General features: G+C 51.2%; 202 protein-coding genes and 2 tRNA genes (2 of these 204 only partly in view). 136 read left to right on the top strand and 68 right to left on the bottom strand.

Annotated elements, in window-relative coordinates:
- Positions 1 to 146, bottom strand: the start of a protein-coding gene (locus tag AZF00_RS11400; RefSeq protein ID WP_062383792.1) for an Lrp/AsnC family transcriptional regulator. The gene continues 331 nt to the left of window position 1, outside the view; the window shows 146 of its 477 coding nt (coding positions 1-146); it begins with the start codon at positions 144 to 146; its stop codon lies beyond the left edge, outside the window.
- A 798-nt stretch (positions 147 to 944) separates the two neighbouring features.
- Here AZF00_RS11400 and AZF00_RS19725 point away from each other — a divergent pair.
- The 8 genes from AZF00_RS19725 (at position 945) to efp (ending at position 8,381) form a co-directional block, all read left to right on the top strand.
- On the top strand, positions 945 to 2,363 hold the full coding sequence (locus AZF00_RS19725; protein ID WP_062383789.1) for a c-type cytochrome: 1,419 nt from the start codon (positions 945 to 947) through the stop codon (positions 2,361 to 2,363).
- Complete coding sequence (locus AZF00_RS11390) at positions 2,360 to 4,126, top strand: cytochrome c oxidase subunit I (protein WP_008249277.1); 1,767 nt, start codon at positions 2,360 to 2,362, stop codon at positions 4,124 to 4,126. The genes AZF00_RS19725 and AZF00_RS11390 overlap by 4 nt, the downstream gene beginning before the upstream one ends.
- On the top strand, positions 4,126 to 4,806 hold the full coding sequence (locus tag AZF00_RS11385) for a cytochrome c oxidase subunit 3 (protein ID WP_008249279.1): 681 nt from the start codon (positions 4,126 to 4,128) through the stop codon (positions 4,804 to 4,806). Before AZF00_RS11390 ends, AZF00_RS11385 begins: the two co-directional genes overlap by 1 nt.
- 4 nt (positions 4,807 to 4,810) lie before the next feature.
- Positions 4,811 to 5,488: a heme-copper oxidase subunit III family protein gene (locus AZF00_RS11380; RefSeq protein WP_008249280.1), complete on the top strand. Its 678-nt coding sequence runs from the start codon at positions 4,811 to 4,813 to the stop codon at positions 5,486 to 5,488.
- Positions 5,489 to 5,498: 10 nt separating this feature from the next.
- Positions 5,499 to 5,843 (top strand): cytochrome C oxidase subunit IV family protein, encoded by a 345-nt coding sequence (locus tag AZF00_RS11375; protein WP_008249283.1) that lies wholly within the window; start codon positions 5,499 to 5,501, stop codon positions 5,841 to 5,843.
- Positions 5,840 to 6,541 carry an SCO family protein gene (locus tag AZF00_RS11370; protein ID WP_008249285.1) on the top strand — a complete coding sequence of 234 codons (702 nt, stop codon included), beginning with the start codon at positions 5,840 to 5,842 and terminating at the stop codon, positions 6,539 to 6,541. Before AZF00_RS11375 ends, AZF00_RS11370 begins: the two co-directional genes overlap by 4 nt.
- Before the next feature lie 83 nt (positions 6,542 to 6,624).
- Positions 6,625 to 7,758 (top strand): elongation factor P maturation arginine rhamnosyltransferase EarP, encoded by a 1,134-nt coding sequence (earP, locus tag AZF00_RS11365; RefSeq protein ID WP_008249287.1) that lies wholly within the window; start codon positions 6,625 to 6,627, stop codon positions 7,756 to 7,758.
- 50 nt (positions 7,759 to 7,808) lie between these two features.
- Positions 7,809 to 8,381: an elongation factor P gene (gene efp / locus AZF00_RS11360; protein ID WP_008249289.1), complete on the top strand. Its 573-nt coding sequence runs from the start codon at positions 7,809 to 7,811 to the stop codon at positions 8,379 to 8,381.
- 49 nt (positions 8,382 to 8,430) lie between these two features.
- Here efp and AZF00_RS11355 read toward each other — a convergent pair whose 3' ends face one another.
- Positions 8,431 to 9,351 carry a glutaminase gene (locus AZF00_RS11355; protein WP_008249291.1) on the bottom strand — a complete coding sequence of 307 codons (921 nt, stop codon included), beginning with the start codon at positions 9,349 to 9,351 and terminating at the stop codon, positions 8,431 to 8,433.
- A 720-nt stretch (positions 9,352 to 10,071) separates the two neighbouring features.
- Here AZF00_RS11355 and AZF00_RS11350 point away from each other — a divergent pair.
- Positions 10,072 to 10,491 (top strand): DUF3010 family protein, encoded by a 420-nt coding sequence (locus tag AZF00_RS11350; protein ID WP_008249292.1) that lies wholly within the window; start codon positions 10,072 to 10,074, stop codon positions 10,489 to 10,491.
- A gap of 82 nt (positions 10,492 to 10,573) precedes the next feature.
- Positions 10,574 to 11,287, top strand: coding sequence for a YebC/PmpR family DNA-binding transcriptional regulator (locus tag AZF00_RS11345; RefSeq protein ID WP_008249294.1), 714 nt, complete (start codon positions 10,574 to 10,576; stop codon positions 11,285 to 11,287).
- Positions 11,288 to 11,351: 64 nt separating this feature from the next.
- Here AZF00_RS11345 and AZF00_RS11340 read toward each other — a convergent pair whose 3' ends face one another.
- The 3 genes from AZF00_RS11340 to AZF00_RS11330 all read right to left on the bottom strand — a co-directional run bounded on the left by AZF00_RS11340 (position 11,352) and on the right by AZF00_RS11330 (position 15,260).
- Positions 11,352 to 12,305, bottom strand: a complete 954-nt coding sequence (locus AZF00_RS11340; RefSeq protein ID WP_008249296.1) for a GAF domain-containing protein — start codon at positions 12,303 to 12,305, stop codon at positions 11,352 to 11,354.
- A 121-nt stretch (positions 12,306 to 12,426) separates the two neighbouring features.
- Positions 12,427 to 14,574: a DNA helicase RecQ gene (recQ, locus tag AZF00_RS11335; protein ID WP_008249298.1), complete on the bottom strand. Its 2,148-nt coding sequence runs from the start codon at positions 14,572 to 14,574 to the stop codon at positions 12,427 to 12,429.
- A 143-nt stretch (positions 14,575 to 14,717) separates the two neighbouring features.
- The gene (locus tag AZF00_RS11330; protein ID WP_008249300.1) at positions 14,718 to 15,260 is read right to left on the bottom strand and encodes a DUF2058 domain-containing protein; all 543 of its coding nucleotides are present in this window, start codon (positions 15,258 to 15,260) and stop codon (positions 14,718 to 14,720) included.
- A gap of 203 nt (positions 15,261 to 15,463) precedes the next feature.
- On the opposite strand from AZF00_RS11330, the gene AZF00_RS11325 reads away from it, so the two are divergent.
- From AZF00_RS11325 to AZF00_RS11315, 3 genes are all read left to right on the top strand, one after another.
- The gene (locus AZF00_RS11325; protein ID WP_008249302.1) at positions 15,464 to 15,799 is read left to right on the top strand and encodes an EthD family reductase; all 336 of its coding nucleotides are present in this window, start codon (positions 15,464 to 15,466) and stop codon (positions 15,797 to 15,799) included.
- Between the two features lie 128 nt (positions 15,800 to 15,927).
- A complete protein-coding gene (locus AZF00_RS11320; protein ID WP_008249304.1) occupies positions 15,928 to 16,389 on the top strand; it encodes a hypothetical protein in 462 nt (153 codons plus the stop codon).
- A gap of 70 nt (positions 16,390 to 16,459) precedes the next feature.
- A complete protein-coding gene (locus tag AZF00_RS11315) occupies positions 16,460 to 17,380 on the top strand; it encodes an alpha/beta hydrolase (RefSeq protein ID WP_008249306.1) in 921 nt (306 codons plus the stop codon).
- A gap of 113 nt (positions 17,381 to 17,493) precedes the next feature.
- On the opposite strand, the gene AZF00_RS11310 is transcribed toward AZF00_RS11315, so the two are convergent.
- Positions 17,494 to 19,056, bottom strand: a complete 1,563-nt coding sequence (locus AZF00_RS11310) for a long-chain-fatty-acid--CoA ligase (RefSeq protein WP_008249307.1) — start codon at positions 19,054 to 19,056, stop codon at positions 17,494 to 17,496.
- A 352-nt stretch (positions 19,057 to 19,408) separates the two neighbouring features.
- Here AZF00_RS11310 and AZF00_RS11305 point away from each other — a divergent pair, with 352 nt between their 5' ends.
- Entirely contained in the window at positions 19,409 to 20,617 is a 1,209-nt protein-coding gene (locus AZF00_RS11305; protein WP_040803111.1) for an acetyl-CoA C-acetyltransferase, read from the top strand.
- 108 nt (positions 20,618 to 20,725) lie between these two features.
- On the top strand, positions 20,726 to 22,873 hold the full coding sequence (locus tag AZF00_RS11300) for a 3-hydroxyacyl-CoA dehydrogenase NAD-binding domain-containing protein (protein ID WP_008249311.1): 2,148 nt from the start codon (positions 20,726 to 20,728) through the stop codon (positions 22,871 to 22,873).
- A 138-nt stretch (positions 22,874 to 23,011) separates the two neighbouring features.
- Here AZF00_RS11300 and secD read toward each other — a convergent pair whose 3' ends face one another.
- The gene (gene secD, locus AZF00_RS11295; RefSeq protein ID WP_008249312.1) at positions 23,012 to 25,540 is read right to left on the bottom strand and encodes a protein translocase subunit SecD; all 2,529 of its coding nucleotides are present in this window, start codon (positions 25,538 to 25,540) and stop codon (positions 23,012 to 23,014) included.
- Between the two features lie 121 nt (positions 25,541 to 25,661).
- The gene (locus AZF00_RS11290) at positions 25,662 to 26,102 is read right to left on the bottom strand and encodes a hypothetical protein (RefSeq protein WP_143829375.1); all 441 of its coding nucleotides are present in this window, start codon (positions 26,100 to 26,102) and stop codon (positions 25,662 to 25,664) included.
- A 401-nt stretch (positions 26,103 to 26,503) separates the two neighbouring features.
- Between AZF00_RS11290 and AZF00_RS11285 the strand changes: the two genes are divergently transcribed.
- Entirely contained in the window at positions 26,504 to 27,520 is a 1,017-nt protein-coding gene (locus AZF00_RS11285) for an AraC family transcriptional regulator (protein ID WP_081482640.1), read from the top strand.
- Positions 27,521 to 27,573: 53 nt separating this feature from the next.
- Here AZF00_RS11285 and AZF00_RS11280 read toward each other — a convergent pair whose 3' ends face one another.
- A complete protein-coding gene (locus tag AZF00_RS11280; protein WP_008249316.1) occupies positions 27,574 to 28,467 on the bottom strand; it encodes a LysR family transcriptional regulator in 894 nt (297 codons plus the stop codon).
- A 110-nt stretch (positions 28,468 to 28,577) separates the two neighbouring features.
- Between AZF00_RS11280 and AZF00_RS11275 the strand changes: the two genes are divergently transcribed.
- From AZF00_RS11275 to AZF00_RS11255, 5 genes are all read left to right on the top strand, one after another.
- On the top strand, positions 28,578 to 29,255 hold the full coding sequence (locus tag AZF00_RS11275) for a histidine phosphatase family protein (protein ID WP_008249317.1): 678 nt from the start codon (positions 28,578 to 28,580) through the stop codon (positions 29,253 to 29,255).
- 35 nt (positions 29,256 to 29,290) lie between these two features.
- On the top strand, positions 29,291 to 30,514 hold the full coding sequence (locus tag AZF00_RS11270) for an acyl-CoA dehydrogenase family protein (protein WP_008249318.1): 1,224 nt from the start codon (positions 29,291 to 29,293) through the stop codon (positions 30,512 to 30,514).
- 9 nt (positions 30,515 to 30,523) lie between these two features.
- Positions 30,524 to 31,552: a phosphotransferase family protein gene (locus tag AZF00_RS11265; RefSeq protein ID WP_008249319.1), complete on the top strand. Its 1,029-nt coding sequence runs from the start codon at positions 30,524 to 30,526 to the stop codon at positions 31,550 to 31,552.
- A gap of 24 nt (positions 31,553 to 31,576) precedes the next feature.
- The gene (locus tag AZF00_RS11260) at positions 31,577 to 32,356 is read left to right on the top strand and encodes an SDR family NAD(P)-dependent oxidoreductase (RefSeq protein ID WP_008249320.1); all 780 of its coding nucleotides are present in this window, start codon (positions 31,577 to 31,579) and stop codon (positions 32,354 to 32,356) included.
- A 104-nt stretch (positions 32,357 to 32,460) separates the two neighbouring features.
- Positions 32,461 to 33,990, top strand: coding sequence for an acetyl-CoA acetyltransferase (locus AZF00_RS11255; protein WP_008249321.1), 1,530 nt, complete (start codon positions 32,461 to 32,463; stop codon positions 33,988 to 33,990).
- Positions 33,991 to 34,005: 15 nt separating this feature from the next.
- Here AZF00_RS11255 and AZF00_RS11250 read toward each other — a convergent pair whose 3' ends face one another.
- Positions 34,006 to 35,025: an AraC family transcriptional regulator gene (locus AZF00_RS11250; protein WP_231856153.1), complete on the bottom strand. Its 1,020-nt coding sequence runs from the start codon at positions 35,023 to 35,025 to the stop codon at positions 34,006 to 34,008.
- A 238-nt stretch (positions 35,026 to 35,263) separates the two neighbouring features.
- Here AZF00_RS11250 and AZF00_RS11245 point away from each other — a divergent pair, with 238 nt between their 5' ends.
- Genes AZF00_RS11245 through AZF00_RS11235 form a run of 3 tightly spaced genes read left to right on the top strand, consistent with a single transcriptional unit; the run spans position 35,264 to position 39,377 of the window.
- On the top strand, positions 35,264 to 37,228 hold the full coding sequence (locus AZF00_RS11245; protein ID WP_008249323.1) for a TOL_0244 family TonB-dependent receptor: 1,965 nt from the start codon (positions 35,264 to 35,266) through the stop codon (positions 37,226 to 37,228).
- Entirely contained in the window at positions 37,216 to 37,788 is a 573-nt protein-coding gene (locus AZF00_RS11240) for a TOL_0243 family YfiR-like periplasmic protein (protein ID WP_008249324.1), read from the top strand. Before AZF00_RS11245 ends, AZF00_RS11240 begins: the two co-directional genes overlap by 13 nt.
- The gene (locus AZF00_RS11235) at positions 37,788 to 39,377 is read left to right on the top strand and encodes an ATP-binding protein (protein ID WP_062383786.1); all 1,590 of its coding nucleotides are present in this window, start codon (positions 37,788 to 37,790) and stop codon (positions 39,375 to 39,377) included. The genes AZF00_RS11240 and AZF00_RS11235 overlap by 1 nt, the downstream gene beginning before the upstream one ends.
- 14 nt (positions 39,378 to 39,391) lie before the next feature.
- On the opposite strand, the gene AZF00_RS11230 is transcribed toward AZF00_RS11235, so the two are convergent.
- Together AZF00_RS11230 and gpt are read right to left on the bottom strand one after the other, a co-directional pair.
- Positions 39,392 to 39,468 (bottom strand) — tRNA-Arg (locus tag AZF00_RS11230).
- 75 nt (positions 39,469 to 39,543) lie between these two features.
- Positions 39,544 to 40,008: a xanthine phosphoribosyltransferase gene (gene gpt / locus AZF00_RS11225; protein WP_008249346.1), complete on the bottom strand. Its 465-nt coding sequence runs from the start codon at positions 40,006 to 40,008 to the stop codon at positions 39,544 to 39,546.
- A 175-nt stretch (positions 40,009 to 40,183) separates the two neighbouring features.
- Here gpt and AZF00_RS11220 point away from each other — a divergent pair, with 175 nt between their 5' ends.
- Positions 40,184 to 41,554, top strand: a complete 1,371-nt coding sequence (locus AZF00_RS11220; RefSeq protein ID WP_008249347.1) for a sigma-54 interaction domain-containing protein — start codon at positions 40,184 to 40,186, stop codon at positions 41,552 to 41,554.
- 23 nt (positions 41,555 to 41,577) lie between these two features.
- On the opposite strand, the gene AZF00_RS11215 is transcribed toward AZF00_RS11220, so the two are convergent.
- Positions 41,578 to 41,925 (bottom strand): translation initiation factor Sui1, encoded by a 348-nt coding sequence (locus AZF00_RS11215; RefSeq protein WP_008249348.1) that lies wholly within the window; start codon positions 41,923 to 41,925, stop codon positions 41,578 to 41,580.
- A 91-nt stretch (positions 41,926 to 42,016) separates the two neighbouring features.
- Here AZF00_RS11215 and AZF00_RS11210 point away from each other — a divergent pair, with 91 nt between their 5' ends.
- Positions 42,017 to 42,238, top strand: coding sequence for a SlyX family protein (locus AZF00_RS11210; protein ID WP_008249350.1), 222 nt, complete (start codon positions 42,017 to 42,019; stop codon positions 42,236 to 42,238).
- Positions 42,239 to 42,311: 73 nt separating this feature from the next.
- Here AZF00_RS11210 and AZF00_RS11205 read toward each other — a convergent pair whose 3' ends face one another.
- Positions 42,312 to 42,569 carry a cold-shock protein gene (locus tag AZF00_RS11205; protein WP_143829410.1) on the bottom strand — a complete coding sequence of 86 codons (258 nt, stop codon included), beginning with the start codon at positions 42,567 to 42,569 and terminating at the stop codon, positions 42,312 to 42,314.
- A gap of 447 nt (positions 42,570 to 43,016) precedes the next feature.
- Between AZF00_RS11205 and AZF00_RS11200 the strand changes: the two genes are divergently transcribed.
- The gene (locus AZF00_RS11200; RefSeq protein WP_143829379.1) at positions 43,017 to 45,638 is read left to right on the top strand and encodes a PAS domain-containing sensor histidine kinase; all 2,622 of its coding nucleotides are present in this window, start codon (positions 43,017 to 43,019) and stop codon (positions 45,636 to 45,638) included.
- A 9-nt stretch (positions 45,639 to 45,647) separates the two neighbouring features.
- Here the strand turns inward: AZF00_RS11200 and AZF00_RS11195 are convergent, their stop codons facing one another.
- The 5 genes from AZF00_RS11195 to AZF00_RS11175 form a co-directional block, all read right to left on the bottom strand.
- Entirely contained in the window at positions 45,648 to 45,857 is a 210-nt protein-coding gene (locus tag AZF00_RS11195) for a cold-shock protein (protein ID WP_008249356.1), read from the bottom strand.
- 287 nt (positions 45,858 to 46,144) lie between these two features.
- Positions 46,145 to 49,012, bottom strand: a complete 2,868-nt coding sequence (locus AZF00_RS11190; protein ID WP_008249357.1) for a valine--tRNA ligase — start codon at positions 49,010 to 49,012, stop codon at positions 46,145 to 46,147.
- A gap of 156 nt (positions 49,013 to 49,168) precedes the next feature.
- Entirely contained in the window at positions 49,169 to 49,546 is a 378-nt protein-coding gene (locus tag AZF00_RS11185) for a hypothetical protein (RefSeq protein ID WP_008249359.1), read from the bottom strand.
- A gap of 11 nt (positions 49,547 to 49,557) precedes the next feature.
- Positions 49,558 to 49,980, bottom strand: coding sequence for a DNA polymerase III subunit chi (locus AZF00_RS11180; RefSeq protein WP_008249361.1), 423 nt, complete (start codon positions 49,978 to 49,980; stop codon positions 49,558 to 49,560).
- A 3-nt stretch (positions 49,981 to 49,983) separates the two neighbouring features.
- A complete protein-coding gene (locus AZF00_RS11175) occupies positions 49,984 to 51,462 on the bottom strand; it encodes a leucyl aminopeptidase (protein WP_008249362.1) in 1,479 nt (492 codons plus the stop codon).
- A gap of 213 nt (positions 51,463 to 51,675) precedes the next feature.
- On the opposite strand from AZF00_RS11175, the gene lptF reads away from it, so the two are divergent.
- A complete protein-coding gene (gene lptF, locus AZF00_RS11170; protein ID WP_008249363.1) occupies positions 51,676 to 52,788 on the top strand; it encodes an LPS export ABC transporter permease LptF in 1,113 nt (370 codons plus the stop codon).
- The gene (gene lptG / locus AZF00_RS11165) at positions 52,781 to 53,842 is read left to right on the top strand and encodes an LPS export ABC transporter permease LptG (RefSeq protein WP_008249364.1); all 1,062 of its coding nucleotides are present in this window, start codon (positions 52,781 to 52,783) and stop codon (positions 53,840 to 53,842) included. Before lptF ends, lptG begins: the two co-directional genes overlap by 8 nt.
- Here the strand turns inward: lptG and AZF00_RS11160 are convergent.
- Together AZF00_RS11160 and AZF00_RS11155 are read right to left on the bottom strand one after the other, a co-directional pair.
- Positions 53,826 to 54,329 (bottom strand): RDD family protein, encoded by a 504-nt coding sequence (locus tag AZF00_RS11160; RefSeq protein ID WP_008249365.1) that lies wholly within the window; start codon positions 54,327 to 54,329, stop codon positions 53,826 to 53,828. The genes lptG and AZF00_RS11160 overlap by 17 nt on opposite strands.
- A 58-nt stretch (positions 54,330 to 54,387) precedes the next feature.
- Positions 54,388 to 54,876 (bottom strand): hypothetical protein, encoded by a 489-nt coding sequence (locus AZF00_RS11155; RefSeq protein WP_008249366.1) that lies wholly within the window; start codon positions 54,874 to 54,876, stop codon positions 54,388 to 54,390.
- Between the two features lie 185 nt (positions 54,877 to 55,061).
- Between AZF00_RS11155 and AZF00_RS11150 the strand changes: the two genes are divergently transcribed.
- Together AZF00_RS11150 and AZF00_RS11145 are read left to right on the top strand one after the other, a co-directional pair.
- The gene (locus AZF00_RS11150) at positions 55,062 to 55,739 is read left to right on the top strand and encodes a response regulator transcription factor (protein WP_008249367.1); all 678 of its coding nucleotides are present in this window, start codon (positions 55,062 to 55,064) and stop codon (positions 55,737 to 55,739) included.
- Positions 55,726 to 57,114: a sensor histidine kinase gene (locus AZF00_RS11145; RefSeq protein WP_008249369.1), complete on the top strand. Its 1,389-nt coding sequence runs from the start codon at positions 55,726 to 55,728 to the stop codon at positions 57,112 to 57,114. The genes AZF00_RS11150 and AZF00_RS11145 overlap by 14 nt, the downstream gene beginning before the upstream one ends.
- A gap of 17 nt (positions 57,115 to 57,131) precedes the next feature.
- Here the strand turns inward: AZF00_RS11145 and AZF00_RS11140 are convergent, their stop codons facing one another.
- On the bottom strand, positions 57,132 to 57,755 hold the full coding sequence (locus AZF00_RS11140; protein WP_008249372.1) for a hypothetical protein: 624 nt from the start codon (positions 57,753 to 57,755) through the stop codon (positions 57,132 to 57,134).
- 121 nt (positions 57,756 to 57,876) lie between these two features.
- On the opposite strand from AZF00_RS11140, the gene AZF00_RS11135 reads away from it, so the two are divergent.
- The 4 genes from AZF00_RS11135 (at position 57,877) to AZF00_RS11120 (ending at position 63,065) form a co-directional block, all read left to right on the top strand.
- The gene (locus AZF00_RS11135; protein WP_008249374.1) at positions 57,877 to 58,932 is read left to right on the top strand and encodes an AraC family transcriptional regulator; all 1,056 of its coding nucleotides are present in this window, start codon (positions 57,877 to 57,879) and stop codon (positions 58,930 to 58,932) included.
- A 167-nt stretch (positions 58,933 to 59,099) separates the two neighbouring features.
- The gene (locus tag AZF00_RS11130) at positions 59,100 to 60,299 is read left to right on the top strand and encodes an acetyl-CoA C-acetyltransferase (protein WP_008249376.1); all 1,200 of its coding nucleotides are present in this window, start codon (positions 59,100 to 59,102) and stop codon (positions 60,297 to 60,299) included.
- Between the two features lie 78 nt (positions 60,300 to 60,377).
- On the top strand, positions 60,378 to 62,540 hold the full coding sequence (locus tag AZF00_RS11125) for a 3-hydroxyacyl-CoA dehydrogenase NAD-binding domain-containing protein (RefSeq protein ID WP_008249379.1): 2,163 nt from the start codon (positions 60,378 to 60,380) through the stop codon (positions 62,538 to 62,540).
- A gap of 99 nt (positions 62,541 to 62,639) precedes the next feature.
- Entirely contained in the window at positions 62,640 to 63,065 is a 426-nt protein-coding gene (locus AZF00_RS11120; RefSeq protein WP_040803459.1) for a gamma-glutamylcyclotransferase family protein, read from the top strand.
- Between the two features lie 6 nt (positions 63,066 to 63,071).
- Here AZF00_RS11120 and AZF00_RS11115 read toward each other — a convergent pair whose 3' ends face one another.
- Both AZF00_RS11115 and rlmC read right to left on the bottom strand, forming a co-directional pair.
- Positions 63,072 to 64,025, bottom strand: coding sequence for a 2Fe-2S iron-sulfur cluster-binding protein (locus tag AZF00_RS11115; RefSeq protein ID WP_008249383.1), 954 nt, complete (start codon positions 64,023 to 64,025; stop codon positions 63,072 to 63,074).
- 42 nt (positions 64,026 to 64,067) lie between these two features.
- Complete coding sequence (gene rlmC / locus AZF00_RS11110) at positions 64,068 to 65,198, bottom strand: 23S rRNA (uracil(747)-C(5))-methyltransferase RlmC (protein WP_008249386.1); 1,131 nt, start codon at positions 65,196 to 65,198, stop codon at positions 64,068 to 64,070.
- A 160-nt stretch (positions 65,199 to 65,358) separates the two neighbouring features.
- Between rlmC and AZF00_RS11105 the strand changes: the two genes are divergently transcribed.
- From AZF00_RS11105 to AZF00_RS11060, 10 genes are all read left to right on the top strand, one after another.
- On the top strand, positions 65,359 to 66,054 hold the full coding sequence (locus AZF00_RS11105) for a class I SAM-dependent methyltransferase (RefSeq protein WP_008249388.1): 696 nt from the start codon (positions 65,359 to 65,361) through the stop codon (positions 66,052 to 66,054).
- Between the two features lie 84 nt (positions 66,055 to 66,138).
- On the top strand, positions 66,139 to 66,537 hold the full coding sequence (locus AZF00_RS11100; protein WP_008249390.1) for a TM2 domain-containing protein: 399 nt from the start codon (positions 66,139 to 66,141) through the stop codon (positions 66,535 to 66,537).
- Between the two features lie 121 nt (positions 66,538 to 66,658).
- Positions 66,659 to 67,837 carry a glycosyltransferase gene (locus AZF00_RS11095; RefSeq protein ID WP_081482661.1) on the top strand — a complete coding sequence of 393 codons (1,179 nt, stop codon included), beginning with the start codon at positions 66,659 to 66,661 and terminating at the stop codon, positions 67,835 to 67,837.
- Between the two features lie 208 nt (positions 67,838 to 68,045).
- Entirely contained in the window at positions 68,046 to 68,825 is a 780-nt protein-coding gene (locus AZF00_RS11090; RefSeq protein ID WP_008249394.1) for an amidohydrolase family protein, read from the top strand.
- A gap of 173 nt (positions 68,826 to 68,998) precedes the next feature.
- Entirely contained in the window at positions 68,999 to 69,937 is a 939-nt protein-coding gene (cbiB, locus tag AZF00_RS11085) for an adenosylcobinamide-phosphate synthase CbiB (RefSeq protein ID WP_008249396.1), read from the top strand.
- Positions 69,934 to 70,977, top strand: coding sequence for an aminotransferase class I/II-fold pyridoxal phosphate-dependent enzyme (locus AZF00_RS11080; RefSeq protein WP_008249405.1), 1,044 nt, complete (start codon positions 69,934 to 69,936; stop codon positions 70,975 to 70,977). Before cbiB ends, AZF00_RS11080 begins: the two co-directional genes overlap by 4 nt.
- Before the next feature lie 42 nt (positions 70,978 to 71,019).
- A complete protein-coding gene (locus AZF00_RS11075) occupies positions 71,020 to 71,376 on the top strand; it encodes a TfoX/Sxy family protein (protein WP_008249407.1) in 357 nt (118 codons plus the stop codon).
- Between the two features lie 71 nt (positions 71,377 to 71,447).
- Positions 71,448 to 71,777 carry a BolA family protein gene (locus AZF00_RS11070; protein WP_008249419.1) on the top strand — a complete coding sequence of 110 codons (330 nt, stop codon included), beginning with the start codon at positions 71,448 to 71,450 and terminating at the stop codon, positions 71,775 to 71,777.
- Between the two features lies 1 nt (position 71,778).
- Positions 71,779 to 72,717, top strand: coding sequence for an oxygen-dependent tRNA uridine(34) hydroxylase TrhO (trhO, locus tag AZF00_RS11065; protein WP_008249421.1), 939 nt, complete (start codon positions 71,779 to 71,781; stop codon positions 72,715 to 72,717).
- 254 nt (positions 72,718 to 72,971) lie between these two features.
- Positions 72,972 to 74,615 (top strand): WS/DGAT/MGAT family O-acyltransferase, encoded by a 1,644-nt coding sequence (locus AZF00_RS11060; RefSeq protein ID WP_008249423.1) that lies wholly within the window; start codon positions 72,972 to 72,974, stop codon positions 74,613 to 74,615.
- 72 nt (positions 74,616 to 74,687) lie between these two features.
- On the opposite strand, the gene AZF00_RS11055 is transcribed toward AZF00_RS11060, so the two are convergent.
- The 5 genes from AZF00_RS11055 to AZF00_RS11035 are packed head-to-tail and all read right to left on the bottom strand — an operon-like array spanning position 74,688 to position 81,016.
- Positions 74,688 to 76,076 (bottom strand): multicopper oxidase family protein, encoded by a 1,389-nt coding sequence (locus AZF00_RS11055; RefSeq protein WP_008249424.1) that lies wholly within the window; start codon positions 76,074 to 76,076, stop codon positions 74,688 to 74,690.
- A gap of 19 nt (positions 76,077 to 76,095) precedes the next feature.
- The gene (locus AZF00_RS11050) at positions 76,096 to 77,196 is read right to left on the bottom strand and encodes a DUF1513 domain-containing protein (protein WP_008249426.1); all 1,101 of its coding nucleotides are present in this window, start codon (positions 77,194 to 77,196) and stop codon (positions 76,096 to 76,098) included.
- Positions 77,197 to 77,243: 47 nt separating this feature from the next.
- Complete coding sequence (locus AZF00_RS11045; protein WP_008249428.1) at positions 77,244 to 78,374, bottom strand: imelysin family protein; 1,131 nt, start codon at positions 78,372 to 78,374, stop codon at positions 77,244 to 77,246.
- Complete coding sequence (locus tag AZF00_RS11040) at positions 78,374 to 79,732, bottom strand: di-heme oxidoredictase family protein (RefSeq protein ID WP_008249430.1); 1,359 nt, start codon at positions 79,730 to 79,732, stop codon at positions 78,374 to 78,376. Before AZF00_RS11040 ends, AZF00_RS11045 begins: the two co-directional genes overlap by 1 nt.
- Before the next feature lie 18 nt (positions 79,733 to 79,750).
- A complete protein-coding gene (locus tag AZF00_RS11035) occupies positions 79,751 to 81,016 on the bottom strand; it encodes an imelysin family protein (RefSeq protein ID WP_008249432.1) in 1,266 nt (421 codons plus the stop codon).
- Between the two features lie 170 nt (positions 81,017 to 81,186).
- Here AZF00_RS11035 and AZF00_RS11030 point away from each other — a divergent pair, with 170 nt between their 5' ends.
- Positions 81,187 to 82,050, top strand: coding sequence for an HpcH/HpaI aldolase/citrate lyase family protein (locus AZF00_RS11030; RefSeq protein WP_008249434.1), 864 nt, complete (start codon positions 81,187 to 81,189; stop codon positions 82,048 to 82,050).
- A gap of 6 nt (positions 82,051 to 82,056) precedes the next feature.
- Here the strand turns inward: AZF00_RS11030 and AZF00_RS11025 are convergent, their stop codons facing one another.
- Entirely contained in the window at positions 82,057 to 83,070 is a 1,014-nt protein-coding gene (locus tag AZF00_RS11025; RefSeq protein ID WP_008249436.1) for a YheT family hydrolase, read from the bottom strand.
- Between the two features lie 280 nt (positions 83,071 to 83,350).
- Here AZF00_RS11025 and AZF00_RS11020 point away from each other — a divergent pair, with 280 nt between their 5' ends.
- From AZF00_RS11020 to AZF00_RS11000, 5 genes are all read left to right on the top strand, one after another.
- The gene (locus tag AZF00_RS11020) at positions 83,351 to 83,761 is read left to right on the top strand and encodes a nuclear transport factor 2 family protein (RefSeq protein ID WP_008249439.1); all 411 of its coding nucleotides are present in this window, start codon (positions 83,351 to 83,353) and stop codon (positions 83,759 to 83,761) included.
- Between the two features lie 328 nt (positions 83,762 to 84,089).
- Entirely contained in the window at positions 84,090 to 85,370 is a 1,281-nt protein-coding gene (locus AZF00_RS11015; RefSeq protein ID WP_156474860.1) for a hypothetical protein, read from the top strand.
- A gap of 263 nt (positions 85,371 to 85,633) precedes the next feature.
- Entirely contained in the window at positions 85,634 to 86,581 is a 948-nt protein-coding gene (locus tag AZF00_RS11010) for an OmpA family protein (RefSeq protein ID WP_008249442.1), read from the top strand.
- A 22-nt stretch (positions 86,582 to 86,603) separates the two neighbouring features.
- The gene (locus tag AZF00_RS11005; RefSeq protein WP_008249443.1) at positions 86,604 to 88,337 is read left to right on the top strand and encodes a ShlB/FhaC/HecB family hemolysin secretion/activation protein; all 1,734 of its coding nucleotides are present in this window, start codon (positions 86,604 to 86,606) and stop codon (positions 88,335 to 88,337) included.
- Positions 88,338 to 88,660: 323 nt separating this feature from the next.
- The gene (locus AZF00_RS11000; protein WP_008249444.1) at positions 88,661 to 89,176 is read left to right on the top strand and encodes a hypothetical protein; all 516 of its coding nucleotides are present in this window, start codon (positions 88,661 to 88,663) and stop codon (positions 89,174 to 89,176) included.
- Positions 89,177 to 89,264: 88 nt separating this feature from the next.
- On the opposite strand, the gene AZF00_RS10995 is transcribed toward AZF00_RS11000, so the two are convergent.
- The 4 genes from AZF00_RS10995 to AZF00_RS10980 are packed head-to-tail and all read right to left on the bottom strand — an operon-like array spanning position 89,265 to position 92,141.
- A complete protein-coding gene (locus AZF00_RS10995; RefSeq protein WP_008249446.1) occupies positions 89,265 to 90,599 on the bottom strand; it encodes an ATP-binding protein in 1,335 nt (444 codons plus the stop codon).
- Positions 90,600 to 90,601: 2 nt separating this feature from the next.
- The gene (locus AZF00_RS10990) at positions 90,602 to 91,285 is read right to left on the bottom strand and encodes a response regulator transcription factor (protein ID WP_008249448.1); all 684 of its coding nucleotides are present in this window, start codon (positions 91,283 to 91,285) and stop codon (positions 90,602 to 90,604) included.
- Between the two features lie 19 nt (positions 91,286 to 91,304).
- Positions 91,305 to 91,607: a PepSY domain-containing protein gene (locus AZF00_RS10985; RefSeq protein WP_008249449.1), complete on the bottom strand. Its 303-nt coding sequence runs from the start codon at positions 91,605 to 91,607 to the stop codon at positions 91,305 to 91,307.
- 21 nt (positions 91,608 to 91,628) lie between these two features.
- On the bottom strand, positions 91,629 to 92,141 hold the full coding sequence (locus tag AZF00_RS10980; RefSeq protein ID WP_008249450.1) for a glycine zipper 2TM domain-containing protein: 513 nt from the start codon (positions 92,139 to 92,141) through the stop codon (positions 91,629 to 91,631).
- A 106-nt stretch (positions 92,142 to 92,247) separates the two neighbouring features.
- On the opposite strand from AZF00_RS10980, the gene AZF00_RS10975 reads away from it, so the two are divergent.
- Positions 92,248 to 92,871: a glutathione S-transferase family protein gene (locus AZF00_RS10975; RefSeq protein WP_008249451.1), complete on the top strand. Its 624-nt coding sequence runs from the start codon at positions 92,248 to 92,250 to the stop codon at positions 92,869 to 92,871.
- A gap of 40 nt (positions 92,872 to 92,911) precedes the next feature.
- Here AZF00_RS10975 and AZF00_RS10970 read toward each other — a convergent pair whose 3' ends face one another.
- On the bottom strand, positions 92,912 to 93,217 hold the full coding sequence (locus tag AZF00_RS10970; protein ID WP_008249452.1) for a hypothetical protein: 306 nt from the start codon (positions 93,215 to 93,217) through the stop codon (positions 92,912 to 92,914).
- 177 nt (positions 93,218 to 93,394) lie between these two features.
- Between AZF00_RS10970 and AZF00_RS10965 the strand changes: the two genes are divergently transcribed.
- Genes AZF00_RS10965 through AZF00_RS10955 form a run of 3 tightly spaced genes read left to right on the top strand, consistent with a single transcriptional unit; the run spans position 93,395 to position 97,306 of the window.
- Positions 93,395 to 95,398 (top strand): DUF3604 domain-containing protein, encoded by a 2,004-nt coding sequence (locus AZF00_RS10965; protein ID WP_231856152.1) that lies wholly within the window; start codon positions 93,395 to 93,397, stop codon positions 95,396 to 95,398.
- Positions 95,395 to 96,318, top strand: a complete 924-nt coding sequence (locus AZF00_RS10960) for a peptidylprolyl isomerase (protein WP_008249455.1) — start codon at positions 95,395 to 95,397, stop codon at positions 96,316 to 96,318. Before AZF00_RS10965 ends, AZF00_RS10960 begins: the two co-directional genes overlap by 4 nt.
- On the top strand, positions 96,305 to 97,306 hold the full coding sequence (locus AZF00_RS10955; protein WP_008249457.1) for a HupE/UreJ family protein: 1,002 nt from the start codon (positions 96,305 to 96,307) through the stop codon (positions 97,304 to 97,306). The genes AZF00_RS10960 and AZF00_RS10955 overlap by 14 nt, the downstream gene beginning before the upstream one ends.
- Here the strand turns inward: AZF00_RS10955 and AZF00_RS10950 are convergent.
- A complete protein-coding gene (locus AZF00_RS10950; RefSeq protein ID WP_008249460.1) occupies positions 97,300 to 98,118 on the bottom strand; it encodes a hypothetical protein in 819 nt (272 codons plus the stop codon). The genes AZF00_RS10955 and AZF00_RS10950 overlap by 7 nt on opposite strands.
- A 67-nt stretch (positions 98,119 to 98,185) precedes the next feature.
- Here AZF00_RS10950 and AZF00_RS10945 point away from each other — a divergent pair, with 67 nt between their 5' ends.
- On the top strand, positions 98,186 to 98,977 hold the full coding sequence (locus tag AZF00_RS10945; protein WP_062383782.1) for an alpha/beta fold hydrolase: 792 nt from the start codon (positions 98,186 to 98,188) through the stop codon (positions 98,975 to 98,977).
- A 69-nt stretch (positions 98,978 to 99,046) separates the two neighbouring features.
- Positions 99,047 to 99,913, top strand: a complete 867-nt coding sequence (locus AZF00_RS10940) for a DUF2971 domain-containing protein (protein ID WP_008249463.1) — start codon at positions 99,047 to 99,049, stop codon at positions 99,911 to 99,913.
- A gap of 15 nt (positions 99,914 to 99,928) precedes the next feature.
- Here the strand turns inward: AZF00_RS10940 and AZF00_RS10935 are convergent, their stop codons facing one another.
- Positions 99,929 to 101,530, bottom strand: coding sequence for a GMC family oxidoreductase (locus AZF00_RS10935; RefSeq protein ID WP_008249466.1), 1,602 nt, complete (start codon positions 101,528 to 101,530; stop codon positions 99,929 to 99,931).
- A gap of 114 nt (positions 101,531 to 101,644) precedes the next feature.
- Positions 101,645 to 102,415 (bottom strand): pseudouridine synthase, encoded by a 771-nt coding sequence (locus AZF00_RS10930; RefSeq protein WP_008249468.1) that lies wholly within the window; start codon positions 102,413 to 102,415, stop codon positions 101,645 to 101,647.
- Between the two features lie 175 nt (positions 102,416 to 102,590).
- Here AZF00_RS10930 and AZF00_RS10925 point away from each other — a divergent pair, with 175 nt between their 5' ends.
- On the top strand, positions 102,591 to 103,109 hold the full coding sequence (locus AZF00_RS10925; protein WP_143829381.1) for an SRPBCC family protein: 519 nt from the start codon (positions 102,591 to 102,593) through the stop codon (positions 103,107 to 103,109).
- A 25-nt stretch (positions 103,110 to 103,134) separates the two neighbouring features.
- On the opposite strand, the gene AZF00_RS10920 is transcribed toward AZF00_RS10925, so the two are convergent.
- Entirely contained in the window at positions 103,135 to 103,704 is a 570-nt protein-coding gene (locus AZF00_RS10920; RefSeq protein WP_008249474.1) for a YtfJ family protein, read from the bottom strand.
- A 129-nt stretch (positions 103,705 to 103,833) separates the two neighbouring features.
- A complete protein-coding gene (locus AZF00_RS10915; RefSeq protein WP_008249475.1) occupies positions 103,834 to 104,244 on the bottom strand; it encodes a secondary thiamine-phosphate synthase enzyme YjbQ in 411 nt (136 codons plus the stop codon).
- A gap of 208 nt (positions 104,245 to 104,452) precedes the next feature.
- Between AZF00_RS10915 and AZF00_RS10910 the strand changes: the two genes are divergently transcribed.
- The 5 genes from AZF00_RS10910 to AZF00_RS10890 all read left to right on the top strand — a co-directional run bounded on the left by AZF00_RS10910 (position 104,453) and on the right by AZF00_RS10890 (position 111,959).
- Entirely contained in the window at positions 104,453 to 105,166 is a 714-nt protein-coding gene (locus AZF00_RS10910) for a TetR/AcrR family transcriptional regulator (protein WP_008249477.1), read from the top strand.
- A gap of 89 nt (positions 105,167 to 105,255) precedes the next feature.
- Entirely contained in the window at positions 105,256 to 107,559 is a 2,304-nt protein-coding gene (locus tag AZF00_RS10905) for a TonB-dependent receptor (protein ID WP_050985186.1), read from the top strand.
- Positions 107,560 to 107,561: 2 nt separating this feature from the next.
- Positions 107,562 to 109,088 (top strand): M28 family peptidase, encoded by a 1,527-nt coding sequence (locus tag AZF00_RS10900; protein ID WP_008249479.1) that lies wholly within the window; start codon positions 107,562 to 107,564, stop codon positions 109,086 to 109,088.
- Between the two features lies 1 nt (position 109,089).
- A complete protein-coding gene (locus tag AZF00_RS10895) occupies positions 109,090 to 110,625 on the top strand; it encodes a carboxylesterase family protein (RefSeq protein ID WP_008249480.1) in 1,536 nt (511 codons plus the stop codon).
- On the top strand, positions 110,616 to 111,959 hold the full coding sequence (locus tag AZF00_RS10890; protein WP_008249481.1) for a serine hydrolase domain-containing protein: 1,344 nt from the start codon (positions 110,616 to 110,618) through the stop codon (positions 111,957 to 111,959). The genes AZF00_RS10895 and AZF00_RS10890 overlap by 10 nt, the downstream gene beginning before the upstream one ends.
- 73 nt (positions 111,960 to 112,032) lie before the next feature.
- Here AZF00_RS10890 and AZF00_RS10885 read toward each other — a convergent pair whose 3' ends face one another.
- The 3 genes from AZF00_RS10885 to AZF00_RS10875 are packed head-to-tail and all read right to left on the bottom strand — an operon-like array spanning position 112,033 to position 115,309.
- Positions 112,033 to 113,391, bottom strand: a complete 1,359-nt coding sequence (locus AZF00_RS10885) for a sigma 54-interacting transcriptional regulator (protein WP_008249482.1) — start codon at positions 113,389 to 113,391, stop codon at positions 112,033 to 112,035.
- Positions 113,388 to 113,894 carry a hypothetical protein gene (locus AZF00_RS10880; protein ID WP_008249483.1) on the bottom strand — a complete coding sequence of 169 codons (507 nt, stop codon included), beginning with the start codon at positions 113,892 to 113,894 and terminating at the stop codon, positions 113,388 to 113,390. The genes AZF00_RS10885 and AZF00_RS10880 overlap by 4 nt, the downstream gene beginning before the upstream one ends.
- 8 nt (positions 113,895 to 113,902) lie before the next feature.
- Positions 113,903 to 115,309: a sensor histidine kinase gene (locus AZF00_RS10875; protein ID WP_008249484.1), complete on the bottom strand. Its 1,407-nt coding sequence runs from the start codon at positions 115,307 to 115,309 to the stop codon at positions 113,903 to 113,905.
- Positions 115,310 to 115,699: 390 nt separating this feature from the next.
- Between AZF00_RS10875 and AZF00_RS10870 the strand changes: the two genes are divergently transcribed.
- Together AZF00_RS10870 and AZF00_RS10865 are read left to right on the top strand one after the other, a co-directional pair.
- On the top strand, positions 115,700 to 116,089 hold the full coding sequence (locus AZF00_RS10870; protein ID WP_008249485.1) for an EF-hand domain-containing protein: 390 nt from the start codon (positions 115,700 to 115,702) through the stop codon (positions 116,087 to 116,089).
- A gap of 75 nt (positions 116,090 to 116,164) precedes the next feature.
- Positions 116,165 to 116,740 carry an outer membrane beta-barrel protein gene (locus AZF00_RS10865; protein ID WP_008249486.1) on the top strand — a complete coding sequence of 192 codons (576 nt, stop codon included), beginning with the start codon at positions 116,165 to 116,167 and terminating at the stop codon, positions 116,738 to 116,740.
- A 185-nt stretch (positions 116,741 to 116,925) separates the two neighbouring features.
- On the opposite strand, the gene AZF00_RS10860 is transcribed toward AZF00_RS10865, so the two are convergent.
- On the bottom strand, positions 116,926 to 117,744 hold the full coding sequence (locus AZF00_RS10860; RefSeq protein WP_008249487.1) for an ion transporter: 819 nt from the start codon (positions 117,742 to 117,744) through the stop codon (positions 116,926 to 116,928).
- Positions 117,745 to 117,750: 6 nt separating this feature from the next.
- Positions 117,751 to 119,055, bottom strand: coding sequence for an adenosylmethionine--8-amino-7-oxononanoate transaminase (bioA, locus tag AZF00_RS10855; protein ID WP_008249488.1), 1,305 nt, complete (start codon positions 119,053 to 119,055; stop codon positions 117,751 to 117,753).
- Positions 119,056 to 119,189: 134 nt separating this feature from the next.
- Between bioA and AZF00_RS10850 the strand changes: the two genes are divergently transcribed.
- A complete protein-coding gene (locus AZF00_RS10850) occupies positions 119,190 to 120,554 on the top strand; it encodes a class II fumarate hydratase (RefSeq protein WP_008249489.1) in 1,365 nt (454 codons plus the stop codon).
- 84 nt (positions 120,555 to 120,638) lie between these two features.
- Here AZF00_RS10850 and AZF00_RS10845 read toward each other — a convergent pair whose 3' ends face one another.
- Complete coding sequence (locus AZF00_RS10845; protein WP_008249490.1) at positions 120,639 to 121,241, bottom strand: TetR/AcrR family transcriptional regulator; 603 nt, start codon at positions 121,239 to 121,241, stop codon at positions 120,639 to 120,641.
- Positions 121,242 to 121,383: 142 nt separating this feature from the next.
- Between AZF00_RS10845 and AZF00_RS10840 the strand changes: the two genes are divergently transcribed.
- The gene (locus AZF00_RS10840; protein ID WP_008249491.1) at positions 121,384 to 121,935 is read left to right on the top strand and encodes a carboxymuconolactone decarboxylase family protein; all 552 of its coding nucleotides are present in this window, start codon (positions 121,384 to 121,386) and stop codon (positions 121,933 to 121,935) included.
- A 278-nt stretch (positions 121,936 to 122,213) separates the two neighbouring features.
- Positions 122,214 to 122,867 carry a DsbA family oxidoreductase gene (locus AZF00_RS10835; protein WP_008249492.1) on the top strand — a complete coding sequence of 218 codons (654 nt, stop codon included), beginning with the start codon at positions 122,214 to 122,216 and terminating at the stop codon, positions 122,865 to 122,867.
- 76 nt (positions 122,868 to 122,943) lie between these two features.
- Here AZF00_RS10835 and AZF00_RS10830 read toward each other — a convergent pair whose 3' ends face one another.
- Positions 122,944 to 123,390, bottom strand: coding sequence for a thiol-disulfide oxidoreductase DCC family protein (locus tag AZF00_RS10830; RefSeq protein WP_008249493.1), 447 nt, complete (start codon positions 123,388 to 123,390; stop codon positions 122,944 to 122,946).
- A gap of 42 nt (positions 123,391 to 123,432) precedes the next feature.
- Complete coding sequence (locus AZF00_RS10825; RefSeq protein WP_231856151.1) at positions 123,433 to 124,029, bottom strand: arylesterase; 597 nt, start codon at positions 124,027 to 124,029, stop codon at positions 123,433 to 123,435.
- A gap of 61 nt (positions 124,030 to 124,090) precedes the next feature.
- On the opposite strand from AZF00_RS10825, the gene AZF00_RS10820 reads away from it, so the two are divergent.
- Together AZF00_RS10820 and AZF00_RS10815 are read left to right on the top strand one after the other, a co-directional pair.
- Complete coding sequence (locus AZF00_RS10820) at positions 124,091 to 124,804, top strand: ABC transporter ATP-binding protein (protein ID WP_008249500.1); 714 nt, start codon at positions 124,091 to 124,093, stop codon at positions 124,802 to 124,804.
- Positions 124,801 to 127,296 (top strand): ABC transporter permease, encoded by a 2,496-nt coding sequence (locus AZF00_RS10815; protein WP_008249501.1) that lies wholly within the window; start codon positions 124,801 to 124,803, stop codon positions 127,294 to 127,296. The genes AZF00_RS10820 and AZF00_RS10815 overlap by 4 nt, the downstream gene beginning before the upstream one ends.
- A 22-nt stretch (positions 127,297 to 127,318) precedes the next feature.
- Here AZF00_RS10815 and AZF00_RS10810 read toward each other — a convergent pair whose 3' ends face one another.
- A complete protein-coding gene (locus AZF00_RS10810; RefSeq protein WP_050985187.1) occupies positions 127,319 to 127,984 on the bottom strand; it encodes a TetR/AcrR family transcriptional regulator in 666 nt (221 codons plus the stop codon).
- Positions 127,985 to 128,251: 267 nt separating this feature from the next.
- Here AZF00_RS10810 and AZF00_RS10805 point away from each other — a divergent pair, with 267 nt between their 5' ends.
- Positions 128,252 to 129,043, top strand: coding sequence for an SDR family oxidoreductase (locus AZF00_RS10805; RefSeq protein ID WP_008249513.1), 792 nt, complete (start codon positions 128,252 to 128,254; stop codon positions 129,041 to 129,043).
- A 20-nt stretch (positions 129,044 to 129,063) separates the two neighbouring features.
- On the opposite strand, the gene AZF00_RS10800 is transcribed toward AZF00_RS10805, so the two are convergent.
- Both AZF00_RS10800 and AZF00_RS10795 read right to left on the bottom strand, forming a co-directional pair.
- Positions 129,064 to 132,783 (bottom strand): translocation/assembly module TamB domain-containing protein, encoded by a 3,720-nt coding sequence (locus tag AZF00_RS10800; protein WP_062383778.1) that lies wholly within the window; start codon positions 132,781 to 132,783, stop codon positions 129,064 to 129,066.
- Positions 132,780 to 134,576, bottom strand: coding sequence for an autotransporter assembly complex protein TamA (locus tag AZF00_RS10795; RefSeq protein WP_008249522.1), 1,797 nt, complete (start codon positions 134,574 to 134,576; stop codon positions 132,780 to 132,782). The genes AZF00_RS10800 and AZF00_RS10795 overlap by 4 nt, the downstream gene beginning before the upstream one ends.
- Positions 134,577 to 134,877: 301 nt before the next feature.
- Here AZF00_RS10795 and AZF00_RS10790 point away from each other — a divergent pair, with 301 nt between their 5' ends.
- Together AZF00_RS10790 and AZF00_RS10785 are read left to right on the top strand one after the other, a co-directional pair.
- Entirely contained in the window at positions 134,878 to 136,164 is a 1,287-nt protein-coding gene (locus tag AZF00_RS10790) for an MFS transporter (RefSeq protein WP_008249534.1), read from the top strand.
- A 416-nt stretch (positions 136,165 to 136,580) separates the two neighbouring features.
- A complete protein-coding gene (locus AZF00_RS10785) occupies positions 136,581 to 137,060 on the top strand; it encodes a response regulator (protein WP_008249536.1) in 480 nt (159 codons plus the stop codon).
- A 26-nt stretch (positions 137,061 to 137,086) separates the two neighbouring features.
- On the opposite strand, the gene AZF00_RS10780 is transcribed toward AZF00_RS10785, so the two are convergent.
- The 8 genes from AZF00_RS10780 to AZF00_RS10745 all read right to left on the bottom strand — a co-directional run bounded on the left by AZF00_RS10780 (position 137,087) and on the right by AZF00_RS10745 (position 148,792).
- Positions 137,087 to 137,752 (bottom strand): nitroreductase, encoded by a 666-nt coding sequence (locus AZF00_RS10780; RefSeq protein WP_008249537.1) that lies wholly within the window; start codon positions 137,750 to 137,752, stop codon positions 137,087 to 137,089.
- 308 nt (positions 137,753 to 138,060) lie between these two features.
- Complete coding sequence (locus tag AZF00_RS10775) at positions 138,061 to 140,535, bottom strand: aminotransferase class V-fold PLP-dependent enzyme (protein ID WP_062383774.1); 2,475 nt, start codon at positions 140,533 to 140,535, stop codon at positions 138,061 to 138,063.
- A 552-nt stretch (positions 140,536 to 141,087) separates the two neighbouring features.
- On the bottom strand, positions 141,088 to 142,485 hold the full coding sequence (locus AZF00_RS10770) for a sigma 54-interacting transcriptional regulator (RefSeq protein WP_062383772.1): 1,398 nt from the start codon (positions 142,483 to 142,485) through the stop codon (positions 141,088 to 141,090).
- 51 nt (positions 142,486 to 142,536) lie between these two features.
- Positions 142,537 to 143,022 (bottom strand): hypothetical protein, encoded by a 486-nt coding sequence (locus AZF00_RS10765; RefSeq protein WP_156474859.1) that lies wholly within the window; start codon positions 143,020 to 143,022, stop codon positions 142,537 to 142,539.
- Positions 143,023 to 143,080: 58 nt separating this feature from the next.
- A complete protein-coding gene (locus AZF00_RS10760; RefSeq protein WP_008249542.1) occupies positions 143,081 to 144,631 on the bottom strand; it encodes a HAMP domain-containing sensor histidine kinase in 1,551 nt (516 codons plus the stop codon).
- A gap of 143 nt (positions 144,632 to 144,774) precedes the next feature.
- On the bottom strand, positions 144,775 to 145,974 hold the full coding sequence (locus AZF00_RS10755) for a hypothetical protein (protein ID WP_008249543.1): 1,200 nt from the start codon (positions 145,972 to 145,974) through the stop codon (positions 144,775 to 144,777).
- Between the two features lie 9 nt (positions 145,975 to 145,983).
- Positions 145,984 to 147,816, bottom strand: a complete 1,833-nt coding sequence (glmS, locus tag AZF00_RS10750) for a glutamine--fructose-6-phosphate transaminase (isomerizing) (protein WP_008249544.1) — start codon at positions 147,814 to 147,816, stop codon at positions 145,984 to 145,986.
- Between the two features lie 226 nt (positions 147,817 to 148,042).
- Positions 148,043 to 148,792 (bottom strand): hypothetical protein, encoded by a 750-nt coding sequence (locus AZF00_RS10745; protein ID WP_008249547.1) that lies wholly within the window; start codon positions 148,790 to 148,792, stop codon positions 148,043 to 148,045.
- Between the two features lie 580 nt (positions 148,793 to 149,372).
- On the opposite strand from AZF00_RS10745, the gene AZF00_RS10740 reads away from it, so the two are divergent.
- From AZF00_RS10740 to AZF00_RS10725, 4 genes are read left to right on the top strand one after another with little or no spacing between them, the layout of a single operon-like run.
- Entirely contained in the window at positions 149,373 to 150,773 is a 1,401-nt protein-coding gene (locus AZF00_RS10740) for a TolC family protein (protein WP_008249549.1), read from the top strand.
- 28 nt (positions 150,774 to 150,801) lie between these two features.
- Positions 150,802 to 152,223 carry a TackOD1 domain-containing metal-binding protein gene (locus AZF00_RS10735; protein ID WP_008249551.1) on the top strand — a complete coding sequence of 474 codons (1,422 nt, stop codon included), beginning with the start codon at positions 150,802 to 150,804 and terminating at the stop codon, positions 152,221 to 152,223.
- A 51-nt stretch (positions 152,224 to 152,274) separates the two neighbouring features.
- Positions 152,275 to 153,594, top strand: coding sequence for a glycosyltransferase family 2 protein (locus AZF00_RS10730; protein ID WP_008249552.1), 1,320 nt, complete (start codon positions 152,275 to 152,277; stop codon positions 153,592 to 153,594).
- On the top strand, positions 153,588 to 154,946 hold the full coding sequence (locus AZF00_RS10725) for an HlyD family secretion protein (RefSeq protein WP_008249554.1): 1,359 nt from the start codon (positions 153,588 to 153,590) through the stop codon (positions 154,944 to 154,946). Before AZF00_RS10730 ends, AZF00_RS10725 begins: the two co-directional genes overlap by 7 nt.
- A gap of 113 nt (positions 154,947 to 155,059) precedes the next feature.
- Here the strand turns inward: AZF00_RS10725 and AZF00_RS10720 are convergent, their stop codons facing one another.
- Positions 155,060 to 156,040, bottom strand: coding sequence for a malate dehydrogenase (locus AZF00_RS10720; RefSeq protein WP_008249566.1), 981 nt, complete (start codon positions 156,038 to 156,040; stop codon positions 155,060 to 155,062).
- Between the two features lie 331 nt (positions 156,041 to 156,371).
- Between AZF00_RS10720 and ttcA the strand changes: the two genes are divergently transcribed.
- The 23 genes from ttcA (at position 156,372) to AZF00_RS10605 (ending at position 178,682) form a co-directional block, all read left to right on the top strand.
- Complete coding sequence (ttcA, locus tag AZF00_RS10715; protein ID WP_008249567.1) at positions 156,372 to 157,265, top strand: tRNA 2-thiocytidine(32) synthetase TtcA; 894 nt, start codon at positions 156,372 to 156,374, stop codon at positions 157,263 to 157,265.
- 230 nt (positions 157,266 to 157,495) lie between these two features.
- Positions 157,496 to 158,161 carry a hypothetical protein gene (locus AZF00_RS10710; protein WP_008249568.1) on the top strand — a complete coding sequence of 222 codons (666 nt, stop codon included), beginning with the start codon at positions 157,496 to 157,498 and terminating at the stop codon, positions 158,159 to 158,161.
- A gap of 57 nt (positions 158,162 to 158,218) precedes the next feature.
- Positions 158,219 to 159,220, top strand: a complete 1,002-nt coding sequence (locus AZF00_RS10705) for a FliG C-terminal domain-containing protein (protein WP_008249569.1) — start codon at positions 158,219 to 158,221, stop codon at positions 159,218 to 159,220.
- Between the two features lie 44 nt (positions 159,221 to 159,264).
- Complete coding sequence (locus AZF00_RS10700; RefSeq protein ID WP_008249571.1) at positions 159,265 to 159,621, top strand: Hpt domain-containing protein; 357 nt, start codon at positions 159,265 to 159,267, stop codon at positions 159,619 to 159,621.
- A 155-nt stretch (positions 159,622 to 159,776) separates the two neighbouring features.
- Positions 159,777 to 160,733, top strand: coding sequence for a flagellar motor switch protein FliM (gene fliM / locus AZF00_RS10695; RefSeq protein WP_008249572.1), 957 nt, complete (start codon positions 159,777 to 159,779; stop codon positions 160,731 to 160,733).
- A gap of 33 nt (positions 160,734 to 160,766) precedes the next feature.
- Entirely contained in the window at positions 160,767 to 161,198 is a 432-nt protein-coding gene (gene fliN, locus AZF00_RS19605) for a flagellar motor switch protein FliN (RefSeq protein WP_008249573.1), read from the top strand.
- Between the two features lie 15 nt (positions 161,199 to 161,213).
- Positions 161,214 to 161,771, top strand: a complete 558-nt coding sequence (locus AZF00_RS10685) for a hypothetical protein (RefSeq protein ID WP_008249574.1) — start codon at positions 161,214 to 161,216, stop codon at positions 161,769 to 161,771.
- Complete coding sequence (locus AZF00_RS10680; RefSeq protein ID WP_008249575.1) at positions 161,768 to 162,616, top strand: MinD/ParA family ATP-binding protein; 849 nt, start codon at positions 161,768 to 161,770, stop codon at positions 162,614 to 162,616. Before AZF00_RS10685 ends, AZF00_RS10680 begins: the two co-directional genes overlap by 4 nt.
- 79 nt (positions 162,617 to 162,695) lie before the next feature.
- Complete coding sequence (locus tag AZF00_RS10675) at positions 162,696 to 163,070, top strand: response regulator (RefSeq protein WP_008249576.1); 375 nt, start codon at positions 162,696 to 162,698, stop codon at positions 163,068 to 163,070.
- Between the two features lie 128 nt (positions 163,071 to 163,198).
- Positions 163,199 to 164,068 (top strand): Hpt domain-containing protein, encoded by an 870-nt coding sequence (locus tag AZF00_RS10670; RefSeq protein ID WP_040803130.1) that lies wholly within the window; start codon positions 163,199 to 163,201, stop codon positions 164,066 to 164,068.
- A 158-nt stretch (positions 164,069 to 164,226) separates the two neighbouring features.
- Entirely contained in the window at positions 164,227 to 164,856 is a 630-nt protein-coding gene (ccmA, locus tag AZF00_RS10665) for a cytochrome c biogenesis heme-transporting ATPase CcmA (RefSeq protein ID WP_062384866.1), read from the top strand.
- Complete coding sequence (gene ccmB, locus AZF00_RS10660) at positions 164,856 to 165,533, top strand: heme exporter protein CcmB (protein WP_008249579.1); 678 nt, start codon at positions 164,856 to 164,858, stop codon at positions 165,531 to 165,533. Before ccmA ends, ccmB begins: the two co-directional genes overlap by 1 nt.
- Before the next feature lie 87 nt (positions 165,534 to 165,620).
- Positions 165,621 to 166,388: a heme ABC transporter permease gene (locus tag AZF00_RS10655; RefSeq protein WP_062384863.1), complete on the top strand. Its 768-nt coding sequence runs from the start codon at positions 165,621 to 165,623 to the stop codon at positions 166,386 to 166,388.
- The gene (gene ccmD / locus AZF00_RS10650) at positions 166,378 to 166,578 is read left to right on the top strand and encodes a heme exporter protein CcmD (RefSeq protein ID WP_008249582.1); all 201 of its coding nucleotides are present in this window, start codon (positions 166,378 to 166,380) and stop codon (positions 166,576 to 166,578) included. Before AZF00_RS10655 ends, ccmD begins: the two co-directional genes overlap by 11 nt.
- Before the next feature lie 12 nt (positions 166,579 to 166,590).
- Entirely contained in the window at positions 166,591 to 167,052 is a 462-nt protein-coding gene (ccmE, locus tag AZF00_RS10645; protein WP_040803497.1) for a cytochrome c maturation protein CcmE, read from the top strand.
- On the top strand, positions 167,049 to 169,025 hold the full coding sequence (locus AZF00_RS10640; protein ID WP_062383767.1) for a heme lyase CcmF/NrfE family subunit: 1,977 nt from the start codon (positions 167,049 to 167,051) through the stop codon (positions 169,023 to 169,025). Before ccmE ends, AZF00_RS10640 begins: the two co-directional genes overlap by 4 nt.
- Entirely contained in the window at positions 169,012 to 169,575 is a 564-nt protein-coding gene (locus AZF00_RS10635; RefSeq protein WP_008249585.1) for a DsbE family thiol:disulfide interchange protein, read from the top strand. The genes AZF00_RS10640 and AZF00_RS10635 overlap by 14 nt, the downstream gene beginning before the upstream one ends.
- The gene (locus tag AZF00_RS10630; RefSeq protein ID WP_008249586.1) at positions 169,572 to 170,063 is read left to right on the top strand and encodes a cytochrome c-type biogenesis protein; all 492 of its coding nucleotides are present in this window, start codon (positions 169,572 to 169,574) and stop codon (positions 170,061 to 170,063) included. The genes AZF00_RS10635 and AZF00_RS10630 overlap by 4 nt, the downstream gene beginning before the upstream one ends.
- Entirely contained in the window at positions 170,060 to 171,277 is a 1,218-nt protein-coding gene (ccmI, locus tag AZF00_RS10625; RefSeq protein ID WP_008249592.1) for a c-type cytochrome biogenesis protein CcmI, read from the top strand. Before AZF00_RS10630 ends, ccmI begins: the two co-directional genes overlap by 4 nt.
- A 144-nt stretch (positions 171,278 to 171,421) precedes the next feature.
- Positions 171,422 to 174,922, top strand: a complete 3,501-nt coding sequence (smc, locus tag AZF00_RS10620) for a chromosome segregation protein SMC (RefSeq protein ID WP_062383764.1) — start codon at positions 171,422 to 171,424, stop codon at positions 174,920 to 174,922.
- A gap of 144 nt (positions 174,923 to 175,066) precedes the next feature.
- A complete protein-coding gene (gene zipA / locus AZF00_RS10615) occupies positions 175,067 to 176,011 on the top strand; it encodes a cell division protein ZipA (protein ID WP_008249603.1) in 945 nt (314 codons plus the stop codon).
- Between the two features lie 41 nt (positions 176,012 to 176,052).
- Positions 176,053 to 178,080, top strand: coding sequence for an NAD-dependent DNA ligase LigA (gene ligA / locus AZF00_RS10610; protein ID WP_008249611.1), 2,028 nt, complete (start codon positions 176,053 to 176,055; stop codon positions 178,078 to 178,080).
- Positions 178,077 to 178,682, top strand: a complete 606-nt coding sequence (locus AZF00_RS10605; RefSeq protein WP_008249614.1) for a transglycosylase SLT domain-containing protein — start codon at positions 178,077 to 178,079, stop codon at positions 178,680 to 178,682. Before ligA ends, AZF00_RS10605 begins: the two co-directional genes overlap by 4 nt.
- Positions 178,683 to 178,686: 4 nt before the next feature.
- Here the strand turns inward: AZF00_RS10605 and gloA are convergent, their stop codons facing one another.
- Positions 178,687 to 179,127 (bottom strand): lactoylglutathione lyase, encoded by a 441-nt coding sequence (gene gloA / locus AZF00_RS10600; RefSeq protein ID WP_008249617.1) that lies wholly within the window; start codon positions 179,125 to 179,127, stop codon positions 178,687 to 178,689.
- Between the two features lie 79 nt (positions 179,128 to 179,206).
- Here gloA and AZF00_RS10595 point away from each other — a divergent pair, with 79 nt between their 5' ends.
- The 5 genes from AZF00_RS10595 to AZF00_RS10575 all read left to right on the top strand — a co-directional run bounded on the left by AZF00_RS10595 (position 179,207) and on the right by AZF00_RS10575 (position 186,781).
- Positions 179,207 to 179,680 (top strand): flavodoxin family protein, encoded by a 474-nt coding sequence (locus tag AZF00_RS10595; protein ID WP_008249619.1) that lies wholly within the window; start codon positions 179,207 to 179,209, stop codon positions 179,678 to 179,680.
- Positions 179,681 to 179,885: 205 nt separating this feature from the next.
- Positions 179,886 to 182,243, top strand: coding sequence for a TonB-dependent receptor (locus tag AZF00_RS10590; protein ID WP_008249621.1), 2,358 nt, complete (start codon positions 179,886 to 179,888; stop codon positions 182,241 to 182,243).
- A 290-nt stretch (positions 182,244 to 182,533) separates the two neighbouring features.
- Positions 182,534 to 185,119 (top strand): TonB-dependent receptor, encoded by a 2,586-nt coding sequence (locus AZF00_RS10585; protein WP_008249623.1) that lies wholly within the window; start codon positions 182,534 to 182,536, stop codon positions 185,117 to 185,119.
- Between the two features lie 82 nt (positions 185,120 to 185,201).
- The gene (locus AZF00_RS10580) at positions 185,202 to 186,182 is read left to right on the top strand and encodes an XdhC family protein (RefSeq protein WP_008249625.1); all 981 of its coding nucleotides are present in this window, start codon (positions 185,202 to 185,204) and stop codon (positions 186,180 to 186,182) included.
- Positions 186,182 to 186,781 carry a nucleotidyltransferase family protein gene (locus AZF00_RS10575; protein WP_008249626.1) on the top strand — a complete coding sequence of 200 codons (600 nt, stop codon included), beginning with the start codon at positions 186,182 to 186,184 and terminating at the stop codon, positions 186,779 to 186,781. The genes AZF00_RS10580 and AZF00_RS10575 overlap by 1 nt, the downstream gene beginning before the upstream one ends.
- Positions 186,782 to 186,783: 2 nt before the next feature.
- Here AZF00_RS10575 and AZF00_RS10570 read toward each other — a convergent pair whose 3' ends face one another.
- Positions 186,784 to 187,662, bottom strand: coding sequence for a LysR family transcriptional regulator (locus AZF00_RS10570; RefSeq protein WP_008249628.1), 879 nt, complete (start codon positions 187,660 to 187,662; stop codon positions 186,784 to 186,786).
- A 144-nt stretch (positions 187,663 to 187,806) separates the two neighbouring features.
- Between AZF00_RS10570 and leuC the strand changes: the two genes are divergently transcribed.
- The 20 genes from leuC to AZF00_RS10470 all read left to right on the top strand — a co-directional run bounded on the left by leuC (position 187,807) and on the right by AZF00_RS10470 (position 211,032).
- Entirely contained in the window at positions 187,807 to 189,228 is a 1,422-nt protein-coding gene (gene leuC / locus AZF00_RS10565; RefSeq protein WP_008249636.1) for a 3-isopropylmalate dehydratase large subunit, read from the top strand.
- Positions 189,229 to 189,238: 10 nt separating this feature from the next.
- Positions 189,239 to 189,889, top strand: coding sequence for a 3-isopropylmalate dehydratase small subunit (gene leuD / locus AZF00_RS10560; protein ID WP_008249644.1), 651 nt, complete (start codon positions 189,239 to 189,241; stop codon positions 189,887 to 189,889).
- Between the two features lie 103 nt (positions 189,890 to 189,992).
- Positions 189,993 to 191,018, top strand: coding sequence for a 3-isopropylmalate dehydrogenase (gene leuB, locus AZF00_RS10555; protein ID WP_050985202.1), 1,026 nt, complete (start codon positions 189,993 to 189,995; stop codon positions 191,016 to 191,018).
- A 74-nt stretch (positions 191,019 to 191,092) separates the two neighbouring features.
- Positions 191,093 to 192,211, top strand: a complete 1,119-nt coding sequence (gene asd / locus AZF00_RS10550; RefSeq protein ID WP_008249647.1) for an aspartate-semialdehyde dehydrogenase — start codon at positions 191,093 to 191,095, stop codon at positions 192,209 to 192,211.
- Positions 192,211 to 193,176, top strand: coding sequence for an Asd/ArgC dimerization domain-containing protein (locus tag AZF00_RS10545; RefSeq protein ID WP_008249649.1), 966 nt, complete (start codon positions 192,211 to 192,213; stop codon positions 193,174 to 193,176). Before asd ends, AZF00_RS10545 begins: the two co-directional genes overlap by 1 nt.
- Positions 193,177 to 193,316: 140 nt before the next feature.
- The gene (locus AZF00_RS10540) at positions 193,317 to 196,583 is read left to right on the top strand and encodes a FimV/HubP family polar landmark protein (protein WP_062383763.1); all 3,267 of its coding nucleotides are present in this window, start codon (positions 193,317 to 193,319) and stop codon (positions 196,581 to 196,583) included.
- A 21-nt stretch (positions 196,584 to 196,604) separates the two neighbouring features.
- Entirely contained in the window at positions 196,605 to 197,441 is an 837-nt protein-coding gene (gene truA / locus AZF00_RS10535) for a tRNA pseudouridine(38-40) synthase TruA (protein ID WP_062383756.1), read from the top strand.
- A gap of 75 nt (positions 197,442 to 197,516) precedes the next feature.
- Positions 197,517 to 198,152 carry a phosphoribosylanthranilate isomerase gene (locus AZF00_RS10530; RefSeq protein ID WP_062383753.1) on the top strand — a complete coding sequence of 212 codons (636 nt, stop codon included), beginning with the start codon at positions 197,517 to 197,519 and terminating at the stop codon, positions 198,150 to 198,152.
- Positions 198,153 to 199,376 carry a tryptophan synthase subunit beta gene (gene trpB, locus AZF00_RS10525; protein WP_062383751.1) on the top strand — a complete coding sequence of 408 codons (1,224 nt, stop codon included), beginning with the start codon at positions 198,153 to 198,155 and terminating at the stop codon, positions 199,374 to 199,376.
- A gap of 12 nt (positions 199,377 to 199,388) precedes the next feature.
- Positions 199,389 to 200,198 (top strand): tryptophan synthase subunit alpha, encoded by an 810-nt coding sequence (trpA, locus tag AZF00_RS10520; RefSeq protein ID WP_062383748.1) that lies wholly within the window; start codon positions 199,389 to 199,391, stop codon positions 200,196 to 200,198.
- Positions 200,199 to 200,354: 156 nt separating this feature from the next.
- Positions 200,355 to 201,224 carry an acetyl-CoA carboxylase, carboxyltransferase subunit beta gene (gene accD / locus AZF00_RS10515; RefSeq protein WP_008249662.1) on the top strand — a complete coding sequence of 290 codons (870 nt, stop codon included), beginning with the start codon at positions 200,355 to 200,357 and terminating at the stop codon, positions 201,222 to 201,224.
- 14 nt (positions 201,225 to 201,238) lie between these two features.
- Entirely contained in the window at positions 201,239 to 202,552 is a 1,314-nt protein-coding gene (gene folC / locus AZF00_RS10510) for a bifunctional tetrahydrofolate synthase/dihydrofolate synthase (RefSeq protein ID WP_062383745.1), read from the top strand.
- Positions 202,552 to 203,166 (top strand): SPOR domain-containing protein, encoded by a 615-nt coding sequence (locus AZF00_RS10505; protein WP_062383742.1) that lies wholly within the window; start codon positions 202,552 to 202,554, stop codon positions 203,164 to 203,166. Before folC ends, AZF00_RS10505 begins: the two co-directional genes overlap by 1 nt.
- A gap of 96 nt (positions 203,167 to 203,262) precedes the next feature.
- The gene (locus AZF00_RS10500; RefSeq protein ID WP_062383739.1) at positions 203,263 to 203,787 is read left to right on the top strand and encodes a CvpA family protein; all 525 of its coding nucleotides are present in this window, start codon (positions 203,263 to 203,265) and stop codon (positions 203,785 to 203,787) included.
- 36 nt (positions 203,788 to 203,823) lie between these two features.
- Positions 203,824 to 205,344, top strand: a complete 1,521-nt coding sequence (gene purF, locus AZF00_RS10495) for an amidophosphoribosyltransferase (RefSeq protein WP_062383736.1) — start codon at positions 203,824 to 203,826, stop codon at positions 205,342 to 205,344.
- Positions 205,345 to 205,369: 25 nt separating this feature from the next.
- Positions 205,370 to 206,581: an O-succinylhomoserine sulfhydrylase gene (locus tag AZF00_RS10490; RefSeq protein WP_062383733.1), complete on the top strand. Its 1,212-nt coding sequence runs from the start codon at positions 205,370 to 205,372 to the stop codon at positions 206,579 to 206,581.
- Positions 206,571 to 207,500, top strand: a complete 930-nt coding sequence (locus tag AZF00_RS10485) for an AAA family ATPase (RefSeq protein WP_062383730.1) — start codon at positions 206,571 to 206,573, stop codon at positions 207,498 to 207,500. Before AZF00_RS10490 ends, AZF00_RS10485 begins: the two co-directional genes overlap by 11 nt.
- Before the next feature lie 2 nt (positions 207,501 to 207,502).
- Complete coding sequence (locus AZF00_RS10480) at positions 207,503 to 208,456, top strand: DUF58 domain-containing protein (protein WP_062383727.1); 954 nt, start codon at positions 207,503 to 207,505, stop codon at positions 208,454 to 208,456.
- Positions 208,457 to 210,466 (top strand): transglutaminase TgpA family protein, encoded by a 2,010-nt coding sequence (locus tag AZF00_RS10475; protein ID WP_062383725.1) that lies wholly within the window; start codon positions 208,457 to 208,459, stop codon positions 210,464 to 210,466.
- Complete coding sequence (locus tag AZF00_RS10470; RefSeq protein ID WP_062383722.1) at positions 210,463 to 211,032, top strand: mechanosensitive ion channel family protein; 570 nt, start codon at positions 210,463 to 210,465, stop codon at positions 211,030 to 211,032. Before AZF00_RS10475 ends, AZF00_RS10470 begins: the two co-directional genes overlap by 4 nt.
- A 13-nt stretch (positions 211,033 to 211,045) precedes the next feature.
- Here AZF00_RS10470 and AZF00_RS10465 read toward each other — a convergent pair whose 3' ends face one another.
- A complete protein-coding gene (locus AZF00_RS10465; RefSeq protein ID WP_062383719.1) occupies positions 211,046 to 211,657 on the bottom strand; it encodes a TetR/AcrR family transcriptional regulator in 612 nt (203 codons plus the stop codon).
- 115 nt (positions 211,658 to 211,772) lie between these two features.
- Here AZF00_RS10465 and AZF00_RS10460 point away from each other — a divergent pair, with 115 nt between their 5' ends.
- From AZF00_RS10460 to AZF00_RS10450, 3 genes are all read left to right on the top strand, one after another.
- Positions 211,773 to 212,840: an efflux RND transporter periplasmic adaptor subunit gene (locus AZF00_RS10460; protein ID WP_062383717.1), complete on the top strand. Its 1,068-nt coding sequence runs from the start codon at positions 211,773 to 211,775 to the stop codon at positions 212,838 to 212,840.
- A gap of 5 nt (positions 212,841 to 212,845) precedes the next feature.
- On the top strand, positions 212,846 to 215,977 hold the full coding sequence (locus tag AZF00_RS10455) for an efflux RND transporter permease subunit (RefSeq protein WP_062383715.1): 3,132 nt from the start codon (positions 212,846 to 212,848) through the stop codon (positions 215,975 to 215,977).
- Positions 215,978 to 216,193: 216 nt separating this feature from the next.
- Positions 216,194 to 216,550: a YibL family ribosome-associated protein gene (locus tag AZF00_RS10450; protein ID WP_062384860.1), complete on the top strand. Its 357-nt coding sequence runs from the start codon at positions 216,194 to 216,196 to the stop codon at positions 216,548 to 216,550.
- Between the two features lie 445 nt (positions 216,551 to 216,995).
- Here the strand turns inward: AZF00_RS10450 and arsB are convergent, their stop codons facing one another.
- The 3 genes from arsB to AZF00_RS10435 are packed head-to-tail and all read right to left on the bottom strand — an operon-like array spanning position 216,996 to position 218,872.
- Positions 216,996 to 218,000, bottom strand: coding sequence for an ACR3 family arsenite efflux transporter (gene arsB, locus AZF00_RS10445; RefSeq protein WP_062383712.1), 1,005 nt, complete (start codon positions 217,998 to 218,000; stop codon positions 216,996 to 216,998).
- Positions 218,001 to 218,026: 26 nt separating this feature from the next.
- The gene (locus tag AZF00_RS10440; protein ID WP_062383709.1) at positions 218,027 to 218,509 is read right to left on the bottom strand and encodes an arsenate reductase ArsC; all 483 of its coding nucleotides are present in this window, start codon (positions 218,507 to 218,509) and stop codon (positions 218,027 to 218,029) included.
- A 33-nt stretch (positions 218,510 to 218,542) separates the two neighbouring features.
- Positions 218,543 to 218,872, bottom strand: coding sequence for a metalloregulator ArsR/SmtB family transcription factor (locus tag AZF00_RS10435; protein ID WP_008249697.1), 330 nt, complete (start codon positions 218,870 to 218,872; stop codon positions 218,543 to 218,545).
- 177 nt (positions 218,873 to 219,049) lie between these two features.
- Between AZF00_RS10435 and AZF00_RS10430 the strand changes: the two genes are divergently transcribed.
- The 3 genes from AZF00_RS10430 to AZF00_RS10420 all read left to right on the top strand — a co-directional run bounded on the left by AZF00_RS10430 (position 219,050) and on the right by AZF00_RS10420 (position 222,071).
- Positions 219,050 to 219,532 (top strand): hypothetical protein, encoded by a 483-nt coding sequence (locus AZF00_RS10430; RefSeq protein WP_008249699.1) that lies wholly within the window; start codon positions 219,050 to 219,052, stop codon positions 219,530 to 219,532.
- A complete protein-coding gene (locus AZF00_RS10425) occupies positions 219,516 to 221,843 on the top strand; it encodes a CFI-box extended C-terminal domain-containing protein (RefSeq protein ID WP_008249701.1) in 2,328 nt (775 codons plus the stop codon). The genes AZF00_RS10430 and AZF00_RS10425 overlap by 17 nt, the downstream gene beginning before the upstream one ends.
- Before the next feature lie 141 nt (positions 221,844 to 221,984).
- Positions 221,985 to 222,071, top strand: a tRNA-Leu gene (locus AZF00_RS10420).
- 97 nt (positions 222,072 to 222,168) lie between these two features.
- Here AZF00_RS10420 and AZF00_RS10415 read toward each other — a convergent pair.
- Positions 222,169 to 223,206, bottom strand: coding sequence for an asparaginase (locus AZF00_RS10415; RefSeq protein ID WP_008249703.1), 1,038 nt, complete (start codon positions 223,204 to 223,206; stop codon positions 222,169 to 222,171).
- Positions 223,207 to 223,572: 366 nt separating this feature from the next.
- Between AZF00_RS10415 and AZF00_RS10410 the strand changes: the two genes are divergently transcribed.
- Entirely contained in the window at positions 223,573 to 224,034 is a 462-nt protein-coding gene (locus AZF00_RS10410) for an SRPBCC domain-containing protein (protein ID WP_008249706.1), read from the top strand.
- A 41-nt stretch (positions 224,035 to 224,075) separates the two neighbouring features.
- Here AZF00_RS10410 and AZF00_RS10405 read toward each other — a convergent pair whose 3' ends face one another.
- Positions 224,076 to 225,611 (bottom strand): fatty acyl-CoA reductase, encoded by a 1,536-nt coding sequence (locus tag AZF00_RS10405; RefSeq protein WP_008249708.1) that lies wholly within the window; start codon positions 225,609 to 225,611, stop codon positions 224,076 to 224,078.
- A 450-nt stretch (positions 225,612 to 226,061) separates the two neighbouring features.
- On the opposite strand from AZF00_RS10405, the gene AZF00_RS10395 reads away from it, so the two are divergent.
- From AZF00_RS10395 to AZF00_RS10380, 4 genes are all read left to right on the top strand, one after another.
- Positions 226,062 to 226,727 carry an outer membrane beta-barrel protein gene (locus AZF00_RS10395; protein WP_008249711.1) on the top strand — a complete coding sequence of 222 codons (666 nt, stop codon included), beginning with the start codon at positions 226,062 to 226,064 and terminating at the stop codon, positions 226,725 to 226,727.
- 230 nt (positions 226,728 to 226,957) lie between these two features.
- Positions 226,958 to 227,464 carry a (2Fe-2S)-binding protein gene (locus AZF00_RS10390; RefSeq protein WP_008249713.1) on the top strand — a complete coding sequence of 169 codons (507 nt, stop codon included), beginning with the start codon at positions 226,958 to 226,960 and terminating at the stop codon, positions 227,462 to 227,464.
- On the top strand, positions 227,464 to 229,626 hold the full coding sequence (locus tag AZF00_RS10385; protein WP_008249714.1) for a xanthine dehydrogenase family protein molybdopterin-binding subunit: 2,163 nt from the start codon (positions 227,464 to 227,466) through the stop codon (positions 229,624 to 229,626). The genes AZF00_RS10390 and AZF00_RS10385 overlap by 1 nt, the downstream gene beginning before the upstream one ends.
- Before the next feature lie 60 nt (positions 229,627 to 229,686).
- Positions 229,687 to 230,686, top strand: partial view of an MBL fold metallo-hydrolase gene (locus AZF00_RS10380; protein ID WP_008249716.1) — the 5' portion only. Its footprint extends 101 nt past the window's final position; the window shows 1,000 of its 1,101 coding nt (coding positions 1-1,000); its start codon is at positions 229,687 to 229,689; its stop codon lies off the right edge, out of view.

Genomic DNA, 230,686 nt, shown 5'->3' with positions numbered 1-230,686 from the left:
CCGTCTTGTTCAATTCGATTAATACGTCGCCAGCAGGGCGACTGCGACATGCCAACAATATCCGCAACCTCACTTGAGGTTTTGCTGGCATCAGATTGCAAAATACTAAGAATATTAACGTCTTGGCGGCTTAAATTGGCACTCATTGGGATTCCTTTTGATTCCAATTGCTTTGTTTAGGTCTATTTTATGCAGAATTATTGGCGTAATGGAATCACGAGTGGCGTTATTTAAATCTGGAATAGGGCGCAGGGTACGAAAAATGGGCTGCTAGTGCCTGCTTGTGGGAGCGGGAGGCGTAATTTTGGCGGAGGCTTGATGCTCTTTTGTCTTGGGGAATAATTAAGGGGCTAGTGATGCTTATACCGTTTTAAGCTTAGAATAATTTTTTTAGTAATTTAATCTCATTTTTATTCGGTATAGTGGTGTGGTTTTAAAGTTGCAAAAATTTCGATAACTGATTGTTTTTAAATAATAAATTAATAATATATTGTCTTGTTTATGGCGCGTCATTATTGATTGCTAACTCGATGTAATGAAATTATTTGTGTATTGATAATTTTAAAATGCCGAAAATTGCTTTAGTTTAGTTGTGAACTTCGCTTGCGAAGAAGCAGTGCGATGGTTGTTGAAAAAACCAATAAATAGCTAAAAATAATGTGACGGCATTTAAGTGGTAATTGCACTATATGCCGCTATGCTTACAGAGTGATAAATCGTTGCTGAACAATTAGTTGTAGGGCAGGGCTGGGGGCTAGTCTATGGCGCTAATCTCGGTAGTTTACGGTATGTAAACCTGTCGTTTTATCGAAGCAGCGGATTCGCAAAAAAGAATAAGCAGTCATCGTAAAGACTGTTGCTTTGGTGAAATGGGATGCGGTAAACGCAGTCTGGCGCAATGCCAGGTTTTACTGATACCTGATGAACTCGATAAGGGATGCGTCATGGTAATAGCACTAATTATTTTAGGACTGGTGATTATCACGGTTCTGTTCCATCTCTACAGCCCTTGGTGGCTGACGCCCATTGCGTCTAACTGGGGTGCTATCGACACCACTATCGAAATCTCCTTCTGGATTACCGGCCTGGTTTTCATTGCCGTTAACTGCTTTTTAGCGTGGGTAGTGTGGCGCTATAAACATACCGGTAAGCATCAGGCGCATTATGAACCGGAAAGTAAAAAACTTGAATTATGGCTTACCGGTCTCACCGCCATCGGCGTTATCGCCATGCTCACCCCCGGTTTAATTGCCTGGGCTAAGGTTGTGAATGTGCCGAGCGAGGCGACGAATGTTGAGGCAATTGGTCAGCAGTGGCAGTGGACCTTTCGGTTCCCCGGCGCGGACGGTGAGCTTGGCGGTGCCGATGCACGCTTTGTTACTGCGACAAACCCCTATGGTATTGATCCTGAAGATCCCAAAGGTCAAGACGATCTCATCGTAAACAGCCATCAATTGCATCTGCCAGTGGGCAAACCGGTGAAGATGCTTTTGCGCTCAAATGATGTGTTACACAATTTTGCGGTGCCGCAATTTCGAGTAAAAATGGATTTGGTGCCAGGCACCGTGACCTATCAATGGTTTGAACCTAGCCGGGTTGGCACCTTTGATATTCTTTGTGAAGAGCTCTGCGGCGTCGCGCACTTTACCATGCGCGCCCAAGTGATTATTGAGGAAGAAGACGCCTATTTAGCGTGGTTGAACCGCCAGCCGACCTTTGCCCAAACTCAGCGTAGCCCAGCGCCAGACCTAGTGGCGGGCAAACAGCTGTATTCTACGTGTGCCGCCTGTCACGGCGTGAACGGCGGTGGTTTGGCCGCAATGCAGGCACCTAATTTAAGTGGCTTGGCGGCGTGGTATATGGACCGCCAGCTGCGCTATTACCGCGAGGGCATTCGCGGGGCTCACCCTGCAGACAGCAGCGGCCAACAAATGGCCGCTATGGCGAAGTCGGTGACTAAGGCTGAAGATCTACACAATCTGCTCGCCTATATTGAAAGCCTGCCCGTGGTGGCTGCGCCCGCTACCTTGGGTGGTGACCCTGCACGCGGCGCCCAGGTTTACCAGCCTTGTGTCGTTTGTCATGGCGCTAATGGCCAGGGCACTGCGGCATTGCAAGCGCCGCAACTGGCAGGGCAGGCCGATTGGTATTTATACACGCAGCTAAAATATTTCAGCACCGGCTGGCGGGGCAAGCACCCCAAAGATCAGTACGGTTCCCAAATGCGCTTAATGACCAGCACGATTCAAAGCCCTGAACGTCTGCAAGATTTACTGGCGTATATCGCGACCTTGCCAGTGTCGGGTAGCCATCAAGAACAGCTTGCACGGGCAACAATTGCAGAGGGGGTGCAACAACCATGACACATATTGCCATCGCTGATCAAACCGCTCATTTACACCATCCTAAAACCTTTATTGGTAAATATATTTGGAGCCAAGACCACAAAGTCATCGCCATTCAATATTCGGTAACGGCGATATTTGTAGGTTTAATAGCCTTGTTATTGTCGGTGCTCATGCGCCTGCAATTGGGTTTTCCCGGTGAATTTAATTTTATTAGTCCGGATGCCTATCTGCAGTTTGTGACCATGCACGGCATGATAATGGTGATTTATCTGCTTACTGCGCTGTTGTTAGGCGGCTTTGGCAATTACTTAATTCCGCTGATGGTCGGTACCAGAGACATGGTGTTTCCGTATTTGAATATGCTCAGTTACTGGTTTTATCTCGCGTCGGTTATTGTCTTGCTGAGTAGCTTTTTTGTGACTGGGGGCCCGACCGGCGCAGGTTGGACTTTGTATCCGCCGCAGTCGATATTAGCTGGTACTCCGGGAGCGGGCAGCGGTATTGTGCTAATGCTATTGTCGCTGACGATCTTTATTATTGCTTTTACCATGGGTGGTCTGAATTACGTCACCACAATTTTTCAAGCCCGTACACGGGGCATGACCTTAATGCGTATGCCCTTGACTATTTGGGGTATCCTCACCGCGACCATCCTCGGTTTGCTGGCGTTTCCGGCGCTATTGGTTAGCGCCATCATGATGTTGTTTGACGCCCTATTAGGCACTAGCTTTTTTATGCCAGCGATAGTGTCCTTGGGTGAGCCCTTAAATCACGAGGGCGGCAGTCCCATTCTGTTTCAGCATTTGTTTTGGTTCTTTGGTCACCCTGAAGTGTACATCGTGGCGCTGCCAGCCTTTGGTATGGTCAGCGACGTTTTGAGTGTTCATGCTCGCAAGAATATCTTTGGCTACCGCATGATGGTGTGGGCAATTGTTATTATCGGCGGGCTTAGTTTTATTGTATGGGCCCACCATATGTATGTTAGTGGCATGAATCCGTATTTCGGCTTTTTCTTTGCTACCACCACTTTAATTATTGCCGTGCCTACGGCGATCAAAGTGTATAACTGGGTGCTTACCTTGTGGCGGGGTAATATCCATCTCACCGTACCGATGCTGTTTGCCATCGGTTTTATTTTCACCTTTACTCATGGCGGCTTAAGCGGTTTGTTTTTGGGTAACGTGGTGGTGGATTTGCCCTTATCTGACACCTTCTTTGTGGTTGCCCATTTCCATATGGTGATGGGGGTGTCGCCGATAATGGTCCTGTTTGCGGCGCTCTATCATTGGTTTCCACTGGTTAGCGGAAAGCAATTGCACACCGGTCTTGGCAAAGTGCATTTTTGGGGTACTTTTCTTGGTACTTATGCGATTTATTTACCGATGCATTACTTGGGCTTTCTCGGTGTACCGCGGCGCTACTACGCACTGGGTGATACCTCGTTTATTCCGGAGTCGGCCCACGTCTTAAATGAAGACATTACCATTGCCGCGATTATTGTTGCTCTATTCCAGCTGGTGTTTGTCGTGAATGTAATCTGGACTCTGCGCTCAGGTCCACGCTCGGTGCGCAACCCTTGGGGGGTTGCGTCCCTAGAGTGGCATACTCCCGATGTGCCGCCAGCGCACGGCAACTGGGGCGACGCATTACCAACTGTGCATCGCTGGGCCTACGATTACAGCGTGCCGGGCGCCAAGCAAGATTTCATCCCCCAGCATGTCGCCGAAGAAAATGTGGAGTACGAAGCCGGTGGTCGCCGGGTTGGGGAGGGTGAGTAATGGGCTGGTTTGGAATTCTGTCAGAAAAACCATGGATCCCCGAGGCGCAGGGTACGAGCGCTGAATGGGGTCGTACCGCTTATACCCCCGCGGTTAAAATATCACTGCGGTTTATGCTAGTGATTATTAGCGTATTTTTCCTGCTGTTTTTCGTTACCTTTATCAGTCGATCTCAATACGACGACTTTTTAGCGCTAGCTGGCGAGCCCTGGCAACCTTTTACCAATTCTATGCGGTTGTGGATTAACTCCGGTGTATTAGTGTTGGCCAGTGTTGCAATGCAAGGAGCCGTTTATGCACTGCGCCGCAATCACCATTTTCGCCTACTGGTGCTGCTAGCGACAGGCGCGGTACTGGCAATACTTTTTATTATTTTACAAATATCGGTATGGCAGTTTTTGGCCGGGATGGGCTACAGCGTTGCAGGCAATCCGGCGAATAGTTATTTTTATATCTTAACTGGCTTACACGTTTTACACCTTGTTGGTGGTTTGGTGGCACTGGGACGGGTGGTGAATAGCTTGCGAGAGGAGGGCGATTTACAGAATCGCCACGCGGCGATAGAAGCCTGCGCGGTGTATTGGCATTACTTGTTGGGCCTATGGTTTGTATTGTTTTTCATACTGACCCGCACTCCTGAAACCTATGCACTTATTGCCGCAGCCTGCGGCCTGGGATGAGATCATGGCGAGTATTCCCGCAGTGAATGCAAAGAGTAGTTATTGGCAGAATCTAGTCAATGACTGGGGCGCCGACAGGGAGGTGTTTAAGCTTTCCTGGGGCAAGCTGATGATGTGGATATTCCTACTCAGTGATACCTTTATCTTTAGCATTTTCCTTATTGGCTATATGAACGTACGGATGTCAGCAACGGACAGTTGGCCCCTGACGAGTGAGGTGTTTGCCTTACACGTTGGTGGCGCGGACATCCCTTTGCTGCTCATTGCGATTATGACGTTTATTCTGATTACCAGTAGCGGCACCATGGCAATGGCGGTTAACTGCGCCTACCAGCGCAATAAAGCCGCCACGTTTAAATTGATGATTGCCACAGCAATTCTCGGCGCCAGCTTTGTCGGGATGCAGGCGTTTGAGTGGAGCAAACTGATATTAGATGAAGGCGTTAGGCCTTGGTCTAACCCTATGGGGGCCGCTCAGTTTGGCTCCGCGTTCTTTATGATTACCGGTTTCCACGGTGTGCACGTAAGTATTGGCGTGATTTATCTTACCGTAGTTGCTTTTAAGGTGTTGCGAGGCCACTACGATGAGCGGGGTTTTCAAATCGTTGAAATAACCGGCCTGTATTGGCATTTTGTCGATCTGGTTTGGGTCTTTATTTTTGCCTTTTTCTATTTGTGGTAAGGAGCTCAATATGAGTGGTCAGCCTGAAACAGCGAGTCATGGCGAGGGGCAGCAACACCCTATAGGTTTATATTTTAAAGTGTGGATACTGCTGTTTGTGCTCAGCTCAATGTCGTACGCCGTCGATTATTTTCATTTTGTTGGGTATTTGCGCTGGACCTTAATACTGGTGTTTATGTTTCTTAAAGCAGGCCTAATCATCACCGTGTTCATGCACTTTGCCTGGGAGCCCAGTACCTTAAAATTGGCCCTGGGCCTGCCGGTTATTGCGATAGTGGTGTTTATTGGTTTTATGGCGGTAGAGGCTGATTACACCTTTTTAAGTCGTCTTACCTTTATGTCGGGGGGGACATGAGTCGCGGCCCACTCCCGCGATATTTGATTCCCAGCTTGCTGGCGGCGGTACTCATAAGCAGTGCCTTTATGGCAAATTCCATCTTGCGAACGCAGTTTCAGCAAGCCCCTGACGTCAATGGTGCGGTTCTAGCGGCGCCACTAGAGCTGCCAAGCTTTGAATTGCGCAATCATCGCGGTGAGCTTGTCCATAAAGCGGATTTTTTGGGGCGCTGGCAATTAATTAGCTATGGCTACACTCAGTGCCCAGACATCTGCCCAACGATGTTGTCGAGCCTCGCGGGTTTTCAGAAATTACTCGATAAGGAAAAGCAATTTAAAGACCTACAAGTCCAGTTTTACAGTATCGATCCAGAGCACGATAGTATTGAAAAGCTCGCTAATTATGTGCCGTGGTTCGATGCTCGCTTTATCGGTTTGAGGGCTGATGATCCAGCGCAAGCCGCGATTTTTGAGCGAAGCATGGGTTTGCAGAGTTACCGCATGGACGAAGCTGAGCTGGCGAGCGTGAACGTGGCGGCCAAGTTAAGTGGCCCCGAAATAGCACACGGCTTTCGCTTATATTTGTTGGATGAGCAAGCGCGCTTGCGCGCTTCCTTGGCACCTATTTCAACGCGGGATGGCAGTAAATACTATGAGGCCGAGGCTTTGTTAAAGGATTATCTCGCGCTTCGTCAGTGGTTTGCCAAACAGCGTTAATTATATTGCCTGTCGCCTTGCCTTAGGCATAATAGGCGGATGGGCCCCTACCGGAGCGTTTCATTTTACTGTCGCAGGTTGTTATGCCCAATCGCTGGGATCTTTTCTGTAGAGTTATCGATAATTACGGTGACATTGGCGTGAGCTGGCGTTTGGCGCGTCAATTGGCTGCCGACCACGGCCTCGACGTGCGGCTATGGCTGGATGATGTCGTGGCCTTTTGCCGAATTTACCCAGCGGCTGACCCCAATCTTCGTGTTCAACATCATTGCGGCGTTGCGATTCACTGGTGGTCTGAAGATTGTTCAGGTGTTGAGGCGGCTGATGTGGTCATTGAGGCGTTTGGCTGCGAGTTGCCAACGCATTATATTGCTGCCATGACGGCGCGTGAGCGACCGCCGCTGTGGTTGAATTTAGAATATTTAAGTGCGGAGGAGTGGGTTGAGGGCTGCCATGGCCTGCCGTCTTTGCAGGCGAATACCTTAGCGAAGTATTTCTTCTTTCCAGGATTTACCTCGAAAACTGGGGGGCTGCTGCGGGAATCGAGTCTTATCCAGCGGCGCAAGGACTTTCAATCGTGCGAGGTGCACAAGGCTAGCTTTTTACAGGATCTTGGCGTTCAGTGGTCGGCAGCTAGTCAATTAATATCACTGTTTTCCTATGAGAATACCGGCTTATCGACGTGGCTGGCGAGCTTGGCGAATGCCGAAAGGTCTTCTCATATTCTTGTTCCCGAAGGTCGAATTCTTGGTGATCTGGCAAATTACTTGGGCGTAGCGAGAATTCACCTCGGCCGCCTATATCGGCGCGGCGCCTTGAGTATTCAGGTGCTCCCTTTCCTGAGTCAGGACGATTACGATCGACTACTATGGGCTTGTGACTTTAATATTGTGCGCGGCGAGGACTCTTTTGTTCGGGCGCAATGGGCTGGGCGGCCGTTTATTTGGCATATTTATCCGCAGGAAGAAGGCGCCCATTTAATTAAGTTGGATGCCTTTTTACAGCGCTATTGCGAGGGTTTGTCCCCTGACTTGCGCTTGGCCATGAAGGCTTGTTGGTTGGCCTGGAATCAGAGTCAAAACTGCCCCGCGAGCTGCTTTAGTCTGATTGGCGCATCGCCACTGCTGGCGGGCCATGCAGAGCGTTGGTGTGGTCGCCAGATGGCAGTAGAAAATCTTGCAGATTCGCTAGTGCAATTTCAGCAAAACTGGTTATGATACGCAGCCGCAATTGATGGCATCCCATTAATCCTTTTTCGGATGCAAGTATGAAAACCGCACAAGAAATGAAGCCCAATAGCGTGATGCTGATCGAGGGCCAGCCCTGGCTAGTTCAAAAAGCCGAGTTCACTAAGTCTGGTCGCAATAGCGCCATCGTTAAAATGAAGCTCAAAAACTTGTTGAGCGGTTCTTCTACTGAGACGGTATTTAAGTCAGAAGACAAGGTCGAGCCGGTTATTCTAGACAGAATTACCGTGAGCTACTCCTATGTTGCCGATGGCGTCTATGTGTTCATGGACGAAGACTTCAACCAGTATGAATTGAGTGCTGAGGATATTGAAAGCGTTTTACCGTATATCGTCGATGGCATGACTGACGAATGTGAAGCGGTATTCTTTGAAGGTAAAGTGATCTCAGTTGACTTGCCGACCACTATTGTTCGTCAAATAGTTTATACCGAAGGTTCCGCCCGTGGCGATACTTCTGGCAAGGTGATGAAGCCTGCGCAATTGAGCAATGGCACGGTGGTTAAAGTAGCCGATTTCTGTGAAATTGACGACTGGATCGAGATTGATACTCGCAACGGTGAGTATAAGTGTCGCGCTAAAGCGCCTGTTTAAGTCTGAAAGCATAAAAAAACCGGCTTGAGTGCCGGTTTTTTTATGCCTGCTAATTGCCGAATACCGACCAGCCAGTGGCTTGCACGAGCATCTCGAGTGCTTCAGTGCCGAGTTTGCTATTGCCGATACTGTCCAGGCCTGGTGACCACACCGCAATAGAGGCTTTACCTGGCGCGATGGCGAGAATACCGCCGCCGACGCCACTTTTTCCGGGTAGACCAACTCGGTAGGCAAATTCCCCAGAACCGTCGTAATGCCCGCACATCATCATCAGCGAGTTAATGCGCCGCGCCCGTTGGGCAGAGACAACTCTGACGCCAGTGCTTGAATTAATACCGTCAGACACCAAGAACAAGCCTGCTTGCGCCAGCTGCTGGCAACTCATGCTGATGGAACAATGATGGAAGTAGGTGCCCAAAACACAATCAACAGGGTTTTTAAAACGACCAAACGAGGCCATAAAGTGTGCCAATGACGCATTGCGGTCGCCGGTCAAAAGTTCAGACTGGGCTACTTTCTCGTCGATGCCAATACTATTGTCATTGGCGATAAAGCGCACAAATTGCAGTATTTCCGCGAGGGTCTCTTTGGGTTGATGTCCCATCATAATGGCGTCAACAATCGCGATAGCGCCGGCGTTGATGAAAGGATTGCGGGGTTTACCACTTTCATGCTCGAGCTGAACTATGGAGTTAAACGGGTCGCCGGAGGGCTCTCTGCCGACTCTTGACCACACAGCATCGCCGAGCTTGCCCAAGGCAATAGTGAGGGTGAAAAGCTTGGAAATGCTCTGGATGGAAAATAAGGTGGCGGAGTCACCCGCGCTGAATACCTGTCCGTCAGCTAGGGCTACGCTAATGCCAAATTGCTCCGGATTTACGCAGGCGAGTTGGGGGATATAATTTGCCACCTTACCGCGTTCGCTGCGATCTTTCATGGTAACGCAGATGTCGTCGAGAATATCTTGCATGGCTTGGTGTTGTTGTGCCCGGAATCAGAGTAAGTCTTAGATGGAGGTGAACACCTGCAGAGCGCGCCACCCACAAAAGTTGCTAGGGGTATTATATTCGCTGTTCATAGCTTGCGGCAGTTATTTCTAGGCTGAATATTGCCATGCATGTTCACGGGCCTTGGGGGCAAACTAGGCATTTGATAGCAGTTATATAACGAACAAACTTAGTTTTACTTTAAATCCTGTGACTCAGCCCGCAAAAGCTACTATCCACTATACCGAGCAAGACGATAAGGGGGCAGAATGCCAATATGTTCATGAATTGTCGTGGGCGTACTATACAGTTTTCTCGGTGAGTAAGGTGCTTACTTCGTCGGAGGTATATTTCGATATGATGTTTAGTCGCTATTTAGAAAGTGCGGGCCGCGAAAAAATCTCGCCGCCTAGTCGTATACTCCAGTCCTGGCACCCCGTTGCTATTCTAATGCTGATACCAATCATTCAGCTTATTGTTTCTGGGCTAAGCGCTTAAGACCCTCTCTTCAATTCGGCCTGCGCGTATCTTTAATTGGTATTTGTCAGTGCTCGTCGGTATTTAATGATATTCTCGCAAACATTGATTTGCGTTGGCTGCGCTTGCTCTGCTAAAAAGCGCCTTTGCTATATGCAAAGTGCTGACTCAAGCTAACATATCTGCCTCAAAAAGCGTGCGCAAAGCCGCTGAACCAAGGAATATTAATGAAAATTTGTGGTGTTGAATTGACCGGTAATGACGCCGTTGTCTGTTTACTGAACTATGATAAGCAGCAATTTAATTTGCCTGAGTGTCGGGTGCGCAAGCTGAGCTTACCGAAAGACCACACGCGTCACGATCTATTGCAGTTTCAACATGCCTTCGCTCAGCTCATGGGCGACTATAAGGTGGATTCGGTGGCAATTAGAGGGCGGATGCCCAAAGGTAAGTTTGCCGGTGGTGCCATAAGTTTTAAATTAGAGGCAGCTTTGCAGCTGATGCCCAATCTCGAGGTGCGCTTACTGACGCCTAGCGAGATTAAGGCGACGCTGGCGGCTAACCCCCTGGTGATACCTTTTGCCGATACTGGCTTAAAGGCATTCCAAGAAGGGGCATTTACCGTCGCCTATGCGGCGCATATGTAGGGCTTTAATTCCACGAAAAGATTCCCTATCTAAACCCCGGTCTGTAAAATCAGCCTCTTTGTTAATAAAGCGGAGCAGCGCAATGGGCAGAGCCTACCAAAACCGCAAAGATTCCATGGCCAAGACCTCGGATGCCAAGGCCAAAGTCTATAGTAAGTACGGACGCGAGATTTATGTGTGTGCCAAGGCTGGGGGGCTAGACCCCGCAGGTAATCTGGCTCTGCGCGGGATGATTGAGCGCGCAAAAAAAGATCAAGTACCCACCCATGTTATTGAAAAGGCCATCGATAAAGCGAAAGGTGGCGGCGGCGAAGATTTTGCACTGTCGCGCTACGAGGGCTATGGTCCAGGTAATTGCATGGTGATTATCGACTGTTTAACAGATAACGCCAACCGTACTTTTGGCGATGTACGGCTGTGTTTCACTAAGACTAAGAGCAAAATTGGCACGCAAGGCAGTGTTAGTCATATGTTCGACCACTCGGCAATCTTTGTGTTTTCTGGCGACGATGAAGAGGGTGTGCTGGAAGCGCTAATGGAAGCGGACGTGGATGTTAGCGATATTGAGAATGAAGACGGCAAAATCTCGGTATTTGCACCTAATACTGATTACTTCAAAGCTCAGCAAGCACTGATTGAATTTGGTGTAAGCGACTTTGACGTGGCCGAAATCCAATTTTTGCCGCAAAACACCACAACCATCGACGATGAAGACATGCCGATGTTTGAGAAGTTTATGGACATGCTAAACGACTTGGATGATGTGCAAAACGTTTTTCACAATGTGGCGTTGTAAGGCCGCGCTCGTCGGTCTGTGCTATATCAAATCGCCCTGGTGCTAGACAGGGCTTCTGGGGCCGTTATTTTAGGCCCCGCTGTTTAATCTTATCGTTTAATAATTGTTCACCTTCCGCGATTAGGGTTTCAACCGCGACGTGGGTGAAGGTGTTTACCTCCACATTCACCGCCGTGAACGGCGCCGCCTTATCACCGTTGCTGTAAGCTTGCTGGCATATTTTTTTCAGGCGCTCGATAAACTCTGGTGCTTGAGTGGCGCTGGCGTTGTTCAGTAAGACCACAAAGCGACGCTCGTTGAGACGAGCAAATATATCAGCGTCGCGTAGTGTTGCCGTAACATTATCGCTAAATAGGCGAATGACATTGTCCATGTTGATATTTAAATCATTGTCAAAAAATGACGTCCGCAACTCCAAGAATATTGCTGTCATGGGCGTTTTTTGGCGCTCTGCGACGCGAATTTGCTGCTGGCCGAGTAAAATAAAGCCGTCGCGGTTGTTTATATTGGTGAGTATGTCGCGGGTCGCATAGTGAATCGCATATAGCTCTCGTTCGACGATGGCGCCAAAATTCTTGAGGGTGTGCTGTTGCTCCGCACTCAGGTGTCGAGGTTGTTGGTCGATAATACACAGCGTGCCGAGTTTGCTGCCGTCCAATGCTTTGAGAGGGCAGCCTGCGTAAAAGCGGATTTTGGGGTCGTTTTCTACTAAAGGATTATCGGCAAAGCGCTCGTCTTGACTCGCGTCGGGAATAATAAAAAGGTCGTCACCATTAATTGCGTGACCACAGAAAGAGATGTCGCGAGGGGTTTCGCTGGCGTCTAAGCCAATACATGATTTAAACCACTGGCGATTTTCATCTACTAAGCTGATAACAGCTACGGGCACATTGAGAATTTGCTTGGTCATTTGAGTGAGGCGATCAAAGCGGTCTTCTGGTGGCGTATCCAGAATATTAAGGGCACTGAGGGCGGCCAGCCGTGATTTTTCATTTTGGGGCAGATCTGGCGATTTCACTACGTATCCTTAAGCGCTGTAATAGCTGAATTTAGAGTAAGTTAAGCAGACTTTATAAGGTTTTGCCTGTATTTGTCGCTGTGGACTATCCCAATTCTGATTAAAATCTGCGGGCAATTACTCATAGCGCGTGTAGGGTGGCCTTAACGCATTTAAGTATGTTGTAGTCGTACTCGCCGTCCAATAGTTCATAGACCGGCTTTATTTTGCCGTCTTCACTGTGTTCAAAGGCAAATTGGATTTCTTTGAGCTGTGCATCGCTTAATGTGACCACATCGCCGATATTGAGTTCACCGCTGGCAATACCTTGGCAGAGGTGACCATAAATAGTGGTGAGGGCGAGGCTGCGTTCTCCGGCAATCGTCTCTGGGTCTTTGCCGCGCTTGAGCATGGCGATGCTAGTGGCGGCGGTGTCGTTGATGTCCTCGGCGGTTGGCGCATTCAAGTTGGCGAGAATGACCTGAAGAAAGCCCGCGCCGTACTTGGCGAGCTTACTCTCGCCAACCCCGGACACGCGGCTCAACTGGTCGAGGGTCTGGGGTTGGCGCTCGGCCATTTCGGCAAGGGTGGCGTCATGAAAAATCATATAAGCTGGAATCTCTTGCTCGCTGGCTAGTATCTTGCGGTGTTCGCGCAGGGCTTCCCATAGCACCGCATTTCCCGTGCCGGTGTAAGCCTTGGCTTTGCGACGTTCGCTCTTGCTGATTTTAACCATTTTACGCAGGGTTAATTGGCTTTCGCCTTTCAGAATTGGTCTTGCGGTATCGGTGAGCTGAACGCTGCCGTGCCCCTCAACGTCCACTCGTAATAAGCCTCGGGCAATAATTTGCCGGTACAGCGTGCGCCACTCGGTGTTATTGAGTTCGCCGCCGATGCCGAAGGTCGAAATTTTATCGTGGCCAAACTGGCTGATACGTTCGTTTTCTTTACCTAATAACACGTCGACTAAGTAGCTGACCCCGAAGCGCTGACCGGTGCGATAAACACAGGACAGGGCTTTTTGGGCGGCAACGGTTGCGTCCCAGGTTTCGGGGGGCGTGAGGCAGTTATCGCAGTTGCCACAGGCGTGGTCGTAGTCGTCGTCAAAATAGCGCAGCAGCGCTTGGCGACGGCAGGTGGTAAGTTCACAGAGGCCAAGCATGGCGTCGAGTTTGTGTTGCTCAAGTCGTTTGCGGCTTTCTTCGGCGCCGGAATTGCCCTGCATTTGGCGTAGGGTAATCACGTCTTGGAGGCCGTAGGCCATCCACGCATCGGCGGGCTGACCGTCACGACCGGCGCGGCCGGTTTCCTGGTAATAGGCCTCTATACTTTTGGGCAGATTGAGATGGGCAACAAAGCGGACATCGGGTTTGTCTATGCCCATGCCGAAGGCAATGGTGGCAACGATAATCACGCCGTCTTCGCGGAGAAAGCGCTCCTGATGTTGTTGGCGCTGCTCATTGCTCATGCCAGCGTGGTAGGGCAGGGCGGTCATGCCTTTACCACTGAGCCAAAGTGCGATTTCGTCGACTTTTTTACGCGACAGGCAGTAGACGATTCCCGCTTCGCCTTCGTGTTCATTGAGTATGAAACGCAGTAAATTCTCCCGCGCGGTGCCCTGATTTTCAGTAATGCGGTAGCGAATATTGGGGCGGTCGAAGCCGTCGTTAAAGACGCGGGCATTGTGCAGTGACAAGCGCTCGATGATTTCGCGCTGGGTAGGGCCGTCGGCGGTGGCCGTTAGCGCAACACGTGGTGTATTGGGAAAACGCTCGTGGAGTATGGTCAGCTTGATGTATTCGGGGCGGAAATCATGGCCCCACTGGGATACGCAGTGGGCTTCGTCAATAGCGAACAGGGATAGCGGTGCATTGTCCAGGAGCTGTAACATGCGGGGCATCATCAGTCGTTCTGGGGCTATATAGAGTAGCTCTAGCTCGCCGTTCATCAGCTGATTTTCGACCTCATTCACTTCCATACCGTTGAGGCTAGAGTTCAAAAAGGCCGCTTTGATACCATTTTGGCGCAGCGCCATAACCTGATCTTGCATCAGGGCGATTAAGGGCGAAATGACAATGGCGGTGCCTTCGCGCACCAGCGCGGGCACTTGGAAACACAGAGACTTACCACCACCGGTGGGCATCAGCACCAAGGCGTCGCCACCTTGAATCACGTGGTCGACAATATCGGCCTGTTGATTGCGAAAAGACTCATAACCGTAAACACTTTGCAGGACCTGCAGCGCGCTACTTATACTGGGGCTGATATCGGCGTGATTAGCTGTGTTCATGTCAGTGTTTTGGATGTCGACCTCTGAAATACACCACGGGCAGTGGCGGTTGCGTTTTTGTTAACGCGGAAAACGGGAACAATTGCCTAGTGGCTGCACAGCTTATGGATGCCTGCCTAGGTGTCGGGCGTAATGATTTTTCCTTACCACATTAAATCGTCTGGAATTTGATAAGCCGCATAGGGGTCATCTTCCTCGACGGCCGCAACAGTACTGGCTGATTTGGTATTGTGTACCAAGATAACCGACGGGTCGCGCTGGGCGATTTTGTCCGCAATCGTGGCGGGCACCAGTTCATAGCCGTCTTTGAATTTAACGAGGGCAATAATGCCTTTAACCAATTGGGTCTGCAGCAAGCTGTCGACAAACACCTTTTTAATCTTTTTGCCGTCAGTGAACTGATAGGCAATCTCACCTTTTTTGCGGTCGATGCGATTTAGACTGATCAGCTGAATGATTTGCGCTTGAATGGCCTTTTTCTCGACTTCGGCCTGACGTAAGCGATTAAGTTCGCGGTCGCGTTCAGCCTTTTCTGCTAGCGCCCGTTGTGCGGCCTCTTTGCTTTCGTTAACGACAACGGTGCCTTTGGGCTGCTTGGCTTGTTTGCGCTTTTCTTGCTTAAGTTTCTTGACCTTTTTCTCGTCGACCATACCCGCTTTGAGTAGCTGTTCTTGTAAGGATGCCATGCCAGGCCTCTTGAGTGTTGAGGATACGTCCATTCTAAGGGATTATTGCCGCCAGAGCTTGGAAAAACTTATTAAAAGCACTTGCTGAAAGCCCCCGCTTGCTGCTAAAAACAGCGGGTAATGCCAAGTGGTTTATTAGTCTGCCCGGCGGTTGTGCCGCAGTTGAGCTTAGCCTTGGACGAATACTAACAAGGAGTGAGTAAATGATTAAAGTCAGTGTGATGTACCCCAATTCTCCGGGAGCCCGGTTTGATCATGCCTATTACCGCGATCAGCATTTTCCAATGGTTAAAGAGTTGATGGGGGATTACTGCTTGTCCTATACCATCGATCGGGGCTTAGTCGGTGAGGATGCCGGAATCCCACCACTGTATATTGCCATGGGCCATCTGTACTGTGCGTCCATTGATGAGTTTCAGGCGGGTTTCTCGCCCCATGTAGGTAAAATAATGGCGGATTTGCCAAATTACACCGATCAAGTCCCGCAGATCCAAATAAGCGAAGTTGTCCCTCATTTTGATGCAATGATGGCTGTATAGCTGGTCTCACTGGATTGTTCCAAAATTCGGTCTGCGGTGTATTTGTCTCTATGGTCCAGCGGTGGTTTTTCAGCAAGGCGCTTGTGGTGATACTATGCGGGCAGTTTTCAAACTAGAGACAGGGGTTTATGCGCGTACCGGCTTTTTTACTTACTCGGCTACAGGCTAAAGCAGAGCAAATTACGCAAAGACCGCCCACCAAGGTAATCGGCACTGATTATCTGCGGCGCTGGCACGTAGTGCCGCGCAATCGGCTGTTTAATGTATATCTCCACCATGTCACCGGTAACGATCCTGATATTAATCTCCACGACCATCCGTGGTTGTTTAATTATTCAATGGTACTGCGTGGTGAAATTTTAGAAGAGATGCCCCACGGCGAACGCGTCTTACCCACGGGCACCTTGACCGCCCGTTTGGGGCGCGCGCCACACCGCTTATTATTGCAGTCACCCGACAGTTTAACGCTCTTTATTACCGGCCCCAAAATTCGTAGATGGGGCTTTTACACGCCAAGTGGCTGGGTGTGTAGCAAGCTGTATCTGCGCGAGGGCGGAAATGGCCGTGACCTAAGTGCGGGCGCGCCTTAATGCGTCCGCGCTAAGACCATTTATAACAACGTATTATTTAGAATTAACCTAGACGCGCCATGGTGGGCTGATGAAAAACACAATAAAAACAGCAGTATTTCGCAGTTATATAAAGGGCTCGGCGCGACTCGCTTGGCTTGGTAAGGTTGCAAAGCATATCACCAGTCTTGACCTTGTTGCCGAACAGGAACAGCGCAGAATCCCGCTGCGGCTTTATTTGCCGCCGGGTGATGGGCCGTTTCCGGTGGTGGTGTATTTTCATGGTGGTGGTTGGGTAATTGGCGATTTAGCGACATATGATCCAATGTGTCGAGATCTATGTGACCGCAGCGACACTATTGTGGTGGCCGTCGATTATCGGCGGGCGCCGGAATACCCGTTTCCCGCGGCGCCAGAAGATTGTCTGACGGCACTGACTTGGGTTGCTGAACACATTGGGCTGTATGGTGGTCGCGCCGACTCCATTGTTCTTGCCGGTGATAGTGCGGGGGGGAATCTCGCTGCGGTAACCGCTATCCAAGCGCGTGATCAGCTACCGGGGCTCGTCAAAGGTCAGGTGTTGATTTACCCCGTTACCGATCACTATGAGCCGGGTACCGACTCCTATATTGAAAACGCAAAAGGCCCCGTGCTGACGCGGCCGATAATGATGTGGTTTTGGGATAGCTATTTAGCCAACAGCTCAGCGCTTAAGGCTGGCGAGCACCGTCACCCCTTGGCTACGCCTTTAACGGCTGACGACCTAAGTATGTTACCACCGGCACTAGTGATTACCGCTGAGCGCGATCCGCTGCGAGACGAAGGCATTGCCTATGCGTGTCGGCTAGAAGAACAGGGCGTTGCGGTGACTCAGAGTCTTTATCACGGTGCCAGTCACGGCTTTATTGGTTTGCAGGGGCCGACCCGTCGCCACAAAGAGGGCATGATGGAGATTTGTGCTTGGCTAGCAGCGCTGTTTGGTCGACAGGCCGAGCCGCCGATTGAAGTTTAAGGTGCGAGCCGCAAACAATAAGCCGCTCGCGTAGATGGGCTTGCTGCGCGTATCTTAATAATTATATGGCCACACGGCCCTGTTATGGGGGTGTGGCCTCGCTAGTTTTGTTTTTAGTTTATTCCCCGTTCATTTCCCTGCCAAAATGGTGCGCGTAAATCTTTTTTCAATAATTTTCCTGAGGGATTGCGGGGCAGCACATCAAATATTTTGAGTTGCCGAGGTATTTTGTAACCGGCCAGCTGCTCGCGGCAAAATGTCACCATGTCCTCTTCAGTTAAACTTTGCCCCGGCTTTAGCACCACACAGGCCAGCGGCGCTTCGCCGAATTTTGGGCATGGTATGCCGACCACTGCAACATCGCCCACGGCGGGATGCTGACTTAGGACGTTTTCAATTTCAATTGGGTAGATGTTTTCAGCGCCGCTGACGATCATATCTTTAATGCGGTCACGCAGGAAAATGTAACCTTGCTCGTCGATAATTGCTGAGTCACCGGTGTGTATCCAGCCCTCTTGGAGTGTTTCGGCGGTGGCGGCGTCGCGGTTGTAGTAGCCAAGCATATTGGCTTCTGAACGAATTAATAGCTCTCCTGTTTCGCCGCAAGCGAGGGTGTTGCCGTTGCTGTCGATCACTTTAACTTCAACGCCGGCTTGGGGGCGGCCACAGGACTGCAGTAACTCTGGTTGGTCGAGCAGGGCGCGGCGGTGATCTTCAGGCGATAAAGACACAATGGTGCCGGTGGTCTCAGTCATGCCATAACATTGATAAAAATCGCATTTAAATATGTTTAATGCTCGCTCTAGCAGCCCTGTGCTTATTGGCGAGGCGCCGTAAAGCAATTGGCGTAAAGCGCTAAAATCGCGTTGCTCGATATTGGGTACGTAGTCGAGTATGGCCATGATCATGGCGGGCACAACAAACATATTGTCGATTTTATGCTTTTCTAAATCATCTACCACGGCCATTGGGTTAAAGCTCCCGTGCAATACTACGCTGGCTCCGGCGAGAATGGGTAATAGCAGGGTGCCGATGCCGCCAATATGAAAATTCGGTGCGCAAACTAAGTCGCGGCTTCCCGGTCCTGCCTTGTTTGCTAGTGAGGTGGCGGCCGACGTGTACAGGGCAAAAATATTGCGCTGGCTGGTGACCACACCTTTGGGTTTACCGGTCGTGCCGCTGGTGTAGAGCTGCAGTATTCCGGCATCGGCGCGGATATCGTCGCTTTTGACTGGCGTACTCACGCATTGACTAAGCCAGTGTTGCCAGTTTTCGGCACCCTCGCTACTCGCGGCGATAATGGGCAGGCTTGCGTCGGCCAGTGGCCGTAATTTGCCGAGTAAGTCAATTAACGCCATGTCGGGTGCGAATAAGATCTTCGCCTCGGCGTCATTCAGAACGTAGGCGACCTCCGGCGCTGCCAAACGGTAGTTTAGGGGTACGGCAACGGCGGCAACGCGGCTGCATGCAATGACAATAGATAATACAGCGGGGCAATTTTCGCAGAGAATCGCAACTCGGTCATTACTCACAATGCCGTGTTTCTGTAAGCCATTGGCGATGCGGTGTGACTCTTCTGCAATCTGAGTGTAGCTAAAGACTTCGCCCTGGAATATTAGGCAATCCTGAGTCGGGTTTCTTTGAGTGTGGTAGTCGAAAAATTGGTGTATCAGCATGCTCTTCTCCGTCTAGCGGTATTACTTTTATTGTTGTCTACTGTAAATCGCAACGGGGCCTATGCCCAGCATTAGACCTGAAAATTGACGGCGCCACTGGTAATAGTGGCGGCTAAAGACAATAACACCCTTGGCTTTTTTGTTTTAGAGGAAAGCCGTCACCGCCTACTCCACGGTTGCCGCGCTTTAGCTGGGCGTGGCAGGAGATTTGCCTGCGCCGCTTAATTCATTCAATTTGTAATAAAATGTCTATCGCCTGTCATCCCTTATCATTGAGATTCGCTCCGATGCGGGGCAATCTTGCATCAACGTACACCACGCAAACACCAACAAAATAAACTGGGACGCTAAAATGAGTAACACAGCTTACATTTACGATGCCGTTCGTACGCCAAGAGCGAAGGGAAAAATGGGTTCGCCGTTAAGCCAAGTAAAGCCGGTAGATTTATTGGCTGGTTTGCTGAACGGACTGCGCGACCGCCACGACATTGATACGCAACTGGTTGATGATGTGGTTATGGGCTGCGTTACGCCAGTGGGCGAGCAAGGTGCTTGTATTGCAAAAACTGCCGTTTTAAAAGCGGGCTGGGCGGAGTCTGTGGCTGGTGTGCAGCTAGACCGTTTTTGCGCTTCGGGTCTTGAGGCCGTGAATTTGGCTGCAATGAAAATTGCCTCTGGTTGGGAAGACTTGGTCGTCGCCGGTGGTATTGAATGTATGTCGCGGGTGGCGATGGGCAGCAGCGGTGGCGCGTGGGCGGAGGATCCGCAAATAGCCACCGATACCGCCTTTGTACCTCAGGGCATTGGCGCGGATTTAATTGCTACCCTCGCTGGCTTTAGTCGCACTATGCTCGATGAGTTCGCGGTAGGTTCTCAGGCCAAGGCTGCCGCCGCGCGGGAAGCCGGCTTCTTTGATCGTTCGGTAATGCCGGTTAAAGACGTCAACGGCATGACGATTTTGCAGCGTGACGACTTCATTAAGCCGGGAACAACAGTTGAAAGTTTAGCCGGTTTGCGTCCGTCCTTTGAAATGATGGGTAGCATCGGCTTTGACGATATTGCTATTAGCAAGTACCCCCAAGTTGCCAAAATAAATCACGTTCACCACGCGGGTAATTCGTCAGGCATTGTTGACGGTGCCTCAGCCGTGTTGATCGGTAGCGCAGCCGCAGGCGAAAAAATGGGCCTTAAGGCCCGGGGCCGCGTAGTTGCAACGGCAGTAACCGGCACCGAGCCCACTATTATGTTAACCGGTCCGGCACCCGCTACCTGGAAAGTTTTGCAAAAGGCGGGCATGAAGATCGAAGACATCGATCTAGTCGAAATTAACGAAGCTTTTGCATCGGTTGCTATGCGCTTCCAGCAGGACACCAATATTCCCTGGGATAAGATCAATGTAAACGGTGGGGCCATCGCCATGGGCCATCCGCTGGGTGCAACGGGCGGTATGTTAGTAGGTACAGTTCTTGATGAGTTGGAGCGTCGCGACAAGCGCTTTGGCCTTATTACCCTCTGTGTCGGTGGTGGCATGGGTATCGCAACCATTATTGAACGGCTTTAATCGGATCGCGAAATTAGTGGAGCGAAGGTCCGCAAACAATAGGGCCTTGGGGCAGGGTTTTGTATTTGCCACTGCGCGTTCAGCAAAATTAGACAGGATGAAATAACAATGACAGGCACATTTAATTACCAAAAAGACAGCGACAATATCGTTACCGTAACCATGGATATGAACGGTCCGGTAAATGCGATGAATGATGAATACTTTACCTTAATGGCTGAGACAGTAGATCGCCTAGAGGCCGAGCGCGATAGCATTGCCGGCGTTATTATTGCCTCGGCAAAAAGCACGTTTTTTGCGGGTGGCGATATTAAAAGCATGTTGACCATCCAGCCGGGCGACGATGAAGTGGCCATGTTTGAGACCAACTTAAAGATTAAGGATCAGCTGCGTCGTATAGAAAAACTGGGCAAGCCAGTGGTCGCGGCAATAAATGGCGCGGCACTCGGCGGTGGTTACGAGATCTGTTTAGCCTGCCATTATCGCGTGGCCTTAGATAGCAAAGCGGTGCAGGTCGGCTTGCCTGAGGTGAGTTTAGGTCTGCTGCCTGGCGGTGGCGGTGTCGTCCGTTTAGTGAGTAAGTTTGGTGTTGAGCGGGCGATTATGCCGCTGCTAGAAGGAACGCGCTTTAACGCGCAGAAAGCCCTAGCGAATGGCTTTGTCGACGAACTGGCGAGCGACGTTGACGACATGATGGCCAAGGCCAAAGTCTGGATTAAAGCGAATCCGACGGCGCAAAACCCTTGGGATGTAAAAGGTTTTAAGATACCGGGTGGCGATATGCGCAAGCCGGCGATTGCGCAAATGATTCAGGGTGCAAACCCGATGATCTTCCAGAAGAGCAAAGGTCTTGTGCCCGCGCCAATCAAAATTTTGGACGTCATTGCTGGTACGCTGAAAATGGATTTCGACACCGCTCAGCTAGTCGAAACACGCACGTTTATCAGCTTGCTCACCGAGCCAAGCGCCAAGAACCTAATGACCTTCTTTTTGCAGATGAACCAGGTGAATGGTGGCGGCAGTCGGCCTAAATCAGTACCTAAGTCCAAGGTCAAAAAAGTCGGCATTTTAGGCGCTGGCATGATGGGACAGGGTATTGCCTATGTTTCGGCCATGGCCGGTATTGAGGTGGTATTAAAAGATATTAGCCAAGATGCCGCCGACAAAGGGAAGGCCTACACCGATAAATTGCTTAGCAAACGCGTTGCCAAAGGACGCATGAGCGAAGAGCAAAAGCTAGCCACGTTGAATTTAATCACGCCCTCTGCCGAGGCTGATGCCTTGCGCGGCTGTGATTTGATCATTGAAGCAGTATTTGAAAATGTTGAGCTTAAGCACAAGATAACCAAGGAGCTCGAGCCAATGTTGGCCGAGGACGGCGTCTGGGGCTCTAATACCTCAACATTGCCGATTACCTTGCTTGCTGAGCCATCGTTGAACCCCGAGAATTTTATTGGTATTCACTTCTTTTCACCGGTCGACAGAATGCCCTTGGTCGAAATCATTGTTGGTGACAAAACCTCCGATGAAACCTTGGCGCGCGCTTTCGATTACAGTCAGCAGATTAAGAAAACGCCGATTGTTGTTAATGACTCGCGTGGTTTCTTTACCTCTCGCGTGTTCGCTACCTACATCGATGAAGGCGCGCTATTGTTCGAAGAGGGCGTTGATCCGGTGGTAATCGAAAACATTGGCAAAGCGATTGGTATGCCAGTAGGGCCGTTAGCGGTGCAAGATGAAGTGAGTCAGCAGCTTGCCGTTAAGGCCACCGACACCAACCGCGAATTAGATAAACGCAATGGCGATAACTACGCGGCCGATACTGCAGCATATCGTCTGGCCAGCAAAATGCTCAAGGAGTTTGGCCGTGGCGGTCGCGCTCATGGTGGCGGTTACTACGAGTATCCGGCTGACGGGGAGAAGTTCCTGTGGCCAGAAATCTACAATTGGCACTATAACCAAGCCGTTAGTCTGCCAAATGATGACATTAAAGATCGCCTACTGTTTAGGCAAATTGTTGAATCTCTGCGTTGCTACCAAGAAGGTGTCATGAATAATGTGGCCGATGCCAATATTGGTTCGATCATGGGAATTGGCTTTCCGCCCTATACCGGTGGTGTTTTACAGTATGTTAATACCTACGGCTTGAAAAAATTTGCCACTCGGCTGGCCGAGCTCGCCGCGAAATATGGGGAACGTTTTGAGCCCCCGCAAGTGCTGCTCGATAAGGCAGAAAAAGGTGAGCTGTTTGCCTAAGCTTACTGCACGGTAGGACGCACCGGCGGTCAGTCTGAACGTCGCGTCCGTGTCCGAAAGGGCCGTCTAGGACTCCTGCGATGAATGAAAAAGCGACCTTAGCCGGCTTGTTATGGCTAAGGTCGCTTTTTGCGTTATTTACGGTCGATCTTCACGTAAAAACAGATTTGAGTCGTGGGCCAGGGACGCGCCCGCGTGTAATTTCAGTTTCTCCATTGCCTGCTCGCCAAGGATGAGAACGATGGGCGCAGCGATTAAAATCGACGAGCTGGTGCCGATAACAATGCCAAATAGCATTGGTAAGGCAAAGCTGGCAACAGCACTGCCGCCTGCAATGCCCATCGGCAGAATGGCTAAAAAAGTCGTGGCCGAGGTAAATACGGTTCGGTTTAATGTTGATGTGAGGCTTTCGTTAATTAGGTCGGCGAGGGGCTTGTCCGGATTCGCGCGCAGGTTTTCACGTATGCGGTCAAATACCACCACTTTGTCGTTTACCGAATAGCCGATAAGAGCGAGTAGCGCGGCAATTGCAGTCAGGTTGAACTCGACGCCGGTGAGGGCAAAAAAACCCAAGGTCTTCGTAATATCCAATGCTAAGGTTGCCATGGCGCCGATAGCAAAATAACGCTCATAGCGACTCCATAAATAAATAAACATGCCACTACAGGCTAATAATACCGCAATCATACTGGTGGCAATAAATTCGCTGCTTACACTTGGGCCAACCATTTCCAAACGAGGAAACGCCACGTCTTCAGCAACACTTGAGATCGCTGATTTTATTGCGTTTATCCGCGCCTCTGCATTTTCGGTCTGCGGCTGGCTGGGCAGGCGGACGAGGAAGCTACCTTGTTCGCCAAATTCTTGGATCGCCACATTGTCGAGTTTTAGGGTGGCAAGGCTTTGCCGCAAGGTTTCTATATTGGTATTTGCGGGGCTGCGCACTTCTAGCACGGTGCCGCCATTGAAATCGATACCGGTGTGAAGCCCAGGCTGAAACATCAGGGCAATCGATGCCACTGATAACACTGCCGACATAATAATGCCGACGCGACTGGCTTTAAGAAATGGGATAGTTTGGTGTTTACCAAAGCCGTTTAGCAGGGCTAGGCCCTTTATGACGAGGGGCTTTCTGCCGAGTGTATTAACGCGCCAATCAATGATTAATCGGGTGACGGCGATAGAGGTAAACATGGATAGTATTAAGCCGACCGCCATGGTTACAGCAAACCCCCGTACTGGGCCACTGCCGAACAAGAAGAGTAAGCCAACGGCGATTAGCGTGGTGATATTGGAATCGAGAATGGTACTAAAAGCTCGCTCGAAGCCGCGCTGTACAGCAAAGCGACCGCTGACGTTGACGCGGCATTCTTCCTTAATTCGCTCATTGATGAGGATGTTGGCATCTACCGCCATGCCGAGGCTGAGAATTAAGCCAGCGATGCCGGGTAGGGTTAAGGTTGCATCTAGGGCCGCCAGGGCGGCAATGAGTAAGGCCACGTAGATGATGAGCGCAGTGTTGGCGATAAGACCCCAGCGGCCGTAGGCTGCCATCATAAAACCAAGAACCAAGGCTGCGCCTATGAGACCGGTGCTGACGCCCATGGCAATGGCATCACTGCCTAGGTCTGGACCTACTGTGCGCTCCTCAACAATGCTTAAGGACGCCGGTAGAGACCCCGCGCGCAACAGTAGCGAGAGATCACTAGCCTCACGGCTTGTAAAGTTGCCGCTAATTTGCCCTGCGCCACCGCTGATGATACTGCGAATAACCGGGGCGGTAACAACCACATTGTCGAGTACGATGGCAAAGGCACGACCGATATTAGCCTTGGTAATGTCGGCAAATACTTCCGCGCCATGTTGATTTAAACGGAAGTTAACGACAGCCTCTTGGGTATTCGGGTCGAAGCCCAGCCGGGCATCGCTGAGATCACCACCATTTATGAGCGACTGCCGGTTTAGGGTGTACTGCTTTTGCGCCTCGGCGCCGGGTAAAACGAGTGTGGCGACGTCGCCATCACGGCTGGCGTCATGAACTAAATGAAAACTCATTTGCGCCGTACGGCCAATTAAGTCTTTAATTCGGCTGGGGTCTTTTACGCCGGGCAGCTGCACTAAAATGCCGGTGTTGCCTTGGCTGGTAATTAAGGGCTCGACTACGCCAGTTTCGTTAATCCGTCGTTTTAGCACCTCGAGACTGCGCTGTACTGCGTCCGCTAAAAGCTGTGTCCGGTATGCTTTGCTCATTTCAAAATTCAGGGCATCGCCGACAACACTCACTTTGAATTGCCGCGGGTTTTGGCCTTTTTGCAGATCTGCGGCTAGTTGTTGGGCCGCGTCTAATTGCGCGGTATTGCGCAGTTTTATCGTCATGGTGTCGGCGGAGATCTTTGCCGGTGCAGCCGGAATCCCATTGGTTCGCAGCTGGCTACTGACCATGTCGACAAATTGCAGTCTGGTTTCGGCGAGCAATTTTTTATCGTCAATGTGCAGTAAAAGGTGGGATCCGCCACGGAGGTCTAAGCCGAGGGTGACTTTGTGCTGCTGATACCAGTTAGGTGTGTCGGCGATCCACGTACTGGGTAGTAGACTTGGTAAGGCAGTAATAATAGCGATCAGGACAATGGCTATATAACTAAAAATTTTGAATTTAATATATCGCATAAATCTCTCGCGGTCAGGCGCCACCGCAGGCGGTGGTCACCGAACAATCATATTGAATTGCTTATGTTCGAAAAGCGCCTAAATACCCATAACGGCGTAGATCGACGCGGTGAAACTGAGCTTATAAGCGGGAGGGAGGTGCGCGAGGATTTAAGATCTCGCAAAAATGGCGCCGACGTTGATCGAAGGTGGTTCTGCAATCTAGTGGGCCAGTGTTTAAATGCTGGGTTGAAAAAGCGGATGGTTCAAGGAATACAGCCGCTTTGTCGGTGTCCGGTTGGGCGCCACCGTCGATAATCAGGCGGCGTGGTTCTGCAAAACTGAAGCCCTGGGGTGTCAGAACAAATTCATTACTCGGATTATCGCCGTTGCTAATAGAGAAATAAGATGACGGGGCGTTGGCGTTTTCAGTCAGTACGAAAAGTAGGCTAAGCAGCGCGGCAACGCAGCTTATTAGTGCTTTATGGCTCGCCACAGCAAACAAATTGCGCGTGGAATTCGCCGTTGATTGGGTGATGGTCGTGGCATTCATATGAGGCAAGGCGGTGAGTTCCTTTTGCAAAATAGCCTATAGCCCGCTGGGAGCAGGGCACACTAGCATGGCGGCAGATGGCCGTCACTAGGGTGGCTGCTAATATTTTACGATTATGCTCTTTGTTACTGGTTTTCGTTAGCGGCTGGGGCGCTAAGCTGAGCAGGTTGTTCAGGTGCGGGCTTGGCGCCTCGCCAAGTATGCTACGGTTTTTGCCGGATACCGGAACAAGTCTGTTTGGTTTTAGCGCAAATCGAAACGATTCCGTGCCGGGATGCTTGCGCTGGAGAATAATGATAATCAGGTTTGGCCATTAATGGTGTTAATCTTACCTTGGCCGCGTTTGAATGTTGGTATTGGCCAGCGCGGCCTGGAATTAACTGCTCGTTATCTGCTCACTCTAAAATTATATAAATAATGAGGGTACAGTTTTGCGATTACCTACGGTATGCGTCGAATATTTAGACAGTTTAGTTGCTTACCTGAGTACCCAAGGCGTTCGTCCAAGCCAATTGCAGGGAATTATGGGTTTAAAGCCTGAGGCGCACCTTACCGAGTACGGCCGATTCCCTTTGCGGCTCTTTGAAATGATGTTGGATGCGGGCAGCCAGCTGCTGAACGATCCCTATTTGGGCGCCCATGCGGGCGCACATAGCTCAAAGCAGGCCTGGGGTATGGTCAGCTATCTTGGTATGAGTGCGCCAAGTTCTCGTGAAGCAGTGCATGCCGTAGTGGATTTTTCAAGATTGTTAATTGACCATGGCGACGTTGAGTATTCGGTCTTCGGTGAGGACTTAGCGTGTTTGAGCTGGGTGGTGCCGCCACGGCAACAGGTATCTCGGCAGCTGGTCGAATTCTTTTTTAGCAGCTGGTATCGGGTTAATAAACCGATGCTTGATCGCTGGTGCAGTAAGCGCGAAATTCATTTTAATCATTGCGGCCCGGCCGACAGCACGGAAATCGAAGCGATTATCGACGCGCCGGTTCATTACAATAGTGGCGCGAATTGTGTCGTTTTTGATAATCACTTTTTAGACTTGCCGAGCCGTTTTCCTCACCCGGCCATCTATCGCTCTTTGGTACAAGCGGCACGGGCAGAATTAGCCAATTTGCAACTGGAAGACCGTATTGTAAAAGAGGTTTTGGAATGCATTGTGCGCCAATTACCCGAGGGCGTACCTAAGCTAGAAGATGTGGCTGCCGAGCTTGGTTTGGCGTCAAGAACTTTGCAGCGCCGTCTGAATAATACTGAAACCAACTTCAAGGGCTTGGTCGATGACGCCCGCAAACAGCGTTCAAAGGCCTTAATTGACGACAGTAAAATGGGCTTGTTAGATATCTCTGCAGAGCTGGGTTTTAGCGATCAGAGCGCGTTTCAAAAGGCGTTTAAACGCTGGTTTGGTTTAGCGCCGGGGCGCTACCGGATGAGTCAGCAAGCAATGCAATGAATGCAGTTGGCGTATTCCATAGACGCAAATTTCTAGTAGTAAACGTAATTAGCTTACAGCGTGTTTTGAACTTGGGTCAGCAGCTCGCCTAGCCAGAGTAGGGCTGGGTCGTGACTAACGCTTTTATGGCGAAATAAACGTAGCTCTAATTTCGGCGAGTCAAAGGGAAGTGCCCGGCTGGGAAGCTGCCAGTACGTGGCGATGCTACTGGGAATTGCCGCGATAAAATCAGACTGGTTCAGTAGCGCGGGTAGCGCGGCGTAGTGTTGCAAGCGCAGGGCAATACGTCTTTGCTGGCCAATTGACCGCAAGGCCAGATCAATATGGCCAGAGCCGCTTAATCGGCTGGATACATGAACATGGCGGCTGTTGATAAAGGCTTCTAAATTGAGGGTGCTCTTGCTTAACGGGTGTGCCTTGCGCATGACGCAGGCATAGTCGTCGGCAAAAATGGGCTGACTGATTAACTCCGGGTGGCTGAGCAGGGGGGCATCTATCGCAAGGTCGATATTGCCACTGGCTAATTCAAAAGGGACTTCTCGCCGATCCATAAAAACCACTTCGAGATTGGTTCCTGGCGCGAGTATCGCAAGCTTTTTTAGCAATTCTGGCAATAAGATAAGCTCGGCGTTTTCGGTTGCATGGAGCCGGAAGGTCCGTTTACTGGTGGCGGGGTCAAAACCAATACGAGCGACTACGCAGTTGTCGAGACTTTTTAAGGACTCCCGCACCGTACTAATTAATTGCCGTGCCAAGGGGGTGGGGTTCATGCCGCTGGGGCTGCGCACAAAAAGGGGGTCATCGAAGATGGCGCGCAGCTTTGCTAGTGAACTGCTTACCGCCGGTTGAGTCACGTGTAAAACACCGGCGGCCCGGGTGAGGCTTTGCTGGGAGTAAATCGCTTCAAAGACCACAAATAGATTTAGGTCGATCTTGAGGTTGCTCATTATGCGCGCCTGCTTATTAATTCTGCTTATTATGGTGTATAACAATAATCAATTTCAATAATGATTGGTGTGTGGGTATGATTTAGGCTTCTGAAATATGGGGCTGGACAATGGCAGAGATAGTGATGGTTCGACATGGTCAGGCTGCCTTTGCCAGTGACGACTACGATCGTCTTACGGATATTGGCTGGGAGCAGGCGCGTCTATTAGGCGAGTACTTTAGCGCGGCGGAGCGGGGTTTTGATGTGGTGTTTACCGGCACGATGCGCAGGCACCGCGAAACCTTGGCGGGTATACGCGATGTTTTTGCCCAGTCTATGCCAGCCATCGCCATGCCTGAGGCGCTGGCTATACCTGAGCTGAATGAATACGACTTTCACAGTTTGGTAGACGCTTATTTGGCGAATATTGGTCAAGAAATAGATCGCAGCGAGCCACGTAGTTTTTACCGCACCCTGCGGCTTGCTTTGATCGCGTGGAGTCGCGGCGAACTCAGCGATGTTCTTGAAACCTGGGCAGCGTTCGAGCATCGGGCGCGTTCCACCCTGACTCGTCTAGCCGAAACCCAGGGCCGGGTCCTGGTGGTGACGTCCGGTGGACCAATTAGCGCGATGCTGCGTGAGGCGCTCAAGCTCGATGTCGAAACAATGGTGAATTTGAATTTGCAGGCAAAAAACTCTGGGATAACTCGCTATTTTAGTAAAGGTGAGCAGTTTCATTTAAATACTTTTAATGCCGTGCCGCACTTGGCGGCGGCAAGCCACCAACACCTAATTACCTATACCTAATTTTTCTTAATACGATACCTCAAGAGGACAGCACAATGGATTTAAGCCAGAGTCAAAAGGGCCAGCAGTTATTGGCAAAATTAAATGATTTTATGGACGAGCATATTTATCCCAATGAAAAAGCCTATGCCGAGCAATTGCACAGCGCAGAGAATCGCTTTGGTATTTTACCTTTAATGGATGAGCTCAAACTGAAAGCCAAGGCGGCAGGTTTGTGGAATCTATTTTGCCCAGAGGAATTCCCGGAGTACTGCGAGCACGGTGGTTTAAGCTTTACTGACTACGCCCCGCTCGCCGAGGTAATGGGGCGGGTTATTTGGTCGCCAGAAGTGTTTAACTGCAATGCACCAGACACCGGCAATATGGAAGTGTTTATGAAGTACGCCACTGACGCCCAGCGCGAACAGTGGTTAACGCCCTTGCTTAATGGCGATATTCGCTCTTCCTACGCAATGACTGAGCCTCAGGTTGCGTCCAGTGATGCCACCAATATTGAACTCAGCATCGTTAAAGATGGCGATGAGTGGGTGCTTAACGGTCGTAAGTGGTTTATTACTGGCGCAATGAATGAGCGCACTGCCATTTTTATCGTGATGGGCAAGTCTGATCCAGATAATGCTAACCGTCATAAGCAGCAGAGTCAGGTATTGGTGCCCAAGGGTACACCGGGATTGTCAATTATTCGCCCGCTGAGCACATTGGGTTACGACGATGCGCCAATTGGTCATGCAGAAATTGTATTTGAAAATGTGCGGGTGCCGCTGGAAAATATTCTGCTGGGTGAAGGTCGAGGCTTTGAAATCGCACAAGGACGTTTGGCACCTGGCCGTATGCACCACTGCATGCGGTTGATTGGCGCGGCGCAGCGCTCTCTGGAGCTGGCGTGTCAGCGCGCCGTGTCGCGTACTACCTTTGGCAAGCCGCTGAGCAAACATCAATCGGTGCGCGAGGAAATTTCCAAGAGCTTTTCCGAAATTGAAATGGCACGTTTGTTGGTTTTAAAAACCTGTAAACAGATCGACGAACAGGGGCCAATGCAAACCACCGATATGATTGCGGCCACCAAAACAACCGTGCCTCTGCTGGTGCAAAATGTGATTGACCGCTGCATGCAGTTGCACGGTGCTGGTGGCTTAACGGAAGATTACTTTATGGCTGAGGCGTTTAATTACGCGCGTTGGTGTCGCCAGGCTGACGGCCCAGATCAAGTGCATCAAATGGCCTTGGGCAAACAAATTATTGATCGCTACGCTGTTTAAGGAGGATGCATGGCAACTACCTTTGATTTAGATACTGCGGTTTTAGGCGCCTATCTTGAAAAAAATATAGCGGGCTTTAAGGGGCCGCTGACCGCCGATAAATTTTCCGGTGGGCAGTCTAATCCGACCTACCTGATAGCGGCTGCCAGTGGCAAATATGTGCTGCGGCGCAAGCCACCGGGTGAGTTGCTGAAATCTGCCCACGCGGTAGACCGTGAGTATCGCGTAATGAAGGCGCTGGCCCAAACCAATGTGCCGGTGCCTAAAATGCGGGTGCTGTGTGAGGACGACAGCATTATTGGCTCAATGTTTTACGTTATGGATTATATTGATGGTCGAATTCTTTGGGACGCGGCGTTACCGGAGCAAAGCCCCGCAGAGCGCGGTGCTATTTACGACGCCATGAATCAGGTTTTAGCCGATTTGCACAATGTGGATGTTGACGCTATTGGCTTGAGTGATTACGGCCGTCCCGGCAATTACTTTGAGCGCCAGCTCAGCCGTTGGACTAGCCAATACCGCGCCAGCGAAACCGCAACGGTGCCGGCTATGGAAGCGATGATCGAGTGGTTAAATGCCAATCTGCCGCCAGACGACGGTTTGGTGTGTATTAACCACGGTGATTTCCGGCTCGACAATATGATGTTCGATAATAAAGAGCCTAAGGTTTTGGCCTTGTTGGATTGGGAGTTGTCGACCTTGGGGCACCCGTACGCGGACCTCGCTTACCAGTGTATGCAGCTGCGTATTCCCGGTGATGCCGCCATCCCGGGGCTTGGCAGTGTCGACCGCGAGGCGTTGGGTATACCGTCTGAACAAGAATACGTACGTCGATATTGTGAGCGGCGCGGTATTGAAGGAATTGATCACTGGGTGTTTTACCTGGCCTTTGCGTTTTTCCGTCTCAGCGCGATTTTGCAGGGTGTGTACAAGCGTGCGCTGGATGGCAATGCCTCGAGCGAGAAGGCTATGGCTTATGGCGCATTGGCGGCACCTCTTGCTGAACTAGGCATGGCGCTGATCGAAAAGGGCGAGTAATAAGGGTTAATTAGGTTATTTAAAATGAATGAAGCAATAGCGAAGAGTATTGATTTATCTGGCCGGGTGGCTTTGGTCACCGGTGCGTCTAGCGGCTTAGGCGCTCATTTTGCCAAAGTATTGGCGCAGGCTGGGGCGGCGGTGGTCGTCGCCGCTAGGCGCGTAGAAAAGTTAGAGGCGCTGGTGGCAGATATTTCAGCGCAAGGCGGTAAGGCGCTAGCGGTGGCAATGGACGTCAATGACAAGGCGTCAGTTGTCGCGGCGTTCGATCAGGCCGAGGCGACCTTGGGCGCCGTTGCAATCCTAGTGAATAACGCTGGCGTTGCCGATCCAAGTCGCTTTGTGGACAGCACCGAGGAGCAGTGGGACTTTGTCGTTGACACCAATTTGCGCGCTGTTTGGCGGGTGTCTCGCGAGGCCTCAGTGCGGATGATACAGGCGGGAGTCAGTGGCAGTATTATCAATATTTCCTCGATATTGGGTCTGCAGCCAAGTGCGAATAATAGTTTGTACGCGACCGCTAAGGCGGGGGTGGTTCAGCTTACCAAAAGTGCTGCGCAGGAATTATGGCGTAATAATATTCGCGTTAATGCCTTGTGCCCGGGCTATTTTGAAACGGAGATTAATGCTGACTTTTTTCGCTCAGAAAAAGGTCGTCAGTACGTGAGCCGAATGCAGCCGCGGCGCCTTGGTCAAATGGAAGAACTCAGTATGCCTTTATTATTACTTGCGAGTGATGCGGGTTCTTTTCTGAACGGCGTGGCTTTGCCCGTGGACGGTGGGCATTTGGTGCAGTCGCTTTAAAGCTTGGCTTTATTACCATGAAATGGGTGCGTAAACGTCAATACAAAATAGGCCATAGCGCGCTACACTTCATCGCTTAATAATAGTGATAGAGGATTAACTCAGTGGCAAATACAACACCGATTCTGGTTGCATCCGGTCAATATGTGTTTCGTGATACGCTTACGCCTGATAATGCACTGGCCCCAGTAGACATTGCCGCTGAAGCGGTAAAAGTAGCGCTGGCGTCGGCTCAGGCGACAGAACCGCTCGCGGCCCACATTGATACCATTGCCTTTATCCGCGGTTTTATCGATTCAATACCTGGCGGGGCCGGGCCGTTTGGTATGAGCAATAATATTCCTCGTTCATTGGCGAAACGTATTGGTGCCAATCCCCGCACTGCGATTTACGGCCGTGAGGGCGGGCATTCACCCCAGCGCTTTGTGAACGAGTTTGCGGAGAAAATCGCAGCGGGCGAGATGTCTCTGGGCCTAATCGCGGGTGCTGAAGCCACCGGTATTATGAAGCAAGCATTGAAGGCGGGCCTGCCGCTTGATTGGAGCGAGCAGGTGGATGGTCAGCTTGACGATCGTGGCTGTCATTTACTGTTTACCGACCACGAGGTGAATCACGGCATCACCTTCCCAACCCAAGTTTACCCTTTGTTTGAAAATGCTTGGCGCGCTCGGCATGGTTTGTCTGAGCCTGCACATCGCCAGCTGGCTTCACGCTTATTCTCTAAATTTTCTGAGGTGGCGGCAAGTAATCCCTATTCGCAGTTCCCCACTGTTCGCAGCGAGACCTTTCTAAATGAGGTCTCGGCCGAAAATTACTGGGTGGCGAGGCCTTATACCAAGTGGATGGTGGCGCAAGACGCGGTGAATCAAGGGGCGGCTTTGTTAATGTGTTCGGTTGATAAAGCTATTGAGCTGGGTATTCCTGAATCGCAATGGGTGTATTTACACAGTTATGCTGACGTCGATGATCGCTGGGTGTCGGAGCGACCAGATTTGGCCGTTTCTGAAACCATGCGTTTGAGTCTAAATGCAGTGTTAGCAAGCGTAGGTAAGTCGATTGAAGAGATCGATATTATGGACATCTATAGCTGTTTTCCTATTGCAGTACTCGCCGCCTGCGAGGCTATGGGGCTGGATTGGACGACGGATAAACCGCTTACAGTAACCGGTGGTTTGCCTTTCTTTGGCGGCGCGGGAAACAGCTATAGCACCCACGCCATCGCCAGTCTAACTGATGCCTTGCGCAGCAAACCGCAAGACTACGGCTTGATCACTGCCAATGGTGGTTTCTTATCTAAGCAATCGGTGGGAATTTACTCGGCGCAAGTGCCAAGCAAGCCTTGCCACAATGCCGACCCTGATTTACAGGCCAAGTTCAATGCCTTGCCGCGCGCAGAACTCGTTGAGCAAGCAGACGGTGTCGGCAGTATTGAAACCTATACGTTGGTGTATAACCGTGGTGTGGCAACGCTCGGTATGGTGGTTGGCCGTTTGGGTGATGGCAGACGTTTTTTAGCCAACACTGAGGACGAGTCTAGCTTGGCAATAATGGCGGGGGAGAGCGAGTTGATTGGTCGTAAGGTGCAAGTGCATCACAAAGCAAATAAGAATATTGTGAGCTTTAATCTGGGCTAATTACTTATCCGGGGCTTAGAGGTGTTGCCGGTATTTTTGCGGTGACATTCCTGTCCACGTTTTAAAGGCCCGCGTGAAACCACTGGCTTCTGAGAAGCCAGTGCGCTGAGCTATTTGCTCAATAGACAGTTTGGATTTACCAAGATAGTACAAGGCGGTGTCGTGGCGGCACTGGGTTTTGACGTCGTTAAAGCTGGTGCCCTCCTGAGCTAAACGTCGCCGTAGGGTCTGCGGGTGTAAATGGAGCTGGGCGGCGATGTCTTCTATGCCCGGCGTATTGATCAGGCTTTTGTTGATAATTACACGCACTTGGGCCGTCCAACTTTTTTCATCGTACTGCTGGATAAGAAAAACAAGATTGGGATGCCGTAAAAATCGGTGTAAAGACTGCTCATTTTGTTTGGTGGGTAAGTCGGCCAAGCTACTGTGGAAAATCATCTCGGTGCGCGGCTGATTAAAATATACTGGCTGGCCCAGAAACAAATGGCGATACTCTGCGGCATGCTCGGGGGCAGGGTACTGAAGGTTTACGGCAATGAGCGGCAGGTGCTGCTGGGTGATCCAGCTGCTAAACCGGTGCAGATTAAACATGACGAGCTCATACGCGTAATTTTGGTACTCATACTCTTGATCGCTCGGCGTAATAATTAATCTAGCTTCATCATCATTAATTTCAAAATAGGGTTGTAAGCCCCACTCGAACATCTGATAAAACCGGCAGTAGCGCGCTAGAGCGTGGCCTAGTGTTGCGCAATTGATCACCGAATAACACATATTATTCCATGTCCCGAGGGTGTAGCGGCCGGGTCCGTATCCTAGAAATTCATCCTTCATTGCGCGAGTTACGATGGTTTGCAGTTTGCCTAATTTTACGGCGGGAATACGGGCACTCTGTTGTTTAAGTAATTCTTTGGATATGCCTGCATCCATAAGCAGCTGGTTGGGGTCTAAACCTTTGGCCACCGCGTTGTGGAGAACGGCGTGAAGAAAGTAATTGGCAACAGAAATGTTGCGCATTGACGTTATGCTACTCATTTTCTTCTACTTACGGCATGCGTGTTGAAATTGTTTACCCGAGATGAACACTTTGGGTGTTCAATCATAACAGGCCCCTCGTAGTGGGATAAGGATATAAGGTCTATATAAGTAAAATATACTATAGTCGGTAGAATGTTTGTGTATTACCGTGAACATTGGGCCCGTGAACCTTGGCTAAGCAGGGCATGAATAAGAATTAGGGCCAATTGGTCCGTTAAAAAAAAGAGTGTAATATATGCCGAAAATGACAATGCAGGCGGTGAATACACATTTTAAGCATACTTCCTGCCGTGGCGTATTACCCGCTTCTATTCTATTTATGCTTGTTGCGCCGAGTGTGTATGGGGCCAATACTCAGCCGCTGTTGCTTGCCCGCATTGATGATTTGGCCAGTCTTAGTCTTGAATCTTTAATGAATATCGATGTGGTCTCGGTGTCTAAGCGTAGTGAACCACTGCAGCAGTCACCCGCAGCGGTATTTGTTTTGGACGGCAGCACTATTATTCGCTCGGGTGTTAAAAGCATTCCAGAAGCCTTGCGCCTAATTCCAGGCTTGCAGGTGGCACGTTTAGATTCTCACTCTTATGCAATAACCGCGCGGGGCTTTAATTCGACCGTTGCTGATAAATTAGAAGTGCTCATGGATGGTCGCAGTCTGTATACCCCGTTGTATTCGGGTGTTTTTTGGGACGCGCAGGACACCTTAATGGACGATATTGAGCGCATTGAAGTGATTCGTGGGCCGGGTGCCGCGCTGTGGGGGGCAAACGCGGTAAATGGCGTGGTGAACATCGTTACCAAGTCCGCGGCAAATACCCAAGGCGGCTTTCAGCAAGCGGGTGGCGGCGGTGAGTTCGATGGTTTTGCGGCTTGGCGCTACGGTGGTAAAGCGGGTGCGCTTGGTCATTATCGGGTGTATGCCAAAACCACGCACTACGCCCCTCAAGAAAGCGCGGGTGCGGGCGATGCAAATGATGCCCGAAATCATGATCAACTTGGCTTTCGGACTGATCTTCAGCTGAGCGAAAGCGATAAGCTGACCTTGCAGGGTGATTTGTATAAGGGGCGTATTGATAACCCGCTGAGCAATAAAGCTGAATCTACGAGTGGCTACAATGTGATCGCAAGGTGGAAACGGCGTTACGACGACACCACCGATACCGAAGTACAGTTTGTTTACGATCAGAGTAGCCGTGACGATACTCAGACCTTTACAGAAGACCGCAATATTTATGATGTCGAAATAAAACATCGCTTCACGGTTGGGACCCGTCAGAATTTTGTGATTGGCGGGGGCTATCATACAACAGACGATAATATTGGCAGTCTTAATCCCGCGGTCCTTAAGTTTGTACCTAGTGCGCGAAAAGATGAGACCGTCGACGTCTTTGCGCAAGATCAAATTGAATTAATCGAAAATAAATTACACCTAACCTTAGGCGCGAAGTACGAGAACAATGATTATACCGGTGATGAATTTCAGCCCAGTGCGCGCTTTAGTTATATTGTAAATGAGCATAATACGGCCTGGGGTGCAGTGTCCCGTGCAGTTCGGATTCCAAACCGCTTAGATCATACGATCGATATCTTTGGCGGTGTTTTAGTCGGTGATGAAAACTTTACCTCTGAAGAGGTGATTGCATACGAGTTGGGTTACCGCACCCTGCTTAATTCTGAAGTTTCTGCTGATGTCGCTGTTTTCTATAACGAGTACGACAAGCTACGTTCGTTTACTGATGACTTTTTTAACCCGCAATCTGTTCCGGTCCGCTTTGTCAATGATGGTGCTGGGCGAACCCAAGGGCTTGAACTCACTGTTCGGTGGGAGCCGCTGCCAGCGGTAAAGATCTTAGCGAGTTACGTCTATCAAGATATGGACGTGGCGGCGAAGTTCGGAAGTCGTGATCTTAATATTGCGCAAAACAACGAAAATGATCCAAACAATCAAGTCAATCTTAGGCTGGACTGGGATATAGCAGACAGTTGGTCTGTGCAAGCTCGGGCTAGATGGGTCGATGCGCTTGATGATGTAGATGTTAAGGCCTACTCCGCGTTTGATGTCACCAGCATTTGGCGGCTAAGTCCCCGTGTTGAGTTGTCGCTAATAGGCACTAACCTACTAGATCCGCAACACGCAGAATTTAGCGGTGGCAATGAAATTGGTCGCAGTGTCCATGGGCAGTTCACATGGCATTTCTAAGTGGGGACTTTGTGAAGTTGTTGCTTAGAGCGAGGTTGCACGTGCGATTATTCCTTGCTGTGGCCTTGGCTTTCTTTTGCAGCGCAATTCATGCGTATGCCGATACATCGGAATTAGAGTACCGAGTGAAATCCGCATTTTTATATAATTTTACAAAATTTATTGAGTGGCCCGTTGCGAGGCAGCGTGCGGATTTTGTAATGTGCGTTGCCGGTAGCCCGCAGTTACACGCCAAACTGGTGGAGACCATTGGTAATAAGGAAAACAATGGTATGCCGATCAAATTTAGTAGCATTCGGCATCCCGGAGAGGCGCAGAATTGCCAGCTAGTTTTCCTTGGCTTCATGGATGCCGCGCGCTTGAACGATTGGGTAGGTGCGCTTGCCGATACGGCGGTTCTGACCGTGAGTGACGACAGCGGCTTTATTGAAATGGGCGGTATGATTCAGTTTGTTATTATTGATGGCAAGATTCGTTTTGATATCAATCAGACTGCGGCTAATCGTTCAAGTATAAAAATGAGTTCTAAATTACTGGGGCTGGCTCGAAATGTTAATTAATGACTGCGCAGTTAGGCTTTATGACTCGGAGTGCTGATGTCCCGATTAGATCGAAATTATTGGCAGCCATTGTCGGGACAACATCCGTTTGTCTTTTTATTACTGCTTCCGTTTTTCTTGTTTATAACTGGTTCAATGTTCGCGACACGCTGAACAATAACTTGTCTGCTGTTGCCGAAGTTTTTACCTTGAATACAACTGCCGCGCTCAGCTTTAATGATGCCCCCGCCGCGAACGAAATTTTGTCTTCTTTGCGTGCTAAACATGATGTTTTACAAGCTTGCGTATACAAATCCGATGCGACGGGGGAGCATTTGTTTGCACGCTATAACCGAGATGTCGGAAGTTCATTGCAGTGCTTGGAGGTACCGCCGGAACATAATTTTTATACTCATAATCATTTGGTGGTGGTTAGCCCAGTGATGTTAGGTAGTGAACGTATCGGAAGTTTGTATATTGAGCGGGGCTTGAGCGATCTCTGGGAATCGACACGACTAGATAGTTTGGTGGTGGGCTTAATGGTGCTGGCGAGCATCGCAATTGCTTCTATTTTATCTCTGTTTTTACAACGCTTAATTTCAAATCCAATATTAGCGTTGCTGCAGACAACGAAGGAAGTGTCAGTGGCGGGTGATTATTCGCTGCGCGCCCTGCCGACCGGGAATGATGAAATCGGTGAGTTGATCTTGGGCTTTAACAATATGTTGGCCCAAATCGAGAGTCGTGATCTTACTTTGGAAACGACCAGAGATGAGCTTGAAATCCGTATCGAGCAAGCGGATAAAGCGAATGCGGAGCTAGAGCAGGCGCTTAAACGCTTAAAAGAAACGCAAGAACAGCTGGTGAATAATGAAAAAATGGCATCGCTTGGTGGCTTGGTTGCCGGGGTCGCCCATGAGATAAATACCCCGGTTGGGGTCGGCGTGACCGCTGCCAGTACGCTCAGAGAAGACACTAAGGCAACGACTGATCTTTATGAAACCGGTGAATTAACAAACTCGGCACTTAAGCGGTATTTCGCAACATGCATGCAGGCTACTGAGGTCATACTGGGCAATTTGCAGCGCGCCGCAGACCTCATTCACAGCTTCAAACAAGTCGCGGTAGATCAGACTAGCAGCGAATATCGGATGTTTGAGCTAAAGCGCTATATTGATGAGACCATGCTGAGCCTCAAGCCAAAGCTGCGCAGCACTGATCTTGTGGTAGAGATTGAGTGCGACCCCAATTTAGCGATTAACTCCGTGCCGGGGGCGATGTCACAGATTATTACCAACCTCGTCATGAATTCAGTGCAGCATGGCTTTGACGAAGGGGAGAAAGGGCATTTACGGATTGCCGTAGAGGAGCAGCCAGAGCAAATTCGTATTCAGTACAGTGACGACGGCAAAGGCATGCCACCAGACGTTGTTAAGAAAATATTTGAACCCTTTTTCACCACTCGCCGAGGCTCAGGTGGAAGCGGTCTCGGGATGCATATTGTCTATAACTTGGTTACCCAGCAATTGAAAGGCAGTGTCAAGGTAAGAAGCGAACTTGGAAAAGGCTGCGCAGTTGAAATCACCTTCCCTAAGAAATTGCTAGAATAACTGCTGGTGTGAAATGGTGTCCCCGACAGGATTTGAACCTGTGACCTGCCCCTTAGGAGGGGGCCGCGCTATCCAGCTGTGCCACGGGGACATCAAGTGCGATTGGTGTGGTTTACCATCGCGCGGCAGATTCTATAGTGATTGGCGCTGTGAATCAAAAAAAGCCTTATTTTACTAGTGGTTCGCTATAGCTCGGCTGGCTGTCCCAGGGGAAATGAATCCAGGTCTCTTGGGTAAACTCTCTCACATAGTGTTCCGTCAGCGCTTTTGCTTGGGGTTTGGCATATATGGTGACAAAGCAGGCTTTAGGCAGGAGTTCTTTGGCAATTTTTGCGGTGCCGCCAGTATCAACTAGGTCATCGACTAATAAGTAGCCGTCACCATCACCTTCAACGGTCTTTAGAATATTAATCTTGCCCTGTTGGTCATGGTCGTAGCTGGCAATACAAAGAGTGTCGACCACGCGCAAATTTAATTCCCTTGCCAAAATGGCGCCTGGCACTAAGCCGCCACGAGCAATACTGACAATGCCTTTCCACGGTCGGTCGGTTAGCTTGCGGGCAAGGTTTAGGGTGTCGCGGTGAAGTTCATCCCAACTTAGGTAGTAGACGGGGATATTGGAGTCCGGCATGACTGAGACCTTTGTGCTGTCGGCAAAGGTGGCAGATTGTGCCGGATGGTGGGGCTTACCGCAAGAGCTCGCTGGAGTGAGATAATAGTGAGGTGTCGATTTTTTGACAAATTAGAGTGACCGTTAGTGGGTTTATTAGTATAGTCAAAAAAATGACATTTACCGGGCATTGTTAATGCACTCAGAATTAAGACTATTGGTTGTCGCGCCGCAAGAGTTGGAGTGTCGGCTGCTCACACTCCTAGCCGCCCTTGGGGAGTCACATGTCAGTAGTGACTGGCGTTCAGCTAGCCCCGGCGACTGGGATGCGGTGTTTTGCGGGCCGTTAAGTGCAGAGCAAAATGCCTGGTTGTTACAGGGAGCGGCGAGTCATTTACAGCTTATTTCAGTTGTTGCTGAGCAATCAGCGACGCCGGATCTCGACGCCGCGTCGGATTTAGTATTGAAGGATCATTGCTATTATCTAGACGTATTAGAAGTGCTTTACCAAGTGCGGGCACGCTTATCCGTACCCAAGGAATTGCTCAGTGATATGGCGTTGAGCGAGGAGGTCGTGGGTGTCAGTCCCGCCATAAGTGAGCTGCGTCGCCTGACGCGTCAGGTTGCCGATAAGGCCGTAACTGTTCTCATTACCGGGCCGTCTGGTGCGGGAAAAGAGCTGGTTGCGCGAAGCTTACACAAGCAATCGCGTCGGCGGGATGCCCCGTTTGTCCCCATTAATTGTGGCGCTATTCCGCGAGAGTTATTAGAGAGTGAGTTGTTTGGCCATGAGCGCGGAGCGTTTACCGGGGCTATTTCCAGTCGTGCAGGACGTTTTGAACTAGCAGAAGGGGGAACGTTATTCCTCGATGAAATCGGCGATATGCCGCTGGATATGCAGGTTAAAATTTTACGAGTTATTCAGGAACGCCAGTTTCAGCGTGTCGGTTCAGATAAAACTCGGCTTGCGGATGTGCGGATCGTCGCAGCTACACACCGAGACTTAGAGGCAATGATTGCCGCTGGCGAGTTTCGTGAAGATCTTTATTATCGCCTGAATGTATTTCCGTTGCGGGTACCACCGCTGGCGGAGAGGGCGGAGGATGTGCCGCATTTGGTTCGCGTGCTATGTCAGCAGCTTCGTGCGGAAGGCTTAGGTGAGTTGCGTTTGGCTGGCTCTGCGATGGCGTCATTATGTGCGCATCATTGGTCGGGTAATATTCGGGAACTTGCGAATTTATTGGAAAGATTAGTCATCATGTACCCGGATAAGGTCGTGGGGCTCGGCGACTTGCCCGAGAATTACCGTTATGGCGAAGAGCATTGGCGTGAATCTACTCCAATACCAAATGCCCTAGGTCGTGACGCCACTGAACAACATGAATTTAGGGTGTCTTTGCCCGCTGAGGGCTTTGATATGAAGGCGCAGATGAGTACATTGGAGCGCGCGTGGATTGAACAAGCTTTGGCTATACATGACGGAGTCGTCAGTAAGGCCGCCCAGCATTTGGGGTTGCGACGGACGACCTTAATTGAAAAAATTCGTAAATTGGCTATTCAAATTTAGGGCTTCTATTTCCAGGGGCGGCTTTAGCCTCCGGCGAGTTTTACCTGGAAGCCCTTCGCTTCTAGCAGCGTTTTTAGGGCATGACGATGGTCACCTTGAAACTCCATTTCGCCGTCTTTAATGGCACCGCCAGTGCTGAGTTTTTGTCGCAATTCCTTGGCCAGATTTTTTAGCGCGGTGTCATCTAACAGTAAGCCATTAACAATGCTGACCCCTTTGCCTTTGCGGCCCTTGGTTTCGCGGCGAATCCGGGCGATACCGTCGCCTTCCGGTATGCTTGTGCTGTTGCTTTTACATTGGCAGTTGCCAGTGGCTTGCTGGCATTCTGGGCACAGGCGGCCTTGGTCGGTGGAATAAACTAGTCTAGGCACGATTTTCTCCTTTTTCACGCTGCGCTGATTATAATGGCAGTACGCCAATTTTGGCGTGTTTCTCGTTAAATCTATCAGCGGAGTGTGAATAATGGTCGGCGATGTTTCTGCCCAATTAATTGAGCTGCAAAGTCAATTTGCCTTTCAAGAGGATTTACTTGCTGCCCTAAATGAGCGGGTAGTGGCGCAAGATCGCGAATTGCAAAATATGCGCAATGCAATTACCCAGCTTAGTGAGCAGATTCGTCAGCAAAGCACGGTATCAGATGGTACGGGTCAATCGGTTGATATGGATAGGCCACCCCATTATTGAGGGTTCGTTACTAAGTCAGTGTGGAAAAAACGGGGGAACCTTGGGGCGCAGGCCCCAAGGTCGCGGGCACTGTTTATTTTAAGACTGAAACTTCTTCTGCCTGAGGGCCTTTTTCGCCTTCGCTTAAGACGAACTCAACTAATTGTCCTTCGTTTAAGCTACGGCGACCGCGTCCCTGACCGCGAATCGAACGAAAGTGTACGAAAACATCACCGCCAGCATCACGGGTAATAAAACCGTAGCCTTTGCTAACGTTAAACCACTTAACCGTACCGCGTTCACGCTGACTTTTAAACTTGTCCGCTAAATTGGGCAAGCAGGGCGATAGCATCATGGCGAGTGCAATGGCAATACAAATAATGGCTGCCGGTGCGATTTGTAAAGCGTCTAATCCGATGAGTTGAAGTGCCCAAAGGCTGGAGAAACTCAGGGTGGAAAGTAAAATAATTCTAATTATCAGTAACATATAGATCCAAATATAGCTGAAATGAAATGGTGCAAAGTGCTGTTAGTGGGTTGTTCGTGTATAAACCCGGCGCGAATCATAGCATTTCTGAGGCTTTACGTCGCGGTACTCGGCCTGAGGTCATTCAGGCTTACATTTAACGGGATGTTGGCGCATAACGGGGGCGGATTCAGTACGTTTAGACTAAGCTGATTGTAGGCCTTTTCAATTGGATAGACCGGGATTTAGTGGAAATTACGCATAGTGGCTGCTACGGCTTACGGGCATTCTTGATAGCTTAATTAAAGCTGAGGTAATTTTGTGCGTGACTGGGTGAAATCTAAGGAAAGATTGAATGGCGAAAAACGGAATCGCGTCATCCTAAATTTGTCTATTGTTGTACTATTTACATTGATGGTACTGATTACGGCGACTGAAACTATTCGGTTTATCGACGCGACGGCGAAGGTCGACAATGCAACAGCGGTTGTTGCGCAAATTCAAATACAAGAAGATTCTTTGTTTGCCTTGGACGCGCTGACGAACCGAGGGCTCGTTATTAAAGAGTTCATGGATGCTTTAAACGCGGGTGATTTGTTTGTATCTGACAGTGTCCGCGCGCGCTTAATCTCCGCCCGTGAGCTGCTATTAAGTGAGGGTATGCTGGGCTTTCCAAAAGACACCAGAGTGGATCTCTGGCGATTGCTTGGCGTGTATACCAGCTTTGAATTAGATGGCTATAGTCGTAACGCTGGCGCTGGGGTTCAGCCAAATTTGGTTCCCCTTAATCCGCAGGTGGATACTCAAACATTAATCCGTGATTTACAAAATTTGCGGGCACAACAAAAAAAGTGGGTGAGCGATTTAGCCGCTCAGGCTTTGGGATCGCGGCATTTAAATCAGACCCAGTCCTATCTTGTTATCTTTTTGATTTTGTTAGGATTTATTCCATTGTTTGGCGGTATTGTAACGTCGAGGCATTTTGCTAAAGAACATCAGCAGCTGTTGAATACTCGGGAGTATTTTAATCGCTTAATCAGTAGTTTGCCCGGATTAGTGCTACTAACGACCCGCACGGGTGAAATTATTGGCGCGAGTAAGGCCGTGTCAACATTTTTGGGACATTCGCCGGAGTGGTATCAGCAAGCGGCTATAGAGCAAATTTTACCTAAGCGGTTTCAGCAACAGTATCAGCTATATAGCCAAAATCACCTTGAAACAAAATGCGGAACGGTTAAGGGCCGAGAGCTCTTGCTCCTTAGTGCCGATGGCAAAGAGCTGCCAGTGGAATTGTTTTTTGGCGATTTTGAAACCGCTGACGGAGACGTCTTGGTCGTCAGCTTTCGCGATGTACGAGAGCAGCGAGCTCTGTATCAGCGCTACCAACGAGTGCAGCGCCGTTTTGATATGGCCATGACTGCGTCTAGAGACGGCTTGTGGGACTGGGATCTGAGCACGAATGAGGTCTTATTTAGTGCGTCTTGGCTAGAGATGATGGGGATTTTAGGTGGCCATCCGTTAAATGGCTTAGTGGTATTTGAAGACTGCGTATTTCCTGAAGATCGTCCTCGTGTTAAGCGGCAACTAGAGGCGTTTTTGCGCGGCAAGGACATTTTGTTTAGGGCTGAGCATCGATTGCGCTGTCGTGATGGCAGCGTCCGTGATGTGGTGAGTCGGGCTTGTGCACAGCGTGACGGTAACGGAAAAGTACTACGAATGGTGGGGGTACACTCTGATGTGACCTCGTTCAAAGAGGTCGAGCGGGAAGTGTTGCGCTTAAACCGCAATTTGGAAGACCGTGTCCGGCTGCGTACCCAGCAATTAGAAAATGCCTTGGTCAGCGCGGAGGCGGCGAACAGTGCCAAAGCGGCGTTTTTAGCAGTTATGGGCCACGAGATCCGAACGCCCATGAACGGCGTGATTGGCATGACGGATTTGTTGGCGAAGACCACTTTGGATCGTGAACAAAAAATGATGGTGGATACTGTTCGCCGCTCGTCGCAAAGTTTGCTATCGACCCTCGATCATATTCTTGATTATGTGGCGCTCGAGTCGGAAAGTGCAGAAATTAGCCCAGCAGAGCTGCAATTGGTTGAGTTTGTTGAAGGGCTTGTCGACAGTGTGGGCTTGCAAGTCGCAAAAAATAAACAGCGATTTATACTTCATATTGAGCCTGATTTGCCGGCGATTGTTATTGCAGATGCCGCCTACTTACGTAAAGTGCTGTGCAACCTAATTGATAATGCGATTAAGTTTTCTGTGTACACGGCGCCTCACGGTATTATCCAGCTGCGTTTAGGTTTGGCAGAGGATCAGTCTGGTTTAGCACAAGGGCAGCGACGCTTGGAAATTAAGGTTATTGATAATGGCATCGGTATTTCCAGTGAACAGCGCAGCCAGCTCTTTGAACCATTTGTGCAAATGGAGACAAGTCGGGCTCGTCGCTTTGGTGGTACCGGCTTGGGCTTGGCTATTTCTGCAAGAATAGTGAAGCTAATGTGTGGTCAAATAGCACTGAGCAGTGCGCCAGGGGGGGACACCTGCTTCGCGGTGGAGCTTGTCGTTGGGGTGCCAGAAGCGCAAGGAGTTGTTGAGGAGCCTCGCCGAGTTGCGGTACTTGCTTGTATTCCTGATGTGCTACTACGCAATGCTGTGGATGTGATGCTAACGGTAAATGGGTATGAGGTGCACTGGTTTGAGTCGCTTGCTGAGTTAAGCGCAAAAGTAGATGGACTCGCTTTGCCGGGAGTCGTGTTGGCGCTTGCGAATAATCAGAGCGTACGGGATTACTGTGTTAGCCATAATTTAAAAATGCTCGCGCTAAGCGAGCGACCGAGAGACAAGGCGGCTTTAAGTGTAGATCGTGTCTATACCGACCCGCTATTGCCCTCCGCCTTGCTGCGTGCACTTGAGCGCGAGCAGCGAGGCTTAAATTCGTTTATCAGTGGCGCCTAAGGCTATCGCTCAGATCTTGATGACATCTTCGGCCTGCAAGCCTTTGGGCCCACTGATTAAATTAAACTCCACGGCTTGACCTTCATCTAATGTGCGATAGCCTTCGCCGCGAATCGATCTAAAGTGCACAAAAACATCGCCCCCTTCATGGTGGCTAATAAAGCCAAAGCCCTTTGCGTTATTAAACCACTTAACCGTGCCTGAAACGCGTTCACTCATCGTTGTACCTCGCAGATATGTTCATTGCAGGGAATAAAATAATAAGAAATTCGGTGGCTAATGCCTTTGCGGCCCGTGGCGAGCTGAAATTGTGCTGAATGCTGAGGGAAAACAGGGGCGTTGCAGGTACTGCGGGGGAGTGGGTGCGCTGGAACGTGCAGCGCTTGGCAAATACGTGCAAGCATCACTATACGGCGGGGTATCGGGCCAGTGTTAAACCCTACTATAGCCACTTCAGCGTAATTGTCTACGGCTGCGGTGTTTATAGCAGGGTTAGCGAGCCCTTTTTAGAGCGCTTGGATGCTTTTTATTTGCTCCGACAGGGTTTGTTGCGCGGCTTGTTGGGCGGCGAGTTTTTCCTGTTCCTTGGCGACAACATCGGCAGGCGCTTTGTCTAAGAAGCCAGCGTTACCGAGTTTGCCTTGAATGCGCTGGATGTCTTTGTCGAGCTTTTGAATCTCTTTTTCAAGGCGGGCAATTTCAGCCACTTTATCGATTAAGCCGGACATCGGCACCAATACTTCCATGCTGCCAACTAATTGCGTTGCCGACATGGGCGCTTCGTCGCTGGCTGCTAGCCACTGAATGTCGTCTAGCTTGGCGAGCTTGCTCAGCGCTTGGCGATTGCCATTGAGACGGCGCAAATCTTCGTCGCTGCCGTTTTTAAGCAGCAAGCTGAGGGTTTTGCCCGGTGGTACGTTCATTTCGCCACGAATATTACGGATGGCTAAAATGACACTTTTTAGCCACTCGGCGTCAGCTATCGCGTCTTTGTCGACCTTGTCCAGTGCAGCGATAGGGTATGCCTGCAGCATAATAGTGTCGCCGCCAGTCTTCAGCGCAATGCCTGCAATGGGGGCAACTCGCTGCCAAATTTCCTCGGTAATAAAGGGCATAAAGGGGTGAGCCATACGCAGTGTGGCTTCTAAAACCCGAATCAAGGTGCGGCGGGTGCCGCGTTTAGCTTCTACGCTGGCGTTGTCGTCCCACAGTACCGGTTTAGACAGTTCAAGATACCAATCGCAATACTCGTTCCAAATGAATTCGTAAATCGCTTGGGAGGCGTGGTCAAGGCGGTAGGCGCTCATGGCGTCGGCAACGGTCTGCTCGGTTTGCTGTAGGCGGGATATGATCCAGCGATCTGCCAAGCTCAGTTCAACAGCTTCGCCATTAATGCCGCAGTCCTGCTCCTCGGTGTTCATCAACACGTAGCGGGCGGCATTCCAAATTTTATTGCAGAAGTTGCGGTAGCCTTCAAGGCGTTTCATATCCCAGTTTATGTCGCGGCCGGTTGATGCCAGCGAGAACAGGGTGAAACGCAGGGCGTCGGTGCCGTGGGCGCCGATACCTTCGGGGAAGGTGTTGCGGGTGGCCTTGGCAATTTTCTCGGCGAGTTGAGGTTGCATCATATTGCCGCAGCGCTTGTCGAGTAGCGCGTCGAGTTCAATGCCGTCGATCATATCTAGCGGGTCTAAGACGTTGCCCTTAGACTTGGACATTTTCTGGCCCTGCTCGTCGCGGATTAGGCCGGTAACGTAAACGGTTTTGAAGGGCACTTGGGCCTCGCCGTTTTCGTCTTTATTGAAGTGCATGGTCATCATGATCATGCGCGCCACCCAGAAGAAAATAATGTCGAAGCCGGTAACCAAGACATCGGTGGGGTGGAAGGTTTTCAGGCGTTCGGTCTGCTCAGGCCAGCCGAGGGTGCCGAAGGTCCACAGTGCGGAGCTGAACCAGGTGTCCAGCACGTCATCATCTTGCTTGAGTTCAAGGCTGTCGGCCAGCTGATATTTTGCTCTGGCCTCAGCTTCGTTGCGGGCAACATAAATATTGCCTTCGCTGTCGTACCACGCGGGAATGCGGTGGCCCCACCACAACTGCCGCGAGATACACCAGTCTTGAATGTCGCGCATCCAGCTGAAATACATATTCTCGTATTGCTTGGGCACAAATTCGATGCGGCCATCTTCAACCGCTTCAATTGCTGGCTTAGCGAGGGCGGCGGTAGCAACAAACCACTGGTCGGTGAGCATGGGTTCAATGACCAGCCCTGAGCGGTCGCCACGGGGTACTTTAAGGGCGTGGTCGTCGACTTTTTCAAGCAGACCTGCGCTGTCTAAATCGGCAACAATTATTTTGCGCGCCGCGTAGCGGTCTAAACCGGCGTAGCTGGCGGGCAGGGTTTTATCGAGCTCGGTATTCTCTGAGCTATCGCTATTGAATATTTCGGCCTCAGCGCGCACCGCGGCGTCTTGGTCGAGAATATTAATCATTGGCAGCTTGTGGCGCTGACCAACGGCGTAGTCGTTAAAATCGTGGGCGGGAGTGATTTTTACGCAGCCAGTGCCAAATTCACGATCTACATAGTCGTCGGCAATAATCGGAATTTGACGGCCAACTAAGGGCAGGGTGATAAATTTGCCGATCAGTGAGGCGTAGCGCTCATCTTTTGGATTCACCGCAACGGCGGTGTCGCCAAGCATGGTTTCCGGGCGAGTGGTGGCAACTACTAAATAATTTTTGCCATCGCTAGTGGTGGCGCCGTCGGCAAGCGGGTAGCGGAAGTGCCACATAAAGCCTTTTTCGTCGGTGTTTTCGACTTCAAGGTCAGAGATGGCCGTGTGCAGTTTGGGGTCCCAGTTAACGAGACGTTTGCCGCGATAAATCAGTTTGTCGTCGTAGAGGCGAACAAAGACTTCTTGTACGGCTTTGTAAAAGCCATCGTCCATGGTGAAGCGTTCGTGATTCCAGTCTACCGAAGCGCCAAGACGGCGCAGCTGGCGAGTGATGGTGCCGCCAGACTCTTCTTTCCACTCCCAAACCTTGTCTAAAAAGGCGTCGCGGCCAAGATCGTGGCGAGTTTGACCGGTTTCGGCGGCGAGTTTACGCTCAACCAGCATTTGGGTGGCGATACCGGCGTGGTCGGTACCCACTTGCCAAAGCGTGTTTTTACCCTGCATACGGTGGTAGCGGGTGAGGGCGTCCATGATGGAGTCTTGGAAGGCGTGGCCCATGTGCAGACTGCCGGTGACATTCGGCGGCGGAATCATGATGCTGTAGGCGTCGCCTTTACCCTGGGGCGAAAAATAGCCGCTTGCTTCCCAGTTTTGGTACCACTTGGTTTCGATGTCGGCGGGCTGAAATGTCTTGTCCATTGTGTCTCTATTGTCTGTTGTAGCGATAAATGATGCCGCGTCTGCCACGCTAAAACCGACATGGCCGAATAACTGAGTGCGGTGATTAAAAAGGGAGCAAGTATACTGAGTTTTAAGCCTTCTGGCCAAAGCTGTGGTCGGGATTGTCGACCGGAATTACCGATTAGGGTGGGCTTGGCGATACCAGCGCTCAAGAATCTCCTGATCGAGATTGAGTAGACGCTTGCGCAGTTCGGACTCGATTCCCGGCATCATTGAGTCGATCAGGTCTTGGATAAACAGTTCGCGCGCAAAGTCGTCGTCACTTTGCTGGTGAGTCACGTCCATGAGCTTGCTTGATGGGGATGTCGTGTATTCTATTCCGGCATCGCTAAAGCGGACTTCCTCTGATCGTGTGTCGCGCGGCTGAGGTGGTGCACTTTCGATGATGTCGTCTAACAGAGGAATAGTGGCGGGATCAATGCCTGCCGTATCGAGTAGCACTGCTTGCAATGCCTCTAATTCCCCGAGTAGGGGCGCTTTATCCTTTGCCATAGTGATCTTTGTTAGCCGTTAATAGTGTGAGAATTTAGCGGGTAGCCACGATTTTTGTAAAAGCTATAGCGCTGTCGCGATGCCTGCAAGCTTGCCTCGTCCTTGCTAACAATCTCAGCGAGGCGCTGAAAGCGGCTGAAAAATGTCGGTGTTTCCTGCGCGGTATTAATCAATACATCGCAGTGATCCCCCGCATAATCACCGCAGCCCACTAACACTGGATTATTGTCGCCGGGGTGGCAGCTGTGGGGAATAAAGCTCTCGTCGCGAAACCCCCATAATTGCTGGTTGAGGGTGTCGGCGGCGGCGCTGTCTTCGCAGTGTATATACACCTCGTGACCACTTCGATAGGCTTTTTCCGCTAAGCGGCAGGCATAGAGCATTGCCGCTGTAGCGGTTCCTTGGTTAAGAATGTAGAAGTCGACCTTGGTCATGGCTTAGCTGCCGACTTTGCTCATTAAATAGTGACACAGCAAGCTCACTGGGCGGCCTGTTGCGCCTTTATTTGCGCCGCCAAGCCACGCAGCACCGGCGATGTCGAGGTGAGCCCAGCGGTAAGCCTTGGTGAAGCGCGACAGAAAGCACGCGGCGGTGACACTACCCGCTTCGGGGCCGCCAATATTGGCCATGTCGGCAAAGTTACTGTCGAGCTGGTTTTGATAATCATCCCAGAGAGGCATGTGCCAAGCGCGATCTTGGGCGAGTCGCCCTTGTTCTAGTAGTTCTTGGGCGAAGCTGTCTTGGTTGCTGTACAAGCCTGCGGCGTGTTTGCCCAAGGCGACGACACAGGCGCCGGTCAAGGTAGCGATATCAATAACCGAGGCGGGCTTGAAACGCTCAACATAGGTTAATGCGTCGCACAGGACTAAGCGACCTTCGGCGTCAGTATTGAGTATTTCAATGGTTTGCCCCGACATACTGGTGACGACGTCACCGGGTTTGGTCGCGCCGCCACTGGGCATATTTTCGGCCGCGGCAACAACGCCGATCACGTTGAGCTTTAAGTCCATACTGGCGATGGCTGCCATGGTGCCGACGACACTTGCGGCGCCGCACATATCGTATTTCATTTCATCCATTTTGGCGCCGGGCTTCAAGCTGATGCCGCCGGTATCAAAGGTCACGCCTTTGCCGACTAGGACATGAGGTTGCGCACTTTTTTTGCCGCCCTTGTACTCAATGATAATCAAGCGGGCGGCTTGGTCGCTACCAGCGCTGACCGACAGGAGGGCGCCCATGCCGAGTTGCTTCATTTTCTTTTCGTCGAGTACGCTTACGGTAACCGACTCAAATTTATTGCCGAGACTGCGGGCTTCGCTGGCAATGTATTCTGGAGTACAGATATTGCCGGGCAGGTCGCCGAGTTCGCAGGCCGTATTAATGCCCTTGCCAATGCTAGTGCCAACTTGAATGGCTTGGCGGTTGGGCGCGGTGTTTGCGCCCTGCAGCGTCACGCGGCGAATTGATAGCGCCGGTTTTGGCTTGCTGACGGTTGCGGTGTAGCGGTAGCTTGAGCTGACTAATAACTGGGCTATGCGCTGATACTGCCAGCCAGGTTTACGATCGGTAACGCTGATATTGTCGAGTAAGTAGCAGCTATCTTTACAATCCGCTGCCGCCGGGGCGCTAAACGTCGCTTGAATGATCTTGTCGAAATCACTGTCACTGAGTTCGCTATCGCCTTTGCCGACAACTAATAAGCGCCGTGCTTTAAGGCCGGTGATATTTGGCAAATACAGGGTTTCTGCAAGCTTTGCCTTGAAGTCGCCGCGTTTTAGCATGTGACTGATCACGCCGCCGCTGGCTGCGTCCACCGCCTGCGCCAGCTCTGAGTTAAGTGCTGCATCGGTGACAAGGATCAGGCAATCGGTGTTGACGGTGGTAAGATCTTTACAAGGCTTAAGGCTAATTTGCATGGATACTCTCGCAGACTGTGGGCAGATTGTTGAAAATGCATGCCATTATTATGGGCCGGTTATGGGTATTGGCAACCGTACAGTGTAAAGGCAGTGTTCTGGGCTTAGTGTAAAGGGTATCATCTGCGCGTGAAATACTTAGCGACAAAGACAGGGCAGGCTTTGTGCGATTGGCGGTAAACTGACGGTGAACGGTGGTGGAGAGATGGCTGTTTGATATTATTTAGATACCTTGCCAGCGAAATGCTGAAGACGGTGTTTGCCGTGACGCTGACCTTGCTGGTTATTATTATGAGCGGACGTTTTGTGAAGTACCTCGGTCAAGTGGCCTCAGGTGACTTCGCTCCCGATGTGCTTTTATTAGTCATGCTCTACCGTTTACCGAATTTTTTAGAAGTGGTACTCCCCTTAGGTCTGTTTATCGGTATTTTACTCTCTTACGGTCGTTTATACGTCGACAGCGAAATGACCGTAATGAGCGCTTGCGGCATGAGCCGTCGCCGCCTTTTGATTTACACCATGATTCCCGCTGCATTTACCGCCGGTATCGTTGCTTATATTAGTTTGATTTTGACACCCTCTGGTATTCAGGCCTATGTCGATTTACTGGCAGATAGCCAGTCTGAAATTGGCGTTAAGGCGGCGGTAGAAGGGCGCTTTCGACTCGACAAGGCAACGGGTAGGGTGACCTACATCGAAAAGGCGAATCGCGACAATCAGACCATGTCCGGTGTGTTTATTGCGCAGCCAGAACCGGTGCAGGCAGGCGGCAGGCCGCTGGTGTCGCTGGTCACGGCAGCGCAGGGCCGCTTCCAAGTCGACGACTCTACTGCCCAACGCTATTTGGTGTTAGATAGCGGCGTTCGCTATGTTGGCCAGTCTGGCGATATGGACTATCAGGTGACCAGCTTTAGTCGTCTCGATCAGCTAATACGTGACCCGGAAGAAAAGACCTATCGCCAAGAGTTAGACGGCAAGGACACCTCAGTACTCTGGGGTTCTTCGGCCTTAGAAGATATTGCGGCAATTCAATGGCGGGTTTCACTGGGCTTGCTGGTGCCTATTGCCGCGTTGATCGCGGTGTCCTTAAGTAAAACCGATCATCGCCGCGGTCGTTTTGGCAAAATGTTTCCTGCTTTTATGATTTATATGGTGTATTTGGTTTGTCTCAACGCGGTGCGGGACGCCATTGCTAAGGGCCAGTGGCCGGTTTTTCCCGGCATGTGGGCAGTGCACAGCGTATTTTTGGTCTTGGGTTTGTTACTACTTTACCGGGATAGTATGCACCGTCACTGGGTGCTGAGCTGGAGGCGTCGGCGTGCGTAAACTCAACCGTTATATTGGGCGCACGGTAGCTGGGGCTATTATACTGGTATTGCTGGTGATCGTCGGTCTTGATCTTTTGTCTGAGCTGGTCGACGGGCTAAAGGAGATTCGCGGAGATTACACCTTTATCTCGGTATTGAAATACGTAGCCATGATCTCGCCGGGCAGCTTTTATGATTACCTGCCGTTTGCCGCACTCGTTGGTTGCCTGTCTGGTTTGGGTGCCTTGGCCAGCAGCAGCGAGTTGATCGTTATGCGATCAGCTGGGGTGTCTACCTGGCAGTTGGTATCGGCGGTGCTTAAACCGACTATTTTGCTGACATTATTGGGCTTGTGTGTGGCGGAGTTCGTGGCGCCAGCGTCTCAGCAAATCGCTGAAAGTCAGCGCGCGGTAGCGCTGCAAAAAACAGCGAGCATGCATTCTCGGCACGGCATGTGGCATCGTGAGGGGCAGCAATTTATGCACTTTAACGCGGTGCAGCCCAATGGCGTGTTGTTTGGTGTGAGTATTTTTAGTTTTGACGACGACCGCCGTCTTGAGCAAAACACCTTTGCTGAACGAGCCTATTTCATTGATGGTCACTGGACACTAGAAGACGCCAAGGTCGTTAAGTTCAGTGATAAGGGCGCGCAGCAACAGCATTTCAGTCAATTGGAATGGGACTCCGGCTTGTCGCCGGAATTGCTGAATATTTTGGTTCTAGATCCTCAAGATTTATCAATTAGTGGCTTGTGGCGCTATGCGAGCTACTTGAAAAAGCAGGGTTTGAATGCCGGTGACTATGAGTTGGCGTTTTGGAATAAGTTACTTCAGCCGCTAACAATCATGGGCATGGTATTGGTCGCTATATCCTTTATTTTTGGTCCCCTGCGTAATGTTACGATGGGCTTTCGGGTCTTTGTTGGGGTAATGGTCGGCATTGTATTTCGCACCGCGCAAGATATTCTGGGGCCGTCCAGTATGGTGTACGGCTTCGACCCCATTTACGCCAGTTTGCTGCCAATTGCTGTGTGCTTTTTGGCGGGTACGTATATGCTTACTCGGCGGGCTTAGCCACCGGTTTATTTTTCCCTGCTTTGGGGAGTGAGCGTAGACGGGTTTTAGATGCGCGGTCGTGCCAGGCTAAGCTGTCGCGATCTAGCCAAATCCACCAGTATCCGAGTCCCGCTAGGCCCAGTGCGGGTACGGCAACACAAAGTCGAATTAGGCATTGCCCCCAGCTGGGTCGGCCGCCATCAATGCTTTCTAATTTAATTCGCCAAGCTTGCATGCCGAGTGTTTGGCCATTCTTTCGCCAAAACCAGCCATAGAACACAATAATAAAGCTCAAGAGATAAGCGCGATATAGGCCGCCTCCAAGAGGGGAGTTAAGTTCGTGCACCACGCTATCGTTGGCGGCGTCATTTGCCATTATGTCGGGGCTAAATAACAAAGCTGGGATTAAGGTCGCGACAAATAGCACCGCAAACAGTAGAAAGCAGTCATACACAATGGCGGCGAGGCGGCGAAATACGCCTGGAGGGGGAAGTTCGGCAGTCATTCTGGGCAGTCCAAGTGAGAAACCGCCGTATTGTAGCAGAGCAAGCTTGGCTTGCCTGCTAAAAGGCCATGGCAACGCCGAGGGTTACGGAGTCACTGCGCAGGTGCACAATATAATCAGTTTTGTACTGGCTGAAGCTAGGTGCGGCAATACTGCCTTCTTCGTTTGGTAGGAATCGTTTGGCGCCTCTGCTGCGCTCATGAAATGATTTGTATAAACGCTTAAAGCCCATTTTAACGAGGGTATGAATGGCATCGCTGCCCTGCTTGGCATTGTCTTGGTCCATCCAGACTTGATTAAATCGCGCTTGATTGGCATTAAATGCCTGGAAATTGCCGGTATCTTTGTCGCGTTCAACGCAAAAGCGGAGGGTAGGTTGGTATCCGAGTTTCTGATCGTGGGGAAGTGTTATATCATTTGGCGTCGGCACGCCCCAGTGCTGAGATAGGCAGTTGCCAGAACTAACGGCAAGTGTAATCAGGGCAAGCTGCTTGCATAGGGTGAAGCGGTATTTAATCGTCTGGCAGCCATTTTTTATATTATTCATTGCTGTTAGTCTCCATTGCCAGTTTTGTAACTGTTGGAATAAAGCTTACTCGCCCGCATACTGTGGGTGAATAAGTAGATCTACCTTGCTAGCTGGGGTCTTGTCGCAATAGTCTTAGGTGCTAGCCTAGGGGCGAGGCTTAATGGGTACAGATAAATAATAAAATCGGAAGGGAAGTAAGCTAGATGCGGGTTTTATTGATAGAAGATGACGCCAGTGTGGCTGAGTACATAGTGAAGGGCCTGCGCGAGAGCGGCTATCAGGTTGAGCATGCTGCGGATGGTAAAACCGGCCTAGTTCAGGCGACCACCGAGCAGTATGACGCGCTGATTGTCGACCGAATGCTGCCCTATGTTGATGGCCTAACGATTATTCAAACCTTGCGCGCTGCCAATGACAGCACCCCAGCGTTAATCTTAAGCGCCCTCGGTGAGGTTGACGACCGAGTTAAAGGCCTAAAAGCAGGCGGAGACGACTATTTGGTCAAGCCTTTTGCCTTCGCTGAATTATTGGCGCGCATTGAAGTTATGCTGCGCAGGCAGGAAGCTGGGTCGGCGGTAACGCGGCTTAAAGTTGCCGACTTAGAGATGGATTTGTTGGCGCATAAGGTCTCCCGGGCTGGGCAAGCCTTTAATTTGCAGCCTCGGGAATACAAATTACTCGAGTATTTAATGCGTCATGCTGGTCAAGTTGTGACGCGCACTATGCTGCTAGAAAATGTGTGGGACTACCATTTTGACCCCCAAACCAATGTCATTGATGTTCATATCAGCCGCCTGCGTCAGAAAATTGATAAGGGTTTTGACAAGCCTCTGTTGAATACCGTGCGCGGTGCTGGATATATGTTGGATGATTCTCAGTAAAATATTTACCAGCTTTACCTTCCGGTTTTTGGTCAGCTATGTTGCGTGGCTGAGCCTGGCCGTTTTTATGGTTTTGGCGCTTATCTACGCCTTTATTGCCTACGACTTTTTTGCCGAAGTACATCACTCGGTTACCGAGGAACTCGGCTCTTTAAGCCAGGCTTATCAAGAAGGTGGTGAACAGGCGGTTGAAAACTTTGTAAAAATACACAGTGGCCCCGACCGCTTGATTCGGTTTTTTTATTTTGTTGGCGATGAGCATCTCAATAAAATTGCGGGCAACCTCGATCAGTGGCCCGAGAGTGAGGAATACAGGGACGGTTGGCTAGGCTTCAACTTTGAATCCATGCTCGATGATGCCGACTCCGTCGGCACCGAATTTATTGCCAGGTCAAAGCAATTGCCCGGTGGTGAGCATGTGTTGGTGGCAAGGCACTATGCCGATGTGCTGAACAGCACCAAGCTGGTTGCCGGTGCCTTGACCCGCAGCATGGTCGCCACGATTTTGCTCGGTACCATTGGTGGCACCATTGTCGCCGCACTGAGTTTACAGCGGATTGACCGCATCAATATTACCCTGCGTCGTATTATGACCGGTGACCTCACCGAGCGGATTGATATTCATAGCAGTACTGGTGATTTTCTGCGTTTATCGGAAAACGTCAATCAAATGCTGGATCGAATCGAGGCCCTAATGACCGGGGTCCGACAGGTTTCCGACAATATTGCCCACGATTTACGCACGCCGCTCACCCGCTTGCGAAATAAATTAAGTAGTTTACATGAGAACTGCGCAGACCCAGGTAATCGCGAGGAAGTTGAAGCCCTGATTGAGGAAGCGGATGGCTTGCTGGGAACTTTCAGTGCCTTATTGCGAATTGCGCAAGTGGAATCGGGTAATCGGCGCTCAGGCTTTGCCAGTGTTGATTTGTGCACGCTGGTCTCGGATGTTATCGAATTATATGAGCCCTTGTCAGCAGAGAAAAATCAGGTGTTTCACACTGGTTTAGCAAAGGTTGGCAGCTTTCACGGTGATCGCAATTTGTTGTTTCAAGCGGTGGCAAACTTGGTGGATAACGCCATTAAATACACCCCTGAAGGCGGCAAGGTGCAGGTGAGCTTAGCGGTCGAAAAAAATGTTTTGCGTATCGAAGTTGCCGACAGCGGTATTGGTATTCCTGAGGAAGATCGTGAAAAAGTATTCCAGCGCTTTTTCCGCGTTGAGCACAGTCGCAGTCGGCACCCCGGCAATGGCCTGGGCCTGAGTTTAGTGCAAGCGGTGGTGAAATTGCACGACGGTTATATAGATCTCAAAGATAATAAACCGGGGCTGCGGATTATCCTGCGTTTTCCCCGGCCAGAGCAGCTTAGTTAATAAAATTTATAAGCAAGTTACTTGAGTTTTAAGTGGCTGGTATCGGGTACTTGATGTGCTACGTCGGGCTTGTCGGGCAATATTTGCGTACCGGCTTCACTGAGGCTAAGGTCGGCAGTTAGCGCGTCGAGGTCAATTTCAAGCTCGGGTGGCTTGGGGGGCAGAAGATCGTCGCCGGTCGCGCCGAGGCTGAGGTGCTCCGTGTCTGGCTGCGGGAGTGGGGGTGTCTCGTGCTGATCGCTGAGGATTTCGCCGCTTTGCGCGAGGCTTAGGTGACTGGTGTCGGGGGCTGAGGCAGTGCTCGCAGGGCGTTCGTTATCGCGTAAAACCGGGGTGCCCTCGGGGCTTAAACTCAAGCTAGAGTCGGGCGTAGCTGCCGGTATTGGGGGCTTTGCTTGGCCTTCTGTATTACAGGGCTTGGCGACAGCGATAAGCCCAATTTTGGCAAAAACCTGTTGGTAGCGTTTAATTTCGTTGGCGTCGAGGTCTTTTCGAATGCGATTGGGTTTGCCCGCGAGTAATTTTTCGACCTGATCGATGGGGCGTTTAAACAGGTTTGCCAGCTGCTGTAATGCGATATCACGGGGGTGGCCCGGTGCGAGTTCACCGGTGAGAATGAGATCAAAACGCTGTGCAGTCATAGGGTGGATTACCTAGGCAATTTCCGAGAGTGGCGCGATTTTATTCAACTTAGCAGAGATTATACTGGGGTGTTACAGCGAATGGGGCTTTTTTTGGCAATCAGGGTAAGGGCATTTAATAATGGATCTTGAGGCAGTGCCAACGCGCTTTGCTTGTTCGTTACTCAATTTAGCGGCGGAGCGCGGTTATGAACACCACAGCATTCTTAATATTGCCGGTATTGCCTTTAATCCCTTAAACAAGCGTTCGCCAGGGTATCAAACGACGATTTCCGCGATGCAATACAGCAAGCTCTATCAGCAAGTTGTGAGTTTGGTGCAAGACGAAGCCTTTGGCTTAATGCTGGGTAAAAATCTGACCCCCGGCGCCTTCCGAATGATGTGTTACTGCCTGATCAGCTGCGAAAACCTGGGCAACGCCATTAAGCGCGCCTGCGAATTTTTCCGTACTTTTTACGATGCCGATGCGCAAATCTACCTTGATACCCGTAAAGACAGCGCAATCGTGGGCTACGGCAGTGTTAAAAAAGGCTTTGCAGGTTTGCAGGTGGATGTCGCCGATATTTACGGTCTATCGATCTGGCACCGCTTTTTCTGTTGGTTAGTGGGCAGCAATATCGAGTTGAAAGAAGTGCGTTTTGCCGGTCAGGCGCCGGTGGGTAAAGCCAGAGTAGCGAAATATCAGCAATTATTTGGCTGTCCGGTTTACTACGGTCAGTTACGGGATGAGTTTGTTTTTGATACGCGTTATTTGAGCTATCCCTTGGTACATAATGAACGCACGCTGAAAGACTTTTTGCGGGCAGCACCGTATCCATTGATGGTAATGAGTGGCAGCCGTGACGATGGCAGTTTAGTGGCGCGAGTGCGGGCCATGATCGGCCATGATTTTTCCCAGGGCTTTCCGAGTTTTGAGCGTATTACGGCGGCACTTAATATGTCTGCGCCGACGCTGCGCCGACGTTTGAAGAAGGAGGGCACCACCTTCCAGCAACTAAAGGATGAATGTCGCCGCGATGCTGCGATGGCTTATCTCGGTAACTCTGAGCTTTCCATTAACGCCGTAGCGGCACTAATGGGCTTTACCGATCCCTCTGCATTTCATCGCTGTTTTAAAAAGTGGACAGCGATGACCCCAGGTGAATACCGCGTAAATGAGCGTGAAAGCCACAGTTAGTTTATAGTATATAACCTATAACATGCTGATATTTAAATATTTTTATAATATCTGTCAGTACTTTGACCGAAAATGTCATTGTCTCTAGCTGAGTGCCCAGTACATTGTGGCCACCGTGTGCACAGCAGTGCCACCGTGAATTCACTCTCAGTTCGGTAGGACAAACCATGGCAGAAGCATTTATTTATGATGCGATTCGTACCCCTCGCGGCAAAGGTAAGCGCGGCGGCGCGCTTTATGAAGTAAAACCCATTGATCTGGTGACCAACCTGCTCGAAGCCCTCAAGTCTCGCCATGACCTCGATACCAGCAAGGTCGAAGATTTGATCTTGGCCTGTGGTGAACCCGTAAAAGAACAGGGCCAAAATATCGCCAAAGCGGCGTTGGTTTATTCCACTTGGGACGACAGCACCACCGGCGCACAGTTACATCGCTACTGTGCGGGCGGTTTAGATGCAGTGAACCTCGCGGCGGCGAAGGTTGCCGCTGGCTACGAAGATTTAGTAGCGGCGGGCGGCGTCGAGTCTATGTCTCGTCTCGGCATTGGCGCCAGCGGTGGCGCTACTGGCGACCCGTGGGTGGCCATGAAAAGCTATTTCATCTCCCAGGGTTTGGGCGCAGATATGATCGCCACCATGGATGGCTTTAGCCGAGAAGATGTTGACCGCTACGCGGTGATGTCCCAGCAGCGCGCTGCCCATGCTCGCGAGCAGGGTTATTTTAAATCGATTATCCCAGTAAAAGATTTTAACGGCGTAACGATTCTCGACCACGATGAGTTCATTCGGGCCGATACCTCAATGGCGGCATTGGCCAAACTCAAGCCCGCGTTCCAGATGTTTAATGACTATGGTCACGGCGGTGTCGCAAGGCTTAAATACCCGCAGTTGGAAAACATCGAGTGCGTGCATACGCCTGGAAATTCGTCGGGGATTGTCGACGGTGCGGGCTTGGTTCTCGTGGGCAGTGAACGCGCAGGCAAGGAGCAAAACCTCCAGCCCCGCGCCCGTATTCTCAGTTGTGCGCTGGTCGGCACTGAGCCCACGTTAATGTTAAACGGCCCTGCGCCGGCAACCCAGAAGGCGCTGCAAAAAGCCGGACTCACCGTTGATGATATTGATCTGTTTGAATTAAATGAGGCCTTTGCCTCGGTGGTGCTCCGCTATCAGCGTGTACTGGGTATTCCCGACGAGAAAATCAATGTGAATGGCGGTGCTATTGCGATGGGGCACCCTATTGGCGCCACGGGGGCGATGATTCTTGGCACGCTGCTCGATGAGCTTGAGCGCCGCAATCTTAAGCGTGGCGTGGTTACCCTCTGCGCCGGTGGCGGGATTGGTATCGCAACTATCATTGAGCGCGTGTAAAGCGCGCTGACCATTGTATTTGCAAGGCTGCGAGCACGATAGCGCTGGCAGTTCTTCACGGGAAAAGAGATTAAGTTAATGGGATATATTCGTTTAGAAAAAGACAGCGACGGCATTGTTGAACTAATTTTCGATCAGCCCGGTAAATCGGTTAACACTATGGGCCGGGATTACGATGAAGCGATGCGCGCGGCGGTGACTGAATTGCAGGCCATGGTTGAGGCGGGTGGCGTAAAGGGTATTTATGTGCGCAGTGGCAAGCCCGGCCAGTTTTTTGCTGGTGGCGATATTAAAGAAATGCTGGAGATGGATTTAAAGCCCAGCGAAGCGAAGAAAACCGAAATGTACGAAGGCGTAATGGCGACAAAGGCGCCGTTGCGTACCTTGGAAACCCTTGGTGTTCCTGTCGCCGTTGGCCTGAATGGGCCAGCCTTGGGCGGTGGTTTTGAGATTGCGCTAGCCTGCCACCATCGCGTGGCGATTAATGGTGTGCAAGTTGGCTTGCCCGAAGCCATGATCGGCTTAATGCCGGGTGCGGGCGGTGTGGTGCGCATGACCTACTTACTGGGTATGCAAGAAGCGATTGGTTTAATCAGCCAGGGTAAACGTCTTAAAGCGGCTCAAGCCCTTGAAAAAGGCTTGCTTCACGAATTGGCGAGCGACGAAGCCGATATGCACGCTAAGGCTAAAGCTTGGATTAAGGCGAACCCAGATGCGAAGCAGGTCTGGGACCAAGATGCATATCAGATTCCTGGCGGCGGCCCAGATGAACCGGCGAATCAGGGTTTAACCTTTTTTGGCCCCGCCAATGTCATGGTGCAGACTAAGAATTTAATGCCCGCGCAGAACGCGATTTTTGCCTGTGTGGTGGATGCCGCGAGAGTTGATTTTGATACCGCGCAAAAAGTTGAAGGCCGCTACTTTTTAAGTCTGCTGCTGGACCAAACAGCGCGGAATATGATGACGGCGTTTTTTGTGCAGATGGAGGCCTTGAACAAGGGCGCCAGTCGGCCGCCCGTTGCCGAGCGCTTTAAGTGTAAAAAGCTCGGCATTATTGGTGCAGGCCAAATGGGTGCGGGTATCGCGACTATCGCCGCGCAAAAAGGAATTAGTGTTGTACTGAAAGACATCAGCCAAGAAAATGCAGATCGCGGCAAAAGCTACGCCGACGCCTTTTTCACCAAAGGCATTGCGAAGGGTAAGGTCACTGAAAATAAAAAAGCCGAGTGCATGGCGTTAATTAAGGCCAGTGCCGATTACGCCGACCTCGGTGACTGCGACTTTGTTATTGAGGCAGTGTTTGAAGACCGCAAAGTAAAAGCAGCAGTGACGAAAGACACCGAAGCGGTGATTGAATCCAGCAGTGTGTTTGCGACTAACACCTCGGCTTTACCGATTAGTGAACTCGCGGAGGCCAGTGTGCGGCCAGCGAACTTTATCGGTATGCATTTCTTTTCGCCGGCAGAGAAAATGCCGCTGGTAGAAATTATTCGCGGCAAGCTCACCTCAGATGAAGCACTCGCCAAGGCCTTTGATTTGGCGCAGCAGCTAGGTAAAACACCGATTGTGGTAAACGACGCGGCAGGCTTCTTCACTACCCGTGTTATCGGTACGACCATCTCTCAGGGCGGTATTATGCTGGAGGAGGGGGTTAACCCGGTATTAATTGAGTCTGCGGCTCGTGACAATGGCTCACCGATTGGGCCACTAGGTGCAATAGACGAAATTAGCCAGGAAACGGCATATAAGAACGGTAAACAAGCAAAAGCCGATGTTGAGGCCCAAGGTAAGGTTTGGGAAGACAATGCTGTTTCACGTGTGTTAGATCGAATGGTTAATGAGTTCGGTCGGCGCGGCAAGGTGCATGGCGGTGGTTATTACGCCTACCCTGAGGGCGGTCAAAAACACTTATGGCCTGGCTTAAAAGACGCGTTTGCGCCAAATGGCTATAAAGATATCCCCTACGAGGATATCAAGGACCGCCTTACTTTTTGCCAGTCGCTAGAAGCGGTGCGGGCAATGGAAGAGGGCGTTATTGAGAATGTCGGTGACGGCAATATTGGCTCAATAATGGGGATTGGCTTCCCCGCGCAAACCGGTGGCGTCTACCAGGCGATTAATGCCTACGGACTGCGCGAATTTGTAGCACGGGCGCAAGAGTTGGAGGCGAAATACGGTAGTGATTTTGCTGTTCCCAAATTGTTATTAGACCGTGCCAAGGACAACGCGCTTTTCCTGTAAGTACGCTGAGATGCCCCATTAATCCGAATTGTTATTGGTTTTGATGGGGCTTTTGCTTAAGATTTGCTTGGCATTTTGCTAAATCAAATCGAGGCGGTCATGGTCAATGTTTTCACCTATGGAAGTTTAATGTGCGCCGATATTATGGCGACAGTAAGTGGTGTAAACCCATTGTCAGAGTCGGCGCTACTGGGAAATTACCGCCGCTACGCCGTGCTGGGTGAAGACTATCCAGCGTTGATTGCTGAGGCCGGGGCACAAACTCAGGGCCTGCTTTATCGCAATATCTCCGATGAGGCCCTGCGTCGTTTAGATGTATTCGAAGGGGATTACTATCAGCGTTGTGAACTAGATGTAGCGCTGTTGGATGGCCGCCAAGTTAGGGCGCAAACCTATGTCTTTCGAGCAGACTACCGACATCTAGTAGCCGATTGGCCCTGGAGTTTTGAGCATTTCCTAAATGTAGGAAAATCAAATTTTGAGAGCGCCTATCTCGGCTTCCAGCACTTACCGAGTCAAGAATGAAAGCGTTTAGCTTGCCGCGCTAAAATTGATAAATTCCTCGCAAATGATATCCCGTCTCGTCGCACCCTGCATAAAGCATTGCCGTTTGGCTTGGCTTACAAAGTCATTGCCGCCGCAAATATAAACTCGGCGGCCGCGCAGTTCTGTAAAATTTTCCTGTAATTGTTGCTGCCAAGTCTCATGTGGTGGGCCATCGGCACTGGCGAGTGAATAACTGAACTGAGGATGGTCTGCCTGCAGCTGTTGTAAGGCATCGAGCATGTAGTAATCGCTGGCTTGCTTTACGGTAAACAGCAGGTGAATAGTGCTTTGATGGTCGTGATTTAATGCATCCTTAGCAACGCCGAACAAGGGGGCAAGCCCGGTGCCTGCGGCAATTAATAATATGCTTTGCTGGCTTTGCTTGTTGTCGTATACACATTCGCCGTAAGGGCCTTGAATCAAAAGCTCGTCGCCGATCTCGGTATTCAATAACTGCGGGCTCACTGCGCCTTTTGGATATATTCGAATATGGAGTTCAATGAAATCCTCAAGGCTGGCAACACTGGCAATAGAATAGCAGCGGGCGGTGGTGTCATTTAGCCAGAGGGTAATATATTGCCCAGCCCGCCAACGCAAACGGCAGTGCAGGCGAAGACGCAGTATTTTTGGATTTAGCTGCATTTTTTCGGCAATGGTGGCTAAGTGTTTTTCGCCGCTTAAATTAGGCAGTCGAAGCGTCATGTCCTGTTCGGGCTCGCAGCGGCAGCTTAAGAAATACCCTTGCTGGATACGCTCATTACTGAGGCCGTGCTGGCAGTCGTCGGGAATTTGGTCGGGTTTCGCAATTAAAATACAGGCCTGGCAGGCGCCAGCACGACAGCCGTGGGGGATGCTTATCTTGTTCCTAAGCAGGGTATCCAAGACATTTTCGTCGTCCTGAACGACATATTCTTGCCCGTTAAAGGTGAGGGTGCTCATATTCAATAAATGAATCCAAATTGCGTTTTAATTCAGGGCTGTTCAAATGCGGTGCAGGAGCAGCAATACCTCATAGTGGGCGGTATGGGGGAACATATCAAATAGTTGCACGCGGTCAATACGATAGCCTTCAAGCGCGCTTAGGTCTGCGGCCAGAGTGGCGGCATTACAGCTGGAATAGAGCAGATAATCTGGTGCAAGTTGCTTGATCTGCGTGCAGAGCTCAGAGCCTAGGCCCCGGCGAGGAGGGTTGGCAATGATGAGCTGGGGCGCCCCTCCCTCGCTGCTACTGGCGAATGCGGTGGAGTCTAAGGCTTGAAAGCGAACTTGGGCACCGAGACCCATTTCGTCGGCACTGCGCTGGGCGCAGGCGATGGCCTCGGCTTCTATCTCGATACCGACCAGTTGGCGATCGGGTGTTAAACAGTGCAGGCCAAATCCGCCGGAGCCGCAAAACAGGTCCCAGTAGCGACTTATTTCTAGGTCGGCCGTCCATAGCGCGGCAGTGGCGTATAACTTAGCTGCCATATCGAGATTGGTTTGGAAAAAGCCCTTGGGTCGCTGGTAAAGATTTAGGCCGTTAAGCTGGTGGCGCAGCCAGTTGTCGCCACTCAAAATATGTTCGTCGGGCCCTTCGATGATGGCCATGGCCACTGGCTGGATATTTGCTGACACTGAGCTGATTTGGGAATGCTGTGCAAGGAAGTTTGGGAGTGCCTGCGAAATTTTCGCGATTTTGGCAGTGCTGCGCAAGACTAGGCGCAGCATGTATTGGCCGTCATTATTACGATTAAGCAGTAAATACTTAAGCTCTCCCTGGCGGCTTTTAATATGGTAGGGGGCAATTGCGAGGTCGCCAAGCCAGCGCTCTAAATTTACCAGTAGTGTCTGCATATCGTCTGGGTATAAAGGGCATTCACAGAGGCTAATAAGCTGATTGCGGTGGTTGATAATGCCGAGTTTTGGTGCGGCGGCACTACCGAGTACCACCATTTTAGCCTTGTCACGAAAGCCTGATAATTCCGCGCTTACCGACGCTAATAAGGGCGGCGGTGCAAAGGGCGCCAACAGCGCATTTAGCTGACGCTCCTTGTGTTGCAGCTGCTGATGGTAGGGCTGAACTAACCAGCTACAGGAGCGACATTGATTTGATTCAAAAAATGGGCAGTGCATCGCTGAGCTCAAAAATTCATGGCGGTGGGTTTGTAGGCTGCCAAGCTTGCCACCACACGCTATTTAGGGCAATTTAAATTGTGTTACGAGTATCTCGCTAACAACGCGCGGCGGTGGCCTGCGGGACTACTTTAGCTCGTTAGTTTGGGAGGATGTGGACATGGACGACCAGAATAAAGAAGCGGCAATTTTATCGTCTTGGCATAATAATGTTGATGCGTGGACCGACGCCGTTCGGAAGTCAGAGATTGGCAGCCGGGTGGCGGTAACCGACGCGGCCATTGTCAATGCGGTGGTGGCACAAGATCCAAAAACGGTGCTCGATTTAGGCTGCGGTGAGGGTTGGCTGGTGCGAGCTTTAGCAAGCTTGGGTGTGGCGGCGGAGGGTATAGATGGGATTGCTGGACTCATTAACCGCGCCACGGAGCTTGGCGGGACGTTTTCGGTGTTGTCCTACCAAGACTTTGCCCGTGGTGGGTGGCAAAAGCACGTAGACTGCGTCGTCTGTAATTTTTCTTTGCTTGGCCATTACGTCGTTGCTGATGTCTTATCGGCGATTCCGTCGGTATTAAATAGCAATGGCTGTTGCGTGATTCAAACCCTGCACCCCGCATTTAACGGTGCTCCTTATTGCGACGGTTGGCGGGAGGGCAGTTGGCAAGGTTTTAGTGACGATTTCTGTGACCCCGCGCCGTGGTATTTTCGAACATTAAGCAGTTGGTTGGAGCTGATTAGCGCTAGCGGCTTCATGCTGAGGGAACTGATTGAGCCCTTGAACCCCCAGACGGGCTTACCCGCGTCGATAATTTTTGTCCTGAGCCCCGAGTCGAAAAGTCGAGGTCGCAGTAAGACTTAAGTTAGGGGGTTTACGTTTTGGGGTTTAGCCAGCGGATGTAATCCACTACACTCCAAGCTTAAATTAATAGGGGGTTGTTAAGTAATGGATAATACCCACAGCAAAGCGGTCGGCTATGTTTTGTGGATTTTCGGCTTTATGGGGGCGCACCGTTTTTACTATGGGCGCCCGATTAGTGCGACGATTTACTTTTTTACTCTTGGTTTGTTTTTAATTGGCTGGATTGTCGATATATTTTTAATCCCAAGCATGGATCGGGATGCCGATAAGCAGTATCGGAGCGGCACCAGTAGTTACACCTTGGCGTGGATATTACTGACTTTTTTGGGTGTCTTTGGTTTGCACCGCTTTTATTTGGGTAAATGGCTGACCGGCATTGTGTATTTGCTCACCGGTGGTGTTTTTTTACTGGGCATCATCTACGACTACTGGACGCTGAATCAGCAAATAAACGAGAAAAATTCAAGCTTGTTTACCCGCTGAGCTATTGGGACCGTGGTCAAATGTTCCGGCTTGGTAATTATTGGGTGAGTTTATTGCGTTGCGCGTTTTAATAGTTGGTTATGTCTGGCCCGAGCCGAATTCGTCGGCCGCGGGGCGGCGGATGTTGTCATTGATATCTGCATTGCAGAGCAATGGCGGGGAAGTTCATTTTGTCAGCGCCGCGGTGAAGGGCGATCATAGCGTTGATTTGTCTGCACTCGGTGTTTGCGCCCAGCAGGTTGCCCTGAATTGCGATAGCTTTGATGATTATATTGGGGAGTTGCGGCCAGAACTCGTTATTTTTGATCGTTTTCTGATGGAAGAACAATTTGCTTGGCGGGTGGACCGGACTTGTCCTGAGGCCGTGCGCATTTTAGACAGCGAAGACTTGCACTGCCTTCGCCAGGCCCGCCATCAGGCACTGAAGCAAAACCGCCCGTTGAGTCGACAAGATTTAGTCGGTGAATTGGCCCTGCGCGAAATCGCGGCGATTTGGCGCTGCGATCTCACCTTAGTGATTTCTGAGTTTGAAATGGCGCTGCTACAAAATACCTATGGTGTGCCTGCCGACTTGCTTCATTACCTGCCGCTGCTAAGTAACTTCAAAGCCGAGCAAGCAGCGCAGTGGCTGCCCTATGAGGCGCGTCAGCACTGTGTGGTGGTGGGGAATTTTCGTCACGCGCCAAACTGGGACGCGGTGCAATATTTACGCAGTGAAATATGGCCCTTGATTCGTCGTCAATTGCCTAGGGTTGAATGTCATATTTATGGCGCCTACCCGCCGCCAAAAGCCTTGCAGCTGCACAGCGACAAGCTGGGGTTTCTTGTTAAGGGCTGGGCGGACGATGCTGATGCCGTAGTGGAAAAAGCGCGACTTTGTTTGGCACCGCTGCGTTTTGGCGCTGGTCAAAAGGGCAAGCTCGTGGCGGCAATGGAGTGCGGTACCCCATCGGTAACGACGACAATCGGCGCGGAGGCTATGCACGGCGATTTAGCCTGGAATGGCAGTATTATTGCAGATTCGGAACAATTAGCCGCCAATTTTGCCGCCGAAGCCGCTGCTTTATACCAAGATCCTGACCGCTGGGCGACGGCGCAGCAACAGGGGCGCGCGATTTTGTTAAGGCGTTTTCAGGCCGACGACTATCTCCCGCAATTTACCCGCCGCGTGGCTGATTTACGCCAAGATGTTACTGGTCATCGCCAGAAGCACTTTAATGGCCTAATGCTTCGCCATCATACGATTAAAAGCCATCAATACATGTCCCAATGGATTGCGGCTAAAAATAAAGACGCGTAACCGCCAGTTTGTTGGGTGAATACTGCTGACTAGGCGCAAAAGCGACTCGCGTTAGCCCCTGAAATGCTGAACTGGGGCACATCTCTTGTGTGTCATAGCGATGTTTTCAGCGTTGCATTTACGCGATAAATCTGCGAGTGTTGAGAGGATTGGCACTGGTCGGCCAGCTTAGACAATAAGAATATAAACATTACGCGGGCAAATCATTATGGCTGGCGGAGGTGAGAGCGGTATGCAGCACATGATTTTTGATGCCCATCTGCACATTATTGATCCGGCATTTCCCCTGGTCAGTAATGACGGCTTTTTACCCGATGCATTCACCGTAGACGATTACGTTGGTCAGACTGCAAGTCTTGGTGTTGGCGGTGGCGCGGTGGTATCTGCTTCATTTCAGTCTTTCGACCAAAGCTATTTAATCACCGCGCTGGCGGCATTGGGGCCGACCTTTGTCGGGGTAACCCAAGTGCCCTGCACGATCAGTGACGATGATTTATTACTACTTGCTAATCAGGGCATTCGCGCAGTTCGCTTTAATTTGCGGCGCGGGGGCTCCGAATCCTCAGAGCACCTTATTGATTTTGCCCACCGCATTTACGATCTATTGGGTTGGCATATTGAAATCTACGCCGATTGTAAAACCCTGGCGGATCTCTGTGGCGAACTCTGTCGCTTGCCCGCGGTAAGCATTGATCACCTGGGACTTTCTAAGGAAGGTTTGCCAGTTTTATATCAGTTGGCTGAAAGTGGTGCTCGAGTAAAAGCAACGGGGTTTGGGCGGGTTGATTTTGCAGTAAGTCAGGCCATTCGCCGCTTATTTGATATTAACCCCGATGCCTTGATGTTCGGCACCGATTTGCCGTCTACTCGTTCACCTCGCGCCTTTAATCCGGTGGATATTGAAATTATTGGCAATGCCCTAGGTGACTCCGCAACAAAAAAAGTTTTGTGGGATAATGCCGCCGCGTTTTACCGCCTCGGGGTGTAGGCCCCAGTCATTCTATTTGACCCCTGCCAATGCATTTATTAAAGTGCCTCACCGCTAGGTTAACGGCTTCTTACGTTTTTCTTCGCAGGACATTAGCTTGGCCATGATGGCGTTGGCTAGGTTATTATCGATAGTCAGGGCCTTGGCGCGACGTCAATAAGCAGAGAATCCTCTTGAATCAAATTTTACTTGTAAGTGTGGTTTGCCTGGCGGCGCTGGCGCTAGATCGCCTGCTCGGTGAGCCCAGACGCTGGCACCCCTTAGTCGGTTTTGGGCGACTCGCCGCAGGTCTAGAAAAAAACTTAAACCTAAAGAATAGCCCGTTTCTGCAACGGGTAAGCGGGCTGGGGTGTTGGCTGCTATTGATTGTTCCGGCCGTTGTTGCGGTCGTCCTAATTGATTTTGTGATCTATGAACTTTCGCCCCTTGCCAGTGTGTTCTGGCATATTGCGGTGCTGTACTGGGCCGTGGGCTGGCAGAGTTTGTGCGAACATATTCGTCCCGTTGCGTCAGCATTGGTGGCGGGTGATCTGGACGAGGCGCGACTGCGGATCAGTTATTTAGTCAGTCGCGATACTGATGACCTCAATGCCGAGCAGATTTTAGCAGCGGGTTTGGAGACAAGCTTAGAAAACAGCAGTGACGCAGTATTCGCTTCGTTAATTTGGTATGCCATGGCAGGCCCCGGCGGGGTGGTGTTGCAGCGCTTAGCCAATACCCTGGATGCGATGTGGGGTTATCGAAATGAGCGCTATCGTTATTTTGGTTGGTGGGCGGCGCGCAGCGACGATGTCTGCAACTTTGTTCCGGCACAACTTACCGCACTGGGCTTTAGTTTGCTGTCTTTCTCTGCTCGGCCCTGGCAATGCTGGTTTAAGCAGGGCTGGTATTGGAAAAGTATCAATGCGGGATCAGTGATGGCCAGTGGCGCAGCGGCCTTAGGGCTAAGCTTGGGTGGCGCGGCGAGCTACCATGGCACGGTTTCGAATCGATCGTCGCTTGGTTGGGGCCGGGCGCCAGTCGTTGCCGATTTGGAGAAAAGTATTAAATTGGTGAATAGACAGCTCGCGGTATGGCTTGGTCTTGGTCTCATACTGGGGTTATGTCTATGACTGGTACACGCTCTCAGCCACCGCGACACGGCGGTGATCCTCGCGATCTGCCGCCAGCCCCCGATGGCTTGCCGATGATGGACTTGGCGACTGGGGTGAATCCCTGGAGCTGGCCAGTGCCGCCGCCGCCAGCAAATTGCTATAAGGTACTGCCTTATTTTTGTCCCGAATTACAGAGTGCCGCCGCCCGTTATTACGGCGTGGCGGAGCAGCGCATTTTAGCGACGGCTGGCAGTCAGCCCGCCATTCAAGTGCTACCCCGTATCGTCGCGCCAGGGCGCGTTTTATTGGCAGAGGTCGCCTACGAAGAACATCGCTATCGCTGGTTGCTTGCGGGTCACGAAGTTCAGTATTTTAGTCGTTATGGGCGCGAAGAAATTGCGCAACGGATTGTGGCCGAACAAATTCACTATTTATTGATAATTAGCCCCAATAACCCAACGGGGGATGTCGTTAGTGAAGAAGACGTTCGCTACTGGCGTTCATTGCTGCCTGCTGATGGTTTGGTGGTCATCGATCAGGCCTTTGCCGATGCCATGCCAAACAGTGATTTACGAGCTTTGGCCGCGGAATCCGGAATTGTGCTGTTGCGCTCGGTGGGCAAGTTTTTTGGTTTGCCAGGGCTGCGCCTAGGGTTTGTAATAGCGGAGCCGTGGCTATTGGCTGAGCTAGATAAGCATTTGGGGCCTTGGGCGGTGTGTGGCAGCGCTCAGTGGATAGGCCGTAAAGCGCTGCTTGATCGTCAGTGGCAAGATGATATGCAGCACCAGCTGATGGTGACAGCAAGGCGTCAAGGCGAGCTGTTAAAAAGCGTGTTCCGTGCTTATTTTCAGCAGATCGTAGTGACCCCCTTATTTATTACAATGACCATACCCGCGGCGCAAGCAGCTGTACTTCAGCAGCGGTGTTACGTGCAAGGCTTGTCAGTGCGGGTATATAGCGGTGGCGATGTGGCTTATATGCGCTGGGGGCTGGCGTCCGATCAGACGCTGCTGGCACAGCGCTTGAAGTCACTTTGTCTAAGCGATTTGGCTGCATAGCAGCTGATTGGGTCGCTGGCTAAACGACGGGAGCTCAATGCCTTGGCAAAGGCCAGTGCCTTTACGGTGTTCTTAGTTGATCAAATGCAGTGGCTCGGTCCAGTGACGTCGCGGCGGATGTTTGGCGGTACCGGACTGTTCCTAGAGGGATTGATGTTCGCACTGATTGTTGAGAATACGCTGTATTTGAAAGCCGATACTGCCACTCGCGGCGACTTTGATGCCCTAGGGTTACCGCCTTTTAGCTATCAGCGTAATGGTCGAGATATTGCGCTTTCTTACTTCCAAGCGCCAGACGAGGCCTTAGACGATAGGGACCTGTTGATTGACTGGGCAAATCGCGCCTACGCTGCGGCAATGCGGGCTGCGGCGGCTAAAGGTGGTCTTAAACGTGGCTGAAGTGTTTGGGCGCGATGTGGTCACAGTCAGTGTATAATATGCGCCGTTGTGGTGATTGCGAGAGATAGCTGATGTCGATACAAGAAACAATACACGCTAAATTAACGGCGGCGCTGATGCCCAGTCATCTTGAAGTGATTAACGAAAGTCATATGCACAGTGTGCCGGCCAATTCAGAAACCCATTTTAAGCTAGTCCTCGTTGCCGAGGCTTTTTCGAGTTTACGCAAAGTCGCTCGTCAGCAGCGGGTTTACCAGCTCTTGGCCGAGGAGCTGGCAGGCCCAGTTCATGCCTTGGCTATGCATACTTATAGCCCCGCAGAGTGGCAACTTCGGGCGGGGGCTGTGCCTGCGTCGCCAGACTGCTTAGGTGGTAGTAAAAAGGAGCAGGGCGCGAAATAGTATGAATCAGTTTGTTGTTGCTGCGCTGTATAAATTTGTAAGTCTTCCCGATTTTGAATCCTTGCGCGAGCCGCTGCTAGCGCAGTGTTTGGCTGCGGAGGTGAAGGGCACCTTACTCCTTGCCGAAGAAGGCATTAACGGCACCATTGCTGGCTCCCGCAGGGGCATAGACCAGGTGTTAGCCTATTTGCATTCAGACCCCCGATTCGCCGATGTCGGACATAAAGAGTCCTATGATACTGAACAGCCCTTCTATCGGATGAAGGTTAAGCTTAAGAAAGAAATTGTAACCATGGGTGTCGATGGCATCGATCCCAAGGATATTGTTGGCACCTATGTTAAGCCACGGGACTGGAATGCCTTAATTGCTGATCCCGAAGTATTGCTTATTGATACCCGTAACGACTACGAGGTGGAAATTGGTAGCTTCAAGGGCGCTATTGACCCAAAAACGACGAGTTTTAGGGAATTCCCTGAATATATACGAGCCAATTACGACCCAGCTAAACACAAAAAAGTGGCGATGTTTTGCACCGGCGGCATTCGTTGCGAGAAAGCCTCAGCCTTCATGAAGCATGAGGGATTTGATGAGGTTTATCACCTTGAAGGCGGCATTCTAAAGTATTTGGAAGAGGTGGACGAAGCCCAGAGCCAGTGGCAGGGTGAATGCTTTGTATTCGATAATCGGGTGGCTGTCACCCACGGTTTGCTCACTGGAACTCACGAGCTTTGCCACGGTTGTCGGCGACCTATTACCGCAAGCGATAAACTCAGTGCTATGTTTGAGGAAGGGGTGACCTGCCCAGCTTGTTTTAATCACATAAGCGACGACCAAAAGAAGCGCTTTCGGGATCGACAAAAGCAAGTGGAACTCGCCCGCCAGCGCAATGAGAGCCATGTTGGCGCACCACCACCGGCGAGACAGCGCAAAAACCGGTAAGTCTATGCGCTATGCCGATCTAAAATAGCTTGCTAGTCTGCTTATACGTGGCGGGAAAGGGCTCAATAAGATGACATCGTCCTTCTAGACTAGATATTCACTTAGCACTCATTTTCGCTACTTATGCACTTAGCAAACCGAAAAATTAATGTACTATGGCTATGCTAGGCCTTATCGCGCGCGCACGTGCTGGCCGCTATCTAGATTATCGCCTCCTTGGCAGGGGGGAATATTAAAATAAGAGGTTAGTTTGCATGAAGCAGTTAGGTGTACTTGATACCGCATTTATTAATCTCGAACATGCCAATACACCCCAGCATGTTGGTGGCTTAGGGATATACGACCCATCAACAGCACCTGGTGGCGCGGTGCGTTTTAAAGGTGTTATTGCCAATTTTGAGCGCCGACTACACAAACACACTATTTTTCGTTCGCGTCTCGTTAAGGTGCCAGGTAATGTTGACCGCCCTTATTGGGTTCAAGACGCTAATTTTGATGTCGAATTTCATATTCGTCATATTGCTTTACCCCAGCCTGGCGACTGGCGTCAGTTATGCATTTTAGTTGCGAGATTGCACGCGCGGCCACTCGACATGAATCGCCCCCTCTGGGAGGCCTATATCATTGAAGGTTTGGACAATATTCCGGGTGTTCCCAGTGGCGGCTTCGCCATCTATACCAAAATGCATCACTCACTTGTGGATGGCGCTGGTGGCTCGTCAATCATGTCGGTTATCCACGACTTGGAACCGGATCCCGCGGCTGTGCCCCAAGCTGAGGCGGTAGTAACGGCGGATGTGATGCCGAATGCCTTGTATCTTGCGAGTTCGGCAGCGGTAAATAATGTTAGAAACACCGTTAAAATGGTAACGGGTGGCGCGGGGGTGCTGCGCGATTTAGGGAAAATGGCGATAGGAATGGCGCAGAAGAAAATTCCTGTTCCTTCTATTACGTCGCCGCGCACGCGATTTAATACCCCAGTTGGTCCCCATCGTGTATTTGAGGCTGCGGAGTTTCCGCTAGCGGATATCAAAGCCCTGAAAGACCTTTGTGAGGTGAAAATTAATGACGTCATTTTGGCCATCATCGCCGGAGGTTTACGCCATTATTTAATGCACCACAAAGAGTTACCAGACGAGAGCTTGGCGGTGTCAATACCACTGGATATGCGAACGCGGCGGGGAATGACGGACGAAAATAACCAGGTAGGTTCGGTTTTTGTCGAATTACATACGAATGTTGCTGATCCACTAAAACGCTTGGCTGGGGTTTATAAAAGCTCGCAAGAAGCAAAAATTTACGGTGAAAACTCACCTTTAGTCGATGTCTTGCGCCTTGCCGGTGTAATGTCACCCGCGCTCACGCGGCCTCTGGTTAATGCTTATGTGAATAATGAGCTGACTCGCCATTTGCCGCTGGGAATTACGTCGGTAGTGTCTAATGTGGCAGGTCCCACCTTTCCGCTGTATTCAGCTGGCGCACAGATGGTCAGGTATTACGGTCTAGGCTTGCTTACGCCTGGGGTAGGTTTATTCCATTTAATCTTTAGTTCAAATGGCATTGTGACCCTGTCGATAATCGGTGATCGCGATTCCATGCCCGATCCGGCGTTTTATCGTGAGTGTATTGAAAAGTCATTCGCCGAATTATTCGCGGCGGCAAAGGCGAGTCTGAAAGAGGGTGCAGCGGCTACGGCACCTAAAAAGGCGAGCGCAAAACCCGCGCGAAAAAGCAAAGCCAGTAGTAGTGCGACAGCCAGTGTGCAAAAGCCGGTTGCGAAAAAGGCGCGCTCCTCTGCGAGTAGCAGTCCGGCCAAATCCGGAACGGTTAAAGCGAAGCAGTCGGCAGCTTCTTCCGCTAATGGTAAAGTAGTGCCCATTAGTCAGACCCAGAGTTAAGTTGTTGCGCTTAATGCGTAAGCCTAGCCAGGGCTTGCGCGTTAAGCGGCTAGTTATCTGCTGCGTAGCCCTTTAGGCAATAGTGATATAGCCCATGAGTCCCGTCTGCATGTGTTCGATCACATGGCAGTGAAACATCCAGCGGCCAGGGTTGTCGGCCACAAAGGCGATTTTGGCGCGCTCGTTTTTCTCCAATAGAATGGTATCGGTGTGGTAGGGCGTGAGCTCCCGCTTGTCAGACTCCAACACGGTAAAGATTAAACCATGGAGATGAATAGGGTGGTGATGTGGCGTGGCATTGTGCAATTCGAATACATAGCTTTGCCCTAGTTTTAGTGTGGCGAGGGGCGCGGGTAAGTCTTGGTGGCTGTGGTCGTTCCAAGCGCGGCGATTGATTAGCCAAAAACTGTGGTCAACTTGGCCATTGTGGTCGCTTGGCGACAGCGCGCCGGCCCATTCGAACACAAAACTGAGGGTTTCGGCGGTCGCCAGTTGTGGTGGTGCTATTGGGTTGGCAGGCAGCGCGGGTATCCCGGTTTTTACGTTTTTAGACTTATCGCCAGCTACTGTTTTTAAACGACAAATCTCGACGCCAAAGCGCCCCTTCATATCGTAAATCGGAATCTCGACACCGAGTTTGTTGGGGCTGATTAAGCCGACGTCTAGGCGCATACCGGCGCCGGTCGGGTGAACGTCTAAAGCATAGGGCTTAGTTACTGGGCTGCCGTCAATGGCAATCACCTTAGCCTGGTCATTCCGTAAACTGAGGTTGTAAACTCGAGTGTTGTCTAGGTTCAAAAAGCGTAAGCGCAGCCGTTCTCCGGCGGGCACGTCGATAACAGGCTTTTCTGTGCCGTTGATCGTCGCTAAAGTACCGAGTGTTCCCGCCCGTGCCGCTTCTCTAGGAATGGACAAGGGCAAATAGCTGCCATCGGGTTTTAGGCGCCAGTCTTTCATGCCAATAATTACGTCGTGATAATCGGGGAGATCGCGCTCTTCAACAATCAGTGCGCCGACCAAGCCTTTACCCAATTGTTCAACGCTATTCATGTGGGGGTGGTACCAAAAGGTGCCCGCGTCGGGGCAGATGAATTCATAAATAAAGCTGCCGCCGGCTGGTACTGGGGCTTGGGTTAAATAGGGAACCCCGTCCATGGCGATATCGAGCCGTATGCCATGCCAGTGGATGGTACTGGGCTCATCCAATTTGTTAATGAATTTCACGCGCAGGGGCTGGCCCTGTTTGGCGCGAATCACTGGCGCTGGAAATTGGCCATTAAACCCGAGAATTTGGCTGTCGCCGTCTTTTGCTAGGCGCGCGGTGGCGGGTTCCGCAGTAAGAGTATAGTCGTAGCGGGTCTTGCCACTCTTATCTGCTGAGGCCATGGCCAAACTTAACTTTGGCAGTGAGCTGGCGAGCAGCGCGGTGGCGCTGCTTTTGATCAGGGTTCTGCGTTTCATATTGCTTCCTTAATCGTGTTCAGCGCAATAGTGTTAGGTGGTTATCCCAATGGGTTCCTGGGGCGTAGGCAAGGGGTATTAATTTAGCCTGCTCGGGCTTTAGCGCCATTAGCTGACCATTGCCGTTGCTTAAAATAAACTGCTGATAAGCGGCGTCGTAAATTGCGCCGGCGCTGTCTCGCAAGGGGTATACCCCTTGTAATCGCAGGCTGCGGAGATCCCACAGGCAGACGAGGTTGTCGCGGGGGCAGCTAGTTACAGCGTGTATGCCCTGTGTGTCTATACTAATGCTGGCAATATAGTCCTGTTTAAATTGCAAAGGCAGTTCGCCATAGCTCATTGCGGTGAGGGCGCCACCACGCTGGTGGCTGTATACCAATGGCAGCCGCGATGGCAGGCTACCTTGGAATTGGGCGCCGATAATAACTTGCCCACTTGAGCTAACGTCCAAGTGGCGGAGACTCAATTGGAAATGTGGGGCTGCGTGGCGTTCTATGACTCGCCCGGAGGCAATATCTAGGTAGTGCAGCGCGGGCGTCATGGTATCGGGGTTCAGCGTTTTTCTGCCGCTAGCGGGCAAGGTTTTAATGCCGCCGATGGCAATGGCCAAGGTCTTGCCATCGGGCATCAGTGCCAGTTCGTGAGGGCCAATACCGTCGCAGTCCAAATGGCCAACACACTGATAATCTTGCTGGCAGTCGTAAACGCCGATGCTGCCCGCGCCACCACCGGCTATATGATTTTCAGTGGTATATAAGTAACGGCCATCGGCACTTAGACAGCCGTGACCGTAGTAGTGGTAGCCATTTTCACTGCTTATGGTGTGCAGTAAGCCGCCGTGTTTCGAGTCGACAATATACATTTCACGGCCGGGGCGGCGGGAGAAAAAAACCAGTTCCCGACGCTGACGATGGTATAAGCTGTCGTGGCCACGGTGGGCGATAGTTTGGAAAACCTGCCAGTGATCGTCGCGCCATACGCCAATATGCTTGCCCTCGCCATCGCTGGCGGCACTAATAACCGGTGTGAATTTTTCTGTTTTGGCCAGTGCTGGCGACACTCCCATCCACGGCATAGATAGGAGGGCGCCCGAGGCGAGAATAAAGCGGCGACGCTGCATGATGCTCCTCAAATATTCTGGTTGTTAGTGGCCCAGAGACTGCTAATTTAGTCGCCGTCTTTGGCGTTAAACCCAAGGCTGATACCTAAGGCCGTGGGCAAGTCAGATTTCAACAACGAAAGTAGCGTGGTAATTTCGTTTTGAAAGGCAATAAGCTCAGCTTGCTTGCGGGGCTCTGCGCTACTAAACAAACTATTGGGTATGGCGTTGGCGGCGCTGAGACTGCTGTCAAAGTGCTGCTGGATTTGCGCGCTTAAATCGCTGCGTTGCTTAACGTCGCTTAAGTAGTCGTCTAAACCGTAGCCGCTTGCGGCAGTAAACACCGTTTTTAATGCCATGAGATTGGCGGTGATCGCCTCCCGGGAATATTGACTCCGCCACCATTCGAGCAGATAAATTTGTGCTTGGCCGTCGCTGCTAGTAAGGCCTAGTGGGCGCTCAAATTTGTCCCGCTTAATGAGTTCAACACCGGCCACGAGGGTGTCTAGTAAATTCGCAAGTGCCACATTGTCGTCGGGGTACTCTGCATTGTCGGGACCCGTTTTAGTAAATGCTTGGAGGTAGTTACCTGACTCTGGACGCCATGCATCGTATAGGCCCTTAGCAACGCCGTATAAATGACCGCTCACCGCGACTAATAGCGCGCAGCGACGTGTGCTGGCGTCAGTATTCACATAGCTATTTAATGAGCCGACCTTATGGTCAAAAAGCAAGTATTCTAGGGACGACAGGCCTTGTACGACGACGCTGGCGTCGTCGATGCGCTTTTCACTTAAATCTTCGTCACTGCGTATAAGTGCTTCAACTTTGCGGGCAATCAAGTTCTTTTTGTCAGGCCAAAATTGGATTTTCCAGGCTTGATTGTCGATGAGTAGTGGGCCAAATTGCAGATTTTGTACCCCAGACCAGCTGTCCACAGTTGTTCGCCAGTGCGTGCGGGTGAGGTCGAGGCCTTCGCTGCTTGGCGCGCTACAAAAACTATCGGCGGCGAGGGCCAGCGCTTGGCTGCTAAGTGAAAAGCGTTCGTATGCTGGTAAAACAGCCAGTTTGCTGGTGTTTACCAAGACTTTTTCTGATGGAGGGGGGCTGCACGCAGCGGTTGAAGCCATGGCAACAGCAAGTAGCAGTCTTTGTGTCGTGCCCTTTAATTTACGGGTACTCAGTGTTGGTAATTTCATTACAGTGCCTTAAGAAAATTTAGCAGAGTCGTTTGTGAGTGAGAATCGAGCTGTTGGTAATTCTGAAGGCTACCCTCAGCCTCACCGCCATGCCAGTGTATGGCCTCTTTGATCGATTTCGCGCGACCATCGTGAAGCAGGCGAGTTTGAGTGTCGTCTCGGCTGCGCATTCCTAGTCCCCAAAGCGGCGCGGTGCGCCATTCTGCGGCCGGGGTGTTGTCGGTAGCGGCGCTGTCGGCAAGCCCTGGACCCATGTCGTGCAGCAATAGATCGCTAAAGGGGTAAATGGTTTCTTTTTGCATAGTCACGCTAGTAAGTGATGCTTGCAAGCCAACAGCAGCGGTGTTGATTTCGGTTGCTGGAATGTGGCAGTTAGCGCAACCAAGCTTTATAAAGAGTTGGTAGCCCGCTTGCAGATCCGGCGTATTTTGGATGCTTGGCACTGCGAGATTGGCAATATAGTGAGTAACGGCATTTAGCAACTTGGCACTTATTTCCGGTTCTGGGTTTTGGCTTAGTGCAAGCTCGTGGTCGCAGCGTGGCACACTGGGTGGGCAGTTTGGCGCCGAATAAATAGTCGAGCGAATGCCCAAATCTTGGCTAAAGGCCAAGGCGACTTGTTGCTTAAGACTGGCTTGGCTGGCCTTCCAGCCAAAGCGGCCGGGCCGCAGCTTTTGTTGTTGTTCGTCCCAGCGCAGGGCCGCGCGACCAGAAATACCGTTGCGGTCGCGATCCTCAGGATCGCTGCGCTTAATGAGTAGCTCGTCGGAAATACGGTCTAATAAACCCATGCCGATCAGGGCGGGGGCAAGCCGCGCTGAAAACGCCATACTATTTGTGTCGCCATAGCGAGCTTGCTCTATAAAATACTGGCGGTGACTTAAATTTGCTTGTTGACTGCTTGCGAGGTCGGGTGAGGCAATGTCGCGCCATCCAATCTGTCCTTCAGCTTGGCTGCCGAGTAGCGCGTGATCTTGGAGTTGCTCGCCGTAGGCATGATGGTTTGCGCCGCTGGCGGCGATGCGTAGGATCAAGCCTGGGCCGTGTTCGGGTAATTGGCCTTGGCCATTGTGCTGGTGGCAGGCGACACAGCTATTGGCGTTAAACAGTGGCCCGAGGCCGTCGCGCGCCCGAGTACTGGCGGGTGCGCTGACCCACGCTTGATTAGCAAAGCTTTTCCCTACAGCCCAATCGAGTTTCTGCTCCATGCTGAGTTGAGGCTGGGCCTGCTCAAGAATGCGGGGCGAGTCTGAGGCAAGGCTATAGCTGGCGCCACTGTCTAAGGGGAGCGGCGGGTAGCTTTTGCACGCTGACACTGCAATGAGGGCGCACAGTAGCAGTAGCGACGGCAATATCATGCGCGGCCGCGGCAAGGCTTATAAGCCTGTGGCTGTTGGGTCGATATTGATGGCAGCCGCGGCGGCCTCAAAGGCGCGGGTTTGTGCGACTAAGTCTTTCAAAATGGCACTGAGAATATCCTCGCCTCGTTGATTTCCCTCGGCGATAAGCATGTCAAATTTCATCGGCTTTTCCTTGGCTTCGGCGGTATCGCTTAATACTTTTAAACTTGCCATGGTTGCGCTCAGGGCCTGCCGAGTTTTCTTGTCGATGTCTGGATTTGCCTGTCGAACTAAATCACTTAGCGACGGGCCACGTAAAATGTCACCATTGAGTCGCTGGTAGCGACCGAGATACACATTTTCAATACCCAATCCGTTGTAGTAGTGCGACCAATGAGTGTTGTCGCTAAAACAGTCGTGTTCATCTTCTGTTGAGTTGGCTTCGAGCGATACCTTTATTCTTTCACCACCCAGCTCACCTAAGGATAGCGACCCCATGCCGTTGAATATTCTCGCTAAGACAATTTGATTGTTCAGAGCAAGCAACTGACTGCGGTAATTGCCCGCTTGGTTTGGCGCCCACTGTTTGCTCATATAACTGAGGTCTTCTACTAGGATGCTGACCGCCGTGCGCAAATACGCGGCGCGACGGTCGCAATTGCCGTGGGTGCATTGCGCGCCTTGGCTGTAATCGGTGTAGGGACGCTCACCCGCGCCGAGTTCGTGACCGTTAAGATCTTGTCCCCACAGTAAAAATTCAATAGCGTGGTAGCCCGTCGCAACATTGGCTGCGGAGCCGCCCAGTTCATGAAGGCCACGCAGTAACTCAGCGTTAATCGTACTGGCGTCAATAATCTCGCCGCCCAGATTAATGCGAGCATTGGCGATAATATTGAGGTCACCGCCAATATTGCCCAGAGCGGCAAAATAATCTTCTGCGACATAGTCTATTAGCCCCTCGTCGAGTGGCCAGCTATTAAGTTGGTGCTCCCAGTCATCTACCACCGGGTTGCCAAAGCGAAACGCTTCGCTTTGCTGGTAGGGAATACGCGCGGTTTGCCATGCTTTTTGCGCTGCTATTAAGCCTTTTTGATCAGGCGCTTGCAAAAAGGCGTCGATCTGAATTTGCAATTGGCGAGCGCTGCTTTCCGCGTCACTATAGATTGCGTGGCCGAGGTCGGCATAATGCTTAACGACTGCTAGCGCATTGACCTTTGTCTCAGGCTGGGCTTCAGCCTGGGCGAAGCAAGAGAGAACAAGACAGGCAATAAGGACAAAAGCGTGGCGAAACAGCGCTGACATTAACAGACTCCGCAATGAAAACTGGCTTCTCTAGAGAAGCGGGGTAGATATTCTATCGCTAATTGATAATGATTCGCAATTAATGCTTGATTTCAGTGCGCTAGCGTTGGGTAAGTCAACGGCTCAGCTGTGGTAAACTCACCGCCTTTCCAAATTATAGAGAGTGTTTTATGGCCGTTAATCCGCGTCGCTCGGTGCTGTATATGCCCGGTTCCAATGCCAGAGCTTTAGAGAAGGCGCGCAGTCTAGACGCCGATGTTTTGATCTTGGATCTGGAAGATGCAGTGTCACCAGCGCAAAAGGCCTTGGCACGTGAGCAGGTACTGGCGGCGGTGATGGCTGGTGGCTACGGCCGCCGCGAATTAGTGGTGCGGGTAAATGGCTTCGATACGGAGTGGGGGCGCAAGGATATTGAGGCTTTTGCTACCGCGCCGATTGCCGCGCTGTGCCTGCCAAAGGTTGAGTCGGCGGCAGAAATTCACGCCGTGGTTCAGGTCTTGAAGCAGGCTGGCGCCCGCGCCGACTTAAAACTGTGGGCGATGGCAGAAACGCCACGAGGGATATTGGCGGTTAATGAAATTGCCGGTGCTCACGAACGCATGGGTGCCATTGTGCTAGGCACCTCAGACCTCGCCAAAGATCTGCGGGTGCCTCACACCCCTCAGCGGCTTGGGATGCTGACCGCGCTGGGTTTGTGTGTTTTGGCAGCTCGCGCGAACGGCATTGATGTTTTCGACGGTGTGCATTTGGATCTGGACGATGAAGATGGCTTGCGCTTGGCGTGCGAGCAGGGCGTCGAACTCGGTTTTGATGGTAAAACTTTGATTCACCCCAAGCAAATTGCCATTACCAATCACTTGTTCTCGCCGTCAGCAGAGGCTTTGGCGCGTGCGGAAAAGATTCAAGTAGCTTGGCAGCAAGCGATGGCAGAGGGTAAAGCGGTCGTGTTGGTTGACGGCCGTCTAGTTGAAGCCTTGCACGTTGAGGAGGCCGTGCGTTTACTGGCGATTGCCGAACAAATCGCCATGAAGTGAATCTAGCTACGATTGCTGATTACTTTTGGCGGGATCACCCGTTGGGTAGCGCCTTAGGTTGATCAGCTCGAGTAAGCGTTCATCTAACCAGCTGTCGAGCTGATAGTTTTTTACAAAACCGCAGTGACCGCCGTAGCGTTTGGTTTCGATGCTTAGGTATTTGTTTTCGGCCAGCCGCGCGAAATCCTCCGCCAAAATAATAGGGTCGTCTTGCGCGGCGATGATGTGGGCCGGGGCGTTTAAGTTTACCAGAGCATCTTCGGCGATAGAGTAAGCCTGAAAATAATCAGCGGCATCGCCAAACTCGGTGTGGTTTGGAATAAAGTAGTTGTTCATGTCGCGCAATGTTTTTAGCTTAAATAAGCTGTCTTGGTAACCAAGCTCTGGGTATAAATTGATTTTTTTGCGCAGGGATTTTTGCCATTTCCGAACAAAATACTTTTCGTAAACCCACCAGCCTTTTTCTAGGGCAATCATCGTTTTCGCCGGATCAACTACCGGGCAAATAGCCACGGTTTGGTTGATTTGGAGATCAGCTTTTGCCGCCTCTGCGGCGACCCGTAGCGCGAAATTTCCGCCTAAGGAAAAGCCCGCTAAAAATTGCCACTGCTGTGGGTAGGTTTTATGGATTGCTTGAATTGCGCCCACCACCTCATCGAGTCGTGCAGAGTTAAATAATTCGCGGTTAAGGTGATGGCTAGGGCCGTGGTCGCGGAGGTTAAGCCTAAATACGTCGTAACCTGCTGAAAACAGGCTGCCGCCAGCGGAAAGCATGTAAGTTGATTGGGAGCTGCCTTCCCAGCCGTGAATGAGTGTGATTAAGCCCTTGCTGCGAACCGCATGAGCGGCGTGCTCGCCCAATAGTTGTTGGCCTGCACCGCAATCTAATACAACGGTCTTGCTGGCATTTAGCATCGCTCGCGAACGGGGATAGCTGCGTAATTTTCGCAATTTGGTCGACGCCAGAATAGATTGGGCGTGGGGGTTTCTCAAAAGCCCATTAGGGGCAAAATCATTCATGATAAATCCTGATGAATATGCGGTTGTATATCGTCTGTGCTACGTCGAATGGGCGATGTTCCAGAAGGGCACTTTATTGCGACCATCAGGGGCTTTTAATGAGGTCTCGATGCTAAGTGCCTGTTATGACTTCAGCTGACAGTATGCCATGCGTATTGCTAATGACCAATTATTGCCGGGCACCTCATGGCAGGCTAGCGTGGCTGTTGTTTCCAGCACCGAGTTTTTAGGGCGCGCGATTAAGCGGCATATTTATATTTAGTTATTTAGGAGAAAGACAATGGGAAATGCTCAGGCTGCGTTGGCGGCGAGTCGTTTGTCAGGCAAGTACGTAGAGCAGGGGAATAAGGAAGCGTGGTTGGCGTTGTTCTCAGACTTGGCGGTGGTCCAAGATCCGGTTGGAAAATCGCCACTCGACCCAAGTGGTGAAGGCCACTGTGGCAAGGAGGCGATTGCGGGATTTTGGGATTTGATTATTGCGCCGGGCAAAATAGAATTCACTATATTGTCATCATTTCCTGCCGGAGACGAATGTGCCAACTTAGTACATTTGGTTAATAATTTGCCAGATAATCTAAAAATGGAAATGGATATGGTTGTTGTTTATAAGGCAGATAATGATGGAAAAATTTCTTCTCTTAAAGCGTATTGGGATTTTGACGCGGTTCAGGAAAAATTAATGTCAAGTTAAATAATTTATTGTGCCTCGTTAAATGCAGCAGTTCCGTATATTGCGTGTGGAACTGCTATACAAGCACTATTGCTCATAATAATTATATGTGAACTTGAGTCTGTGAAAGTGGTCCCATCGTCATGCGTGGCGGCTTTTCGTCTGATTTTATCTGATTTTAACGCCTATAAGTTTGTTTGTTAGCCTGCGATCCCTGTGACGCGAGTCACTAAAGTCAATCAGTACTTTCATGTACCATGGCTGACAGCAACGCTATTTTGCGCTGTGGTCAATATTGTGACTTGGCAGTGCTGAAATGAAATATGGACATTATCTGGGGTACATAATCATGAAAACACCATCAATGAAAAAATTAACCTTAGCGGCAGCTATAGCGTCAATTACTTCTGTTTCACTTGCGGGGCCGATAGCGCCGGTAGTTGACCCGATCGCAGGTGCGGTGGCGGGAACACCCTTATCGATGCTGACTGATCAACTTAGCAGCTTGGATGCACAGCTAGAAGCCCTGTCTGCTGGTGACTTGCCCGGTTTAGATGCCTTACCCGTTGATCCTGCGGCGCTTGCTGGTGGCGGCTTGCCTGGTTTGGACGCACTGCCGGTTGATCCAGCTTCTTTGCCAGGCGGCGGCTTGCCTAGTTTAGATGCGCTGCCTATTGACCCGACTTCCTTGGGTGGCGGTGGTGGGGGCGCTAACCCTCTGGCCGGCTATGTTACTCAACTTACTTTCGCTGCTGATGAGCTTGCGGTGGATCTCGGGAGCGATGACAGCACCGTCGATGCGGTGACGGATGTTGTTGATACCCTGGTGCTGGATCCGGCAATGCTGCCAGACAGCATCCAAGTAGTGCCCGCTACATTAGTGACGGCGCTTACCGATTTGCAGGCAAATTTAATGGCCTTGTCCGGTGCTGGCGGCGATTCTTCTTCGCTGCCTTTTGATCCCGCTGCTTTAGCCGGTGGTGATTTACCCGGTTTAGACGCGCTTCCAGTTGACCCCGCGTCTTTGACTGGCGGCGACGGCGGCGGCGCTCCGAGTTTGGATGCATTGCCAATTGACCCTACCGCTTTGGCCGATGGTGGTTTACCTGGTTTAGACGCCCTGCCAATTGATCCGGCGTCTTTGACTGGCGGCGACGGCGGCGGCGCTCCGAGTTTGGATGCATTGCCAATTGACCCTACCGCTTTGGCCGATGGTGGTTTACCTGGTTTAGACGCCCTGCCAATTGATCCAGCGTCTTTGGCTGGTGGTGATGGCGGCGGTGCTCCGAGTTTAGATGCATTGCCAATTGACCCTGCCAGTTTAGCCGACGGTGGCTTACCTGGTTTAGACGCTCTGCCAATTGATCCAGCGTCTTTGGCAGGTGGTGGGGGTGGCAATCCTCTTGCAGGCTACGTAACACAGCTCACTTTCACAGTTGACCAGTTCGCTGACGATATCAGTGGTCGCGATGGCTTGTTTGACACAGTGACGGATGTTGTTGATGTATTGGTAACCGATCCAGCTGCAGCCCAGGCAAGTATTGAAGCTATTCTGCCAACAATCGAAACCACAGCGGCCAATTTGCAAGCCAATTTAATGGCTTTGTCCGGCGGTGATAGTCCGCTTTAATTGCACGAATCTCTATATTTATAGGGTATTTTGGGAATTGTGATTGATTGAAAATAGTGTGTTTTAAGCCAGCCTTTTCTGTTAAAGGCTGGCTTTTTGCTGTTTGGTAAAGCCGTGATGTTATGCCACACTAGAGATATACTGTGAATAACTTGCCATGCGTGATGCGGGAACAGAGCTCAGCTTGGTTTTATGGTGCCTTATTTGCTTTTAATGCGGAGTGAATCCCTCTTTTGGCTCGATTAGCGCGGTTACTTTTATTAATGATTAGCGTTGTCGCGATGTCGCCGTTTTTACGTGCGCAACTAGTTAATGTTGAATTATTAGGAAGCTCACTCACTGCGCCAGTTAATGGTGCCTTGTCGGATGTGGATTTGCTTAGTGGTGGGGGCGACGGCTTTAATAATTTATTGGGTGTTGAAGTGCTCGGCGACAGTGCGCTTCTTGGTGTGAGTATTAGCGGTCAAGATATCTTGTTACTGGGCGCTCCGGTTGCCGACGATCCGGCGGGTGGTGCGTTAGCGCCATTATTGGGTATAGGCGACTCTCAAGGCGCTGTTCTTGAGTTTTTACAAGATACAGCGAGCGGCGGTAATGTTGATCCCACTGTTTTAACCATTGAGTTGCCCGGTGCCAGCGACGGTTCGGGAAGCAGTTTTGATAATAGTAAAGACAGAGTGCCAAGCTCAAAAACGGATTCTTTGGGTGGAGTTTCTAAAGCTGGTGCTTATCGCTGCATCGATAAAGATCATGACAGCGTTTGCGATAGCCAAGACCAGTGCCCTAACTCCCCCGCTAATGTAATGGTGTTGCCCTCGGGCTGCCATCTTGATATGACAGCTCCTTTAGAGTTGCACGGCGTGACATTCGCTGTGGATACCGCGTTGTTGACAACATCGTCTGTTGCGACACTCCGCCAGGCGGCACGAATCCTTAAAGAAAATCCAAAACTTAAGTTTGAAATCTCCGGCCATACTGATGATCTGGGAAGTGAGCGCTATAATCAGCGCCTGTCAGAACGTCGTGCTGATGCCGTAAAAAACTATTTTCTCGCCGAAGGCGTTCCCGTAGGGATGCTTGTTGTTACAGGATATGGCGAAAGTCGCCCGCTAATAAGTGTTGATGGGCTTGCTGGCCAGGCCTTGGCAGATGCCCGAGCGCGGAATAGGCGAGTAGAGCTCGTTGTAATAAAGAATAAAGCTCAGTACTGAGTAAAATAGGAATGGAGACATTATGGCTATTGATTTACCGCCAGTAATACCGCCGCAGGCGTCAACAGCGGAGCGCATAGAGCAATACGCCGCTCTGCATTCTGAAAATATTGTCGACGTTAATATAGGCGATTACACCTTAAAAATTTCAGGTAATCGCTACCTAAGTCGTGAACAGCTGGACATGATTATGAGCGCCGCGCAGTCGCCCGCGCAGGCGGTGAGTGCACTAAATCAAGCTTATTACCAACTAGGTCATTTATTGGTGACGGTCTATTTTGCGCAACGCGAAAACACAATCTTTGCTCATGTTATTAACGGGAAATTAGCGGCGGTGAAGGCGCCTGATAATATTTACCCGTATTTTTCGACTTTGATTGGTGACAAAGACTTACAAAAATCGGAGTTTGGCAGTAAGCAGGTGCTGGCAAATTTGAAGAGTGATCGCGCTGGTTTGGATTACGCCGTTAGCTACCAAGTGGGGGGGGATCCGGAAGCCTATACTCTCGTGTTCACCGAAAAGCCCAAAGCCGACTATGACAGCACCGACCTTGATTTTAGCGTGAATAATTTTGGTAATCGGTTTCTTGGCCGCTACTTTGGCAATGCGAGCCTCAAACATGACTTTAAATCCGGTGTTGAGGCCTTATTTTCCTATGATCGGGCGCTAACAGAATTGGGGGAGGTCAATGGTGGTGATTATTACGACGGTTATACCTTTCGCTTGAACTACCCGAGCAGTTTCGGCCTCTATGGTTTAGAGGCGCGGTATATCGAGTACGCTAGAGATGCAGATGTTTCTTTGACGGGTGATGTGGGCGGAGATGCTGGCGGAAACTCGACGGGACTATGTACTTTAGCGCTAATTTGCGATGTCAGTGAGGCGCTGCTGGGCTTGGATTTAAACGGGCTTGGTAGCGGCACACCACTTTTTCCTTCACCGGACGGAACGAATACAACCCTTAATTTATATTCTGAAACAAAATCGATTGCCTTCAGTGGCGAGCAGGTAATCTCCAGCGACAGTTTTCAACGTCTGACGACATCCCAGCGCTTAGAGAAAATTGATAGCTATATTGAGGTAAAGGATTATGGCCTTGCCTTAGATGAGCCCCACACAAGCTTAGAGTTGGGGGTGAAGTACACCAAGGTGATGCGCTTGTTCGGCTTCGGCACCCAATTAACTGCACAGGGCTTGCTTGAGGCGGGGTTAGAGGCAGACGCCGGAACACTGGGAACTGATAGTCGGGAAGGCGTTGTCGCCACCGGGCGGCGGACTGGCGAGTTTCTTATCTTTAAACCCCGTGGTGGCTTGAAAATGGCCGTTGCCGACTGGGCCAGTGTAAAGTGGGATGTTATTAGTCAATACTCTGATAATAAGCAGTTGCCGCTGCAGCAGCAGTTCTTTTTGGGTGGCGGCAGTGGCCTTAGTGCCTATTTACCGGGTGTCTTGGTCGGTGATTCAGGTTTGTACACGAAGCTTGCGCTAGAGAGTAATGGGCTTCCCTTTGCGGGGCTGAATTTTACGCCCGTCGTTTTTGTGGAGTACGGGCAAGCTTGGTACGAGGATGCTGCCGGGAGTGCAGGCGACGTGCGCGCGATTGCGGATGCCGGGTTTAGTGTGAAACTGGAACTTGGCAAAACCTTTGAAACTGAGCTGATCGCGGCAACACCAATGTACGATGACAATCTAGACGAAAAGTCGCTATCGGCATTGGAAGTGGACTTTTTTTGGCGACTAAAACTGAGCTTTTAATCGCGATAAGGGCATCTCAAGTCGCTGAGATGCCTTTCTTCTGACATATTCCCCTTTAAGTGCTTCACGCCGATAAACGAGCGCTGTGGACCTCTGATTTTAATATGCACATATCAATAGTGCGCAGTCCCATAGCTCCGTGTCGTAGAGCGCTGTTATTTGATTTTCTCCCGCTTTTTTTGTGATCTAAGTCACGCCTAGACGTAGGTGTTAATACGTACTATCAATGTGCGGTCGCGGCCTATTAACTTTTAGTAATAAGTGAAATAGTGTCGCTTAAATAATAAGTATTTTTGCTTAACTGTTTATTTTTAGGGGAAATTATGGAAATCACGAAATTCAAGAAATTAGCGATTGCTGTGACATTGGTCTCTGGTAGCAGCCTTGGCCTTGCTGGCCCACTTGCGCCAGTGATTGATGTTTTGAGCACAGTTGACGCGCAATTAGGCGGCCTACCAGGCTTGCCAGCGCTTCCTGGTCTGCCAGTAGATCCGCTGTCACTGGTTGGCGGCGGTTTACCAAGTCTGCCTGGTGTTCCTGGCTTGCCAGTAGATCCGCTGTCGCTATTGGGTGGCGGTTTACCAAGTTTGCCTGGTCTTCCTGGCCTGCCAGTAGATCCGCTGTCGCTATTGGGTGGCGGTTTACCAAGTTTGCCTGGTCTTCCTGGCCTGCCAGTAGATCCACTGTCGCTATTGGGTGGTGGCTTGCCAAGCCTGCCCGGTCTTCCTGGTTTGCCAGTAGACCCACTGGCATTGCTTGGCGGTGGATTGCCTGGCGTTCCTAGCTTGCCTGGTTTGCCCGGCCTGCCTGTTGACCCACTTGCGCTGCTGCCTATCTAAGGGGGCTCAGTCATCTGCTATTTAAGGTGATTGCGTATGATAAAAGGGCCGCTGGTAATAAGCGGCCCTTTTGGTTTGTGGTAGGCGTTTATGATTTTGCTAAGGTGATCTTAGTTTGCAAGCCGCCGAGTGTAGATTGCTCAAAGCTCAGTTCGCCTTCATAGCTGTCAATGATGTCTCTAACAATAGCAAGGCCTAGACCGTGTCCTTGTCCGTATTGATCCCCACGCAGCCCTCTTTGTATGAGAGTCTCGCGCTGCAGTTCGCTCATGCCAAGGCCATCATCGTCTATGTATATATGGCATAGCAGAGGTGTTTCAGCGGCGCTAATTACGATCTTGTGTTGGCAGGCCTTGCAGGCATTGTCCAAAAGGTTGCCAAATAATTCCATGGCATCTTGCTCATCTATGGCCAGCGTTAAATCGAGTTTTAATAAGTTTTGAAATTGTATTGATTTGTCGCGATAGACTTTTTCAAGAGATTGATTAAGGCGATTTACTAGTGATTGAACACGGGTTTTACTGCTCAATTTCTGTTTGCCGCTGCTTACTGCGCGCTTAAGCTGGTAGTTAATTATATTGTCCATGCGGGTAATTTGTTCATTCACCGCATTGCTGTCGCTACTGCCAGATTTAAGTACGGCTAGTGGAGTTTTAAGGCTGTGAGCGAGATCCGCGAGGGTGTTGCGGTAACGCTCTCTCTGCTTCTTTTCTTTATTGAGTAGTTGATTAAGATTGTGAGTAATGCCTTGCAGCTCTCTTGGGTAATTGTCGCTGAGCTGGACAGTGTCACCTTGTTCTAGACGGAGAAGGTCTTTCGCAAGTCGTCGAAGTGGGCGTAGCCCCCAATACAGAATAACAGCGCTCACGACCGACGAAATGATTAATACGAGGCCAAGCCATAGGCTAATCTGACGACGAAAATTATTTAGCTCGTTGAGCAGTGTGCTTTGTTGTGAGTAAAGGGAGAAAAGGAGAGGAACCTCATTTTCATTGTCTGTTTCCCAAATAGCATGGTAGTGAAATGTAAAATAAGATTCTTGGTTTATTTTCGCTTCGCCAAAAAATTCCTGACCGGAGCGTGGCATATTTTGCGGTGCTGGCAGATTTAGCGTGTCACTTGATACTGAGCGCCAAACTATTGAGTTATCGCGTCGACGAATTTCAGCGTAAAGGCCTGAGCGGAACTGCCAAAAACGGGGCTCCTTAAGTCGGTCGCCCATCTCAAATTCGCCGTCTTGCCATTCTAAGGCGCCAAGTAAACCAAAAAATTGTAGGCGCAATTGCTCCTGCTCCGCACTCATTAAACTATTGGTGTGGGCGCGGTCTATTGCGATGCCGGTTACCCCCAGTAATATTGGCATCAGGGTAAGGCTGGCAATGATTAAACGGCGTGTGATGGAACTGGGGCGGGTGCGCGGCATGTTCAGTGTTGGGTTTCGCCAAGTTCAAAGCGGTAGCCTCGGCCACGAAGCGTCGAGATCGGCTTTAAGGTGTTGTCGGGGTCAATTTTTTTACGTAGGCGGGCAATAAACACTTCAATAACATTGCTGTCGCGGTCAAAGTCCTGATCGTACAGGTGTTCGGTTAAGTCCGTTTTGGAGACCACCTGTCCGCTGCGCATGGCCATATACTCCAAGGCATTGTACTCGTAAGCGGTTAACTCTAGGGCCTGGTTATTCAACAATGCGCGTTTGGCGCCGGTGTCGATCGTAATACAGCCAAATTCCATTTTCGGACTTGCGAACCCGGCCGAGCGTCGAATCAGGGCATTGGCTCTTGCCATGACCTCTTCTATTTGAAAGGGCTTGGCAACATAGTCATCGGCCCCTGATTCAAGGCCTTCTACTTTGTCTTGCCAGCGATCACGGGCGGTTAATATAAGTACGGGGAATTTTCGGCCTTTGCTACGCCACTGCTTTATGACGCTAATTCCGTCAAGCTTTGGTAGTCCGAGGTCTACTACAGCTAGGTCGTAGGGGTTTTCTTGCCCTAAAAACAAGCCTTCGCTGCCGTCGCTGGCACAATCGCAGGCATAGCCAGCTTGCTCAAATTGGCGGCGGAGTTGATCCAATAGTAGCTGCTCATCTTCTACAAGTAGTATGCGCATAGATAGTTCTCGTCAGGGCTCAATCAATCGTGACATTCTTGATTTTGCCGTTGTCTTGTAGAATTCGGACTCGATAGGCTGAACCGACCTTTTTTGCGCCAACAGCTCGCCCGCCGTAACGTTGCTCTGCAATATTAATTGCCTCGTTGGCTGTCATTGAGTCGCGAACTCTGGAGGCGTCTAAACGCTGTTCAAGTTGAGGTCGCTCAGGTAAGCCGAAGCGACCGCCGCTGGCGCCGCGCAGCGGGTCACTGTTGGCGGTGGTGGCCAGTGCGGTAGCGCTGACGAATACTAGAACATTGCACCACTTTAATTTGCTCATAACATTCCCGGGCATCAGCCCTTATCCACGGGGAGTAACATTAACTTCAATCTCAATCTGCTTACCCGGATTATAGGGTAAACGGGTGTGATAAATCTCACCTTGATAGCGGTAGCTGACATTGTAGCCAACTATTTCTTCTCGCCATTCGTAGCGGTTTTGAATTTCGCAGCGGTCAACCGTTTCGTAATGATGGCCTTGATGCCGTCGCGAGATATCGCTGCCGACACTGGCACCGAGCACCGCACCAACCACAGTGCCTACTCGTTTATTACTTTTGTGATGACCAAGTTCATTACCTAAGGCGCCGCCTATGATGGCGCCCAGAATTGGTGCGGTATTGCTGCGGTGTTCGTAAGAAACGCTTTCTTGCCAGCATTGCTCGCGAGGCACTGAGTAGCTAATACGCTCGTAAATTGGGCTTACCTGAGTTACCCAAGCGAGGCGGGTTGTGCTGTGGCTGTAATGGCGATGGTCAGCTTGCGCTACTGCAGAACAGAGCGCGAGCAGGGGAATTACAGAGTACTTCAACATGGCATATACTCCAGTGGTCAGTTAGCAGATAGCCTAGTCTGCCGAGCCTTAACTTGAGCTGAATATTGCATTGATTTTGTAAGTAAATAAAACAGGGGAGAGATAAGTGAAATTATATACCTATGAACCGGCACCAAATCCGCGGCGCCTCGGGCTGTTTATTAAGCACAAGGGTATTAGTATCGATACCCAAGCGATTGATATGATGACGAAGGAGCAGTTTTCTGACAGCTTTTGCGCCATCAATCCGCGGTCTACCCTGCCAACCTTGGTACTCGACGACGACACTGTGTTGACCGATACCATTGCGATCTGTCTGTACCTCGATGGCTTACACCCAGAGAAGCCCTTGTTTGGTCGCAACGATTTAGAGCGGGCTCAGGTTATTGGTCGCTGCCACCAGATATTTTTTGAAGGCTTCTCCGCAGTGGCGGAAGTGCTGCGCAATAAGGGTGAGGCCTTTAAGGATCGGCCGTTGCCGGGCCCGTTAAAAATGCCACAAATTCCGGCGTTAATTGACCGGGGTAATCTTCGTATAGGCGCTTTTTACGAGACGATGAATGAAGAGCTTACCGGTCGAGATTTCTTAGTTGGCAATAACCTGAGTCAGGCAGATATTGATCTCTATGTAACCTTGGGCTTTTCTGGCTGGGTTAAACGCCAAATTCCAGACAATTGTCCAGTACTACAAAACTGGTTTAGCGGTATGAAAACGCGCTTCGGTGAGTAGGGTACCAAGGCCGCTGGATTGTGCCCAGCGGCCTTGGGGGTCAAATCCCTAGAAATACTTTAACGCGGGTATTGAACGCGGGTTCGTAGTGATGGCCGCAATGGCGGCTGTGAACATGGCGAACATAGTAACGGTCATGGTATCTGTCATGATAGTCATGGTGATCGTCGCGCACGTAATAAACATCATGATCGTGATGGTGCTTATAGGCGTGGCGGTCGTGCCCCTTGCCGTTACTATACTGATAGCGGGCCTCAAACTCGCTGTTACTGTGCCGGTGGTCGGCATAGCTGTTTACGGCGAACGCCAGCCCAATAATAAAAGCGAGGCTAATACGTAAATTCATGATGATGACTCCTAGGCTGAAGAACAGCTATAGAGTGGCATAGCGAATCTGAACCATGGCTGAACCGCATCAAACTGGGTGAGCACTGCTACTGCGAAAGGATCATGGCTTCATCGTGTCGTCGTGGGGATAATGCCTGAACTCATGAAAATGGAATTATTGCCCATGCGAGTTTTAATGCCAGCACTTCTGCGGCTGTGGAACTGTAAACAAACGCTAATTGCCCTAAGCACACTGTTATCTGCTAGCGTGGTCAGTGGCCAAGCACTGACCACGCAGGTGCTCGATGCAGAGCCATATCAAGAGCAACGTGAGCCCTGCACTCAGCAATACCCCTTAGGTAAGGCCCTTTTTGGTGATACCCATGTGCACACCAAGTATTCGCTAGATGCCAGTACCCAGGGTACTAGGACCTCGCCGGCAGATGCCTATCATTTTGCCCGTGGAGCGCCAATTGGTGTTCAGCCGTGGACCGCAGATGGCCAACCATTACGTACCTTGCAATTAGATCGTCCCCTCGATTTTGCCGTGGTAACCGATCACGCCGAGCTATTTGGTGAAGTGGAAATTTGTAGCGACCCAGCGTTGCCCGGCCACGGCAGTTGGCAGTGTAAGCTTTTTCGTCACTATCCTCGTGCCGCGTTTTTTATATTTAATACCCAGTCCTCCCTTGCTGGCCGTTTAGGCTTTTGCGGCAAGGATGGCGAGCGCTGTCGGCAGGCAGGATTGCGCCCATGGCAAGAGATCCAGCAGGCTGCTGAAGATGCTTACGATCGCAGCAGCGATTGTGAGTTTACGAGCTTTGTTGCCTATGAGTGGACTGGCGCCTCGGCGAATCTCGCCAACTTACATCGCAATATTATTTTTAAGAACGAACAAGTGCCGGTGCTGCCATTAAGCTTTATTGATACGCCATCGGCACCACTGCTTTGGGATGGGCTGGATCGCGATTGCGTTAACGCCGGTACTGGCTGCGAGGTGTTAGTCATTCCCCATAACTCGAATTTAAGTGACGGCTATATGTTTAGCACAGTCAGGGATGATGGCTCGGCGATAACAGCGGCCGACGCAACGCAACGCCAGCGCCTTGAACGCCTAGTTGAAATTATGCAGCACAAGGGCAGTTCAGAGTGCTTTTATAACCCGCTGAGCAGTGCCGATGAGTTGTGCGGCTTTGAGCAACTACCGTACAACCGCTTTTCTGGTAAGTTTGTGCCATTTCTCCGCGAAGAGGCCACAGAAAAGTCGGGCTTTGTTCGCGATGTATTAAAGGAGGGTATGGCCCAAGAGCAGCGCTTAGGGGTGAACCCATTTAAATTGGGTTTTATTGCCAGCTCAGATACTCATATCAGTGCGCCAGGCGCGGTCAATGAGAAAGGATTTTTAGGCCACGGCGGCGCCGGTGTGCCGGCTGGCGCGCAGCTGCCCGAGGGCTTGCCTGATGATTTGGAGTTTAATCCCGGTGGCTTAGCTGCAGTGTGGGCGACAGAGAACAGTCGAGATAGTATTTTTGCTGCCATGCAACGCAGAGAAACTTACGCCACCAGTGGCCCTCGTATTGAATTACGGTTCTTTGGTGGCTGGCAATTGCCTGCTGATATGTGTGAACAGCAAGATTACGTTGCGAGTGGTTACGAGCACGGCGTTGCCATGGGCGGTGATTTACTACCACAGCCTGCGCACAGGAACGACGCGCCGGTATTTTCAGTATTTGCTCGCATGGATCCAGGCACCGCGAGCCAGCCAGGCATGCCATTAAAAGCAGTTCAAATTATTAAGGTTAGTGTTGGCCCAGACGGTGAGAGCAGCGAGCAGGTGATTGATGTTGCCAGCAGCGGTGCTGCTGCTGAGGTGGGTGTTGATCTCGCAACGTGTAAAACCTATGGCAAAGGCGCGCCACAACTCTGTGCTCATTGGCAGGACCCCAATTTTAATCCCGCCCAGCGCGCATATTATTATACCCGGGTTTTGGAAAACCCGACTTGCCGATGGAGTCAGCAGTTGTGTGTTGCCGCAGCGGTTGATTGCCAGCGGCCAGCGACGATTAAGCCGGGTTATGAGTCTTGTTGCAGTGTCGAACATCGGCCAATCATTCAGGAGCGCGCTTGGAGTTCGCCAATATGGTACGCCCCGGCAGCTGCGCAGATGGATGCGCAAACTCCAGAGCCTGGCCAACCTTGACTCGCTTGTTTCGCGCCAAAATATTCCACTTTATGCTCCTTGGCATTCTGCTATACGGTGTTGATGGATATTACTCGCGGTACCAGCAGCGGGAGTTAGTTTGTCCATCGAAATTTGAAATCGATTCGATGGCGGCAAAGTGGGCTCAGCAAAATCGTCAGCCAATGACCGATAAATTACGGCAGGCACTTAGACAGAGCGCACTGGACGAGCAAATGCTTTTTCGCGAAGCTCTGATTAAGAGCCTGCACAAACGTGATGACGTTATTGTTCAGCGTTTGCTGCGCGACGCGGAATTTCTCGGCGTTGAGGGGGATCGTGGGGATCAAATCGAAACAGTATTGGCAATGGGTTTACTCGACAGCGATGAAGTCATTCGTCGACGCTTAATTCAGTTGTTGGAGCATCGCGTCATCGCGGATATCCAAGGGCAAGTGCCGAACGACCAAGACTTAAGGCGATTGTATGACGATAATCCCGCGATCAGTGACGAGCCTCCGCGCTACAGTTTTCAGCAGCGATTTTACGCCGGTGACACGGCGGCAGCGAAAATGCGTGCAGAGCAGGCGCTGCGTAATCTTAATGGCGAGGAATCGCCCGCAAGCGCAGATGTATTTCTGAGCGGCGAGTTGTTTAATCAATTAACTGCTCGCGAAATTAATGAAATATTCGGTGCAGGATTTTGGTCTGAGACGAACCGGACCATGAGCTTAGGTCAGTGGTTTGGCCCAGTGAAGTCGGTCTATGGCTGGCACCTCATTAAGTGGCAAGCGTATTTCCCTGGGGTGGCTAAGGATTTTGCCACAGTGCGTCCAGAATTGAATTTAATGTGGCGGCGTGAGCAGCAGCGTGGCGGCTGGCAGGCCTATGTAACAGAATTGCGCGGGCAGTATCGGGTGTTGTGTAATGACGAGGTTTAAGTTTTTTTGCATCCTAATCTGCCTTAGCAGTTTTGCGCAGGCGCATAATTTCGCTCCCTCATTATTGGAATTACGTGAGCAGCCCGGCGGGGTAGTCGAGTTACTGTGGCGCACGCCGCTACAATCGCTTAAGCAGCCAATGCCTGTCCTGCCAGCTGATTGCCGATCGCTCGGTGGTGTGGAACAAGGTATTCGCGGTAGCGCTACTGAATATAGATATTCCATTGTGTGTGGAGCGCTCAAGCACAGCGCCGGCATTTCAATTGCTGGTCTAAGTGAATCGAAAACGGCGGCTTTATTGCGGTGGTATAGCGTTAGTGGTGGTCAGCAGCAGGTGTTGTTGCGTAGCGATGACGACTATTTTATTCCGCGATCTGATGTTGCTTGGACGCAGGGTTTACTGCAGTTTACCGCTCTAGGCTTTCATCATATTTTGCTTGGCAGTGATCATTTGCTGTTTGTGCTTGGTTTACTGATGTTGGCCAGTGGTTTCAGGCCTTTGTTGCTATTGGTTACTAGCTTTACGTTTGGACACAGTATTAGTTTAGCCTTGGTGAGCTTGGGTATTATTCCGTATTCGCCGATCTTAGCGGAAAGTCTTATTGCACTGAGTGTGCTGCTCATGGCGTGTTATTTGGCCGGGCGGCGGCAGCGCCAGCGATCTCACCTGAGTATGAATATATTAGTGGCTGGCTTTGGCTTATTGCATGGTTTGGGTTTTGCCGGGGTCTTGAATGAACTGCTTGACGGCGGGGTGGGCCTTGTACCCGCATTGCTGGGTTTTAATTTAGGCATAGAGCTTGGGCAGCTGTTATTTATTGTTGGTGTTCTGGGCGTGATGTGGGTATTGCGCCGTTGTCTGCGGTCACAGTGGATAGGCGGGTTACGCTGGGCGGCAATATACGCGATGGGCTCGGTGTCAGTTTTCTGGTTAGTGGAGCGCGGCGTCGCTGCTGTCGACGCCGCTTTGAATATTAGACTCTACTGAGCTGTAGCGGTTGTGTTCGCTTCTTCTGCGGCTGGTCGCGCCTTTCCTGGGTAGCGCTTCATTTTGATTAAGGGGTGAAAAGCGAGCTCAATGCCTTCTTCAATATTGCTTGACCGGCTCAATATTTTCTTGCGGCGTACAAAGCTTTTTTGTGACTTGCGGGAGTCGATGCTGTGTAGGGTGTCTATACCGCCGCGGCTAGAAAACAAGGGTTTGCCATCGGTGGTGTAAATAGTCACCATAAGCGTGGCGCCTTTAATGATTTGTGTCCAATTGAAGTCGGTGGGCACGCTTGAGGTCGGACCCTCTGTTGCCGGTTCCCGGCTTACGCCGTACCAGCGCGCATAGTGCTTCATGCCGGGGCTGTGCTGAATATCGTGTTCAAGCAGGTCGGTGAAGATAACGGCGTCAATGTCTTTGTGTTCTTTTAGGCTTTGCAGCGTCGCAGCCATAACTTGCTGCCAAGCAACCCGATCAACCTTGCCTGTGGTTGGATCATAAAAGTTGCCGAAGCTGAGCAGGGCCTGACGCCAGGCATTATCAAATAAGTGGCTAGGTGCAAAGCTGTAGCCATTGCTCTCAAGATAGTCGACAACGTGATTGTCGACTTTATCTACGCTGTCACGCAAGATCGAGCGCGTGGGTTCGCCACTAACATTGACCGTTGCCAGTATGACTTTTTTTAGGGGCTTTTGTTTGAGATCATCGCGACTGATAAAATAATCGTAGGTCGTCGGGTTGTAATCTGTTGAACTACAGCCTGTGCTGACGACAGCACCGACCAATACTAAAATGAGAAAAGTTAATCGCACAGTAACACCTTTTTATTTGAAAGCCTGTGCATTCTAGCAACCGCTATAGATGAAGAGAAGCGAACATATGCCCAGGGTTCTTAGTTTACACACTGAAGTGAGCGGTGACGGCGCTTTCCCCGTAATTTTACTGCACGGTTTATTTGGTTCGGCCAGTAATTTAATGGCTGTTGCTCGCAGTTTAGCGGCGGACTATAAAGTTATTCGCATGGATTTGCGCAATCACGGTAAGTCGCCGCACAGCGATATTATGGATATACCGACCATGGCTGAAGACGTGCTGGCCACTATGGACACCTTAGGCGTCCAGCAAGCCCATATTCTCGGTCATTCTCTCGGCGGTAAAGTTGCGATGCAAGTGGCGGTAACGGCGCCGGATAGAGTCAGTCGCCTGGTTGTTGCCGATATTGCCCCCGTGCGCTACGGGCGTGGGCATGACGAAATCATTACAGCCCTATTAGGGATGGATTTGCGGGCCCTGCGCAGTCGCGAACAGGCCGATAATTTATTGCAGAAAGCTGTTCCAGAGCTGGCTATTAGGCAGTTTCTCTTAAAAAATATAGTGCGTGACGGCAAAGATGCGTGGGCGTGGCGGATGAATCTGCCGGTTATTGCCGACTGTTACGACAACTTACGTGACGCACCGAGTGCTGAACCCTTTACAGGCCCCACACTGTTTATACGGGGTGAATTGTCTAAGTATATTCGCGACGAGAATCGCGTGCCGATGCAGCGCCAATTTTCGCAAATGGCCTTGCTTACCATCGCTGGGGCAGGGCATTGGCTTCACGCTGAGTATCCGCAGATTTTTAATGCCATGGTCGCCGACTTTTTGGCTGCGGACAATGCCCAGGTGTAAAGCACCTTTAATCTAGTGCTGGCAGTCTATACTTACACGTAAACACGCGGTTAATAACGGGGGAGGGCTATGATTAGCCGGATAACCGAGGCGCTATTTTCGGAACAGCCTCAGGAAACACTCTATCACTACACTTCCTTGAGTGGCGTTTTGGGTATAGTCGGCAGTCGTACGCTGTGGGCCAGTGATATCCGCTATATGAATGACTCGGCGGAACTGCGCCATACCGCCGATTTGGTGGGGCGTGAAGTGGCTGAGCGAATTAACAGTGGCCACAGTCGCCCGCATTTGCTCACGAGTTTTTTAGACTGGGTAAAAAATCGCATTACTAACGGCCATATTTTGTTTGGCGCCTCGTTTCGGGCTAATGGCAATTTGCTGAGTCAGTGGCGCGGCTATAGCGCCATCGGCAAGGGGGCGAGCCTCGGCTTTAACGCTGAAACCGTAAGCCGCTGTGCCCAGATGCAAGAATTTCGCATGGGGCGCTGTATTTATGATCGCCACACCCAACAAAAGCTTATTGCCCAAGTGCTCGATGCCGTTGAGGTGTTGGCGATAGAGATTGATGATGGTGTGGAACGCGATGTATATCACGAACTGTTTGAGCATTTAGAAAGCGATTTGCTGCGGTTGGCGGCCATTCTTAAACACCCTTCATTTGAAGAGGAGCAAGAGTGGCGTCTGGTGTCGCCAGTTGTTCCCGATTATCGTCAGGCGGCGGTTAGCTTTCGTGAGGGCCGGAGCATGTTAGTGCCGTATATGAGTTTCGCCTTGGCGCTGGAAGACCATGAGCCGGTTGCGCTCGATCATGTTTTTCTCGGTCCAACGCCGAATATAAGCTTGTCGATGAACTCCATGAAAATGTGTTTAGCCAAGCACGGTATTCGGCCGGCGCGAGGTATCGAATATTGCCAGATACCCTACCGGCAGAATTAAAGCCAACAGACCATACTAATCCCCACTTAAAATAAAGTCTGCGCAACGCTCGCCAATCAGCACGGCAGTGGCATTGGTGTTGCCGGAGATCAAGGTTGGCATAATAGACGCATCGGCAACCCGCAAGCCCCTTACGCCATGTACTTTTAGGCGGTCGTCGACGACCGCCATGGGGTCGCTGCCCATTTTACAGGTACCAACGGGGTGGTAGACCGACTCACCCGTATTGCGAATGAATTCTAATATCTCTTCATCGCTTTGTACCTCTGGTCCAGGAATGAGCTCGTCCCTCCGGTTTGCGGCAAACACCGGCGCTTCAAAAATCGCTCGGGTTTTACGCACGGCGGCGATCATTTTCTGGCGGTCTTCCTCTTCGGCCAAGTAATTATGCAATAGCGCTGGGGCGTCGCGGGCGTCGTTACTGCGAATATGTACCCAACCACGGCTTTTGGGCCGCAAATAGCATACGGTGGCAGTGGTGCCTGGCACAGTGATCATTCGACCTTTTTCATCTTGGGTGCCCGCAGCCGGGGTGAAATGAATCTGGGCGTCTGGCCGCGTTAAGGCGGGATCCGTCTTGAAAAACACACCGACTTGAGAGGCCGGGTGAGTCAGCATGCCACTGCGTTTAAAAATCAGTTTAGCGAAGGTTTTTATCATCGCCAGTGGGCGGCTGTCTTCGTAGAATGTCTTCAAGCCAACAAAGGCGCGCTGGGTATTAACGGTGAGGTGGTCTTGCAAATTCTCGCCAACCCCAGGCAGAGCGACAGCGACTTTGATACTGCGTTGCTGCAGTAATTCAGGGTTGCCAATCCCCGACAGTTCTAATAATTGTGGTGAATTGATTGCACCACCGCAGAGAATAATTTCGGCGCGGCAGCGGGCGGTAATTTCTTTATTGTTTTGCAGATAACGCAAAGCAGTGGCTTTGTTGCCTTGAAACTCAATGCGGCTCGCGAGGGCGCGGGTTTCAACCTGCAAATTCGGGCGTTTCAATATGGGTTTTAAATAGGTTTTGGCGCAACTTTGGCGCAGGCCATTGCGAATATTAACCTGAAAATACCCCGCACCTTCCTGACTGGCGCCATTAAAATCAGTGTTGTGGGGTATCCCCGACTCTACCGCCGCCTGGATATACATTTCGGCCAAGTCGTATTTGTTAGCGACATTGTCGACCCAGAGCTGGCCGTCTTTGCCGTGATAATCGTCCTCGCCATTATTATTGTGTTCGCAGCGCTTAAAAATCGGTAACAAATCGTCGTAGCCCCAGCCGCGATTGCCAAGCTCAGCCCAGTGATCGTAGTCTTCCCGCTGGCCGCGAATATACACCATGCCGTTAATAGAGCTGGAGCCGCCAAGCAATTTACCCCTAGGCTGATCAATGCAGCGTTGATTCATATGAGGCTCGGCCTCACTTCGATAACACCAGCTAAAATCGGGATTTTTCATGGTGAAGGCAAAGCCGAGGGGGATGTGCACCATTGGGTGAGTGTCCTTGCCTCCCGCCTCGAGTAATAAGACTTTGTGTTTTGGGTTTTCTGATAATCGATTGGCTAGGGCGCAACCGGCCGAGCCTGCACCCACAATGATGTAATCGTAATAATTCGTTATGCTCATTAAGCTTGCACCTGTCTTGCCCTTATTGCGTGGGAGTCATGGCTCGGTACGCGGGGCGGTAAGCGATATTGTTCCCATAGGCCTACCTTACGGCGAAAGTTTCATGCATGTAAGTTATAATTTAGTAACCTTTTCGACTTGCCATTCATTGGTGAAGCTGTCCTCCCAACTAAAGCGCTTAATGAGTTCGGTGAAATGCTGATCTAGCGGCGCTTGCAAGCGTATTTCCTGCTTACTTAGCGGGTGAATAAAGCGCATTTGCAATGCGTGAAGTAGTAGGCGCGGGCAGGCGAGCTGATCAGCGAAGTAGCGATTATGACGTCCACGGCCGTGTTTGGCGTCGCCAATAATTGGGTGCGATATATGTTTGAAGTGGCGACGTAGCTGGTGACGGCGGCCGGTCATAGGCTGAGCGAGGACGAGGGAGTAGCGGGACTGGGGGTAGGTTTCAATGTGGGCGTCGAGCTCGTATGTCGCTAGGCGGCGGAAGTTGGTGATCGCGTCTTGCGGTGCGGCTGGTTTGCTGCGGGCAATGCGCTTATCGGGTTCTTCCGTTAGGGGGTGGTCGATGTGGCCCGCATCGGGGCAGTAGCCACGCAGCACCGCGAGGTAGGATTTCTCGACCTTGTGAGCCTGGAACGCTTGGGCGAGTTGGCTTGCGATGTCTGAGTTTAACGCAAACAGTAATACTCCTGAGGTGGGCTTGTCCAAGCGATGTGCTGGGTAGACATACTGGCCGATCTGATCCCTAAGTAATTGGATGGCAAAGCGCGTTTCGTGGCGATCAATAGGGCTGCGGTGAACCAGTAGGCCCGTGGGCTTATTGATGGCGATGATGTTTTCATCTTGGTACAAAATCGACAATGTTTCGGAGGATGGGCTCATTACTTTACCTTGTGGCCGTAGATGAAGACTTTGTCATATTCATCATCATTGCTTGTTTGAGTTTTACTCGCGGTGTTAGATTTCGGCCTAGCAGTTGATCAGTCATTGTTCAGATCTGCTGCTGGTGTCTGGTTTTTGGACCAGACTTAGATCCATTTTCACTTGGAGACGTTGCGTGGCAAAGAAATACCCGTGTAAAACAGTCGACATGACTTTTTTCGATACGGCCCCATTCCGCTATGTGGCGGAGGTTGTGGTTCGTGCTAGTGCTGCTGATGTGTTTTCTTCCTTTGAAAATGCCGACGACTGGCCGCGCTGGGCGATGCCGATACTCAACGTGGAGTGGACCGCACCGCAGCCGTTTGGCATTGGCACAACACGCACAGTGACGATGGTGGGCAATCTAGTTGGCTACGAAGAGTTTATCGCGTGGGAGCGTGGTCGGGAAATGGCATTTTGCTTCACGCATGCCAGTGAAGACAATATTGAATCTTTTGCCGAGCGCTATCAGGTCGAAGAACTGGATAGCAGCAGCTGTAAGGTTAAATGGACAATGGCTATGCGTCCAAAAGGCTTCAGTCGATATTTTTTGCCGGTTTTCAGTCCGGTTATGCACATTGGCGTGAAATTAATGCTGCGTAAATTTGCTAAATTAGTGGAAGGCCGCCAGTGCTTCGGCAGCCCTAAAAAATAGCTATTGTGCGGTTGCCGCGCCAGCGTTATTTGCTGGCGACCCGAGAAATTTCTGTATTGAGTAAGGCCATAATGGTGTCTATATCTTTGCGGCCAAGCTTACCTTCTTTTAAGTAGCGAATTTTTCCGTTCGCATCAAGCAGTATGACCGCCACGCTGCTTTCCTTTAATTGCCAAGCTTTACGTCCACGGCTAGCGTCATCGGCGACCAGCACGGCTTCAGGGTGGGCGCGTTTGTTTTTCTCCATTTCGCTACTGACCATACCAGAGGTACCCCACATGGCGTCGTCGATGTTGACCACGCTGATGGACTGAAAACTGCCAGGAGCGAAATCTTGCTCCTCTAAGCGCGTGCGCAGTGGTGCAATGATGTTGTCGGAGGACATTCGCGCGGCAAGATGGAAAATTAAAGCTGGCGAGCCACGTTGAATGCTGGCGGTAGACCAGCTTTTGTAATCGACTTTCGATTTATTTAAGACCAGTTCGCCTTTTGAGGGAATGCTGACATCGGTGAGTGTGCCGCCTAGCTCAAGACCGTAGCTGTTAATACTGCCAAGAAGCGCCAATCCTAATAAGTATTTTTTTAAACGCAACATTTAGGGTTTCCTGTGGTGTTTGTAAGGCTGAAATTTTGCCAAGAATAGCATAGCGATCTCAAAAGAATGATGACGCTTAGTTCATAGTCTAGGCCACAGACATTAACCCCCACTGAACAATTGCGGAAACTAATTGCTTAAGTGCATGACAAGTGTGCGTTTACCCGCGGCGCGACGATGCTCCCAAAGGTAAATGCCCTGCCAACTGCCGAGGGCAAGTTGACCGTCAATGATTGGAATGGCGAGGGAGCTTGCAGTCAATGCCGCTTTAATATGGGCGGGCATATCGTCGGGGCCTTCAAGGGTGTGGGTGTAAAGAGGGTCGTTCTCTGGCACCAGTCGATTAAGCCAGCGCTCTAAATCAATGCGCGCGCTGTCGTCGTAGTTCTCTTGAATGAGCAAGCTTGCCGAGGTGTGCTGAATAAACAGTGTGCATAAGCCATCTTGTCCCTGGAAGCGTCGCGCGATGCTCTGGCTTACAACCGAAGTAATACTGTGTAGGCCTTGGCCCGTAACTGAAAAGGAGAGATGTTCAATCATAATTTCGCTGCGCCTTTTTTCGCTTTTTTGCCGTGTCGCTGTGGGCAGTATATCGAGCTTAAACCGATGTTCTATAAGAAAATAATGAGCTTTAGCGCCATTTAGCCCGCGGCAGCAGCACTATTCGGTGCTTGACAATAAGTAAACGAGGTCATAAATTATAAATAACCATGTGGTTATAAATACTATAATATCATTAGTTGGGCCTATGAACGCGTCAAAAAAGCCGCCTACGAAAGTTGCGGGTAGACCGAAAAAAGTCACGCATCAGCAAATTGTCGATGCGGCGCTTTTGACGATGGAGCAAGAAGGTTTTAAAAGTTTGAGTTTGCGCGCGTTAGCGCGGCAACTCGGCATCAATCACGCAACCTTGTATAACTATGTTGACAATATTGAGGCCGTCGAGCGGGATGCTTTAAGTGCATTAATGACGCGAATCCCCGTTCCTGATAAAAACAATCCTCAGCCACTTCGTCAGCAGCTTATTGAACATTTACTCGCGGTGCGGAAAACTCAGATTGTCTACCCCAAATTTTGTCACGCACCGGCGGGCACCTCGGCTTGGAAAATACACATGCGTTGCCTCGTGCGAGTGCAGCAAGCGTGTTGCGAAAATGATGAGCAGCTAGAAGATGTCGCCATCGCCTATAACGCCCTAATTGGTTTGATTGCGACTAATGCGGAACGGACCCGTACCACTGGCCGTACAGTGCCAATTCAGGCCGATATCGAGGCAATTGCCGCGTTGCCACGGGATGAGTTTGAACCACTTTTTAGGCCGCTGGTACAAAATGGCAAATATTCATTGCGCATCTCGTCATTTGTTCATCGGCTCGACTATTTAATTAGCTGCCTAATTCCCCATTTACCGCCAATCGATGACGAGCTGCTAATTTCAATGCAAGCCCTAGTAAGTGAATAAAGCTAGATGTAAACCCAAAAAAATAAAAGAGTGACACCATTATGAAAAGCTTTCCTAGAAGGAAAATAATTGCCTTGCTTACGAGCAGCATGCTTGTAAGTGCGACTGCTAGCGCGGCAGACGAAGTGCAGAAGTCGTCTACGCATGCTGCTAAAAGTAAGAATCATCGAGTGCTAGAAGAGGTTATCGTAACCGCCACTAAGCGCGAGAAGTCCATGCGCGATTTGCCCGCGTCGATGGCCGCGATTAGCGGTGAAAATATGGAGTCCCAGGGGATTCTCAGTATTAATGATATGCTCGAACAAACCCCCGGTGTCACAGCGAATGCCGCGCGGCCGGGCGATCAGCGAATTGTCATGCGGGGGATCTCCACAAGCTCGTCGCCCAATAGCACCGTGCCTTACCCGGTAGGTATATTTATCGGTGACACAGCGCTCAATGAGCCCTATGCGGCCAGTATTACACCGGACTTATCTGCCTTTGATCTCGCGGCAGTAGAAGTACTTAAAGGCCCCCAAGGGACGCTTTTTGGTGGCGCGGCATTATCTGGGGTCTTGCGCTATCGCTTGAATGACGCGCTGCCTAATGAATTTCAAGCGCGTTATTTCGCACAATATATCTCACCAAAGGACGGTTCCGAGGCGTTAACCCAAGGTATTGTCGTCAACGCGCCGCTGCTTGGTGAAGATGGCGATCTCGGTATTAGATTGACCTATATTACGAGAGAGTATCCTGGTGTCACCGACGATATTCGCCCTGAACAAGCGCAGAAAGATGTTAATAGCGGCGAGGGCGAACAAATTCGTGTTGGTGTGACCTGGGAGCCTAGTGAAGAATGGCAATTAAAATTTACCTATCTTGATCAAGATTATAATGCTGAAAATGGATTGATCATCGCCGATTCACGGGAAGGCCCGCGAGAAACCGAGGGCTCACTTATTCCGTGGCCCAACAAGCATCGGTTTGCACTTTATAATCTTGGTATACAGTACACCGCTGAAAAATTTGAGGTGATCTCATCGACCTCAAGAACAGAAAAAGAGCGTTTTAATATTATTGATTCCTATGGTGGCATTGCTGGAATTCCACCTGCGGGGGCGCCAGATGCGCTGGCTATCCCTTTTGAAACAGACCAAGAATCAACCTCTTTTCAACAAGAGCTTAGAATTCAATCAGTGGGTGGCGAGAAATTAGAATGGCTCTTGGGAGCGTATTACCTCCGCTCGCCAATTCGCTATGCCTTAGTGCTAAATTCACAGGCGCTTAATATGGCTTCGGGTAGCTACGAAGAATTAACGAATGCCGTTAATGCGACCGCGAATGCCTTCGGATTAGGCGCGATAACGGCAGAAACCTTAGCGTCTTTAGGGCTTGATGCCGGTAATGTGGCTTGTGAACTCGCGGTATTGTGTGCCGAAACCAACGCCTTAGCTAAGGAGCAAGCGCTGTTTTTCGACTTAACGTGGTATCCATGGCAATTTTTGGAAATTTCGGCAGGCGCACGAGTTTACCAAACCACGGTCGCGGGAGGGTTTGTCGGCCAGGGCGTTGGTGCCCGCGCAGTGAATAACGGTATGTCTCCTGCTAACTTAACAACCACTATTGAGGAGGAGGGCATCAACCCTAAGTTCTCTGTAACCTACCGCTTTAGCGATGACCATTCAGTTTATTTCTTGGCAAACAAGGGTTTTAGGTTTGGCGGCATTCAGAATATTCCGGAGAGCGAATTGGAAAATGTGCCGGGCACCTATAAATCAGATTATATTTGGAATTATGAATTAGGCGCGCGCTCAAGCTGGTTTGACAATCGTTTGGAGTTTGACGTAACGGCTTTCCATATCGATTACACAGACGCCTTAGTGGTATTGAAAAACGCCATCCAAATTAATTATTACGACAATGTTGGCACCGCCGAAAGTGACGGATTTGAAGCGAATTTACGTTGGTTAACGCCAATTCCTGGGGTTGTACTAACAGTGAGCGGCGGCACCGTCGATGCTAAAACTACTGAAGACTTTCAAGCGGGACGAGACACTGTGCCTGCAGGTAAACCCTTGCCTGGGTCCGCGGACTATCAGTACAGTGGCAATCTCGCTTTCTTTGGCTCGCCAGATTGGCTGGTCAATGTTTCTGGATTGATTGGCTATACCTATGTGGGTGAAACATATAATGACATTGCCAACGACGATATTGTTAACGATTACGGTACCTATAATTTCAGCTTAAATCTCTCCCTGCCATCGCTTACGGGAAATCCCAAACTCGCGCTGAATGTCCTGAATATCACCGATGAAACAGCCGCGGTTAGCTTGATAAACACACCTTCAGCGAACGATTTTGCGATTCTTAATGCGCCGCGAACCATTAGCGCCCGCTTTAGCTTGGAGTTCTAGTCATGGTCCTGCGTTTCAAATGCATCACAATGCTGTTGGTTTATGTGACGTTAATGAACTTCGCTAATGCCGATATAGCGTGGCCAATGGAGGCTTTGCCTGCTTCTGCGGCAAGCGCACTTGATCCTGCGCAATTTGTGTCGATAGATCAGCACCGAGACTGGCAACTAGATCTCGATGCTCGCGGCCTACGCGCCGCAGGCAGCGTGGCCCATGAGGCGTATATTGATGAGTTGCAAAAGCGCTTACAGCGCGCCGGGGTAGATCGCATTTATCGCGAACCAGTCGAACTCAATCAATGGTTGGCCGACAGCTGGGGCTTGGAGCTAATGGGTGCGCAAGGCGCGGTGTCATTACCAACTGCAGCTTATCTCCCGTATTCAGGATCGACGTCCGCCAGCGGCGTCGTTGGTAAGCTCAAACTCATTAGCGCAGATGCACGCTATGGTGAGGGTGAGCTCGTCGGGAAGATTGTACTGCTATCACTCAAAAAGCCAGAATCTACCTTGGCGGTTTTCGAGAGTGCCGCGTGGCGTCGTTATGATCCTGCGGCCAGTGTTCACGCTGACACGCCATATCAGCGCAGCTATTTTGCATTGAGCACTCTCGCTAAGAAACTAGATATGCTCCACCGCGCTGGGGCCAGCGCGGCTATCATCGGTCTCGATGAGCCTAGCAATAATGCGCTAGGGATGTATGCGCCCTACGATGCTATCAATCGAAATGTGCCTGCACTATATGTTGACCAAGACACGGCTAAGTACCTAGCCAATATGGCCAATGGGGATGTTGAGCTTCGTCTCACTTTAGAGGCACGCATTGCCAAGGTTAACAGTAGTAATTTAATTGGCATTATACCGGGTCAATCTGACGAGCTCGTGGTGCTCAATAGTCATACCGATGGGCCTAACGGCATTGAAGATAATGGTCCAAACGTGATTGTTGGCATGGCGCAATACCTTGCGCGACTGCCGAGGGCCGCGTTACCGCGCAGCATTATGATTTTGCTAAGCTCAGGCCACTTTGCCGGTGCGCAAGGGGGGCAGAGCTTCATTGATCAGCACCTACACGATGGCACCCTAGAACGTATTGCTGCGGTGCTATGTCTGGAGCATTTAGGGGCCGAGGAATGGGTGGCTGGGCCGGGTGGTCGCTGGGCGCCAACGGGACGCCCAGAACCGTACTGGTTCTTTATGCCAAATATTCCGCCGTTGATCGCCGCCGCAGAAGTCGCCTTAAAGCGTGCCGACGCAGCTCCCGCTTTTATTCGGCCGCCAACACGGCCGGAAGGCAAGGGCCTGTTCCATGACCATGTGTGGCCGGGAGAAGGGCAGGTCTTTTGGGGGCGTAGTCGCATTCCCACCGCAAATTATATTGCTGGTCCCAACTACTTATTTAATTGGGGTATCAGTACTGCAGACAAAGTTAATTATCAGCGCTTGTTTCGCGAAACGATTGCCTTCACTGAAATGACACTAACACTCGCAGCTACCCCAATGGCTGATCTTCGTAAGCCAGAGAAAAATTAAAATGATAAAGCGAATATTCATTGCGCTGATAGTTGTTGCCTGCGCTCAGCTCGCCAGTGCTACGACGGTAGAGATTAGCTCGGGTGGCATTGCCGGTATGCGCAAAGGACATATAGACCAATACTTAGGGGTGCCCTACGCCGCGCCGCCTATTGGTGAATTACGCTGGCGCGCGCCACAGCCAGTGGCATCGTGGCCGGGTATTAGGCCGGCATTGGCGCCTGCCAGTCCCTGCGCGCAAATAGGCTCCTTTTATAGCACCGACAACGAAGCGAGCTTCGATAAGCCATATGGCTCAGAAGATTGCTTGTATCTAAACGTCTGGGCGCCGGCCTCGCCAAAGGAATTACTACCGGTATTGGTATTTTTCCACGGCGGCTCAGGAATCGTTGGCGACTCCGCACATCCTTTATATAACGGTCAGCGCTTGGCAGAGGAGGCAAATGCGGTTGTTGTTACGGCTAATTATCGCCTTGGCGTTTTTGGCTCATTACAAAGCCCCGCTCTCCACACTGGCGATCCAGCAGAAGATTCCGGCAGCTATTTTCTGCTAGATATGATTCGCGTGCTCGACTGGCTTAGTGAAAACTGCTTGGCGTTCGGCTGCGATAGCAAGGCGATCACGATATCAGGGCAATCTGCTGGTGCGGTCTCGGTGCTTGCGCTACTGCGGTCACCGCTGGCAAAGGGAAAATTTCAGGGGGCAATAAGCTTTTCGGGCTTGCCATTTTCAGCTTCTACGGACACGGCTCTAAAGCGAACCGAGAAATTACTTAGTCATCTCGCGTCACAGAATCTGGCGTTTGCCGTTGACGGCGAGGGCGTCGATCTCTTTGCGGCGAATGCGACTACGCAAATGCGAGATTATTTATATCAGCTCTCGACAGGGGATTTGCTTAATGCCTCTGGCTTTGGACTGTCACCAGCTATAGTGGCAGATGGCACGGTGCTGGCGAGCCTCGAGACGCCAGATAAACCCGTCGCTAAGGCCCTAAGCCGCGTTCCCTTAATGATCGGCGGTACCAAGGATGAGATGACCACGCTCACACCGATAAAAGGTTTTGGCCGGAGTGCCGAGAAAATCTGGCCTCTGGTGAACGGCGAGCCCCGCGACAAAACGATTAATCAACAATTGGGCTTTTTTTCAGGGCTTGTGCGGGATGTTCGGGTTGACTTCGCTAATCTATTTGTAAAAAAGCGATTGAAGAAATACAGCAAACAATATGCAAAGCAGCTTCCCGCTGTTTACCTATACCAGTTTGCCTGGGCTAACTACCCGGAGCCCTGGCGCTCTGAAATGGGAGCGTTTCATGGCTTAGATATTCCGTTTATATTTGGCAATTTTATTGACGACCATAAAATTTATATGCGCTTTGCCTGGACAGAAGAGAATAAGAAGCAGCGCGAAGCATTGCATAGCGAAATTGTGCAGAATATTTATGGTTTTCTTCGCAAAACAATGCCGGGTAATAGAGATGCGGATAATTACTTATGGGAGCCTTTAAATGGCAGGGAGAATATCCATATATGGAAATAATAGCGCCAATGAATTATGCATTTGTGCGGTGGCTTGTAGTTATCGTAATACTGATTGCTAATACACCAGGTGCATACGCTGATCAGCCTGATAATGAAATATGGCCAGTTACTGTCGCTAAAAATGGCTTTTCGCTAAGTCAGTGCGACGCGATTTTAGCTGACTTTGCACCGATAAAACTTGCCCTAGGCGAAAATCAGGCACTTTATACCTATTTAAATATGGCGCAATTTTTTCCGCATCAGCAGGTTTCTCGCACGGGAGAAGTTAAGTCCCTAGTGAAGAAGTTGCGGCCTAAACTTGGAAAGGTAAGGGTAGTGACGGAGCTCGGAAATTTGAGCTTCCAAGAAGTGATTGCTCATCCGAAAAGCCGGGTGCAGGGCATTATTGTTTTACACCAAGGGAATATCGTTTTTGAATCGTATCCCGGTATGCGTGCAAGTGATAGTCACCTTTGGTGGTCCTTGGCGAAAGTCATCACCGGACTCATTGTTGAGCAGCTTATTCATGAAAATAAATTAGACCCGACCCAGAAAATTGCACACTATGTGCCCGAATTTTCTGCAAGTGTATGGGCGGAGATTTCGGTCCAGAATATTCTTGATATGGCCAGCGGTATTGACGCAGTAGATACCGCTAAAGATTATATCGACCCTACATCAGGTATTGGTAGGCTTATCAGCGCGGAAGGTATCTTGGCGTCCACTGCTGGCCAAACAGCAATTGGGCACAATCAGGCATTAAAACTAATGCATTCACATGCCGAGCCCGGTTTGCGCTACGAGTATTCGTCGGCAAACACCAATATATTGGCATTACTCATTGAAGCTCTTAGCAATAAGCGATATGCCGATGTTGTTCAAGAGCGAGTGTGGTCCAAAATAGGCGCAGAAGCTGACGCTTTGCTGGGTCTAAGCCCCGATGGCCGCGCAATAGCGCACGGTATGTTTGCATCCCGACTTCGTGATCTCGGCCGCTTTGGCTTGCTGTATACGCCGGCGGGAGGTGATGAAGCGACGCTACCTGGGGCTGTACTGAATAAAATTACAGATCTCAAAAGCAATCAACACTATCAAAATGCGCCAGAAGCGGCTGAGAATGCCTTAAGTAAATTAGGCGAGCGGCCGGTTAATGCCCTTTCGCAGTGGGATGCGCTGTTCAGTGATGGCGATCTGTTTAAATCTGGGTTTGACGGCCAGGCGCTGTATGTTTCACCCTCTCGCGATGTGGTTATCGCTATGTTCTCAACGTCAAAGAACAAAAGTGCTTATGCTTACTTGCGAGCTATTGCGAGGCAATTTCCCTTAAACGCGGCGCGCCCCAAGTCAGGCTAATCGGGACCAAGACTGAGTGCGGCGAGCCGCGCAAGGTGATCTGTGCGCGCTAGCGGCGTGCGTCATAGGCAGTTTAGGTTTTAGCATTGCGCAGAATATCGGGGTTTAGCTGGTGCTTTTTGATGAGCTTATGGAAATCTGAACGATTTCGGCCGGCCTGTCGCGCCGCGTCGGTAACATTTCCCTTGGTCGAGGCCAGCACCTGCTCTAGATATTCGCGTTCAAATTTCTTTCGAGCTTCGGCGAGCGGTGGGAGCTCGCTGGCGGGATTTTTTGATTGGGGCAGGGCGGCGATGGTTTGGGCCTCGCCAATAATCGCGGTGGGCGAAAGCGCCGCAAGCTGTTCAATAATATTGCTTAACTGGCGTATATTGCCGGGCCAATCATAGGCCATTAGCGCACACAGCGCGGCGGGTGAAAAACGCTTGGCCTCGCTATTTGTCCGCACACTAATATTGTGTAAAAAGTGTTTTGCTAAAAGTTGAATATCGGCGCGGCGGTCGCGCAGGGCCGGTAAACTGAGCGATGCGACATTGAGACGGTAATATAAGTCCTCGCGGAATCGCCCATCAGCAATGGCGTCTTCAAGGTGTTGGTGGGTGGCAGAAAGCACTCTAACATTGATGCTGATGTCTTGTTGGCTGCCAACAGGTCTGATTTTTTGTTCCTGCAGCACCCGGAGTAGTTTTACTTGCAGGGGGGCAGGCATGTCGCCAATCTCATCTAAGAATACCGTGCCGCCGTCGGCGCTGGCGAACAATCCCTTATTGTCGCGGCTGGCGCCAGTAAACGCGCCTTTAACGTGGCCGAACAATTCAGACTCGAGTAAGTCGGCGGGAATTGCGCTGCAGTTAATCGCAATAAATGGCTGGTCGGCTCGATCGCTAGCAGCTTGTATCGCACTGGCTAAGAGTTCTTTGCCGGTGCCACTTTCACCGCGAATCATAATATTAATATCACTTTTAGCCAGTAATTTTGCCTGCTCTAGTAGCTGCTGCATCTTCGCGCAACAGGTAATAATATTGCTTCCAACACCGTGGCCGGATGGTCTGTCGACACTAAAACTTAGCGCCTGCTGAATACTGCTGAGTAGTTCATCTTTGTCGACAGGTTTTGTTAGAAAGCTGAATACGCCTTTTTGGGTCGCACTCACGGCTTCTTTAATAGAACCATGGGCGGTAAGTACAATGACCGGTAGGCCAGCATATTGTTGTTGAATTTTTTCAAAAAGCTCAATGCCATCCATACCGTCCATGCGTAAATCTGAAATAACAATATTTGCGCACTCTTTTTGCAGCGTTGCCAGTGCACTTTTGCCACCATCGGCACAGACTACCTCAAAGTCTAATGCCTCTAAGCGCATTGAGAGCAACTGCAATACGCCGGGATCGTCGTCTACTAGTAGTATTTTTATACGCGACTGTGTATTCATTGTTGACCTCTTAACTGCTGGGTTTCATTACTATTGATTTGGGCTTCGATATCGCTAATACCGTCAATGGTGTGGCGCAGCTTGGCCTGTAATACGTCACGCTCTTGCTGGGTTTGCAGTAAGGCGCGGTTGGTATCGTCGATGAGGCTCAATAAGGCCCGCTCGGCTTCACTTAGTGACTGAGCACTAAGCGTGGTGATTAATGCGCGACTCTGTTTTGCGTTGTGCTCAGGTGCGCATGTGGCCAAAATTAATTGCTGAAATTGACTGGTACTATTGTTTCGCGTTTGCAAAATTCCTTGCACCTGTAAGCGTTCGTCTTCTGGCAGTAGACACCAGGCCTGGCGTTTTGCAAGCAACGCGATCACGGGCGCTGGTACGTGGATTGCCACTACCTCCGGCGCTGTGTCGTTGACGGCAGCCGACTCGTGTTTTGGGACAGGAGCAACTAAGGAACACGCGCCGAGTAGTGAAATATTGAGCAGTAATAGAATTTTTTTCATAGTCCGTTTCATCGTTGCTTGGGAAAGCAGAGCGTAAATTCTGCGCCTTGGTCTTTTTGTGATTTTAATGTCAGTGTCGCCTGGGCCTGTTCGGCGCAGGCTTTAACAATGGCCAGTCCAATGCCACTGCCTTTCAAGGCACCGTGTCGTTTGTTCTTGCCTTGATAAAAGGGCCGGAATACGGCTTCTTGTTCGTCAATATCAATGCCGGGGCCATTGTCGCTGACCTGTAGCCACCAATGACTGCAATCTTCTGGGGGGGCGTTAACGTCGTGGCTGTGTTGCTTAATATTGCAATGTCCCCAATTAATCGCGATTTCACCGCCGGTGCGACAAAAGTGAATGGCATTAGACAGTAAGTTACTCAAAATCATTTCGATCAGCTGGGCATTGCCGGTAACGAGTTGGCCATTACTAGGGGTTTTAATGTTGAGCGCGGTATCCGGTAAAAAACTGCGGTAACGAGCAATTAAATTTTTGCACATAAGAGATAAGTCTATTTGCTCCTTGTGGGCGGCTATACCCTGAGATACCGCATTGAAGTTGAGTAGCTGTTGAATTAGCTCTTGAAGGTTCTCGGCTTGATTTCGCAAAATAGTGAGTACCGCCATCTGCTTGTCATTGAGTTGCCCCGGAATTTGATCGGCGAGAAGAGCTTGTGCGTCCATTATGGCAGCGAGCGGGCTTTTTAGTTCGTGGGTGATGTGTTGGGTGAATTGCGCCTTGTATTGCTCGGCACCTAGTAGCTGAACCCGCATCCACTCCAATCGGTGGCCGAGCTCGATTAAATCGGATGGGCCGTCAATGTCAATCGGTGTGTCCCAGCTGCGTTCGCCAAGATGGTTAATGGCGAGAGATAAGCGGCGTATGGATCGGGTAACGATGATGGAGCTTGCGCCCAGTAGCAGCAAACTTGCAGGTAGCGCCAGTAAGCCAGTAATTAGCATGCGCCATAAAACATTATTTAAGGCTTGTTCGGCATTGTTTAAATTGCTTTGAACTGCCTTGCTTAGTTGATTGTGTAAGTCGTTACTGGCGCTCTTTAAATCTGCGTAAAGCGTAGCTAATTGTCGTTTTTGTTTGGGGTCGTCGCTACGTGATGCCTTGTTGACATCTGCAGTAATTTGCTCGATTTTCGTTAATGTGCTGCTGTTTTTAAGTTCGGGTAATTGACGCTCAATTTTGCTGAGACTTTCACTAAGCTGATGCTGCTTGATTTTTAGTATTTCTAATAGGCTTTGGTCTTGCAGTAGCTGGTACTGCCGTGCTGATCGCTCGATTTCCTTATTGAGTTCTTGAACGGTAATACTAAGCTGAGATATTTGCGCTTGGTCCATGACCAAGCGTTGTTGGGCACGCGCTTGGCTGCTCATTTCTAAAGCGGCGTAGGTTACCGCAATAATAAGCGGCAACATCGACAGCACGGTTGTCCCTATCCATTGCTGGGTAAGGCTGAGTTTTTTACTAATAAAAATCGCTATTACCCCTTTCCATTTTATAAAAATTTAGCATGTTGCAAATTAAAGACTAGCTAAGTTACTGAAATAATTAATTAAATTATTTAATGTTGGCAATGTGTTGCCAAATGCCAACGATTTGACCGCGACCCTGGTGGCTTAGTTCGCGACAAAATCATAAGTTATTGTTTTTATTGTAAAATAAATTTTGGCACAGCCATTGCTATTGTCTAGACGACGCCGCAGAAACGCTTTAACAGGCAAGGAAAATTTAGGTGTCACTGGTGAATTTGATAAATCAGAAATTATTCCGATTATTTAAAATTGGTAATGATTAAGGAGAAAACCATGAAAAAGATAGCAGCAGTTTTCGCAGGTTTAGCATTAAGTTCATTTTGTTTGGCAGAGCCGGTATCGGGCGCGATTCAAGGTAGTGGCCAAGGTGGTGTGAATACTGACATTCAGCAGGGCAGCGGCATGGGCTCGGGCAGCTTGGGTGGCCAAGGATCTATGCAGGGCGAGGGCGCTATGCAGGGCACTGATGAGGCGAGCGGCGCAATTTTTACTGCGCTGGACCAGAACGGTGACGGCGCACTCGACGAAAGTGAAGCGAAATCAGAGAACTCATTAAGCCAATATTTCTCTGCAATCGATACTGATTCAGATGGCACGGTAAGTCGTGACGAGTATCTTGGTCGCTGGAAAGCGATTCAAGAGAATGAAGAAGAAGCTGAGTAATCCGCTTGTGTGCGGGCCATTGGCCCGCATTTATCGATTCTCCAAATTTGAATTCAATTCATAGAGGAAAATTTTATGCGCACATTATATTCACATAGCTTGGCCTTGCTTGCCGCTGTTATTGGCACAACAACCTTAGCATCTACCGCGTTTGCAAATCCAACGGTAGGACCACACGCATACGTCGGGGCCAATTACGGTGGTTATAAGGATCGCGGTGGCGATTTTGATGAAGACGATGATTTTAAAGAAGCCATAGTGGGCGCACAACTCAATCAATTTTTAGGCTTTGAAGCTAGCTATATTGATTTCGGTTCATTTGGTGGTGATGTCGGTAAAGCCAGTGTTGATGGCTACGGTTTGGCGGTAGTCGGTCGCTTGCCCTTAACCGAGCAAATGGGCCTCTATGCAAAAGCAGGGCAGCTATTTTGGGATGCGGATCTCCGCGCCGCAGGATTTAAGCAAAGCTATGATGGCGATGAGCCTTTTTTCGGTGTCGGTGCCGACTTGAAGGTAAGTGAGCATATTGTTGTGGCGCTAGAGTACGATCGCTACAAAATTGACCTTGATGACTCGACCTTTCCCGCGCCAGCCTCAAACTGGGAAGGGGATATGGACACCGTGAAGCTGGGCGCTAGGTTTGTATTTTAAAATGCAAACCAGACTTATTAAGACATAGGGTTTAATAAGTCTGGTTTTCTTGCTCGGCGTTACTTTGCTTATTGCAAGTAAGATTGAGTGATACAGCAATTTATATAGAGTGAAGTTTCCCTCAGCCAGTCGCGGTTTCCCCCTCATTTGTCGCGACTGGCTTTTTTATTTGATGCCCATTGTGCTTATTGAGGCGGCGGCATTTTTTCGCCGCAGTGCTTGCAGTAATTGGCTTCTTTGTCGTGGCCAAATTTTGCACAGTTAACACACTGGCGGTTGGTGATCATACGCTGACTTTCTTGAATTAATTCTGCACTGAGAATGCCGGTGGGAATGGCGATAATGGCGTAGCTCGTTATCATCGCCATAGCAGCAACGAGTTGGCCCAGTGGGGTGTGGGGTGCGATGTCGCCATAACCGACGGTGGTCACGGTCACAATCGCCCAGTACATGCTTCTGGGTAAACTGGTAAAGCCATTCTCAGGGCCTTCTATTAAATACATCAAGGCGCCAAAAACCACGATTACCGTCAGCACAGAAACGAGGAAAACAGATATTTTGCGCCGTGATGCAAGCAGCGAACGCAGCAGCACATTGGCTTCGCTCATATAGTGAAAAAGCTTAAATACCCTAAAAACTCGCAGCACTCTGAATACTCGGATGACCAATAAGTGCTGGGCGCCGGGAATGAAAATGGAAAGATACGTGGGTATTGTCGCGAGTAGATCAATTAAGCCGTAAAAACTGAATATATAGGCGCGTCGATTAGGTGAACAATAAATTCGCGCGCCATACTCCAGCGTGAATAAAATGGTAAAAAAAACTTCTATGCCAAATAAGAAATCGCCGTAGCGCTGGTGGATAGATGCTACCGAATCTACAAACAAAGCGGCGACGCTACTCAGTATGACCACAATCAAAAAAATATCGAAGTTGCGACCGGGACCAGGTTCGGTGCCAAAAATAATCTCATGGAGCCAGGTTTTAAAATTGGCATTACTCATTTGGGTTTATTCCTCTGCGGCCAAGGCGGCGACCATCTGCTGGCAAAGCAGGGCGAGATCGGCGTTGCTGATAATATAGGGAGGCATGGTGTACACCAGCTTGCCAAAAGGTCGAATCCAGATTCCTCTGTCTATAAACTTGGCTTGCAAACTGGCCATATTGACCGGTGTCTTCATCTCGATCACGCCAATCGCGCCAAGACAACGTACGGTCTCGACGCTGCTTAACTCGGCCGCGGCGGCTAGGCCAGTCTTCAGACCTGCCTCGATTCGTTGAATATTAGTTTGCCAGTCGCTGGCCAAAAGCAAGTCGATACTGGCATTGGCAATGCTGCATGCCAGTGGGTTGCCCATGAAGGTGGGGCCGTGCATGAAAACGCCAGCTTCGCCTTCGCATATGCCGTGGGCAATTTTTTCGCTACACAGGGTTGCCGCTAAGGATAAGTATCCGCCGGTTAATGCCTTGCCGACACACATAATATCGGGACTAATACCCGCGTGCTCGCAGGCAAAGAGCTTGCCGCTGCGGCCAAAGCCGGTGGCAATTTCGTCGTGAATGAGTAATACATCGTAGTCATCACAGAGTGTACGCAGTTGTTTTAAGTAGTCGCCGCCGTAAAAGCGCATGCCCCCGGCACCTTGTACAACGGGCTCAAGGATAACTGCAGCTAACTCCTGATGATGGTTTTGTACAAGTGATTTGATGTTCGCTAAATCCGCTTCGGTGGCGGGTTCGCCAAAGGCAGTTTTGGGCGCCTCGGCAAATAGGTGTTCTGGCAAAACCTTATTAAATAAATGGTGCATGCCGGTGACGGGATCGCAGGTCGCCATCGCGCCAAAAGTGTCACCGTGGTAGCCGTTGCGCAGGGCGAGCAAGCGGGTTTTTTGGGGCTGGCCGATAGAATGCCAGTATTGCAGTGCCATTTTAATGGCGACCTCTACAGCAACAGAGCCAGAATCAGAGATGAATACGCGGGTGAGTGGCGCTGGGGTAATATCTACCAAGCGTTTGCCTAGGGTGGCGGCGGCGGGGTGAGTAAGCCCGCCAAACATAACATGAGACATATCATCGAGCTGGGCTTTTGCCGCCGCGTTTAAGGCCGGATGATTATAGCCGTGTATAGCTGACCACCAAGATGACATACCATCAATAAGTTCACGACCATCGGCTAGCGTGAGTCGCACGCCTTTGGCGGATACCACCGGAACCATCGCTGGCGGGTTCAGTACTGAGGAGTATGGGTGCCAAATATGGTCTTTGTCCCATTGTAGCCACTGATCTGTGCTAGTGTTTTGGTAGTCTGTGGGCATATTGGTCTCCATGTTAAGGCTGATATATTTTAGGGCTTATGGGGACATAACACGAATTATCATTGCCATAGAGCTAAGCGCTTTATGTTATGACGGCGTTTAAGCGTAAATTTGCTGGCTAGGGAGGAGATACCATGAATACGTTTCGGCTCGAGCGCGACAGTATGGGCGAGGTGAAGGTTGCTAGTTCGGCTAAATATGGGGCGCAAACTCAGCGCGCCCTCGATAATTTTGCAATTAGCGGTTTGGTTCTGCCCGAGCAGTTTATTCACGCAGTGGTGCGTATCAAGCGCTGTGCGGCTATGGTCAATCGCGAAGAGGAGCTGCTGTCGGAAGATCTATTTCAGGCGATTGTTAGTGCTGCAGATAAGGTTTTGGATGGCGCCTATAGCGACCAATTCCCGATTGATGTATTTCAAACCGGTTCGGGCACTAGCACAAATATGAACGTAAACGAGGTATTGGCTAACCTTGCCAGCGAGAGTAGCGGTCTTGAGGTCAGCGCCAATGACCACGTCAATATGAGTCAAAGTAGTAATGATGTTATTCCTAGCGCGATCCATGTCAGCGCGGCGCTGGCCTTACACAAGCAATTATTGCCAGCGCTAGAACATTTAGAGGCTGTACTTAAACGCAAGGCTAGCCAGCTTGACGGTGTTCTCAAAACCGGTCGAACCCATCTTATGGATGCGATGCCGATTAAGTTGTCTCAAGAAATTTCGGCCTGGGCAGAACAAATTCATAAGGCCCGCAAACGTCTTCTGGATACCCAAAAGCAACTTTGTCAGTTGGCGCAAGGTGCAACAGCCGTTGGCACCGGGGTGAATTCGCCCGATTTATTTTCTGAGAAGTTTTGCTTGGCGATTAGTATCGACACCGGCTTGAGTTTTAAACCCAACAGCTCGCTGTTTGAGGCGCTATCTAGCCAAGACACGGCGGTGGCCGCCTCTGGTCAATTAAAGGCCTTGGCGGTGGCGTTAATGAAGATCAGTAATGATCTGCGCTGGATGAACAGCGGCCCGCTAGCGGGCTTGGGCGAAATCCGCCTGCCAGCGCTGCAGCCCGGCAGCAGTATTATGCCGGGCAAAGTAAACCCAGTGATACCCGAGGCGGTGGCGATGGCTGCCGCGCAGGTAATTGGCAACGACGCCTGCATAACCGTCGCCGGGCAGTCAGGTAATTTTCAGTTGAATGTCATGCTGCCGGTCATTGCCTACAACCTACTGCAAAGTATCGATATGCTGAGTACTGCCTGTCGGGCGCTGGCCGATAAAGCCATCGCTGACTTCACCATCGACGAGGCGGTAATGGCGGACAGCCTCGCTCGCAACCCAATATTAGTGACCGCGCTCAACCCTGTTATCGGCTATTTAGCGGCGGCAAAAATAGCTAAAAAAGCCTATGCCGAGCAACGGCCGGTACTGGACGTGGCCGTGGAAATGACCGATTTAAGTCGGGATGAATTGGCGGTGTTGTTGGATCCAGCGAGCTTGGTGTGATTTTTTATGACGCTCTGAGTGTAATGCTGCTTTTAGTGACCGCAAATTAAGACGTCCATTAATAGCATCAGGTTTTAGTTTTATTCAGCGAACGCGGTAGGCATCGAGTATGGCGGCCATATCATCAGCAAGCGCGGTTAACTGATCGCTGGGTACATTGCGTTCGGCAAATGATCGCAAGCCAATGATCTGGGTTTGTAATAAGCGTGCCAATCGCGGGCAATCAACTTCCGCGCGCAATTCTCCCATCGCCTTCGCCTGCTCAAGCGCTTGGCAAAGCCGCTTTTCGACGGTTGCAAGTATGGCGTCAACCTGAGCCCGCAGCGCGGCATCTTCGGCATTCACCTCAAGCAAGGTCTTAATTAGCATGCATGCCTGTGCGGGCATTTGTGCATCCGCATTACAGGGCTGGGCAAATGAACGGAGGTAGCGTTGTAAGCCGTCTACAACGCTCTCGGCGTTGTCGCTTATTTGCTTAAAGTCATCACTGCTGCGGCTGGCATAGGCATCTAAGGCCTCGGCAAACAAACCGCTTTTACTGCCGAAGGTCGCGTAAAGGCTGCCGGGGCGCATGTCTAAGGCCTTCTCAATATGTTTCATTGAGGTGGCGTAATAGCCTCTTGACCAGAACAGTTCAACGGCGCTATCCAGCGCAACTTGGCGATCAAAGCGGGCTGTGCGGGCCATGACGGTCTCTTTATGAATAGGCCTAAATGGTGTCGGCCGGGTTAATATTGAATGATCGCTCAATTTTAGCTTGACCACTGCTCATAACGCAATATAAGATCATTTCTTTATTTGAATGATCACTCAAAAAAAGGCGAGATCAATGAGTACATTTACTTTGCACGACATAAACAGCGCACCGACTGAAGCTAAGCCGTTCCTAGAAGGCTCGTTGAAAGCCTTTGGTATGATTCCCGGCTTGCATGCCGTGATGGCTGAAGCCCCCGGCTTACTTGAGGCTTACCAAACCTTGCACCGCCTGTTTGTTAACAGCACTTTAAACGCCGACGAGAAAACTGTGGTTTGGCAAACAATCAATGTGGAGCATGCCTGTCATTATTGTGTGCCGGCTCACACGGGTATCGCAAAGTCCATGAAAGTTTCAGATGAGATCAGTAATGCCTTGCGCGACGAGACGCCGCTGCCAAGTGCCAAGCTCGAAGTCCTGCGCGACTTTACCTTGGCCGTGGTACGTCAACGTGGTGCGCTGGAAGAGAAACAAGTACAAGATTTTTATTCAGCCGGTTTTACCCAGCAAAACGTATTAGAAGTGATTTTGGGGCTTAGCCAAAAAATAATGAGCAACTATACAAATCATTTGGCCCAGACTCCGGTCGATAAAGCGTTCACGCAATTTTCGTGGGAAAAGAAGTGATTATCCACGTAGCACTCAAGGACGCTGGGAGCTAAGTCTAATAAGGCAATGATGAGTTCCTAGGCTTATGCCGCGAATACATCATTGCTTTTCACTGCCTCAGCTGAGCCAATTACCTGTTATAACTCTGTATAGCGTGGATGTGAAATTTGCCCAGCAACTGACGCTTTTTATGCTTACTAGTGGCGTATTGTATGTCGTCAGGATGGAGATACTCTGCGCGCACAGCAATAAACCATTGGCGCCTAGCCCGTTGTAATTAATTAAAGGAGACAAACATGAGCAGTAGTTTAAATATTATGCACATTGATATCGTATCTGACGTTGTCTGTCCATGGTGCGTCATTGGCTACAGGCAGCTCGCAGCGGCGTTGGAAGCAAGTGGCACGCCACATGAAATTCATTGGCATCCCTTTGAGCTGAATCCCAATATGCCTACTCAGGGCCAAAATCTCCGTGAGCATATTGCCGAAAAATATGGCACGAGCAAACAGCAGTCGCAAGACAGCCGAATCCAGATGACTGAGGCTGCTGCGCAAGTCGGATTTGAAATGAATTTTAGTGACGATATGCGAATGCATAACACGTTTAACGTGCACCAGTTATTACATTGGGCAGATCAGTTCGGGCGTATGCACGAGCTAAAACAAGCGCTTTTTACGGCTCACTTCACCGACGGCAAGAACCTGTCGGACATCAATGTTCTAGCGGACGTCGCTGCCAATATCGGACTCGAACGCAGCGAAGCTTTAGCTGTATTGACCGATCAGCGTTTTGCCAACGACGTGCGAGTGGCTCAAGAATTCTGGTTAGACCAAGGTATTCAAGGGGTGCCCGCGGTAGTATTTAATCGCCGTCACCTTGTGACCGGTGCCCAAGGAATTGAGAATTACACCCGTATTTTGAAGCAGCTGGCCGAAGAGAGCGCGTGAGTAATGAGACGCTAGCAATGTGATTTTGCAGCGCTGCCGCATAGCTAATCCTACGCGGGGTGTGGGGCTAGCTAGGTTAGTAATATCGGCCTTCTTGCTCAGCGGTTGGCAGGGGGCATTGCTCGTAGCGGCCAAACAAACGGTAGCGATGGCGGGCAATAAGATCGTAGAGTAGATCGCGAATGGGGCGAGGGATCAGTGAAAATAAGAGCAGTGGCCGCCAGGGCCAGGGCAACTGCTTAATAATTTGGAAAATCGCCGTGCTTTTTTCAAATACGCGACCACCGGTAAAAAAATAGACGGATTCAATATCGCTGCTTGCTAAACGGTAATGCTCAAATAACGCGATCCCGACGGGCGATTGCACGGTGGCAAGTTTGATGTGCTGGTGGCTGTCAAAGCGAATGATGAAGCGGCTCCAAAAATGACAGAACTTGCAGACCCCGTCGAACACCACGAGTTTATCGTCGGGGCCTAAGAATCCGGGCGGCGGCGGGTTCGCTTGCTCAAAATTGCCACCCATAGTGCTTCCTCTGTCTTTGCTAATACCTTCTCTTACCAAAACTTAATTCAGCAGGGGTGTCAGTGCTGGCAATACCTTCTGTACTATCAATGCTTGGGCGTCGGCGTTGGGGTGTATGCCGTCGCTTTGCATTAGGCTGCTATTAGTGGCGATATTGTCGAGGAAAAAGTCTATCCAAGGCAGATTATTGGCCTTTGCGATTTTTGCATAGCTGGCGGCAAAGGCCTCGGTATAGCGCTTTCCGTAGTTAGGCGGAATTTTCATGCCGAGGAGCAGCGGTTGAGCGCCGGCCTCAATACTTAAATTGATCAAGGCTTGCAGGTTCTTACGTAAGGTATTCACGGGGTAACCGCGCAGGCCGTCATTGCCGCCGAGTTCGATGATGACGATGCTCGGCTGGTGCTCCGCCAATAGCGCGGGCAGACGGTTTAAGCCTCCGGCACTGGTTTCGCCGCTGACGCTGGCATTGACCACGGTATACGTTTCGGGGATTTGCTTGCTGAGCAGAGTCACCCAGCCCAGTGCGGGGTCAAAGCCGTAGCCTGCGCTGATGCTGTCGCCAAGCACCAGTATATTGGCTGTTTTATCAGCGGCGCTCGCATAGGCTACAGACGTTGTGCCTAGCGATATTAAGCTCAAGAGTAAAAGTAATCCGGCACGGCGACGAAGGCGTGAATAAAATGAAAACACAGGTTTCAACATGATTCGAGTACAAGATCTCTGTAAAACGGTCACCAGCGGTGCCCAGGAACTTGCCATATTGCGAGGGATTAACCTCGAAATCAAGGCGGGGGAGAGCGCGGCCATTATTGGCGTGTCTGGGGCGGGCAAGTCGACCTTACTAGGTTTGCTGGCTGGCTTGGACAATGCCAGTAGCGGCGCGGTATTTCTGCACGGTCAAAATATCAGCGTGATGACGGAAGATCAGCGCGCTAGTCTCAGGGCCAAGCATGTCGGTTTTGTGTTCCAGTCCTTCCAGTTATTGCCGGGTTTAACCGCATTAGAAAATGTGATGTTGCCACTAGAGCTGAGCGGCCGCTCTGGCGCTGCCGCTAAGGCAAAAGTGTTTCTTGATAAGGTCGGCTTGGCCGAACGCGGCCATCATTACCCCCGTCAACTCTCTGGTGGTGAGCAGCAGCGGGTTGCTCTGGCGCGGGCGTTTGCGGTGGAGCCAGATATTCTGTTTGCCGACGAACCCACCGGGAATTTAGACGAGCACACTGGTCAGCGCATTATAGAGTTATTGTTTGCGTTAAATAGCGAGAGCGATACCACCCTTGTACTGGTCACCCATGAGTTACCCCTCGCGCGACGCTGCGAACGACAATTTGTGATGCACGACGGTGTTTTGAGTGAAGAATTTGATAATGGCGGCGTTGCGACACCAAGTGATTCTGCGCTGGACGCGCTATGAATATTGTGGCGGCACTGCGCAATTTTAGCCGCGCTTGGCGGGGCGGCGAGCTGGGCTTATTGGGTTTTTCTCTGTGTTTGGCGGTATTGATTGTTACCGGCATCGCGGGGTTCTCGGAGCGGCTCAGCGGCGCCATGACGCAACAGAGTCATCATTTTTTAGCCGCAGATCGGGTGCTGAAAACTGCCCGCAGTATTCCTGAGAGCTGGTTAACTGAGGCCCAGGCACAGGGCTTGCGCACTGCCAGTGTGGTGAGCTTTCGCTCGATGGTCGCTGCGGATGACAACATGCAATTGGCCTCGGTGCGCGGGGTGTCAGAAGCCTACCCATTAATTGGCGAGTTAGGCGTGAGCGACACGGCCTTTGGTGAGGTAGAGCTTGTCAATCGCGGCCCCCAAACAGGGGAGATTTGGTTGGACTCCCGCTTAATGGCATTGCTGAATTTAGCGCTTGGCGATGAAGTCAGCTTAGGTGAGGCGAATTTCAGGCTTAGTCGGGCGCTGCTCAGTGAGCCTGATCGTGGTGGCATGAATGACATGCTAGCACCACGGGCAATGATCAATATCCGCGATTTGGCGGCCACCGAGGTTGTGCAGCCGGGTAGTTTGGTGCGCTACCGCTATTTATTTGCGGGTAATACTGAACAGCTTGATGCCTACGGGGCGTGGCTTGCACCGCATTTAATTGAAGGGCAACGCTGGGAAGACCTGCGCGATGGGCAGCCGGCGCTAGCGAACACCTTAAAGCGGGCCGAGGGCTATTTATTGCTCGCGGCGAGTTTGGGCGTGGCCCTTGCGGGCGCCGCAATTGCCTTGGCGGCGCGGCGCTACGGCGACCGCAATACCGATAATGTTGCCGTAATGAAGGCGCTGGGTGCCCAGCGTCGGCAGATTTTATACCGCTATCTTGGCCAATTGCTCCTGTTGTGCAGCGGTGCGATTACACTGGGCGGCTTATTGGGCTTTGGCTTGCAAGAAATTCTGTTCAGTAGCTTGCAAGGCTTAATTGATATTGAAATTCCGCCGCCTAGCTGGCGGCCCTTTATGGTCGGGGCAATTACCGCCGTGGTATCCACCGCGGTATTTGCCTTGCCGCCGCTGTGGCGCCTGAGCAAAGTGGCGCCGTTGCGGGTATTGCGCCGAGACCTTGCTGACAATAGTGATGACTTGCTGAGCAGTGGTTTGATTGGCTTGCTCGGCGTTGGACTATTAATGTGGTGGTATAGCAAGGACATTCAGCTTAGTGGTGCGCTGTTACTGGCAAGTCTGAGTTTAGGTTTGTTGGCCGCGGGCTTGGTGCTGCTTTTGATTTCTCTGGCTCGGCGCGCAACGGCGAGTCGCTCACAGGGCGCACTGCGTCTAGCGCTTGCGGCTATCTACCGGCGACGCTTTGGCAATGCTTTTCAGGTGGCAAGTTTTGCCCTGGCGTTAATGGCGCTAACTACCTTGGGCGTGTTGCGATCAACATTATTGGCCGATTGGCAAATGCAATTGAGCGAGGGTGCGCCTAATCATTTTTTAATTAATATTCAGCCAAATGAAATTTCGCCCTTGAATGCCTTTTTCGCTGAGCATCAAATTGCGGATGCCGGTTTATACCCCATGGTCAGGGGCCGTTTGACGCATATTAACGAAATGCTACTTAAGGACATTGAGGGTATTGATGCCGAGCGCGGCAATGTTAATCGAGAAATAAATTTGAGCTGGGCCAGTGACTTACCTGAAGATAACCGTCTAGAGGCGGGGGCTTGGTGGCCCGAGGTGAGCGTTAAAGGCGCTGACAATATTGCTGTTTCAGTAGAGCAGGAGCTTGCCGAGCAATTGCATCTTAAGCTTGGTTCAGTGCTTAACTTTAATATTGGCGGGCAGACTTTGCAGGCGGAGGTTGGCAGTATTCGCAGCTTGGACTGGAGCAGTATGCGTCCCAATTTCTACTTTATGTTTCCGCCGGGCAGCTTAGAGAAATACGCCGGGAGTTATATCACCAGTTTTTATTTGGCGGAGGGCGACAAGCCGTTGCTTACCGCGTTGTTGCGGGCATTTCCCACGGTGACCTTGATTGAAATTGATGCCGTGATTAAGCAAATGAATACCGTAGTCGCGCAGGTGAGTGCCGCCATTGGCTTGGTTCTGCTATTGGTTGTGGTTTGCGCCTTGCTAGTGAGCGTGGCGAATGTGCAGGCAAGCCTAGACAGTCGCCTACACGAAAATGCCATATTGCGTACCTTGGGGGCGAGCAGAAAACTTGTCGCCAGCGGCTTGCTGTTAGAGTTTTCTGCAGTAGGACTGCTAGCCGGTTTGTTGGCCGCCCTAGGCAGTAATATTGCGCTTTATGGCGTGCAGCGTTGGGTGTTGGATATGGACGGCGTTTGGCATGGCGAGGTGTTTTTGGTGGTGCCATTACTGGGCGCGGTGACAATGGCTGCAACGGGGTGGTTTTATTGCCGAGCCGTACTTACTACGCCGCCATTATTGGTTTTGGGCCGCTTATAACGATGAGTTACAGCCGAAGGATTTATTCGGCTGCTGGGCTCGGCGTTGCTGGTAATTTAGAAATATCGGTGGGGTCAGTGCAAAGCCCCGCGATCATCATGCGCAGCGATTTTTCTGCTTGAAGGTCGAGGTCGCGGTGATAACCATAGGTGTCGCCGTGGTCAAGCATTAGCGTCGCAACGCCGTGTACGGCGGCCCAAACGGTGTGTGCCATTGATGCAACATCGTCGAGTTGACGAATAACATTGGTTTTAAAGCCGCGTTCAACACCGGCGCGGACTTTGTAAATTGCTTCACGGCCAGCGGCAAACAGTTCTGGGTAGTCATTGCGAGGCTGTAATACCGGGCCAAACATGAGATGGAACATTTCGGTATGGAGTTTGGCGAATTGTACATAGCTCAAGCCAAACATTAATAAGCTCAGGTCAGCCCTTGGTTCATTTTCGCTTGCTTCACACAATGCAAAGAAGCGGCGAAAACCTTCGGTGGCCAGCGCTGCAAGCAAGGCATTTTTGTCTTTAAAGTGCCGATAAGGCGCAGTTTGTGAAACGCCGATCTCTCGAGCGAGCGCGCGCAGGCTCAGCTCGCCAATGCCACCAGTAACGAGGTGCTTTTCGGCGAGCTCCATCAATTCCTGGCGGAGATTGCCGTGGTGATAACTTGTGCTTGTGTTGGTGTCAGTTGTCATAATGTATTCGCCCGTCATCGTGCGGTAATGTTGACAGCGATTATATCTGATGTCATGTGTTTTTTAGGTTTTCTTGAGTCAGCAACAATACGCTTTAAGTAAAGCAAAATTCGGACCGACCTATTTTGGGGGCTATTCTACCCAATTCCCACCTAGCCGTCTCGGTTGATTAAGTTTGGTGGCCATTGCTAGTGATGATAGGCCTAGGGTTAATAGACCCGCTAGTAGGGTTTAATCCTTAATATAATAGAGCGAGGAGTGAGCAATATGGATTTGCAGGTTAAGGGTAAAGTGTTTTTGCTTGCGGGGGCGAGCAAAGGCTTAGGCTTGGCAATAGCCGAACAGCTGTCTTTAAACGGTGCGTCGGTGGCCATTGCGAGTCGCAGCGCGCAAACTATTGAGGCTAGCGCCATTGAATTGGCCGGTCGCAGCGGAAATCCGGTAAAGGCCTATGTGATGGACGCGAGCGACGGCGCCAGTATTCAGCGGTGGGTAACCGATGCGCATAGCGATTTCGGGCGAATCGATGGCTTAGTAGTGAATGCCGGTGGGCCGCCGGTTGGTCAGTTTGATAGCTTTGATGATGAGGATTGGCTGGCGGCGTTTAATTTAACGCTGATGAGTGCAGTGCGGATGGTACGCGCGGCGCTACCGCATTTACGTAGTGCCGGTGGCGGTGCCATATTGACCCTAACGTCATCCTCAGTTAAAGAACCCATCGATTTTTTGCTGCTATCCAATGTAATGCGGGCTGGCGTGACGAGCTTGGCCAAAAGTTTGTCAAAACAGTTAGCGGCCGAAAATATCCGCGTCAATAATTTGATACCGGGCTTGATTGCCACTGATCGCATGCAGAATTTAGACAAACTCCAAGCGCAGGCTAAGCACCTTAGTATTAGCGATCAACGCCGTGCCAATGAGCAGACTATTCCCCTTGGTCGCTATGGCGAGCCTGCTGAGTTTGGTAAGGCGGGGGCTTTTCTACTGTCACCGGCCGCGAGCTATATTACCGGCGCTAGCTTGGTGGTGGATGGCGGCACAATGAAAACGGTCTGGTAGTGGCCGGGTAAACGGCGCACTTAATCTTTACCGTGTTCTACCCGGTACAAGAGGTCAATGCTTTGCGTTTCGCCAGACTGGGCTTTTAAGCCCAGCGATTTGCTCAGGGTGTAGTCCAATTGAACACTGCCTGCAGGGGTGAATAGGTTTTGTACATAACTGATGAAAATACTTGGCGTTAAGTACTTGCCCACCACCAGTGAGCTTTCCTCATAGCTGTCGCCGCCCTGAAAATTTAACACATCCATGCCAAAGGTACTTTGCAAGGTACTGGTTATGCCCTTGCTCTGGGATATACCCAGTGACGTTGCGGCATTCATGACTTGATTCGCATCAGACTGACTCATTGCACCGGGCGCTTTGCCGGTGATGAGCATTGAAATCACGTCTGTGGGCGGCATAGTGGGGTCAGAGAATAAATCACTGCGTATATCCTGCGCGAAGCCGCCAATATTGATACCGACACGGTAGGGTTCCACCTCGCGCACGGCGGTAATATTCAAACCGGGATTGTCTACCGGCCCTTGGAATAGCAGTAAGCCGCGCTGAATACTTAAGTCTTGTCCGTAGGCTTTATACACCCCGTCGTAGAGCGAGAGGCTGCCAAAAGCCTGTACTGCAGCTTGGGACTTTTGCACTATTTTGAGCTTGCCGCCAAAGCGGGTGCTCAGGCCGTAGCCGGTAAACTGAAAACTGTCGTCTAGGGAGATGGTGACCTGGGTGTCAATTGCTCTCGTGGCGGCGATGGTAGGCGCGCTTTTACTGCTGATTATCACCTCGTCTGCGGACACCGAACTGGCCTGTGCGGGCAGAGATTTTAAGGTGAAATTACCTTGGGGGATCGCGAGGCTGCCTCGAATCTTAATGAGTTCGGCGGCAAGGCTGATATTAATATCCGGCGAAATAAGCACCTTGGCATCTGCAAGATCAACGGCAGTGAAGTTTTCGCCGCTGATGGCGATATTGCCGGTGGGGCCGTTGCTCGGTTCAAAAACACCTTGGCCGATGAGATTGATGCGGCCTGCACCGGAGCTGATGCCGGCGTCTAGCTGCCAGTCGCCAGCATTGGCCAAGTGAAGGCTGGCGCTGCCAGAATTAAGCGCGAGACCAATGGCGGGCAATTGCATATGAAGATTGTCTAGGCCCACGGCGCCGACCAGCGCGGGTGCCGCGACGCTGCCATTAATGGCAAGATCGGCATTTAGGCTACCGTCGAGTTTTTCAAGTTCAGGAAAGAAACCGCCGAGCCAAAGTAGGTTGTCAAATTGGCTGCTCACTGAGCCCTCAATTGCGCTGCCGGGGTCAAGACCACGGGTGTTCAGCGTGCCGTTCATACTACCCACTTCGGCGATCACAAATGCCATTTCGCTGCGTATTTGATTGTCTTTGAGGCTGGCGTTGGCGCTTAAGCTGGCGTGGTGTTCAAGGGCTGCTTCGTCAACACCGGCCTGGTAGCGGATGAGAATCGGTGCTGCTGTTAGCGCGAACTGGCCAGTGAGTTGGTCTAGCTTACCGGCCACATTAAATTCGCTGTCGACTTTGCCTTGCAGAGAGGATCCCGGCGGTAGACCGGCACTGAAGCGATTGAGTGACAGACCCTGAATATCGCCATTGAGCTTTATGGTGTCGTCATTGAAGTTCAATGCAACGCAGAGGCTGGCGGGTGCGGAGTCTTGTTCTTGAACTAAGCAGAGCTCGCCTAGCTGTATCTCGGTCGCTGATGCACGCAGGGAGTTTGGCGCCTTAGAAAACCAGGGGCCTAACATTGGGTGGTTTGCGGCGAGGTGTTCAATATGTCCGTGCCATGTGGCGCTTGCGGTTTGCGCTTTAGTCTTGGCAGATGTTGACGCAGTGCCTAAGCCACCTGACAGGCTTAATTCAATTTGCTGATTGCGATCCGCGACTTTAAAGGCGAGTTTATGATTTTCTAAGCTGCCGGTGCCGTTCAACTCCATATCAGCCTTAGTGAGTGGGCCGACATTGAGTTCTGTGGCGTTGACCTTCAGTGTCAGGCTTTGGTCTGCGCTTAATTTTGCGTCTAGATCGGCCTGGGCTATCGAATAAGCCAAATACTGGAGTTTGGTGGCACTCGCGGTGGCATTGATCTGCGGTGTGTTTTTGGTGGCACTGCTTAGTGGGCCAAGCAGTGTGGCCAGCGGGCCACCGCGTAGGCTGCCTTCGCTAGTCAATGCGCCACTGAGTTCAGGCAAAATTTGCCCGAGGTTTTGTGCGTCAAGCTGCCAGTCTAGGGAACTGGTTTCAGCAAGCTTGCCGTGCAATTGCAGGTGGTTATCGCCGAGTTGCAGCTTGAGCTGCTTAAATTCTTGGCCGCGTTCGCTAAGCCGTATTTGGCCGCTGCCCTGGGCGGTCCGTGCCAAAAAATCGCCATTAAGGGATTCAATGTCGACGCTGAGCTGGTAGCGATCGCCCTGCCAATGACCATTGCTGTTGAGTTTGGCTGACAAGTGCGCGGGCCATTGGGGGGTGAGGCTGCGGCTATCCAAGTTCTTGGCCGTTATGGCGAGCTGCCACTGCAGCGCTTGCTTAGCGCTGGCAGCTGTATTATTGAGAAAATTATTGGCATTGACCTTACCGTTTACGGCTAGCTCACCGACTGCGGTTTGCGCATCAAGCTTGGCAATGGCAATACTGAGTTGATTGCCATTGAGCTTGGCGGCGAACTGACCGGGTTCTTTGAATACCGCGTTCAGTATGCTCGCCATGTCTGGAGCGGTACTGGCGGAAATTTGCGCGGTACTTGCTGGCGCCGGAGTCGTTTTCTGGGGATGATGCTGGCCGTCTGCGCTGATGGTGGTGTCTAGGTTTAACTGGTAATCCTGCCAGCTCCCTTCAATGGTCAAACTACCCGTGCTCTGCAATGCCAGCTCAGAGGACGTTAACGCCGAGGTTTTGAAATTGTGCCACTGGTTATTAAGACTAAGTTGAATTTCTCGGTAGTCGATGACCATATGCTCGGCACGATAGGGCAGACGAACTTTGGCCTTAGAGTCGAGCAGGGCGGGTTGGTTTAAGCGGTGGCTCAGTTGTAGTTCGCGTAAATCACCGCTGAGTTGAGCCTTGCCGCTGAGGGCGCCAAACTCCTCGGTGCTTGTTTCCCAATCCACATTAATGTCCATTGGGTAGGGCGGTGTATTGTTGATTCGACCGTGCATGTTCAGCCGCTGAGTGGCGGTTTGAATCTTTAGGGCTTTAATTTTACTGCGTGTTAAACCGAGCGCCGCGCTGAGGTTTATCTGTTCAATGTTTTGAATATCGCTTCCTTGAATAAGCTGCAGCTGGGCGATTTTTAGGTCGTCGATAGCAATAGCAATGGGCAGGCTTAAACTGGGCCAGGGGCCGGGAGATGTCGCGCTCGGCTCTGCAGTGGGTGTAGCGCTAGCGTCAATTTTTATACGCAGCTCGTCGAGGTGCAGTTTATTGATGGCTAAGCTGCCACTGAGTACACCCCATAAATTCCAGCTGCTGTCTAACTGCCCGAGCTGGATGTCTATCCCATCTAAGGGAATATGCAGGCCTTCGAGCTGTATGCCCCGCGCTAAGCTGCCGCTATAAGAGGTGAACTCGGCTTCTGGCGAGACTAGCGCCAGACCACGGTGTAAGAGCCAGTCGCTGCCGCGCTGAGTATCTAATATGAGGTAAACACTGGCCACACATAAAAAGGCCAGGGCAAACAAGGCCAGTAGTGTGCGGAATAAATAGCGCCCGAAGGTAGCGATCATAGATCCGGCCCCATGGATAAATGAAAGTGAAAACCACCGTCTTTCAGCGGGAATGCAAAATCGACTCTGACCGGGCCAATAGGCGACAACCAGCGCAGACCAAAGCCAGCACTTTCATAAAAAGTGAAATCGCTGGTATCAAAGGCGTTGCCAGCGTCATAGAAGGTGGCAAGCGCGAAGTCGCCCCAGACGCGGTGATCGTATTCAATGCTGCCGGTGAGGCGGTGACTGCCGCCGACCACTTCGCCTGCGGCGTCTTCCGGGCCTAGGGTTTCATAACCGTAGCCGCGCACACTGTTGTCGCCACCGGCAAAAAAACGCAGGGAGGCGGGTAATTCTGAAAAATCATCGAGGGCGGTAACACCGAGTCCACCGCGACTAATAACACGGCCGCCCCAAAGCGGGAATATCAATTTGGCGTCGAGTTCAGCTTGGGCAAGGCTGACATCAGATACCACGCCTTTCAGCGCGCCGCGCACAGCCGTATTGATTCGCCAGCCTCGGCTGGGGTAGCGGCGGTCATTGGCTTCGCTACGCGACCAGCCGATACCTGGCATAAGCAGGGTAGATGTGTTGCTCGTTTCGGCGATATCGTAGCTCTCGCGGAGAAACTTGAGGCTTAAGGTTTGAATCCAGTTGTGATTTTGCAGGGAAATTTGTGCCACTTCAGCGCGGTAGCTGGTGCTGTCTGAGGTATCGGTTTTCTTGCGCTCAACGCCGGTTGCCAGCTGTATTTTGTCGGTCAGCGGTTTGGCGCCGGGTAAGGTGTATTGAAAGCTGAGGTTGGACAAAACCGGTGAGTACTGACTCGCAACTTGATAGGTGTGGCCGTCGTCATTCACCCGCCTATTGCGCAGCCCATAGCTCACGCGTGGACCAGTGTCCGTTGAGGCGCCAATGCCGGCGGTGGTTTCGTATTTTGGTTTATCCGTGCTCGTTATGCTCAGGTCAACACTGTGACTCTCTGGGTCGGGGCTTTGTTGGTCAATATTGACTGAGGAAAAATAATTGCTGCTGATTAAATTGTTTTGTAGTTGCACAATTTTATTCGGCTCGAAGGCGTCGCCAGGCTTAAAAGGGAGATAGCGTTCAAGGAAACTGGTTTTGAGCAGCGAGGGGCCAAAGTCTATCTCTCCGAAGGTATACGCGGTGCCGCTATCAAATACTAAGATAATGGCGGCGCTATGCCGGTCGACATCCACTTCCAAACGGTGTTCCACAAACTTGCCGTCAAGGTAACCAGCGCTGCGCGCGCGTTGATTAATAGCCTTTTTTGTTTCTTCGTAGAGCTCGTGTTGAACCGGGTCATTGATGGCAATAGGGAGCTTGCTCAGGTATTTGCTGAACAGCGGGTCACTGGCGCCCGGGCCAATAACCCTCACATCCAATTGCTTGATCAGGGTTTGGGGGCCCGGTGTTAATTCCAGCGTTAGCAGCCAGCAGGCCTCAGCCTCTGGTGTGGATTTAGCTGACTTAGCGCTGCCAATCTTTTTCACGACCTTGGTGATTGGGTTGTTGTTAATGAGCTTAGGCTTGATGCGTGCGTGTTCGCGGCGTAAAACCCAGCTGCCATGGTAGTAGCCGAGGGCGCGCAGGGCTTTGGAAATATTGTCGTCGCTGCCCCGTAAGCGACTGCGTAGTCGCGCTTCAGTGGTATTGCACGGAATGTCGTCAAGATCGAGGTGAGCGCGAATATTCTTTTGCAGTTCGCTTTTGCCACCATCAATTTCTAGGCTAGCGGAATCCTCAGCCCAAGCGGGTAGTGTCCAGAGTAGGGCGCAGAATACCGCCATGGCAGCGCTGCTGCTTCGCCTCTGGGCTGAAGTTGCTGAGAAAAATAACGCTCTAAGCATAAATCCAAGTAGTTTTCGTAAAGTTGCTGCCCGAATGTAGCGGGGTGTTTTATGGGGTGAATGGCGTATAACACGCGGAGTGCATTTTAGCTGGCCAACAGTGTTTGTGATACGTATGACTTAGTGTTTAGATTTAACAGTGACTAGTTTAGTACAATAAGATACATACACATGCTATAGCATATAGAAACTCAGGGCCGCCATATAGCATTGCGGTTGTAGCTCCTAAAATGGACGATTCATGAGACGTTTATTACTGCCCCTGACGGCGTTGCTATTGTCTGACGCCTTATTATTACTCGCCCACGGCATGATGCTAACACTGCTGCCGCTGCGGGCTGAAATTGAGCAATTTAGCCCAACAGAAATCGGTTTTACCGCTTCCTGCTATTTTGTTGGCTTTGTGGTTAGCAGCCTAATGACGCCACATATTGTGCGACGGGTTGGCCATATTCGTAGCTTTGCGGTCTTGGGTTCGGTTTTTTCCGCCATTGTGTTTTTATTCCACGCACTGCCCGTATTTGAAGTCTGGCTGGTGCTGCGCTTTGTATTGGGCTTTTGTATCTCTGGTTTATACATGGTGATCGAGAGCTGGCTGAATGACCGCGCCACGCGGGAAACCCGAGGCACCTTGCTGTCGACCTACACCGTAATCAATTTAAGTATGATTATTTTAGGTCAGCAAATGATTAACTTTGCCGAGCCGTCGGGGCCAGTGTTGTTTGGCCTTGCCGGGGTGTTGTTGTCGCTGGCGATTGTGCCGGTGTCACTCACGCTGACCCTGGCGCCTGCGCCAATGCAGGTAGTTAAGCTCGATTTTAAGCGGCTGTGGCAGCTATCCCATGTGGGCATGGAAGGCGCGGTATGCAGTGGTTTAATCACCGGCGCATTTTGGGCCTTGGGGCCGGTGTATGCACGGGGCCTCGGCTTAGATACTGCGCAACTGACCTTGTTTATGAGCGGCGCGGTATTGGGTGGCGCACTTTTTCAGTTACCACTGGGGCGTTTATCTGATCACTACGACCGGCGGCTGGTTTTGTTTTTTACCAGTATTTTTGGCGCCGTGGTGTCGCTGATTTTGGCCTTTATTCCGGCCAGTGGCGATTTCCTATTGTTGCTCGCGGTGCTGTGGGGCGCGTCTGCGATGACCATGTATTCGATCTGTTTGGCCCATACCTCTGACAACGCCGAGCCTAGTGATTTTGTGCTAATCGGCAGTGGCATATTGTTTATCTTTGGCGTGAGCTCGGCGCTGGGCGCGCCACTGGCCTCGCTATTAATGTCGCTGCTTGGCCCACAGGGTTTGTTTGTATTTTCAGCCTTGAGTTTGCTTGGCTTTACCTTGGGTATTGCTATTCGGCGCAAATCCCATGAGATGCCGATTGTCGATGAAACTGAACCTTTCCGCCCCGTATCGGTGACCTCGCCGGTAATTTTTGAACTCGACCCCCGTATGGACGAAGATGCCCTAGCGAGCTCAGAAACGGATTCCGGTGGCGATATGCCGCCGGACGGCCCCGTGGTTTAGCATTTTATCGCAGTGACAGCGGTGTTAAGCCCAGAGCGCTGCGGCCACCAGTTTTTCTGGAAATTGGATACATGCTTTACTGCAATGATCGCGTCGTTCCTGTGATATTCGGGTAGTACCGCTCTTGATAGTATCGGTGCCCGAGGTGGGTCGCTGAATACGCCACCGTTAGATGTTATGCGCCAATGTTCAAGGACCTAACGTAAACAGTTGGCATTATTAAGCATGATTTACGTAAAAAGCATCGCATTTTGCTAATCATAAAGCGCGAGATGCCGGGAGGCCGAGCTTGCTGGGTTTGTTGATCTTTTAATTTGGCTTTTAATTCAAGTGCTTACACTGTTTACATTGTGTGGCTTAAAGCTTGCTCTATCCTGATTAAGTGAAGAACGTAGATTTGATGGGATAGGTGATGTATGGAATTTTTTGAAAAAACGGAAATGCATCTTGGTGGCCGCGAGGTGAAAGTCTTGGTTGTAGAAGACAGCCGAGTAGAGCGCATGCGTCTGCAAGCGGTATTGCAGAGTATGGGCTTGGCGGTGATCGCAGCTGAAAATGCCGCTGAGGCCCTACGTTTTCTTAAAAAGCATCCAGTCGATATTGTTCTAAGCGACTGGCGTATGCCCGGGGTAAATGGTCTGGATCTGTGCCAACGCTTGGCTGCTGATCCTGACTTAGGGCGGCCATACTTTATTATGTTAACCGGCCAGAGTGCAGGTGCTGATTTGATTGCAGCAATGGACTCCGGCGCGGATGACTTTATTGCTAAGCCAGCGTGGCGCGAGGAGTTAAGGGTGCGCCTGCAAGCTGGTATTCGCAGCTTGCAGCGCGGCCAGTCGATTAAACCCGGGCGTGAATATACGGGGGGATTTACCCGGGTGTCGACCAAGGCGTAGTCGCGGCTGCGTTACGCTATGTAAGTTTAGCTAATAAACTCTACTGTCTCGGCAAGCGGAGCGCGGTCCATGATAACGTCATTGATACGGGCACCAACGTCTTCATAGCCAAAGGACAAACCACAGATAATTGCGTTGCCTTCAGGTATGTTGGCTATTTTATGCACTTCATCGGGGTAGAGCGCCAGTGCGCCCTGGGGGCAGCTCGCTAAACCGTGTTCAACTAATACCAGCATTAGGGTTTGCAGGTAAATGCCAATATCCACCGCATTGACCGGACCCATTGTGCTGGGCATAGAAATAAAGGCCGCGTGGGGGGCGTCAAAAAACTCCCAGTTTTTCATCATCAGCGCAAAGCGCTTGTCTTTTTCGTGACGCTCAATACCCATGGTTCCGTAGTAGCCAAAAGCGCACTCGTATTGACGCTCTTTGTACACACCCGCTAAATTCTGGTCGCCGGGAATAAAGGTTGGAGAGGGTGTTTTACCTGCGCCGATTTCAGCAAAAATCGCGGCTTGAAGGTCTTTTCTTGCCTGCCCAGATACAACGACGGTGTGCCAGGGCTGGGTATTGCAGTTGGATGGCGCCAAACTGGCGGTGGCAAAGATTTTTTCGAGTAACTCTGGGGCAACCGGGTCTGGTTTAAAGCCGCGAATTGAGCGACGTGCCGCGATGGCATCTGAGACATTCATGCTTTTTTATCCTACGTTCGCGAGAAATACTGAAAGGTTTCGGTGAAAACACGTGCGCCAAGATAAGCTATTTGGGCGTTCGTGTCACCGTTGTAAGTGGGGGCATTATACACGGTCACTGTTGCCGGTGACGGCCGAAACAGCGGTGGTCAAAGTCCTGACGTGAGCGCAGGTAACGATAGCGTCCCCCAGTTTTTGTTGCCGAAAAACACGGGGGAAGCAATCCATTGTGTTGGCATACCTGCGGCTGCAGCCCCTTAGGGGGCTGCTCGGGACTATGGTGGCGAACGGAGCGGCACCGGTTTGTATTAACCAGCAGGGCTGCGCTGGCCTGCAACTACGCGCCCCCCCGCTAGGTTGACCCAGCGAATGCACTCGTCCATGACCGATAATGCGTATTCAAGCCGCGCTTCGGTTTCGTAAAACGGGACGCCAAAACGCAATAGCTGGCGCGCCTCGCCTCGTTTGCAGGTGTCTTTTATACACTTGCAGTGCACCCCGCGTTGATTCATTGCGTGATATAGCGGATAGGGGTCGTAGTCCTTGAACGCCACGGTAAGTACGCCGGCTTCACAGCTGAGGGCGTATTGCTTGTTCAGAAAGCGATGCTCAATATTGTAGCTTAACAATAAGGCGTCTAGTCCTTGTCGCAGCTTGCTGGCCAGATAGCGGCAGCGCTGACGAATATTGGCTTCGCCGATTTTGCGGTGCAGATCCAGCGCGGCGCCGACACCGGCGAAAATTGAGAAGTCCATGCCGCCGGCGGGAGAAAAGCCCACTGAGCTCGCATCGTCGATTAGCGGCAGGCCTGACCAGTTTAAACCGCCGGACTGCTCGCGAAACGCTGGGCTTGTCCACATTAGGCCGCTGCCGCGAGGGCCAAATAGCCATTTGTGACAGCTGCCAAACACCACGTCTGCGTAATCTAATGGGGGCGCCATGAGCCCCAAGGACTGGGAGACATCGTAAAGTACCCAACACGTCGGTATACGCTCTTTTACGGCGCGCCCCCAATCGCACACCGGGAATATATGCGCGTTGTCGTAGGCAATATGCGAAAAGAACGCCACGTCTGGCCGCAGCGTGTCCACGGCCTCGATAAACTGATCGTAGTGATTCAGTTGATCTGGGCTGAGGTAGGTGACCTCGAACTCGGGGAGCCGCTCAAAAGCGCCGGTGCCGCCAATATGTTCGTGGGGTGTGGTAAGCACTTTTAGTTTGCGTTGCTTGGCATTGCACATACGAACCAAATTCAAGGCCAGTATGTTAGAGCACTGGGAGGCACCGGCACTAATCTGTAATTGGTGTTCGCGGTTTGGCCACAAGTCGTTGGCGCTTGTCACTGCCGCTAATAAGGCTTTGCGACCTTCGCCGTATTGGCCTACCGGGAAAGCCATAATGTCACTGGTTTCGAATTCGCGCTGGGCGCGTAGTACTGAGGCCGCAGGGCTACCGAGGGTGCCAGGGTTTAAATTAATGTGGTCATAGGCGAATTCCGTTTGTTGAAAGCGCTGCCAGCGCCCTTCATCATCATCGCTCTGGGGTGTGGTGATGAGTGGTACTACGTCACCAGAGGCAGTCTTGGCCGCTTTTGCCTGTTGCTGCCAGCGGTGGCTGGGCTGTAATTGCGTGGTATTGATATTATTTTTATAGGGCAGCAGCATCCCTAAGGTTTTGGCGACGACCTCGGCGAGACCTTCTTGCTGCCCGCGACGTTCGACGTGGCGACGCTCTACCGTATAGTCAAGTTTACTGGGTTCATTTTCCCCCCGTGGGTCAAAGCGGCCACGCTGAATTTCAACCGGAAAACCTTCATCTTTCACTAAATCTCTGATGGTGTCGGCCAGCTCGTTAATCGAAAAGGATTCTTCGGTGAGGTGATTAATTACTCGGTGTTCGTTTTTGTCTGGCGTCTGCTGCCAAAGCTCGGCCATGGAGCTTACGGAATCGTTAAGCGACATCAGCCCGGTGCGCTGGTGGCCGCTGCCGTATACCGTAAGTGCTTGGCCACACAGTGCCTGTGTAAGGAAACGATTCACCACGGTGCCATAAAATTCGTCGTAGTCTAAGCGCGTATAAAGGGATGCATGCTCGGCGATGTCGCTTGTCCATGCGCCAAATATGGTTGATTGCATTACGTCGGTTATACGCAGTCCCCAAATCCGGCAGGCAATGGAAATATAATTGGTGTCGTTGATTTTAGACGCGTGATAAATATCGTCGGACTGCCGAGGGTAAGGCACCGGGCGCTGTGCCGTTTTACCGTTGTAACTTGGCCGAAAATACCCTTCGGCGATATCTAAGCCAGATTTGGCGTATTCGCCAAACGTGCCCAGCTTGATGATATGGCAGTTAGGTACATGGTCTTTGACCGCCCAGAGCAAGCGCATATTGCCTTCTTCATTATTTCTTAGCGTCATGAGGGCGTCTTCGCGACTACGCATAGACAGGGGAGCGGAACACTGTTGGGCGAGGTGGTAAATTGCGACAGGTTGGCGCGCTCGAATCAGCGTCGTAAGTGCTTCGCTATTAACATCTAAATGTAAAAATTCCAGGTTGGTTACGCCATATATACTGCGGCTGGCCGCTAAGCGTGAGCTGGGGCTGGAAATTGGAATTAGGCTATCAGCGCCAAGACTTTTTACGAGGCGTCGTCTCGACAGATTGTCGGCGATGATGATTTTTCGATCACGGTGCTGCCGCGCCAGTCTAAGGGCTAGGGGCCATCCTAAGTAACCGTCGCCACCAAGAACGATTATTGGGGCATTGTTTTTTTCTTCCATTGTTGCTCCTCCGTGTCGTTGTATCTGTCACTGGCAGGCTTAATGATTTGCACATCTTCAGCTCAGCGGGGTTGATGAGGAGGACTAGCGCAATTGCTGTGCCATAAAATAAATTATTTAAAATCAATTGCTTATGAGTTGTTGTTAGCAGGCGCCAAGTAGAGAGAGGTGATTTTGTTGCTGAAATCCAACACTTATACCTAGTCCGAACAGGGCGAGCATTGGGGGGAAATCGGTCGAGGGCCAATGGGGCTTGATGAAACCTGCGGGGAAGCCCCTAAAGATAACGGCCTTGGGAGTGCTTGGTGGCATGGCGCGCAGGATTTTAATTCCCAGAGTTTACCGATTCGCTGTTGTTCTAGATAAGCGACACTGGGGCGCAGTTACTCTGCTCTAGTGGGGAGTGCTTACGCATTTGGCATGGCGCTTGTTGTGAGTGTTGTGCGTTTGGCGCGAATAGCATTCACCACGTAGGTGATCAGGGGCACAGTTAGTGCCCCTCAGATCGAGATGAGTGGGCGCCCGATTTCAACTTGGCGAATGCTTTTGGAGTTATAGCTGCTTAGGCTGAATTGATTTGTCTGCTGCACTTTGGCCGCTGGGCGTAAAATCCCCCGCTTGGCCTCTAAAGCTATGCGGGTCGAGGTGATGGCGCCGAAGTAGGCGGTAAAACTCGGTACGGTTGCGTTTGGCTAACTGGGCGGCTTGAGTAACGTTGCCACCGGTGACTTGCAGTACCTCAACTAAATAGTCGCGTTCAAAATGATCTCGAGCGTCGACGAAGGACACGATATTACTCTCGTCTTGTTTTAGGGCCTTTTTAACTAGCGAGACTGGAATGACGGCGGTGTGAGAAAGCACCATGGTTTGTTCCACAACATTGCGCAGTTGGCGAATATTGCCCGGCCAAGATGCCGAGGCCAGTGTTTCCATGGCCTCAGAGGAAAAATGCTTTTTACGGCGCTCATTCGAAAGTTGTTCAAGAAAGTATTGAGAGAGCAAAGGAATATCATCACGGCGGCTGCGCAGTGGCGGTAGTTCTAATTGCACAACATGTAAACGGTAATATAAATCCTGACGGAATGTACCGTCTTCTACCAACTTTTCCAGGTCGTGGTGCGTTGCGCAAATTATTCGAACATTAAATGGAATAGAGGCGGTAGCACCAACAGGGCGAACTTCTCGCTCTTGTAACACACGTAAGAGCTTTGCTTGAAAATCCAGTGGCATATCGCCTATTTCATCGAGGAACAAAGTGCCGCCGTCTGCGGCGAGTACAAGGCCTTGATGATCGCGGGTGGCGCCGGTAAACGCGCCCTTAACGTGACCGAACAGCTCGGACTCCAAAAGGGAGCTGGGTACCGAACAGCAATTCAGGGCGATAAAAGGTTTGTTTGCTCGAGGACTCGCGCGGTGTATGGCGCGCGCTAATAGCTCCTTGCCGGTGCCGCTTTCACTTTGAATTAAGACACTGGCTTCGCTCGCGGCAACCATTTTGGCCTGCTGCAGGGTTTCCAATACGCTTGAGTTGCGGGTGACAATTTCAGCAAAAGGTGAGCTATTACCCTCGGTCTCGCTTTCGTCGCTGCAAGACAAGGCGAGTGCACGGCTAACTTCTGCGAGTAAGGCATTGCTGTCGAAAGGCTTTGTAACATAACTGAACACGCCTTGTTTAGTCGCTTTGATCGCATGAGGTATGGAGCCGTGAGCGGTGATAACGATGACTGGCAGCGAAGGCTGATTGAATTTGAGCTTTTCAAATAGCGCCATGCCATCCATCCCGTCCATGCACAAATCGGTAATCACTAACTGGGGTTGAAAGTTCGGAATATACGCGAGAGCATGTTCGCCGCTTTCGGCGGTTTCGACCTGATGGCCCGCTGATTGTAAGCGGAGCTTGAGCAGGTGGAGAATATCCGCATTGTCATCAACTACCATTATTCTCGACATAATATCTCCGTTACTATTTTGAAATGAATACCATGGTGTTTTCCCCGCGCGTTATTTAGCGCCGATGTGAGTTTGTACTTGGGGGTAGTTTAGGCTGCTTTCGATTAGCATTAGCTTTTCAATTTTCTGACGTAAAGTCGCATTGTCAGCAAGGAGACGCTGGCGCTGAGCGGTGCTATTTAACAGAAATTCTGCCAAGGTATCGTAGCTGCCGGTTTCGTCTATTAGGCGGTCAAACCGATAATCTGCGGCGGTTTTACTGCGGTTCACATAGTCCCGCAGCAGCCGCACGGCCATTTGATTGCTGGCCGGCGCGGCATGAGGTTGCATCAATACAATGGCTAGCCACAGCATGTTGTAGTCATCGCGCTTGGCGCGATAATTTTTTTCGGCCAGATTGAGTTCGGCGTCTAATTGGCTGCCGGAGACATTGCTAATATAGTTGGAAAAGGCGAGTAAGCCGAGTTCAGTGCGAGGGAAGGCCTTACCACCAGCGGTGTTTGTCATGCCAAGGTTGAAGGCGGATGTGCCGTTCATGGCACAGCCTGAACCCAGCAGTGCGATGGCAAGCAGCGGTGCTAACACAGGCCAGCGTTTAGCCGTGCTGCGGCTCGCGAGGTAGTGTAAGACGCAATCTAGCCCCTTTATGAGTATTGATGACTTCAATGTTTCCACCGTGTGCGTTGCTATATTGTTTCGCTATGGATAGTCCCAGTCCAGAGCCTTCGGCGTTCTCGTTCATTGTCGATGGCGATTTGTAAAACGCCTCAAAAATGCGGTCGTGCTCTGAATCTGAAATTCCGGGGCCTTCGTCGGCGACATCTATAACTGCCCACTGCCCGTCTGTGCGTAACTCGATGTTAATGCGGCCGCCGCTTGGCGAAAACTTCACCGCATTGGATATCAAATTATCTAGCACTGTGGTGATCTGCGCGGTATCTGCGTAGATCGAAACTTTGTCGAGTGCTGTTATTAGCGATATGTCTTTGGCACGAATTTGCAGTTGTTGTTCCCTAGTGACCCCTAAAATTTGTTCATCGAGCTGCAGTTTTTGGTAATTGAAGCTTTGGAATGGCTGCATTGACACGCTGTATGTGAGTAAGTCGTCGATCTGTTGCTGTAAATTTAGACAGTTGCGCTGGAGGATGACGGCGATTTCTCGCTGGTCATTATTGAGTTCGCCCATGACACCCTCAGAAAGCAGACTCGTACCTTCGCGCAGGCTGGCGAGGGGCGTTTTTAGTTCGTGAGAGAAATGTTGCAAGAAGTGCTGCTTTCGACTTTCAAGTTGCTGTAGTTGTTGGCGCAGCCACTCTAGGCGTGCGCCGAGCTCGCGAATATCTTTTGGTCCTTTTAATGAAATATGCTTATCGAGATTGCCATTACCAATTTGTACAAGACTTTGGTCGAGGTCGCGGATATAGCGCGACAGGGGGGGAATAATCCAAAGCGCGGTAGCAATCACCAGTGCTAAGGCGACTCCGGCCTCCCAGAAAAGTGTTCGCCGAGTTTTGGCTGCCGTGTCTTTCATCTCCTTAACGCGGGTTTCAATCGACAGGCTGTTATGGGCGATTAAGGTTGCCGCAATGTCGCGAAGTTCTGCAAAGATCTCGACAGTGTTGGCGGCTTGATCGGCGCCGGGGCCATTGGTGGCAAGCTCAGCAAAAACCTGCTTTTCTTTTTGCAGAAGCATGCTGATGGTGTTTTTTATTTTGGAATCAAACTCTAATGTGACCAGTTCAGCAGCGGTGTCGTTTAGTTTTTGACGAAGCTGCGCATAATTTGCCAATAGACTTTCATTCCCTAACACCTGATAGATGCGGGCGCTGCGCTCCATGTCTTTTAGTAGTTCCGATAGTGTTAGGCTGTGCCGTACTGCCTCAGTGGAAAATATTACGGCCTGCTGGCCCTTAGACGTCGCTTTTTCAACATAAAGCCCAGCAATGGCCAATGCGGCAACCAGCAGGAGAACTAAGCCAAGGAGTCCCGCCGACATGAGCTGGGTTAGCGACCGGGGGTAGAAAGAGAAGTAAGGTGTGGGCCGCCAGCGCGTCAGTGCACTGCGTAATGGCAAAGAGAATGTGGCCACATCGCTCCCCTTTGATGTTGGCTGATCGGTTGATTCGTGAACAAAAAATATTGTCATAACGGCGCCTTTTGATTCGGAGTTTTTGCAACCTCATTCCAATTGTTCGCCGTTAGGGCAGGCCAGTGGCTAAGCTCGCCAATGTGGTTATGACTCTGAAATGGCCAACTGGTTCGATAGCGACATACTTTTGCGGCGCTATCTCACAGGTTTTTGATGAGATAGCTGAGCACCTCAGTGGGGGGAGCCTCGGGCATGAAGCTGGCGCCACCGTGACTAATACCACGGCTCCAAGCCCAGATAACGTTGCCGTGAAATAGGGTGTTGTCACGCACCCCGGTCGCACTCAGCGCCGTCATAAGGGCTTGCACATACGCTAACTGGGAGTCGGGTGCGGCGCCCTGGTTTTTGCAGGGCGGGCCCGCGCAGCGTACATATTCGTGCACCGATGCCGCGGCGGGAACCCCTATTTTAAAAGGCACCCGCGCTTGTGTTGCCCAGCTGTTAAGCTGCTGTAACTGCCGTCGGGCCATTTGTTGGTAATCTGCGACGGGGGTGGCGTGTCCCAGCGGACTGCCGTCCAGGTCGTAAATTGGCGCAATCATATAGCCATTGCGGTGGCTGTTAGTAATCTGATGCATATTGGCGGCACTGCCACTGCCGGGACGCAGTGCTCGCGTCGGTGCGAACACGGAGAAGAACCGGCCCGCCGGGTGGCTACTGGTGACGCAATTAATGCCGCCCATGTCGCGCTTACCGGCGAAATTTTCCGCAATACGGCGGTAGAAAAAGTACTGACCGTTATGGCTTTCTAGGTTCAGGGGTTCAAGGTCAAATTGCACGCCATCTATGTTAGCGTCAGCGCATATTGCTGCGCTGACCTTGTCGGCAAACCCCTCGGCCAATCGTTGAGGTAGTTCGTTAAGGCCTTTTAAACTGCCTTGGTATTGACCGTTAACGACGCCGTCAATAATTGCGACTGCTTTCACGGGCTGATGGCCGTCGCGGGCTTTTACGCCGTGGCGGTAGCGGGCGACGCTGCTTTTCTCAGCGTGCTTGCCAAGGGGGTGCTGAGGGCTGGCAAAACTGAGTTTAAGATTGGCCGGGCTGCAGTTGTGGGCGCCACCTCTACAGTACATCTCCATGCTGGCGTGGTAGCTGTAAATGCTACTAATCTGGTGCTTGCGATCGGCCTGGGTGTTGTAGTCGTTGATGGCATCAATGAAAAACCCGGCTTGCAGTTGCCGAGCTTGGCCCGGCACATTGAGGCTATCGTAGACCCAGGCAGCGTGGCCGCTAAAATCAGGCCCTGAGACGGCGTTACTTGGCGCGCTAGCAAATACAGCAACGTTGAAGTTTAGCGTAATGCTTAACAGTGCCGCGCAGGTCTTAGTCTTCACCATGTTGACCTCCTATTCGACGGTGACCGACTTAGCTAAATTACGTGGTTGATCTACGTTGTTGCCCCGTATTACGGCCACATGGTAGGCCAGTAGCTGTAGGGGAATGGTGTACACCAGCGGCGCAAGGATTTCGTCCACACTGGGCATAGTAATAACTTGGCAGCGATCATTAGAGGTGAAACTGTCTGGTTTGTCGGTAAACACAAAGAGTTGGCCGCCGCGAGCTTCTACTTCTTGTAGATTTGCTTGAATTTTGGCAAACAGCTTGTTGCCAGGGGCGGCGGCAATAACAGGCATTTCATGGTCAACAAGGGCCAGAGGTCCGTGTTTAAGCTCGCCGCCGGGATAGGCTTCAGCATGTATATAGGAAATTTCCTTGAGCTTGAGCGCGCCTTCTAAAGCGATGGGGTACATGGCACCGCGGCCTAAAAATAAAGCGTGATGTTTGTCCACAATTTGCGTGGCAACATCGCGAATTTGGTCGTCCAGCGACAGCACCGATTCCACTGCAAAGCAGGCTTTTTTCAGCGAGTGGGCCGTGATTGCTGCTTCGGTAATGGCGTCCATACCATTGCGGCGAGCCAGTAGTAGGGCCAAGATGTTGAGCGCCAATAATTGCGTGGTGAAGGCTTTGGTAGAGGCGACGCCAATTTCTGGTCCAGCCTGGGTAAGAAAATGGAGGTCGCTTTCCCGTACCAGTGAGCTACTGGCTACATTGCAGATCGCGAGGCTTGCGGCGTAGCCTGCAGTGCGGGCATAGCGCAGTGCGGCGAGGGTGTCGGCGGTTTCGCCAGACTGAGATAACACTACAAACAAGGTGTTGGCAGGGACTACCGGGTCGCGATAACGAAATTCACTGGCGTGTTCGACCCAACACGAACGCTTGGCCACGGTTTCTATTAGATGACGTCCTACCAAGCCGGCGTGATAACTAGTGCCACAAGCGCAAATTTGCACGGCCTCAATTCCGGTGAGTAAGCTTGCCGCATTGTCGCCGAAACAACGCTCGTTTAGTGACTCCTCAAATAATGCCGTGCTCAGTGTTTGCCGTAACGCTGTGCTTTGCTCATGAATTTCTTTAAGCATGTAGTGGGGGTAATCACCCTTGCTGGCAGCGTGCTTCTCCAGTGTAGATGTTTGTATTGGTCGCTCGGCACGGCGATTGTAGCGGTTGTACACCGTAACTGAATCACTGCGAATGTCGGCAACGTCGCCCTCTTCGAGGTAAATGAATTGACGCGTTTCCGAAAGCAAGGCGGTGACATCTGAGGCGACAAAATTTTCTTTGTCGCCAATACCCACCACGAGTGGGCTACCCAGTCTAGCTGCGATCATCCGGCTTGGCTCTTCACTGCTGATGGCTGCTATCGCAAATGCGCCCTCAAGTTCCGGGACGGTGGCCTGCACGGCGGCGAGCAAAGATCCCTTTTGCATTAGGTGGAAGTGAATGCGGTGGGCAATGACTTCGGTATCGGTTTGGGACTCAAAGGCATAGCCCAAGTTACTTAGTTCTGTGCGCAGCGCCTGATAGTTTTCAATTATGCCATTGTGTACTACCGCAACCATTTCGGTGGAAACATGGGGGTGGGCATTGTGCTCGACTGGCGAGCCATGGGTGGCCCAGCGGGTATGGCCTATGCCCATGCTACCTGACATGCCGGAGGCGGCGAGTTGGCCCGCCAATATTTCGACCTTGCCGACAGCGCGCTGTTTGTTTAGCACGTCACCGTTGAGGGTAGCGACCCCTGCGGAGTCGTAACCTCGATACTCAAGATTGCGTAAGCCGTCGACTAAAACGGGTATAACATCGCGATTAGCGATCGCACCTACCAGTCCACACATAAATAAACCTCTCAGTTTGCTGTTGACGTTGTTGTTGCATTAGCTGCAGTTGAGTCAATGCGTTATTGGGATGACGGTGCGGTGTGTGGCAAGTGATATGCCAATCTCTGCAAATTCCCCGTGGCCGCGGTGTTGCAGAAATCGGCTGACTGAATAAGCCAGGTAAGGGCAGGATTTTGTTGCCGAATAGCAACGGTAAAGTACGTGTTTAAGCTCGGGCGGCACTTTAGTTTGTGTTGAATTGTTTTTTTAAACGCCGAATTTGGGCTTTAAATTGACGGTCACTAATTGCGTCGTCCAGGTTGCGGTGATTCACCCGAACAGTAATATTGCGGTCGATATTTTCTATTTGGCCGCGGATATCCTCGCGCAGCGCTAGTTCTGTTTGTTTAAAATTTTTTAAAATTGCGTGCTGTCGATCTTTTGAAACTTGTAATAGCGCCGCATTTTCAACGCCATAATCTGCAGTACTTTCCGTTTGTTGAATCCCGTGTCGCCGGATCCACACAAGCTCTGCTTCGAGATGCCGCTGGGTGATATCTAAGTGGCGACTGGCTCGTACTTGGCGCTGTATCAATTCGTCGGCGTGCTGTCGCATGCGCCGAAACGTCAATAGGCTCGACACTAAGCCATCGGCATCGGTCTTAGCGTTGTAGGTATTGATGTCGGCGATAACGCGGGCCAGTTTCGCCCTCGCAAAGGCCATTTGCTTTTCAGCCAGATAAAGTCGTTGTTGCGCCAGTGGGTTTAGTCTTGCCCAGTCGCCTGCCGACAAAACTTGCGAGGGGCTTTTGCAGGGAAAGTTAGCTCGCGGTCGCGGGGGTGGGTGCCGCGTTAGTAATTCTGTTTGATGTCGAAAAAAATGAATTTCTGCATCGAGAGCCTGAATTAGCTCACTCAGTGGTACTTGCCAGGCAGCCTGCTGTTCTAAGGATTGTGATGTGTCATATGAAAGTTGTCGGCGTTGTAGTTTCACGGTCAGCTCTTTGTATTTTGATTAAACGTGGATGGATTTTCATTGCTGATGACGCAGTGATGCAATTCAGTGTGCATTGCAAAAGTAATGCAAAAATCGGGCTCACTTTATAGTCAGCGTCGACGATTCTAGTTGCCGAAAAGATCGCGTTTGCGTTTTGAATTCCCCGTATAAATAAGCTGCTACTAGGCGTGTGTCGTTATTAGGCGACAGCATATTTATAAATAAAAACAATGCCTTAGGTGTTTTATTGGCGTTTTCTGTAACACATTAGCAACGATTGTGGGGGTGGTCGTGTCTGGGGTTTTGAGTGATACGCGCAAGGCTCCACGGGGCATAAGCCTTTCAGCGTTTTGGCATAGTGCTTGCCATCGTAGGGGCAGCGCGATGGCATCTGGGTGGCATTTGTTGATCCTGCCCTAGGTATCGCGCCGTGTTGGAGATTAGAGGTGGAAAATTATTCCAAAGGAAAATGAATTTCCGGTGCCGCCTTGCTACCAGATTAGTTTCCCCGATAGAAGGGAGGCATCTGTAGCGCCGAGGTTAGACAAAACAATTTTAGCAAAGGGAGCGGTATTAGATGAAGAAAGTAACTGGAAGCCGATCACTCTTGGTGGCCGCTACATTGAGCACTGTTATCAGTGCAGCAACAGCGCAGGAAGTGGCGCCGCAACAGTCAATGAGTGAGCCCCAGACGGCAGCACAATGGGCGGTGTTTCTTAATAAACTTAGCGAGATCGCCAAGTCTTCCCCAGAGATGGTGGCACAGTCATCTTTGGTTGAAGCTGAGCGTGAGCTTTATTACGCCGAAAAAGGCGATATTGGCCTGAATTTAAGTATCAGTCATACCCGCTTTTCAGACAGCGCTGGTTCTGAGCTGGAGAGTGGTGCGAGTGCATTGGAAGCATATTCTGACGCGCGGGTGTCGCTGGACTTAATGCGTTTGCTGGCTCGCCGCGGCTCGGCGGTTGATGGTGCTGAGGCCAGAGTTAAAAGCGCGGAGTACGAATTGGAAATTAAAGCCAATCAAGCGACAGTGAATTTTATGGAAGATGCGGTAACGGCATGGACTTCTCGTTATCGTCGCGAGGCCTTGAGTAATGCGCTGGCCGGAGTGGAAAATGCCAAGCGAAAACTGAAGCTGTCAGAAAGCGCCGCGATGCCTGAAATCACCAAGGCGACGCCTGTGAAAGTGGCTGAGGCCATTATTTTACACAGTGAAGTGAAAAATAAACTCGATGCGATCTCACGACTTATTCCCAATATACCTAGTCCGCCGGGGGACTTTTCGGTGTTGCCACTGGCACCGCCGAGCGCTGGCGACATTGATAAATTAGCAAACCAAGATCTTCAAGCGCAGATGCTGCGCTCAGAGTCGCTGGCCTACGGTGAGGAAGCGCAGTCGCTGCGGGGCAACGGCATGGCCCTGACGGTATTCGGCGGTTATGTTGAACAGGAGCGCAGTAGGAGTGGGCTTAACAGCGACGCAGCGTCGACGGATAGCGGGCCTCAGTATGGTGTTCAATTGAACATTCCTCTTGGTAGCCGTCAGTATCATCAGCGCCGTGCTGCTGAGTATCAATCCCATGCCGCAAGTTTGGCGGCGAATGCGGCAATTCGAAATAGTCAGCGTGCCCTCGTGAAACTTCGTGATCAGTGGGCAGCGTCAGTGGCCCGACTTAATCAGTCTCAGGAATTTATGCGCCAGCAAGCGACCTTGCTCTCGCAGCTTAAGCGCCGGGCTAAATCGCCGGGTTCTGGTCGGGCACCGGAGCCGTGGGAAGTCGACATGCAAGAGACGGTATTTTGGAATGCAGTTGCCGATGTGTGGGAAAAGCGCGGGCAGTGGATTCAAAATGCGCTCGCGTGGGGGCTATTAGACCCGGAGTTTTTACGCAATTACGGTCGTGAGGCTGACGCTGAAAGCAGCTACACCCTGTGTGCGCCCTATGGAGCTTGCGACGATATCGCAGGCCTGTGAAATTTGAACCAGAACAAGGTATTTTGTCATGGATCTTTCTCTAAGCAAGCGAACGACGCGCGGCCAAAGCGAGGGTCGGCTTAAGCATTACCAGATACTGGAACTCAAGGAATTTGAGCGAGGTACTGACGAAGCAGTAGCAATTAAGTCGGTATTAGGGGAGCCTTTGGCAGCCTTGGGTGACAAGGATGTCGCGCAGCTGCCACTGGTGATTGTGGGCTACGATCATCGCAAAATAGAGCGTTTGTTGATTGAGCAGCGCGAAGGCTTTACCGCACTGCGACCTATAGCTGTGGTCGGATTGGAAGGTTCTAAATTAAGCGCGAATATTATGCAGCTGGCGGATATTGTGCTGCCGCCACACCCGCGTGAAGATGATTTAAGCAGCACGGCAGCAACGCTCGCAACCTTAGCTGCACATATTGAGCGCTTGCCGCGCTCACCTCGTGACACAGCCCTCACCATGCTGCAATTTATGTATACCCGTGGGCGTGATATTGAGTCTGGGGTAGATGCACAAAGTCCGATTGCCTATGGCTTCCCGCTGGCGGAAGGCTTGCTACATTGCGATGTATTGGAGACCCAATCGGTATTGCAGGATCTCAGTGCGCGAGGCTTACTGGATGCGCGGCACGTCGACCGGCTGTTCACCTGTCCTTCATGTCGCGGCTATCAGGTGCCGGTAAAGGAGTTGTGCCCGGAGTGTAAATCTACCCATCTCGGTGTTGAGGAGTCTATTCATCATTTTCGTTGCGGCCATGTTGGGCCAGAGTCTGACTTTAACGTAGACGGTGCCAAACAGTGCCCTAAGTGCTTCTCTGCAATTCGCCATATCGGTGTGGAATATAACCGCCCCGGCCGATTCTCAATTTGCCGTCAGTGCAATTTTTGGGCGGCGGACCCTGATTTGGCAGCGTGGTGTTCCAACTGCGATCAATATCATTCGCCTGCAGATTTAGTTCCGGTCAATATCAATACTTATGTCATCGCCCAAAGCGGCGTCAATGTTGCTCGGAATGGCCGCTGGGGGCCGGTGCCCGTTTTGGCAGGCGATAGCGAAGATGACTTAGATTTATCCTCAAACGGAGAGGATTTAGACAAGGACTACAGCAAAGCACTGGCACTGAAGGTTGTTGAGCTGGCTCAGCAAGACGGACGCGCCATGACAATCTACAAAGCCAATTTACTTCACGACAAAGATATTTCTGCCCAGAGCTTACAGGACTTGCTCACTCAAACACGGGATGTATTACGAGAAGTATTGCGGGAGTCAGACGTTGTGGTGAATACCAGTGACGCTGAGTTTTTAATTCTACTGCCGGCCAGCGATTCTGAAGTTCTACCTTCTCCCAATAAAATAAAAGACTACGTATACCTTCGCGCGGGCCTAAAGGTCGAGATCATTACTGTCAGCGGCGCTAAACCGCTGGGCCGCGCGGCGTGCAAGTGAGGGTGAAAGCATTATGCCTAAGCTTGAAACGTTATGCTGGGAGGGTCCGCTATGTACGATTTAATTAATAGTATTGTCGGCTACGTGGAAGCCAGTTTGGCTATGCTATTTAGTTTGTCGCCCCTGCATTTAGTTATGTTGTTATGGCCTTTTCTGCTGCTGTCGGTACCGCGTTTTGTGCTGACCGAAGTGTTTGCTCTCTACCAGGCGTTGCGGCCGGAGCCCGAGGCAAAAAGGCAATTTCGTCAGCGCTTACAAATTAATCCGCCGCTGGTGACGGTATTACTACCGGGCTACAACGAACGAGACACCTTGGAAACGACGGTGTTGTCGCTGCGAGAGCAAAGCTACCCCAATATGGAAATTGTGGTGGTCAATGATGGTTCCACTGATGGTATGGGTGAGGTAGGGCGCATGTTGGCCAATCGCGGTTGGGTGCGCTATTTCGAACACCGAATGCGCGGTGGTAAATCCTCGGCGGCGAACTTCGCACTAAATGCGGCGCGGGGTGAGTATGTGGTGATTTGTGATGCCGACTCCACCTTTGACAGCGATTCCATTTGGCATTTACTGGTGGAGTTCTATCGCCCCGAGGTGGCTGCCGTGGCGGGTAATTTGCGGGTGCGCAATGCTGACGCCAATCTACTTACCCGTCTACAAGCTATGCAGTACGTGTTCGGAATCGGTGTGGGGCGCCGGGTGTCGGCCATGCTGGGTATTTTATTTATTGTTTCTGGTGCATTTGGCGCGTTGCGGCGTTCAACGCTGATCGCGACGGGCGGTTGGGAAACGGGTCCGGGTGAGGATGGCGATGTAACGGTAAAAGCCCGAGTTGCGGGTGGCGATGTTGCCTTTGCCCCAGAGGCCATGTGCATGACAGATGCGCCGGATGCGTGGTGGCCTTACTATCGGCAACAACTGCGCTGGAATCGCAGCATGATTCGTTTTCATGTGCGCAAATACGGCTGGTTGTTTAACCCGTTTCGGCGGCCGTTTGATGTGCGTAACTTAATCGCAAATATCGATACGGTGCTCTATCAGCTGGCGCTAAGTATTACGTTTCCTATTTATCTTGGCTGGTTATACCTAAATCACAATGACATTTTTTATCCGTTGATGCTGGTTGTTTTAATGCTGTATACGGCAATTAATTACCTGCATTTCTTTGTTGCGTTGGCATTAAGTGAGCGACCTTGGCTCGATTTAAAAATGTTTCCATACATTCCCTTGTATGGTCTTTTTATGGGCTTTTATTTGAGAGTTGTGCGGCTTATCGCGTACGCCGATGAGTATTTTTTGCGCACCTCATATCGCGAGTCTTATGTGCCAGAACATATTCAGAAACAATCAAGGATGTACGATCCATGGTAAATAAACTGATTAATAACGAATTTAATGATGACGCCGATAACAAGCGTTATCCAAGTAAAATTGTTCCGGAGAGAAGGGAGCCCACTATTTATGGGCAGCAACCGGGCAGCTCGGTGCAGGCACGTCCTTGGCGCCAGTGGCACACTGCCGCCAGCACCCAGACCACGGCCGCACTTGAGGTGGCGCAGCCGCGCAAACCTCAGTGGGGGCGTTGGATGTATTTCGCTATTTTGCTGGGCATTGCCTATATCGCCATGCGCTTTGTGTACCTAAATTTCTTTTGGTTTTCGGCTGATGGTGTGATCAATGGTACGCAATATAATGTTGCACCCTCAGATACGGTGTCGATTAAAGAAATACTGGTGTCGCCCTCGGATACAGTCGAAGAGGGGCAGTTGCTGGCCACGCTTAGTTCACCTGCTTTAGTACAATCGCTCGCGAAAAACGAAGCAGATATAGCGCGTTTGCAAAGTGATTTAGAGCAACGCTCGGTAACGAGCTCGGGCAATGAGTCGCAGCTAACCGCGCAACTTTCTTCTTTGCAGGCAGAAATGGAATATTTGGAGTCACAATATTTCCAAGAAACCCAGCAGCTGAATGCGCTGCGTGAACTGGTTGATGCGGGGGCATCCCAGCGGGGTAATCTCGATCAGCTCCAGAATCAGCACAATAAAACGTGGGCGGAATATCGCCGAGTTGAGGCGGAATTGGCATCCACCCGAAGCCAGCTTGCTGGTTTGCGCAATAGTCGCGGGCCAAGTGACGCGCCGGAATTGTCGGAACGCCTCGCGGCATTGACCCAATTGCGGACCTCTATTGAGGACCAGCTGGCGGCATTGGAATTGCGTGCGCCCAAGGCAGGCACTGTGGCGCGAGTGCCGGTGTCCCAGGGCGATGTGTTGCGGGCGGGCGAGCCAGCCGTTGAAATCGTAGATAAAAATCAGCTGCGAGCCTACCTCTATTTTCCACCTGCAGCCCAGGAGAAACTAAAGAAGGATATGGTGATTTCAGTGTCGCGCGCAGATGGTTCGCAATTTGAGCTGGTCGTTAATAAAGTGTATCCGTCAATGTCTGCCCTGCCTGATGCATTGCAGCAGGGTTATCGTCCCAATAGTTCGGCGATCGTGGTGGAGGCCTACCTCAAAGACGGCAAAGCTTTTGAAATGGACATGACTTCCGGTACGCCAATAGAAGGCCGCATACCGCGGTGGTCCCTGCCAGCTAACTTGGGCGAGCAGCTTGAGCGTATTGCTGGGCGGTCTGCAGATGCATCGCCAACAAAGCCGGGTCCGGCAAGTTCGCTAGAAAAGCCTAAAGCGGCTAAATTGCTGTCTTTGGCTGATGAAGGCTGAGCGGGGCTGGCTAAGCTGACTGGCTTGAATGCCAAGCGGCGGGCTGGTTTACGTGTTACATAAAAAAACCGCGAACAATGTCGCGGTTTTTTTAAACTTAACTACCTTAAATATTAAGGAAGTAAGTGTTTTACGCCGTCGCGCTCTTCGGCCAGTTCTTGCTCAGAAGCTTGCATTTTTGCGCGGCTGAAGTCGTTAACTTCAAGACCTTGAACAATTTCCCACTCGCCATCTTTGCAGCGGCAAGGGAATGAGTAGATCAGGCCTTCGGCAATGCCGTAGCTGCCGTCACTGTAAACACCCATAGAAACCCAGTCGTCGCCTTCGGTGCCCAGTGCCCAGCTGCGCACGTGACCGATTGCAGCGTTAGCCGCAGAAGCAGCAGAAGAAGCGCCACGGGCTTTGATGATTGCTGCACCGCGCTGCTGAACAGTCGGGATGAAATCGCCTTCGAGCCACGCTTGGTCAACCAAGTCACTTGCAGTCTGGCCAGAGACCTTGGCGTTGAACAGGTCTGGGTACTGAGTAGCAGAGTGGTTGCCCCAAATGGTCATGTTGGTCACGTCGTTCACAGTTTTGCCGGTTTTGATGGCAATCTGAGTCATGGCGCGGTTGTGATCCAAGCGCGTCATGGCAGTGAAGTTGCGTGGGCTGATAGACGGCGCGTTGCGCTGGGCGATCAGGGCGTTGGTGTTAGCGGGGTTGCCAACAACCAATACTTTGATGTTCTTGCTGGCATTCTGGTCAATGGCTTTACCTTGAACAGAGAAGATTGCCGCGTTAGCTTCAAGCAAGTCTTTACGCTCCATGCCTGGGCCACGTGGACGTGCGCCAACCAGCAGGGCGTAGTCGGCATCTTTAAAGCCAACATTTGGATCGTCGGTGCAAACTACGCCAGCCAATAATGGGAAGGCGCAATCTTCCAGTTCCATGCGCACGCCTTGCAGGGCGTCCATGGCTGGAGTGATGTCGAGTAGGTGTAAAATAACGGGCTGATCGTCGCCCAGCATAGCGCCAGAGGCGATGCGGAAAAGTAAAGCGTAGCCAATTTGGCCGGCTGCACCGGTAACGGTGACGCGAACTGGTTGTTTCATTGGGCGATTCCCTTTCTGAATGAGTGGCTGATTTGTGAGCGGGTGCGATCGGATGTGGATTACACAGTCCGACATGCACCCGTGCCGGGGTCTGGCCGTGTCCAATACACCTCGTGCCAGCAGATTTTGGCGGCCTAATGATAGTCATCTCGGCCTAGGATTGCCAGTGCTGAGCCGTTGCGAGTGCTAAAAACGCCGGATTTTCGCTGATTTAGATTGCCGATATGAGTGCTACTTATGGTTTCTTGGTCTTTCCATTGGCTACTTTGTAGCCGCATATCCATGGTTTCTATATAATGCGCAGCCCCAGCCCCGATTGATTTTAAGTGCTATGTCCAGTTTGCCAAAGCTAGAGTTCAATAAATTGCAAAAACGCCTGCGTCGCCATGCGGGGCAAGCGATTGAAGACTATAAAATGATCGAAGAGGGCGATCGGGTGATGGTGTGCCTGTCTGGTGGCAAAGACAGCTATACCATGCTGGATATCTTAATGAATTTGCAAAAGAGCGCGCCGGTAAAGTTTGAGCTGGTGGCGGTCAATATGGATCAGAAACAGCCGTTCTATCCCGAGCATATTCTGCCTGAGTATCTTGACGCCTTGGGTATTGAGTATTACATCGTCAATAAAGACACCTACTCGATTGTTAAGCAAAAGATCCCTGAAGGTAAAACCACCTGTGGGCTGTGTTCGCGTCTGCGCCGTGGCACCCTGTATGCCTTTGCGGAAGAAATCGGCGCGACTAAAATCGCACTGGGACATCACAAAGACGATATCGTGCAAACCCTGTTTTTGAATATGTTCTATGGCTCGCGGCTGTCGGGTATGCCCCCCAAACTGCTGTCAGACGACAAGCGCAATATTGTGATTCGGCCGCTAGCTTACTGCCGCGAGTCAGATATTGAAGCGTTCTCGCAGTACAAAGAGTTTCCCATTATTCCCTGTAATCTCTGTGGCTCACAGGAGAATTTGCAGCGCCAGAATATTCGTAAAATGCTGCTGGATTGGGAAAAACAGGACGGCAGTCGCATAGAGAAAATTTTCTCGTCTATGCAAAATATTGCGCCCTCGCAAATGGCCGATACCGAGTTATTTGATTTTGCCAACCTCACCATCGACCGTACGGGTGAACGCAAAGAATATGGTTTCGACTCTAGTCAAACCATCGATTCTGGTGGCGTGCCGCTGTCATCACGAAGTGACTATATCGAGATCACGCAGCTCTGAGGCCAGTTGTTTACGCCTGCCATTTAGATTTTTTCATCACTTACGGGTCGCACTCAGCTGCTGGCCCGCTTTCTGCATTGTTTTCAACATCATACGTTTGGCGTGGCGGGTTTTGCTTGCTACTCCTGCGCAGCTGTCAATAATATGACGAATTTAGGCTGCTAATTGATCGGATTTATCGATCCGTCAAATATTTGACTATGGCTTTGCGGGGTGAGGTGGAGTGCACTGTGTTTGAAAAGGGTTTAGTGGGCAACTTAATGAAGGCAATGCTCATTGCCTTGCTGCTTATTGGCTGTGGCTTGATTGCGCAGACGGTTTGGCCGCAGTTGCTCAGTGCAGGGCAGCTACAGTATGTCGATCAAAATAAGCTTGCCGACGAGGTAAGTCTGCGTGAAATTCAGCTTCAGCGCCAATCCCAGCAACTAATAGAGCCCTTTGTGGCAGAGGCGGATTTTCGCCTTATCGTTAATATAAATGATGTTAGACCGGGTGCTAGGCAGGTCACGTTATTGATTAATCGCCCTGAAATGGATAGTGCCTTAGCGCAAAGTTTGCGGGAAATATTGTGGTCCGGGCTCGCGCTAAACTCAGCGCGGGGTGACAAAATTGTAGTTCAGTTTCATAGCTTCGCGCCAACCGGTGCTAGGGGCGTTAGCGGTTTACGAATAGGTGATAAGGTATTTGCTTGGCGAGTAGTTGTAGGGGTGGTAGCCGTTTCCTTTGTGCTATTGGTTTTGTGGCTTTGGCGTCGCCAGCGCAGCCGTGAGTTGCTGAAAACGCAAGATGCCGATGATTATCAAGAGCAACTGTCGGCTTTGAAGGCGATTGCTAAGCAGGAGCCGGGGCGTGTTGCTGGGGTGTTAAGTGCGTGGCTAAATGATGAGCGGCAATAATATGGCCTGGCAAGGGGGCGTAATGTCACTAGCGTGTTCTGCGAGGTTTGTGCGCGCATGGTAAATTCCGCAAGTGTGACGCTATCGAGTACAGAGCAGGCGGCCGCACTGTTGATGTCCTTAGATAAGGCTGATGCGGCTGCGGTTATGCGCGCTATGGTGCCTCGCGATTTACATAGAGTGGTCGAGGCCATGACAATGATGTCTGCGCCAAACAATGCCGATTTCTTGACTATTTTGCGTCGTTTTCATCGGGATGTGACCGATTTTTCTGGCGTTAAAGTGGGTGTTAGTGACGCGGTATCGAGTCTGCTTAAGGAGGCGCTGGGGGAGGAGCGGGCTAAGTTGATGAGCGATAGGCTGGCCTTTCATGGTCAGGCAAAGCATATCGCAAAATTGAAGTGGTTAGACGCCACTACTATCGCGGGTATTATTCGCCGCGAGCACCCCCAGATTCAGACGGTGGTTGTTGCCTGCTTGGAACCTCGCTTGGCGAGTGAGGTGTTGCTTGCCTTTGACGAGGCAAAGCGCGTTGATGTTTTAGCGCGCTTATCGGCTCTTAAGTCACTTACTCCCGCTGCTTTGGAAGAGTTGGAGTGGTTGTTGGAGCAGTATTTCAGCGACCTCGGTCGCCCTGTTGGCAGAGCCTTGCAAGGCGACTCGATGGCGGCGAAATTGCTCAATGAAATGGATGTTGGGACGGAAAGTACGCTGTTAAACGGACTTCGTTATGCCCAGCCGGAAAGTGCCGCGAGGGTTGAGGAACTCATGTTTGGCTTTGCCCAAATTGCTAATATGGCGCCGCGAGATTTAACAATACTCCTTGCTCAGCTCGCCCCCGAAGTTTTGGCCCCGGCCTTGCGAGGCACTGGTGCTGAGTTGCGCAAGCAACTGCTTGGAAGTTTGTCAGCGGATAAGGTGGCGGCGATCGCCGCCCTTGGCTCGCGCTTTAGCCCCACAGAAATTGAATCGGCGCGAGCCGAGATAGTTAGCATTGCGAAGCAGATGGCGGCAGTGGGTGAAATAATACTTGATGCGCGTAAAATAGATGTATTCTGAGCTTGTAGACGCAGAAATTAGTGCGCAACTGGGCAATAAACAACATGGATGATGCAAATATGAATGCCTTGGATTTGAGTTTATTAGATGAATTGCGCGAGTTTATGGACGCCGACCTTCATATTCTAATTAGTGAATTTGAGGAAGATACTCGTGAGCGTTTACTGCAAGTAGCGCAAGCGATAGAGCGGCGCGATGCAGAAACGCTGCGCCAGACAGCTCATAGTTTAAAAGGTGGCGCGGCCACACTGGGGGCGGTGGGGCTATCGCAGCAGTTTCGCGGTTTAGAATTGCGTGGTCGCGATGCGAGTTTCAGTGGTATAGAGCAAGATTTTGGCAATACCCAGCGCAGTTTTGAAGAGGCTATGGCCTCGCTTAATAAATGGCTTGCTCACGTTTAATATTGAGCAATTTACTGGCTAATTCAGTGCTACTGTCAATTAGTTGACAGTAATGACTTTTCTAAGTGATTGATTTTATATAAAAATAATTGGCTCGTCCCTTGCATTCATTGGTGTTGATGATTCATGTTCAGCGCTAACGGTTGTGTTTTTATATGGTTAAAGACTTGCTATCGCAGGCAGAGATTGATGCCCTGCTGGCCAATGTGCAGGCCCAAGATGTTCGCGCAGAAGATGCTGCGACGCCACCGCGGTCGTTTGATTTGGCCAGTCGACGGCAGCCGAAAAAGCGCCGCTTGCCCGGTCTGGAGCAGCTTAATAAACGGTTTGCGGAGCGCTTTCGCGACAGTATTTCTGATGTTTTGGGTCAAGGGGTGGATGTTGTCGCCCTCGATCTGCAATTTCTACCGTACAGCGAGTATTTGCATTCGCTCTATGTGCCGACCAGTTTAAACTTGATGCGTGTCCACCCGCTGAAAGGGGCGGCAATGTTGGTGTTTGACGCGCGCTTAGTCTTTAGATTGGTTGATATATTTTTTGGTGGCAGCGGTGGCCAGGGCAGCGCCGATGGTCGCGACTTTAGTCCGGTTGAGCGCCGAGTGCTTGCGCGTTTGGTGCGGCGTGCGCTCGGCGATTACCAGCAGGCTTGGGCTTTGTTCAAAGACGTGCAGTGCGAAGGGCTTGCCATGGAAGTGAATCCCGCTATGGCGGCCATTGCCGGGCAGTCCGAAACCGTGGTTTTGTGTCGGTTTCAAATTGAACTCGAAGGCGGCGGTGGCGGTGAATTTCATATTACATTGCCGCAATTAATGCTGGAGCCGGTACGAGATCAGCTGAGTAAGAAAGAAAGTGCTGACCAAGCGGTAGAAGACCCCTATTGGCAAGCCGCTCTGCGTGACTCCTTGCTGGATTTACGCGTTGCCACTCGATGTACGATTGCGGAGCCGATATTGAGTTTACGAGAAGTGGCAAGCATGAAAGTGGGCGATATTATTCCACTGGGCGCTGGTCAACGTTCAGTATTAAAGGCCAGTGGCGTTGAAATGGCCACGGCAAGCTTGGGCGTGGCTAATGGCCAACTAGCCCTCAAAATTATTGACCGAAGGGCGTAGTTAAAATGATAAACCTGCTTAGAGATATTGCTCGTGGATAATCAAGATGAGCTGCGCAGGCAGCGCCGGGCCCTCAAAGAAGAGATTGAAGCCGCCGATCGGGGCGGGGCGGGCGCGTCGGGTAATGATCAAGCCCGCGAGGGGTTTCAGACGACCAGCGCGTTTCAACATGCGGGAGCGCGGCTGCAAGACCGCAAGCCAGCTGCTCCAGATCTGGAAATGGTGCTCGATATTCCGGTGCGCATTACCCTCGAAGTGGGCGGCGCGGATATGCCAATCCGAGAGTTATTACAGTTGCATCAGGGTGCTATTGTAGAGTTGGATCGCCAGGCGGGTGAGCCGCTCGATGTTCTGGTTAACGGTACCTTGGTCGCCAGAGGGGAAGTTGTGGTGGTAGAAGATAAGCTTGGCATACGATTGACAGAAGTCGTTAGCCCCGCTGAACGCTTACAATCTTTGCGATGAGATCAGGACGATTTAATGAAGCACCGCCTCATATTCTTAAGTAAAACCCCGGCCAAACTTAGGGAAGTTGCCGATATGCTGGATCAGCCTCATTTGTCTGGCTGGCGTTGGTGTGTGGTCAGTAAGCACGTCGCCGATGTGCAGCGTATGGGCGTGCCAGTGGCCTCCGAACTGCTACTCAGCAATCTTTATGGTCGAGCTTGGCGTGGTGGATTCTGGGGGTTTCTGCTTGGCTGTCTATTGGTAATGATCTTTGTGTCCGCCTTTAATTTGAACGACGGTTTAGCGCGCGAAATACTTTTTTATTCGCTACCGCTGAGCTTTTTGTGTTTTGGCGCGTGGGAAGGTGGCTTTGTTGGCTTGACCGAAAACAATCCAGATTTGGCACATTTTCAGTCCTATGTTGATTCAGGCCGCCTCGTGCTTTTAGTTGATGTGCACAGTGTTGATCTGCGTTTGCTTAAAAAGATTATGGCAATGTGTAATGTAGAGCAAATTGGTGATTATTCTCGGCGTCTGCCCGGTATGCCTTGGCGCGAGCATAGTATTAGCGCTGCGCAGGTGAACGGGTGAATTCCCGGCCGGTGCAGGTGATTGCCGTCAGTGGCGGCAAGGGCGGGGTAGGTAAAACCAATGTCGCTATTAATCTCAGTGTCGCGCTCGCTGAGGCGGGTAAGCGAGTGGTAATACTTGATGCCGACTTTGGTTTGGCGAATATCGACGTATTGTTGGGTTTGCGTAGTACCAAAACCATCGAGGATGTTCTCGATGGGCGCTGCTCGCTGCAAGAGGTAATGTTAACGGGGCCGGCGGGCATTAAAATTATTCCTGCTTCGTCCGGCACACGGCGTTTAACCATGCTGTCTAGCCTTGAACATGTGGGCTTGATTCGGGCGTTCAGCGAGATCGCCGAGCAGCTGGATGTTTTAATTGTTGATACTGCGGCGGGGATTTCTGACTCGGTGGTAAATTTTGTCAGCGCAGCCCACGAGGTGTTATTGGTGGTCTGTAATGAGCCGAGCTCGATAACTGACGCTTACGCCATGATTAAATTATTAAATAGGGATTTTGGTCGCAGCCGATTTCGGATACTGGCTAATATGGTGGCAGACGAAGCGGAGGGGCGGCAGGTCTTTGAGACTTTAAATAACGTGTGTCAGCAGTTTATTGAGGTCGCTTTGATTTACACGGGTGCAATTCCTTTTGATCAGCACTTACGCGATGCGGTGCGCCAGCGCCATCCGGTGATATTACATGCGCCAAGCAGCGTTTCAGCCAGAGCTTTGCGTGACGTTAGCAAAAAGATACAAATGTGGCCCTTGCCTAGCCGCATGGAGGGGCGCTTATTGTTTTTTATTGAACAATTAACGGCGGTGGACTCTCAGCGACGGGGCATTGGGGAGCGTCGCGATGGGTGATAATTCCTCGCCGAATCCCTTTGAGCACAACCAGGAGAGCAGTGATCCGGTGTCGTCGGCCTCGGGCCTGCGTAGCGAGATGCGTATTTTGGTCGTTGAGGATTTTTCGACAATGCGACGGATAATTCGCAATCTCCTTGGCGACTTGGGATATCGCTACATTAGTGAGGCAGACGACGGCTTAGCGGCACTGCCTATGCTGCATAATCAGCATTTTGATTTTGTTATTACCGATTTGTTAATGCCGCATATGTCGGGTCTTGAGTTGTTGCGGGCTATTCGTGCTGATCGCCGACTTCGCCATATTCCAGTGTTAATGATTACCGCAGATGCTCACCGCGAGCAAATTATTGAAGCCGCTGAAGCGGGTGTGAACGGGTATATTGTCAAACCCTTCACTGCGGCAATGCTGGAAAGCAAAATAATGCGCATTTTTGCTAGAGTTGACGGTTAATGACGCTATGCAGTGGGCAAGTTGCTGGATTGTGATCGGTCTTACAGTAGCCAGAGAATAATTTGGTCATAATCATAATATGTGTGCTTGCTGCGCTTGTTGAACCGTGAGATTTAATTGGATTATGCGTGAATAAAACTGAACACGAAGGGATTATGGCGATTTTTTTGGCGGAAGCCGAAGAAATTGTCCAGCGCCTATCTGAACAGTTGGCCGAGCTGCAATATGGCTACGACGGTCAGCGTATCCTCGATGATATTCATCGTGGTTTTCACACCCTTTATGGCGGCGCTGCTGTGTTGGGCTTGGCTGAATTGGTGGAGTGCGCGCAACTTTCTGAACGACTCATGGAGCGCTTGCGTACACGGCGAATGGCCTTGAGTCCGGCCGCGGTGTCGCTGATTTTAAGCGCAGTGGAAAGTGTTCAGGTAATGCTTGCCCGCCGTATAAATCATCAGGAGCCTGAAACGCTAAGCCGGGAGTTAAAACAGCGTCTGGTTCAAGCGGCAGATGGCAGCGATAAATCGGCGAATACCATTGTGTCACCACACACCGACAGCGACCCCATGGGCTTGTTTTTCGATGGTCGCCTAACATCACGTAAACCTAGCACTCCCTTGAATCTAAGTTCCGGTGGCATCTTGCCGTCGGTTGCTGCAAATCAAATAACTGATGATGAATTTGAAAACTTACTCGATAGCCTCTACGGCAAAGGTAGGGGGCCAACGTCGCGCAAAGTTGCTGTCCGAGGCGGTGAAGCTGGCGGAGCTAGTGCTACCGAGACAATGGTCAGGCCGCAAGCAGCTTTGGTTACTGACGTGACGACGGGCGACAGCGGTATAGGCCATTTGGTTCAAGAGTTGAGCTGGGTGCGCAATCGCTTAATCCGCTTTCAGGGGCTTGAACAAAAGACAGAGCTAGATAAGGCGCTAGCTTATCTGGACTTAGTCACCCGGGATATGGAAGCCTGGCTGCAGAGCCGGGCGAAGCGCCGGTAGCGCGGTGTGCATTACCAGTGTCAGTTTTGCGGCCAAGCAATAGATTTACTCGACGACAATCCTGTTTAGGGACTAAATTCCACTCTGCTTCGTATATACTTGCAGCGTTTTGACAGATGCTGAGGCCTGCGTGATGCTGGTCTGCTACGGGAGTGATTTTGGCACAAACAGGGCTGGAGGTAAGGCAACTCTACAGTGAGCGCGATGATCGCGTGCTGTTTGCTGATCTGTGTTTTACGCTAAATGCCGGAGATGTGCTGCAAATTGCCGGTCCTAATGGCAGTGGCAAGACCAGTCTGCTGCGAATTTTGGCGGGTTTATCCAGTCGCTACCAAGGCGATATCCTTTGGCACAACCACTCTTTGGAACAGCAGCGCGCTGACTATCTCCAGCAATTGCTGTATATCGGTCATGGCGCTGGTATCAAAGCGGCATTAAGTCCACTGGAAAACCTGCGGTGGTCTTGCGCCTTGCGTGGTCTACCTGCAGACGACAATCCTATCCTCTCGGCCCTGGCCAAAGTAGGTTTGCGGGGCTTTGAAGAGCAAGCCTGTTACAGCTTGTCTGCAGGGCAGCAGCGCCGCGTTAATCTCGCTAGATTATTTTGTATTCCGGCCCAGCTGTGGATTTTAGACGAACCCTTTACCGCTATTGATCAAGGCGGTGTCGCTGAAATTGAACAATGGATTAGCGAATTTGCCAATGCCGGTGGCGCGGTCTTGTTAACCACGCATCATCGACTCGCGATTAACCGCCCCCTCCGCATTATTGAATTGGGGGAGCATTAATGACGTTATTTAGCTTGGCGTTGGCCGTATTGCGTAGGGATTTGCTCGCCGCTGCGCGCCGGGGCAGTGAATGGTCAAATCCCCTCGTGTTTTTTGTCATGGTCTGTGCGCTGTTTCCGCTCGGGATTGGGCCTGAACCCCAGCGATTGGCGGAGTTGGCGCCCGGAATATTGTGGGTGGTGGCTTTATTAGCGTCCTTACTCGCCAGCGATACGGTATTTCGCAGTGATTACGACGACGCTACCCTCGAGCAAATGCTGCTTAGCCACCAAGCCTTATATCCGCAAGTGATCGCTAAAACCTTGGCGCACTGGTTGTTAAGCGGTTTGCCTCTTAGTCTACTTTCACCTTTATTAGGTGTTTTGCTGCATTTACCGACGGCGGGGATGCTGGCTTTGATGGCGAGCTTGGCGCTTGGTAGCGCCGTATTAAGCTTTATTGGTGCTATTGGCGCGGCGTTAACCGTAGGCTTGCGAAAGGGCGGCTTATTGTTGTCACTGATCATCTTACCCCTGTATATTCCCGTGCTGATCTTTGGCAGTAGTGCCGTTAAAACGGCGGTCGACGGCGGCCCATTTCTACCGCAACTGGCGATGCTGGGCGTGTTTTTTCTGGTTGCCTTGGCGCTGGCACCGCTGGCGATAGCGGGCGCTTTGCGAATTAGTGTGGATCAGTAGTGGTGCGGGGTATCTGGTATACTTCGGCGCGGTAATTATTTGCCAGAGCGGCATTAGGCTTTAGTAAAAGAGAGAAGAGTTTTGTCTATTTGGACTACGTTTCATAAATGGGGCTCGCCGCGCTGGTTTTATCAGTTCAGTGGCCGCTTGCTGCCGTGGCTGGGGGGCTTGTCGCTATTGCTGCTCATTGGTGGCGCGGTGTGGGGCTTAGCGCTGGTGCCGCCCGACTATAAACAGGGCAATAGTTTTCGTATTATTTATGTGCATGTACCTGCGTCGGCGGTGGCCATGGGCGCGTATATGACCATGGCCATAGCTGGCGCGATTCACTTGATTTGGCGAATGAAGTTGGCGGCAATGGTCATGAAAGCGATTGCGCCGATCGGTGCCTCGCTTACATTTCTTGCGCTGTTGACCGGCGCCGTGTGGGGTAAGCCAACCTGGGGTACCTGGTGGGTATGGGATGCTCGTATCACCTCAGTGTTGATTTTGTTCTTTTTGTATCTTGGGGTTATTGCCCTGCATCAAGCCTTTGAAAATCGCGAAGCAGCGGCCAAGGCCTGTGCGGTACTGGTGATCGTGGGCGCAGTTAATATCCCCATTATTTATTGGTCTGTGGAATGGTGGTACAGCCTGCATCAGCCAGCCAGTATTCGTTTTATCGGTGAATCCTCTATTCATCCCAGTATGCTGAGGCCCTTGATGGCGACCATGGCGGGCATGTATTTGTTTTTCGCCTGGGCAATGTTGTTGTTTACTCGCAATGAAATTCTTGATCGTGAGCGCAATACCCGCTGGGTCCAAGACATTGTCTGCGGTGATGACAAAAACGCGGAGAGTAACAGTGTACTTTGATTCGATTGGTGAGTTGTTCGCAATGGATGGCCACGGCCCTTATGTGTGGTTCTGTTACGGTATAACAGCACTGGTGTTGTGCGTTATTTTATTTGAAGCCCGTCGTCGCCGTCTTGGTGCTGAGCAGCGGGTGCGTGGGGTGGTTCGCCGCAAACAAGCAAGCGCTAATAAAGTGAAAGGCAAAGAGTAAAGAATTATGGCTATGCATCCCCAGCGCAAACAGCGCTTAATGATTGTTGTTTTTATTTTGTGTGTAGCGTCCTTGGCCGCTGGCTTGTTGGGTTACGCCTTAAAGGAAAATATTAATTTGTTTTATCCCCCCGCCGAAATTGTGTCGGGTAAGGCGCCAGTAGGTAAAGCGATTCGCGCCGGTGGAATGGTGCAAGAGGGTAGCGTGCAGCGCGCTACTGACAGTTTGAAAATACGTTTTGTGGTGACTGATTACAGCGCGGTTGTCACCGTTGAGTACGAAGGCATTTTGCCGGATTTGTTTGCGGAAGGAGAGGGCGTGGTCGTTTCGGGTAAGCTTGCCGAGGACGGTGTTTTTTACGCGAGCGAGGTGTTGGCAAAACACGACGAAACTTATATGCCTCCGGAAGTTAGTGATGCCTTAACTAAATCAGCCGCCAAGCGTGCTGAGCTAGAAGAGAAGGGTTCCCTGTGATTGTAGAACTTGGCCACTTCGCCTTAATTCTTGGTTTTTGCTTCGCCTTAGTCCTAGCGGTTTTGCCCTTGTGGGGTGTGCAGCGTGGCGACCAAATGGCGATGGCCGCGGCGCGCTATTTGAGTTTTGCGCAGTTTTTATTTACCACTATTGCCACTGCTTGTCTTGTCTATGCATTTATGACCGACGATTTTTCTGTCGATATTGTGGCGGCACAGTCCAACTCACTGCTCCCCAATGCCTATAAATTCAGCGCTATGTGGGGCGGCCATGAAGGTTCCCTCTTGCTATGGTTAGAAATATTGACCTTGTGGACGGTCGCCGTTGCCATTTTTTCTCGGCAATTGCCCCGCGATATTCTCGCCCGAGTATTGGCCGTCATGGGCATGATCGCGGTAGGCTTTTTTAGTTTTTCGCTGTTTACCTCAAATCCCTTTGCGCGGCATTTGCTAAACGTGCCAAGCGATGGTCAGGACTTAAACCCGCTATTGCAAGATCCCGGCATGGTGATTCATCCGCCAATGCTCTATATCGGTTATGTTGGCTTTTCTGTGGCCTTCGCCTTTGCCATTGCTGCGCTGCTCAGTGGTCGCATGGACGCCAGTTGGGCGCGTTGGTCTCGGCCCTGGACCAATACGGCGTGGTTGTTTTTAACCGTCGGCATTGCGCTGGGTAGTTGGTGGGCCTACTACGAGCTGGGCTGGGGCGGTTGGTGGTTTTGGGACCCGGTAGAAAACGCCTCATTTATGCCGTGGTTGGTCGGCACCGCGTTAATTCACTCCTTAGCGGTGACAGAGAAACGTGGTGTCTTTAAAAGCTGGACTTTATTACTGGCGATATTTGCGTTCTCGTTGAGTTTGCTAGGTACATTTTTGGTGCGCTCCGGGGTTCTCACCTCGGTGCACGCTTTTGCAGCGGACCCAACTCGCGGCATGTTTATACTGGCATTTTTGTTTTTGGTAGTGGGTGGCTCCTTGACCCTGTATGCCTTTAAAGCACCGGCAGCAAAGACAGCGCCGAGCTTTGGCTGGCTGTCTCGAGAAGCGCTGTTGCTGGCCAATAATATTGTGCTGGTGGTTGCCGCCATGACGGTGCTGCTCGGCACCTTGTTTCCGCTTATTATGGATTTCGCCGGTCTAGGCAAATACTCCGTGGGGCCGCCGTATTTTAATGCGATTTTTGTCCCGCTAATGTGTTTATTGGCCTTGCTTGTTGGTATTGGGCCTTCTTCGCAGTGGAAGCGCACTGGGGCTCAGCGTTGGTGGCGCGCATTACTTGGTGCGTTTATCGCCAGTGCTGTTATCGCGTTAATCCTCCCTAATGCCTTCGCTGATGAATTCCAGCTTGGCGCTACCGTGGGTGTGTTACTTGCATCATGGATAGTGCTCAGCAGTGCGGTAAATTTGCGCAGCAAAACCCGCAATGCAGCATCGCTGTTCTCGGGGCTGCGCCGCTTGACGCCGTCGTATTATGGCATGTTGCTCGCGCATATCGGTTTTGCTGCCAGCGTGCTTGGCGTGGCGATGGTCACCAGTTTTAATGATGAGCGCGATATTCGGATGGAAGTCGGCGATCGCATGGATGACGTGTCTGGCTACGAGGTTCGTTTTGACGGCGTACAATCGATTACCGGCCCAAATTACCAGGGCCAGCGCGGCAGCTTTACGCTGTGGCAAGCGGGCGACTTTGTTGCCGACCTGCACCCAGAAAAGCGTCGCTACCATGCGCGCAGCGGTCAGGTGATGACTGAGGCCGCCATTGACGCCAGTTTGCTGCGTGATGTCTATATCGCGCTGGGCGAGCCGGTGGGTGAAAATGCCTGGGCGGTGCGTATCCACGTAAAGCCCTTCATCCGTTTTATTTGGCTGGGCGCAATCTTGATGGCGCTAGGGGCCTTGTTGGCAATTTGTGATAAGCGCTACCGAAGCGCTTCACCGCGCGTTCAAAAAGGGGAAAACCATGCAAAGGCTTAAACTCTTTATTCCCCTGTTGGTGTTTGTTGCGCTAGCGGCAATGTTTTTTGGTGTTGAACGCCGCGTGCAGCGCGGTGAATACGCGCCGACCGATTTGCCGTCGGCATTGGTCAATCGACCGTTGCCCGCGTTTTCCCTACCTGCGTTGGAGGACGGTCGAACTCTCACCAACAGCGATATTCAAGGTGAGTGGTTTTTACTGAATGTGTGGGCGACGTGGTGCCCTACTTGTCACTATGAGCATCCATTCCTCGTTGCGCTTGCCGATCAGGGTGTCAAAATTGTCAGCGTCGATTACAAAGATAACGCCGAGGCGGCGCAGCGTTGGCTGGCAGAGAAGGGCAATCCGTATGTGGCGACGCTCTTTGATGAGGCCGGTGATTTTGGTTTGGATCTCGGTGTTACCGGCGCGCCAGAAACCTATTTGGTAGACGCGGCGGGCATCGTTCGCTTTCGCTATCAGGGTGCGCTAGATCAAGCTATATGGGGTCGCGAGTTTGCCCCACTTATTGCAGGCTTGGCGGCGCCGTCGGCGGAGCTTAAGCAATGAGGAGTTTACTCTTGGCAGGCTGGCTCATTTTGCTGAGCTTTAGTGCGCATGGGGTCATTGAAACGTATCAATTTGACACTGATGTGCAGCGCGCTCGTTACCACCATTTTATTGAGGAGTTGCGCTGCCCAAAATGCCAGAATCAAAATTTATCGGGTTCAGACTCGGCTATTTCCAAAGACTTACGTCGTCAGATTCATCAGATGATTATGGACGATAAATCTGATATTGAAATCACCCAGTATATGGTGGCACGTTACGGCGATTTTATCCTTTACCGGCCCCAGTTTAACGCCGCTACGGCAGTCTTGTGGTTGACGCCACTCGGTTTATTGTTGCTTGGTTTGTTTGTGTGGTGGCGCATGGCGGCGACGCGGGCTAAGCCTAAGTTATCAAGTGATGAGGCGCTGTCGGTAACAGAGCAACAGCAGCTAAAGGATTTGCTGGATGAGGAAAACTCGGCGAGCAAAGATGGGGACAATAAGTGATCGCGCTGTATTTAGGAATAGCATTGCTACTGGTGGTTGCCGCCTTTTTTGTGTTGCTGGCGATTCGCCGTCATGCACCTGCCGATGCCGATAATCAATTGCATCGCAGCGCCCAGCGTAGCTTTTATCGCCAGCGCCAAGCGGAATTAGCTGCCGACCGCGATGCTGGTTTGATCGAAGACAATCAATACCAAGAGCTTGTTCGTGAGCTGGATCGGCAGTTGGTGGTGGAGTCCGCTACCGAGGTGCCTAGCAAGCAGCGCGTGGGACAGCGTTCATTGATCGTAATATTGGCCATGGCACTGCCGCTGCTGGCGATACTGCTTTATGGTCAGTTAGGTTATCACTTAGATTTGCAGTTGCGGAGCTTGCAGCGCGAGATTGTTGAGCAAGGTATCGATGAGGCGCGGTGGCAGCGCTATCAAGACCTTGTTGCCGATATATTGGCACGTCGCCCAGAGAGTGGTGAACATTTGGTGATGATGGCGACCTTGTTTCGCCAGCAAGGCGATTTTGCCGGTGCACTGCCTTACTATCAGCGGCTTGAGGCTTTGTATCCGAATGATGCCGATGTGCTGGCGCAGTTGGCGCAGGCGCGTTATTTGCTTAATGGACGTCAAGTAGACGAGCAAACCCAAGCCTTGCTCAATAGGGCATTCGCGATTAACCCCCAGCAGGCAACGGCATTGGGAGTCTTGGGAATTGACGCCTTCGCGGCTGGGCGCTATAGCGAGGCATTAAAATATTGGCAGAGCTTGTTGCAGGTATTGCCGCCAAACTCTGCCGAAGCTGGGGTGATCGCCGGTGGTATTGCCGAGTCCAAACGTCTCGCCATGGCGGATGGTGAATTAGAGGGGCTGGCGGTGATCGTGACGGTGAATGCCGACTTGGGGCCGACACCTGCTGGGGTGTTGTTTGTGGTGGCTAAAAGTGCAGATGGCTCGCCCATGCCGGTGGCGGCAATGCGCTTGCCGCTTTCTGCTGCATCAGAGCAAAAATGGCCGGTAACAGTGTATTTGACCGACAGTGATGTTATTCGCCAAGGTAAGGTATTGGCCGATTTTCCTGAATTAGTGGTGTCCGCCCACATCAGTTTAGCGGGCACCGCCATTCGGCGTGCTGGCGACTGGCTCGCCGAGCCGGTAAGCCTTAAGGCCGACGCGGAGGCGAGCGCGATCGCCTTGACGATCAACGCAATACAGGCCGCCAAGTAGAAATTCCCGCAAAGTCGGAATTTCTACTGTTAGTCCTCGCTATGACCGCTATAATCGCGCTTTGCGCAAATTTATTCCGCGTTTGCCCCGAAAACGATAAAAACTCAGCGGCAGGCAAGGGCTTCATATTTTGGTTATTGGTTTATGCGTCTAAAAAGTATTAAGTTGGCTGGGTTTAAATCTTTTGTAGACCCCACAACGGTTCATTTTCCGACTAATTTGTCGGCCGTTGTCGGCCCAAATGGCTGTGGCAAATCAAATATCATCGACGCAGTGCGCTGGGTGATGGGCGAAAGCTCGGCTAAAAACCTCCGTGGCGAGTCTATGACGGACGTTATCTTTAACGGCTCGGTCAATCGCAAGCCGGTCGGCCAAGCTACTATCGAGTTGGTTTTTGATAACACCGATAAAAAATTGGGCGGCGAGTACGCAGCGTACAATGAAATAGCCATTCGCCGTAAAGTCACCCGCGAAGGACTGTCTGAGTATTATTTAAACGGCAGTAAATGCCGTCGCCGTGATATTACCGATATCTTCTTAGGCACGGGTTTAGGGCCACGCAGCTACGCCATTATTGAGCAGGGTATGATTTCGCGGCTTATTGAGTCTAAGCCGGAAGAATTGCGGGTGTTTATTGAAGAAGCCGCGGGTATTTCCAAATACAAAGAACGCCGCCGCGAAACCGAAAGCCGCATGCGTCGCACCCAAGAAAACCTCGAACGGCTTACCGACTTGCGCGATGAGCTAGAGCGCCAGCTGCAGCATTTGCAGCGTCAGGCGGCCTCGGCAGAAAAATACACTGAGTTCAAAAAAGAGGAGCGACTACTCAAGGCCCAAGTTCAGGTTTTGCAGTGGAAGACCCTTGATGAGCAAGCCAGTCTCAAAGAAAAAGATATAAACCAGCTAGAGCTCGACCGCGAAGCGATCGTGACTGAGCAGGTGGGCTTAAATACCGGTATTGAGCAGGCGCGAGATCAGCACAGCCAGTTAAACGACACCTTCAACGAAGTTCAGGGCCGGTTTTACAGCATCGGCGCTGAAATCGCGCGGGCCGAGCAAGCTATTCAGCATCAGCAAGAACGCCGTCGCCAGCTCGATGCAGATTTGCAGCAGGTCGCTGGCAACGTTGCCGAAACCACTCGCCATCTCAATAGCGACAAAGAAAAAATTGCGCTATGGGAAGAAGAAATAGCAGAAATAGAGCCAGAGCTGGAGCTTACCGAGGCCAGCGAAGAGGGCGCTAGTGAGGCGCTGGCAGCCGCAGAGGAGGCCATGCAGTCGTGGCAGCAGCGTTGGGATGAGTTTAACCACGCAGCGGCTGGGCCACGTCAGCGCGCCGAGGTTGAACAGTCGCGTATTCAGCATCTTGAATTGAGTTTGCAGCGCATACAGGAGCGGGTTGAAAAACTTGACCACGAGCGCAAAGGGCTGAGTCTTGCCGATGTTGACGAGGACATTGAGCTACTGCAGCAGGAAGTGGCTGAGAGTGAGCTGGAAGAAATGACGGCTCAAGAGCGCCACGCCGCGCTGTTGCCGCAAATCAGTGAATGTCGAGAGCGCATTAAGCAGGCGAATGATGAATTAGATCGCCGCCGCAGCGATTTGCAGGGTATGCGCGGTCGTATGGCCTCGCTGGAAGCGCTGCAGCAGGCGGCATTGGGGCAGGGCGACAAGGCGACCAGCCAGTGGTTGGCCAGTCACGGGCTCGATAAGCAAGCGCGGCTCGCCGAACAATTGCACGTTGACGAGCGGTGGCAGCAGGCGGTCGAAACAGTGTTGGCCGACCAGTTGCAGGCACTGTGTGTTGATTCGCTTGATGGCGTTGCCGAGTTATTGGCGGGATTCGCCGAGGGCAGTGTGGCCTTTGTTGAACCGCACAAAGCTGCGCAGGCTAGCTCTGGGGCCTCGCTGGCCGATAAAGTCACTGGCAATGCGGCGCTGTCCGGTATTTTGGCTACGGTTAAGCTCGCCGACGACCTTGGTTCGGCGCTGGCGATGCGCGGCAATTTAGCGGCTCACGAGTCGGTAATCACTCCCGAGGGCTTGTGGCTTGGGGGTAATTGGTTGCGGGTTAGTCGTGGTGATACTGCCCAGGGCGGGGTGCTGCAGCGCCAGCAAGATCTCCAAGACTTGCGCGAAGGCATAGCCAACAGCGAAGCCCGTATCGAGGCCATTGTTGCGGCGCTGGATACGGATCGCGAATTATTGAAGAAGCAGGAGCAAGATCGCGAGAATTTCAACCGCGATGTGCAGCAGTTCAATCGCAAATTAAGTGAGCTACGAGCCAAGTTAAGTGCCCAGCAGGCCAAAGTAGAGCAGCTGAGTGCTCGGCGCTTGCAGTTAGAAAATGACGGCAAGGAGCTGCGTAATCAATTTGCGATGGAGCAGGAGTCGGTTGCCGAGGCGCGGATGACGCTTCAAGAAGCGATTGAGGCAATGGAGCAAGACTCCGGTAAGCGCGAAGCCCTATTGGGCGAACGCGATAATAACCGCACCGTATTGGATGCCGCTCGTCAAACGGCGCGGCAATCCAAAGACCACTCCCATCAGTTGGCGATGCGTTATCAATCGCTGCGCACTCAACGTGACTCGGTGTTGCAGAACATTGGCCGCACCGAAGAACAGCTGGCGCAATTGCAGGAGCGCCGCGAGCAATTAGCGCTGACCTTAGAAGACAACGATGCGCCCATTGATGATTTAAAAATTGAGCTTGAGTCACGCTTAGAGCAGCGCCTTGCTGTCGAAGAGGAGTTGGCGCAAGCGCGCAGAGCCCTAGAAGTTGTTGATCATCAGCTGCGCGAAAACGAGCAAAAGCGCCATGGGATCGAGCAGCGCTTGCAAACAGTGCGCAGCCGCTTAGAGCAGGCGCGGGTCGATAATCAAGGTCTGCAAGTGCGCCGCAAGGGTTTGCAAGATCAGTTGCAGGAAGCGCAATTTAATTTGCAGTCGGTACTCGACAGCTTGCCAGAAAACGCTAACGAGGCGGAATGGCTGGAGTCGCTGGAGCAGGTCGGCAGGCGTATTGCCCGTCTGGGGCCAATCAATCTCGCGGCGATAGAAGAGTATAAGCAGCAGTCGGAGCGTAAAAACTACCTCGATGCGCAAAATGCAGATTTGGAGCAGGCGCTGGAAACCTTGGAGGCGGCTATTCGCCGTATCGACAAAGAAACCCGCAATCGTTTTAAAGAAACCTTCGACCGCGTTAATGCTGGCTTACAAGATCTGTTTCCCAAGGTTTTTGGCGGTGGTAGTGCCTCGCTGGAAATGACCGGGGATGACTTGCTCAACACCGGGATTTCGATCATGGCGCGGCCACCGGGTAAGCGTAATAGCACCATTCATTTGCTTTCAGGTGGTGAAAAAGCACTGACGGCAATCGCGCTCGTATTTTCGATTTTCCGCTTAAATCCTGCACCGTTTTGTATGCTGGACGAAGTTGATGCGCCACTCGATGATGCCAACGTTGGTCGCTATTCGCGGATGGTGAAAGAGATGTCCTCGGAAGTGCAATTTATTTATATTAGCCACAATAAAATTGCCATGGAAATGGCGCATCAACTCATGGGCGTGACCATGCACGAGCCCGGCGTTTCGCGCTTGGTTTCAGTTGATTTGGAAAAAGCAGCGGAAATGGCGGCAATGTAAGATAAGCTTGGATGCGATAGTGCCGCGTTAATTGCGAAAACATGGAAATTTAGCAAAACGCGTGGAACAATAGCGTCAGAATTTTATCCAAGGCCACAGTGAATTATTGGGGATGCGGTCGTAATGGCCAAAAAGGGCTAGATAATGGACCTCAGTGTCAGAGATTGGTTAATTATAATTGGCTCACTGCTCGCGCTGGCAGTATTGCTAGATGGCTATCGGCGGATGCACAAAGACCGCAGTGATACCATACGCTTAACGCCAAAGGCGCGCAGTGAAGTGGATGACGATTTGGTCAACCCGGAACTGCCCGGCGGCTCAGCACGTGTTATCGCGGTTCGCGAACAGCCAAGCTTGCATGTAAAACGGGCGCCGACGACGAGCACAGCGGCAGCGCGTAAAGAGCCGCCTGTAAGTGCGGCAGCAGATGACGACGATGATATTTTATTTCGCGACCCCGCCGAGGAATACGCGAGGAATGTTGTCGATGACGGCGACGATCTTCACGATGTAGATGCGGGTTGGCGTGGTGAGCTAGGTGATGACGAAGAATTAGTCCAGCCTGAGCGCAGCGAAGCCAAGCCGCTGGCGGCAAGTGCTGAGCGTCGGCCAGAGAAAGAAGCTGCATCGTTAAAGTCGGCGCAGGCAGCGCCGTCAGCGCATCAAGAGTTGATTGTGCTCAATGTCATGTCGCCGACGGGTAAGCCCTTTAAAGGCAATGATTTGTTGCAGATTTTGATGGCCTGTGATGTTCGCTACGGCAAAATGAATATTTTTCACCGCTATGAAAATGCCGATGGCAGTGGCCAAATTCAATTTAGCGTGGCAAATTTGGTAGAACCCGGCAATTTTGATTTGGATGAAATAGATGAGTTCAGCACTCCAGGTGTGGTCTTTTTTATGCATCTTCCCGGCCCGGCAGATAGCATGAAAGCCTATGAGGCAATGGTTGAAACTGCCCGCTGCCTGGTAAAAAATCTAGAAGGGGAGCTGCGCGATCAGACCCACAGTGTCGCAACCAAGCAGACTCTTGAACATTATAAACAGCGAATTCGCGATTTTGAGCGCCGTCAGCTTACCCTTATGTAAGGGTGGCTGATGCGCAGTCTACTATAACAACGGCGTCATGAATGGCTGAACCTTCTCTACGCGAGCGCCTAGAAATGCTTCGCGAACAACTTCATAGCTATAGCTACCACTATTACGTTCTCAATGAGTCGAGTATTCCAGATGCGGAGTACGACCGCTTATTTGCAGAGCTACAAGAAATAGAAGCCGCGCATCCAGAGTGGCATAGCCCAGACTCCCCAAGTCAACGAGTTGGCGCGGCGCCGTTGGCGGCGTTTAGTCAGGTGCGTCATGAAACGCCGATGCTTTCCCTTGATAATGTTTTTTCTGAGCAGGCGCTTTTAGATTTTGATCAGCGCATTAAATCTCGCTTAAACGACAGCGCTGAACTCCGCTATGCCTGTGAGCCAAAGTTAGATGGCATTGCCGCGAGCTTATTGTACGTTGACGGTGTTTTAGTCAGGGGGGCTACCCGTGGCGATGGTCGAGTGGGTGAAGATATTACCCAAAATGTTAAAACTATCGCATCCATCCCGTTGAAGTTGAGGGGCAGCGGTTGGCCAGACGAACTGGAAGTGCGGGGTGAAATTTATATGCCGCGGTCGGGCTTTGCGCGGATAAATGAATTAGCCCGCAATAGTGAGGGTAAAGTATTTGTTAATCCGCGCAACGCGGCTGCTGGGAGTTTACGGCAATTAGATAGTAAGATCACGGCAAGCCGTCCACTGGAAATGAGTTGCTATGGCATTGCGCAAGGCGACGGTGAAGCGTGGTTTCACAGTCACAGTGAGGGGCTCGCGCGACTTCGCGATTGGGGTTTTTTAGTAAGCCCAGAGTTGCGGGTGGTGGACTCCATTGATGGCTGTCTTGAATATTACCAAGATCTTCTCGCTCGCCGAGATAGCCTGGCCTATGACATTGACGGCATTGTTTTTAAAGTTGATTCCTTGGCCCTTCAAGACAAGCTGGGATTTGTGTCGCGGGCGCCACGCTGGGCTATTGCCCATAAATTTCCGGCCCAAGAAGAAATTACCCAGCTCCGCGATGTTGAGTTTCAAGTTGGGCGCACTGGTGCAGTCACGCCGGTCGCAAAATTAGAGCCGGTGTTTGTGGGTGGGGTAACCGTCAGTAATGCATCCTTGCATAATTTTGATGAGGTCGCCCGCCTCAATGTCATGATCGGCGACTATGTGGTGGTACGCCGCGCCGGTGATGTCATTCCGCAGATTGTGCAGGTGGTCGCCGAGCGCCGTCCCGCGGAGGCGCGCGCTATTGTCGCGCCGGTGCGATGCCCAGTTTGCGACAGCGCTTTGGAGCGGGCGCCGGGTGAGGCGGTCTTACGCTGTACCGGTGGCTTGGTGTGCGGGGCGCAGCGCAAAGAGGCAATCAAACATTTCGCCAGCCGTAAGGCCATGGATATTGAGGGCTTGGGCGATAAGCTCGTCGAGCAATTAGTTGACGCGGGCTTGATCGAAACCGTGGCAGATTTATTTGTGCTCACGCTTGATGCGCTTGCGGGGCTTGATCGTATGGGGCAAAAGTCTGCGGAAAATGTACTGGCTGCCCTGGAAAAATCGCGAACGACCACCTTGCCGCGATTTCTGTACTCGCTCGGCATTCGCGAAGTGGGTGAAGCTACCGCGCTGAACTTGGCAAATCACTTTGGCGAATTACCGGCGTTAATCGCCGCTAGCGAAGAAGAATTGCTTAGCGTTGCCGATGTCGGTCCAATAGTGGCGAGCCATATCCACGCGTTTCTCAGCAGCGACTATAATCGAGAGGTTATCAATTTATTGCTGGAGCGGGGGGTTCATTGGCCAGCACCGCGACAGGCGGGAGGTGAACAGCCCTTAGCGGGACAGACTTGGGTGCTGACCGGCAATCTAGAGTCGATGACGCGTGGTGACGCTAAAGAAAAACTACAGGCACTGGGCGCAAAAGTGGCGGGCAGTGTATCAGCAAAAACCGATTGTGTTGCCGCAGGTGCTAGCGCCGGCTCAAAGTTAGCTAAAGCCGAAGCGCTAGGGGTAAAAGTGATTAACGAACAAGAGTTACTGCAGTTTTTTACTGAACATGGCAGTAATGTATGAGGATGCTTTGGTTTGTCATACTGTTGTTGACGATTGGTGGTTGCACCACGTCGCCGCCGCGCAACCCCGGTGATATTTGCTCGATTTTTCGTGAAAAGGACGATTGGTACGGCGACGCGAAGTCGGCATCTAAAAAATGGAATTCACCCATTCCCGTTATGATGTCGATTATGTATCAAGAGTCGGCCTTTGTGGCCAAGGCTAAGCCACCAAAAAAGTACTGGCTGGGTTTTATTCCGGCAGGTCGTATGTCTGATGCCTACGGTTACGCTCAGGCCAAGGACTCAACCTGGGCATGGTATGTTGATAAATCTGGAAATTGGGGGGCAGATCGCGACGATTTTGCCGACGCTATCGATTTTATCGGTTGGTATAATAATGTCAGCAACCGCATGGTCGGTATTAGCCCCACCGACACCTACAGTCTCTATATGGCCTACCATGAGGGGCACGGCGGTTTTAAACGACGCAGCTACAATAGTAAGCCTTGGCTGAAGCGAGTTGCGAGCAAAGTCACTTCCCGCTCCCAGACCTACACTGCGCAATTGGCTCGCTGTGAAAAAGATTTGAAGAGCGGTGGCTGGTTTTTTGGGATTTTTTAAGTGCTCACCATTCGCCGCAATTTGCTAGCGATAGCCACGGTTCCTGGGGTGGCAGTGCGTCGCCGCGCTGTAATAATTCAATGGAGATGTTGTCCGGTGAGCGTACAAAAGCCATGTGGCCATCTCTTGGCGGGCGGTTTATGGTGACGCCGCCGTCCTGCAGGGTCTTGCAGCTTTCGTAGATATTATCGACGAGAAAAGCGAGGTGACCAAAATTGCGGCCACCTTGATAATCCTCTGGGTCCCAGTTATAAGTAAGCTCGATAGTCGGTGCCTGGGTTTTCTGCGCCGTTTCAAAATCATTAGGTGCCGCGAGAAATATGAGGCTGAAACGCCCTTTTTCATTATCGTAGCGGCGAACCTCTTTGAGGCCGAGTAGCTCACAATAAAAATGCAATGACGCGTCGAGATTTTTCACCCGAATCATTGTGTGTAAAAATTTCATGGCGTTATTTCCTTGGTTTTACATTGGCGTTTGTCGCGCTTTTTTCATTAATGCTTAGCTTGTATTTAAGGGATTGCTTGTGGCTGATGCCAGATCCAAACACCTGTTGATTGTATATCACAGCCAGTCGGGTAGGAATGAGCGCCTGGCTTATGCCGCCCATGACGCGGCCATAAGGGCAGAGCCTGAGCTTGAAACTCGGCTACTCCGCGCTGCCGAGGCTGGCACTCGCGACATCATGTGGTGCGACGGTCTTTTATTATTTATGCCGGAAAACTTTGGTGCGCTAGCCGGCGGAATGAAGGATTTTTTTGACCGAAGCTTTTACCCGGTACTGGCGCGGGAGCTTATCCGGCCATACGGCGTATTTATTTGCAGTGGCAACGACGGCAGCAATGCCTTGCGACAATGGCAGCGGATAGCAAAAGGTTATGCGTGGCGCAGTGTCACTGAAGCGATTATCTGCCACGGCGAGCCTAACGCGGAGGCCTTTCAGCAAGCTGAAGAATTGGGGGCGGGCTTTGCTGCTGGTCTCGCACTCGGTGTTTTTTAGCCAATTTCCTGCCGATATCCCTGATCTAAGCGCTACTACTATTCATAGCATGTCTTGTGCCATTCAGTGGCGCTTATAGGGGTTATTCACATTTTACATTACCGGATTCCCGACTAGACTGTGTATTAGCCCCTATATGTGCGCTGATGGTGCACCGCTAATGGAGCGGAAATAATTACAATAAATCTCTTTGGGAGAGACGTTGATGAAAAAGCACTCAAAATCAAACCGCCATTTAGTGCCTTTGGCCATTGCTGTGGGGCTTTGTACAAATACTGCAGTATTTGCCGCACCTGCACTCGAAGAAGTGCTGGTTACGGCCACCTTGCGTACCGAAAGTTTGCAAGACGTGCCGGTGTCGGTAAATGCAGTGTCTGGTGAAAAAATGGCTGAGGCGGGCATTGATAAAATAGAAGATCTTCAAGCCTATGTTCCCAATTTATCAATGTCTGAGACAGCTATAGGAACCAATATTTATATTCGCGGTATCGGCTCCGGTATTAACCCCGGTTTTGAGCAGTCGGTGGGAATGTATTTTGACGGCATATCCTATGGCCGTGGCCAGCTGACCCGCGCGCCGTTTCTCGATCTTGCCCGCGTTGAGGTCTTGCGCGGTCCGCAAAATATTCTTTATGGTAAGAACAGTATCGCCGGTGCACTGAGTTTGATATCTGCCCGTCCAGGGCAAGAAAATGAGGGCATGATCTCAGGCTTGTACGAACCAGATCATGGCGAAAAAGTCGTAGACTTTATGGTGTCAGGTCCGATCACCGACACCCTAGGTGGTCGTATTGCTTTACGTAAGCGCGAGATGGACGGCTATATCGAAAACATCACCTTGAATCGTGATGAGCCACAGCGCGATGAAAGTACCATTCGCGCCATTCTCGACTGGGACGCCACAGAGAATTTAACCGCAATGCTTAAGTTTGAGCTTGGTAAGTTTGATGTATTGGGTCGCCAGGTGGAGATAGTTGATGACCAAGTCACTACTTTTGCTGCTCCCTTCCCATTTGCGGGCTTAAAGTATTCGCAAATGTTAACTGCTTTGGGCGCGGGACCGTCAGTTTTGAATACAACTCAAGACTACAAGCGTTCATCAAACGGTGACTACAGTAATAACCGCACCAAGAACCTCACCTTAAATGTGGATTACGCCTTGGGTGAAAGCACCTTAACGTTTATTACCGGTTTGATGCATTATGAATTTGCTGAGCTGTGTGATTGCGATTTTACTGGCGCACCGGTCTTTAGCGTGCCCTTTGAAGAAGAGTATGACCAATACAGCCAGGAAGCGCGCTGGGTGTCGGCCGCAGGTGGGACCTTTGAACATATTGGCGGCGCGTACTACCAAAAAAGTAAGTTGGATTTTTATGATGAGATCCGCATCGACAGCTTGATTCTGCCGAATGTTGTAGGAAATGCATTAAGCTCGCCCGCTGCCGGGGCTTCGATTTCAAATACCACAACACCGCGAAACTTTACCAGCGATGCTGAATTGTGGTCGGTGTTCTGGCAAACCACTTGGAATGCCTCAGATCGTTTGCGCGCGACCTTGGGCTTACGGTATTCATACGAGGAGAAGGAGGGTACTCGAGACCTGACGGTAGCAGATCTTGATGGTAATGAGCGTCCGCTTGGCACAGTCGACGCTGTACTTGCCGGCGTCTTTAAGGTCGAGCGTCATGACTTAGAAGGCACTCAAAAAGGCGGTAATTTGGCGCCGTCATTAAATGTTCAATACGACGTCAATAACGACGTAATGGCTTATGCAACAGCGAGTATTGGTCATAAGTCGGGTGGTTTTGACGCGCGTTCAAACGCTTCGCCGGGCGGATCGATTGATGGTTCCTTTGAGTATGATGAAGAGAAAGCAACCAGCTTTGAAATTGGTGCTAAGACCAGCTTTATGGATGGTCGTGGCGAGCTAAATATTGCGGCTTTCTTTACTAAATATGATGATCTTCAGGTGAGCATTTTTGACGGAACCCTCGGCTTTAATGTGGGTAATGCTGGTGCCGCAGAGACTAAGGGTATCGAATTGGATGGTCGTTTTGCGCTGACCGATAATTTGATGATGGGCGCTGCTTTGGCCTTTTTGGACTTTGAATTCACCGATTTTGAAAAAGGTCAGTGCTACCAAGGACAAACACCAGATCAGATTACACCAACTGCGAGATATTGTGATTACAAAGGTAAGACCAACCAGTACGTAGCCGATTACTCCGGTAATGTTACCTTTACCTACACTCGCGAGTTCGGTGATGCCTTAGAGTTGCGCGCAGGTACAGACTTTGTCTTTACTGATGATTACAACTCTTCGCAAAACTTAGATCCTAGCCAAGAGCAAGATGGCTACGTGAAAGTGAATGCACGCCTAGCAATAGCAGACGTGAAATCAGGTTGGGAGCTTGCTTTAATCGGTAAGAACTTAACTGATGAAGACGTTATTTCTTACTCAAATGACGTGCCATTAGCGAACAGTAGTTTCGGTAGTATCGGTCACTACGCGTTCGTTGAGCGTCCCCGCAGCGTAGCGGTGCAGGCGAGTTATCGCTGGTAAAAAAATGACGACCAGCTCTCAATGAGGGCTGGTCTATCATGTTAGTCTTTAAACGAGTTGTTCTATATCGCTCAGCCTTAACTACATAAAACAGACGATTATTTTAGGTGGCTATAGTCGCTATGCTTATTAAAAATGCCATTTCATTGAACCATTAGTAAAAATGCTATATGTTTTCGATGCAAACATTTTGCTAGCAACGTATAATAACGACGACTTTATATAGGCCGCTAGTCCAGCTGACTCAGTCAGGTGGCAGCATATAAAAATTAACTGCATCTGGAGGTCATATGACCTTGAAAAGAACCATTTCCGACTTTCGCTTATCTGCTTTAGCCGCTGGTCTTCTGTTGTGTTCAGCACACAGTCAAGCAGCCGGCGTACTCGAGGAAGTTATCGTTACGGCCACTTTACGTGCCGAAAGTCTTCAAGACGTTCCAGTATCAGTCAACGCGGTATCTGGTGATAAAATGATGGAGGCGGGCATTAGCAAGGTAGAAGACCTGCAAGCTTACGTCCCCAACCTGACCATGTCAGAAACCGGTATCGGTACTAATATTTACATTCGCGGTATTGGCTCGGGTATTAACCCTGGCTTCGAACAGTCAGTTGGTATGTATTTCGACGGCGTTAGCTACGGTCGCGCGCAATTAACACGTGCACCGTTCTTGGATTTGGCGCGGGTCGAGGTTTTGCGTGGTCCGCAAAATATACTTTTTGGTAAAAACAGTATTGCCGGGGCCTTGAGTCTGATCTCAGCGCGGCCTGGTCAAGAGTTTGAAGGCTTGGTGTCTGGTACTTTTGAAGCGGAAACCAACGAGCGAGTTTTGGACTTTGTTGTTTCTGGTCCGCTGACAGACAATATTGGTGGTCGTTTGGCGATTCGCAAACGTGAAATCGACGGCCATATGGAGAACTTGACGCTTAACCGTGATGAGCCTCAGCGTGACGAGCAGACAATACGCGCTATGTTCGTGTGGGATGCGACCGCAGATTTAACAGCGGCATTAAAATTTGAAATTGGCCAATTCGATGTAAATGGTCGTCAAATCGAAATTATTAATGACCAAGCGTCGACCTCTGATACAGATGCGTTTAATGGTCGTACCTATGGTCAAATATTAGATTTTACTGAGATTAATGTTGGTCCAGTAAATCTCGTAACCGTAGATGCGGACTCGTCGGTTTTGAACAACTATCAAGACTATAAGCGTTCATCTAATGGTGATTACAGCTACAACGATACCCATAACGTAACACTGAACGTGGATTACGTTTGGGGCGATCATACCTTTACCTTTATTACGGGTGTACTTGGTTATAAAACCTCTGAATTGTGCGACTGTGATTTTACCGGCGCTTCAGTATTCAGTGTTGCGGCAGAAGAAGAATACAATCAGTTTAGCCAGGAGTTTCGCTGGGTGTCGCCCGTTGGCGAAACCTTTGAGTTTATTGCTGGTGCGTTCTTTCAACACAGTGAGTTAGATTTCTTCGACAGTATTCGTGTCGAAAGCGATATTCTTCCGCAGTTGTTGAATGCCGCAGATATCCAGGAAGCCGGTGCTCGCGGAGAACGTCCTCCGTTCGATGCTACGGGTGGTCCATTCGATAACGTCACCCAGGCCCAGGTTGCAGGTACGCCGTTGGCACCGCTATTCCAGCCGCTATTTGATGCGGGTGTGTTAGAGCTTGGTGGCATAGGTGACGCTGGTGATGAAATAGTAAATCTTGGTACGCCTCGCGACTTTAGTTCTACTACAGACTTGATCTCAGGTTTCGTGCAAGCCACGTGGAATGTAACCGATCTGACTCGCGCGACCCTTGGTCTGCGTTATTCTTATGAAGAGAAGGAAGGTAGCCGCAGCCTAAACTTCAGCGATATCAGTACTGGTGAAATTCGCGCTGAAGGTGAAATTGACACAGTTGTTGCGAAGAACTTTTCTGCAGAAAGACATAACCTTAGCGGCTCGCGTAAGGGCGGGAATTTAGCGCCGTCGTTGAATATCCAGCACGACTGGAGCAACGATGTGATGCTGTATGCAACGGCAAGCATTGGTTATAAGTCTGGTGGTTACGACGCGCGCTCAAATGCCTCTCCCGAGGCTAATGTGATCCGTCCATTGCAAAACCCTGATTCTGATCCAATCATTTTAGTTGGTAGCTTCGAATATGATGAAGAGCAGGCCACTAGCTTGGAGGCGGGTGCTAAAACAACTTTGCTAGATGGCGCGGCTGAGTTGAATATTGCAGCTTTCTACACCCAGTATGATGATCTTCAGGTTAGTATTTTTGATGGTACCTTGGGCTTTAACGTCGGTAACGCTGGCGCAGCAACTACCATGGGTATTGAGCTAGACGGTCGTATGGCCCTGACAGAAAACTTGATGATGACTGGTGCCTTGGCATTCTTAGACTTTGAGTTTACTGACTTTGAAAATGGCCAGTGTTACCAGGGGCAGACGCCAGATTATATGGTTGAAGGCAATCCTTACTGTGATTACAAGGGTAAGACTAACCAGTATGTGGCAGACTACTCAGGTAATATGACCTTTGTTTACACCACGATGGTGAGCAAGGATTTAGAGTTCCGCGGCGGTGCTGACTTTGTCTTCACTGGTGCTTACAACTCTTCGCAGAACCTTGATCCAAGTCAGGAGCAGGATGCGTATATTAAAACTAACTTACGCTTCTCTTTAGCTGATGTGACCGCTGGTTGGGAAGCCGCTCTGTTGGTTAAGAATGCGACTGATGAAACAACAATCTCTTACTCAAATGATACGCCATTAGCGAATAGCATCTTTGGCGCGGCAGGTCACTACGGTTTCGTAGAGGCGCCACGCACCATCGCGCTGCAGGCCACTTACCGCTGGTATTGATTTTGTCCTAAGGGATAAACGAATATAACGCCGCGTCAGCGGCGTTTTTTTTGGCTGAAATTTAAGTGCAAGGTCATATCGAGTGAAAACAATAGATCAATTAGTGCTGGCAGCGGCCTTAGCATTTTTGCAGCGGGGTGAATCCGGCTGGCTGTGTACCGTAGTAAAAACCTTTGGCGCCTCGCCTCGGCCATTGGGTTCTATAATGGCCTTAGATGAGCAGGGTAATGTGCATGGCTCCTTGTCTGGCGGTTGTATAGAAGATGAGCTGCTCGCCAAATTACAAGGCGGAGAGCTTGCTGTCGCTGAGCCAGTATTATTGGAATACGGGGTGAGCCCAGAGGAGAATGAGCGTTTTGGTCTGCCCTGTGGCGGACGCATGCATATTTTGCTTGAGCCTTTGTCACCCAATAAAATTCGCTGTGATTTGCTCGAGGAATTAAGTAGTGCACTGGCGGCGCGCCAGCCCATACGTCGCACTGTGGGTTTGGCAACAGGTGATTGGCAGCTTAGCGCCGTGAGTAGTTGTCAGGCCCTACACATTGATGACAAAAGGCTGCAGCAAGATTTTGGTCCGCGCTTCCAATTGTTACTCATCGGCGCGAATGAATTGGCGCGTTGCATTGCCGAAATAGCGCTCGCTATGGATTATCGGGTTTTGGTTTGTGATCCACGAGAAGATCGCCGTAAACAGTGGTCGGTTAATGGTGCTGAGCTATTGGCGGACATGCCCGATGATGCGGTGAGTGAGCACGGCGATACGTTTACGGCGGTGGTGACCTTGACCCACGATCCACGGATCGATGATATGGCATTAATGCAGGCCCTAACCCAAAGCTTGTTTTATGTGGGGGCGCTTGGTTCTCAGCGAACATCCGATAAGCGTCGTGTCCGTTTGAGGGAGCTCGATATTAGCGATCAGCAGTTACAACAATTGCACGCCCCGGTTGGGCTGCCGATTGGCAGTAAATCTGCCATGGAAATCGCCGTGGCGATTATGGCGCAGTTAACGCAATTGCGGGCAGGAAAGCGGCGAGCAGACAATGAGGTGCCAGCAAACTAATGAGTTTGCCCATACTGATATTGGCGGCGGGAAAAAGCCGGCGCTTTGGCGAGGCAGATAAACGTTTTGCACCACTACCTCACGGTGGGGTATTGGTGAATGCCTTGGTGCGGCGGTCGCGCAAAGCGGGTCTTAATGTTTCGGTGGTCATTGACGCGGGTGACGATGTTTCTGCTCGTATCGATGCGCCGTGCATTTTGTCGGCCAACGCTAGCTTGGGTATGGGGCATAGCATAGCTGATGGGGTCGCGCATTTAGGCTTAAAGTCGTCGGCGCAGGGGGTATTGATTCTGCCGGTGGATTTGCCGCTGTTGCGAATAGAATCGCTGCTTGCAGTCGCAAAAATTCTTAAGCCAGACACTATTGTGATGCCGGTGTGTGCGGGGCGACGGGGCCACCCAGTTGGGTTTGGTCGCAACTTCTGGCCGCAATTGTGCGAGTTGCGTGGCGATGTTGGCGCAAAGTCGGTATTAACAAGTCAGGCTAAATTTGTTGAAGAAGTGGTTGTGGGCGACAAAGGGATTTACCAAGACGCGGATACCCCAGCGCAAATGGCGGAACTATTACTCAGGCTGAAACCGCGCCTGCGGCCGGAGTAAGTTTATTTTGGCGCGCGCTCTGCCAGCAGTAACTCGATAAATGCGTCGGCGGCATTTGATAAGCTGCGGCTGCGGTGGTGTACGCAGCCCAGGGTGCGCGACAAGGCCTGGCCCTGCCATTGCAGCGCCACTACTGTGTCGTCGAGTAGGGTGAGCGGCAAAATACTCCAACCTAAGCCAATACTGACCATCACCTTGATGGTTTCCAAATAGTTGGTCGACATGCCAATGTTCATGCTCAGGCCCTGCCGGTCGAATAACTCCTTAATGATTTGCCCTGTGTAGGTGTTTAAGCCAGGCGGTAGCGCGGTGTGTTGGCTGAGCATGTCGGCGCTCACGGTGTTGAACTTGGCCAGAGGGTGGTCTTTGGCCACGGTGACGGACAGTGGGTCTTCCCAGATCGGGATCGATAGCAGTTGTTGATCGTCGCTGGGTGATAGGGTGATCACCGCTAAATCCATCTCGCCATGCAAAATGCGCTGGTGGGCAAGTTCTGAATCCATAAAGTCGATATCGAGTTTTACCTCGGGATAGCGCTGGCTGAACTCGCGCAATACTGGCGGCAGGCGGTGTAAGCCTATGTGGTGGCTTATGCCCATCGACAGGCGGCCACTAACCGAGCCGCGCAGGTCGTGAATGCTGCGCACGGCCTCCTTAATGTCTTGCAGTATGCGCCGACTCTGGGGCATGAGCGCGCGACCGGCCTCGGTTAAATGGATGTTGCGGCCAATGCGGTCAAATAATTTGCAGCTTAATTGCCGCTCCAAGGCGGCTATGCGTTTGCTCACCGCGGGTTGGGTAATATGCAGTTGTTCTGCTGCCAGCGAAAAGGATTGTTGTTCGGCGACGGCGAGAAAAGCTTTTAAAGATTCGGTATCCATGCCGAATTGTATTTGTATTCTTATATGGAATGCAAATAATGAAAAATATGAATTTGTGTTATTTGATGTGCCTGCGTAATATTGCAGCTCTGAAAATTACTCTTTTTAGTCAGTACGGCGGAACAGGATATGGCTGGTCAAGATATGAAAGGACAAACACTTTACGACAAATTGTGGGCGGCTCACTTGGTCAAAGAGCGCGACGATGGCACGGCGCTGCTGTATATCGACCGTCATTTGGTACACGAAGTCACCTCGCCACAGGCTTTTGAAGGCCTGCGTTTGGCGGGGCGCAGCCCCTGGCGGGTAACGGCAAATTTGGCAACGCCAGACCACAATGTGCCCACCGAAGCGGTTGAGCGCAGCGGCGGGGTAGAGGCCATTGCCGACGAGGTGTCGCGTATTCAAGTGCGCACCTTAGACGAGAATTGCAGCGAATTTGGTATTACCGAATTTTCAATAAATGATGTGCGCCAAGGCATTGTGCACGTGGTTGGTCCAGAGCAGGGCGCAACTCTGCCAGGCATGACCGTGGTGTGTGGTGATTCCCACACGGCTACTCATGGCGCCCTAGGGGCATTGGCCCACGGTATTGGCACCTCTGAGGTTGAGCACGTCCTTGCCACCCAGTGCCTGATACAAAAGAAAAGCAAAAACATGCTGGTGCGGGTCGACGGTGAACTGGGTCCCGGCGTAACCGCAAAAGACGTGGTGCTGGCCATTATTGGCAAAATCGGTACGGCGGGTGGCACTGGCTACGCAATTGAGTTTGGTGGCGAGGTGATTCGCAAGCTGTCTATGGAAGGTCGTATGACCATCTGTAATATGGCGATTGAAGGCGGCGCTCGTGTCGGTATGGTTGCGGTAGACGATATTACCCTCGACTACGTTAACGGTCGTCCCTTTGCGCCCAGCGCTGCAGAGTGGGATGAAGCGGTTAAGTACTGGCGCACCCTGCACAGCGACGATGACGCGGTATTTGATGCCACGGTCGTGCTTAATGGCGCCGATATTCTGCCCCAAGTCACCTGGGGTACTAGCCCCGAGATGGTGTTGCCGATCAATGGCATTGTACCTAGCCCCAATGATTACACTGACCCTGCCAAGCGCAGCGGCTGTGAGCGGGCGCTGGAGTATATGGGCTTGAAAGCGGGCCAGGCGATTACCGATATTAAATTAGATCGCGTATTTATTGGCTCTTGTACCAATTCACGAATTGAAGATCTGCGCGAAGCAGCCGCTGTTGTACGCGGCAAAACAGTGGCTGCCAATGTGAAAGAGGCTTTGGTTGTGCCTGGTTCTGGCTTGGTTAAGAAGCAGGCCGAGGCCGAAGGTTTAGATAAAATTTTTATCGAAGCGGGTTTGTTGTGGCGCGAGCCAGGCTGCTCAATGTGCCTTGCCATGAATGCCGATAAGCTCGGCGCGGGCGAGCACTGCGCCTCGACCTCTAACCGCAATTTTGAAGGCCGTCAGGGCTTTGGTGGTCGCACCCATTTGGTGAGCCCCGCGATGGCAGCGGCAGCGGCGATAGCAGGTCATTTTGTTGATGTTCGAGACTGGATTTGAGGAATTGGCTATGAAAGCATTTACAGTGTTAGACGGTATTGTGGCGCCAATGGATCGCGCAAATGTAGATACCGATATGATTATTCCCAAGCAGTTTTTAAAGTCGATCAAGCGCAGCGGCTTTGGTCCTAATTTGTTTGATGAGCTGCGTTATCTTGATGAAGGGCAGCCGGGTCGCGACAATAGTCAGCGCCCGCTAAACCCAGACTTCCCCTTAAACCAGCCGCGTTATCAAGGCGCCGAAATTTTGTTGGCACGAGAAAATTTTGGTTGCGGCTCAAGTCGCGAGCACGCGCCCTGGGCATTAGAAGATTACGGCTTTAGCTGCGTGATTGCGCCGAGCTTTGCCGATATTTTCTTCAATAACTGCTTTAAAAATGGCATTTTGCCGATTGTTTTGCCAGCGGCCAAAGTGGCTGAGCTGTTTGCTGCAATGTATGCCGATGAAGGCTATAAGCTCAAAATAGACTTGCCCGCGCAGACGGTAATTACTCCAGCAGGCGAGTCGATCCCCTTTGAGGTAGATGAATTCCGCAAGCACTGCCTCGTTAACGGCTTGGACGATATTGGTTTAACGCTGCAAGACGCCGATGACATTCGCGCCTATGAGAGTAAGTTGATGACGAAGTCGCCGTGGCTGTTTCGTGAGCACATCGCTTAATAAATTGGTTTAGCAACAGTAAAAGCTATTTTAAAAGGAATATAAGGTGTCTACACAAAGAACGATTGCAGTATTACCTGGCGACGGGATTGGTCATGAAATCATGGCCGAAGCGGTGAAGGTCTTAGAAAACATCAATACCCGTTTTGGCTTGGGTTTAAATTTAGAGCATGCCTTAGTGGGCGGTTCTGCTATTGATGCCCACGGTAGTGCGTTGCCCGAGGCGACCTTTGAACTGTGCGCCCGGGCTGATGCAATTCTACTGGGTGCAGTGGGTGGTCCTAAGTGGGATAAACTGCCGGTTGCAGAGCGCCCTGAGAAGGCAGGTTTATTAGAAATTCGTCGGCGTTTGGATTTGTTTGGTAATTTACGTCCCGCGATTTTGTATCCGCAGTTGGCAAATGCCTCGTCGCTGAAGCCCGAGTTGGTTGCGGGTTTGGATATTCTGATCGTGCGGGAGCTGACCGGCGGTATTTATTTTGGCCAGCCTCGCGGTATTCGAGTTTTAGAAAATGGCGAGCGCGAAGGCTATAACACCTACGTGTACAACGAGTCCCAGATTCGGCGCATCGGTAAAGTCGCTTTTGAGGCGGCGCAAAAGCGCGGTGGTCGCCTGTGCTCTGTCGATAAAGCCAATGTCTTGGAAGTAACCATGCTGTGGCGAGAAGTGATGGACGACATGGCCAAGGACTACCCCGATGTTGAGCTGAGTCATATGTATGTCGACAATGCCGCCATGCAGCTGATTCGCGAACCCAAGCAGTTTGATGTAGTGGTTACTGGTAATATGTTTGGTGATATTTTGTCTGACGCCGCCGCCATGCTCACGGGTTCAATTGGCATGCTGCCGTCCGCCTCGCTGGATGTGAATGGCCGGGGTATGTACGAGCCTTGTCACGGTTCGGCGCCTGATATTGCAGGACAAAACAAAGCAAACCCATTGGCGACGATTTTGTCGGTGGCGATGATGTTGCGTTATTCGCTGGCAGAGCCGGATGCGGCGCAAGCGATTGAAGACGCCGTAAGCAAAGTACTGGACAAGGGGCTGCGTACTGGTGATATCTTCTCGCCGGGCAGCACCCTCGTGAACACCGTAGAAATGGGCGATGCCGTTATCGCTGCGCTCTAAGGCGCACAAGACTTTTCGCGGTAGATATTAGCGCTGGCGGTGTCGCTGGTCGCAAAACAGCTTTAGGAGTCATTATGAAAAAAGTAGGATTTGTAGGTTGGCGCGGTATGGTTGGCTCAGTATTGATGGGTCGGATGCTAGATGAAAAAGACTTTGACAGTATTGAGCCGGTATTTTTCACCACCTCTAATGTCGGTGGACAGGGCCCTACGATTGGTCGTGATATCGAGGCCTTAAAAGACGCCAATGATGTGGCTGAATTGCGGCAAATGGACATTATTATTTCCTGCCAGGGTGGCGACTATACCAAGTCAGTGTTTCCCGCCTTGCGCGAGGGCGGTTGGGATGGCTACTGGATTGATGCGGCCTCTTCACTGCGTATGGATGACTCGGCGATCATCACCCTCGACCCCGTTAACCTCGACGTGATTAAAGACGGTTTGAGCCGCGGCGTTAAAAACTTTATCGGCGGCAACTGTACCGTGAGCTTAATGCTGATGGCTGTTGGCGGTTTATTCCGTGAAGGCTTGGTTGAGTGGGTTAGCGCTCAAACATATCAGGCGGCTAGCGGCGCCGGTGCACAAAATATGCGTGAATTGATTAACCAGATGGGCACTGTACGGGACTGCGTTGCCGACGAATTGGCCGATCCTCGCTCTAATATTCTCGATATTGACCGTAAAGTCGCCGAGATGATGCGCAGCGATGCCTTTCCTAAAGAACAGTTTGGTCACGCCTTGGCGGGCAGCTTACTGCCGTGGATTGATACTCAGCTGGAAAATGGTCAGAGCCGCGAAGAGTGGAAGGGCCAAGCCGAGACCAATAAAATTCTTGGCCGCGAACAGTCGCCTATCGCCATTGACGGCAACTGCGTGCGTATTGGCGCTATGCGCTGCCATAGCCAGGCATTGACAATTAAGCTCAACAAAAACGTTGCGATTAACGAAGTGGAAAGCATCTTGGCCAGTGCCAATGACTGGGTGCAAGTTGTGCCTAATGATCGCGCCGAAACTCTCGCCAAACTCACGCCGACCGCCGTCACCGGCAAGCTTCATGTGCCCGTTGGTCGTTTGCGCAAATTGAATATGGGCGAGCAGTATCTGTCGGCCTTTACTGTAGGTGACCAGTTGTTGTGGGGCGCTGCCGAGCCGCTGCGCCGGATGCTGCGAATTTTGCTTGGAGATATCAAGTAATGGCCTTTAAACGCGTTGCGATTTTTGGTGCCACCGGACTTGAAGGCGAGTCACTGCTGGAAGCCTTGTCTGGAATGGAGCTTGGCATTGAAACTGCGAGCGTGTTTGCGGCAGATGCCGAGGGCGAAACTGCTATGTTTCGCGGTCGTCCGGTTGCGGTAAAGGCGCCGGACACCGCTGACTTTAGCGCCTTAGATCTGGCTATATTTCTCCCCGAGGTCGGCAGCGATGCCGCCTTGGTGGACGCCGCTTGTGACGCCGGTATTGTAGTGTTAGACGCCACCGATACCTTGGCGCAGCGCGATGATGTGGCCATGTTTTGCGAGGGTGCTGAGGTTGCGGCGGGCAAGCTATTCGCAATCGCGGATGCCGCCACTAGTCATGTCGCGGCGTTGCTTCAGCAATTGGCGCCGACGACCATTAAGCGGGTTGATATTAGTGTTGCGCAAGCGGTATCGGTGGCGGGGCGCGATGGTATCGAAGCGCTAGCGGCTGAGACTGCGCGCCTGCTCGGCGGGCAAACCCCTGACACCACGGCGCTTGGTCAGCAGATTGCCTTTAATGTACTGCCGCAGTCTGCCGATCGCGCAGCGGCTGAGTTAGAGCATAATTTAAGTCGCTTGCTGGGTGACAATATTACAGTTATTGCCAATGTCATGATGGTGCCGGTCTTTTATGGTCACACAATTATGTTGCGGGTGGCCTGTGAGGAGCGGCCTGATTTGTCGGCACTGCGCGGTCGGTTAAACGAGGATTCACGCTTCCGTTTATTTCCAAATGAAGACGCAGAACAAGCTTCGCCAGTGTGCTTGCAAGGCAGTGATTGTATCGATATAGACCAACTTTATTACGACAGACGTGACGAAACGGCCTTTCGTTGTACTGTTGTCGGTGATAATCTCCGTAAAGGTGCGGTGTTTAACATTATTGAGCTGCTTAAAAACTTGATTAAAATCAACATCTAGCTAATATCTACGCATGTGATTTGGAGATGCAGCTGGTCTTCGCATTGCGTGGATTCCGCAAGGTAGATTTACTTAATATAAAAAGCAGTATTTCAGTGTAGCCGCTGAGAGCTGAGTGCTAAGACACAGACGGTGATAATATGGTTAGGAAGAGGCTTGCGACTGCGGTACTGGTAACGAGTGCCCTGCATAGCGGATTAGCGAGCGCACTCGGCTTAGGTGAGCTGACGCTTAGCTCTGCGCTAAATCAGCCTTTTCGTGCAGAAATTCCCCTGCGAGATGTTGGTGAGCTTGATGTTGAGCAAATTAGAATCGCACTTGCTGACGATACCGCTTTTGAAAATGCTGGCGTAGAACGCAGCCAGTTTCTGAGTTCCCTTGAATTCCAAGTGGAATTGCAGGGCGGCGGCAATGGTCGCATCATCGTTACCACTACGAATACCGTTCAAGAACCTTACTTAGACTTCATTGTGGAAGTGCGTTGGCCCAACGGTAAAATGAACCGAGAATATACGGTTTTATTAGATTTACCGGTATTTGCCAAAGCGTCACCGGCGCCGACAGTCAATGTGGCGCGTAGTGTTGCGCCGAGTGCGCCAGCGGTTAAAGCTGCTGTCGTTCAAGATACTGCTCCTAATCGCGAGCCGGGTGGCAGTATCGGCGTGGCTAATCGTACTGCACCTTTGGTGCGTGACGTTGACCAGCAACAGCGTTTGCCCGCAGCTGCAGATCCCACTGAATACCGGGTTCAGCACCACGATACCATGTGGAAAATTGCGGAAAATCTGCGTCCGAGCTCTTATGTGACCACTCAGCAAACTATGCTGGCCCTGCTTAAAAAGAATCCAAAAGCTTTTGTTGCCGGCAATGTGAATCGGATTAAATCTGGTTATATATTACGGATCCCTAGCGAGGCTGAAGTTCACGAAATTAACCACGACCAAGCCGTTGACGAAATTCGCAACCAAGCCAGAGAGTGGCGTGGCGAAAAAGTCAATCGCGTTGCTGCCGATAAAAAAGCCACTTTAAGCACGGCGTCATCGAACGCTGTTCCAGCGCGCGCGCCCCAGCTAGATGCGACAGATAAGACCGGTCGGGAGGCGCCTGCCGTTGAGGAGCAGGCGGTTAAATTTTCAGTCGGTAGCGCTGGCAGTGATACCGCCGCAGGCAATGAAGTTGAAGCTCTCCGTCAAAAGGTGCGGGAAGAGCAGGAGAATCTCGATAAATCAGTGTTAGAGAATGGCGCTATGCAAGCGCGCGTCCTCGAAATGGAAAAGCAGATTCGCACGCTGCAAAATTTAATTACACTGAAAAATACCCAGTTAGCCGCCTTGCAAACCGGTTTGGCGAAAGGCGATGGCGACGCTGCGGTGGCGGCACTTGCTGAAAACGAAGCAATTAGTCAAGACGACGAACAAGAGGCAATGGCTCCGTTAGCAGACAATGACGGCGGCGCATTAGTGGCAGGCTCCGAACCAGATGCTGGTCCGGCGGTGGCGAATACGCCAAGCGCTCCTGAAGCAGAGTCTCCCATCGAGACTAGCACGGCGTCATCAGACACCAGTTTAATGGCCACTGCGCAGGCCTGGCTTAGCAATGGTTTTGTGAAATTAATCGGTTTAGGCGTGGCAATTTTGGCCTTGCTTATTTTGATTCTGCGCCGCCGTGGCAATGAGGCTGATAGTGAGGCCGATCTGGCCGCCTTTGAAGCTAGCTTGGCGTCAAGTGATGTGGCAGATGCCGATGTGTTTTCGGCTAAACGCGATAACTTTGATTTTGATATAGGCAATACTGAAGCGACAGAGTTGAGCGATATTGCTGGCGAAGATAGTGAGCCGTCTTTTAATGCCGATGATTTCGATTTTGACAAACTTGATGCTGCCACTGACGCGACTGACGACCTCGGTATGGATGAGGGCGAAATTACTGTCAGCGCCGTTGAAACTGAGTCAGTCCAGCCTCAAACCGGCGATATTGTTGCGGAGGCAGATATTTATGTTGCCTATGGGCGTTACGATCAAGCCGCCAGCTTATTAAAAACAGCGATTGCCCAGGACCCAGACAACGCAGATTTACACGTTAAGTTAGTGGATATTTATTTGGATACCCGCGACCGTGAAAACTTTACCGAGGCATTTGCTGGATTGCGCAGCTTGGGTGATGCCGCTGCGATTGCCCGTGTTAAAGAATCAATGTCAGCTATTGATGGCGTAAGTGACTGGCTCGATGCCGAAAATGAGTTTGATGACTTGACTGTCGCTGGCAATTCGACCGCTGAGCTTGTTGAATCAGAATTGGATTTTGAGCTTGGTGACGATCTGGACTTTGAACTCAGTGATTTGGATGCGGATAAAGCGGATTCTGCTAGCGATGACCTCGCGTCGCTAGAATTAGACGAGACTGGCAGTGATGAACTCGGTGTCGATTTTGCGAATACTCGCGCACCCGAGGCTGCAGGTGGTGAACAGGGTGATAAAGGGGAGCTAGGTGATGACGTGGCCTCTGATAGCAAATCCCTTGACGATTCAGTCCGAAATGCTGAGGCCGATGCTCTTGCCTCGCTGGATGTCGATTTAGCCGACCTCGATTTTGATTTTGAGCCTAATGCCGCCGTCAGTGACTCGGCGGGAGAGAGCGAAAAAGCGTCTTTTGATTTTGCGGATTTCGACGACGTCGATTTGGGTAAGGGCGATGCGGACCTGGCTGCTACTGCGGAAGACGCGGGTTTAGATAGCAAAGATGACAGCGCGCTTTCTGATGAAGATGATTTCGAATTTGATTTTGCCGCGCTAGATGAGGCGGAAGAAGCTGAAGCAAGTGCCGCAAACGGCTCTGAGCCAGATACCCTGCCACCAAGCAGTAGCGCGAATGGGGATACATTGTCGTCATTAGCAGCGGATAGCGATTTGGATCTTGATTTAGATCTCTCTAGCTTCGATGTGGAAAACGACGACGAGTTACTCTCATTTGAGGGCTCTGATGCTGATTTAGACCTTGATTTGACAGATTTCGACGCGCCGCTAAGTCCAGTCGCGGATTTAGATTTGTCTACCGAGAGCAGTGAAACTGCTGCGGTCGCGGCGGACGATGAGTTTTTTGTCGATGCCGCTGACGCCGGGTTAGAGAGCGGTGAATTAGCGAGCGCGGAAACGACGAATAAAGCAAATGAGGGCGAGGGTATCGCCGTAGAAGATTTGAGTTTCGACGAGTTTGATGCTGATGAGGGTGAGGGCGAGTTTGATAATTTACTCGATACCGAATCTGTGGCCACTAAGCTTGATCTCGCTCGCGCTTACGTAGATATGGGTGATAGTGACGGCGCTCGCGAAATGCTTGAAGAAGTACTCGTAGAAGGCGATATACAGCAGCAAAGTGATGCGCAGGCATTGTTGGATATTATTGGTTAATCATCAGATGTGGCAGTTGGCATGACGAGCTTCGATCGCTTTGCCGATGAGCTATTACCCTTAGGAAGTCGCATAGCACTTGCCTTTGAATACCAAGGGAGTGCTTATCGCGGCTGGCAGAGTCAGTTAAAACCGCAGGTGGCGACTATTCAGGAGCGGCTCGAAAAAGCCATTTCTGCAATCGCTGCTGCGCCGGTAACCGTGATGTGCGCCGGTCGAACAGACGCAGGCGTGCATGCCACTCATCAAATTGTTCATTTTGACGCGCCAGCAAGTCGCTCTTTGCGGTCTTGGGTTGCCGGGGTGAATGCCAAGCTACCAAAAGACATCGCGGTGCTATGGGCGCAACAGGTGCGGGATGATTTTCACGCGCGTTTTTCGGCAACAGCCCGGCGCTATCGCTACGTTATTCTCAATCAACCCCGACGCTCAGCGCATCTTGTGCATGGCGTGACCTTGGTCGACGCCGAATTAGATGAAAAACTGATGCATGAAGAAGCGCAGGTATTGTTGGGTGAGCAGGATTTTAGCGGATTTCGGGCGGCGTCTTGCCAGTCAAATACCGCAATGCGCAACATCCATTTTGCCAATGTGAGTCGTCGTGGTCGCTATGTCGTCATTGATATCGCTGGCAACGCGTTTTTGCATCATATGGTGAGGAATATCGCAGGCGTGCTTATTGCAGTCGGCAGTGGTGAAATGCCAGCGGGCTGGACACGTCAAGTTTTAGAGGGGCGCGATCGCAGCAAGGGCGGGGTTACCGCCAAGCCCGATGGATTGTATTTGGTTGATGTAACTTACCCCGAACACTTTAATTTGCCCAAAACCCACTTAGGTCCTGATTTTCTTGTGTCCTGAGGTGGCCTTTTACAGACACGTCCCTAGCTTATTTGTTAATATTCGCTCCAATTAATTGCCTGGCTGTTCATCTAAGTGTCCCGTACCCGCGTAAAAATCTGTGGTATTACCCGAGCTGAAGACGCTGCGGCAGCGATACGTGCCGGTGCGGATGCCCTGGGCTTTGTTTTTTACGCAAAAAGCCCGCGCAGTGTGAGTGCTGCACAGGCAGCCGAACTCATGGCGGGGCTACCGGTCTTTGTTAGTAAGGTGGGGCTATTTGTTAATGCCGACGCCGAAGAAGTCAGGCAGGTATTAGCCGTGTGTGAACTGGATTTGTTGCAGTTTCACGGCGATGAAACCCCAGCGTATTGTGCGTCTTTTGCTAAACCCTATATGAAAGCGATACGGATGCGTGATGGCGTCGATGTGGCAGAGGCGATGCAGGCCTATGCCAGTGCCTCGGCAATATTGCTCGACAGCTATAAACCGGGTGTGCCGGGCGGCACGGGGGAATCTTTCGACTGGGCGCGGCTTCCCACCAATAGTGAACGGCCCTTGCTTCTTGCTGGCGGTTTGCGACCAGATAATGCCGGGGCTGCAATTGCGAGCTGTAAACCCTATGCCTTGGATGTCAGTGGCGGCGTTGAATCTGCGCCGGGTATTAAATGTGCCCACGCCATGACACGTTTTATTGAAGCGGTCAGCCAAGCTGACCGACGGGAGGATTGAGTGAGTAGTAAGGTAGTAACACCTGATTTTAGCCAGTTTCCAGACGCCAGCGGCCATTTTGGCCCCTATGGCGGTCGCTTTGTCTCCGAAACCTTAATTTTTGCGCTAGACGAATTGGCTGCGGCCTACCAGCGCTTGCGCAAAGACCCTGGGTTTCAAGCGGAATTTGACCATGACCTGGCCCACTATGTGGGGCGTCCATCACCACTCTATTACGCCAAACGTTGGTCAGAAGAAGTGGGTGGTGCGCGGATTTTCCTTAAGCGTGAAGATCTTAATCACACCGGTGCGCACAAAGTAAATAACACGGTTGGCCAAGCGTTGTTGGCCAAATACATGGGTAAAAAACATGTGATCGCGGAAACCGGTGCGGGCCAGCACGGCGTTGCGACGGCAACCGTTGCTGCGCGTTTGGGCATGAGCTGCCAGGTATTTATGGGCGAAGAGGATATTCAGCGTCAGGCCCTAAATGTCTATCGCATGAAATTACTCGGCGCTGAGGTGATTTCGGTTAAATCCGGTTCGCGCACGCTGAAAGATGCCATGAACGAAGCCATGCGCAACTGGGTAACCAATGTAGACGACACGTTTTACATTATTGGCACTGCGGCGGGCCCGCACCCATACCCGATGTTAGTTCGAGACTTTCAATCGGTTATTGGCCGCGAAGCGCGGGAACAGTGTTTGGCTCAGAATGGCCGCCTACCAGACGCCTTGGTTGCCTGTGTTGGCGGTGGCTCTAACGCTATCGGCTTATTTCACCCCTTTCTTAACGACGAAGGCGTGGCCATGTACGGGGTTGAAGCTGGCGGGCACGGCGTCGCGAGCGGTGAACACGCTGCGCCTTTAAACGACGGTATTCCGGGAATATTGCACGGTAACCGCACCTACCTAATGCAGGACGAAGCGGGGCAAATTATTGAAACCCACTCGGTCTCAGCGGGCCTTGATTACCCCGGTGTTGGTCCTGAGCATTCGTGGTTGAAGGACATGGGGCGCGTGAACTATGTTGCAATCGACGACGATGAGGCCTTGGCGGCATTCCGCAAACTCACTTTAGTTGAAGGTATTATGCCCGCGCTAGAGTCTGCTCACGCCGTCGCGTATGCCGAAAAATTGGCTAAAACCATGAGTCCGGAGCAGCATATCGTAGTGAATCTGTCTGGCCGTGGTGATAAAGACATTCATACCGTCGCAACACTCGACGGTATTGGGATTGAATAACGGGGAAGTATTTTGAGTCGTTTAGCTGCTTTATTTACAAGTTTAAAAACCCAGGGCCGCAAGGCCTTGGTACCGTATATTGTTGCCGGCGACCCTGAGCCTTCGGTAACTGTGAGCTTAATGCATGAGCTGGTTCGCCAAGGCGCCGATATTATTGAATTGGGGGTGCCGTTTTCCGACCCCATGGCGGAAGGTCCAGTTATTCAGTTAGCCCACGAGCGCGCCTTGGCTCACAAGGTATCATTGACGATGGCCTTGGCGATGGTTGCCGAGTTCCGTCAGACTGACAGCAAAACCGCTGTGGTATTAATGGGTTATGCGAATCCGATCGAGCGCATGGGCTATGAGGTGTTCGCTGAGCGCGCAGCGGCGGCGGGGGTAGACGGTTTGTTGACCGTTGATATGCCACCAGAGGAGGCCGAAGAGCCGAGCCGGATACTGAAAGCGGCCGGTGTTGATAATATCTTCCTGCTCGCGCCGACCACGGACAATACCCGTATCGCCAAAATTGCTGCATTGGCAAGCGGCTACCTTTATTGCGTTGCCTTAAAAGGGGTGACGGGTGCTGGTAACCTTGATATTTCAGCGGTCACTCAGCTATTAAATAATATTAAGGCGCACACAGATCTGCCGATTACGGTCGGTTTTGGCATTAAAGACGGTGCCTCTGCTGCTGCCTTGGCGCCGCTGTGTGCTGGCGTTGTTGTCGGTAGCGCCTTGATCGAGCGCTTGGCCAGTGCCGATCGGAGTCAGGGAGATAGCGTTTGGATTCCCTCAGTACTTTCGTTGATCGGTGAAATGCGCGCCGCGATAGACGCATAGTGACTGCGTATTACGTGATTTAAAGGTCGGTGTGATGCTGCCATTTTTCGTGTGAATACGCTAAAGTGGCGCCCGGACTGAGCTGTTTTTTATAGAATATTTGTGTAGTGGTTTTGTACATTCAGCCAACGGCTGGATAACTAACAGGAACGGATTATGAGTTGGGTAGACAAAATTCTTCCTTCGGGAGTGCGTCGGGTAGAGTCGGAAAAGCGCAGCGCTAAAGGTGTGGTGCCGGAAGGTCTATGGAAAAAGTGCGTGAAGTGCGAGGCGGTTTTGTATCGTCCCGAGTTGGAAAGCAATATGGACGTTTGTCCTAAATGTGACCACCACATGCGCATTGGTGCACGTCGGCGTATTGCTTTGTTTCTCGATGAGGCTGGCCGAGAGGAAATTCTTGCCCATATCGAGCCTGTTGATCGCCTCAAATTTAAAGACAAAAAGAAATACCGCGACCGTTTGACCGCAGCGCAAAAGTCGACGGGTGAAAAAGACGCACTTGTCGCCTATACCGGTAAGGTTAAAGGTCTGCCTGTTGTGGTTGTGGCTTTTGAATTTAACTTCCACGGCGGTTCAATGGGTTCTGCTGTAGGTGAAAAATTCACCCAAGCTGCCAATGTCGCCATGAAAGAAGGCTGGCCATTGATTTGTTTCTCGGCTTCTGGCGGTGCGCGCATGCAAGAAGCGCTTATTTCCTTAATGCAAATGGCCAAGACCAGTGCAGTACTTGAACGCATGAAGCAGAACAGCGTGCCCTATGTGTCGGTAATGACCGACCCTATCTACGGTGGCGTGTCGGCGAGCTTGGCTTTACTTGGTGATATTAATGTTGCCGAGCCGGGCGCGCGGGCCGGTTTTGCAGGTCCTAATATTATTGAGCAAACCATTCGTCAAAAATTACCGCCAGGCTTTCAGCTCAGCGAGTTTTTATTGGCCCACGGCGCAATCGATATGATTGTGCGTCGAGCTGATATGCGTGACACCCTTAGTCGAATACTGTCTAGCCTTACGCATTACACCCATTAAGCACGATAAAGGCGATGCGCTTTACGACGCTTGAAGAGTGGCTGCAATGGCTGGAATGTCAGCACCCCCGTGCGATTGATTTGGGTCTTGAACGGGTTTCCGTTGTAGCCAAGGCCCTTAATATTGCCCTAGCTATGCCTGTTATCACGGTGGCGGGTACAAACGGCAAAGGCAGTTGTGTTGCGCTAAGTAGCGCCATTCTCGGTGCTGAAGGCTATCGGGTTGGCACGTACACCTCGCCCCATCTTGTTCATTACAACGAGCGTATTGTCATTGCCGGCCGGTATGTGAGCGACGATGAGTTGCTCGCCGCATTCAGTGCAATCGATGAAGCTCGCGGCGCCACGTCATTGACCTATTTTGAGTTTGGCACGCTGGCTGCCTTATGGCTTTTTCAGCGTGCGGAGCTCGATGTTGTCATCCTTGAGGTGGGGCTTGGCGGTCGTTTAGACGCGGTGAATATTGTCGACGCCGATATTGCCATTGTTAGCTCTATTGCGATTGACCATGAGGCTTGGTTAGGGCGCGACCGCGAGGTCATTGGCCGCGAGAAAGCTGGGGTTTTTCGCCAAGGTCGAATTGCGGTGGTGGGGGATGTGAACCCGCCGCAGTCGGTGTTGAGCTACGGGCGTGATATTGGCGCAGTTGTTTTATGCCGAGATCGCGACTTTTCTTATAGCGAATCAACAAGCCAGTGGGATTGGCAGGGCGTGGATGCACAGGGCGATAAGCTCGAATACCATGGCTTACCGCTACCCAGCGTACTGCTCGACAATGCCGCAACCGTTCTGCAAGCCTTGCAGTATCTGGATTTGAATGTTTCTGACGCTGCGGTGAGAAGCGGCTTGTCGCTTGTCGAGCTGTCGGGTCGCTGCCAACATATTGCCTTAGATGGCGTTGATATTGTTTTAGATGTCGCGCATAACCCCGCTGCAGTTGTTACACTGCGCCAACATTTGCAGCAATATCCCGTTAGCGGTCGTAGTCGTTGCGTTTTTGCGGTTATGGCTGATAAGGCTATTGCGGAAATACTCAGTATTTTACAGCCATGTTTCGAGAACTGGTGGTTGGCAGATTTAGATGGAAATAGCCGTGCCGCTGGAGCGAGTGACGTAGCCGGTATGTTAATGGCTCAGCAAGTCAGCGGAGTCGAGTACGGTGGCAGCGTGGCGGCAAGTATTCAGCAGGCTATAGCGCAATCAGCGAGCGGTGACCGTGTAGTGGTTTTTGGCTCTTTTTTCACCGTGGCAGAAGCCATGTTGTTTTTGTCCGAGCGTGGCGGGGTCGACGTGAGTTCGGTCATAACCGCCAAGGGGAATACATTGTGATGAGACAGCGCTTAATTGGTGCCTTGGTGTTACTCTGCGGCGGCGTCATTTTGTGGTCCTTGCTGTTTACCGGTCCGGCGGCCTCTAAGCTTGATCGCCATAGTCAAATTCCGGCGGCGCCACAATTTGAACCCTTGCTTGAGGCGGAGCCAGAGCGACCTGAAGGTATTACATCGGCTGACACTGAGCTTGTGCCGCCGCAGCCTGTTCCTCGTATAGACGATGAGGTGTCCTCCGCGCCGGTGCAAAGCAAATCGCGTCCTCCGGTGGTTGCGGCGGCCCCAAAGCCAAGCACTGCTCCGGCGGCAAAACCCGCGGTGCAGCAGCCAAGCAGCGAGGCGCCGAAGAAGCCCGGGTTGGATAAGCACGGCCTGCCATTAGCCTGGGTGGTGCAAGTGGGGGTGTTTGGCAATGCCGACAATGCGGCCGCCCTTAAAAAGTCACTACAAGGCGCGGGCTATAAAGCGTTTACAGATCAAATAGAACGTGGTGGCAAGCGTTTGCACAGAGTCTTGGTAGGGCCGGTGTTGAGCGAAGACAAGGCTGTTGCTCAGCAAGGCGCAATTAATACGCGATTCAATGTTAAGTCTATCGTTAATCGCTTTGAGCCATAGCAATGTCAATTTAATGCCCGGAGTGAAATCTTACTTGGGCTGGGGGCGCGAGCTTGCTAGAATTCGCGTCTCGAAATTCCACGGGAGCTGTTTAGAGTGCTAAGCACCTTAGTTTGGGTAGATTGGGCCATTATTGGCGTTGTCACCCTGTCTGCACTAATTAGTTTGATTCGTGGTTTTGTCAAAGAAGCACTGTCACTGGCCTCATGGGCGGTGGCATTTTTTGTCAGTGTTGCTTTCCATAGCCAAGCCGTAGGCCTACTTGAAAATCTGGTTGATAAAATTTACCTGCGAGAAATTTTGGCGTACGTACTGCTGTTTGGCGGCACCTTGGTACTGGGTAGTTTGCTAACCCACTTTATTGCCATGGTGGTTAAACGCACCGGTCTTAGCGGCACAGATCGCTTATTGGGTATGATATTTGGCACCACCCGTGGTTTGATTGTGGTGTTGGCCGCTTTAGTTTTACTTCCGTCGTTATTGACGGGTATAGAAAATGATCAGTGGTGGAAGGAATCGCAGCTGATACCCGAGTTTCTGTTGATGAAGGACTGGTCAGAGCAGAGCTTCAACGATGTGGTTAACTGGGTGTCGACGTTAATGTCGAACAACTCCGTATAAACGCATTGATCTTCACCTTAATTGAGGTAGTACTGCATGTGTGGCATTGCAGGCATAGTCGCCAAGTCCAACGTAAATCAAGATTTATATGATGCTTTAACGGTATTGCAACACCGCGGCCAGGACGCCGCCGGTATTGTGACCTTTGCCGATGGCAAGCTAAATCAGCGCAAAGGCAATGGTCTAGTAAAGGATGTGTTTCACACCAGACACATGCAGCGCTTAACTGGCAATATCGGCATCGGCCACGTTCGCTACCCAACAGCGGGTAGCTCAAGCCCCGCATTGGCGCAGCCGTTTTACGTCAATTCACCCTACGGTATTAGTCTTGCGCACAATGGCAATTTAACCAATGCCGCTGAACTGTCCCAAGAGCTATTCCAGTCTGATCTACGCCACCTCAATACAGATTCAGATTCTGAGGTTCTTCTTAACGTTTTCGCACACGAATTACAGAAACTGGGTAAATTAGTGCCTGAAGCCGATGATGTTTTTTCAGCGGTTAGCGGTGTTCATAATCGCTGCAAGGGCGGCTATGCCGTGGTGGCGATGATCGCCAATTACGGTGTTATTGGTTTCCGCGATCCAAACGGTATCCGTCCTTTAGTGTATGGCGTGCGTGAATCTGCTGGCGGCAAAGAATATATGCTGGCCTCAGAAAGCGTGGCCTTAGACGCGCTGGGTTATAAATTAGTCGCCGATGTTGCGCCGGGTGAAGCGGTCTATATCCAAACCTCTGGCGAAATTCACGTACGCAAATGTGCCGACGCGGCGGATTACCGGCCCTGTATTTTTGAGCATGTGTATTTTGCGCGGCCCGATTCGATTATGGACGGCATTTCGGTTTATAAATCTCGGCTGCGTCAGGGCGAGCGTTTGGCAGAAAAGATTCTGCGAGATCACCCCGGCCACGATATCGACGTTATTGTGCCCATTCCGGACTCTAGCCGTATTGCTGCACAGTCAATGGCGGCAAAATTAGGCGTTAAATTCCGCGAAGGTTTGGTAAAAAACCGCTATATCGGCCGTACTTTTATTATGCCTGGGCAGAGCGCCCGGAAAAAATCGGTAAAACAAAAGCTCAATGCCATCGGTCTTGAGTTTAAAGACAAAAACGTCATGCTAGTGGATGACTCCATCGTCCGGGGCACGACCTGTCAGCAGATCATTGAAATGGCACGGGATGCCGGTGCGCGCAAGGTGTATTTTGCCTCGGCAGCGCCCCCAGTTCGCTACCCCAATGTCTACGGTATTGATATGCCGTCAGTCGATGAACTCATTGCCCACGGTCGCACAGTGGAAGAGATTCGCACTGAAATAGGCGCAGACTGGCTTATATATCAAGACCTTGATGACTTAGTGCATTGCTCCTCGGAAGGTAACCCTAAGATCAATGACTTTGAGTGCTCGGTGTTTAATGGCGACTATATTACCGGTGATGTCGATCAAGCATACCTCGATAAATTGGCAGCAGATCGCAATGACAATAGTCAAAATGAGCGTAATGCCAGCAGTGGTGACGGCGCGCTGATTGGCTTGCATAATGACGTATCATAAAAGTAGATTGGTCTAGGTAGAAAACATGACTGAACAGGAATATTTAGCTCAGCGCGTGGCGGTTCTCGACGCCGCTGCACTTGATACTCGCGCGGTGCGCGGTGGTCAGCGCCGTACCGCGGAAGGCGAGCATTCAGAGCCAATATTTACGACCTCAAGTTATGTGTTTGCCTCAGCCGCTGAAGCCGCAGCGCGGTTTTCTGGCGAGCAGCCCGGCAATGTGTACTCGCGCTATACCAACCCTACCGTGCGCACGTTTGAAGAACGCATCGCGGCCCTAGAAGGCGCCGAAATGGGGGTGGCGACGGCCTCGGGTATGGCGGCTATTCTCAGTACGTGTATGGCCCTGCTTAAGACCGGAGACCATATCGTCTGCTCCCGCAGCGTGTTTGGTACTACCACGGTATTACTCACTAAATTTTTGGGCAAAGTTGGTATACGCACTACGTTTGTCGACTTGGTCGACCCCGAGGCGTGGCAAGCTGCGATATGTGCCGATACCCGGCTGCTGTTTCTCGAAACGCCGTCTAATCCATTGTCGGAAGTGGCGGACATTCGCGCCCTAGCGGATATTGCCCATAAGCACAATTGCTTGTTGGTGGTAGATAACTGTTTTTGCACACCCGCCTTGCAGTTGCCTTTAGCCTTGGGCGCCGATATTGTGGTGCACTCGGCGACTAAATATTTAGACGGCCAAGGTCGCTGTGTGGGTGGCGCGGTCGTAGGCCGTCGCGAGCATATGGATGAAGTCTTAGGCTTTATTCGCACTGCGGGTCCGAGTATGAGCCCCTTTAATGCCTGGGTTTTCCTCAAGGGGCTAGAAACCTTGCGCCTGCGGATGATGGCGCACTCGGCCAGTGCGCTGGCCTTGGCGCAGTGGCTGCAAACGCAGCCGAATATCGACAAAGTTCATTATTCAGGTTTAGAAGATCACCCCCAACACGCTTTAGCTGCAGCTCAGCAAAAGGCCTTTGGCGGGGTGATGTCGTTTGAAGTGCGCGGGGATCAGGCGGCGGCGTGGCGATTTATTGATGCCACGCGGTTGGTGTCGATTACGGCTAATCTCGGCGACGCTAAAACCACCATCGTGCACCCCGCGACGACCACGCATGGTCGCTTAAGTCCAGAACAGCGCGCGGAGGCGGGCATTAAAGACAATTTGATTCGCGTCGCGGTCGGCCTAGAAGATATTGCGGATTTGCGCGCCGACTTACAGCGTGGCCTCGATGCCGTCTGATCAATTGGCTGTGTTAGCGGCGGTAAGTGCAGAGATCGGGCGAGTTGTCTTAGGTAAAGACCGGCAAGTACAGCAAGCCTTGTGCTGCTTATTAGCGCGGGGTCATCTGCTAATTGAAGACGTGCCCGGCGTTGGAAAAACCACCCTGTCCCAGGCCTTTGCCAGAGTCACCGGGCTGGACTACCAGCGCATGCAATTTACCAGCGATTTGTTGCCGGCCGATATTCTAGGGGTCTCGGTATTCGACCGTAACAGCAACGCTTTTCATTTTCATCCGGGGCCAATTTTTACTCAATTTTTACTCGTTGATGAAATCAATCGCGCCAGCCCAAAGACGCAAAGCGCATTACTTGAGGCAATGGCTGAACAGCAGGTCAGCATTGAAGGCGAAACGCGTCCTTTGCCCCAGCCTTATTTTGTTATGGCGACCCAAAATCCGTGGTTCCAGTCTGGAACCTTTCCGTTGCCGGAGTCCCAGCTCGACCGCTTTTTGATGCGGATTTCACTCGGTTACCCCGATGAGCGCTCGGAGCGGCGCTTGCTGGCGGGTGGTGATCCCCGCTCGGTGTTAAGCCAGCTGCGAGCCTTGCTCAATGCCGAAAAGATTATTGCCCTGCAAAATGCGGTAGACGCAATTGAAGTTCGCGACAGCGTGCTGTCGTATGTGCAGCGTCTAATCGGTTTTACCCGTCAAGATTCCCACTACGCTTTTGGCCTGTCTACCCGCGCCGCATTGGCACTTATTCAATGCGCGAAGGCCTGGGCGATGTTACAAGGGCGTGACTATGTGTTGCCCGACGACATCCAATTGGTGCTAGAACCCGTTGCCGCCCATCGACTCAAGGCAGCTGCCGACGGCCAAGGTGATGGCCCGGATTTAATTAAGCGCTTATTGTCACAGGTACCGGTAGTGGTATAGCGATGAAAAACCGGATTAGAGCGTTATTTCGTCGCCGTTTTAATAGCTGGTTAGACAAACGCAGTCCGCGCTGTAGTGAAATCACCCTCAATCAACGCCGTATTTTTATCATTCCCTCCAGTGCTGGCTTGGGCTTTGCCATCATGTTGATGGGCTTGCTACTGCTGGCCATTAATTATCAGAATAATTTAATCTTTGCCTTATGCTTTTGGTTATTCAGCATTTTTCTGGTGGCGATATTACACACCTACGCAAATCTATCTGGGCTGTTGCTGCGCGCCGGTGCGGCTGAGCCGGTATTTGCCGGTGAATTAGCCAGTTTTCATCTGCACTTGGAGGCTGGGCGGCGAGATCGCCATCGCTTGAATGTTGGCTTTCCCAATCAACAAATGGAAGTGTGCGATATCGACGCCGAGATGGGCGCAGCTAACGTCATTATTAAATACCCTACACAGAAGCGCGGCGCTTTGCGGCCGGGGCGGATGGAAGTCACGTCGCGCTACCCTTTAGGGATTTTGCGCTGCTGGAGTGCACCGTCCTTAGATTGGCATTGCCTTGTTTATCCGCGGCCGCGCTGTTTGCGTCCCTTGTTAAACAGCGCTGACAGCGGCGAGGGACATATTCCTGATCGTAGCAATGATAGCGATGAATTCAGTGGCTTTAATCGTTATCAGGCGGGGCAGTCACCTCGGCGAATTTTTTGGAAGGCTTACGCCAAGGGCCAGGGTTTACTGGTAAAACAATATGAACAGTCTCAGGCCGATGAGTTGATTTTAGATTGGGATAGCTTAGAGGGCCTCAGTGTGGAAGAGCGCTTGAGTACACTTTGTGCCTGGGCGCTAGACTGCGACAAACAAGGTCTGGCTTACGGTTTAAAATTGCCAAAACTTACCGTGGCGTCAGGCTCTGGCAGCGGGCAGCTGAGCAAGGTTCTGCGCGAACTGGCGGTCTTTTAAATGACGACCGCGAATATTAATTTTGTCGCGCAGCGCCAGGCCGTCATTTGGCTGCTGTTGGCGCAATTGGTGACCTTGGCGCCGCAGCTCGGCGTGTTGCCGGTGTGGATACTCGCGGTGTGGGCATTTGTGGCTCTCTGGTATTGGCGCATTGTTAGCGCTGCGTGGTCGTTTCCCGCGCGCTGGATCAAGGCGTGTATTGCACTGAGCACCCTTGGCGGCGTCTACTTCTCGTTTCCATCATTGTTTTCGTTAGAAGCCATGGTCACCATTTTGGTTTTAGCGGTTGTACTTAAATTATTAGAGCTCAAAACGGCGCGAGATCACTGGCTTATATTAATGCTCAGTTATTTCATTGTTGCTTGCGGACTCCTGTTTTCTCAGCAGATTGGCGCACTCATTATGGCGCTATTGCAGATTGCAGTATTGCTATTGGCCCAGCAAGCACTGCAGCGCAGACGTGCAAAGACCCTGCCGATGTTGCGTGTGGTCGCCGTCATGGCCTTGCAATCCCTGCCATTGATGCTGATGTTGTTTGTGATATTCCCCCGTATTGGGCCATTGTGGACCATGCCATTGCCCGGCGGGCAGGCGACCACGGGCATGTCTGACTCGCTGGAGTTTGGCGATATTGCTAAATTAAGTCAGTCTGGCGCGCTGGCTTTCAGAGTGCGATTTAACGGCGTCATGCCAGCCTCCCACGATTTATACTGGCGAGGGTTGGTGCTCGATGATTTTGATGGTCGGCGTTGGACTCGCAGTAGCTGGTCGTTATGGTCGAATAAAATGCCTCCTCCGGTATTGGCCGAGCCGCAGTTGAATTACACCGTAACCTTGGAGCCGGGCAGCCATAAATGGTTGTACACGCTACCTCAGGCGGTGGTAAGCCGCGATGATGTTTATTACAGCAATCAGCATTTATGGTTACCGGCCAGACCAATAACGGGCCGCTTGCAGTACACCGTGAACAGTAATTTGGGCCAAGCTCTGGTCGACAATAAGGCGTTAAGTCGTAAAAATTTGAGCTTAGGCCGGGCGGCTAACCCACGAGCCGAGGCGCTGGCAGCGCAGTGGCAGACGCAGTGGCCAGACGCCCAAGACCGGGTTGCTGCGGCAATTCGGTATTTTGAGCAAACACCGTTTATTTACACCCTCACACCGCCCTTACTCGGAGAGAGTAATGTCGATGAGTTCTTGTTTGATAGCCGTCAGGGCTTTTGCGAACATTTTGCGGGTAGTTTTGTGTATTTAATGCGCGCGGCAGGGGTGCCTGCGCGGATAGTGGTGGGCTACCAAGGTGGTGAGTTTAATGATCGCGATGGCTACCTATTGGTTAATCAGTCCGACGCCCACGCCTGGGCAGAAGTGTATATTGAGGGGCAGGGGTGGTTGCGGGTAGATCCAACCGCCACGGTGGCCCCCAATCGTATTCGTTTAGGCGCAGAAGCAATGCTGCGGGATCAAGAGGGGTATTTGGGCGAGTCGCCATTGTCTCTGCGCAAGTACGAATGGGCTAAGCGTTTCCGATATTTTGTTGATAATATTAATTACGCGTGGGCGCGCTGGATACTCAATTATGATTCCGGCACCCAAAATGATTTTCTCTTGCGAGTGCTTGGTGATATTAACCCCCAGCGCTTGATGTTAGTCATTATGTTGGCTGGGGGCATACCGCTGTGCTTGGCTGCCTTCTTTAGTTTGCGTTTACCTAAGCGTGCTGGCGAGGACTTGGCCGCACGCTATTACCTTGCTAGCTGCGCCGCGCTGGCAAGAAAGGGGGTGCCGCGTCGCGCAGGAGAAACACCGGACGATTACCTTCGGCGGGTCGCGGCAGGGCACGCTTGTTGGGCGGCCTGGTTGCGAGAGCAAACGCGGTTATTTAGCCTGTGCAGTTATTTACCCGAAGACAGTGTTTCTTACCAAGAGAATTTAAAGTCGTTAAAACGTGGGCGTCGCCCACAAAAGTACTTAGAACGCAGTAATAGTGCAATGGGATATACCAGTAAATGAATAAGTTTTTGATTGTGTTACTTGCCGTCGGTGTCATGTTTTATTTGAACCGTGTGCTCAACACCATGTTGATTAATTTTGCTGAGAAAAATCAGCGTTCCGCCTTGCGCGTGGGCTATGTTCGCAAGAGTTTGAATTTTGGGACCTTGCTGTTGGGCTTTGTGCTCGTGTGTTTTTTCTTAGGCCTGGGCTACCACCAAGTATTCATTTTTATATCGTCATTTTTGGCGGTGCTTGGCATTGCCTTGATTGCACAGTGGTCAATGCTCAGTCATTTAACTGCCGGCGTGATTATCTTTTTTGCCTTCCCCTATGGTATTGGTGATCGCATTAGGGTGGTGGATAAAGACGATGATATTAGCGGCCGAATTTTAGAAATTGCTTTGTTCCATGTGCTTATTCGGCGGGATGACGGCACCACAGTGGTCTACCCAAATAGTATGATGCTGCAAAAGGCGGTTATTAAATTGACGGCAAACTCGTCGTTGGCCGCGCAAACCGACGGGGCAAAGCCTCCGCTCGATTCGGGGGCGGCGCCAGCGCTCCACAAAGAACTCGAGGACTAAGACTGCTGCAGAATTACGTTTGGTAGGCTTTTAAAAACATGCGCACGCAATGCTGGGCATAGTTTTGTAGTTCAGTGGCAGACTTTGAATTGCCAATACACAGTAAGTTGCGAAATTGCGCCTCGCTGTGGATCATTGCGATGAGCTGGCTTGCGGCGAAGTCGATATTGTCGATGCGTAAATGACCTAACTGGTTTTGCTCGTTTAAATAGTTACTCAGGCGCTGTCTGATTTTATCTGGCCCTGCGGCCCAAAACAGTTCGCCAACTTCGGTATTACCGCCTTCGCGCACGCAAACCCGAAAAATACCAATTGCTTCGGGGCTGCTCAGCAGCGAGGCGAGGTGGCTGCAGAAATAAGTGAGATAAGCCTCGCAGCCCATTGCGCTGCTTTGCTTTTCGGGGACGAGCTCGTATTCGTCACATTTGGACTCGATTGCGGCGGTGAATAGCTGCTGTTTGTTGCCAAAGTGACTGTATACCGTTTGCTTGGAAACCCCGGCAGTCTTGGCGATGCCTTCCATACTGACTTTTTCAAAGCCGTGTTCGACAAACAGCATTCCTGCAGAGAGGATGATTTGCTGGCGTTTTTCTTCGCTTTTGGAGCGGGCGCGTTTCTCTTGCACGTTACAGTATCCGTGATTGCATTTTTGTAATGCTAATTTAAATAAAATAGACTGGACAGTCCAGTTTGATTTATCTATATTCGTGCCAATCTGGATCCACTTGAGAATGTTGGCAATGAAACGCTTTTATACTGCAGCGACGCTACTATGTTTAGCGAATTTTCTTCTGGTGGGGGCGCAGGCTGAAACACGACTGCATCCAGTGAATTACCTGACTATTCAAGAGCAGTCGTCCTATGAGGCGCAACGCCTATTCGCCGGGCGCGTCATCGGTAGCCAGCGCGCAGAGATCGGCTTCGAGCTTGCTGGGCAAGTAATGAGCGTGAGCGTTGAAGACGGCGAGCGTGTCGAGACGGGGCAGGTGCTTGCAAGCTTAGACACTCGTGGCTTGGAGATTGAGCAAACTGAACTTAATTCGGCGCGGATCGAAGTAAGTACTCGTCTCGCGCAGGTTGATAAAGACCTCATTCGCCTGCAGGCATTGCGCGAAAAGGCGTACGTGTCGGAAGGTCAGCTGGAGACCCTGGTATCAAAGCGCCAAGCGACGGCTGCGCAGTTAGCGCAAGTTGAATCAAAACTTCAGGGTGTGGCCTTACGCATACAAAAATCCAAGCTCCTTGCGCCCTTTGCCGGAGAAATTGCCGGTATGCAATTAGAAGCGGGAGTGCTGGTTGCAGCCGGGCAGCCACTGATGCAAATTGTGCAATCCAGTCGCAGTGAGGCAGTGTTTGGGATATCTGACCAGCTGGGTCGCAATCTCGTTGTTGGTCAACCTTTACCCGTAATGGGTGATTTTGGCGAATGGCAAGCGAACCTTATTTCGGTTTCGCAAAATCTTGATTGGCGCACGCAAACGCGCACGGTGCGCGTTAGCATGCCGGTTGATGCCCCTGCTGTTGACGGTAATACCGCGTATTTAATTTTGCCCGAGACACGTCAGGTTGCGGGCTTTTGGGTGCCACTGCAGGCATTGCTCGAAGACGTGCGTGGAACCTGGGCCGTTTACCAGATAGTGTCGAGGGAAGAGGGCCGGTTTCAGTTAAAAAAACGCTCGGTGCAAGTCCTTTATCAATATGAAGGCCAAGTATATTTAAGTGGCGGGCTACGCAGTGGCGACCGTGTTGTCAGTGGTGGCATTCATCGCCTGGCGCCTGAATTGCATGTTATTTTGGCCCAGGAGTAAACCGAATGAGCCAAAATCTCCTTAATAACCCGCGGATGGTCGCGCTGGCGTTTGCCCTTATTTTGGTGGCGGGGCTTGCTGCCATTGGCAGTTTGCCGCGCATGGAAGACCCGCAGATGACCAATCGGCATGCGCTGGTGATTACTGCTTTTCCCGGCGCAAGTGCGGAACGGATCGAAACACTGGTATCTGAGCCCTTAGAAGACGTGATTCGCCGTATTCCCGAAGTTATTCATGTCACATCCCACTCTAGCTCTGGGGTGTCGATCGTCGTAGTGCAGCTGAAAGACGAAATTTACGGCGATGAGAATGTGGTGCTATGGGCAGAAATACGCGACAAAATTGAACAGTCGCGACACTTGCTGCCAGCGGGCGCGTCAGCGCCTGTTGTTGATACTGAGCGTGGCCACGCTTTTACGTGGATCGGCGCGCTTGTTTGGCAGGGCGAAGGTGAGGTTGACGAATTGCGCCTTGGTCGCTATGCCGAAGAATTGGCCAGCCGACTGCGCGGTCTGTCTGGAACGGATTTAGTGAAGCTCTATGGCGCCCCAGCGGAAGAGGTTCAAGTTAAAGTTGATCTCGTCAAAGCGGCTGCGGTAGGGCTAGATGTACCGCAAATAGCGGCCTTATTAAGCAGTAGTGACGCTAAAACGGCGGCTGGTGAATTGAGTAATGCCACGCAGCGGCTGTCGCTCGAGCTAGAGGGTGGTTTTGATGAGCTTGAGCGGGTTCGTCGTACGCCGCTGTTAACGTTAGCCAGCGGCGGCTCATTGCAGCTGCAAGATATTGCAGCAATATATCGCGGCGAGCCAGACTCGCCGTCTGAATTTGCAATAATTGGCGGTCAGCGCGGTGTGGCAGTGGGGTCGCGGATGCTGTCTGACCGCCGGGGCGATCATTGGACAGAAAGGCTGCAGCAGGAAGTTGCCGAGTTTAAGAAAACTTTACCCGAAGAAGTCGGGGTGCAAGAGCTATTCGTACAAGAGCGCTACAACGATGTTCGGCTCAGTGAATTGGTAAATAATATTTTACTCGGTTTTATCTTCATTTTTATTATTTTACTTTATACCCTGGGCTTGAGGTCGGCGGTTATTGTGGCCGTGTCATTGCCGTTAACGATGATGTTTTCGCTTGCCTGTATGCGTTTCTTTGACTTGCCGATCCATCAGATGTCGGTCACAGGGCTAATAGTTGCGCTGGGTATTATGGTCGACAATGCGATTGTGGTTGTTGATACGGTAATGCGTAATCGTCGTAGTGGTTTTTCGCCTGTTGCCGCGTCGACTAAAGCGTTACGTCACCTTTGGATACCGCTGCTGGGCTCAACACTAACGACTATTTTAACGTTTATGCCCATTGTTTTAATGGCAGGACCCGCTGGCGAATTTGTAGGTCCGTTAGCCTATGCAGTTATATTTTCGCTAGCCGGTTCTTGGCTCATTTCTTTGCTGATCATAGCCCCTATAGCCGGGCGGTGGTTGGACAAAAAGCAACGCAGCGGCACGAGTCATCCGAAATTAGATAATTACTTTAGGTCCGTACTCGGGTGGGTTTTGCTAAGACCTCGCCGAGTGATGTTGTTGGCGTCAATCTTGCCGCTGTGCGGCTTCTTTTTGATAAACACCTTGCCCGAACAGTTTTTCCCGCCGTCAGACCGGGACATGATTAATTTTGAGCTATTTCTTCCCGCGGGAACCAGCATACATCGCACGTTAGAAGCGACCCAGAAAGTCAGTACGCTTATCAACGCGCATCCCGAAATAAGGGCTTTAAATTGGTTTGTTGGGCAAAATGGGCCGTCGTTTTATTACAATTTAAAAGACAGTCGCGACGGTTCATCTAATTACGCGCAAGCGATGATCACGATGGTCGATTTTAGGGCTGCCAATCGCTTAGTAGGTGAATTGCAAACTGAGCTAGATGCGGCGTTTCCTGACTACCAAATTGTGGTTCAGCGCTTGGCGCAGGGGCCGCCATCTAATGCTCCGGTTGAGCTGCGCTTGTATGGAAATGATATAGCCCAGTTAAAACGACTCGGTGATCAGCTTAGACGCATCGTCCTAGAAACCAAGGATGTTATTCACGCTCGTGATTCGCTCGCTGAAGTTGTGCCAAAAGTTTGGTTAGATATTGATGAGAGTGAGGCTCAGCGCAGCAAGGTTGGCTTAAAAGATTTGTCACGGTTACTGGCGGCGAGTGTCGACGGTGTGGTCAGTAGTAGCTTGCTTGACCGCACTGAACAAATTCCAATTCGGGTATCCGGCGCACAGGTTAAGCAATTGAGCGTCGATATGTTGATGTCGTTTCCCTTGGCGCTGCCAACGGGCTCGCGCCCCTTGTCGGCCTTGGCTGATGTTAGTTTACGCCCAGCGCAAGCCAAAATATCACGCCGGGACGGTATGCGAATGAATACCGTTGAGGTGTATGTCGGCAATGGAGTGCTACCAGCGGTGGTGCTTAATCGCATAAAAGCGAACATAGAGAATGATGGCTTTGTGGTTCCCGACGGCTATAAGCTAGAGATTGGCGGTGAAGCTGAAGAGCGCAATAACACGGTGGGTAAACTGTTAGGGAGCGTTGGAATTATTCTGGTGCTACTGGTCGTGACGGTGGTAATGGCCTTCGATTCCTTTAGATTGTCCGCCTTGGTCTTTATTGTGGCTATCCAGTCGGCGGGTATGGGCATGTTGAGCCTTTGGTTTGCGCAGTTCCCATTCGGTTTTACAGCGATTCTCGGCTTAATGGGGTTAATGGGCTTAGCGGTTAACGCGGCAATTGTTATTTTGACAGAGCTCAAAGCCTCGCCGTTGGCAATGTCGGGGAATCGAGTTGAAATTGTTGAGACGGTAGCGATATGTACTAAGCACATCAGCTCCACCACAATAACAACGGTGGTGGGCTTACTACCTCTTATTTTATCTGGAGGCGGGTTCTGGCCACCATTTGCGATTGTGCTAGCCGGTGGCACCGTGCTGACAACGATTTTGTCTCTGTTTTTTGTGCCTGCAGCGTTTCTGGTGTTGCGTAGACCCTATTTCTTAAAATATTTCCCTAAATCGCAACCCGACAACGAGCAGCCAGACGATCTACTCGCTGGGCAAGCGGCTCAGCGCAAGCAAGTAAGCGATTTAGCTTAGCATTTAAGCTCAACAGTGACCCAAGGGCAGGCCACTGCCCCTATTCGCCGTTTCGGGTGGTCTCGTCAGCGCTTTATAAGGTAATTTTGTTGAACTGGCTTAGTTGACTCAATTCGAGTCGAGACTTCTTGCTATACTGCCGCCAATTATTAGGCCCGTGCTAATAAGCACTGGCGCAGAGGTGTGCGTGTGCGCACCCAGAGTGAGGTTTACGCCATGAATTTGAATCAAGATATCCAGCAACTGAATAATAAAATTGATCTGTATCGCCGTAAATTAGAAGCGGCTAAATTGCGGGATGATCAAAAGTCAGTGCTGCAGTTTAAAAAAGAGCTCAGTACTTTAAGCCGTAAAGTGGCCAGCATTAAAGGTATGCGCGGGGCGCAAAATGCGGGCAAGGCGGAAGAGCTCAAGGCTCTTGGGTTTAGTAGAGCCTTGACCAAAGCCGAGCAGGCCGATATGGGTAAATTCAAAAAAACGGTGCGGGGCTTGGTTGTAGTACATCCGCTGACCGCACTCGGTAAGGAAATGGGTATTAGTGAAGTGACTGGTTACGCGCCTGCAAAATTCTAAAGAGCGCTTAGGGATGGGAAAGGCTAAAACCAAAAGCGGCTATCGCGTTCGTAAAGGCGACATTATTGTAGCGTCGTCGCTAGAATAGACACCTGCCTCCGCAGGTGTGACGAACTTTTCGCGCCTATTTGCGCTCACGCCGAGCCAATTAAGTTATATCTGCCGACACCTCGTCATACGTGCGCACATCAAATTATGTCTCCCTAAACCTTGTCACACGTGCGCGCATCAAGTCGTATGTGCGCATATCAAGCCATCCCTGCCGCACATGAAGCCATTCCTGCGCAGATCATGTCATCCCTGCCGCACATGAAGTCATCCCTGCGCAGGCAGGGATCCATGTGAGCGCAGCGAATGCCCTTAAACATCAGGCCTCAGCCCCGCCACATCCCACACTATCAACATGCTTTTGGGGCTCCTGTCTCCCGTCAAGCATCGAGCGGTATCACCCAAAGCGATGCTGATTACGATTTGCAAAATACACTAGCGACAACATCACCGGCACTTCAACCAATACGCCAACCACAGTTGCTAGCGCTGCCCCCGAGTTCAAGCCAAACAGCGAAATGGCTACGGCTACCGCTAGCTCAAAGAAGTTGGACGTGGCGATCATGCAGGCTGGCGCGGCAATATTAAAGGGCAGGCGCAGGCGCTGCGCGGCAAAAAAACTCAAGGCAAAAATGCCATAGGTTTGAATGAGCAGCGGAATGGCGATAAGCACAATAATATGGGGCTTGCTAATAATAACGTCAGCCTGAAAGCCAAAGAGCAGCACGATGGTGGTTAATAAGCCGCAAATAGACCACGGTTTGAGGGTTTTACCGAGCTTGGTAATGCCGTTGCCACTAATGAGTTTGCGGGTGAGGTAACCAGCAGCAAGGGGAATAAGCACATATAAAAACACAGATAGCAGCAGAGTTTGCCACGGCACGGTAATAGCATTAACGCCAAGTAAAAGGGCGCAAATCGGCGCAAAGGCAAACACCATAATAATATCGTTTATTGAAACTTGGACCAGGGTGTAATTTGGGTCGCCATTACAGAGTTGGCTCCAAACAAAGACCATTGCCGTGCAGGGTGCTACGCCGAGTAAAATCATCCCAGCAATGTATTCGCTGGCGGATTGGGGGTCGACCCAGCGGGCAAACAGCACGTCAAAAAATAGCCAGGCGATGAGCGCCATGGTGAAGGGCTTTATCAGCCAGTTCACAACCAGCGTAAGGGCTAAGCCTTTTGGCTTTTTGCCAACATCCTTCATGGCCGCAAAATCAATGTGGATCATCATTGGGTAAATCATGATCCAAATAAGCACTGCTACCACTAAATTAACATGAGCTACTTCGAGGCTGGCAACAAGGCTGAAGAGGGCGGGAAAGACCTGCCCCAACGCAACGCCGACCACAATGCTCAGTGCCACCCAAACGCTCAGGTAACGTTCAAATAATCCCATGTAATACTCCGAAAGGTAAAAGTAGTTTAGTGTGCGCCGAGCGTGCGCAGGGCCGTGAGTCGCTCATCGGCTGGCAATGCGCCCAGGTTTAAGGCCAGAAGCGCGGCGGTACGGCGCTGAATTTCTGCGATGCAAGCGTGGAACCCTGCGGCGATCTCGCTATCGCTGCCCGTGAGTTTTGATGGGTCGGCCAATCCCCAATGCACTTTTTGGGCGCTGCCCAACCACAGTGGGCAGGCTTCGCCGGCAGCACTGTCGCAAACCGTAATAACTAAATCCGGCGCAAAATTGCGGTGCTCGTCCCAGGACTGGCTGCGCAGCTCAGTAGTTGCAATGCCTAGCTCGTCCAAATATCGCAGGCTCAAAGGGTGAACTTCGCCGCTAGGTTGGCTGCCCGCACTGCGCGCCTCAATTGCACCTGCGCCCGCTGCGTTGCTAATGGCCTCGCATAAAATGCTGCGGCAGCGATTGTGGGTGCAGATATATAAAATCTTAAATGGCGTGGTCATGATCGTACTCGGTAGAGTGAAGGCGCGCGCAAATTAGCAACAGCGCTCATTTAGGTGACTGTTCAGTAGTGTGTTTTCGGCGTGAATAAAATCGGGTGTATTGCTTAATGCCAGCGCGATTACCGACTCCTGCCACGGCGCTAGCGCGGTGTTTAAACGGTAGTAAATCCACTTTCCCCGCCGCTCGTCACTCACTAAGCCATGCTTTTTAAGTTCGGCAAGATGGCGAGACACTTTCGGTTGGCTGCTAGCAAGAGCAAGTGTCAGGTCGCAAACACACAGCTCGGCATGGCTTTTAAGTAGCAGCAAAATTTTAAGCCGAGTGTCCTCCGCAAGGCATTTGAAAAATTGGGGTAGTGGCATAGTGGGCGCGACCTTGGTTAATATATTCGAATTTTCATATATGTTGGCGGTCGATGTCAAGAGTGCAATTTGGTGGCTGGGCCTGTGTGAATCCCTTACTTATTACGGCGGCCGCAACCGTTAAACTAACGGGCATGGATAAATTGCGCTGTTTATCGGCACAGGATAGGAGAACTAATGCTAACGCTAAAACAGTATGTTACGGCTGTCATTGACCTGTGCTTAGTCCTTGTTGCAGTGGGCGGCTTGTTGTTTGCTTGTACCAACCAAGAGGCGGATCGCCAGCGCGAGAGCCGCGACGCGGCCACTATTCAAAATGTGGTTTTGCATGCGCCTTTAGACACTTTGGTGAATCTAGATGAGTCTTTGTGGCGTATAACCGCGAAAGGCCTGGCGATCCACATTGATCCAGAATTGGGCTTATTGGTAGATATTCGCTATTGGTCGAAAAATGTTGACGCGATGGTCGCAAATATCAAAAACGCAGGCTATACATTAGACTACATGAATCCGGTTAATCAGCGTCTTAGGCTTTGGGTTAAAACCCGAGTGCAATTGCAGCAGCTAGTCGCGATTGAAGGAGTTACAGCAGTGTCAGTGAGCACTGATATACCCAAGCGGGAATTATCCCTGAAGGCATTCGATGAGCGTAAAAAATAGCTGGCCAACAATACTGGTGTTTAGCATTAGTCTGCTTAGCACCGGTGTTTTTGCAGAAGCCAATATAAAGCAGAAGCTTGCACAAACCTCGCCAGCGCTCGCTAAAATGGACAGCCAACTGCAGCGGGCTGTTGGGGGCAATCGTCAGCCTTTACTCGATATTGGCCACGAGCAGGCTTTACTGCGCGGCAGCAGCAGCGGGCAGAAAGGCATGGTCGTTGAGTTACATCTTCATAATGACATTGGTTTGCAGGAGTTTTTAGCTGAGCAGGGCATTCAGCTACTATTCTTAAGCGGTAATGGCAAATATGCGTCGGTTAGAACATCTTCAGCCCTTGCACTGCTTGCCTTGGCCGAACTCAGCAACATCCGCTCGCTTAATTTAGAAACACCCTCGGTACTGCGGGTTGGCTCGGTTACTAGCCGGGCAGGTCGGGCGATGCGTTCCGATATTATCAGCAACACCCTGGGCGTAAATGGTAATGGTCAGACCATTGGGATAATTTCAGACAGCTTTGCCCAGACCAGTGCAATGCGCGATGACAACACCGTGCCTGCACTCTATGCTGCCGGTAATCTGCAGGGCAGCCGCTCTCAAGATAGTGGTGACCTTCCGGCTTCAATTGGCCTGCTTAGAGACGATGTCGAAGACCGCACCGACGAAGGGGCTGCCATGGCTGAGTTGGCCTATGACGTTGCGCCGGGCGCCAATTTTTTATTTCACGCGGCAGGCAGAAGCCGGGTTGAATTGGCTGAGGCCATAGATCGCCTATGCAGCCCGGGGCAAGCGGATATTGTCGTTGATGACATTTTGTTTCTCAGCGAAAGCGTGTATCAAGACGACTTGCCCGCACTCGCGGCCAGTCGCTGTGTGGCGGCGGGTATACCTTACTTAACTGCTGCGGGTAATGACGCCGATCAGGCCTATCGCTTCCTGTTTAAAGATTCAAATACCAGTATAGATGAGCCGGGTGTTAGTGCAGTGCCAACGGGCAATGACCTACATAACTGGCGCTCAAATGGCAGTGATCAGTTTTTGGCCATTACCCTTGCACCTAATTCATTAACTTATGTTGTACTGAATTGGAACCAGCCCAATGCGTCGGTTAGTCCTGCCAATGGCGCACAAATAGATCTCGATTTATACGCGACGCGTACGCCGAGTTTGCTTGCGTTCAACGAAGCTAACCCAGACTACGTCGATGCCGGGAAAAATGAGCAGGGAACAACCGGCAATCCAAGCGGTGACGCCTTTGAGTTTGTGACCTTAGAGAGTGGGCCTAACACCGAAGTTTTTTATATTGCAGTTGAGCATTTTGATGGCAACCAAGACGACATTCCGCAAAAGGCGGGTATTCGCTTAGAGTTTCGGATGTTGATTACAGGCGATACGCCTAGCAATGTTGAGTACCCCTATAATGGCGTTGCTGTTTGGGGTCACTCAATGGCTCGCAACGTTGCGTCAGTCGCGGCCGTGCCGTGGTGGGAGTCGCCAGAATTTCGTCCAGAAGGCTACGATACCATTGGTATCGACCCAGAACCTTTTACCTCAAGGGGCGGCACGAATCGCTTACAGTTTGATCAAGACGGCAATTATCAAGTAGAAAATCGCGAAGTACCCAGCTTTGCTGCAGTTGACGGCAACAACAACACCTTTTTGGGGGTGTCGTCTGCCAATGTGGCGCCAGAAGATGGCGAGCCAGATAACTTCCCCAACTTTTACGGAACCTCCGCTGCTGCGCCTAATGCTGCTGCGGTTTTTGCGCTTTATAAGGAAGCCTACCCAACAGCGACGCCTGCGCAGTTGATTGCCGCAGTAAAGAATACTGCTATCGACGTAAATGGTCGTCGCGCAGCCAATGGCTACGACGATGTAAGTGGTGACGGCCTAATTAATGCGGAGGCAGCGGCAAGCGCTCTTGCCATATCAGTAGGTCAAGCGCCGCCAGCAACACCGGCAGCCAGAAGTAGTGGCGGTGGCGGCGGCGGAGCCTGCTTTATCGCCACTGCGGCCTATGGCAGTTATATGGCGCCAGATGTACAAGTATTGCGCAATTTTCGCGACACCGTATTGCTGCCCTACAGCTGGGGGCGCAGCTTGGTGGCCACCTATTATCAATACTCACCACCAATAGCAGAGACTATTGCAGGCTCAACCACGCTGCGGGTAATCACCCGGGTGGGCCTGAGCCCATTGGTTTATGGCCTTAAATACCCGCTATGGACAATGGCGGGCCTACTGGCCGCATTAGTGCTGTCATTGCGCTATCGTGCCCGGCAACGGGCGCGTCTGGCGGTAATTGCCAATTAGGCAGTAATTAAAGCCCCTAAGCCGTTGATTTTTTTGAATCATATCAGTAGACTGCGAACGCTTTTAAAGCACTAGCGCTACCCAAAAGCCGTTGTTCATAGGTTTTTGTATCATTACTGGCTCTCACGCCAGAACCCTTTAGCCCGGGTGGTGAAATCGGTAGACACAGGAGACTTAAAATCTCCCGACAGCAATGTCGTGCCGGTTCAAGTCCGGCCCCGGGCACCAAACCTTATGTTTTAACCTCCCTTAATATTTTTCGGTTGTGCCCATTAACGGATGCCTTATAAACCCTTGGCTGTTCGGATTGATGCATCTTGCTGCTCTAACCCATTTGCCAATCCGCGAGCTGGCGTTTGATCTGCTCATTGGTATTTCCGAGGGCAAGCGATAGCAGTGAGAAAACGTATAAGAAGTGCGATTGCACATCTTTGTAAATGCAGCCCCCGGCGTCGATAAGGGCTCGGCTACTATCGTAGGGGGTTTGTATATATTCGCTCGGGAAAGACGCCAATAGAAAGAGTGTTTTATCTGCGTGTTCGCGCAGGTGTTCAATAAGGTCGTTGTAGTCCGCGCCATAGGGCCCTGTCCCGCTGTGGTATAGCTCGATAATGACGATGTCTCGGCCCATTGTGACGGCTTGGAGGACGCTTTTATCTATGCCGGGGTAGAGTGTTATGCAGCATATTTTGGCTTGGGCTGCTTCAATGGCTTTTTTGTCAGGCAGGCTGGTAGTTTCAATTTTGGGGTGTGTTATGTTCTTGCTGGGTATGGGGTCGGATAAGCCATATTTTAGGGAGTAGCTTGCAAGCACATTATTATATAAGGCGCCAAAGTAAGAGTCGTCAAAGCTCATGGGCTTAACGTCGAAGCCATTGAGGATTCTGGCCTCACTATTGTTTTCGTTTGATCTGAACGCGACAAAAACGCCACTTGCCGGATGGCTTGACGCGGCAAATTCTAACGCAGCTAAAAGGCTCAAAGAGGTGTCTGAAGACGGGTTGTCGGGTGAGTAAAATGCGCCGGTAAAGCAAATTTTCTTATTCCATAAATGCCCTAAGGCCACCGCTGCTGATACTGTATAAGCAAGGGTGTCGGTACCGTGAGTTACAACGATACCACTTGCATCGGTTTCGCAGGCTGTTTGGATGCTCAATAAGATATCTAGCCAATCACTGGGTGCCAATGCTTCGGAGTTTTTATTTATTGGCGATATGACTTCAATGTCATAGCCCAGTGTTTGCTTTGCTAGTTCTATTTCTTTGGCAATTTTGTTTGCAGATAAATCTACCGAGACGGCGCCAGATTGCAGGATGGAGCCTATCGTCCCTCCGGTGGTTATAACAACAATCTTGCTATTCATTTTGTTCACCAAATTAATTCAGTTGATATACCCCGAGCGCTATATGCCTAAAATTATTAGCGATACCGTCGGCAGTGCTTAATTAAGACATACCACGCTGGCTAGGCGTTTGCTCCATAGCCTTGACGTTGGCAGTTCAGGGCATCAGAGGTAGCGAATGCAATTAAATTGCATATTATTGCGGCTATTCTCTCACAGTACGTCGAGGCTGTTAGCTAGATTTTGCCGAGTGTTATGTAATGTTGCCTTGCAATGTCGAAATACGCCGTCGGATTTCGACTAAACAGGGGGATCATTCAGCGCCAGGGGCTTGTTGTTTGGTCACGACTTTTAATTGAATCTGCAATTTAGCTTGGGAGTAGTCTAATGAGTCAGCCACCGTTTGAACTGAGTGTTAGTCGTTTTATTGATGCCCCGCCAGACACGGTGTGGCAGGTGATGATTGAGCGTCTGCCAGAGTGGTGGTGCCCTAAACCGTGGCGTACAGAGGTGATCGACTTAGATTGGCGCGCCGGTGGCCGCGCTGCGCTGGCAATGTGCGGCCCCGATGGCGAGCGGGAGCTTACTGAGGGCGTCGTACTTGAGTTCACACCGGGTGTGCGCTTTGTGTTTACGGACGCGCTTACCGTCGATTGGCAGCCACGTGATGCCTTTATGATTGGTTTTTTAGAAATTAGTGCGCAAGGGCAGGGTACGCGCTATACCGCCAGTGCGCGACATTGGAACGAGGCCGCGATGAAGCGGCATGAGGAAATGGGGTTTGTTGAGGGCTGGACGGTGGTGGCCGAGCAGTTGGCCGCTTTGGCGGAGGCCTGGGCTCGAGATTAATAGTCGGAGCGACTGCGCGACGGAACCGCGCAGTCGCGAGTTTAAGCTGCTTGCTTTTGGCTTGTAGCCACAATTTTTCTGTTTGTCGCGGTTTGGCTTTTGCCTTTTAAGGCGTAGCAGTTGAGGCCCGCCATGTGAACTTTACGCAAGTAGTGTTCCCAGTTTATTGCGCGGGCATCTACCGGAAACAGCGCTTGGTCTGCGGGCCCCATGCGCTTGGCTAAATTAATGAGCTTGTCGTTGTGGAAGGTATATTCTGGTTCGGTATAAAACGAGAATATGGTCGATAAACTTATGGCCGCATCAAGGTTGCGGCGGGCTTTAAGACTCCGCTTCCAGCCTAGCTTGCCAAGGGTTTGACTGGCAATAAGCAGTACAAAACTCATGCACAAGGTAATGGCATTAAACAGGCGTTTATTCACTGCAATAAAAGGTTTGCGAGGGCGCCGTGCAAACAGTTTGTCGTAAGCCCCGTGGTTTTCTTTGGCCTCAGCCATCAAATGGTCGATAAACGTGCCTAGGGTGAGTGGGTTTGCTCCGCCGCTGCAGCACTGATAAACGTGGTGGTTGCCCGGGGTTTTAAACTGCTCTGCGAGTGAAAGTAGAATGCTGTTAGCCACTAAGTCGGCGGGAATAACGTCGATAACGCCACTGCGTTTGCCGGGGAAAAAGCTTACTTTTTCTTTGGCGTAGGCGAGCAAAATCGCGTCGGCAACCTTCACGCCTTCGATCCAACCCGGTGCCGGTTCGTTTAGCGTGCTTTCAACTATTGACGGTCTTAAAAGGGTGAGTGAGTAACCCCTTAGCGATTTTAAAAGAATTTGCTCCCCCAGCCATTTAGTAAATGTGTAAGTATCATTCCAACCTAGGGCATTGGCTTCACGAATACCGAGCTCAATCAGTTGGCTTTTAAGTTCTTTGCCCTGGTATTTGCTGTGTACATCAGCAATTTTTGATTCTAGTTCTTCGATTAAACTGCACACCTCGAAGTAGCCACTTTTGTGCTGAGTGAGTTCACCGCGTGTTGGCTTGACCACGGTTTCATGAATAGGGCCTTTGTTGAAGCCGTTAACGTAGCAGGTTGAGACTTGTATAACAGGAATATTGCCTGCGATATCTGACAACTCGACAATATTGCGCAAGCTGTGAGTGTTGATCGCGAGGGCGCGGTCGAGCTCTTCACGAAAATTGACACTGGCAGCGCAGTTCACTATCGCGTCGATTTTACCGGCAAGTGCGCGGAACTCGCTGCGTGGCAGGCCAAATTGGGGTTCGCTAATTTCACCGCTTATGCAGTGAATACGATTGTCGCAGAAGTCGTTAAAGTAGCTGGCAGAGTTGAGTTTTAAATGCTCAAAGACCGACGATGTGGCTATTTCATTGGCAAAGCGGCTACCCGCATTGGCGTGCTTTTTATTGCCGCGAATAACTAAGTAAACACCGCCGATACCGGGAACGGTACGCATAATTTTTTCCAACATGACCTTGCCGACAAAGCCGGTGGTGCCGGTAATTAAGACGTGCTTTCCTTTGAGGAGTTGCAAAGTCTGGGAGACGTTACTGCTGGCGGTATCCATATGTGCTTCCTCGTTCAGTGCTTTATTGGTGAATTAGCGAGTCGTGAAGTGCTTTGCCTTAGCATCTTAACGGTAATACTTGACCCTAGTGTTACAGCAACGTGGCAAGTTATTACTAACGCTATTGATTACTTCAATGCATCAAGTAAGCCAAGTTGGTGTGACAGCATTTATTTGCTCAAGTGGGGGGCTAAGTGAGGTCGATACACTTTTGTGAGTAATAGTTGGCAGCTAATGTCGTCGAACGCCGTGTGGCACGAAATACGTTTGCTTGCATATTTCAGCTCTGTCGCACCAAGCTTAAGCGCGCAACGCTAAATTGGTGCATACATCGCGATTGATACGGTACGACGCAGGCACACTAATGAGTGAATTATGCCACTGACTTGTTCAGGCAGGATTAAGTTAACGGTGAGCATACTGCGGGCATACTTAATTAGGAGCACTGCCATGAAACTACTTCCTGCTATGACGCTTGCCACGCTTGTTGCACTTCCTAATTTTGTCCTTGCCGAGCATGACAGTGGCAGCCCTTATCGCGGTGGCCCGAGTATGTATGTGTTTGGCGGACTCAGTGCGACAGAGTACGATTTTGAAGCGTCGGATTTTCGGTACAGCTTTGGTGATGGCTCGCTGTCGGATGTGCAAATAGATAATGAAACGAATGGTCTTCGATTTGGTGTGGGTTTTGGTTTTAGCCCTGAGCTGGCGCTAGAAATGGGTTTTGTTGACCTAGGTAAGTTAACCGCCAGCGGTGTTTCTGATGGTTCGCAAGTTTTGAATAATGGCTATAGTGCTGGGCGGGTGGATATGGACGCCGATGTTGATGGCGTGTTTTTAGGGGTAAAAGTGCATACCCCGGCTCACGAGCCAATGGGGGCGTATGCTCGGTTTGGGGTTTATGCTTGGGAGTTTGCGGGTACCTTAGAGGACACTAGTCGCAAGGGTAAATTCTCGGTAGAGGGTACAGACCCCTATATTGGTATTGGGCTGCGCTTTGCGGTAGCTCGTAACGCTGATATCCAAATAGGTTACGATCATTATGTGCTGGACGATGACGAGTCGGTGAATATGTCGGCCAATACTTTGTCTGCGGATTTTGTCTTACGTTTTTAAACGATTAAGTTCAATTAGGCGGTGGCAATCCTGGGGGTTGCCGCCGCTTTTTTTTTGCCATTTTTGCGTTAGTTCGAGTGATATTTGTTTATGTTGGCGGGTATTTAGCGGCGTTCTGCGTTGATATTGTTAGGGGCGCGCGCGGCCTAATTATGCACATTTTGTAACAGGACATTGCTGCTTTAGGCCGGTATAGTGTGGCCCATTGCAAAAATGTTATCGGAGAGGACATGGCGGATTTAAGGTTTACTTTAAACGGTCAGCAGCAGACCTTAAGTGTTGATGAAGGTACGCCGCTGTTGTGGGTGTTGCGTGACCATCTGGCCATGACCGGCACCAAATTTGGTTGCGGTATGGGGCTGTGCGGCGCGTGTACCGTGCATTTGGATGGCAGCCCAATTCGGAGCTGCAGTTATCCGGCTGAATTTATCAATGGCCGTGAGATTACTACCATTGAAGGTCTTGCGGCGGCAGATGATCGTTTGCATCCGGTTCAGCAAGCATGGTTGGAAATGAATGTTCCCCAGTGCGGCTACTGCCAGTCGGGCCAAATCATGTCGGCCGTGGCTTTACTCGCTAATAACAATGCACCCAATGACGCTGAAATAGATGCCGCCATGTCGGGTAATATCTGCCGCTGTGGCACCTATCCGCGGATTCGCAAAGCGATCCACCGCGCGTCAGAACTCGCCGTACAGCACTATACCCCTGCTGAAACTGTTAAGGAGAACGTGTAATGACTCTCTCTAGACGCAGTTTTATTAAAAGCGGCGCGGTGTTGGGCGGCGGCTTGGCCATTGGTTTTAACCTTAGTGGCTGTGCGAAACCAGAATACCCGCATTTTTCGGCAACAGATTTGCAGCCCAATGCCTTTTTGCAAATTAGCCCCAATGGCGACGTGATTTTGCAATTGCATAAATCTGAGATGGGCCAGGGCGTGTACACCGGCATGGCAACCATGGCCGCCGAAGAGCTGAATATGGAGCCGAGTCTGATTACAGTGCAGCAGGCGGAGTTTTACCCGGATTTTCGCGACCCTGAATTTTACGTCATGATTACTGGCGGCAGCTCCTCGATAAAATTGAGCTACAGCATAGTGCGCGAGGCGGCAGCCACCATCGCGGCGATGTTAAAAACCGCGGCCGCCCAGCATTTATCACTGCCGGAATCGGCGCTCACCCTTAAAAATGGCAGCGTCGTTTACGCTGGGGGCGAGGTGACATTTGCTACCTTGCTGCCGATTGCCCGAGGCCTCCCGACCCCAACCGAGGTGAAGCTCAAGTCGCCACAGGATTTTCAGTATATTGGCCGCCATAATCAGCGCTTAGATGCCTTGGCTAAAGTGACCGGTAAGTCTGACTTCGGAATAGATGTTCAATACCCAGATGCGTTAACGGCAGTATTACTGCGCTGCCCGCAATTTGGTGGCAAGGTGAAGCGTTTTGATGCAAGCGAGGCGTTGACGAAATCGGGGGTGACGTCGGTTTTTGAGGTAGACGGTGCAGTTGCTGTGCTGGCGAATAGCTACTGGCAGGCGCGCCAAGCGGCCAACGTCGTTGATGTGGTTTGGGATAAAGGCCCTCTCGCCGGGGTCAGCAGCAAAGCCTTACGTGACGAGCGACATCGTTTGCTCGGCAGTGAAGAAGGCAAAAATGTTGAAGAAAAAGGCGAAGCAAGTGCCGCGACGGGCGAGTTGTTTGAAGCCGTTTACGATGTGCCTTATCTTGCCCACGCGACAATGGAGCCAATGAATGCCTTGGCCGTGGTCACTAAGACGGGTGTTGAAATTTGGACGGGTAATCAATCGCCCGATATCGCCATGTCAGAAATCGCCGATGCTACGGGCTTTAAACGCGAGCAGGTTCGTATTCACAATCAAATGCTCGGCGGCGGTTTTGGTCGTCGTATTATGCCCGACTATTTGGTGGAGGCGGCGCGAGTTGCCCAGCTAAGTGGCAAACCAGTGCGGGTAGTGTGGAGTCGCGAGGACGATATGCGGGGCGATTTTTATCGTCCGAACTCCACCGTTGCCATGAGCGCAATGATTGATAACGCGACCGTCACCAGCTTGCAGGCCAAGATTGTTGCGCCGAGTATTATTGGCAGCTTTGTGCAGTACGTTACCAATACCTTGTTGCCACAATGGCTTCCTAACGGGCTCCACAAAAAAATCGGGGGTCTTGCTAGCGATACCGACCCGGCTGCCTCAGAGGGCTTGGCACATTCTGATTATGAGTTCCCCTATATGCGCACCGATTATGTGGAGCAAAAAACCACTGTTCCGCTCGGCTATTGGCGTTCGGTGGGGCATTCCCAAAATGCCTTCTTTATGGAGAGCTTTATTGACGAGCTGGCTCATCGCACAGCGCAAGACCCGGTGGCTTTCCGCCTGGCACATTTAGCCAAAGACTCGCGGCGTCGCAAGGTGCTGGAGTTGGCCGCGTCTAAAGCCAATTGGGGGAACCCACCTGCTGGCCAGTTTCAAGGCGTAGCAGTGCATGAGTCGTTTTCGACGGTTACTGCGCAAGTGGTGAATGTGTCGATAGTGGACGGCAAGATTAAAGTCCATAAAGTGGTGTGCGCGGTAGAGTGCGGCATGGCGATTAACCCTGACATTGTCACTATGCAGATGGAAAGTGGTATTGTGTTTGGCTTGACTGCGGCCCTCAAAGGCGAGATTACGGTAGAAGATGGTGCTGTTCAGCAGAGTAATTTCCATGATTACGAAATGCTAAGAATGAATGAGTCGCCTGATATTGAAGTTTATCGCGTCGACAGCGCCAACGCGCCGACCGGTGTGGGCGAGCCCGGTGTGCCGCCCTTGGCACCGGCTTTAGCCAATGCGGTGTTCGCCGCCTCTGGTCAGCGTTTGCGGCAATTACCCCTGCGCTTAGGGTGAATTATTCAAGGCAGTGGCGAAGAACTCATTGTCTTGGCTTGAGTAATAAATGGATGAATTATGAGTAGTGATTCGAAAACGGGAATTTCTTACCCTTTTGCCGATGTGCCAGAAAAAGGCCAGTGGCTGGAAGTCGCCAAAGGTGTTTACTGGCTGCAAATGTTGCTGCCGATGGCGCTGGATCACATTAACCTCTATGTGCTCGAGGATGACGCCGGTTGGTGGATAATAGATACCGGCATAAACCTTGGTGACACTCGCGAGCGCTGGGAGCTGCTACTCGCCGGACCAATGGCGGGTAAGCCCGTGGTCGGTGTTATTTGTACTCATATGCACCCCGATCATATTGGTCAAGCGGGTTGGCTGTGTGAACATTTGCGCGTGCCCTTATATATGAGCTTTCGCGAGTATTATGCTGCGCGCACGTTTACGAGTATTGGCGGTGGCAGCTTAAGCTGGACTACTGAAGAGTATTACCGCCGCGCGGGAGTCGAGCGGGACTACTTACAGCAAATGGCCACCCGTTTTAAGGGGTTTGGCTCCGTTGTTGAACCCCTGCCAACGGCGTATCGGTGTTTGGCCGAAGGCCAGGTATTGAATGTTGGTGGTCGCGCCTGGCGGGTCATGACGGGAGCGGGGCACTCACCAGAGCATGTGTCGCTCTATTGTGCTGAAGATAAACTGATGTTGTCGGGAGATCAGATTATTCCCCGCATTACCTCAAATGTTAGCGTCATGCCCTTGGAGCCCGAAGCAAACCCATTGGCAGAATGGTTCGATGCGCTGCGGCGATTTCGCGCCGATCTCGACCCCGACACCTTAGTGATGCCTGCGCATAATGCGCCGTTTTACGGGGTTCACGCGCGTCTGGATTATTTGATTGCCCATCACGAAGGGCATTTGGAGGCTATTGAAAAAGCCTGCATTGAACCCAAAAAAGCGATCGAACTGTTCAGTATTATGTTCGCGCGGGAAGTGGCAATGGACCAGCTTAGCCTGGCGCTAGGCGAAGCGATTGCCCACCTTCATTACTTGTGTGCAGAGGGGCGCATGCAGCGTG

This window comes from Zhongshania aliphaticivorans, assembly GCF_001586255.1.
Taxonomy (GTDB): domain Bacteria; phylum Pseudomonadota; class Gammaproteobacteria; order Pseudomonadales; family Spongiibacteraceae; genus Spongiibacter; species Spongiibacter aliphaticivorans.
Note: the sequence above shows the minus strand (reverse complement) of the source record. Positions and strands in the feature narration are given on the sequence as shown.

Coding starts and splice junctions, on each gene's coding strand:
- AZF00_RS10915 (WP_008249475.1), bottom strand. CDS start 104,244: ATGATTGAACATCTCTCCTTTTCAGTTACGGGCCAAGGCCTACACAGT.
- AZF00_RS11380 (WP_008249280.1), top strand. CDS start 4,811: ATGGCGAGTATTCCCGCAGTGAATGCAAAGAGTAGTTATTGGCAGAAT.
- AZF00_RS10835 (WP_008249492.1), top strand. CDS start 122,214: ATGAGCAGTAGTTTAAATATTATGCACATTGATATCGTATCTGACGTT.
- glmS (WP_008249544.1), bottom strand. CDS start 147,816: ATGTGTGGACTGGTAGGTGCGATCGCTAATCGCGATGTTATACCCGTT.
- AZF00_RS10430 (WP_008249699.1), top strand. CDS start 219,050: ATGCTAACGCTAAAACAGTATGTTACGGCTGTCATTGACCTGTGCTTA.
- ttcA (WP_008249567.1), top strand. CDS start 156,372: ATGTCCAGTTTGCCAAAGCTAGAGTTCAATAAATTGCAAAAACGCCTG.
- AZF00_RS11190 (WP_008249357.1), bottom strand. CDS start 49,012: ATGGACAAGACATTTCAGCCCGCCGACATCGAAACCAAGTGGTACCAA.
- trhO (WP_008249421.1), top strand. CDS start 71,779: ATGAATCAGTTTGTTGTTGCTGCGCTGTATAAATTTGTAAGTCTTCCC.
- AZF00_RS10385 (WP_008249714.1), top strand. CDS start 227,464: ATGACTCTCTCTAGACGCAGTTTTATTAAAAGCGGCGCGGTGTTGGGC.
- AZF00_RS10540 (WP_062383763.1), top strand. CDS start 193,317: ATGGTTAGGAAGAGGCTTGCGACTGCGGTACTGGTAACGAGTGCCCTG.
- AZF00_RS11385 (WP_008249279.1), top strand. CDS start 4,126: ATGGGCTGGTTTGGAATTCTGTCAGAAAAACCATGGATCCCCGAGGCG.
- AZF00_RS10815 (WP_008249501.1), top strand. CDS start 124,801: ATGAATATTGTGGCGGCACTGCGCAATTTTAGCCGCGCTTGGCGGGGC.
- AZF00_RS10685 (WP_008249574.1), top strand. CDS start 161,214: ATGAAGCACCGCCTCATATTCTTAAGTAAAACCCCGGCCAAACTTAGG.
- AZF00_RS10900 (WP_008249479.1), top strand. CDS start 107,562: ATGGTCCTGCGTTTCAAATGCATCACAATGCTGTTGGTTTATGTGACG.
- leuD (WP_008249644.1), top strand. CDS start 189,239: ATGAAAGCATTTACAGTGTTAGACGGTATTGTGGCGCCAATGGATCGC.
- AZF00_RS10490 (WP_062383733.1), top strand. CDS start 205,370: ATGACTGAACAGGAATATTTAGCTCAGCGCGTGGCGGTTCTCGACGCC.
- AZF00_RS11015 (WP_156474860.1), top strand. CDS start 84,090: ATGAAAACACCATCAATGAAAAAATTAACCTTAGCGGCAGCTATAGCG.
- ccmB (WP_008249579.1), top strand. CDS start 164,856: ATGACGTTATTTAGCTTGGCGTTGGCCGTATTGCGTAGGGATTTGCTC.
- AZF00_RS11145 (WP_008249369.1), top strand. CDS start 55,726: ATGATTCTCAGTAAAATATTTACCAGCTTTACCTTCCGGTTTTTGGTC.
- AZF00_RS11265 (WP_008249319.1), top strand. CDS start 30,524: ATGGCAACTACCTTTGATTTAGATACTGCGGTTTTAGGCGCCTATCTT.
- AZF00_RS10820 (WP_008249500.1), top strand. CDS start 124,091: ATGATTCGAGTACAAGATCTCTGTAAAACGGTCACCAGCGGTGCCCAG.
- AZF00_RS10965 (WP_231856152.1), top strand. CDS start 93,395: ATGCCAGCACTTCTGCGGCTGTGGAACTGTAAACAAACGCTAATTGCC.
- AZF00_RS10880 (WP_008249483.1), bottom strand. CDS start 113,894: ATGAAAAAAATTCTATTACTGCTCAATATTTCACTACTCGGCGCGTGT.
- AZF00_RS11035 (WP_008249432.1), bottom strand. CDS start 81,016: ATGTCAGCGCTGTTTCGCCACGCTTTTGTCCTTATTGCCTGTCTTGTT.
- AZF00_RS10765 (WP_156474859.1), bottom strand. CDS start 143,022: ATGAACGGCACATCCGCCTTCAACCTTGGCATGACAAACACCGCTGGT.
- AZF00_RS10890 (WP_008249481.1), top strand. CDS start 110,616: ATGGAAATAATAGCGCCAATGAATTATGCATTTGTGCGGTGGCTTGTA.
- AZF00_RS10885 (WP_008249482.1), bottom strand. CDS start 113,391: ATGAATACACAGTCGCGTATAAAAATACTACTAGTAGACGACGATCCC.
- AZF00_RS10485 (WP_062383730.1), top strand. CDS start 206,571: ATGCCGTCTGATCAATTGGCTGTGTTAGCGGCGGTAAGTGCAGAGATC.
- zipA (WP_008249603.1), top strand. CDS start 175,067: ATGGACCTCAGTGTCAGAGATTGGTTAATTATAATTGGCTCACTGCTC.
- AZF00_RS11275 (WP_008249317.1), top strand. CDS start 28,578: ATGGCAGAGATAGTGATGGTTCGACATGGTCAGGCTGCCTTTGCCAGT.
- recQ (WP_008249298.1), bottom strand. CDS start 14,574: ATGAACACAGCTAATCACGCCGATATCAGCCCCAGTATAAGTAGCGCG.
- AZF00_RS11345 (WP_008249294.1), top strand. CDS start 10,574: ATGGGCAGAGCCTACCAAAACCGCAAAGATTCCATGGCCAAGACCTCG.
- AZF00_RS11195 (WP_008249356.1), bottom strand. CDS start 45,857: ATGAGTGAACGCGTTTCAGGCACGGTTAAGTGGTTTAATAACGCAAAG.
- AZF00_RS10455 (WP_062383715.1), top strand. CDS start 212,846: ATGAGCCAAAATCTCCTTAATAACCCGCGGATGGTCGCGCTGGCGTTT.
- AZF00_RS11095 (WP_081482661.1), top strand. CDS start 66,659: ATGTTGTCATTGATATCTGCATTGCAGAGCAATGGCGGGGAAGTTCAT.
- AZF00_RS10920 (WP_008249474.1), bottom strand. CDS start 103,704: ATGTTGCGTTTAAAAAAATACTTATTAGGATTGGCGCTTCTTGGCAGT.
- purF (WP_062383736.1), top strand. CDS start 203,824: ATGTGTGGCATTGCAGGCATAGTCGCCAAGTCCAACGTAAATCAAGAT.
- AZF00_RS10450 (WP_062384860.1), top strand. CDS start 216,194: ATGAATTTGAATCAAGATATCCAGCAACTGAATAATAAAATTGATCTG.
- AZF00_RS10775 (WP_062383774.1), bottom strand. CDS start 140,535: ATGGAAGAAAAAAACAATGCCCCAATAATCGTTCTTGGTGGCGACGGT.
- AZF00_RS10675 (WP_008249576.1), top strand. CDS start 162,696: ATGCGTATTTTGGTCGTTGAGGATTTTTCGACAATGCGACGGATAATT.
- AZF00_RS11270 (WP_008249318.1), top strand. CDS start 29,291: ATGGATTTAAGCCAGAGTCAAAAGGGCCAGCAGTTATTGGCAAAATTA.
- AZF00_RS19725 (WP_062383789.1), top strand. CDS start 945: ATGGTAATAGCACTAATTATTTTAGGACTGGTGATTATCACGGTTCTG.
- AZF00_RS11250 (WP_231856153.1), bottom strand. CDS start 35,025: ATGAGTAGCATAACGTCAATGCGCAACATTTCTGTTGCCAATTACTTT.
- AZF00_RS10415 (WP_008249703.1), bottom strand. CDS start 223,206: ATGAATAGCAAGATTGTTGTTATAACCACCGGAGGGACGATAGGCTCC.
- AZF00_RS11260 (WP_008249320.1), top strand. CDS start 31,577: ATGAATGAAGCAATAGCGAAGAGTATTGATTTATCTGGCCGGGTGGCT.
- AZF00_RS11350 (WP_008249292.1), top strand. CDS start 10,072: ATGAAAATTTGTGGTGTTGAATTGACCGGTAATGACGCCGTTGTCTGT.
- ccmE (WP_040803497.1), top strand. CDS start 166,591: ATGCATCCCCAGCGCAAACAGCGCTTAATGATTGTTGTTTTTATTTTG.
- AZF00_RS10590 (WP_008249621.1), top strand. CDS start 179,886: ATGAAAAAGCACTCAAAATCAAACCGCCATTTAGTGCCTTTGGCCATT.
- smc (WP_062383764.1), top strand. CDS start 171,422: ATGCGTCTAAAAAGTATTAAGTTGGCTGGGTTTAAATCTTTTGTAGAC.
- AZF00_RS10630 (WP_008249586.1), top strand. CDS start 169,572: ATGAGGAGTTTACTCTTGGCAGGCTGGCTCATTTTGCTGAGCTTTAGT.
- AZF00_RS11080 (WP_008249405.1), top strand. CDS start 69,934: ATGACTGGTACACGCTCTCAGCCACCGCGACACGGCGGTGATCCTCGC.
- rlmC (WP_008249386.1), bottom strand. CDS start 65,198: ATGCACTGCCCATTTTTTGAATCAAATCAATGTCGCTCCTGTAGCTGG.
- AZF00_RS10995 (WP_008249446.1), bottom strand. CDS start 90,599: ATGCCGCGCACCCGCCCCAGTTCCATCACACGCCGTTTAATCATTGCC.
- AZF00_RS10735 (WP_008249551.1), top strand. CDS start 150,802: ATGGATCTTTCTCTAAGCAAGCGAACGACGCGCGGCCAAAGCGAGGGT.
- asd (WP_008249647.1), top strand. CDS start 191,093: ATGAAAAAAGTAGGATTTGTAGGTTGGCGCGGTATGGTTGGCTCAGTA.
- AZF00_RS10740 (WP_008249549.1), top strand. CDS start 149,373: ATGAAGAAAGTAACTGGAAGCCGATCACTCTTGGTGGCCGCTACATTG.
- AZF00_RS10505 (WP_062383742.1), top strand. CDS start 202,552: ATGAGACAGCGCTTAATTGGTGCCTTGGTGTTACTCTGCGGCGGCGTC.
- AZF00_RS10905 (WP_050985186.1), top strand. CDS start 105,256: ATGCTTGTAAGTGCGACTGCTAGCGCGGCAGACGAAGTGCAGAAGTCG.
- AZF00_RS11180 (WP_008249361.1), bottom strand. CDS start 49,980: ATGACCAAGGTCGACTTCTACATTCTTAACCAAGGAACCGCTACAGCG.
- AZF00_RS10725 (WP_008249554.1), top strand. CDS start 153,588: ATGGTAAATAAACTGATTAATAACGAATTTAATGATGACGCCGATAAC.
- AZF00_RS10800 (WP_062383778.1), bottom strand. CDS start 132,783: ATGATCGCTACCTTCGGGCGCTATTTATTCCGCACACTACTGGCCTTG.
- AZF00_RS11375 (WP_008249283.1), top strand. CDS start 5,499: ATGAGTGGTCAGCCTGAAACAGCGAGTCATGGCGAGGGGCAGCAACAC.
- AZF00_RS10585 (WP_008249623.1), top strand. CDS start 182,534: ATGACCTTGAAAAGAACCATTTCCGACTTTCGCTTATCTGCTTTAGCC.
- gpt (WP_008249346.1), bottom strand. CDS start 40,008: ATGCCGGACTCCAATATCCCCGTCTACTACCTAAGTTGGGATGAACTT.
- AZF00_RS11040 (WP_008249430.1), bottom strand. CDS start 79,732: ATGATATTGCCGTCGCTACTGCTACTGTGCGCCCTCATTGCAGTGTCA.
- secD (WP_008249312.1), bottom strand. CDS start 25,540: ATGCGATATATTAAATTCAAAATTTTTAGTTATATAGCCATTGTCCTG.
- AZF00_RS10805 (WP_008249513.1), top strand. CDS start 128,252: ATGGATTTGCAGGTTAAGGGTAAAGTGTTTTTGCTTGCGGGGGCGAGC.
- AZF00_RS10980 (WP_008249450.1), bottom strand. CDS start 92,141: ATGTTGAAGTACTCTGTAATTCCCCTGCTCGCGCTCTGTTCTGCAGTA.
- AZF00_RS10395 (WP_008249711.1), top strand. CDS start 226,062: ATGAAACTACTTCCTGCTATGACGCTTGCCACGCTTGTTGCACTTCCT.
- AZF00_RS11305 (WP_040803111.1), top strand. CDS start 19,409: ATGAGTAACACAGCTTACATTTACGATGCCGTTCGTACGCCAAGAGCG.
- AZF00_RS11090 (WP_008249394.1), top strand. CDS start 68,046: ATGGCTGGCGGAGGTGAGAGCGGTATGCAGCACATGATTTTTGATGCC.
- AZF00_RS11175 (WP_008249362.1), bottom strand. CDS start 51,462: ATGCAAATTAGCCTTAAGCCTTGTAAAGATCTTACCACCGTCAACACC.
- AZF00_RS11325 (WP_008249302.1), top strand. CDS start 15,464: ATGATTAAAGTCAGTGTGATGTACCCCAATTCTCCGGGAGCCCGGTTT.
- AZF00_RS10435 (WP_008249697.1), bottom strand. CDS start 218,872: ATGCCACTACCCCAATTTTTCAAATGCCTTGCGGAGGACACTCGGCTT.
- AZF00_RS10850 (WP_008249489.1), top strand. CDS start 119,190: ATGAATACGTTTCGGCTCGAGCGCGACAGTATGGGCGAGGTGAAGGTT.
- AZF00_RS10780 (WP_008249537.1), bottom strand. CDS start 137,752: ATGAATGTCTCAGATGCCATCGCGGCACGTCGCTCAATTCGCGGCTTT.
- AZF00_RS10475 (WP_062383725.1), top strand. CDS start 208,457: ATGACGACCGCGAATATTAATTTTGTCGCGCAGCGCCAGGCCGTCATT.
- AZF00_RS10700 (WP_008249571.1), top strand. CDS start 159,265: ATGGATGATGCAAATATGAATGCCTTGGATTTGAGTTTATTAGATGAA.
- AZF00_RS10570 (WP_008249628.1), bottom strand. CDS start 187,662: ATGGATACCGAATCTTTAAAAGCTTTTCTCGCCGTCGCCGAACAACAA.
- AZF00_RS11155 (WP_008249366.1), bottom strand. CDS start 54,876: ATGAATAATATAAAAAATGGCTGCCAGACGATTAAATACCGCTTCACC.
- leuC (WP_008249636.1), top strand. CDS start 187,807: ATGAAAGGACAAACACTTTACGACAAATTGTGGGCGGCTCACTTGGTC.
- fliM (WP_008249572.1), top strand. CDS start 159,777: ATGGTTAAAGACTTGCTATCGCAGGCAGAGATTGATGCCCTGCTGGCC.
- AZF00_RS10425 (WP_008249701.1), top strand. CDS start 219,516: ATGAGCGTAAAAAATAGCTGGCCAACAATACTGGTGTTTAGCATTAGT.
- AZF00_RS10720 (WP_008249566.1), bottom strand. CDS start 156,040: ATGAAACAACCAGTTCGCGTCACCGTTACCGGTGCAGCCGGCCAAATT.
- AZF00_RS11315 (WP_008249306.1), top strand. CDS start 16,460: ATGAAAAACACAATAAAAACAGCAGTATTTCGCAGTTATATAAAGGGC.
- leuB (WP_050985202.1), top strand. CDS start 189,993: ATGGCCGAAGCGGTGAAGGTCTTAGAAAACATCAATACCCGTTTTGGC.
- AZF00_RS11140 (WP_008249372.1), bottom strand. CDS start 57,755: ATGACTGCACAGCGTTTTGATCTCATTCTCACCGGTGAACTCGCACCG.
- AZF00_RS11390 (WP_008249277.1), top strand. CDS start 2,360: ATGACACATATTGCCATCGCTGATCAAACCGCTCATTTACACCATCCT.
- AZF00_RS11000 (WP_008249444.1), top strand. CDS start 88,661: ATGGAAATCACGAAATTCAAGAAATTAGCGATTGCTGTGACATTGGTC.
- AZF00_RS11125 (WP_008249379.1), top strand. CDS start 60,378: ATGGGATATATTCGTTTAGAAAAAGACAGCGACGGCATTGTTGAACTA.
- AZF00_RS11005 (WP_008249443.1), top strand. CDS start 86,604: ATGGCTATTGATTTACCGCCAGTAATACCGCCGCAGGCGTCAACAGCG.
- AZF00_RS11120 (WP_040803459.1), top strand. CDS start 62,640: ATGGTCAATGTTTTCACCTATGGAAGTTTAATGTGCGCCGATATTATG.
- AZF00_RS11220 (WP_008249347.1), top strand. CDS start 40,184: ATGCACTCAGAATTAAGACTATTGGTTGTCGCGCCGCAAGAGTTGGAG.
- AZF00_RS10480 (WP_062383727.1), top strand. CDS start 207,503: ATGAAAAACCGGATTAGAGCGTTATTTCGTCGCCGTTTTAATAGCTGG.
- AZF00_RS11135 (WP_008249374.1), top strand. CDS start 57,877: ATGGATCTTGAGGCAGTGCCAACGCGCTTTGCTTGTTCGTTACTCAAT.
- AZF00_RS11210 (WP_008249350.1), top strand. CDS start 42,017: ATGGTCGGCGATGTTTCTGCCCAATTAATTGAGCTGCAAAGTCAATTT.
- earP (WP_008249287.1), top strand. CDS start 6,625: ATGCCCAATCGCTGGGATCTTTTCTGTAGAGTTATCGATAATTACGGT.
- AZF00_RS10705 (WP_008249569.1), top strand. CDS start 158,219: ATGGTAAATTCCGCAAGTGTGACGCTATCGAGTACAGAGCAGGCGGCC.
- AZF00_RS11205 (WP_143829410.1), bottom strand. CDS start 42,569: ATGCTATCGCCCTGCTTGCCCAATTTAGCGGACAAGTTTAAAAGTCAG.
- gloA (WP_008249617.1), bottom strand. CDS start 179,127: ATGAAATTTTTACACACAATGATTCGGGTGAAAAATCTCGACGCGTCA.
- AZF00_RS10940 (WP_008249463.1), top strand. CDS start 99,047: ATGATTAGCCGGATAACCGAGGCGCTATTTTCGGAACAGCCTCAGGAA.
- AZF00_RS10770 (WP_062383772.1), bottom strand. CDS start 142,485: ATGTCGAGAATAATGGTAGTTGATGACAATGCGGATATTCTCCACCTG.
- AZF00_RS10730 (WP_008249552.1), top strand. CDS start 152,275: ATGTACGATTTAATTAATAGTATTGTCGGCTACGTGGAAGCCAGTTTG.
- AZF00_RS10440 (WP_062383709.1), bottom strand. CDS start 218,509: ATGACCACGCCATTTAAGATTTTATATATCTGCACCCACAATCGCTGC.
- AZF00_RS10895 (WP_008249480.1), top strand. CDS start 109,090: ATGATAAAGCGAATATTCATTGCGCTGATAGTTGTTGCCTGCGCTCAG.
- AZF00_RS11130 (WP_008249376.1), top strand. CDS start 59,100: ATGGCAGAAGCATTTATTTATGATGCGATTCGTACCCCTCGCGGCAAA.
- AZF00_RS10860 (WP_008249487.1), bottom strand. CDS start 117,744: ATGAGTAATGCCAATTTTAAAACCTGGCTCCATGAGATTATTTTTGGC.
- AZF00_RS11105 (WP_008249388.1), top strand. CDS start 65,359: ATGGACGACCAGAATAAAGAAGCGGCAATTTTATCGTCTTGGCATAAT.
- AZF00_RS10470 (WP_062383722.1), top strand. CDS start 210,463: ATGAATAAGTTTTTGATTGTGTTACTTGCCGTCGGTGTCATGTTTTAT.
- AZF00_RS10390 (WP_008249713.1), top strand. CDS start 226,958: ATGGCGGATTTAAGGTTTACTTTAAACGGTCAGCAGCAGACCTTAAGT.
- AZF00_RS11115 (WP_008249383.1), bottom strand. CDS start 64,025: ATGAGCACCCTCACCTTTAACGGGCAAGAATATGTCGTTCAGGACGAC.
- AZF00_RS10840 (WP_008249491.1), top strand. CDS start 121,384: ATGAGTACATTTACTTTGCACGACATAAACAGCGCACCGACTGAAGCT.
- AZF00_RS11160 (WP_008249365.1), bottom strand. CDS start 54,329: ATGACTGCCGAACTTCCCCCTCCAGGCGTATTTCGCCGCCTCGCCGCC.
- AZF00_RS11150 (WP_008249367.1), top strand. CDS start 55,062: ATGCGGGTTTTATTGATAGAAGATGACGCCAGTGTGGCTGAGTACATA.
- AZF00_RS10875 (WP_008249484.1), bottom strand. CDS start 115,309: ATGTTGCCGCTTATTATTGCGGTAACCTACGCCGCTTTAGAAATGAGC.
- AZF00_RS10760 (WP_008249542.1), bottom strand. CDS start 144,631: ATGACAATATTTTTTGTTCACGAATCAACCGATCAGCCAACATCAAAG.
- efp (WP_008249289.1), top strand. CDS start 7,809: ATGAAAACCGCACAAGAAATGAAGCCCAATAGCGTGATGCTGATCGAG.
- AZF00_RS11020 (WP_008249439.1), top strand. CDS start 83,351: ATGGGAAATGCTCAGGCTGCGTTGGCGGCGAGTCGTTTGTCAGGCAAG.
- AZF00_RS11320 (WP_008249304.1), top strand. CDS start 15,928: ATGCGCGTACCGGCTTTTTTACTTACTCGGCTACAGGCTAAAGCAGAG.
- AZF00_RS11055 (WP_008249424.1), bottom strand. CDS start 76,076: ATGAAACGCAGAACCCTGATCAAAAGCAGCGCCACCGCGCTGCTCGCC.
- truA (WP_062383756.1), top strand. CDS start 196,605: ATGACGAGCTTCGATCGCTTTGCCGATGAGCTATTACCCTTAGGAAGT.
- AZF00_RS11045 (WP_008249428.1), bottom strand. CDS start 78,374: ATGAAATTACCAACACTGAGTACCCGTAAATTAAAGGGCACGACACAA.
- folC (WP_062383745.1), top strand. CDS start 201,239: ATGCGCTTTACGACGCTTGAAGAGTGGCTGCAATGGCTGGAATGTCAG.
- AZF00_RS10935 (WP_008249466.1), bottom strand. CDS start 101,530: ATGAGCATAACGAATTATTACGATTACATCATTGTGGGTGCAGGCTCG.
- AZF00_RS11025 (WP_008249436.1), bottom strand. CDS start 83,070: ATGAATGATTTTGCCCCTAATGGGCTTTTGAGAAACCCCCACGCCCAA.
- bioA (WP_008249488.1), bottom strand. CDS start 119,055: ATGCCCACAGACTACCAAAACACTAGCACAGATCAGTGGCTACAATGG.
- AZF00_RS11070 (WP_008249419.1), top strand. CDS start 71,448: ATGTCGATACAAGAAACAATACACGCTAAATTAACGGCGGCGCTGATG.
- ligA (WP_008249611.1), top strand. CDS start 176,053: ATGGCTGAACCTTCTCTACGCGAGCGCCTAGAAATGCTTCGCGAACAA.
- AZF00_RS10790 (WP_008249534.1), top strand. CDS start 134,878: ATGAGACGTTTATTACTGCCCCTGACGGCGTTGCTATTGTCTGACGCC.
- AZF00_RS10945 (WP_062383782.1), top strand. CDS start 98,186: ATGCCCAGGGTTCTTAGTTTACACACTGAAGTGAGCGGTGACGGCGCT.
- arsB (WP_062383712.1), bottom strand. CDS start 218,000: ATGGGATTATTTGAACGTTACCTGAGCGTTTGGGTGGCACTGAGCATT.
- AZF00_RS10830 (WP_008249493.1), bottom strand. CDS start 123,390: ATGGGTGGCAATTTTGAGCAAGCGAACCCGCCGCCGCCCGGATTCTTA.
- AZF00_RS10865 (WP_008249486.1), top strand. CDS start 116,165: ATGCGCACATTATATTCACATAGCTTGGCCTTGCTTGCCGCTGTTATT.
- AZF00_RS10460 (WP_062383717.1), top strand. CDS start 211,773: ATGAAACGCTTTTATACTGCAGCGACGCTACTATGTTTAGCGAATTTT.
- AZF00_RS10990 (WP_008249448.1), bottom strand. CDS start 91,285: ATGCGCATACTACTTGTAGAAGATGAGCAGCTACTATTGGATCAACTC.
- AZF00_RS10810 (WP_050985187.1), bottom strand. CDS start 127,984: ATGACAACTGACACCAACACAAGCACAAGTTATCACCACGGCAATCTC.
- AZF00_RS11100 (WP_008249390.1), top strand. CDS start 66,139: ATGGATAATACCCACAGCAAAGCGGTCGGCTATGTTTTGTGGATTTTC.
- AZF00_RS10785 (WP_008249536.1), top strand. CDS start 136,581: ATGGAATTTTTTGAAAAAACGGAAATGCATCTTGGTGGCCGCGAGGTG.
- AZF00_RS11330 (WP_008249300.1), bottom strand. CDS start 15,260: ATGGCATCCTTACAAGAACAGCTACTCAAAGCGGGTATGGTCGACGAG.
- AZF00_RS10985 (WP_008249449.1), bottom strand. CDS start 91,607: ATGAGCAAATTAAAGTGGTGCAATGTTCTAGTATTCGTCAGCGCTACC.
- AZF00_RS11010 (WP_008249442.1), top strand. CDS start 85,634: ATGATTAGCGTTGTCGCGATGTCGCCGTTTTTACGTGCGCAACTAGTT.
- AZF00_RS11240 (WP_008249324.1), top strand. CDS start 37,216: ATGGCATTTCTAAGTGGGGACTTTGTGAAGTTGTTGCTTAGAGCGAGG.
- AZF00_RS10545 (WP_008249649.1), top strand. CDS start 192,211: ATGGCCTTTAAACGCGTTGCGATTTTTGGTGCCACCGGACTTGAAGGC.
- AZF00_RS10605 (WP_008249614.1), top strand. CDS start 178,077: ATGAGGATGCTTTGGTTTGTCATACTGTTGTTGACGATTGGTGGTTGC.
- AZF00_RS10405 (WP_008249708.1), bottom strand. CDS start 225,611: ATGGATACCGCCAGCAGTAACGTCTCCCAGACTTTGCAACTCCTCAAA.
- accD (WP_008249662.1), top strand. CDS start 200,355: ATGAGTTGGGTAGACAAAATTCTTCCTTCGGGAGTGCGTCGGGTAGAG.
- AZF00_RS10910 (WP_008249477.1), top strand. CDS start 104,453: ATGAACGCGTCAAAAAAGCCGCCTACGAAAGTTGCGGGTAGACCGAAA.
- AZF00_RS11185 (WP_008249359.1), bottom strand. CDS start 49,546: ATGGCAAAGGATAAAGCGCCCCTACTCGGGGAATTAGAGGCATTGCAA.
- AZF00_RS10795 (WP_008249522.1), bottom strand. CDS start 134,576: ATGGCGGTATTCTGCGCCCTACTCTGGACACTACCCGCTTGGGCTGAG.
- AZF00_RS11050 (WP_008249426.1), bottom strand. CDS start 77,196: ATGCAGCGTCGCCGCTTTATTCTCGCCTCGGGCGCCCTCCTATCTATG.
- AZF00_RS10845 (WP_008249490.1), bottom strand. CDS start 121,241: ATGGCCCGCACAGCCCGCTTTGATCGCCAAGTTGCGCTGGATAGCGCC.
- AZF00_RS10635 (WP_008249585.1), top strand. CDS start 169,012: ATGCAAAGGCTTAAACTCTTTATTCCCCTGTTGGTGTTTGTTGCGCTA.
- AZF00_RS11355 (WP_008249291.1), bottom strand. CDS start 9,351: ATGCAAGATATTCTCGACGACATCTGCGTTACCATGAAAGATCGCAGC.
- AZF00_RS10575 (WP_008249626.1), top strand. CDS start 186,182: ATGAGTTTGCCCATACTGATATTGGCGGCGGGAAAAAGCCGGCGCTTT.
- AZF00_RS10970 (WP_008249452.1), bottom strand. CDS start 93,217: ATGAATTTACGTATTAGCCTCGCTTTTATTATTGGGCTGGCGTTCGCC.
- AZF00_RS11280 (WP_008249316.1), bottom strand. CDS start 28,467: ATGAGCAACCTCAAGATCGACCTAAATCTATTTGTGGTCTTTGAAGCG.
- AZF00_RS10410 (WP_008249706.1), top strand. CDS start 223,573: ATGAGTCAGCCACCGTTTGAACTGAGTGTTAGTCGTTTTATTGATGCC.
- AZF00_RS10930 (WP_008249468.1), bottom strand. CDS start 102,415: ATGAGCCCATCCTCCGAAACATTGTCGATTTTGTACCAAGATGAAAAC.
- AZF00_RS11030 (WP_008249434.1), top strand. CDS start 81,187: ATGGCCGTTAATCCGCGTCGCTCGGTGCTGTATATGCCCGGTTCCAAT.
- AZF00_RS10955 (WP_008249457.1), top strand. CDS start 96,305: ATGACGAGGTTTAAGTTTTTTTGCATCCTAATCTGCCTTAGCAGTTTT.
- AZF00_RS11300 (WP_008249311.1), top strand. CDS start 20,726: ATGACAGGCACATTTAATTACCAAAAAGACAGCGACAATATCGTTACC.
- AZF00_RS11370 (WP_008249285.1), top strand. CDS start 5,840: ATGAGTCGCGGCCCACTCCCGCGATATTTGATTCCCAGCTTGCTGGCG.
- AZF00_RS11245 (WP_008249323.1), top strand. CDS start 35,264: ATGCCGAAAATGACAATGCAGGCGGTGAATACACATTTTAAGCATACT.
- AZF00_RS11235 (WP_062383786.1), top strand. CDS start 37,788: ATGACTGCGCAGTTAGGCTTTATGACTCGGAGTGCTGATGTCCCGATT.
- AZF00_RS10755 (WP_008249543.1), bottom strand. CDS start 145,974: ATGGTGAAGACTAAGACCTGCGCGGCACTGTTAAGCATTACGCTAAAC.
- AZF00_RS11310 (WP_008249307.1), bottom strand. CDS start 19,056: ATGCTGATACACCAATTTTTCGACTACCACACTCAAAGAAACCCGACT.
- AZF00_RS10870 (WP_008249485.1), top strand. CDS start 115,700: ATGAAAAAGATAGCAGCAGTTTTCGCAGGTTTAGCATTAAGTTCATTT.
- AZF00_RS11060 (WP_008249423.1), top strand. CDS start 72,972: ATGAAGCAGTTAGGTGTACTTGATACCGCATTTATTAATCTCGAACAT.